Source organism: Microbispora cellulosiformans (assembly GCF_008728085.1).
Lineage (GTDB): Bacteria > Actinomycetota > Actinomycetes > Streptosporangiales > Streptosporangiaceae > Microbispora > Microbispora amethystogenes.
Genome location: NZ_VYTZ01000001.1, coordinates 57,672 through 288,357, shown reverse-complemented (window position 1 = coordinate 288,357; position 230,686 = coordinate 57,672). Strand labels below are relative to the sequence as shown.

The 230,686-nt window shown below is 71.9% G+C and carries 183 protein-coding genes, 1 tRNA gene and 1 pseudogene (2 of these 185 only partly in view); 78 read left to right on the top strand and 107 right to left on the bottom strand.

Going from position 1 to position 230,686, the window contains the following annotated elements; translation table 11 throughout:
- From F5972_RS01105 to F5972_RS39595, 6 genes and pseudogenes are all read left to right on the top strand, one after another.
- Positions 1-1,670 carry the 3' portion of an acyl-CoA dehydrogenase gene (locus F5972_RS01105; RefSeq protein ID WP_150930178.1) on the top strand. Its footprint begins 574 nt before the window's first position, so the window shows 1,670 of its 2,244 coding nt (coding positions 575-2,244); its start codon lies beyond the left edge, outside the window; the stop codon is at positions 1,668-1,670.
- 27 nt (positions 1,671-1,697) lie between these two features.
- Positions 1,698-3,569: a hypothetical protein gene (locus F5972_RS01100; protein ID WP_191909884.1), complete on the top strand. Its 1,872-nt coding sequence runs from the start codon at positions 1,698-1,700 to the stop codon at positions 3,567-3,569.
- 11 nt (positions 3,570-3,580) lie between these two features.
- A complete protein-coding gene (locus F5972_RS38685; RefSeq protein ID WP_263641786.1) occupies positions 3,581-3,709 on the top strand; it encodes a hypothetical protein in 129 nt (42 codons plus the stop codon).
- 11 nt (positions 3,710-3,720) lie between these two features.
- The gene (locus tag F5972_RS01095) at positions 3,721-4,566 is read left to right on the top strand and encodes a glycosyltransferase (protein ID WP_150930176.1); all 846 of its coding nucleotides are present in this window, start codon (positions 3,721-3,723) and stop codon (positions 4,564-4,566) included.
- A gap of 32 nt (positions 4,567-4,598) precedes the next feature.
- Positions 4,599-5,786, top strand: coding sequence for a glycosyltransferase family 4 protein (locus F5972_RS01090; RefSeq protein WP_225311075.1), 1,188 nt, complete (start codon positions 4,599-4,601; stop codon positions 5,784-5,786).
- Positions 5,783-8,917, top strand: a pseudogene (locus F5972_RS39595) (alpha-(1->3)-arabinofuranosyltransferase domain-containing protein); the annotation flags it as partial. The gene F5972_RS01090 and the pseudogene F5972_RS39595, both read left to right, overlap by 4 nt.
- 825 nt (positions 8,918-9,742) lie before the next feature.
- On the opposite strand, the gene F5972_RS37760 reads toward F5972_RS39595, so the two are convergent.
- Entirely contained in the window at positions 9,743-11,092 is a 1,350-nt protein-coding gene (locus tag F5972_RS37760; RefSeq protein ID WP_150930172.1) for an acyltransferase family protein, read from the bottom strand.
- Between the two features lie 175 nt (positions 11,093-11,267).
- Here F5972_RS37760 and F5972_RS01075 point away from each other — a divergent pair, with 175 nt between their 5' ends.
- On the top strand, positions 11,268-12,200 hold the full coding sequence (locus F5972_RS01075; protein WP_150930170.1) for a DUF3068 domain-containing protein: 933 nt from the start codon (positions 11,268-11,270) through the stop codon (positions 12,198-12,200).
- Positions 12,197-12,919 carry an aspartate/glutamate racemase family protein gene (locus F5972_RS01070; RefSeq protein ID WP_150930168.1) on the top strand — a complete coding sequence of 241 codons (723 nt, stop codon included), beginning with the start codon at positions 12,197-12,199 and terminating at the stop codon, positions 12,917-12,919. The genes F5972_RS01075 and F5972_RS01070 overlap by 4 nt, the downstream gene beginning before the upstream one ends.
- Positions 12,920-12,997: 78 nt before the next feature.
- Here F5972_RS01070 and F5972_RS01065 read toward each other — a convergent pair whose 3' ends face one another.
- Both F5972_RS01065 and F5972_RS01060 read right to left on the bottom strand, forming a co-directional pair.
- A complete protein-coding gene (locus F5972_RS01065) occupies positions 12,998-14,155 on the bottom strand; it encodes a S1 family peptidase (protein WP_150930166.1) in 1,158 nt (385 codons plus the stop codon).
- Positions 14,156-14,283: 128 nt separating this feature from the next.
- Positions 14,284-15,243, bottom strand: coding sequence for a LysR family transcriptional regulator (locus tag F5972_RS01060; RefSeq protein WP_150930164.1), 960 nt, complete (start codon positions 15,241-15,243; stop codon positions 14,284-14,286).
- 148 nt (positions 15,244-15,391) lie between these two features.
- On the opposite strand from F5972_RS01060, the gene F5972_RS01055 reads away from it, so the two are divergent.
- Entirely contained in the window at positions 15,392-16,600 is a 1,209-nt protein-coding gene (locus F5972_RS01055; RefSeq protein ID WP_150930163.1) for a damage-control phosphatase ARMT1 family protein, read from the top strand.
- A 198-nt stretch (positions 16,601-16,798) separates the two neighbouring features.
- Here the strand turns inward: F5972_RS01055 and F5972_RS01050 are convergent, their stop codons facing one another.
- From F5972_RS01050 to map, 3 genes are all read right to left on the bottom strand, one after another.
- Positions 16,799-17,503, bottom strand: coding sequence for a VC0807 family protein (locus F5972_RS01050; RefSeq protein ID WP_225311074.1), 705 nt, complete (start codon positions 17,501-17,503; stop codon positions 16,799-16,801).
- Between the two features lie 145 nt (positions 17,504-17,648).
- Positions 17,649-18,287 carry a LysE family translocator gene (locus F5972_RS01045; protein WP_150930161.1) on the bottom strand — a complete coding sequence of 213 codons (639 nt, stop codon included), beginning with the start codon at positions 18,285-18,287 and terminating at the stop codon, positions 17,649-17,651.
- Positions 18,288-18,387: 100 nt separating this feature from the next.
- Positions 18,388-19,155, bottom strand: a complete 768-nt coding sequence (gene map, locus F5972_RS01040) for a type I methionyl aminopeptidase (RefSeq protein ID WP_150930159.1) — start codon at positions 19,153-19,155, stop codon at positions 18,388-18,390.
- Positions 19,156-19,207: 52 nt separating this feature from the next.
- On the opposite strand from map, the gene F5972_RS01035 reads away from it, so the two are divergent.
- Entirely contained in the window at positions 19,208-19,486 is a 279-nt protein-coding gene (locus F5972_RS01035; RefSeq protein ID WP_150930158.1) for a helix-turn-helix domain-containing protein, read from the top strand.
- A gap of 132 nt (positions 19,487-19,618) precedes the next feature.
- On the top strand, positions 19,619-20,212 hold the full coding sequence (locus F5972_RS01030; RefSeq protein WP_150930156.1) for a hypothetical protein: 594 nt from the start codon (positions 19,619-19,621) through the stop codon (positions 20,210-20,212).
- Here F5972_RS01030 and F5972_RS01025 read toward each other — a convergent pair.
- A complete protein-coding gene (locus F5972_RS01025; protein WP_150930154.1) occupies positions 20,116-21,078 on the bottom strand; it encodes a LysR family transcriptional regulator in 963 nt (320 codons plus the stop codon). The two genes, F5972_RS01030 and F5972_RS01025, sit on opposite strands and share 97 nt — an antisense overlap.
- Positions 21,079-21,154: 76 nt before the next feature.
- Here F5972_RS01025 and F5972_RS01020 point away from each other — a divergent pair, with 76 nt between their 5' ends.
- Complete coding sequence (locus F5972_RS01020) at positions 21,155-22,102, top strand: threonine ammonia-lyase (RefSeq protein ID WP_150930152.1); 948 nt, start codon at positions 21,155-21,157, stop codon at positions 22,100-22,102.
- A gap of 18 nt (positions 22,103-22,120) precedes the next feature.
- On the opposite strand, the gene F5972_RS01015 is transcribed toward F5972_RS01020, so the two are convergent.
- Together F5972_RS01015 and F5972_RS01010 are read right to left on the bottom strand one after the other, a co-directional pair.
- Positions 22,121-22,882 (bottom strand): hypothetical protein, encoded by a 762-nt coding sequence (locus tag F5972_RS01015; RefSeq protein WP_150930150.1) that lies wholly within the window; start codon positions 22,880-22,882, stop codon positions 22,121-22,123.
- A gap of 31 nt (positions 22,883-22,913) precedes the next feature.
- Positions 22,914-24,743, bottom strand: coding sequence for a substrate-binding and VWA domain-containing protein (locus F5972_RS01010; protein ID WP_150930148.1), 1,830 nt, complete (start codon positions 24,741-24,743; stop codon positions 22,914-22,916).
- 386 nt (positions 24,744-25,129) lie between these two features.
- Between F5972_RS01010 and F5972_RS01005 the strand changes: the two genes are divergently transcribed.
- On the top strand, positions 25,130-26,506 hold the full coding sequence (locus F5972_RS01005) for a pectate lyase family protein (RefSeq protein ID WP_150930146.1): 1,377 nt from the start codon (positions 25,130-25,132) through the stop codon (positions 26,504-26,506).
- A 334-nt stretch (positions 26,507-26,840) separates the two neighbouring features.
- The gene (locus F5972_RS01000) at positions 26,841-28,112 is read left to right on the top strand and encodes a pectate lyase (RefSeq protein WP_225311073.1); all 1,272 of its coding nucleotides are present in this window, start codon (positions 26,841-26,843) and stop codon (positions 28,110-28,112) included.
- Between the two features lie 122 nt (positions 28,113-28,234).
- Here the strand turns inward: F5972_RS01000 and F5972_RS00995 are convergent, their stop codons facing one another.
- On the bottom strand, positions 28,235-29,587 hold the full coding sequence (locus F5972_RS00995) for a M20/M25/M40 family metallo-hydrolase (RefSeq protein WP_150930142.1): 1,353 nt from the start codon (positions 29,585-29,587) through the stop codon (positions 28,235-28,237).
- Positions 29,588-29,835: 248 nt separating this feature from the next.
- On the opposite strand from F5972_RS00995, the gene F5972_RS00990 reads away from it, so the two are divergent.
- Positions 29,836-31,218: an aspartate aminotransferase family protein gene (locus F5972_RS00990; protein ID WP_150930141.1), complete on the top strand. Its 1,383-nt coding sequence runs from the start codon at positions 29,836-29,838 to the stop codon at positions 31,216-31,218.
- Positions 31,219-31,285: 67 nt separating this feature from the next.
- Positions 31,286-32,401 carry an alanine dehydrogenase gene (gene ald / locus F5972_RS00985; RefSeq protein ID WP_150930139.1) on the top strand — a complete coding sequence of 372 codons (1,116 nt, stop codon included), beginning with the start codon at positions 31,286-31,288 and terminating at the stop codon, positions 32,399-32,401.
- Positions 32,402-32,432: 31 nt separating this feature from the next.
- Here the strand turns inward: ald and F5972_RS00980 are convergent, their stop codons facing one another.
- The 4 genes from F5972_RS00980 to F5972_RS00965 all read right to left on the bottom strand — a co-directional run bounded on the left by F5972_RS00980 (position 32,433) and on the right by F5972_RS00965 (position 36,646).
- Positions 32,433-33,956, bottom strand: coding sequence for a tetratricopeptide repeat protein (locus F5972_RS00980; RefSeq protein WP_150930137.1), 1,524 nt, complete (start codon positions 33,954-33,956; stop codon positions 32,433-32,435).
- Positions 33,957-33,995: 39 nt separating this feature from the next.
- A complete protein-coding gene (locus F5972_RS00975; protein WP_150930135.1) occupies positions 33,996-35,177 on the bottom strand; it encodes an urease accessory protein UreH domain-containing protein in 1,182 nt (393 codons plus the stop codon).
- A gap of 215 nt (positions 35,178-35,392) precedes the next feature.
- Positions 35,393-35,593, bottom strand: coding sequence for a hypothetical protein (locus tag F5972_RS00970; protein WP_150930133.1), 201 nt, complete (start codon positions 35,591-35,593; stop codon positions 35,393-35,395).
- A 150-nt stretch (positions 35,594-35,743) separates the two neighbouring features.
- Complete coding sequence (locus tag F5972_RS00965) at positions 35,744-36,646, bottom strand: MurR/RpiR family transcriptional regulator (RefSeq protein ID WP_150930131.1); 903 nt, start codon at positions 36,644-36,646, stop codon at positions 35,744-35,746.
- A gap of 240 nt (positions 36,647-36,886) precedes the next feature.
- On the opposite strand from F5972_RS00965, the gene F5972_RS39125 reads away from it, so the two are divergent.
- Positions 36,887-38,476 carry an anhydro-N-acetylmuramic acid kinase gene (locus tag F5972_RS39125; protein WP_318527487.1) on the top strand — a complete coding sequence of 530 codons (1,590 nt, stop codon included), beginning with the start codon at positions 36,887-36,889 and terminating at the stop codon, positions 38,474-38,476.
- Between the two features lie 50 nt (positions 38,477-38,526).
- On the opposite strand, the gene F5972_RS00950 is transcribed toward F5972_RS39125, so the two are convergent.
- Genes F5972_RS00950 through F5972_RS00940 form a run of 3 tightly spaced genes read right to left on the bottom strand, consistent with a single transcriptional unit; the run spans position 38,527 to position 41,304 of the window.
- Complete coding sequence (locus tag F5972_RS00950) at positions 38,527-39,435, bottom strand: helix-turn-helix domain-containing protein (protein ID WP_150930129.1); 909 nt, start codon at positions 39,433-39,435, stop codon at positions 38,527-38,529.
- A 43-nt stretch (positions 39,436-39,478) separates the two neighbouring features.
- Positions 39,479-40,144 (bottom strand): response regulator transcription factor, encoded by a 666-nt coding sequence (locus F5972_RS00945; RefSeq protein ID WP_150930127.1) that lies wholly within the window; start codon positions 40,142-40,144, stop codon positions 39,479-39,481.
- A complete protein-coding gene (locus tag F5972_RS00940) occupies positions 40,141-41,304 on the bottom strand; it encodes a sensor histidine kinase (protein WP_225311072.1) in 1,164 nt (387 codons plus the stop codon). Before F5972_RS00940 ends, F5972_RS00945 begins: the two co-directional genes overlap by 4 nt.
- Positions 41,305-41,474: 170 nt before the next feature.
- On the opposite strand from F5972_RS00940, the gene ggt reads away from it, so the two are divergent.
- Positions 41,475-43,256, top strand: coding sequence for a gamma-glutamyltransferase (ggt, locus tag F5972_RS00935; protein WP_150930125.1), 1,782 nt, complete (start codon positions 41,475-41,477; stop codon positions 43,254-43,256).
- Between the two features lie 97 nt (positions 43,257-43,353).
- Here the strand turns inward: ggt and F5972_RS36845 are convergent, their stop codons facing one another.
- Complete coding sequence (locus tag F5972_RS36845) at positions 43,354-43,527, bottom strand: hypothetical protein (RefSeq protein WP_191909883.1); 174 nt, start codon at positions 43,525-43,527, stop codon at positions 43,354-43,356.
- A gap of 158 nt (positions 43,528-43,685) precedes the next feature.
- Between F5972_RS36845 and F5972_RS00930 the strand changes: the two genes are divergently transcribed.
- Both F5972_RS00930 and F5972_RS00925 read left to right on the top strand, forming a co-directional pair.
- Positions 43,686-44,498 (top strand): SURF1 family protein, encoded by an 813-nt coding sequence (locus F5972_RS00930; protein WP_150930123.1) that lies wholly within the window; start codon positions 43,686-43,688, stop codon positions 44,496-44,498.
- 57 nt (positions 44,499-44,555) lie between these two features.
- Positions 44,556-44,900 (top strand): DUF3817 domain-containing protein, encoded by a 345-nt coding sequence (locus F5972_RS00925; RefSeq protein WP_225311071.1) that lies wholly within the window; start codon positions 44,556-44,558, stop codon positions 44,898-44,900.
- A 69-nt stretch (positions 44,901-44,969) separates the two neighbouring features.
- Here the strand turns inward: F5972_RS00925 and F5972_RS00920 are convergent, their stop codons facing one another.
- Together F5972_RS00920 and F5972_RS00915 are read right to left on the bottom strand one after the other, a co-directional pair.
- Positions 44,970-45,164, bottom strand: a complete 195-nt coding sequence (locus F5972_RS00920; RefSeq protein ID WP_150930121.1) for a hypothetical protein — start codon at positions 45,162-45,164, stop codon at positions 44,970-44,972.
- A gap of 96 nt (positions 45,165-45,260) precedes the next feature.
- Positions 45,261-45,854: a hemerythrin domain-containing protein gene (locus F5972_RS00915; protein ID WP_225311070.1), complete on the bottom strand. Its 594-nt coding sequence runs from the start codon at positions 45,852-45,854 to the stop codon at positions 45,261-45,263.
- Positions 45,855-46,062: 208 nt separating this feature from the next.
- Here F5972_RS00915 and F5972_RS00910 point away from each other — a divergent pair, with 208 nt between their 5' ends.
- Entirely contained in the window at positions 46,063-46,752 is a 690-nt protein-coding gene (locus F5972_RS00910) for a response regulator transcription factor (protein ID WP_150930120.1), read from the top strand.
- Between the two features lie 28 nt (positions 46,753-46,780).
- A complete protein-coding gene (locus F5972_RS38680; protein WP_150930118.1) occupies positions 46,781-50,158 on the top strand; it encodes a DUF4153 domain-containing protein in 3,378 nt (1,125 codons plus the stop codon).
- Positions 50,159-50,321: 163 nt separating this feature from the next.
- Here the strand turns inward: F5972_RS38680 and F5972_RS00900 are convergent, their stop codons facing one another.
- Both F5972_RS00900 and F5972_RS00895 read right to left on the bottom strand, forming a co-directional pair.
- Positions 50,322-51,200, bottom strand: a complete 879-nt coding sequence (locus F5972_RS00900; protein WP_150930117.1) for an alpha/beta fold hydrolase — start codon at positions 51,198-51,200, stop codon at positions 50,322-50,324.
- 128 nt (positions 51,201-51,328) lie between these two features.
- Positions 51,329-51,970, bottom strand: a complete 642-nt coding sequence (locus F5972_RS00895; protein WP_150930115.1) for a tetratricopeptide repeat protein — start codon at positions 51,968-51,970, stop codon at positions 51,329-51,331.
- Between the two features lie 124 nt (positions 51,971-52,094).
- Here F5972_RS00895 and F5972_RS00890 point away from each other — a divergent pair, with 124 nt between their 5' ends.
- Complete coding sequence (locus F5972_RS00890) at positions 52,095-53,291, top strand: hypothetical protein (protein ID WP_150930113.1); 1,197 nt, start codon at positions 52,095-52,097, stop codon at positions 53,289-53,291.
- Between the two features lie 29 nt (positions 53,292-53,320).
- Here the strand turns inward: F5972_RS00890 and F5972_RS00885 are convergent, their stop codons facing one another.
- The gene (locus F5972_RS00885) at positions 53,321-53,929 is read right to left on the bottom strand and encodes a TetR/AcrR family transcriptional regulator (RefSeq protein WP_225311069.1); all 609 of its coding nucleotides are present in this window, start codon (positions 53,927-53,929) and stop codon (positions 53,321-53,323) included.
- A 72-nt stretch (positions 53,930-54,001) separates the two neighbouring features.
- Between F5972_RS00885 and F5972_RS00880 the strand changes: the two genes are divergently transcribed.
- On the top strand, positions 54,002-54,340 hold the full coding sequence (locus F5972_RS00880) for a rhodanese-like domain-containing protein (protein ID WP_150930109.1): 339 nt from the start codon (positions 54,002-54,004) through the stop codon (positions 54,338-54,340).
- Between the two features lie 29 nt (positions 54,341-54,369).
- On the opposite strand, the gene F5972_RS00875 is transcribed toward F5972_RS00880, so the two are convergent.
- Together F5972_RS00875 and F5972_RS00870 are read right to left on the bottom strand one after the other, a co-directional pair.
- The gene (locus F5972_RS00875) at positions 54,370-55,365 is read right to left on the bottom strand and encodes a LacI family DNA-binding transcriptional regulator (RefSeq protein ID WP_150930107.1); all 996 of its coding nucleotides are present in this window, start codon (positions 55,363-55,365) and stop codon (positions 54,370-54,372) included.
- 39 nt (positions 55,366-55,404) lie between these two features.
- Positions 55,405-56,775, bottom strand: a complete 1,371-nt coding sequence (locus tag F5972_RS00870) for a GH1 family beta-glucosidase (protein ID WP_150930105.1) — start codon at positions 56,773-56,775, stop codon at positions 55,405-55,407.
- 203 nt (positions 56,776-56,978) lie between these two features.
- On the opposite strand from F5972_RS00870, the gene F5972_RS00865 reads away from it, so the two are divergent.
- Positions 56,979-59,774, top strand: coding sequence for a glycosyl hydrolase (locus F5972_RS00865; RefSeq protein ID WP_150930103.1), 2,796 nt, complete (start codon positions 56,979-56,981; stop codon positions 59,772-59,774).
- Between the two features lie 51 nt (positions 59,775-59,825).
- Here F5972_RS00865 and F5972_RS00860 read toward each other — a convergent pair whose 3' ends face one another.
- Positions 59,826-60,773 (bottom strand): AraC family transcriptional regulator, encoded by a 948-nt coding sequence (locus F5972_RS00860; RefSeq protein WP_150930101.1) that lies wholly within the window; start codon positions 60,771-60,773, stop codon positions 59,826-59,828.
- An 81-nt stretch (positions 60,774-60,854) separates the two neighbouring features.
- On the opposite strand from F5972_RS00860, the gene F5972_RS00855 reads away from it, so the two are divergent.
- From F5972_RS00855 to F5972_RS00835, 5 genes are all read left to right on the top strand, one after another.
- A complete protein-coding gene (locus F5972_RS00855; protein WP_150930099.1) occupies positions 60,855-61,358 on the top strand; it encodes an anthrone oxygenase family protein in 504 nt (167 codons plus the stop codon).
- A gap of 328 nt (positions 61,359-61,686) precedes the next feature.
- A complete protein-coding gene (locus F5972_RS00850; RefSeq protein WP_191909882.1) occupies positions 61,687-63,084 on the top strand; it encodes a glycoside hydrolase family 16 protein in 1,398 nt (465 codons plus the stop codon).
- Between the two features lie 197 nt (positions 63,085-63,281).
- Complete coding sequence (locus tag F5972_RS00845) at positions 63,282-65,582, top strand: nitric-oxide reductase large subunit (RefSeq protein WP_150930097.1); 2,301 nt, start codon at positions 63,282-63,284, stop codon at positions 65,580-65,582.
- The gene (locus F5972_RS00840) at positions 65,579-66,169 is read left to right on the top strand and encodes a transposase (protein WP_150930095.1); all 591 of its coding nucleotides are present in this window, start codon (positions 65,579-65,581) and stop codon (positions 66,167-66,169) included. The genes F5972_RS00845 and F5972_RS00840 overlap by 4 nt, the downstream gene beginning before the upstream one ends.
- Entirely contained in the window at positions 66,166-66,993 is an 828-nt protein-coding gene (locus F5972_RS00835; protein WP_150930093.1) for a slipin family protein, read from the top strand. Before F5972_RS00840 ends, F5972_RS00835 begins: the two co-directional genes overlap by 4 nt.
- A 171-nt stretch (positions 66,994-67,164) precedes the next feature.
- Here the strand turns inward: F5972_RS00835 and F5972_RS00830 are convergent, their stop codons facing one another.
- Together F5972_RS00830 and F5972_RS00825 are read right to left on the bottom strand one after the other, a co-directional pair.
- Positions 67,165-67,833, bottom strand: coding sequence for a hypothetical protein (locus F5972_RS00830; protein WP_150930091.1), 669 nt, complete (start codon positions 67,831-67,833; stop codon positions 67,165-67,167).
- A gap of 234 nt (positions 67,834-68,067) precedes the next feature.
- Positions 68,068-68,661 carry a TetR/AcrR family transcriptional regulator gene (locus tag F5972_RS00825; RefSeq protein ID WP_150930089.1) on the bottom strand — a complete coding sequence of 198 codons (594 nt, stop codon included), beginning with the start codon at positions 68,659-68,661 and terminating at the stop codon, positions 68,068-68,070.
- An 82-nt stretch (positions 68,662-68,743) separates the two neighbouring features.
- Between F5972_RS00825 and F5972_RS00820 the strand changes: the two genes are divergently transcribed.
- Positions 68,744-69,451, top strand: a complete 708-nt coding sequence (locus F5972_RS00820; RefSeq protein ID WP_225311068.1) for an alpha/beta fold hydrolase — start codon at positions 68,744-68,746, stop codon at positions 69,449-69,451.
- A gap of 29 nt (positions 69,452-69,480) precedes the next feature.
- Here F5972_RS00820 and F5972_RS00815 read toward each other — a convergent pair whose 3' ends face one another.
- Positions 69,481-69,870 carry a response regulator transcription factor gene (locus F5972_RS00815; RefSeq protein ID WP_225311067.1) on the bottom strand — a complete coding sequence of 130 codons (390 nt, stop codon included), beginning with the start codon at positions 69,868-69,870 and terminating at the stop codon, positions 69,481-69,483.
- A 128-nt stretch (positions 69,871-69,998) separates the two neighbouring features.
- Here F5972_RS00815 and F5972_RS00810 point away from each other — a divergent pair.
- Positions 69,999-70,073: transfer RNA gene (locus F5972_RS00810), tRNA-Arg, on the top strand.
- 202 nt (positions 70,074-70,275) lie between these two features.
- Positions 70,276-70,707 (top strand): nuclear transport factor 2 family protein, encoded by a 432-nt coding sequence (locus F5972_RS00805; protein ID WP_150930087.1) that lies wholly within the window; start codon positions 70,276-70,278, stop codon positions 70,705-70,707.
- A 74-nt stretch (positions 70,708-70,781) separates the two neighbouring features.
- Here F5972_RS00805 and F5972_RS00800 read toward each other — a convergent pair whose 3' ends face one another.
- The 7 genes from F5972_RS00800 to F5972_RS00770 form a co-directional block, all read right to left on the bottom strand.
- Positions 70,782-73,673 (bottom strand): glycosyl hydrolase family 95 catalytic domain-containing protein, encoded by a 2,892-nt coding sequence (locus tag F5972_RS00800; RefSeq protein ID WP_150930085.1) that lies wholly within the window; start codon positions 73,671-73,673, stop codon positions 70,782-70,784.
- 424 nt (positions 73,674-74,097) lie between these two features.
- Positions 74,098-74,754 carry a DUF305 domain-containing protein gene (locus tag F5972_RS00795; protein WP_150930083.1) on the bottom strand — a complete coding sequence of 219 codons (657 nt, stop codon included), beginning with the start codon at positions 74,752-74,754 and terminating at the stop codon, positions 74,098-74,100.
- Positions 74,751-75,362, bottom strand: a complete 612-nt coding sequence (locus F5972_RS00790) for a DUF3105 domain-containing protein (protein WP_150930081.1) — start codon at positions 75,360-75,362, stop codon at positions 74,751-74,753. The genes F5972_RS00795 and F5972_RS00790 overlap by 4 nt, the downstream gene beginning before the upstream one ends.
- 96 nt (positions 75,363-75,458) lie before the next feature.
- Positions 75,459-76,406, bottom strand: coding sequence for a M56 family metallopeptidase (locus F5972_RS00785; protein WP_150930080.1), 948 nt, complete (start codon positions 76,404-76,406; stop codon positions 75,459-75,461).
- Positions 76,403-76,759, bottom strand: coding sequence for a BlaI/MecI/CopY family transcriptional regulator (locus tag F5972_RS00780; protein WP_150930078.1), 357 nt, complete (start codon positions 76,757-76,759; stop codon positions 76,403-76,405). Before F5972_RS00780 ends, F5972_RS00785 begins: the two co-directional genes overlap by 4 nt.
- A 57-nt stretch (positions 76,760-76,816) precedes the next feature.
- On the bottom strand, positions 76,817-77,815 hold the full coding sequence (gene gap / locus F5972_RS00775) for a type I glyceraldehyde-3-phosphate dehydrogenase (RefSeq protein WP_150930076.1): 999 nt from the start codon (positions 77,813-77,815) through the stop codon (positions 76,817-76,819).
- Between the two features lie 140 nt (positions 77,816-77,955).
- Positions 77,956-78,903, bottom strand: coding sequence for a GlxA family transcriptional regulator (locus tag F5972_RS00770; RefSeq protein ID WP_150930074.1), 948 nt, complete (start codon positions 78,901-78,903; stop codon positions 77,956-77,958).
- Positions 78,904-79,320: 417 nt separating this feature from the next.
- Here F5972_RS00770 and F5972_RS00765 point away from each other — a divergent pair, with 417 nt between their 5' ends.
- Both F5972_RS00765 and F5972_RS00760 read left to right on the top strand, forming a co-directional pair.
- On the top strand, positions 79,321-80,184 hold the full coding sequence (locus tag F5972_RS00765) for a glycosyltransferase domain-containing protein (RefSeq protein ID WP_150930073.1): 864 nt from the start codon (positions 79,321-79,323) through the stop codon (positions 80,182-80,184).
- Entirely contained in the window at positions 80,181-81,089 is a 909-nt protein-coding gene (locus F5972_RS00760; RefSeq protein WP_150930071.1) for a glycosyltransferase family 2 protein, read from the top strand. The genes F5972_RS00765 and F5972_RS00760 overlap by 4 nt, the downstream gene beginning before the upstream one ends.
- 158 nt (positions 81,090-81,247) lie before the next feature.
- On the opposite strand, the gene F5972_RS00755 is transcribed toward F5972_RS00760, so the two are convergent.
- The 4 genes from F5972_RS00755 to F5972_RS00740 form a co-directional block, all read right to left on the bottom strand.
- Entirely contained in the window at positions 81,248-81,676 is a 429-nt protein-coding gene (locus F5972_RS00755; protein ID WP_191909881.1) for a cupin domain-containing protein, read from the bottom strand.
- 76 nt (positions 81,677-81,752) lie between these two features.
- Complete coding sequence (locus F5972_RS00750; RefSeq protein ID WP_150930067.1) at positions 81,753-82,559, bottom strand: class I SAM-dependent methyltransferase; 807 nt, start codon at positions 82,557-82,559, stop codon at positions 81,753-81,755.
- A complete protein-coding gene (locus F5972_RS00745) occupies positions 82,556-83,725 on the bottom strand; it encodes a radical SAM/SPASM domain-containing protein (RefSeq protein ID WP_150931191.1) in 1,170 nt (389 codons plus the stop codon). Before F5972_RS00745 ends, F5972_RS00750 begins: the two co-directional genes overlap by 4 nt.
- Positions 83,726-83,738: 13 nt before the next feature.
- Positions 83,739-84,467 carry an adenylate kinase family protein gene (locus tag F5972_RS00740; protein WP_150930065.1) on the bottom strand — a complete coding sequence of 243 codons (729 nt, stop codon included), beginning with the start codon at positions 84,465-84,467 and terminating at the stop codon, positions 83,739-83,741.
- A gap of 299 nt (positions 84,468-84,766) precedes the next feature.
- Here F5972_RS00740 and F5972_RS00735 point away from each other — a divergent pair, with 299 nt between their 5' ends.
- From F5972_RS00735 to F5972_RS00710, 6 genes are read left to right on the top strand one after another with little or no spacing between them, the layout of a single operon-like run.
- Complete coding sequence (locus F5972_RS00735; protein ID WP_150930063.1) at positions 84,767-85,525, top strand: phytanoyl-CoA dioxygenase family protein; 759 nt, start codon at positions 84,767-84,769, stop codon at positions 85,523-85,525.
- Positions 85,522-86,604, top strand: a complete 1,083-nt coding sequence (locus F5972_RS00730) for an alpha/beta hydrolase (RefSeq protein WP_150930061.1) — start codon at positions 85,522-85,524, stop codon at positions 86,602-86,604. Before F5972_RS00735 ends, F5972_RS00730 begins: the two co-directional genes overlap by 4 nt.
- Before the next feature lie 43 nt (positions 86,605-86,647).
- A complete protein-coding gene (locus F5972_RS00725) occupies positions 86,648-87,796 on the top strand; it encodes a nucleotidyltransferase family protein (protein ID WP_150930059.1) in 1,149 nt (382 codons plus the stop codon).
- Complete coding sequence (locus tag F5972_RS00720) at positions 87,790-89,427, top strand: class I adenylate-forming enzyme family protein (RefSeq protein WP_318527485.1); 1,638 nt, start codon at positions 87,790-87,792, stop codon at positions 89,425-89,427. Before F5972_RS00725 ends, F5972_RS00720 begins: the two co-directional genes overlap by 7 nt.
- On the top strand, positions 89,420-89,722 hold the full coding sequence (locus F5972_RS00715) for an acyl carrier protein (protein ID WP_150930055.1): 303 nt from the start codon (positions 89,420-89,422) through the stop codon (positions 89,720-89,722). The genes F5972_RS00720 and F5972_RS00715 overlap by 8 nt, the downstream gene beginning before the upstream one ends.
- A complete protein-coding gene (locus F5972_RS00710) occupies positions 89,719-90,399 on the top strand; it encodes a class I SAM-dependent methyltransferase (RefSeq protein ID WP_150930053.1) in 681 nt (226 codons plus the stop codon). The genes F5972_RS00715 and F5972_RS00710 overlap by 4 nt, the downstream gene beginning before the upstream one ends.
- Here F5972_RS00710 and F5972_RS00705 read toward each other — a convergent pair.
- The 3 genes from F5972_RS00705 to F5972_RS00695 are packed head-to-tail and all read right to left on the bottom strand — an operon-like array spanning position 90,389 to position 93,873.
- Complete coding sequence (locus F5972_RS00705; protein WP_191909878.1) at positions 90,389-91,483, bottom strand: Gfo/Idh/MocA family protein; 1,095 nt, start codon at positions 91,481-91,483, stop codon at positions 90,389-90,391. The genes F5972_RS00710 and F5972_RS00705 overlap by 11 nt on opposite strands.
- Before the next feature lie 31 nt (positions 91,484-91,514).
- Positions 91,515-92,477, bottom strand: coding sequence for an LLM class flavin-dependent oxidoreductase (locus tag F5972_RS00700; RefSeq protein WP_150930049.1), 963 nt, complete (start codon positions 92,475-92,477; stop codon positions 91,515-91,517).
- A 52-nt stretch (positions 92,478-92,529) separates the two neighbouring features.
- Entirely contained in the window at positions 92,530-93,873 is a 1,344-nt protein-coding gene (locus F5972_RS00695; protein WP_191909877.1) for an MFS transporter, read from the bottom strand.
- A 332-nt stretch (positions 93,874-94,205) separates the two neighbouring features.
- Between F5972_RS00695 and F5972_RS00690 the strand changes: the two genes are divergently transcribed.
- From F5972_RS00690 to F5972_RS00670, 5 genes are all read left to right on the top strand, one after another.
- Positions 94,206-95,096: a phytanoyl-CoA dioxygenase family protein gene (locus F5972_RS00690; RefSeq protein WP_150930046.1), complete on the top strand. Its 891-nt coding sequence runs from the start codon at positions 94,206-94,208 to the stop codon at positions 95,094-95,096.
- A 2-nt stretch (positions 95,097-95,098) separates the two neighbouring features.
- On the top strand, positions 95,099-95,938 hold the full coding sequence (locus F5972_RS00685) for a phytanoyl-CoA dioxygenase family protein (protein ID WP_150931189.1): 840 nt from the start codon (positions 95,099-95,101) through the stop codon (positions 95,936-95,938).
- Positions 95,939-96,206: 268 nt separating this feature from the next.
- A complete protein-coding gene (locus tag F5972_RS00680; protein ID WP_225311065.1) occupies positions 96,207-97,595 on the top strand; it encodes an aldehyde dehydrogenase family protein in 1,389 nt (462 codons plus the stop codon).
- Between the two features lie 19 nt (positions 97,596-97,614).
- Complete coding sequence (locus tag F5972_RS00675; RefSeq protein WP_191909876.1) at positions 97,615-98,505, top strand: class I SAM-dependent methyltransferase; 891 nt, start codon at positions 97,615-97,617, stop codon at positions 98,503-98,505.
- A 118-nt stretch (positions 98,506-98,623) separates the two neighbouring features.
- A complete protein-coding gene (locus F5972_RS00670) occupies positions 98,624-100,201 on the top strand; it encodes a serine/threonine-protein kinase (RefSeq protein ID WP_150930044.1) in 1,578 nt (525 codons plus the stop codon).
- A gap of 40 nt (positions 100,202-100,241) precedes the next feature.
- On the opposite strand, the gene F5972_RS00665 is transcribed toward F5972_RS00670, so the two are convergent.
- On the bottom strand, positions 100,242-100,805 hold the full coding sequence (locus F5972_RS00665) for an ArsR/SmtB family transcription factor (protein ID WP_191909875.1): 564 nt from the start codon (positions 100,803-100,805) through the stop codon (positions 100,242-100,244).
- 79 nt (positions 100,806-100,884) lie between these two features.
- Between F5972_RS00665 and F5972_RS00660 the strand changes: the two genes are divergently transcribed.
- Positions 100,885-102,312 (top strand): alpha/beta hydrolase family protein, encoded by a 1,428-nt coding sequence (locus F5972_RS00660; protein ID WP_225311064.1) that lies wholly within the window; start codon positions 100,885-100,887, stop codon positions 102,310-102,312.
- A gap of 9 nt (positions 102,313-102,321) precedes the next feature.
- Here F5972_RS00660 and F5972_RS00655 read toward each other — a convergent pair whose 3' ends face one another.
- Positions 102,322-102,738, bottom strand: coding sequence for a hypothetical protein (locus F5972_RS00655; protein ID WP_150930042.1), 417 nt, complete (start codon positions 102,736-102,738; stop codon positions 102,322-102,324).
- Between the two features lie 68 nt (positions 102,739-102,806).
- Positions 102,807-103,520 carry a TetR/AcrR family transcriptional regulator gene (locus F5972_RS00650; protein WP_150930040.1) on the bottom strand — a complete coding sequence of 238 codons (714 nt, stop codon included), beginning with the start codon at positions 103,518-103,520 and terminating at the stop codon, positions 102,807-102,809.
- Positions 103,521-103,771: 251 nt separating this feature from the next.
- On the opposite strand from F5972_RS00650, the gene F5972_RS00645 reads away from it, so the two are divergent.
- A complete protein-coding gene (locus F5972_RS00645; RefSeq protein WP_191909874.1) occupies positions 103,772-105,292 on the top strand; it encodes a choice-of-anchor A family protein in 1,521 nt (506 codons plus the stop codon).
- A 143-nt stretch (positions 105,293-105,435) separates the two neighbouring features.
- A complete protein-coding gene (locus F5972_RS00640; protein WP_225311063.1) occupies positions 105,436-106,422 on the top strand; it encodes an LLM class flavin-dependent oxidoreductase in 987 nt (328 codons plus the stop codon).
- A gap of 43 nt (positions 106,423-106,465) precedes the next feature.
- Here F5972_RS00640 and F5972_RS00635 read toward each other — a convergent pair whose 3' ends face one another.
- The gene (locus F5972_RS00635; protein WP_150930034.1) at positions 106,466-107,053 is read right to left on the bottom strand and encodes a TetR/AcrR family transcriptional regulator; all 588 of its coding nucleotides are present in this window, start codon (positions 107,051-107,053) and stop codon (positions 106,466-106,468) included.
- A gap of 143 nt (positions 107,054-107,196) precedes the next feature.
- Between F5972_RS00635 and F5972_RS00630 the strand changes: the two genes are divergently transcribed.
- Positions 107,197-108,615 carry an MFS transporter gene (locus tag F5972_RS00630; protein ID WP_150930033.1) on the top strand — a complete coding sequence of 473 codons (1,419 nt, stop codon included), beginning with the start codon at positions 107,197-107,199 and terminating at the stop codon, positions 108,613-108,615.
- Here F5972_RS00630 and F5972_RS00625 read toward each other — a convergent pair.
- Genes F5972_RS00625 through F5972_RS00605 form a run of 5 tightly spaced genes read right to left on the bottom strand, consistent with a single transcriptional unit; the run spans position 108,612 to position 118,630 of the window.
- Positions 108,612-110,633, bottom strand: a complete 2,022-nt coding sequence (locus F5972_RS00625; RefSeq protein ID WP_150930031.1) for an SWIM zinc finger family protein — start codon at positions 110,631-110,633, stop codon at positions 108,612-108,614. The genes F5972_RS00630 and F5972_RS00625 overlap by 4 nt on opposite strands.
- Positions 110,630-111,751 carry a VWA domain-containing protein gene (locus tag F5972_RS00620; protein WP_150930029.1) on the bottom strand — a complete coding sequence of 374 codons (1,122 nt, stop codon included), beginning with the start codon at positions 111,749-111,751 and terminating at the stop codon, positions 110,630-110,632. Before F5972_RS00620 ends, F5972_RS00625 begins: the two co-directional genes overlap by 4 nt.
- A gap of 14 nt (positions 111,752-111,765) precedes the next feature.
- Entirely contained in the window at positions 111,766-114,009 is a 2,244-nt protein-coding gene (locus F5972_RS00615; protein WP_150930027.1) for a DUF5682 family protein, read from the bottom strand.
- 2 nt (positions 114,010-114,011) lie between these two features.
- Positions 114,012-115,088, bottom strand: coding sequence for an ATP-binding protein (locus tag F5972_RS00610; protein WP_150930025.1), 1,077 nt, complete (start codon positions 115,086-115,088; stop codon positions 114,012-114,014).
- Positions 115,085-118,630: a DUF4132 domain-containing protein gene (locus F5972_RS00605; RefSeq protein ID WP_150930023.1), complete on the bottom strand. Its 3,546-nt coding sequence runs from the start codon at positions 118,628-118,630 to the stop codon at positions 115,085-115,087. Before F5972_RS00605 ends, F5972_RS00610 begins: the two co-directional genes overlap by 4 nt.
- A 253-nt stretch (positions 118,631-118,883) precedes the next feature.
- Here F5972_RS00605 and F5972_RS00600 point away from each other — a divergent pair, with 253 nt between their 5' ends.
- A complete protein-coding gene (locus tag F5972_RS00600; protein WP_150930022.1) occupies positions 118,884-119,591 on the top strand; it encodes a ThuA domain-containing protein in 708 nt (235 codons plus the stop codon).
- Between the two features lie 134 nt (positions 119,592-119,725).
- Here F5972_RS00600 and F5972_RS00595 read toward each other — a convergent pair whose 3' ends face one another.
- Positions 119,726-120,817 (bottom strand): glycoside hydrolase family 11 protein, encoded by a 1,092-nt coding sequence (locus F5972_RS00595; protein ID WP_150930020.1) that lies wholly within the window; start codon positions 120,815-120,817, stop codon positions 119,726-119,728.
- A 696-nt stretch (positions 120,818-121,513) separates the two neighbouring features.
- Between F5972_RS00595 and F5972_RS00590 the strand changes: the two genes are divergently transcribed.
- Positions 121,514-122,515: a glycoside hydrolase family 11 protein gene (locus F5972_RS00590; RefSeq protein ID WP_150930017.1), complete on the top strand. Its 1,002-nt coding sequence runs from the start codon at positions 121,514-121,516 to the stop codon at positions 122,513-122,515.
- 114 nt (positions 122,516-122,629) lie between these two features.
- Here F5972_RS00590 and F5972_RS00585 read toward each other — a convergent pair whose 3' ends face one another.
- Both F5972_RS00585 and F5972_RS39235 read right to left on the bottom strand, forming a co-directional pair.
- Positions 122,630-122,839, bottom strand: a complete 210-nt coding sequence (locus tag F5972_RS00585; RefSeq protein WP_150930015.1) for a DUF397 domain-containing protein — start codon at positions 122,837-122,839, stop codon at positions 122,630-122,632.
- A 65-nt stretch (positions 122,840-122,904) separates the two neighbouring features.
- A complete protein-coding gene (locus tag F5972_RS39235; protein WP_404803027.1) occupies positions 122,905-123,318 on the bottom strand; it encodes a DUF5753 domain-containing protein in 414 nt (137 codons plus the stop codon).
- Positions 123,319-123,343: 25 nt separating this feature from the next.
- Between F5972_RS39235 and F5972_RS00575 the strand changes: the two genes are divergently transcribed.
- Positions 123,344-123,970: an ATP-binding protein gene (locus F5972_RS00575; protein WP_150930011.1), complete on the top strand. Its 627-nt coding sequence runs from the start codon at positions 123,344-123,346 to the stop codon at positions 123,968-123,970.
- An 81-nt stretch (positions 123,971-124,051) separates the two neighbouring features.
- Here the strand turns inward: F5972_RS00575 and F5972_RS00570 are convergent, their stop codons facing one another.
- The 3 genes from F5972_RS00570 to F5972_RS00560 are packed head-to-tail and all read right to left on the bottom strand — an operon-like array spanning position 124,052 to position 126,875.
- The gene (locus F5972_RS00570; protein ID WP_150930009.1) at positions 124,052-124,705 is read right to left on the bottom strand and encodes a LuxR C-terminal-related transcriptional regulator; all 654 of its coding nucleotides are present in this window, start codon (positions 124,703-124,705) and stop codon (positions 124,052-124,054) included.
- Positions 124,693-125,970, bottom strand: coding sequence for a sensor histidine kinase (locus F5972_RS00565; protein WP_150930007.1), 1,278 nt, complete (start codon positions 125,968-125,970; stop codon positions 124,693-124,695). Before F5972_RS00565 ends, F5972_RS00570 begins: the two co-directional genes overlap by 13 nt.
- Positions 125,967-126,875 carry a CPBP family intramembrane glutamic endopeptidase gene (locus F5972_RS00560; RefSeq protein WP_191909873.1) on the bottom strand — a complete coding sequence of 303 codons (909 nt, stop codon included), beginning with the start codon at positions 126,873-126,875 and terminating at the stop codon, positions 125,967-125,969. The genes F5972_RS00565 and F5972_RS00560 overlap by 4 nt, the downstream gene beginning before the upstream one ends.
- A gap of 174 nt (positions 126,876-127,049) precedes the next feature.
- On the opposite strand from F5972_RS00560, the gene F5972_RS36840 reads away from it, so the two are divergent.
- The gene (locus tag F5972_RS36840; RefSeq protein WP_191909872.1) at positions 127,050-127,367 is read left to right on the top strand and encodes an ATP-binding protein; all 318 of its coding nucleotides are present in this window, start codon (positions 127,050-127,052) and stop codon (positions 127,365-127,367) included.
- 79 nt (positions 127,368-127,446) lie between these two features.
- Here the strand turns inward: F5972_RS36840 and F5972_RS00550 are convergent, their stop codons facing one another.
- The 4 genes from F5972_RS00550 to F5972_RS00535 form a co-directional block, all read right to left on the bottom strand.
- On the bottom strand, positions 127,447-129,600 hold the full coding sequence (locus tag F5972_RS00550; RefSeq protein WP_150930003.1) for a CotH kinase family protein: 2,154 nt from the start codon (positions 129,598-129,600) through the stop codon (positions 127,447-127,449).
- The gene (locus F5972_RS00545; RefSeq protein WP_150930000.1) at positions 129,591-130,421 is read right to left on the bottom strand and encodes a polyphosphate polymerase domain-containing protein; all 831 of its coding nucleotides are present in this window, start codon (positions 130,419-130,421) and stop codon (positions 129,591-129,593) included. Before F5972_RS00545 ends, F5972_RS00550 begins: the two co-directional genes overlap by 10 nt.
- Positions 130,418-131,023, bottom strand: a complete 606-nt coding sequence (locus F5972_RS00540) for a DUF4956 domain-containing protein (RefSeq protein ID WP_225311062.1) — start codon at positions 131,021-131,023, stop codon at positions 130,418-130,420. The genes F5972_RS00545 and F5972_RS00540 overlap by 4 nt, the downstream gene beginning before the upstream one ends.
- A gap of 311 nt (positions 131,024-131,334) precedes the next feature.
- Positions 131,335-132,219, bottom strand: a complete 885-nt coding sequence (locus F5972_RS00535; RefSeq protein WP_150929998.1) for an aminotransferase class I/II-fold pyridoxal phosphate-dependent enzyme — start codon at positions 132,217-132,219, stop codon at positions 131,335-131,337.
- Positions 132,220-132,389: 170 nt separating this feature from the next.
- Here F5972_RS00535 and F5972_RS00530 point away from each other — a divergent pair, with 170 nt between their 5' ends.
- Positions 132,390-133,196 (top strand): arylamine N-acetyltransferase family protein, encoded by an 807-nt coding sequence (locus F5972_RS00530; protein WP_150929996.1) that lies wholly within the window; start codon positions 132,390-132,392, stop codon positions 133,194-133,196.
- 152 nt (positions 133,197-133,348) lie between these two features.
- Here the strand turns inward: F5972_RS00530 and F5972_RS00525 are convergent, their stop codons facing one another.
- Together F5972_RS00525 and F5972_RS00520 are read right to left on the bottom strand one after the other, a co-directional pair.
- Positions 133,349-133,750 (bottom strand): cobalamin B12-binding domain-containing protein, encoded by a 402-nt coding sequence (locus F5972_RS00525; protein WP_191909871.1) that lies wholly within the window; start codon positions 133,748-133,750, stop codon positions 133,349-133,351.
- Positions 133,735-135,381, bottom strand: coding sequence for an acyl-CoA mutase large subunit family protein (locus tag F5972_RS00520; protein WP_191909870.1), 1,647 nt, complete (start codon positions 135,379-135,381; stop codon positions 133,735-133,737). The genes F5972_RS00525 and F5972_RS00520 overlap by 16 nt, the downstream gene beginning before the upstream one ends.
- A 166-nt stretch (positions 135,382-135,547) precedes the next feature.
- On the opposite strand from F5972_RS00520, the gene F5972_RS00515 reads away from it, so the two are divergent.
- The 5 genes from F5972_RS00515 to F5972_RS00495 all read left to right on the top strand — a co-directional run bounded on the left by F5972_RS00515 (position 135,548) and on the right by F5972_RS00495 (position 141,046).
- Positions 135,548-136,459: an SDR family oxidoreductase gene (locus F5972_RS00515; protein ID WP_150929990.1), complete on the top strand. Its 912-nt coding sequence runs from the start codon at positions 135,548-135,550 to the stop codon at positions 136,457-136,459.
- Between the two features lie 146 nt (positions 136,460-136,605).
- The gene (locus F5972_RS00510; protein ID WP_150929988.1) at positions 136,606-137,679 is read left to right on the top strand and encodes a GNAT family N-acetyltransferase; all 1,074 of its coding nucleotides are present in this window, start codon (positions 136,606-136,608) and stop codon (positions 137,677-137,679) included.
- Entirely contained in the window at positions 137,679-138,950 is a 1,272-nt protein-coding gene (locus F5972_RS00505) for an MFS transporter (protein ID WP_150929986.1), read from the top strand. The genes F5972_RS00510 and F5972_RS00505 overlap by 1 nt, the downstream gene beginning before the upstream one ends.
- 61 nt (positions 138,951-139,011) lie before the next feature.
- Positions 139,012-140,028, top strand: coding sequence for an aspartyl/asparaginyl beta-hydroxylase domain-containing protein (locus tag F5972_RS00500; protein ID WP_150929983.1), 1,017 nt, complete (start codon positions 139,012-139,014; stop codon positions 140,026-140,028).
- Between the two features lie 67 nt (positions 140,029-140,095).
- Entirely contained in the window at positions 140,096-141,046 is a 951-nt protein-coding gene (locus tag F5972_RS00495) for a GNAT family N-acetyltransferase (protein ID WP_150929982.1), read from the top strand.
- A 42-nt stretch (positions 141,047-141,088) separates the two neighbouring features.
- On the opposite strand, the gene F5972_RS00490 is transcribed toward F5972_RS00495, so the two are convergent.
- From F5972_RS00490 to F5972_RS00465, 6 genes are all read right to left on the bottom strand, one after another.
- Positions 141,089-141,889, bottom strand: a complete 801-nt coding sequence (locus tag F5972_RS00490; RefSeq protein WP_225311061.1) for a cyclase family protein — start codon at positions 141,887-141,889, stop codon at positions 141,089-141,091.
- The gene (locus tag F5972_RS00485; protein ID WP_150929980.1) at positions 141,867-142,265 is read right to left on the bottom strand and encodes a Rieske (2Fe-2S) protein; all 399 of its coding nucleotides are present in this window, start codon (positions 142,263-142,265) and stop codon (positions 141,867-141,869) included. The genes F5972_RS00490 and F5972_RS00485 overlap by 23 nt, the downstream gene beginning before the upstream one ends.
- Before the next feature lie 67 nt (positions 142,266-142,332).
- Positions 142,333-143,940 (bottom strand): FAD-dependent monooxygenase, encoded by a 1,608-nt coding sequence (locus F5972_RS00480; RefSeq protein WP_150929977.1) that lies wholly within the window; start codon positions 143,938-143,940, stop codon positions 142,333-142,335.
- A complete protein-coding gene (locus F5972_RS00475; RefSeq protein ID WP_225311060.1) occupies positions 143,937-145,298 on the bottom strand; it encodes a tryptophan 2,3-dioxygenase in 1,362 nt (453 codons plus the stop codon). Before F5972_RS00475 ends, F5972_RS00480 begins: the two co-directional genes overlap by 4 nt.
- Positions 145,264-146,463 (bottom strand): aminotransferase class V-fold PLP-dependent enzyme, encoded by a 1,200-nt coding sequence (locus F5972_RS00470; protein ID WP_225311059.1) that lies wholly within the window; start codon positions 146,461-146,463, stop codon positions 145,264-145,266. The genes F5972_RS00475 and F5972_RS00470 overlap by 35 nt, the downstream gene beginning before the upstream one ends.
- Positions 146,460-147,167 (bottom strand): tryptophan 2,3-dioxygenase family protein, encoded by a 708-nt coding sequence (locus F5972_RS00465; protein WP_150929975.1) that lies wholly within the window; start codon positions 147,165-147,167, stop codon positions 146,460-146,462. Before F5972_RS00465 ends, F5972_RS00470 begins: the two co-directional genes overlap by 4 nt.
- Before the next feature lie 226 nt (positions 147,168-147,393).
- On the opposite strand from F5972_RS00465, the gene F5972_RS00460 reads away from it, so the two are divergent.
- The 3 genes from F5972_RS00460 (at position 147,394) to F5972_RS00450 (ending at position 152,758) form a co-directional block, all read left to right on the top strand.
- Positions 147,394-148,821, top strand: coding sequence for an alpha/beta hydrolase family protein (locus F5972_RS00460; RefSeq protein ID WP_150929973.1), 1,428 nt, complete (start codon positions 147,394-147,396; stop codon positions 148,819-148,821).
- Positions 148,822-149,022: 201 nt separating this feature from the next.
- On the top strand, positions 149,023-151,758 hold the full coding sequence (locus tag F5972_RS00455; RefSeq protein WP_225311058.1) for an alpha/beta fold hydrolase: 2,736 nt from the start codon (positions 149,023-149,025) through the stop codon (positions 151,756-151,758).
- 13 nt (positions 151,759-151,771) lie between these two features.
- Positions 151,772-152,758 (top strand): ABC transporter permease, encoded by a 987-nt coding sequence (locus tag F5972_RS00450; protein WP_225311057.1) that lies wholly within the window; start codon positions 151,772-151,774, stop codon positions 152,756-152,758.
- Between the two features lie 101 nt (positions 152,759-152,859).
- On the opposite strand, the gene F5972_RS00445 is transcribed toward F5972_RS00450, so the two are convergent.
- Positions 152,860-153,507, bottom strand: a complete 648-nt coding sequence (locus F5972_RS00445) for a flavin reductase family protein (protein WP_191909869.1) — start codon at positions 153,505-153,507, stop codon at positions 152,860-152,862.
- Between the two features lie 194 nt (positions 153,508-153,701).
- Here F5972_RS00445 and F5972_RS00440 point away from each other — a divergent pair, with 194 nt between their 5' ends.
- Positions 153,702-154,913, top strand: a complete 1,212-nt coding sequence (locus tag F5972_RS00440; RefSeq protein WP_225311056.1) for a glycerophosphodiester phosphodiesterase — start codon at positions 153,702-153,704, stop codon at positions 154,911-154,913.
- 393 nt (positions 154,914-155,306) lie between these two features.
- Here the strand turns inward: F5972_RS00440 and F5972_RS00435 are convergent, their stop codons facing one another.
- Positions 155,307-155,984 (bottom strand): methyltransferase domain-containing protein, encoded by a 678-nt coding sequence (locus F5972_RS00435; RefSeq protein ID WP_150931172.1) that lies wholly within the window; start codon positions 155,982-155,984, stop codon positions 155,307-155,309.
- Positions 155,985-156,602: 618 nt separating this feature from the next.
- Between F5972_RS00435 and F5972_RS00430 the strand changes: the two genes are divergently transcribed.
- The gene (locus tag F5972_RS00430; protein ID WP_150929967.1) at positions 156,603-158,516 is read left to right on the top strand and encodes a helix-turn-helix domain-containing protein; all 1,914 of its coding nucleotides are present in this window, start codon (positions 156,603-156,605) and stop codon (positions 158,514-158,516) included.
- Here the strand turns inward: F5972_RS00430 and F5972_RS00425 are convergent.
- Positions 158,460-159,818: an IS701 family transposase gene (locus tag F5972_RS00425; RefSeq protein WP_150929965.1), complete on the bottom strand. Its 1,359-nt coding sequence runs from the start codon at positions 159,816-159,818 to the stop codon at positions 158,460-158,462. The genes F5972_RS00430 and F5972_RS00425 overlap by 57 nt on opposite strands.
- Positions 159,819-160,431: 613 nt before the next feature.
- On the opposite strand from F5972_RS00425, the gene F5972_RS00420 reads away from it, so the two are divergent.
- Both F5972_RS00420 and F5972_RS00415 read left to right on the top strand, forming a co-directional pair.
- Positions 160,432-160,779 (top strand): chorismate mutase, encoded by a 348-nt coding sequence (locus F5972_RS00420; protein WP_191909868.1) that lies wholly within the window; start codon positions 160,432-160,434, stop codon positions 160,777-160,779.
- A gap of 52 nt (positions 160,780-160,831) precedes the next feature.
- The gene (locus F5972_RS00415; RefSeq protein ID WP_191909867.1) at positions 160,832-162,826 is read left to right on the top strand and encodes an AfsR/SARP family transcriptional regulator; all 1,995 of its coding nucleotides are present in this window, start codon (positions 160,832-160,834) and stop codon (positions 162,824-162,826) included.
- A gap of 60 nt (positions 162,827-162,886) precedes the next feature.
- On the opposite strand, the gene F5972_RS00410 is transcribed toward F5972_RS00415, so the two are convergent.
- The 13 genes from F5972_RS00410 to F5972_RS36835 all read right to left on the bottom strand — a co-directional run bounded on the left by F5972_RS00410 (position 162,887) and on the right by F5972_RS36835 (position 175,432).
- On the bottom strand, positions 162,887-163,297 hold the full coding sequence (locus F5972_RS00410) for an MmcQ/YjbR family DNA-binding protein (protein ID WP_225311055.1): 411 nt from the start codon (positions 163,295-163,297) through the stop codon (positions 162,887-162,889).
- On the bottom strand, positions 163,294-164,382 hold the full coding sequence (locus F5972_RS00405; RefSeq protein ID WP_150929958.1) for a [LysW]-lysine hydrolase: 1,089 nt from the start codon (positions 164,380-164,382) through the stop codon (positions 163,294-163,296). Before F5972_RS00405 ends, F5972_RS00410 begins: the two co-directional genes overlap by 4 nt.
- Positions 164,379-165,206, bottom strand: coding sequence for a [LysW]-aminoadipate kinase (locus F5972_RS00400; protein WP_150929956.1), 828 nt, complete (start codon positions 165,204-165,206; stop codon positions 164,379-164,381). Before F5972_RS00400 ends, F5972_RS00405 begins: the two co-directional genes overlap by 4 nt.
- Before the next feature lie 19 nt (positions 165,207-165,225).
- Positions 165,226-166,248: an N-acetyl-gamma-glutamyl-phosphate reductase gene (gene argC / locus F5972_RS00395; RefSeq protein ID WP_150929954.1), complete on the bottom strand. Its 1,023-nt coding sequence runs from the start codon at positions 166,246-166,248 to the stop codon at positions 165,226-165,228.
- Positions 166,245-167,114: a lysine biosynthesis protein LysX gene (gene lysX / locus F5972_RS00390; protein WP_150929952.1), complete on the bottom strand. Its 870-nt coding sequence runs from the start codon at positions 167,112-167,114 to the stop codon at positions 166,245-166,247. The genes argC and lysX overlap by 4 nt, the downstream gene beginning before the upstream one ends.
- A 3-nt stretch (positions 167,115-167,117) precedes the next feature.
- Positions 167,118-167,294, bottom strand: coding sequence for a lysine biosynthesis protein LysW (locus F5972_RS00385; RefSeq protein WP_150929950.1), 177 nt, complete (start codon positions 167,292-167,294; stop codon positions 167,118-167,120).
- Entirely contained in the window at positions 167,291-168,304 is a 1,014-nt protein-coding gene (locus F5972_RS00380; RefSeq protein WP_150929948.1) for a transketolase family protein, read from the bottom strand. The genes F5972_RS00385 and F5972_RS00380 overlap by 4 nt, the downstream gene beginning before the upstream one ends.
- Positions 168,301-169,152, bottom strand: coding sequence for a transketolase (locus tag F5972_RS00375; protein ID WP_150929946.1), 852 nt, complete (start codon positions 169,150-169,152; stop codon positions 168,301-168,303). The genes F5972_RS00380 and F5972_RS00375 overlap by 4 nt, the downstream gene beginning before the upstream one ends.
- On the bottom strand, positions 169,149-170,507 hold the full coding sequence (locus F5972_RS00370; protein WP_150929944.1) for a DegT/DnrJ/EryC1/StrS family aminotransferase: 1,359 nt from the start codon (positions 170,505-170,507) through the stop codon (positions 169,149-169,151). Before F5972_RS00370 ends, F5972_RS00375 begins: the two co-directional genes overlap by 4 nt.
- A 163-nt stretch (positions 170,508-170,670) precedes the next feature.
- The gene (locus F5972_RS00365; RefSeq protein WP_191909866.1) at positions 170,671-171,753 is read right to left on the bottom strand and encodes a thiopeptide maturation pyridine synthase; all 1,083 of its coding nucleotides are present in this window, start codon (positions 171,751-171,753) and stop codon (positions 170,671-170,673) included.
- Positions 171,750-172,736: a lantibiotic dehydratase C-terminal domain-containing protein gene (locus F5972_RS00360; RefSeq protein WP_150929940.1), complete on the bottom strand. Its 987-nt coding sequence runs from the start codon at positions 172,734-172,736 to the stop codon at positions 171,750-171,752. Before F5972_RS00360 ends, F5972_RS00365 begins: the two co-directional genes overlap by 4 nt.
- The gene (locus F5972_RS00355; RefSeq protein ID WP_150929938.1) at positions 172,729-175,242 is read right to left on the bottom strand and encodes a lantibiotic dehydratase; all 2,514 of its coding nucleotides are present in this window, start codon (positions 175,240-175,242) and stop codon (positions 172,729-172,731) included. Before F5972_RS00355 ends, F5972_RS00360 begins: the two co-directional genes overlap by 8 nt.
- Before the next feature lie 13 nt (positions 175,243-175,255).
- Positions 175,256-175,432 (bottom strand): thiomuracin/GE37468 family thiazolyl RiPP peptide, encoded by a 177-nt coding sequence (locus F5972_RS36835; RefSeq protein WP_191909865.1) that lies wholly within the window; start codon positions 175,430-175,432, stop codon positions 175,256-175,258.
- A gap of 415 nt (positions 175,433-175,847) precedes the next feature.
- Between F5972_RS36835 and F5972_RS00350 the strand changes: the two genes are divergently transcribed.
- Genes F5972_RS00350 through F5972_RS00335 form a run of 4 tightly spaced genes read left to right on the top strand, consistent with a single transcriptional unit; the run spans position 175,848 to position 179,600 of the window.
- Positions 175,848-176,738, top strand: coding sequence for an ABC transporter permease (locus F5972_RS00350; RefSeq protein WP_225311053.1), 891 nt, complete (start codon positions 175,848-175,850; stop codon positions 176,736-176,738).
- Between the two features lie 59 nt (positions 176,739-176,797).
- Positions 176,798-177,865: a taurine ABC transporter substrate-binding protein gene (locus F5972_RS00345; protein ID WP_150929934.1), complete on the top strand. Its 1,068-nt coding sequence runs from the start codon at positions 176,798-176,800 to the stop codon at positions 177,863-177,865.
- On the top strand, positions 177,849-178,676 hold the full coding sequence (locus F5972_RS00340; RefSeq protein ID WP_225311052.1) for an ABC transporter ATP-binding protein: 828 nt from the start codon (positions 177,849-177,851) through the stop codon (positions 178,674-178,676). The genes F5972_RS00345 and F5972_RS00340 overlap by 17 nt, the downstream gene beginning before the upstream one ends.
- A 54-nt stretch (positions 178,677-178,730) precedes the next feature.
- Positions 178,731-179,600 (top strand): TauD/TfdA dioxygenase family protein, encoded by an 870-nt coding sequence (locus F5972_RS00335; RefSeq protein ID WP_150929932.1) that lies wholly within the window; start codon positions 178,731-178,733, stop codon positions 179,598-179,600.
- Between the two features lie 27 nt (positions 179,601-179,627).
- On the opposite strand, the gene mdlC is transcribed toward F5972_RS00335, so the two are convergent.
- From mdlC to F5972_RS00295, 8 genes are read right to left on the bottom strand one after another with little or no spacing between them, the layout of a single operon-like run.
- Positions 179,628-181,262: a benzoylformate decarboxylase gene (mdlC, locus tag F5972_RS00330; protein ID WP_225311051.1), complete on the bottom strand. Its 1,635-nt coding sequence runs from the start codon at positions 181,260-181,262 to the stop codon at positions 179,628-179,630.
- Between the two features lie 20 nt (positions 181,263-181,282).
- Positions 181,283-182,164, bottom strand: coding sequence for a prephenate dehydrogenase dimerization domain-containing protein (locus tag F5972_RS00325; protein WP_150929930.1), 882 nt, complete (start codon positions 182,162-182,164; stop codon positions 181,283-181,285).
- Entirely contained in the window at positions 182,161-184,404 is a 2,244-nt protein-coding gene (locus F5972_RS00320) for an amino acid adenylation domain-containing protein (protein WP_150929928.1), read from the bottom strand. Before F5972_RS00320 ends, F5972_RS00325 begins: the two co-directional genes overlap by 4 nt.
- Positions 184,401-185,507: a guanitoxin biosynthesis L-enduracididine beta-hydroxylase GntD gene (gene gntD, locus F5972_RS00315; RefSeq protein ID WP_225311050.1), complete on the bottom strand. Its 1,107-nt coding sequence runs from the start codon at positions 185,505-185,507 to the stop codon at positions 184,401-184,403. Before gntD ends, F5972_RS00320 begins: the two co-directional genes overlap by 4 nt.
- A gap of 26 nt (positions 185,508-185,533) precedes the next feature.
- Positions 185,534-190,006: a non-ribosomal peptide synthetase family protein gene (locus F5972_RS00310; RefSeq protein ID WP_150929926.1), complete on the bottom strand. Its 4,473-nt coding sequence runs from the start codon at positions 190,004-190,006 to the stop codon at positions 185,534-185,536.
- A gap of 35 nt (positions 190,007-190,041) precedes the next feature.
- Positions 190,042-190,242 carry an MbtH family protein gene (locus tag F5972_RS00305; protein ID WP_150929924.1) on the bottom strand — a complete coding sequence of 67 codons (201 nt, stop codon included), beginning with the start codon at positions 190,240-190,242 and terminating at the stop codon, positions 190,042-190,044.
- A gap of 37 nt (positions 190,243-190,279) precedes the next feature.
- Positions 190,280-193,402 carry a condensation domain-containing protein gene (locus F5972_RS00300; RefSeq protein WP_150929922.1) on the bottom strand — a complete coding sequence of 1,041 codons (3,123 nt, stop codon included), beginning with the start codon at positions 193,400-193,402 and terminating at the stop codon, positions 190,280-190,282.
- On the bottom strand, positions 193,399-194,172 hold the full coding sequence (locus F5972_RS00295; RefSeq protein WP_150929920.1) for a thioesterase II family protein: 774 nt from the start codon (positions 194,170-194,172) through the stop codon (positions 193,399-193,401). Before F5972_RS00295 ends, F5972_RS00300 begins: the two co-directional genes overlap by 4 nt.
- Before the next feature lie 233 nt (positions 194,173-194,405).
- On the opposite strand from F5972_RS00295, the gene F5972_RS00290 reads away from it, so the two are divergent.
- Complete coding sequence (locus tag F5972_RS00290; protein WP_150929918.1) at positions 194,406-196,301, top strand: AMP-binding protein; 1,896 nt, start codon at positions 194,406-194,408, stop codon at positions 196,299-196,301.
- Positions 196,298-206,491, top strand: coding sequence for a non-ribosomal peptide synthetase (locus F5972_RS00285; RefSeq protein WP_191909864.1), 10,194 nt, complete (start codon positions 196,298-196,300; stop codon positions 206,489-206,491). Before F5972_RS00290 ends, F5972_RS00285 begins: the two co-directional genes overlap by 4 nt.
- A gap of 128 nt (positions 206,492-206,619) precedes the next feature.
- Here the strand turns inward: F5972_RS00285 and F5972_RS00280 are convergent, their stop codons facing one another.
- From F5972_RS00280 to pabB, 11 genes are all read right to left on the bottom strand, one after another.
- Positions 206,620-207,630 carry a 3-oxoacyl-[acyl-carrier-protein] synthase III C-terminal domain-containing protein gene (locus F5972_RS00280; protein ID WP_150929914.1) on the bottom strand — a complete coding sequence of 337 codons (1,011 nt, stop codon included), beginning with the start codon at positions 207,628-207,630 and terminating at the stop codon, positions 206,620-206,622.
- A gap of 18 nt (positions 207,631-207,648) precedes the next feature.
- On the bottom strand, positions 207,649-209,820 hold the full coding sequence (locus tag F5972_RS00275; protein ID WP_150929912.1) for a 2-oxo acid dehydrogenase subunit E2: 2,172 nt from the start codon (positions 209,818-209,820) through the stop codon (positions 207,649-207,651).
- Positions 209,817-210,047 carry an acyl carrier protein gene (locus F5972_RS00270; protein WP_225311049.1) on the bottom strand — a complete coding sequence of 77 codons (231 nt, stop codon included), beginning with the start codon at positions 210,045-210,047 and terminating at the stop codon, positions 209,817-209,819. Before F5972_RS00270 ends, F5972_RS00275 begins: the two co-directional genes overlap by 4 nt.
- Positions 210,044-211,021: a thiamine pyrophosphate-dependent dehydrogenase E1 component subunit alpha gene (locus F5972_RS00265; RefSeq protein ID WP_225311048.1), complete on the bottom strand. Its 978-nt coding sequence runs from the start codon at positions 211,019-211,021 to the stop codon at positions 210,044-210,046. Before F5972_RS00265 ends, F5972_RS00270 begins: the two co-directional genes overlap by 4 nt.
- A 3-nt stretch (positions 211,022-211,024) precedes the next feature.
- Positions 211,025-211,855, bottom strand: a complete 831-nt coding sequence (locus F5972_RS00260; protein ID WP_150929910.1) for a DUF5602 domain-containing protein — start codon at positions 211,853-211,855, stop codon at positions 211,025-211,027.
- A 33-nt stretch (positions 211,856-211,888) separates the two neighbouring features.
- Positions 211,889-212,581, bottom strand: coding sequence for a class I SAM-dependent methyltransferase (locus tag F5972_RS00255; protein ID WP_191909863.1), 693 nt, complete (start codon positions 212,579-212,581; stop codon positions 211,889-211,891).
- Positions 212,582-212,687: 106 nt separating this feature from the next.
- Entirely contained in the window at positions 212,688-214,172 is a 1,485-nt protein-coding gene (locus F5972_RS00250) for an FAD-dependent monooxygenase (protein ID WP_150929906.1), read from the bottom strand.
- On the bottom strand, positions 214,160-215,947 hold the full coding sequence (locus tag F5972_RS00245; RefSeq protein WP_150929904.1) for an ABC transporter ATP-binding protein: 1,788 nt from the start codon (positions 215,945-215,947) through the stop codon (positions 214,160-214,162). Before F5972_RS00245 ends, F5972_RS00250 begins: the two co-directional genes overlap by 13 nt.
- Entirely contained in the window at positions 215,944-217,701 is a 1,758-nt protein-coding gene (locus F5972_RS00240; protein ID WP_150929902.1) for an ABC transporter ATP-binding protein, read from the bottom strand. The genes F5972_RS00245 and F5972_RS00240 overlap by 4 nt, the downstream gene beginning before the upstream one ends.
- Complete coding sequence (locus F5972_RS00235) at positions 217,698-219,155, bottom strand: 4-hydroxyphenylacetate 3-hydroxylase family protein (protein ID WP_150929900.1); 1,458 nt, start codon at positions 219,153-219,155, stop codon at positions 217,698-217,700. Before F5972_RS00235 ends, F5972_RS00240 begins: the two co-directional genes overlap by 4 nt.
- Positions 219,152-221,290, bottom strand: a complete 2,139-nt coding sequence (pabB, locus tag F5972_RS00230) for an aminodeoxychorismate synthase component I (protein ID WP_150929897.1) — start codon at positions 221,288-221,290, stop codon at positions 219,152-219,154. The genes F5972_RS00235 and pabB overlap by 4 nt, the downstream gene beginning before the upstream one ends.
- Positions 221,291-221,479: 189 nt before the next feature.
- Between pabB and F5972_RS00225 the strand changes: the two genes are divergently transcribed.
- The 5 genes from F5972_RS00225 (at position 221,480) to F5972_RS00205 (ending at position 226,978) form a co-directional block, all read left to right on the top strand.
- A complete protein-coding gene (locus tag F5972_RS00225; RefSeq protein ID WP_150929895.1) occupies positions 221,480-222,154 on the top strand; it encodes a GPR1/FUN34/YaaH family transporter in 675 nt (224 codons plus the stop codon).
- A gap of 138 nt (positions 222,155-222,292) precedes the next feature.
- A complete protein-coding gene (locus F5972_RS00220) occupies positions 222,293-223,903 on the top strand; it encodes an FAD-binding oxidoreductase (RefSeq protein ID WP_150929893.1) in 1,611 nt (536 codons plus the stop codon).
- Between the two features lie 53 nt (positions 223,904-223,956).
- Entirely contained in the window at positions 223,957-225,402 is a 1,446-nt protein-coding gene (locus tag F5972_RS00215) for an MFS transporter (RefSeq protein ID WP_150929891.1), read from the top strand.
- 9 nt (positions 225,403-225,411) lie between these two features.
- Positions 225,412-225,933 (top strand): ABATE domain-containing protein, encoded by a 522-nt coding sequence (locus F5972_RS00210; RefSeq protein ID WP_150929889.1) that lies wholly within the window; start codon positions 225,412-225,414, stop codon positions 225,931-225,933.
- Positions 225,934-226,033: 100 nt separating this feature from the next.
- Positions 226,034-226,978, top strand: a complete 945-nt coding sequence (locus tag F5972_RS00205; protein WP_225311138.1) for an MBL fold metallo-hydrolase — start codon at positions 226,034-226,036, stop codon at positions 226,976-226,978.
- An 8-nt stretch (positions 226,979-226,986) separates the two neighbouring features.
- Here the strand turns inward: F5972_RS00205 and F5972_RS00200 are convergent, their stop codons facing one another.
- Complete coding sequence (locus F5972_RS00200) at positions 226,987-230,463, bottom strand: discoidin domain-containing protein (protein WP_150929887.1); 3,477 nt, start codon at positions 230,461-230,463, stop codon at positions 226,987-226,989.
- 17 nt (positions 230,464-230,480) lie between these two features.
- A protein-coding gene (locus F5972_RS39120; protein ID WP_150929885.1) for a discoidin domain-containing protein crosses the window boundary here: on the bottom strand, positions 230,481-230,686 show its 3' portion. 1,552 nt of this gene lie beyond the right edge of the window; the window shows 206 of its 1,758 coding nt (coding positions 1,553-1,758); its start codon lies off the right edge, out of view; the stop codon is at positions 230,481-230,483.

The window sequence follows — 230,686 nt, the reverse complement described above, 5'->3', positions numbered from 1 at the left end:
TCACAGTGGTCCGGCCGCTCGACCTCACCCGCGGCGTGGCCATGGTCGAGGTGTCCGGCCTGGAGGTGCCCGCCGAGCGCGTGCTGACCGGCCTGACCAGGAACGAGGTGCTCGCCACGGCCGCGATCGTCCTCGGCGCGGACGCGGCGGGGGTGGCCGCCTGGTGCGTGGCCGCCGCGGCCGACTATGCGAAGGTGCGGGTGCAGTTCGGCCGGCCGATCGGCCAGTTCCAGGGCGTCAAGCACAAGATCTCTCGCATGTTGGTGGCGCTGGAGCAGGCCCGCGCCACGGTCTGGGACGCCACCCGGGCGATGGGTGCGGAGCGCGACCACGCCGCCGCGATCGCGGCCGTCATGGCGCCCGACGCCGCCGTGCGGTGCGCCAGGGACGCGATCCAGACCTTCGGCGGCATCGGCTACACGTTCGAGCACGACGCGCACCTGTACTACCGCCGCGCGCTGACGATCCGCGCGCTGCTCGGCGCCTCCTCCGAGTGGTCCGATCGGGTGGCCGCGCTGGCGCTGAAGGGCGTCACCCGGGAGATGGAGATCGACCTGCCCGAGGAGTCGCGGCCGTTGCGCGAGGCGATCCGCGAGGAACTGGCCGGGATCGCCGCACTGGAGGGCGCGGAGCAGAAGAGGGCCCTCGCGAAGGCCGGGTTCGTCATGCCGCACCTGCCCCGGCCCTGGGGCCGCGCGGCCTCCCCGCTGGAGCAGGTGCTCATCCACCAGGAGGTCAGGGCGGCCGGGATCAAGCCGCCGCAGATGATCATCGGTGCCTGGGTGGTGCCGTCGCTGGTCACGTACGGCACGCCGGAGCAGCAGGAGCGCTTCCTGGCGCCCACGCTGAGCGGCGAGCTGGTCTGGTGCCAGCTGTTCTCCGAGCCCGAGGCGGGCTCCGACCTCGCCTCGCTGCAGATGAAGGCGGAGAAGGTCGAGGGAGGCTGGCGGCTCAACGGCCAGAAGATCTGGACCTCGGTCGCGCACGTCGCCGAGTGGGGCATCTGCATCGCGAGGTCCGACACATCCAAACCAAAGCACGACGGCATCACCTACTTCGTGGTGGACATGAAGGCGCCCGGTGTCACCGTGCGGCCGCTGAGCGAGATGACCGGGGAGAACCTGTTCAACGAGGTGTTCCTCGACGACGTCTTCGTCCCCGACGGGATGGTCGTCGGCGAGGTGAACAACGGCTGGCGGGTAGCCAGGAACACGTTGTCCAACGAGCGGGTCAGCCTGTCGTCCGGCTCGGGCGGCACCGGGGCGTCGGTGCCCGACCTGCTCGGCCTGGCCGGCCGGCTCGGCCGCGAGCTCACCCCCGCCGAACGGCAGGACCTCGCCGCGGTCGTCTGCGAGGCGCACTCCATCAACGCGCTGTCGCTGCGGGTGACCCTCAGGCAGCTCGCCGGCGAGGAGCCGGGCGCCGACGCCTCGGTGCGCAAGCTGTTGTCCACCGCGCACGCCCAGCACGTGTCGGAGGCCGCGGTCTCCCTGATCGGCCCGGCCGCCGTCACCGCCGCCGACTGGAAGCTCGGCGACGCCGGCTACTGGAACCGGGCCGTGCTCGCCACCCGCGCGATGACGATCTACGGTGGCACGACCGAGGTGCAGCTGAACATCATCGCCGAGCGCCTGCTCGGCCTGCCCCGCGACCCCGAGCCGGGCAGGTAGCCGGCACTGCCGCTAGAACTGGGAGACATGTCTTTCTGGGACGCGGCCGGTCGCCGCTGGCCGATCTGGGGCGGGTTGCTGATCGGCGCGTTCGCCCTCGGCCCGGCGCTCGGGCCCGGGTTCGCGCTGGCCTACGACCTCGTGTTCGTCCCGGAGCCGGTGTTCGGTGCGACGGCCTTCGGGCTGTCCGGCACGCTGCCCCGCGCCGTCCCCAGCGACGCGCTGGTCGCGGCGCTCGGCCTCGTCCTGCCCGGGGCGCTGGTCCAGAAGGCCGTCCTTCTGGGGATCTTCGTGCTGGCCTGCTGCGGGATGGCGGCCCTGACCGAGCGGTGGCCGCTTACGGCGAGGCTGGCCGCCGTGGTCTTCTACACCTGGAACCCCTTCGTCGCCGAACGGCTGCTGCTCGGGCACTGGGCGCTGCTGCTGGGGTACGCGGGGCTGCCCTGGGCCGTACGCGCGGTGTCCGGCGGAGAGAGGCGGGCAGGACAGGAGGCAGGGCGAGGGGTAGCGCGGTGGGCAGGGCGGGGGGCAGAGCGGCGGGCGATCGTGCTGGCGCTGCTGCCGGCGGCGGCCGGCGGCTTCATGGCGATGATCATCACGCTCGTGACCGCCGCGCCCGTCGCCGCGTACGCGCGCGACAAGGCAGGTAACAGGTCGCGTAGCAGGACACTGCGCGTGTTCGCGGTGTCGTGGGTGGCGCTGAGCCTGCCCTGGCTGGTGCCGAGCCTGCTGCGGCCGGGCGGGGTGCCCGGCGACCCGGCGGGCGTCGACGCGTTCGCGGCCCGCGCGGACACGCCGTTTGGAGCGCTCGGCAGCCTCCTCGTGCTGTCGGGGATCTGGAACGCCGAGGCCGTGCCGCCGGGGTACGACGCGACGCTGCCGCAGGTCCTGCGCCTGGCGGCGGCCGTCGTGATGCTGGCGGGCTTCGCCCTGGCCAGAGGGGTCCCGGCGCGGCCGGGCCTGGCGGTGGCGGGGGTGACGGGCTTCGCGGTGGCCGCGCTGGGCGTCACCGAGCCGGGGCGGGCGGCCCTGCGGGTGCTGGTGACGCACTGGGCGGGATTCGCCGTGCTCCGGGACGCCCAGCAGTATGTGGCCCCGCTCGCGTTAATGCAGGCGCTCGGCCTCGGGGCGGTCGCGGCCCGGTTACGCGGTGCGCCGGCGCGCGCGGTGGCAGGGGATGCGGTAAGGGCGCGCGCGGGAACAGCGAGTGCGGTAAGAGCGAGTGCGGTGGTGGCGAGTGCGGTGGCGGCGGGGGCGCCGCTGCTGCTGCTCCCCACACTGGCCCTGGGCGGCATGGGCAGGCTCGCGGCGGTGCCTTATCCACGGGACTTCGACGAGGTACGCGCCCGGGTCGCGGCCGATCCCGTCCCGGGAGACGTGCTGCTGCTGCCGTGGGAGGCGTACCGCGCCTACGACTGGAACGGGAGGCGCTCCGTGCTCGATCCGCTGCCCCGATATCTGCCCCGGCGGGTCGTCTGGAACGACGCGGTCCGGGTGGGGGACGGCGGGGGAGAGGGGGCGGGGGAGACCGTGGTCGGAGCCGAGGACCCCCGTGCCCTGGCGCTGACCCCACTGGTGCGGTCGAGGGCTCCGCTGACCGAGGCGTTGCGAGGGGCCGGGTTCCGCTTCGTCGTGCTCGACGGCGACCAGTCGAACTGGAACGAGTTCCACCCGCGGCTCCGGGGCGCCCGGCCCGTCTACACCGGACGGTACGCCGCGCTGTACGCCATCGACGCACCTGAGCCGACGCCTGAGCAGGCGCCTACCGGGAGTCCGCCTGCCTACGCCGTTATCCTGGCCTGGTTTGTCTCTCTTTCGTCTATCTACTTTATGGTAAGAGAATCTGGTTCTAGTGTCGTCAGGCGTCGATCGTCAGGTGTCGATGAAACGGTCGAGTGAGGAGCCCTTCCATGCGCGTGCTTCTGGCGGTGGCCGTCGGCGGTCTGCTCGCCGTGGGTGCCACGGTGGGTCTGGTCAACGTGGCCGACACGTCTCCGAGCCCGGTCAACAAGCCCCTGTACAACTACGGCAGCCGCTGACCACCCCCGCCATGCCCCCGCCGAAGGGCTCTCCCGTGCTGGAGATCGTGATCCCCGCCCGCAACGAGGAGGCGCGGATCGCCAAGGGACTGTCGGAGCTGTGCGCGAAACTCGCCGAGCTGCCGTTTCCCGCGCGGATCGTCGTCGTGGACAACGCCAGCACGGACGCCACGCCGGACGTCGTGCGCGCCCTGCCCCCGCGTACGACGCCGATCCGGCTGATCCGCTGTGAGACGCGCGGCAAGGGCGCGGCGGTCCGGGCCGGGCTGCTCGCCACCACCGCCCCTCTCGTCGGGTTCTGCGACGTGGACATGGCCACCGACCTCGCCGCGCTCGACACGGTGGTCCGGCGGCTCGTCGCCGGACAGCCCGCGGTCATCGGCTCCCGCGCCGCGCCGGGCTCGGTCGTCGAGGCGCGGCACAGCCGGGTGCGCAGGCTGGGCGCCCGGGTCTTCCGCGCCCTGGCCCGCCGGGTCACCGGCCCGATCGGCGACACCCAGTGCGGGTTCAAGTTCTTCCACGGCGACCTCGCCCGCCGGGCCGCCCGGCGCCTGCGCACGACCGGGTTCGCCTTCGACGTGGAACTGCTGGCCCACGTGCACCTGCTCGGGGCCGGCGTACAGGAGATCCCGGTGACCTGGAGGGACGTCGGCGGCTCGACGTTCTCGTGCTGGCGGCACAGCTGGGGGGTCTTCCTGCAGATCGCGGTCATCTGGGTCAGGACGCGCTCCGGCCGCCGGGCGGCCCGCCCCCGCCTCGCGCTGGCCTCCACCCGCCCCTTCGCAGAGCCCCTGTCACCCGATCACACAGCCTTCGAACACACGGCCTTCGATCACACGCCGCCCGTCACCGCCTGAGCCCTGCCGGAACACCTCATGCCGACGAACACGTGAACGGGACGAACGGCGTGCCGCCGCGGCTGTCCGGCCTGCGCGTCGCCCTGGTCAACTGGCGTGATCCCTGGCACGAGCGGGCCGGGGGCGCCGAGGCGTACGCCTGGGAGATCGGCAGGCGGCTCACGGAGTGGGGGGCGGAGCTCACGTTCGTCACCGCGCGCGGCCCCGGGCAGGCGGCCGCCGAGACCGTGGAGGGAGTCAGGATCGTCCGCGGAGGCGGCACCTTCACCGTGTACGCCCGTGCCGCGGCCTGGCTGTGGCGGCACCGCCGCGAGTTCGACGTGGTGATCGACTGTCAGAACGGGATCCCGTTCTTCACCCCGCTGCTCGTGCCACGGGAGGTGCGGGTGCTGTGCGTCGTGCACCACGTCCACGACGCGCAGTTCGGCGTGCACTTCCCGGGCTGGCTCGCGCGGCTGGGCCGGTTCCTCGAAGGCCCGGCGGCCCGCCGGATCTACCGGCGGCACCTCTGCGTGGCGGTCTCCCCGTCCACCGTCGCGGCCATGCGGCGCAGGCTCGCCTGGACGGGGCCGATCACCGTCGTGCCCAACGGCGGGCACCCGCCTCAGCGGGCCCGCCACGAGCGGACCGAGCGGCCCTCCCTCGTCTGCGTGGGGCGGATGGTGCCGCACAAGCGGATGGAACTCGTCGTCGGCCTCGCCGAGACGATGCGCGCGGAATGGCCGGGTCTCACCGTCGACCTGGTCGGCCGCGGCCCCGAACTCGGGCGCCTCACCGCCCTGGTGGCCGAGCGCGGGCTCACCCACGTCGTACGGCTGCACGGGCACGTCCCGGAGGAGGAGAAGGAGCGGCTCGTCGGCCGCGCCTGGGCGCATCTGTCCGCGTCCCAGGGCGAGGGCTGGGGGCTGAGCGTGCTGGAGGCGGCGGCGCTCGGCGTGCCGACGGTCGCCTTCGACGTCGACGGCCTGCGCGACGCCGTACGCGACGGGCGTACGGGCTGGCTGGCCGGGCAGAGCGCGGGGGAGGGCATGGCGGAGGGCACAGCGGAGGGCCGGTCGCTCGCGAAGGTGACGTCGGAGGCGCTCACGCTGCTGTCCGACCCCGCGCGGGCGGCCGAGACCGCGCGGGAGTGCCGCGCCTGGGCGGCCCGGTTCACGTGGGACCGCAGCGCCGCGATGTTCGCCGAGCTCCTGCCGGACCCACCCCGGAAGGGCCGATGAGCAGCCACACGAGCAGCCACACGAGCACTCTCACGACCGACGCCCGGATGCGGAACCGGCTGCGTCTGCTGGCCACCTCGCTCCTGCTCGTCGCGCTCGTGTTCCGGACCAGGCCCGGTGAGCTGCTGGCCGACACGAAGATCGACCTGACGGTCACGCCCGCGGCGTACCTCGGCCGGGCGCTCGACCTGTGGGATCCGGCGCAGTTCGGCCAGTTGCAGAACCAGGTCTCCGGCTATCTCTTCCCGATGGGCCCGTTCTTCCTGTTCGGGAAGCTGCTCGGGCTCGACGGGTGGGTGGTCCAGCGGCTGTGGATGGCGCTGCTCGCCGTGACGGCCCTCGCCGGGATGAACCGGCTCGCGGCCCGGCTCGGGATCGGGACGCCGGAGACCCGTCTCGTCGCCGCGCTCGCCTTCGCGCTGGCCCCCCGCGCGGTGTCCGACCTCGGGGTGCTGTCGGCCGAGGCGCAGCCGATGGCGCTGCTGCCGTGGATCCTGCTGCCGCTGGTCACCGCCGCGCGGGGCGGCAACCGGATGGTCTGCGCGGCCCGTTCGGCGTTCGCGGTGGCGTTGTGCGGTGGGGTCAACGCGGTCGCGGTGGGGGCGGTCCTCGTCGTCCCGGTGCTGTTCGTCGCCACCCGCGACCCGGAGGCCAAGCGAGTGCGGCTGCTGGCGTGGTGGCTGGCGGGGGTGGCCGCGGCGACCCTCTGGTGGACCGTCCCGCTGCTGCTCATGGGCAGGTTCGCGTTCTCGTTCCTGCCCTACACCGAGAGCGCGGCGACGACGACCCAGGTGACCTCGCTGCCGAACATCCTGCGCGGCACCGCCGACTGGGTGACCTCGATCACGGGCGGCGCCGGTCCGGCGATGCCGGTCGGCTTCGAGCTCACCCACGCGACCTGGGCGGCCGTGGCGACGTGCCTGCTGGCCGCGATCGGGCTCGCCGGCGTGCTGCGGGCCGACGCGCCGCACCGGCAGTTCGTGACGCTGACGTTGCTGGCGGGCCTGCTCGTCATGTCGGCGGGCCACCTGGGCGCGCTGGAGGCGCCGCTCGCCCCGGCGGTCCGCGAGCTGATCGACGGTCCCCTCGCGCCGCTGCGGAACCTGCGCAAGTTCGACCCCGTGGTGCGTCTTCCGCTCACGCTTGGCCTCGCTCATATCCTCGCCGCCGCACGGCGGCCCCACTTGAGTGCGCGGTTCTTGATGGCTGGCGTGGTGGCCGCGCTGGCGGGGATCACGCTGCCGGTCCTCCAGCTCGGGCTGGCCGGGCCGGGGACGTTCCGGGAGATCCCGGGCTACTGGCACGACGCCGCCCGATGGCTGAACGGCCGAGCCGGCGACCAGGCGGTGCTGGCCCTGCCCGGGTCCGCGTTCGCGGAGTACACCTGGGGACGGCCCCTCGACGAACCCATGCAGCAGCTCTTCACGGTGCGCTGGGCGGAACGGCAGATCGGCGCGGCCGGCTCGACCGGGCTCACCAGGGTGCTCGACGCGGTGGACCGGCAGGTGGCCGCCGGGCGCGGGTCCCCTGGTCTGCACGAGGTGCTGGCCCGCCTCGGCGTACGGTTCCTCCTGGTGCGCAATGACCTGGACCGCCGCGCCATGGAGGGCACCCTTCCCGCGCGCGTGCACCAGGCGCTCGCCGACACCGAGGGCGTCGCCAGGGTCGCCTCGTTCGGCCCCGATGTCGGGTCGAGCTGGGACATGGACGACGCCGTCCTGGGCCAGGACCCGGCCTACCCCGCGCTGGAGGTGTACGAGGTCGACGGCGCCGCCGGTGTCGTCTCGCTGCTCCCGGCCGGTGGCCTGCTGCGGGTGTACGGGGCGCCAGAGGGGCTGCTCGACCTGGCCGACCAGGGGCTTCTGAGCGGTCGATTCGGGGAGCGTCCCACGGTGCTGAACGCGGACCCCGGCGACGCCCGTGAGGCCGTCGTCACCGACTCCCTCCGCCGCAGGCAGCGGCACTTCGGCACCATCCGGAGGGGGGTCTCGCCGACGCTCGCCGACGGGGAGTCGCCGCCGGGAACCGGGGTGGTGGACGACTACCTGGAGCCGGGCTGGGCGCCGTTCTCCGCCACCGCCGCCTACACCGGTGTAGCGGGCGTGTCGGCCTCCTCGTCGGCCTCCGACCCCGGCACCATCGCCATGCCGCAGTCGCCCGGCTATCTGCCGTACGCCGCCCTCGACGGGAACCCGTGGACGATGTGGCGGTCGGGCGGCACGGACGGGCCACTCGGCCAGTGGATCAGGATCGACTTCGAGCGGCCCCTGCGGCTCACCGACATCGGGGTGCGATTCGTCACCGACCCCGTCCTCGGGCCGCCGCCCGTCCGGGTCGCCGTGGAGACGGCGGCCGGCCGCGTCGAGCAGGACCTCACGGACGTCGCGCAGACCGGCGGCTCCCAGAGCCTGCGGGTCACCGACGGGCCGTCGTCCTGGCTCCGGCTGCGCGTCCTGCGGCTGGCCGAACAGCCGGAGGACGCGTTCGGCACGTCGGTGGGCATCGCGGAGATCACCGTTCCCGGCCTGACCACCGGCCGGACGTACCGGTCGCCGGACGTCTCCGGGCAGACCGCCGGGACGCCCACGACGTACGTCATGACCAGGGCGGCGGGAGACGAATCGCCCTGCGTGCTCGGGCCGGTCCGGTGGCTGTGCCAGCCGTCGGCGGAGCGGCAGGGCGAGGAGGGCTACACCTTCGACCACACCGTCACGGTCCCTGCCGCTGGTTCCCCACGGCTGACCGGCCGGGCCGTGCTGCGGGACGCCGCCGCCATCGACCGGTACGCGCAACTGACCGAGTTCCCCCAGGTCAGCGGGTCGAGTGTGGCCGTCGACCAGCCGGTGGCGGCGGCCAGGTCGGCCTTCGACGGCGACCCGCGCACCACCTGGATCAGCGGCGAGAACGACCGCCATCCCGAGCTGTCGATCCGGTGGGCGAGGGCCAGGACGGTCGGCCGGATCGTCGTCCAGCGCCCGAAGGGAGCGCGCCCGTGGACGTCGGTGCTGATCACGGCGGGCGACGGCAGCGTGCGCGGCGGCTGGCTCGACGACGAGGGCGAGGTGCGGTTCCGCCCGGTGAAGACCGACCGCCTGCGCATCCAGTTCTCCCCGGCGGCCCCGCCGCTGCAGGTCACCGACGTGCTGATCGACGGGGTGAAGCCGCTGCCGGACATCGCCGGGGTCCCGTTCACCCTCGACTGCGGTTTCGGGCCGGCCCTGACAGTCGGCGGTACGGGCGGCGGTACGGGCGGCGGCGAGCGGGTCGCGACCCGGGTCGAGGGCGTCTACGGTGACGTGCTGACCGGGCGCCCGCTGCGCTTCACCTCCTGCGGCAAGGTGCGTGTCGCCCCGGGCGCCACCCGGATCCGAGCCGTACCGCTGGACCCGTTCCGGGTGGACTCCGTCGTGATGGATGGCGTGAAGGGTGGCGCGGACCCGGCACCAGCCGCCACTCCGAAGTTCTCCGGGAAGGTCTCGGCCGAGTCCTGGGGCGCCTCGCGGCGCACGGTGTCCGTCTCGGCGGAGGCCGACGCCTACCTGGTGCTGGGGGAGAACTTCAACGCGGGCTGGACCGCCACGGTCGCCGGGCACACCCTGACGGCCGTGAAGATCGACGGCTGGCGGCAGGCCTGGCGGATTCCCGCGGGCACGTCGGGGGTCGTCCGGCTCGACTACCCGCCCGACCGGGTCTACCGCGTCGTGCTCGTCGCGGGCTTCGCCGGTCTGCTCCTGGTGGCGTTCCTCGCGACGCGTCCGGTCCGCCTGCGCGCCCCGCGGGCCGTACGGACCCGGGCGGCGGCCGTGGACCGGCGGCTGCTGGCTCCGGTCGCGGCCCTGGCGGGGTGGTGGATCGCCGGTCCCGCGGGTCTCGCGGTGGTCACCGGGTGCGTCCTCGCCGCCCTGTGGGGCGGACCGGCGCTCGGCCGTCTCCTGCGCTCACCACTGCCGGTGGTGTCACTGCTCGTGCCCGCCGGGGTGCTGGCGACCCTCTCGTGGGGCGACTCCTGGCAGCAGCGGGCCGCGCAACTGCTCTGCCTGCCCGTTGTCGCGGCGCTGCTGGTCGCGCTCGCTACGGCCGGGGCCAAGACGTCGGCCGGGGCCGAGACGTCGGCCGAGCCGCCGGGCGGGCTCCTCGACGAGGAAGTGGCTCAGGGTGGCGACCAGGACCGAGAGGGGCACGACCACGAGCAGCACCGGCCAGAACCCGCCCGTTAGGGGCTTCATGTCGGCGAGCCGGTAGAGGACGGCGATCACCAGCACATGCCACAGGAACAGGCTGTAGGAGACACGGCCGAGGAAGCGCATGACCGGGTTGCCGAGGGCCCGGTCGGCGAAGCCCGGCCGGCCGTCCGAGAGGGCCAGGGGCGCGACGAGGAAGACCGCCGTGACGCCGTAGAGGGCGGTCTTGAAGCAGGAGGCCCAGAACGTGTCTCCGCTCAGGGTCCTGGGGCCGGTCAACTCTGTGCTCGCGACGACGAAGGTCAGTGCGGAGATCAGCCAGCAGGCGCCGGCGGAGGAGCCCAGCGTGCGGCACAGCACGCCCACCCGGCCGGCCGGCTGCGCCTTCGCCCAGGCGGCGAGCAGGGAGACGGCCATGCCCAGGGCGAACCACAGCAGGTAGCGCGGCAGGTGCAGGCCCATCATCGGCTTCCACGTGGGCCAGAAGGTCGCGGCGATGTAGGCGAACGAGACCGAGCCGAGGAGGGCGAGCGCGAGCAGGGCGCGAGAACCCCTCCGGTTCACGTCACCGCCCCGGAGCGCCGCGAGGAACGCGACTCCCGCGCCGATCAGCGGAAGCGCCAGATAGAAGGTCGCCTCCACCGGGAGGGTCCACATCTGGTAGAGCCCCTCGGGGCCGGTTCCGGTCCACCACGGGTCGGGATCGTAGATCGAGAGCAGGCCGAGCCATTCGACCCACGTCCGCACCGAGCCCAGCCGCGCGGAGTGGAACAGGACGAGCCCGGCGGTCACCGCCACCCAGTAGGCCGGAAGCACGCGGAGCGCACGCCGCCACAGGTAGACGCGGGTGCCGGGGCGTCGCCCCGCGCCGAAGAGGGCGGCCGCCCAGGGGCGGTAGAGAAGCAGGCCGGAGAGCACAAAGAAGATCGCGACGCCCACGTCGCCGTGGGCGACGAGCCAGGAGAACTCCGAGTCGCCGTACATCTCCCCGGTCACCGAGGCGACGTGCAGCGTCAGCACGAGCAGCGCGGCGACCGCGCGGATTCCGTCGAGGGAGTTCAGATGACCGCCGTCGCCGGGGACCGGTCCCGCCGGCGTGCCGAGGTCGACCTGTGTGGCGGTCAAAGCTGATCACTCCGGCACATAGGCGTACGATCGGCACACTGTATCTCAGCCAGGCGTCACTCGTTAGAACGTGTTCTTGGCGGCGGTCACGAGCCCGCACTACGATACGCGGGCCAACCAGACCAATTCGGCATAACAGGTTCCAGGCCGTACTGGGGAGATCCCGGAGGACTTGATGAGACGGACCGGTGGACTCGTTCTCCTCGCGCTGGGGGTGTTCTTCGTCGTGCTGGCGCCGCTCCTCCGCTTCTGGGCGGCGGACCGGCTCGTGCACGCGCCCGCGGACCAGGACAGCACGACCGAACTGAGCGCGCCGAACGCCCGCTACTTCAGCGTCGCCGACATGAAGGTCCTCACCGGGAACCTCGCCATCACCGTGACGACGCGCGGCGACACGGAGGAGTCAGCAGGCGACCACGTCGTGTGGGACCAGTTCACCAATGTCAACGACGTCACCAACGAACGCCGCGGCATCTCCTTCAGCCTGTTCCGCAGTGCCTTCAACAAGTACGACGGCACCGGCGTGAACTGCTGCCAGGTCAACGTGGACAAGACGCCGGTGCGGCTGCAGGGGCAGATCTTCCTGTTCCCCTTCGGGGTCGAGAAGAAGACCTACTCCGTCTACAACCCCGCCGCCAAGCAGGCCTTCCCGGCGGAGTTCGCCGGTGAGGAGGTGCTGGACGGGCTGCGGGTCTACCGGTTCGTGCAGGAGATCCCCCCGACGGTCACCGACACGCTCAAGGTGCCCGCCACCGTGCTCGGGATGAAGGGGAAGGGGGACAAGCAGGCCGAGCGCGTGTACGACGGCACGACCACCTTCTGGGTCGAGCCCGAAACCGGCCTGCCGGTCAAGCAGGAGCAGAAGCGCCACGAGGTGCTGAAGACGGAAGACGGCGTCGAGCGCACACCCGCCCTCGTCGGCACCGCGACCTACACCCCGGAGACGGTCGGCTCGCTCGTCCGCACGGCCAGGGACAACATGAACCAGATCACGCTGCTGAAGACCACGATCCCGCTGGTCTCGCTGATCGTCGGCCTCGCGCTCCTCCTCGTCGGCGCCTGGCTCATGCGGCCGGAGCGGCCCCAGTATCTGGATCAGGAGTCGTGAGACATCTCGGCGTTCTCGCGCACAGCACGGGAGGAGCGGCCCTCTGCTTCCTCACGTTCTGCGAGGAGGGTTTCCACCGGACCGGCCGCAACGAGCATCCCGACGTCACCCTGGATTACATCGCCTTCGGGTACAGCATGCCCGCCTGGGAGGCGGGGGACCACGCGACCATCCGGGCCACCCTGGCCACGAGCGCCGATCGGCTCGCGCGGGCCGGCGCCGACTTCTTCGTCTGCCCGGACAACACCGCTCATATGGCCCTGGAGGCGCCGGGGCCGGACCTCCCGCTGCCGGGCCTGCACATCGCCGAGGTCGTCGCGGACCAGGCGGCGGCGGAGGGGCGCACCCGGGTCGGCGTCCTCGGCACCAAATACACGATGGACGGCCCGCTGTATCCCCGTGCGCTCGCCGCCCGCGGGATCGCCGCCGAACTTCCGGACGCCGGTGACCGCGACCTCGTCAACGAGATCGTCTTCACGGAACTGGTGAACGGCGTGATCAGCGAGGCGTCACGCCGAAAGTACCTCCGGGTCATCGAACGGCTGGCCGGTCGCGGCTGCGACGCCGTCGCCCTCGTCTGCACCGAGATCCCGTTGCTGATCACGCCCGAGGTCTCCCCACTGCCGACCCTGGACTCGACCCGTCTGCTGGCCCGTGCGGCGTACGACGTCGCCGTCGGCGAGCGGGCGATGCCCGTCTGGCGCGGCGGCCCTCTATGAGGGCGTGACAAAGACGGGAAGGCTCCCCCGCCGGTCGGGCGGGGGAGCCTCCTTGTACTGGTGGTCAGCCGGCAGGGATCAGCCGGTGACCAGGGTCAGGCCGTAGACGGAGAGGATCTCGTTGACGGGCTGGAAGTAGGTGGTGCCGCCGCTGGAGCAGTTGCCGGAGCCGCCGGAGGTCACGCCCTGGGCCTGGCTGCCCGAGATGAACGAGCCGCCGGAGTCGCCGGGCTCGGCGCAGACGTTGGTGCGGGTCAGGCCGCTGACCGTGCCCTGCGAGTAGCGGACGCTGGCGTTGAGCTGCTGGACGCTGCCGCAGTGCCAGCCGGTGGTCGAGCCGGACCGGCAGATCGAGGACCCGACGGCGGCCACGGACGAGCCCTTCACGACGACGTTGCCGCCGCTGTAGTTGTTCACCCAGGGCCTGACGGTCCAGTTGCTGTTGACCGACGCCCAGGAGTAGTCGTTGCCGGGGAACGAGTAGCCCTGGAAGGTGCCCATGAGGACGTGGTTGTAGCCGTACACGGTGCTTCCGACGGTGGCGCAGTGCCCGGCGTCCACGAACCCGGGCGTGGTGCCCTTGCGGACGGAGAAGCCGATCGAGCAGCGGGCCGAGCTGCCGATGTAGTAGGCGTCGCCGCCGCGGACGTCGTAGAAGGTCTGCGGCGCCTCGCTCGACCGCTCGACCCGTACGGCCGACTTGTCGACGCCGCTGGCCGCGACGAGCTTCTCGGCCGCGGCGGTGTCGGAGGCCAGTACGACCACGCTGTTGGTGCGCACGTCGACGTACCAGAGGGACGCGGCGGAGGCGGGCGCGCCGGCGGCGGCCTTGTCCAGCGCGGCCTCGGCGGCGTCGAGAGCGGCCAGGTTGCGGGCGACGATCGTCGGCTGCGCGCCCGCGGAGAGGATGGCGCCCGCCTTCGAGGCGTCGGTGGTGGCGACGATCAGGCTGTCGGAGGTGACGCCCGAGACCCAGGATCCGGCGTAGGCCTCGCCGAGCGTGGCCCGGACCTTGGCGTCGGTGTTCATGGCCTTGGCCTCGTTGGCCAGACGGGCGTTCGCCTGGTCGGCGCTGAGCCCGAGGTCGCGCTGCATCGCCTCGATCATGCCGGGCGACGGTGCGGCGGAGGAAGAGGCGGAGGAGTTGCTCGGCTCGGCCATGGCCGGGGTGGCGACCGTGGCGAGGGCCGTGACGGCCAGGGCGCATCCGGCGATTACCGTGCGTCTGCGGAGCATGTGGGGCTCTCCTTGTCTTCGGGGGGTGCCGTCAACGTAACCGACCATCCACGCAATGCGGATCTATCAGTTCGCCCCTATCACGGCGTTATGGAAAGCTCGCTCCGTCCAAGAAGAGTCACCGGGAGTCACGGTACGGCGCCGTAATCGGGGTTGGTGACCAGCCAGTCCGCGTAGCGCGCGCTGCGCCGTACGGCGTCGGCGTAGGCGGCCCGCGCGTGGGCCGCCACCGCGGGGGCGGCGCGCGAGCCGATCGAGCCCGAGTGCCAGCCGAGCAGGTGCCGCCAGCCCAGCGGCGCGCCGGCCAGCGGCATCATCACGAGCCCGGACGTGAGCTGGAACGTGGCCTGGCACAGGGCGACGGCCTTGCCGACCCCGACCAGGTGCAGGCAGGTGCCCACGTCCGTCTCGTAGATCGACTCGGGCACGAACCCGGCACGCGAGCAGGCGGTGGCGAAGCAGTCGGAGAAGCATCCGTCGCCGGGGGCCACCACCCAGCGCTCGTCGGCGAGGCGGGACAGCTCCAGTTCCTTCTCCCCGGCGAGGGGGTGGTCCTCGCCCAGGAGCACGAAGACCGGGTCCATGCCCACCGTGGTCCAGCTCATCGCGTCGGCCGCGGGCGGAGGGCTGTCGCCGCACCTGCCGAGGAGCACGAAGTCGAGCCGCCCGGCCACGGCCAGCCCGGTCAGCTCGTCGGCCGACCAGGAGGTGCGGGTGGTGATCGGGATTCCGGGCTGCACCGCGGTCAGCCGCTCGACGAGCCCGCCGAGTATGGGGCCGTGCGTGGCGCCGAGCCGGTAGCCGGGGAGCTTGACCGACGTGTTGGCGAACCGTACGGCGTCCTCCTGGAGGTCGCGTACGGCGGGCAGCAGCACCCGCGCGCGGGCCAGCACCATCTCACCGAGGGGAGTGGGGCGTGCGCCGTTGCGGTCGCGTTCGAACAGCGGCCCCCCGAGTGAGCGTTCGATGCGTTTGAGCTGGGCGGTGAGGGATGGTTGGGCGAGGCCGAGGCGGGTGGCCGCCTTCGTGACGCTCCCGGCTTCGGCTACCGCGTGCACGATTCTGAGGTGGCGGATCTCCAGATCCATACCGGGAAACTACGGCGACAGTGGTATGGCCGCAATCCCACATTGTCATGAAATTTGACTTTAACGTGTGAGCGGAGGGGGCGGTGCGGCAGGTGCGACGCCCTGCGCTTTACTGACGGGTGAGTGTCACGAGCGGGGGAGACGCCGGATGAGCCATGACCTGGACGCTGCCCGGGACGAGACGCCGGCCGCCGCGCCGATCCTCGGCAACGTCCCGGGCTCGTACGCGCTGAGCGTGTTCCGGGAGCGGCATCCCGTCCTGATCAAGCAGGTCAGGGAGGCGTTGCCGTACACGCCGGACCGGCGGCGCGCGCTCGACCGGCTCCTCGGCGAGGTCGAGCGCGACGTCATGGAGCCGCTGGAGCCGTCCGCGCACGACGGCGCCGCCTGGGCCGAGTGGGGCCGGGGCAAGATCGGCGGGCGCTGGGTCGACGCGCCGTTCCTGTGGGCCGAGAGTTATTTCTACCGAAAGTTGCTGGAGGCCACCGGATACTTCGGCGACGGCCCGTGGCGGGGGGTCGATCCGTTCGGGCCCCTGAAGCAGGCCGAGCTCGACGGGCCGGACGTGGACGGAGAGCTCGCCGCGCTCGACGAGACCGCCGCGCTGTCCCCGGACGAGCGGGCCGAGGCGCTCCTGCTCGGCTCGCTCTGGGGCAACCGCGCGGACCTCTCCCACAGCGCCACGGGTACGGCCGGAGGCGGCCGCGAGCGGGCCACGGGCCTGGTCGTGGACGACGGCCCGCTGCTGTGGGCGCTGCTCGGCGGCCTCGCTCCGGCGCGGATCTGCCTGGTCGCCGACAACGCGGGGCGGGAGCTGCTGCCCGATCTCCTGCTGGCCGACCACCTCCTCGCCCACGGCCTGGCGAGCGAGGTCGCGCTGCACGTCAAGCCGGTTCCCTACTTCGTGTCCGACGCCACGCCGTCCGACGTGCTCGCCTGCCTGCGGCGGCTCGCCGCGGCCCCCGGCCGGGCGGGGGAGGCCGGCGCCCGGCTCTGGGCGGCTACGGAGGACGGACGGCTCACGCCGCGGGCGCATCCGTTCGCGTGCGCCCCGCTGCCGTACGAGGACATGCCGGGCGACCTGCGCGGCGAGTTCGCGGCGGCCGACCTCACGATCATGAAGGGCGACCTGAACTACCGCAGGCTGACCGGCGACCGGATGTGGCCCCCGGCCACCCCGTTCGCCGCGGTCACCGGCTACTTCCCCGGGCCGGTCGTCGCGCTCCGCACGCTGAAGTCGGACGCGCTCGTCGGCGTGCCCGAGCGCACCGCGACCGAACTGGACGCGACCGGCCGCTCTTGGCGCACCAGCGGCACCCACGCCATGATCCAGGGCAGCCGCGGTCAGGCGGCGTAGGCGGCGGCGACGCCATGCCGCCACGTGCGCCTGCCCCTGTGTAGGCGCACGTGCCGGACTCGGTGACGGCCACCTGCTCGCCGTGCCGCCCGCTCGGCGCACTCGGCGAAGCACGGCGCGAGTTCCCCCGTGGTCAGCTCGCAGGGGAGCTGCGCCCGCCCGGGAGGAAGCCGGTGTCGTAGGTGATGCCCCTGCCTCTCATCGCTCGCCCTTCGCCTCGGCGTTGACCATCATCATGATCGGCCCGGAACCGAACGCGCCGGCGAGCACGAGCCCCAGCGCGATGGCGGCGACCAGCAGCACGTTGGACAGCCAGACCATGGTGGAGACCGGCAGCGTGAACGCGCCGGCCAGCCGGACCACGCACTCGGCGAACAGCACGCCGCCCCAGATGGCGCTGAACCTCCGCTCGGCCCGGCGGAACCGGGCCGAGCCCTCCGCGAGCCGCTCCCAGGTCGCCTCCTTCGCCGCGTTCCCCTTGGTGACGAACACCCGCATGCCCGCGGTCATCACCGGCCGCCCGGTGAACGCCGAGAGCATGATCGCCAGGCTGAGCACGCCGCTGAGACCGGAGTCCTTGGCGATCATCATGCGGGCGTCGCCGGTGAGGAAGCTCAGCGCGATGCCCGCCACGTTGACCACGAGCGTCAGCGCGGCCATGCCGTTCAGGGTCCGCTCGCGGACGATCCCGGTGACGACCCGGACGGCCGGGATCACCCCGCTCACCGCGAGCGCGGTGACCTCGCTCAGCCCGAACGCGCCGTGCAGGACGTAGTAGCACGCCATCGGCGCGGCGACGTCCAGCGCCAGCGGGACGAGCATCCGGCGGAGGTTGCCCGTCGGCGGCCGAGCGGTGTCCCTCGAAGCGGCAGGAGGGGCGGGGGAGGTCAGGATCTGCGTCATCGGCGCGGTTCCTCCGGGGGTCGGCGCAGGTGTCTTCCTGCGCCTCAAGCCTCCCGGACGCCGGTGCCGCCGGACAGATTCGCCGATCCCGACTCCGGCAGTACAAATGTCCCGGTCATACTGTCCCGGTCGTACGGCCGGCGGGTCAGGCCTTCGCGGCGCCTTCGCGGGCCAGGGCGGCGACGACGCCGAGACCGAGGTAGACGACGCCGCTGCCCCGGTCGAGCCGCCGCCGGGCGCGCGCCGACGACCGCAGCCGCCCGGCCAGCACCGAGGCGAGCAGCGCGTACGTGCCGTCGCTGGCCATGCCGAGCGCCACCCAGACGGCCCCGAGCACCAGCACCTGCGGCGCCACGGGGCCGCGCGCGGGATCGACGAACTGTGGCAGGAACGCCAGGAAGAACATCGCGGTCTTCGGGTTGAGCACGTTGACCACGAACCCCTCCCCGAACAGGCGGGTGCGCGAGGCGACCCTGACCTCGGCGGCCTCCGTCTCCGGCCGTCGCAGCAGCTTGCGGACGCCCAGATAGACGAGGTAGGCCGCGCCGAGATACTTGACGACGGCGAACGCCGTGGCCGACGCGGCGAGCAGCGCGGTGATCCCGAGCGCCGCGGCGGCGATGTGCACCAGCGAGCCCGCGTGGACGCCGAGCACCGACACCAGCCCCGCTCCGCGGCCCTGGGCGACGCTGCGGGTGACGATGTAGAGCACGGCCGGTCCCGGCACCACGAGCAGCGCGAGCGTGGCGGCGGCGAAGAGGGCGAGTGTGGGCAGGGTAGGCATGCTCGGATCGTACGGACGCCGCCCCCGCGCGGGCATCCCGATTTTCGTCGGCGCACCCGGGTCGGAGCAGCCGATCAGAGCAGCCGGTCAGCGCACCCGGTCAGAGCAGGGTGAGCACCCGGGGGCCGTCCTCGGTGATCGCGATCGTGTGCTCCATGTGGGCGGCCCGGCTCCCGTCGGTGGTGTGCAACGTCCAGCCGTCCGCCCCGGTGAGATAGCCGTCCCGGCCGCCGGCGATGAACATCGGCTCGATGGCCAGCGCCAGACCGTGCCGCAGCGGATATCCCCGCCCGGGGCGGCCGTGGTTGGGCACCGGCGGATCCTCGTGCATCCGGCGGCCGATGCCGTGGCCGCCGAAGTCCCTCGGCATGCCGTACCCGGCGTCGCGGGCGACCGCGTCGATCGCCGCGGAGATGTCCCCGATGCGGTTGCCGACCGTCGCGGCGGCGATCCCCGCGTCGAGCGCCCGCCGGGTCGTGTCGATCAACTCCACGTCGCCGGTGCGCGGAGTGCCGACGACGAAGGTGACGGCGGCGTCGGCCGTCCAGCCGTCCAGTTCCGCCCCGCAGTCCACGCCGACGACGTCGCCGTCACGCAGCCGGTAGTCGCCGGGGACGCCGTGCACGATGGCGTCGTTGACGGACACGCAGATCACCGCGGGGAACGGGGTCGGCGCGAAGTGCGGCCGGTAGCCGAGGAAGGGCGACCGCGCCCCCGCCTCGCGCAGCACCTCCCGCGCCGTCTCGTCCAGCTCCCTGAGCCGCATCCCGACGGCGGCGGTCCGGCGTGCGGCGTCGAGCGCGCGGGCGACGACGCGCCCCGCCTCCCGCATCGCGTCCAGCGCGGCGTCGGTCTTGATCTCCACCATGACGCACCCTCCAAGTGGCACCAATACTTATACCGGTATTAGTATCACGGTCATGGTGAGAGTGCCCCTGACCCCCGAGGAACGGCAGCGGGGGGAGCGGTTCGGCGCCCTGCTCCGGCAGGCGCGCGGCGAACGCAGCATGATCGAGGTCGCCGCGGCGGCCGGGCTGTCGGCGGAGACGCTGCGCAAGATCGAGACCGGCCGCGCGCCGACCCCGGCCTTCTTCACGGTCGCCGCCCTCGCCTCCGCGCTGGGCCTGTCTCTGGACGAACTCGCCGCCGCCTGTGCGGAAGGCCCGAACGCCGCGGCGGAGTTTCGCCGGGCCGGCTGAATCTTTCACCGGTCCGCGACGGGGTCGCCCGGCCGGCGGCGGCCGGGTCGGGCGGCGTTCGCCCTGGTGGGCCGGGCCGGCGGCGCACCGGGCGGCCGATGGGACGAGGGCGCGCGGCCGTGATTCCTGTACATGCGGCGCAGAAGAAACGACGCTGAGGGCACCGCCGGATGGTCCTGCGTCTTCCTCGTGGAGGTGTCGATGCGACTCGCCCCCGCCCGCCTGCGTCGTTCGGTCGTTCTCGCGGCCGTCGTGGCCACGGCGTCCGCCGCGGCCGGGCTCGCCGGTCCGGGTGCGGCCGTCGCCGCCCAGAGGACGGTTTCCGCCTCCTCGTGGAGCCCGTCGCCGACCCCCACAGTCACCCCCACGCCGGGCGTCATCGTCTCGCCGTCGCACGTCGCCGTGCCCGAGGGCGGCTCGGCGGTCATCCACGTGCGGCTCAGCGGGCGGCCGTCGTACGGCTGGGTGACCGTCGACAGCGAGCCGCTGTCCGGTGACTCCGATCTGCGGATCGGCCCCCGGCTGCTCTTCCCCGCGGACACGTGGAGCACCTGGCAGACCCTCCTCGTCTTCGCGGAGGAGGACGCCGACTCGTCGAACGGCACCGCCACGTTCCTGTCGAAGATCAGTCAGCTGCCCGGCACCGGGACCGCCGTCTGGAGCGCCACCGAACTCGACAACGACGGCCCGACGCCGTCGCCGGCGCCCTCGCCCGCGCCGAGCTGAGCCCGGAGCAGGGCGGCGACCAGGGCGGCCGTGGCGGGCGGGTCGGGCGGCTCGCCGTACGTCGCCGCGTGGACGTGGCGGGCCGGGCCCGGCAGTTCGGAGGTCAGCACGCCGGGATGGCGATGGGCCGACAGCGCCAGCCGGGGGAGGACCGCCACGCCCAGCCCGGCCGCGACCATCGCCTGCACGGCCACGTAGTCGTCCGTCGTGAACGAGACGCGCGGCTCGAAGCCCGCCTCGGCGCACAGCGCGAGCAGGTGGGCGCGGCACCGCTCGCAGCCCGCGATCCAGGGGGCTCCGGCGTACGCCGCCAGATCCGCGGCCCGGTCGTTTCCGGCGGCGGTCACCAGGAGGCTCGGGTCGTCGAGCAGCGGGACCAGCCGGACGCCGTCGTCCTCGGGGCCGGCCCCGCCGTACCGGAAGACGACGGCCACGTCGACCTCGCCCGACCGCAGCAGGCGTAGCGCCTCGGGCGGCTCGGCCTCCATGAGGCGCAGGTCCAGCCCGGGATGCTCCTTCGCGAGCCGCGCGGCGGCGGCGGGGACGAACGTGCCGAGGGCCGAGGGGAACGCGGCCAGCCGTACGCGCCCGGCCCGCAGCCCTACGTGCGCGGACAGCTCGGCGGATGCCGCGTCAAGGCGGCCGAGGATCTCGGCGCCGCGCTCGGCGAGGAGGCGGCCCGCCTCGGTCAGGCGGAGGCCGCGGCCCACCCGCTGTACCAGCTTCGCGCCCGTCTCCGCCTCCAGCCGGGCGAGATGGTGGCTCACCGACGGCTGCGAGTAGTGCAGCTCGCGGGCCGCCGCCGTCACCGTGCCCGCCCGGGCCACCGCGACGAGGACACGCAGCCGTACGACGTCGATCGTCATCTATCAACCATGTCTATCGGTTTCCTCGAACACTTCAGTTGGACGTATCTACCAGTGCCCGGCCACGCTGGTACGCATGACAGGCATTCGCGACATTCTGGACGCTCGGCGGCTCATCGCCCACCATCTCCCCGAGACGCCCATGTGGTCCTATCCGGTGCTCGACGCCGCGGTCGGCGCGGAGGTGTTCGTCAAGCACGAGAACGTGCAGCCTACGGGCGCGTTCAAGGTGCGTGGCGGCATCACGCTGCTCGCCCGGATGGCCGACCGCGGTCGCGGGGTCGTCACGTACTCCACCGGCAACCACGCCCAGTCGATCGCGTACGCGTCCCGCCTGTACGGCGTGCCCTGCGCGGTGCTGATGCCGGAGAACCCGAACCCGGCCAAGGTGGCGGCGGTCGAGGCGCTCGGAGCGACCGTCGAGGTGCGGGGCGCGACGATGGTCGAGACCGCCGGGCACGCCCGCGATCTCGCCGGGCGCACCGGGCGCAGGCTGATCGGCCCGGCCGACGAGCCGGACATCATCGCCGGGGTCGGCACGCTCTACGCCGAGATGTTCGCCGCCCGGCCGGACCTCGACGCCGTGTTCGTGCCGGTCGGCAGCGGCACCGGAGCCGCCGCGGCGTGCCTGGCCGCCGCCGCGCTCGCGCCCGGCTGCCGGGTGATCGCCGTCCAGTCGGCGCAGGCCCCCGCCGCGCACGACTCGTGGCGGCTGAACGCCCTGGTGAACAGGCCGGTCAAGACCGTCGTGGAGGGGCTCGCCACCGGCTCGGCGTTCGCGACGCCCCAGGCCGTGATGCGGGACAGGCTGGACGACTTCGTCCTGGTCAGCGATGACGACATCCTGCGGGCCCAGCGGATGCTGCTCGGCGAGGCCCACACGCTCGCCGAGGGAGCGGGAGCGGCCGCCCTCGCCGGGCTGCTGGCCCGGCGAGAGGAGTTCGCCGGGCGGCGGGTCGCCGTCGTCTGCACGGGCGGCAACGCCGGCCCGGCCGAGCTCGCCCGCCTCCTCGCCGCCCTCTGAGTGCCGGTCAGAGCGTCTTCAGGGGCCGAGGTCGCGGCGGGTCGCCTCCTCGACCTCGTGCAGGCTCTGCCGGGTGAGTTCGAGCTCGGTCGTCAGGTCGTGCAGGGCCTGGCCCCCGCCGTCCGCGCCGCCGGAGGTCGCGGTCATGGCGGAGATCTCGACGGCCCGCGCGACCAGGCCCTCCAGGCTGATGGCGCCGGACTCCAGCCGGGCGAGCACCCGTTCCCGCGCGCCCGACAGCCGTCCGTACACCTCACGCTGCGCGTCCAGCGCGGCGATCGACCGGTCGAGCTCGCCCGCGACCTCCTCCCGGGCCGTACGGCGGGCCTGCGTGAGCCGCGCGCGCTCCTGATCGAGGAAACGGGGGTCGAAGCGGGCGAGGGCGGACCCGGTGACGGAGGCGTGCCCGGCGAGCCGCCGCAACGTGCCGACCGTGTCGTCCACCTGCGGGCGCATGTCCGCGATCCGGTCGAGCAGGATCTGCCCGCGCATGGAGGCGGTCAGGTCGGCGAACGACCCGGCGGCGCGCTCGGCCCGCCGCAGCGAGGCCTCCTCCGCGCTGCCGCGGGCGACCGGCGGCCCCTTCGGCTCGGGTGGATCGGTACGGCCCTCGTCTCCCGTGGACTGCCACGCGGAGGCGAAGGCCTTGGTGAGCCACACCGCCACGCCGGCGACGGCCGCCCCCGCCGGATGGACGTCGACCGCCCAGGCCGCGCCCGCGGCCGTGGCGCCCAGGAGCAGCGCCCAGGGGTCGCGCAGTTCCTCGGTGAAGCGGGACAAGGGGGCTCCCGTTCTGGAAGTCGGAGGTCGTTCAGAAGTTGGAGATGACGGCGGTGAACACCTGGTCGATGCTCACGGGCTTGCGGGAATCGTAGGCCGCCGCGTCGGTGCTCTGCGAGATGCGCCGCAGCACGTCGAGATCGGCGTCGGCGCCGTACGCGATGGTGAACATGCGCACCGTGTCCTGCCCGGTCTCCTGGCGCAGCTGCGGCAGCAGGTCGTCGAGGGAGATCGAGTTGTTGTCCTCGTTCTTGCCGTCGGTCAGGAAAACGACCGCGTTGATGGCGTCGCCGCTCTGGTGCCGCAGCACCTCCTGGTACGACGCGAGGGCGGTGTCGTACAGGCCCGTGCCGCCGTTGGGGATCAGGCCCTCGATGCGGCTCTTGAGGTGCGACTGGTTGTTCCTGCCCATGGGCACGAGCTCGCGGTAGTCCTTCTCGCCGTCCTGCTTGAGGGAGAACATCCACAGGCCGACCCGGTCGTTCGGGCCGAACTGCGGCAGCGCGTTGACCGCGGCCTGCTTGGCGAGGTCGAGCTTGGTCTTGCCGGTGCCGGCGACGTCGGCGCCCATCGAGCCGGAGACGTCCATCACCATCAGCACGTTGGCGGGCTTGCGCAGCTCCGCCCAGCTCCGCAGCATCCGGTCGAGCACCTGCGGGGTCGGAGTGCTCAGCGTGGTCGCCGGCTGCTTGGGGTCGAGGCCGTCGGCGGCCGTGATGTGGCCGGTCGGCTTGCCGTCGAACGACCGGAACGCGTACTTCGCGAACTCCTTCTGCTGGTCGGACTCCCGCAGGTACTTCAGGAAGTCGGCCGCCGCGGCCTTCTTCGCCGCGTCCGCCCAGGACAGCACGGCGTACGGATGGTCGGAGAAGAGCGTGCCCTCCTTGGGATAGATCGCCACCAGCGGGACCTTGGGCTTCGCGTGGTCGCCGAGCGTCTTCGGGTCGCCGGTCGGGTTGCCCTGGTTGTAGTCCCAGACCGACTTCTCCTCCACGGTCACCGCGGAGATGTAGGACATCGCGGTTCCCGCGTCGTCGGCGCGCTGGAGGTTCGTCAGGAAGGTCAGCGTGGTGTCGCCGTAGTGCACGATGGACCGCTCGACGCCCTTGACGAAGTCACGGGCCTTCGCGCCGGTGACGTCCCGCTCCGTGAGGTCGCCCGACAGCCCGGTGGCGGCGAAGTAGGCCCCGACCGTCGCGTTGAGGCCCGAGGTGGAGAAGTTCGGGTTCGTCTTGCCGAGGCGGAACCGGCCCCACTCGGGATGGTCGTACTTCGCCCACCCCTTCGGGTTGTTCGCGAGGGCGAGGACGTCCGACCAGCCGATCTTCTTCGACGGCCAGCCGAGCGCCTGCGCCATCGGCTTGGGCATCGCGATGACCAGCGGAGACTTGGCGATCGTGGGGTTGTCGGCGGAGGCCGGCGACTTCTGGTCGCCGCCCTCGACGCGGTGCCGCAGGAGGGCGACCCACCCGGCGGACGCGGGCGTCCACACGTCCGGCTTCGGCCCGTCCTGGCGCGCGTTCCAGCCGCGCGCCAGCGCCTGCATCGCGTCACCGGACGCCTTGGAGCTCACGACGACGTCCACGCACCGGCCGTCCACCTCGTGGCCGTTGTACCCCTTGGCCATCTCGCGCAGCAGTTCGGCCTTGTCGCTGGAGGCGGAGATGGTCAAAGTGATCCCGTCGTCCCCGCAGGCGCGCCCGGCCGAGTCACCGCCCGCGTCGCCGCGGAAGGCTTTCCCGACGTCGGGCATCCCGCCGAACACCGTCTTCAGGCCGACGATGAGCGCTCCCGCCACGATGACCGCGACGATGAACGGGGCCACGCTGCGGCGGCGCTTCTGCTGGGGTGGGGGATACACGGATCTCCTCCATATCAACGGGATACCGGTATTAATCCCGACGAACGGCGGATCACCTTAGTTGCCGATCATCTCGCCCAGCTAACACCGCGGTCATGTTCCCGAGGTGAATCGCCCCGAACTGTAACTTTCAGGTGCATGATCCGGCCGGTGAGGCCTCCTGTCAGGCAGTTCGCGGGACACGGCCGCGGTGTCGAAGCGCTTCGTTGACCCGTCCCGTCCTCGTGGTTACGTTCACGCCACCACCACCCGTATGTAAACCGCATCCATGTAGCCGAACGAGGTCGCTGCCGAGCTCCGCGCGCCTCACCTCGGCGCTGCCTGCTCGAACGCCGGTCGACCGGACCGGTGTCCTCATCACCCTTGTGTCGGAAGGGGACAAGAAGATGTCCGTACGCAGACATCACGCGGCGTTACTTGGAGCGGTCACCGCGTTGGCCGCGGCCACCGCCGGGCTCGTCGGGGTGACCTCCTCCGCGGCGAACGCCGCCTCAGGCTGCCGGGTCGACTACACGGTCGCCTCGCAGTGGGAAGGCGGCTTCGTCGCGAACATCGCGATCACCAACCTCGGCGACCCGCTGTCCAGCTGGACCCTCGGCTGGTCTTTCGGGGCCGGCCAGACAGTAAGCAGCGGCTGGGGCGCCACGTTCGCGCAGAGCGGCACCGGTGTCACCGCGACCAACCTCTCCTACAACGGATCGATCGGCACCGGTGGCAGCACCTCGATCGGCTTCCAGGGGACCTCGGGCTCGTCCAACCCCGTGCCCACCGCGTTCACCCTCAACGGAGTGTCCTGCACCGGCGGGGTCACCGGATCGCCGTCCGGCCAGCCCTCCCCGTCGCGTACCCCGTCACCCAGCCCGTCACCCAGCCCGTCGCCCAGCCCGTCGCCCAGTCCGTCCCAGACCCCGGGCGGCAACACCACCGGCCTGGTCGGCTGGGCCACCCAGAACGGCGGAACCACCGGCGGCGGGAACGCGGGCACGGTCACGGTCAGCAGCGCCTCGGCCCTGACGAGCGCGATCCAGGGGACCACCGCCTCCGTGGTCCGAGTGTCCGGCACGATCTCGTGCTCGGGAATGCTCAAGGTGGGGTCGAACAAGACGATCGTCGGCGCCTCCGGGGCCACGATCGTCGGCTGCGGCCTGAACGTGTCGCAGGCCAAGAACGTGATCATCCGGAACCTGATCTTCCGGGACTGGGACGACGACGCGATCAACGTGCAGTACTCGACCAACGTGTGGATCGACCACAACACGCTGTCGCACGGCTACGACGGCGCCATCGACGTCAAGCGCGCCAGCGACTTCGTGACCGTGTCGTGGAACCGCCTCTTCAACCACGACAAGACGATGCTGCTCGGCCACAGCGACGACAACGGCGCGGAGGACCGCGGGCACCTTCGGGTGACCTACCACCACAACTGGTTCGACGGGACCACCCAGCGGCATCCGCGCGTGCGTTTCGGCAACCCGGTGCACGTCTTCAACAACTACTACAACCGCAACAGCGGGTACGGCGTCGCCTCCACCGTGGAGGCGGGTGTGCTGGTCGAGGGCAACTACTTCGAGAACGTGCAGGATCCCTACCACCGCGGTGAGGGGTCGTCGGCCCCGGGCAACCTCGTGGCGCGCAACAACTACCTGGTCGGCTCGGGAAGTGGGGACGCCGGCGGCAGCGTGGCCTCCATCCCCTACTCCTACTCCCTCGACACCCCGTCGAGCGTCAAGTCGGTCGTCACGGCCGGCGCCGGCGCGCGCTGAGCCCTTTCACCCGCCGGCCGCCGTCGTGTCCACGACGGCGGCCGGTGGTCGTTTCGGGGGTGCGCCCGCCGGGAGCGTCACACGTGTGTTTCATGAAAATTTCACCGAGATGGCCGCGGCACTTCGGCTCTCACCTGGTCAGACCCGCGGGCGGCCGGAGCGGACGGTGAAATGCCCGGTGCAACGCATTGACCCGTATCCACACGCTCCGTAGCTTGAAGTCAGTTCTGATTCATGAATGTAGTTCACATTCATGAATTTCCTCAGCGGGACCAGGGATGGCGGCCGCCATTCGCCTCGGTCAGGGGTCCTGCGCGACCTGCGAGGAGCGGCCTTGAGAAGGAGCACCAGAACCGGAGCCGGGGTGATCGGCGCTGTCGCGGGGGTCGTCGCCCTGGTCGGCGGCGTCTTCACCGGCGTCTCCACTGCCGCGCCCACCAGCGGCGCCTACCGGATCGTCAACGGCGCCAGCGGCCTGTGCCTCACCGTCCCCGGCGCCAGCGGCTCCGACGGCGTACAACTCACCGTCTCCGCCTGCACCGGCGCGAGCAACCAGACCTGGACCCTCGCCGCCCAGAGCAGCGGCGTCCGCCTCACCGCCGGCAACAGCGGCAAATGCGCCGGCGTCACCGGCGCCTCCACCTCCGCCGGCAAAGCCGTCCAACAGGAAACCTGCACCGGCGCCACCTCCCAGACCTGGCAACTCACCGCCTCCGGAGCCAACTACCAGGTCGTCAACGCCAACAGCGACAAGTGCCTGAACACCAAGGACAACAGCACCTCCTCCGGCGCCCTCGTCCAGCAGAACTCCTGCGACTCCGTCGCCACCAAACAGTGGGCCCTCCAGCCCACCGGCTCCACCGGCACGCCCACCAGCACCCCGACGTCCACCCCCACAAGCAACCCGACGCCGCCGTCCGGCTGGCCGAGCCCGAACGGATCGCAGGCGGTCACCAGCACGATCAGCGTCTCCGGCACGGTGGACGGCAACCTGAGGCGCTACTACGCGAGCGGCGCCATGGGTGACGGCGGGCAGAGCGAGAGCCAGAAGCCGATCTTCGAGCTGGCCAACGGCGCGACGCTCAAAAACGTGGTCATCGGGTCTCCCGGCGCCGACGGCATCCACTGCCTGGGCAGCTGCACCCTGCAGAACGTCTGGTGGGAGGACGTCGGCGAGGACGCCGCGACCCTGCTGGGCAGCTCGTCGTCGCAGGTCATGACCATCGACGGCGGCGGCGCCAGAAGCGCCTCCGACAAGGTGTTCCAGCACAACGGGCCGGGCACCATGGTCATCAGGAACTTCCAGGTGGACAACTTCGGCAAGCTCTACCGGGCCTGCGGCAACTGCACGAACTCCTACCAGCGACACGTGCAGATGTCGAACATCGTGGCGACCTACCCCGGCAAGGCGCTCGCGGGCATCAACACCAACTGGGGCGACACCGCGCGCTTCTCGAACATCACGATCAAGAACGACCCGAACCACAAGATGATCGTCTGCCTGAAGTACAAGGGCGTCCCCAAGGGCAGCGAGCCCACGGAGATCGGCAGCGGCGCCGACGGGACGAACTGCCTCTACAGCGCCTCCGACATCCACTACCAGTAGGACGTCCGCGCACGTGTGAGGAACACGTGTGAGCAGACGGAAGGCCCGGCGGCCCCCCTCCAGCCGCCGGGCCCTCCCGTCCGTGGTCGGTCAGGAAGCGCCGTGGTCAGGAAGCGCCGTGGTCAGGAAGCGCCGTGCCAGCCGCCGTAGTCGGCGAGGAAGAGGGCCTCGGTGGTGATGGTCCGCCGCAGCTCCTCCAGCACCACCCGCTCGTTCGGGGCGTGGATGGAGGCGCCGTCGTCCTCCGCCCCGTACAGCAGGATCTCGGCCGTGGGGAACTGCCGGGCGAGGGCCGCGACCAGCGGGATCGACCCGCCCTGGCCGACCTGCCGCGGCGGGCGGCCGAACGCCCGCTCCAGCGCCCGCTCGGCGGCGTTCATGGCCGGGCCGCCCGGTTCGATCTGGAATCCGGAGCCGATGACGAAGTCGCCGAAGGAGACCTTGACTCCCCAGGGCGCGACCTTATCCAGGAAGGCCGTCACGTCGTCCAGCGCCTGCTGGGCGCTCCCGCTCGCCGGGATGCGAAGCGTGACGCGGGCCCGGGCGACGGCCTGGACCGCGTTGATCGCGCCGCTCACCGTCGGCACGTCCAGCCCGGTCACCGTGATCGCGTACGACGCCCACAGGCGGTCGGCGAGTGAGCCGTCACCGACGAGCGAGACGCCGTCGAGCACGCCGGCGAGGGCGCGGAACTCCTCCTCCGGCAGTGTCTCGCCGGGGAAGGCGCCGGACTCCAGGCCCGGCACGCGTACGACGCCGTTGTCGTCGTGCATGGCGCTCAGCATGCGCATGAGCGCGGCCAGCGCGTCAGGGGCGGCGCCGCCGAAGGCGCCGCTGTGCAGGGCCTCGGCGAGCGTGCGCACCTCGATCGTGAACGCGGCCATGCCCCGCAGCGAGGTCGTGAGGGCGGGCTCGCCCACCTCGGGGTTGCCGACGTCGGCGATGACCATGGCGTCCGCGCGCAGCAGTTCGGGGTTGGCCGCGACGAAGGCCTCCAGGCGCTCCCCGGCGTACTCCTCCTGGCCCTCCACGATGACCTTCACGCCGACCGGGAACCGGCCGCCGAAGGCGCGCAGCGCGGCGACGTGCGTGATGACTCCGCTCTTGTCGTCGGCGACGCCGCGGCCGTACATCACTCCGTCGACGATCGTGGGCTCGAACGGCGGGGTGCGCCACAGCGCGAGGTCGCCCGAGGGCTGCACGTCGTAGTGGGCGTAGAGCAGCACGGTCGGAGCGCCGTCGGGGGCGGGCGCCTCGGCGAACACGGCGGGGAAGCTGCCCTCGACCGGAATCTGCCTGACGTGGGGGAGACCGGCCGCGCGCAGCAGGCGCTCCACGAGCGCCGCGGCCTCCAGGACCGGGGCCTCGGCGTGGCCGGGAAACGCGACGGACGGGATGGCGGCCAGGCGCTTGAGGTCCTCGACCGTCTGCGGCATGCCCGCGTCGACGGCGTGCTCGATCTCCTCAGGTGTCACGGCGTTCTCCCGATGTGCGTGGTTTCGGTCGTTACGGCCGACCGATGGACCCCATTTGACCACACGGCCCGCCGGCCCTCCGCCGACGTCTCGACGGCCTCAATCTACCTTGACGGATTTCGTTGCCGTTACAACACGATGTCGCGGAATCCGAACTTCTTGCATAGTGAAGCCACGTAATCACTTGGCAAAACGCGGATGTGGCGTGCACACTGTGGACAGCAAGGATCACCTCAGGGAAGGTTGCGATGACGCGCCCCGACGTTCTCAAGGCCGCACAGGACAATCTGTGGATGCACTTCACGCGCCACTCCTCCTACGAGGGAGGGGAGGTGCCCATGATCGTGCGGGGCGAGGGGGCCTACGTCTACGACATCCACGGCAAGCGCTATCTCGACGGCCTGGCCGGGCTGTTCGTGGTCCAGGTCGGGCACGGCCGCGCCGAGCTCGCCGAGGCCGCCGCGAAGCAGGCCAAGGAGCTGGCGTTCTTCCCGCTGTGGTCGTACGCGCATCCCCAGGCCGCCGAGCTCGCCGCCCGGCTCGCCGAGCTCACCCCCGGCGACCTCAACCGCGTCTTCTTCACCACCGGCGGCGGCGAGGCCGTCGAGTCGGCCTGGAAGCTCGCCAAGCAGTACTTCAAGATCAAGGGCAAGCCGCTGAAGACCAAGGTCGTCAGCCGGTCCATCGCCTACCACGGCACCCCCCAGGGCGCGTTGTCGATCACCGGCATCCCGGCGCTCAAGCAGATCTTCGAGCCGCTGGTCCCCGGCGCGATCAAGGCCCCCAACACGAACCTCTACCGCGCCGACGAGATCTCCGGCTTCCCCGGCCTGGACAAGGACCCCGAGGCGTTCGGCCGCTGGGCCGCCGACCAGATCGGCAAGGCCATCGAGATGGAGGGCCCGGACACCGTGGCCGCCGTCTTCGTCGAGCCGGTGCAGAACGCCGGCGGCTGCTTCCCGCCGCCCCCCGGATACTTCCAGCGCCTGCGGGAGATCTGCGACACCCATGACGTGCTGCTCGTCTCGGACGAGGTCATCTGCGCCTTCGGCCGGCTGGGCACGATGTTCGGCGGCCAGAAGTTCGACTACGTGCCGGACATCATCACCTGCGCCAAGGGTCTGACCAGCGGTTACTCGCCCATCGGGGCGATGATCGTCTCGGAGCGGCTGTTCGAGCCGTTCAAGCACGGCAACGAGACCTTCGCGCACGGCTACACCTTCGGCGGTCACCCGGTGTCGGCCGCCGTCGCCCTGGCCAACCTCGACATCTTCGAGCGGGACGGCCTGCTCGATCACGTCACGGCCAACGAGCCGGTCTTCAGGGCCACTCTCGACCGGCTGCGGGACCTGCCGATCGTCGGCGACGTCCGCGGCTCCGGCTTCTTCTACGGGATCGAGCTGGTCAAGGACAAGTCCACCAAGCAGACCTTCAACGTCGAGGAGTCGGAGCGCCTGCTGCGCGGCTTCCTCTCGAAGGCGCTCTTCGACGCCGGTTTGTACTGCCGGGCGGACGACCGTGGGGACCCGGTCGTGCAGCTCGCCCCGCCGCTGATCTGCGGCCCCAAGGAGTTCGACGAGATCGAGTCGATCCTCCGTTCGGTGCTCACCGAGGCGTGGGCCCGCCTTTAGACCATCAAGCTCGTACGGCCGGGTAGGGGGCGACCGTGACGAGTGACCGCCCGAAAGGACATATCCCATGAAGATCGGCGTGCCCGCCGAGGTCAAGAACCACGAATACCGCGTCGCCGCCACCCCGGCCGGCGTCCACGAGCTCGTCCGTCACGGACACGAGGTCAGCGTCCAGCGCGGCGCCGGTCTCGGTTCCCACATCACCGACGAGGAGTACCTGTCGGTCGGCGCCAAGCTCGTCGAGAGCGCCGACGAGGTGTGGGCCGAGTCCGAGATGATCCTCAAGGTCAAGGAGCCGATCGAGGAGGAGTACCACCGGCTCCGCGCGGACCAGATCCTGTTCACCTACCTGCACCTGGCCGCCTCCCGGCCCTGCACCGACGCGCTGCTCGCGGCCGGCACCACCGCCGTCGCGTACGAGACGGTCCAGGCCGGCCACGCGCTGCCGCTGCTGGCCCCGATGTCGGAGGTCGCCGGACGGCTCGCCCCGCAGGTCGGCGCGTACAACCTGATGCGCTTCAACGGCGGGCGCGGCGTGCTTCCCGGCGGCGTGCCCGGCGTGGCCCCGGCCAAGGTCGTCGTGATCGGCGGCGGAGTCTCGGGCCTCAACGCGGCGCAGATCGCCGTCGGCATGGGCGCGGACGTGACGATCCTCGACATCAACATCGACCGCCTCCGCTTCATCGACGCCATCTACCAGGGCCGGCTGAAGACGCTGGTCTCCACGCAGTACGCCGTCGAGCGGGCCGTGCTGGAGGCCGACCTGGTCATCGGCGCGGTGCTCATCCCGGGTGCGAAGGCCCCGACGCTCGTGTCCAACGAGCTCGTCTCCCGCATGAAGCCGGGCTCCGTGCTCGTCGACATCGCGATCGACCAGGGCGGATGCTTCGAGGACTCCCGGCCGACCACCCACGACGACCCGACGTTCCGCGTGCACGACTCGGTCTTCTACTGCGTCGCGAACATGCCGGGCTCGGTGGCCAACACCTCCACCTTCGCGCTGACCAACGCGACCCTGCCCTATGTCGTCAAGCTCGCAGACAAGGGCTGGCGGGACGCGCTGCGCGCCGACGAGGCGCTCGCGCTGGGTCTCAACACCCACGCCGGGGTGCTGACCAACGAGCCGGTCGCGGTCGCCCACGGCCTGTCGTACACGCCGGTCACGGACGTCATCGCCGCCTGACCAGCGTGCCGGGTGGCCGGCGGATAAGAGGTCAGCGCAGCCCGAAGTGGCTGCGCAGGTCCCGCGCGGTGCCGAGGACGTGCTCGACCTCGGCGGGAGTGGGCCAGGGAGCCGTGCCGGGCCGCAGCAGGGTGGCGCGGACCAGCCCGAGATGCTCGATGGCGGCCAGGTGCAGCCCGGTCGTGCGGGCCAGCAACTCCACCATGCCACCGGTCGCGCCGCCGACCATGCCGTCAACCGGGCCACCGACCGGGCCACCGACCGGGCCACCGACCGGGCCACCGACCGGGCCATCAACCGGGCCTCCGGCCGGGACGTCCGGCAGGCCGCGGCTGAGCGACTCGCGGGCGACCAGATCCCAGGTGCCGAGGATCTCCACCAGTGCGGCGGGTTCGGCCGCGGCGTCGCCGCGCCTGCGAGCGGCCGCCACCGCCAGCTCGGCGCGTGCCGCCTGCTCCGGCTCGGCAGGGCGGGTCCAGTACGGCGGGGGCGGGTCCAGCAGGCAGCCCTCGGTCTCCACACAGCCGCCGGTGAGGGGCAGCACCTTCCGCAGCTCCGCCTGGGCGGCCTGGTGACCGCGTTCGGCCGCCCGCCGGAACCAGTGCCGCGCGCCCTTCAGGTCGTTGTGCTCCGAGACGAGCAGCGACCCGAACCGGTACGCCGCCTCGGGGTCGTCCGCCGCGGACCGCCCGAACCAGTGCGCCGCCGAGAGGCGGTCGTCCAGCCGCAGGCAGACCAGCCCTGCCATCCGGGACGCCTCCTGGCTGCCCGTGTGCGCGGCCCGCTCGAAGCAGGCGAGCGCCGTACGCGGGTCGCCGCGTCTGAGCGCGAGGTCGCCCAGCCGGAAGGCGGCGCCGGGGTGGTCGGCCCGGGCGGAGAGCCGGTAGAACCCCTCCGCGCCCTTCTCGTCGCGGGCCGTGTGCAGAAGCAGGGCCAGGTGATAGGCGGCCTCCGCGTGGCCGCCGCGCGCCGCGTACTCCCACCAGTGCGACGCCTCGGCCTCGTCGCCCGCCGTGTAGCCGAGGAAGCCGAGGTCGTGGGCGGACCGCAGGTCGCCGTCGAGGGCCGCCCTGAAGTGCCAGCGCCGGGCGCCCATGCCGTCGCCCTGGTCCTCGCACAGCAGGGCCAGCCGCCGGGCCGCGTGCCGGGAACCGTTCTCGGCCGCCCGCTCGAACCACAGCCGCGCCCCGGCCGCGTCGCCGCGCCGCTCCAGCAGTAACGAGGCGAGGTTGGTCGCGGCGTCCGTGTCTCCGGTGGCCGCCGCGGCCTCGAACCAGCCGACGGCCTCCTCGGTCGTGCCGTGCATCCGGTGCCAGAGCCCCAGGTTGTAGGCGCTGTCGACGTTGCCCGCCTGAGCCGCCCGCTCCCACCAGTGCCGGGCGCCCAGGCGGTCGTCGCGCTCCGCGCACAGCCGGCCCAGCCGGTGCGCCGCCTCACGGTCGCCGTCACGGGCTCTGCCGAGCAGGTCGGCCTCGTCCGGTTCGAGGGGTCCGGGGATGCGCGAGACCGGTATCCCGATCCACGCGGTCGTCTCCGCTGCTCCCACTAGTGTCATGCCAGACAGGGTGACACGTAACCGGGACGTCACGGAGCGTTATCGGGAAGACGTTGGCGTCAAGGGACGCTCGAACTCGATGAAGCCCACGTACATCCCCATTCCGCAGGCGTAGCGGAGCCGTCCCTCCGGCCGGGCCGGCAGGCGCACCGTACGCGCGCCCGTCACGGGGAGCACGACGTCGCGGCCGTCGACGGCGACGGCGCGGGTGCAGCCGTGGTCGCCGGAGGTCCTGAAGACGATCTCGACGGGCCGTCCGGCCGTCGCGACGGCGATGCCGGGCCGGAAACCCCGGTCGGTGGCCCAGATCGTGAGCCGCTGGACCCCGTCCGCGCCGACGGACGCGCGGGCGGCCGCGGCGGCCGGGGAGCCGAACTCCGGCAGCCAGCCGCCGAGCCGCAGGCCCGACCCGGCGGTGAACAGCCCGGCGGCCAGGGCCGCGACGCCGCCGAGGACGGCGAGCCGGGTCGTGGCGAGCCCGCGCAGCAGCAGTCCGAGCGCGGCGAGGGCCGGAGCGGTGCCGAGGGCGAGCCCGGCGAGCACGGCGGCGCCGCCCGGCGCCGATCCCGCCGAGACGGCCACGACCTCCAGGCTCACCGTGACCCCGCAGGGCATCAGGATCGTGGCCAGGCCGAGCCCGGCCGCACGCGCCGTTCCCCGCCGCACTGTCGCCCGCCGCACAGTCCCCCTTCGCGCCATTGCCCGCCGCACAGTCCCCCGTCGCGCCATTGCCCGCCGCACCGCGCTTGCCGGCGGCGTGCCCGTCCGCGCGCTGTCTTTCCACGCGCCGTCTCTTTGTGCGGTGTCTGGTTGCGCGGTGTCTTTCCGCGCCGTGTCCTGCGCGTCTTCGTGCCTGGCCGTGTGCTTGTCCGTGTGCCTGTCCGAGTGCGCGCAGCCGAGGTGGCCGGGCGATGTGTCTGGCACGGCGGCGCATCCGGCCCGGCCGCGCCGGGCGAGCATTCGTACGGCGAGGGCGGCCACCGCGATCCCGGCGGCGACCAGGAGGGCCGCCCGGGTGGCCGGGCCGAGCCGTACGGCCGAGCCGGCCAGGCCGAGCAGCGCCCCCAGTGCGGTGTGGGCGGCGAGCCGTGCGGTCAGGAACGCGGCCACCGCGGGCAGCGCGTCCCGCACGTCCCGGGCGGTGTGGGTGGCGCGGGAGGCAGGGCCGGCTCCGGCGGTAGGGCCGGCGCGGGTGGCAGGGCCGGCTCCGGCGGCGTCCATGGATCGAGGGGAGCCCGGAGAGCCCGGAGAGCCCGGAGAGCAGGGGGCGTCGGGGGATGTGGGAGAGCTCGGAGAGCGGGGGGAGGTGGGAGATCGGGGGGAGCCGGGGGAGACGAGGCCGATGAGGAGGCCGCCCTGGACCGCGGCGCACGACGCCGTGCCCGCGGCGAGACCGGCGACGAGGCCCCCGGCGAACAGGGCGGCCGGGTTCATGGTCAGCCGGTGAGCGCCAGGTCGTCCAGCACGCCGGTCTTCGCGGCCTCGACGAGCGAGCCGAGCTGGTCGAGACTCATCTCCACCCTCTGGCCGAAGTCGTCGGTGATCACGACACGGCGCTCCACCGGAGCGGACACGTCCACGAACAGCTCAGGACAGCCACAGCTGCAGTTGCCACAGAATCGGGCGATGGACTTCACGTGTCCTCCTCGTACGGCGGGGCCTTTGCTCGCAACGTAATGTGATCGACCGGACTCGGCCAGTAACATTTCGCTGACCCCGCAGCGACAGGGGCGAGACAGCAGCGCCACCGCAGGGCCGGACGGGCGGACCCGGCGGCCGGGAGGGCCTCAGGCCGTGCGGGCGCGGCGGTGGGCGTCGCCGAGGTAGTCGTCGAGCGCGACGCGGGTGGCGCGGAGGGCGGCGTCCGAGGCGTCGAAGGTGCGCTGGGCGACGCCGACGAAGAGGCAGTCGACGATGAGCAGCTGGCTGATCCTGCTGGCGAGCGCGCCCGGGCGGAACGCCGACTCGCGCCCGGCCGAGATCAGGACGTGGCCGGCGAGCCCGGCCAGGGAGGACCGCGGGTTGTTGGTGATCGCCACCACGGTCGCGCCGGCCCTACGGGCGGCGCGCACCGGTCCCAGCACGTCAGGGGTCTCGCCGGTGCAGCTCACCCCGACGGCGACGTCGCCCTCGCGCAGCAGCGCGGCGCTGGTGAGCGCGAGATGCGCGTCGGTGAAGTGGTTGCCGGGCAGCCCTATGCGCAGCAGCTTCTGCACCATGTCCGCGGCGACGAGGCCGGAGGCGCCGACCCCGTAGACGTCCACACGGCGGGCGGCGGCGACGGCGTCCACCACCGCGGCGAGGTCGTCGGGGTCGAGTTGGGCCGCCGTGTCGGCGAGTGCCTGCGACTCGGCCCGCGTGACCTTCGCGATCACATCGGTCAGCGGGTCGTCCGGGGCGAGGTCACCGGGGACGAGCCGTTCGGGGGTGTCCCTGGCCACGGCCGCCGCCAGGGCGAACCGCAGCTGGGAGTAGCCGGCGAAGCCGAGCGACCGCGCGGTCCGCACGATCGTCGCCTCGCTGATCCCCGAGATCGCGCTGACCTCCGTGATCGTGCTGCGGGCCACCGAGGCGGGGTCGTCGAGGATGAGACGTGCGATGGTCTGGGCGGCGGGGGTGAGCGAGGGCAGCACCGCACGCACCGTCGCGATCGGATTGACCGGCGCGGCGCCCTCGTTCTCGTTCGTCACGTCAGAGCCTCTCCTGTGCGCGATCAGCGTGGAACCCGCAGCCACCTACCCAGGCGTGACAACGGGCACCGGAAGCCCACATTTCGAGACAAGTCCGCCGTGACCGGCACGGGCGACGCGTCCGTGTGAAGACCTCCTGGGGCAGATTACACGCCCATGACGCTTTCTTTTATCGGGGCTGGTCCGCGAGGAAGTTTCCGCCATGCTCAGGACGGTACGGGACGTGCTGGAGGTGGGCAGGTGCGTGTGCTCGGGCTGATCTCCGGGACCTCTCACGACGGGATCGACGCCGCGCTCGTCGACTGGGTTCCGGTCGGAGACGTGCTCGCCGGGGCTGCCGAGGGGCCTGCCGATTGGGCCGTCGAGGGAGTCGTGGAGGGGGTCGTGGAGCACTTCGGCACGACGCCGTACGCGCCGGAGTTGCGGGCCGCGATCCTGGCCGCACTGCCGCCGAACCCCACGGACATGAGCGCGGTCTGCCGGCTCGACACGCTGGTGGGCCGGGCGTTCGCCGAGGCGGCGGCGGGCTGCCCGCCGGCCGACCTCGTCTGCTCGCACGGGCAGACCCTGTATCACTGGGTGGAGGACGGCCGGGTGCGCGGCACGTTGCAGCTCGGCGAGGCCGCCTGGATCGCGGAACGGCTCGGCGTGCCGGTCGTGTCGAACCTGCGGGCCCGTGACGTGGCCGCGGGCGGGCAGGGCGCCCCGCTCGTGTCCGCCTTCGACCTGCCGCTGCTTGCCGGGCTGACCGAACCACCCGAGCCGCCCAGACCACCCGGACCACCCGGACCACCTGGACCGGCGGGACTACCCGGACCGGGCGAGCCGCCGGGACCGGCCAGACCACCGGGACCGGCCGAGCCACCCGGACCACCCGGACCGGCCGGACCACCCGGACCGGCCGAGCCAGGCGGACCAGGCGAGGCGGGCGAACGGTCCGGACCGGTGGGCCGGCCCGGCGCGCTGAACCTCGGCGGCATCGCCAACCTCACCGTGCCGGCCGGCGTGAGCCGGCACGACCACTCTGCGAGCCGCGCCGAGAACCACACCACGCGCCTGGACGCGGACCGCGCCGAGAACGATGCCGAGAACGACGCCGTGAGCCGGAACGCGGACCGCGCCAAGGACCGCGTCATGAGCCACACCGTGAGCCGCGCCGAGGATCACGCCGTCAGCCGCACCGGGGGCGCGGTGCCGCTCGCCTATGACACGGGACCGGCCTCGGCGCTCATGGACGCGGCCGTGTTCGCCGCCACCGGCAGGCCGTACGACGAGGACGGCCGGCTGGCGGCGGCGGGACGGGTCCACGAGGGGCTGCTGGCCGAGTTGCTCGCCGAGCCCTACTACCGCCGCCCGCCGCCCAAGACGACGGGCAAGGAACTGTTCCACGCGGGCTACCTCGACCGGGTGGCCGGGCCGTACGGGCTCGGCCTGTCCGACCTGGTGGCGACGCTGGCCGCGCTCACCGCCGAGACCGTCGCGGCGGAGACCCGGCGGCACCGGCTCGGCACGGTGGTGGTCTCGGGCGGCGGGCTGCGCAACCCGGTCCTGATGCGGGAGTTGCGCGAGCGGTGCGGCGGCGTGCGGATGCTGCCGAGCGATCACCTCGGCGTGCCGCCGGACGCCAAGGAGGCCGTCGCCTTCTCCTATCTCGGCTGGCTCACCGCGCACGGCCTGCCGGGCACCGTGCCCGCGTGCACGGGCGCGTCGGGGCCGAGGGTGCTGGGCTCACTCACCCCCGGCCGCGGCCCCCTCCGCCTGCCCGCCCCGCTCGCCGCGCCGCCCCGGGTCATCCGCATGAGGACGGCCGGGGGCCGTCCCGCACGCTGAAGACGTCCCGGCGCGGCCTCGCTCAGCGCGCGGCGCTCAGCGCGCGGCGCTCAGCGCGCGGCGCTCAGCGCCGCGATGAACCACTCGAACGCCGGCACCGAGGGCGGGAACGGCGGCCGGTCGTTGAGCACGCCGAGCAGCTGCCAGTAGCGCTCCACCCGGCGGTCGGTGAACCGCTCCAGCGAGTCCGCGAGCCGCGCGCGCTCGTCGGCGGGCACGCCGGGGCCGACCAGCCGGTCCACGATCTCCCCGCCTTCCGCCGACTCGGGGCCGATCCCCTGGTCCAGGGCTCGCCCGGCCTCCGTCAGGACCGCCTGCGGGTCGTGCGGCACCGGCGGCGGCTCGGCCTGGCCGGTCGCCATCTGGCGCACCCGCTCGCGGAAGCCGGGGTCGGCCACCAGTCCGGCGAGCTCGATCCAGGCCTCCACCTGCTCGACGGTGGGCTCGTCCGGCAGATCCTCGGGCAGCCCGCGCATCGACTGCGCGATCCCCGCGCCGGGCGCGGCGGGGTCGGTGCCGGCGAACGTCTCGTCGACGAACTCGTCGATGATCCGCCGCCGCTCTCGCGCGGACAGCTGGGACAGTTCGTGCATCAGTCTCATCTCCTCAGCGGTGCAGTGACCTTCCGCGACCGACCGCATGACGGCGCGCCGGGCCTGGAGGACGCGGATCTCCGCGTCGAGCACGGCGACGTGCGTCCGCGCCACCTCCGTCAGGCCCGTCCGCCTGGTCACGACCCGCTCCACGGTGGGCAGGTCGAGCCCGAGGTCGCGCAGCGTACGCACCAGGTGCAGCCGGGCCACGGCCTCCGTGTCGTAGAGCCGGTAGCCGCCCGCCGACCGGCCCGCCGCCGGGAGCACCCCGGCGTCGGACCAGAACCGGATCGTGCGCACCGGCACGCCGGTCAGACGTGCCAGTTCTCCGATCGTGAGCGGGCTCGGCTCGCTGCGGTCGTTCACATCCACAGCGTGGACCCTCCAGCCGGTGGAGACTCAAGCCCTTTCACGCCAGCCAGCCGGGCTTCACCAGACCCGACTCGTACGCGATGACGACGAGCTGTGCGCGGTCGCGGGCGTGCAGTTTGGTCATCATGCGGCTGACGTGCGTCTTCGCCGTCGCGGGCGACATGAAGAGACGGGCGGCGATCTCGTCGTTCGTCATGCCGGCGCCCACGAGGGCGAGCACCTCCCGCTCCCGCTCGGTCAGCGGGGTGAGGCCGGTGGTGACGCCCGGTTCCTTGGCCCGGGCGGCGTACTCGGCGATGAGGCGGCGCGTCACGCCGGGGGACAGCAGCGCGTCGCCGCCGGCCACCACCCTGACCGCCTGGATGAGCTCGGCCGGCTCGGTGTCCTTGACCAGGAAGCCGCTCGCCCCGCCGCGCAGCGCCTCGAAGACGTACTCGTCCAGTTCGAAGGTGGTCAGCATGATGATCTTGACGTCGGCGAGGCCGGGGTCGCCGGCGATGCGGCGGGTGGCGGTCAGGCCGTCCGTGCCGGGCATCCTGATGTCCATCAGCACCACGTCGGGGCGCAGGTCCCGGGTGAGCAGGACGGCCTGCTCGCCGTCGCCCGCCTCGCCCACGACGGTCATGCCCTCCTGCGCGTCGAGCAGGGCCCGGAAGCCGGCCCGCACCAGGGCCTGGTCGTCGGCGAGCAACACGTGGATCACTTCGGCTCCTTCGATTCGGCGAACGGGGGCGGGGGCAGGGGGAGGCGGGCCGCCACGCGGAAGCCGCCGCCCGGCCGGGGACCGGCCGAGAGCGATCCGCCGAGCGCCGCCGCGCGCTCGCGCATGCCGGGGACGCCGTTGCCGCCTCCCAGCCCCGCCACCGCGCGCGCCGCCCCCGCGCCGTCGTCCTCGATCACCAGGCCCAGCTCCTCGGGGGCGTACGCGACACTGATCGTCACGCGGGAGCCCGGCGCGTGCCGGGAGACGTTGGTGAGCGACTCCTGGACGATCCGGTATCCGGCCCGGTCGATGCCGGGGGGCAGCGGGCGCGGCTCCCCGGCGACCTCCACGGTCACGGGCAGGCCGCTGCCCTCGGCGAGGCCGGCGAGGTGGGCCATCCCGGCCGTGGGAGACCGCGGCGCGCCGTCCTTCAGCAGGCTGAGCACCCCGCGCATCTCGGTGAGCACGTCTCTCGACGCCTGCTTGATCGCGGTCAGCGCGGTGCGGGCCTGCTCCGGATGGTCGTCCAGCAGGTGCAGCGCGGTGGACGCCTGCACGTGGATCAGCGAGATGTTGTGGGCGAGCACGTCGTGCAGCTCCTGGGCCATGGTCAGCCGTTCCTCGCTGGCCTGCCGTCTGGCCTCCTCGCGTTCCACCCGCCGGCGTTCGGCCAGGCGCTCGCGGCGCACCCGGTGCCACTCCGCGACGGTCAGCGTGAGCAGCAGGTACGCCGCGACCGCGGTGTGGTGGAAGAGCCCGGCCCGGTGGGGGATGAGCCAGGTGGCGTAGACGACCACGAACAGGAAGAACGCCCCCGACGCCGACCACGCCGCGCGGCGGTGCCCGTTCCCCACCGCGCTGAAGATCACGATGATCGGGCTGAAGAACACCGGCCCGTACGCGAAGTCGAACAGCATGTAGACCGAGGTCGCGGTGAGCGTGACGACCAGCGCGACGACCGGGGCGCGGCGGCGCAGCGCGATGGCGGCCGGTCCGATCAGCAGCAACGCGCCGCCCCACCAGGTCAGCGGCACCCGCCCGAGGTCCGGGTTGCGCAGCTGCCAGAACTGGGCGCCGATCGTCAGGAACACCTGGGCGATCCCGACGACGACCGGCAGAACGGGATCGACGCGGTGATACAAGTCGGAACGGGAGCGCACATCCGCACGCTAGGCCCTTCCCGCCGATGGTCGCATCCGACCGTGGCCGCATGGCCGCGTACGTCCGGGGGAGTAGCCCGGCGGGCGTCCAAAAGTGGACATTCCCGTTTCGATCTGACTCCGGTGAGTCATGCTGTAGTGATCGTTCACGTGGTGGAGGTGCCGCACGCATGAGGAGTGTCGTCGTCACGTCGCTGGGAGTGCTCACGCTGGCGGGCCTGCTCGCCCCGCCCGCCGAGGCGGCTCCGGCCGTACACACGCCACCTCCCAAGGAGGTCAAACGGCCGGTCGCGGAGGGGTACGGCGGGGCGGTGGCCACCGTGGACCTCGACGCCAGCAAGGCCGCGCTCACGGTGCTGCGCCAAGGCGGCAACGCCATGGACGCGGCGGTGGCGGGGGCGGCCGCGCTCGGCGTGACCGAGCCCTACTCGGCCGGTCTCGCGGGCGGCGGCTTCCTCGTCTACTACGACGCGCGCCACCGGAAGGTGACCACGATCGACGGCCGCGAGACCGCCCCCCGGGCGATGACCTCGACGGCCCTGGAGGGCATCCCGTTCGCCGAGGCGGTCAGCAGCGGCCTGTCGGTGGGCGTGCCGGGCAGCGTCGCGCAGTGGGACCTGGCGCTGCGGAAGTACGGCACGATGTCGCTGCGGCAGGCGCTGCGCCCAGCGATCGAGATCGCCGACAAAGGCTTCGTCGTCGACCAGACGTTCTACGACCAGACCCAGCAGAACGCCGACCGGTTCGCCGACTTCACCCCGACCGCGGCGCTCTACCTGCCGGGCGGGCAGCCGCCGCCGGTCGGGTCGGTCTTCCGCAACCCCGACCTCGCGCGCACCTACCGTGAGCTGGGCATCCGCGGCCCGGCCTGGCTGTACGGCGGTGACCTCGGCCGCGAGATCGTCAACACGGTGAAGAAGCCGCCGGTGCGCGCGGGCGCCACCCGGAACGTCCGGTCCGGGCTCATGGAGGTGAGCGACCTCAGGGCCTACCGCGCACTCGAACGGCCGCCGACGAAGGTCACGTACAAGGGCCTGGACGTGTACGGCATGGCGCCGCCGTCCTCGGGCGGATCGACGGTGGGCGAGGCGCTCAACATCCTGGAGGCGCTGCCGAAGATCGGCCTGCACGAGTACCTGGAGGCCTCCCGGCTCGCCTTCGCCGACCGCAACGCCTACGTCGGCGACCCCGCGTACACGCGGGTGCCGCTCGGGGACCTGCTGTCGGACGGGTTCGCCAAGGAGCGGGCCTGCCTGATCGGCCCGCGGGCGATGCCGCACCCCGCCGCGCCCGGATCCCCCGACGGCTCCTACTCCGCCTGCGCGTCCGCCGCCCCGGCGGCCTCGGCGCCGGAGGAGAAGAAGGAGGGCCCGGAGACCACCCACCTCGTGGTGACCGACCGCTGGGGCGACGTGGCGGCCTACAACATCACGATCGAGCAGACCGGCGGCAGCGGGATCGTGGTGCCGGGCCGCGGCATCCTGCTCAACAACGAGCTGACCGACTTCACCTTCGGCCCGGCGCCCGGTGACCCCAACCTGCCCGCTCCCGGCAAGCGCCCGCGCTCGTCCATGGCCCCCACGATCGTGCTCAAGGACGGCAGGCCCCTGCTCGCCGTGGGTTCGCCCGGAGGCGCCACGATCATCACGACCGTGCTGCAGATCCTGGTCAACCGGCTCGACTTCGGCATGTCCCTGCCCGACGCCGTGGCCGCGCCGCGCGCCTCACAGCGCAACACCGCCGCAACCCAGGCCGAGCCCGCGTTCACCCAGCGGTACGGCGCGGAGCTGACAGCGCTCGGTCACACGCTGACGGACGTCCCCGGACCACCGGCGGGGGAGATCGGCGCGGCGACCGGCCTGGAGTTCCTCCGCGACGGCAAGGTCCAGGCCGTCGCCGAACCCGCACGCCGAGGCGGAGGCAGCGCCCTCGTGGTCGGCACACACCGCTGAACCGGCGGACGACCGCGCCCGAGAGGTCCAGGCCCCGATTGCCCGGGCATGGTGAAGCCGCCGACGGGCGCGGTCGTCGGCGGCTGGTATAGGTATGTCAGCGAACCAGGAGGTACGCCACCACGGCGAGGACGACGACGAGCGCCACACCGATGGCGATCCACATCGGCAGGCGGGACGGCCGCTCCTGGGAGATCTCCGCGTCCTGCTGCTGAGCGAACACCCGGAAAGCCTGCGTGTTTCCGGCCGGGTCGATCTGAGGGTCGGACATGGGCACGACTCTAGCGACAGACGAGGTCCCCTGGCTGCGATTTGTCGGATTTCACGCTCTCCCGCCGCCGGGCCCGGCCGGACGCGCGCCGCCGCCGGTCACCGGACAACCCCGGCGCGCGTGCGGGACCGCCGCGACCGGCGGATAGCGTGGTAACCATGCTGCGCACCCTCCTGTCTCCCCGGCTGGTGGCCCTGCACCTGCTGGTCATCGGGGTGCTCGTGTCGTTCACGTTCCTCGGCCGCTGGCAGCTCGGCGTCTTCGAGTCGTCGGGCGCGCCCCGGCGGGCCCCCGATCCCGCTCCGGTCGCCGTCACGCAGCTGACCCAGGTCGGGCGGTACGTCGCCGTGGACGACGTGGGCCGCAGGGTGACCGCGACGGGCGCCTACGACGCGGCGAACCAGCTTCTGGTGGCCGACCGGGTCGCCGACGTCGCCGCGCCCGGCGGACGGGCCGCCCGGGGAGACGGATTCTGGCTGCTCACCCCGCTGCGGCTCACGGACGGTACGGTCGTCCCGGTCGTACGCGGCTGGGTCCGCTCGGCCGGGGATCCCGCGACCGCCGTGCCGGAGGGCACGGTCACGGTGACCGGACGGCTGCGGCACGCGGAGCAGACCGGCGACGTGCAGCGCACCGGGCTGCTCCCGCGCGGCCAGGTGGCGACCGTGTCGACGGCGGAGCTGATCAACATGTGGCCGGACGCGCGAGTGCGGGACGGATTCGTCGTCGCCACCACCCAGGAGCCGCCCTCTCGCGCCACGCCCGTGGCCGTGCCCGCCCCCACCATCGGTGGTGGTCTCACCTGGCGGAACCTCGCCTACGCGCTGCAGTGGTGGGTCTTCGCGTTGTTCGCGGTGTACATGTGGTTCCACTTCGTCCGCGACGCCCTGCGCGGACGGGGGCAGGAGCCCTCAGGGCCGGAGTCGAAGGGGCCGGAGTCGGCGGGGCCGGCCGCGCCCGTGGAGGCCTGACGCACTCCCGCTCCGGGCCCTGGAACCGGAACCGGCGGCCGGCACGGATATCGTGTGGTGACCGTTTCCCCAGCAGAGGTGTTGATCGACGTGGAGTCCGCGCTCAACTTCTACCGCGTCATGGCGTACGTCGTCGGCGTCATGCTGCTCGTGCTCTGTGTCGGCATGGTCGTCAAGTACGGCTTCGACAACGGCACGATGGTCGCGGTGGTCGGGCCGATCCACGGCTTCCTCTACATGGTCTACCTGGTGGCCGCGATCAACCTGGGCCTGATCAAGGCGCGCTGGTCGATCGGCTACCTGCTGCTCGTGCTCGTGTCGGGCACGATCCCGTTCCTGTCCTTCGTGCTGGAGCGGAGCGTCACCGAGCGGGTCCGCAGGACGATCGCCGCCACCTCGTGAGGGCGTGCGGGATCCCGGCCGCGCGGCCCGTGGGGGCGGCGGCGGCCAGGACCTTCCGGCGCCGGGGCCTCAGCCGCCGATCTGACGGCGCCGGACGCGCTTGAGGCGCGCCCGCTGCGACTCGTCGAGCATGAAGTAACCGACGACCGGGGCGCCCAGCACACCGAGCGTGATCAGCCAGGCCAGGAGCGTCGGCACCGGCAGGATGAACACCAGCACGGCCACCACCGCCGCGCCCACGTAGTACTTGCCTAGTGGCGACATCGTCAGGCCTTTCGTGTGGATCCCCAAAGGGGGATCGTCCGCGTCGCCTGGACAACGCCCGGGGCGGGCGGCGAGTTCCGCACACGCCGCCGGCGCTCAGCCCTCGCCGGACTCGGGCTTGCCCATCGCCTTGCGGATCAGGTCGCGGGCGCGATCCATGATCGCCAGCGGGGGGCCCATCAGGATGTTCTCGGCCGGTGAGGTGACCCCCGGATGCGGGTGCGTGGGCGCGACCGCCTCCGCGGCCTTGACCCCCACGGCCATCGCCCTGCGCTGGCCCTCGGAGGTGCACGCCTTCAGTTCGGAGAACTCGTAGCGCTCCTCGGCGGCGGCGTGCGCGAACACGGCGGCCCTGAGCCGTTCCAGCTCCTGGGTGAACCCCGGCGCCGTCGCGTCCATCTCGTCGAGACGGCAGAGCAGTTCCTTCGCCTCTTCCTCCTCCTGCAGGCGGTTGTCCACGATCGCGTCCCCGCCGACGAGCTTGCGCCGGGCGTAGGGATGGACGATCTCCTCCTCGGCCGTCTCATGCACGGCCAGCATGCGGGCGAGGCGGCTGAAGGCCTCCTTGCGCTCCTTCCCGCGGCATCTGTCCACCTCGTCGAACAGCTCCCGGATGAGGGCGTGCTGCTGGATCAGGAGATCGATCACGTCGTTCTCCCGCATGGTCTCCGGCCTTGTCTGGCGGTCCATAGCGCCTCCTTCCTGGTCATATGCGGGCTACCCGGAACCTGGACCCGAAACCACGACCGGCGGAATCGGCGCGGACGCCGCCGCAGGTCACGAGTGGCCCGGCCGCCTCGCCGCGGCCGGGCGCCGCCGCCCGGGTGCGTGATGCGCTGCACGGGATCTGCACAGATGCGCACGGCGCTTCTGCACAGGCGGGTCCTACGCTTCCTGCATGGCCTTCCCCCAGCAACGCCGTGTGCTCGTGGTCGAGGACGACCAGACCATCGCGAACGCCGTACGCCTCAGGCTCCTCGCGGAGGGCTTCGACGTGCGGGTGGCGGGCGACGGAGAGGGGGCGCTCGCGGCCTACGCGAAGGCCGAGCCCGACCTGGTGGTCCTCGACCGGCTGCTGCCCGGCCTGGACGGCCTGGAGGTCTGCCGCAGGATGCAGGCCGCCCGCCCGGTGCCGGTGCTCATGCTGACCGCGCTCGGCGAGGAGACCGACGTGCTGGTCGGCCTCGGCGTGGGCGCCGACGACTACATCACCAAGCCCTTCAGCATGCGGGAACTCGTCGCCCGCATCCACGCGCTGCTGCGGCGGGTGGAGCGGGCCGGCCTGCTGGCCCAGGAGGAGACGGTGATCCGGATCGGCGAGGTCGAGATCAACACGGCCGAGCGCCGCGTGTTCGTGCGCGGAACCGAGGCGCAGCTCACCCGGACCGAGTTCGACCTGCTGCGGCGCCTCGCCGAGCGTCCCGGCCAGGTCTTCGAGCGGGAGCGGCTGCTCTCCGACATCTGGGGCTTCTCCGAGGCCGCCGCGACCCGGACCGTGGACAGCCACATCCGCGCCCTGCGCCGCAAGCTCGGGTCGGAGGTCGTCCGCACCGTCCACGGCGTCGGCTACGCGCTCGTCCGCCCGTGACGCGCGCCGCGAAGGAAAGAGCCACGCGATGAGGCCGCTCGACTTCCTCGGCCGGATCAAGGTCAAGCTCGGGATCGTGATCGTGCTCGCCGTGGTCGCGGCGTTCGTCGTGAACGAGGTGGGCATCAACTCCGGTCTCACCCGCGACCTGAGGATCGCGATCGCCGTCGCCCTCGCGATGGTCATGGTCCAGTTCCTCGCCCGGGGCATGATCCGGCCGCTGCGCGAGATGGCCGCCGCCGCGCAGACGATCGCCAAGGGCCGGTACGGCCTGCGGGTGACGGCGACCTCCCGCGACGAGGTGGGCGAACTGGCCCGCGCCTTCAACGCGATGGCGGCCGATCTCGCGGAGGTCGACCGGCAGCGGCGCGACCTGGTGGCCAACGTCAGCCACGAGCTGCGCACCCCGATCGCCGGTCTGCAGGCGGTGCTGGAGAACGTCGTCGACGGCGTGTCGCCGCCCGACCTCGACACCCTGGGCACGGCTCTCGCCCAGACGCAGCGGCTGGGCCGTCTCGTGGCCCAGCTTCTCGACCTGTCGCGGCTCGACTCGGGGGCGCGCCTGATCGAGCCGGAGAACCTCGACCTCGCGTCGCTGTGCCGCCAGGCGGTCTCGGAGGCGTCGATCGCGCGTGACGACGTGACCGTCGAGAGCGCGGTGCCGCCGGGGACCGTCCTCGCCGCCGACCCGGCCCTGCTCGCGCAGGTGCTGGCCAACCTGCTCGACAACGCCGTACGGCACAGCCCGCCGGGCGGGCGGGTCCGGGTGGAGACGCGGGCCGCCGGGCCGGCCCTGGAGATCAGCGTGATCGACGACGGCCCCGGCATCCCGCCGGGGGAGCGGGCCCGGGTGTTCGAGCGCTTCTCCCGGCTCGACGCCGGGCGGGCCGCCGACGCGGGCGGCGCGGGGCTCGGCCTCGCGATCGCGAAGGAGATCGCCGAGCTGCACGGAGGGACGATCACCGTGGCCGACCCGCCGCCGGAGAGAGCCGGTCACGCACCGGCCGGGGGCTGCCGGATGGTCGTCGCGCTGCCACGGCACAGAGACCCGGCGACGGTGGAGGGCCCGGACGCGCCCCTCCACGCCGGTGAGCGAAGGGGGACCATGAACGCCAAGCAGGCCGGCGAGGGCCGTCCCGGGGACCAGCGCCAGACGGCCGGACCCCCGGCGCCTCGGGAGGCCGGGCTTCACGAGGCCGGGCTTCGGAACGGTGCGCTTGTGGACGGTGCGCTCACCGATGGGGGAGCGGAGCGCGGGGCGGTCGCGGCCGGTCACGCGGAGCGACACGGCGTGGTCCCGGCCGCGCCTGCGGAGGCCGGCGTTCGGGACGGCCTGCTTGTGGACGGCAACGCGGAGCGCGGGGTGGGCACAGCGGGGCACGGGGAGCCACCCGGCGTCGTCTCGGCCGTGCCCGCGTCTCCCGCGTCCCCGGTGCGTCCGGACGGCGACTCGGCCCGGGAGCACGCGCGGGACGACGTAAGGGGCGGCACGCGGGGTGCGGGGCGCGGAGAGGAACACCGGCAGGGCGTCATGGCGTCGTGGGAAGAGGGGCGTATGGGGCGCGGGCCCGCGGATCCGCCTGCTGACTCGGCTACCGATCCGCCGGTGACCTGGCCGTATGCCGCGCTCGCCCAAGCCCGGGCCGGGCGGTCGGCACGGGCCGCTCTCGGCGCGGGCCTCGGCATGGTGGGAGGGTTCCTCGCCGGGCTGATCGCGGCGGCCGTCCTCGGGGTGTACGGCGAAGGGCTGCTGGGCGCGGCCGCGATCCTGCTGTTCACCGTGGGCGGCGCGGCCGCGGGCGCCGCTTTCGGCTCGTCCCCGGTCCACCGGTACTCCGGGGCACCGCACGGGACGCAGCAGGGGACGCCGGGGGAGGCGCCGCAGGAGGAGACACCGTGGAGCGAGGCGCCCGCGTACGTGCCGCCGCCGCTGTTCCCCCGGCCGGACCTGCCGGACGCGCCCCGGTGGCTGTTGCCGGCCGCGGCGGCGGCCGGCCTGGTCGCGGCCGTCGCCCTGCCGTACGCGTCGGCCGGGCTCGGTTCCGTGCTGACGGCGGTGGCGCTGGGGGCGGCGGCCTTCCCGGCGGTGCTGCCGCGGCGGCGCGGCCGGCTCACCGCGTGGACGGTGGCCCTCGGCCTTCTGGCGTACGCGCTGGTCGCCGTGGCCCTCTTCCGCGACGCGGAATGGCTGGTCGCGCCGGTGCTGCTGGCCGCGTTCGCCGTGGGGTCGCTCGCACTCTCCGGCGGCGGGCGGGGCTGGCTCGGGGTGATCAGAGGAGGGATCTCGGTCGTCTTCGCGATGCTCCCGGTGCCGTGGTTCCTGGCCGGGCCGGTCCGGGATCTGGCCCGGCGTAGCCGCGTGCTGCCCACCCTGGTCGGCGCCGCCGTGACCGTCGTGCTCCTGGGCGTCTTCGGCCTGCTGTTCGCCTCGGCCGACGCCGTCTTCTCGGCGTTCGTCGGCGACCTGCTGCGGACGCCCGACTGGGCCTGGGACCTGCCGTACCGGATCTTCGTGTTCTGCGTGTTCGCGGTGCTGGCCGTGGCGGCGGTGCTGGTGGGGCTGCGTCCGGTGGCCGAGCCCGCCCCGCCCGACCTGCGGATGCCCCTCGGCCGTCAGGTGTGGATGATCCCGCTGGTCGGGCTGAACCTGCTGTTCGCGGCGTTCGTGACCGTGCAGATCACGGTGTTGTTCGGCGGAAGCCGCAGGGTGCTGTCGACGGCGGGCCTCACCTACGCGGAGTACGCGAGGTCAGGCTTCTTCGAGCTCGTCACGGTCAGCGTCTTCGTGCTCGGCATCGTCGCGGGCGCGGTCGCGCTGCTGCGCCGGCAGAGCCGGGCCGACCGCCGGCTGCTCGCCGCGCTGCTCGGCCTGCTGTGCGCGTTCACACTGGTCGTCCTCGCGTCGGCGCTGCACCGCCTCGGCCTCTACACCGACGCATACGGCCTGTCGCGGCTGCGGGCCTCGGTGGAGGCGACGATCTGGTGGCTCGGCGCGGTGTTCGTGCTGGTGCTGGCGGCCGGCGCGGTCCGCCTGACCGGCGGCGGAGCCGGGTGGTTCTTCCGCGGGCTGGTGCTGCTCACCGGGGTGTCGCTGCTGGCGTTCGCGGTCTGGGACCCCGACGCGCGGGTGGCCGAGACCCAGCTCACGATCCGCGGTGTGGAGCGGCTCGACCACGGCTACCTGGGCGACCTGGGGGCGGAGGCCGTGCCGATCCTGGACCGGCTGCCCGAGCCCGACCGCAGTTGCGTGCTGCGGGACGTCGTGGCGGCCAACCGTCTCGACCGGCCGGACTCCTGGAACGACTGGAACCTCGCCCGCGCACGCGCCCGCCAGGTGCTGGCGAAGCGGCCGGCCCTGCCGGGCGGCGACTGCCCATCCTCGGACCGCGGATACGCCTACGACTGACCCCGAGCCCGACCGAGCTCGACCGGTCCCGTGCCCGACCGACAGCACGCCCGACTGGCTTACGCCCGGGGGCCGCGTACCCGGCTCTGGTCACGGTGCTCAGGCCATGACCTGAGCACCGTAATTGAGCGCCGTAATTCGAGCACCGGGGCCTGAGCGTGGTTCAGGCGGCGAGGACCTGGCGCAGTGTGACGGCGAAGTTGTCCGGGTCGCCCGGCGCGCCGAACGTGTCGTCGAGGAACCCGCCGTGGTTGCTGGGGAACGTCACGGGCTCGGTGCCGAGCCGCTCGGCGACCGCCACGCCCCCGCGACAGGCCAGCTGCCCCTCCGACTCGACGCCGACGCCGACCACGACGCGGGTCGGGGCCGCGCGCAGCGCCTCGAAGTCGGGCTCGTAGTGGGTGCAGGTCACGAGGTTCTGCGCGAACAGCGGGTCGTCGCGGGTGCCGTCGTCCTCGGCCGGCAGCCCGAAGTCGGCCGGGTTCGGCCTGGGCTGGTCGGCGAAGTCCGCCGGGATCTCGCCCTGGTGGCCGACGACCGCGATGAACTTCACCATCGCCGGGCCGAAGCCCTCCTTGTCGTACGTCTGCCGGATGTCGGCGACGGCGGCGAGCGCCTGCTCCCGGTCGGGCAGCAGCCGGGCGGTGGGGGGCTCGTGCGCCACGAGCGTGCGCACCTGCTCCGGATGCCGGGCCACGAGCGCGAGCCCGTTGACCGCGCCGCCGCTGCTGGCGAAGATGTCCACGGGCCCGCCGCCGAGCGCGTCGATCAGCCGGTGCAGGTCGTCGGCGTGCAGTTCGGGCGTCGACTCGGCGGCGCCGTCGGTGCGGGTGCTCCGCCCGATCCCGCGGGGGTCGTACGTCACCACCGTGCGATCCTCGAAGCGCCCGGCCAGGGCGGTGAACCCCCGCGCGTCCATCGGCGATCCGATCATCAGCAGGATCGGCGCGTCGCTCTCCCCGGCCTCGCGCACGTCGTGATGCACGTCGTAGTGCAGAGTGCAGCCGGGCACCTCAAGGGTGTGGGTCCTGAGCTCGGTCACGTGCTCGCTCCTCTTCGGCGGGTGGAATCGGACCGGAGGAAGCGAGAGCTCTCCATCACGGTCAGTGACACCCTATATCGAACACTCCATCGAATGCACCTGAACGGCGAATCGGAGTGCCGCGATCGTCACAGGGCCGCGCGGGCCTCCGCGACCTGCCGCGCCACGCCCTCGGCGCCGCTCTCCTCCGCGAGCCGGGCCGCATCGCCGAGCAGCCGCAGGGCGTCCTCCCCGCGGTTCTGCGCGGCGGCGATGTAGGCCAGCCCGACCAGGTTGGCGGCGACGCCGGGCTGGAAACCGATCTCCCGGCGCAGCCGCGCCGACTCCTCCAGAAGCTCCCGGGCCGGCTCCAGCCGCCCGGCCAGGTGCTCGGCGATGCCCAGGTGCCTGAGCGCGTACGACATCGTCAGCGTGTCGCCGGTCGCCTCGGCGAGCTCGTACGACCGCCGCAACGCGGTCCCGGCCGCCTCGTGGTCGCGCCGTACGACCTGCTGGAAGCAGCCGATCCAGAAGAGCGCCTCGCCCTCGCCGCGCAGGTCGCCGAGCCGCCGGTAGAGACCGGCGGCGCGCTCGAACAGGTCCTGCTCGCGGGGGTCCTCCTCGCCGCTCTCCAGGAACCGCGCGTGCACGACCCGCCCGCGTGCCAGGACGAGATCGGCCTCGACCGCGTCCAGCTCCCGATCGGCGTCGGCGAGAGCCGAGGCGTCGCCGCCGAAGACCGCCCGCTCGTAGAGGGTTCCGGCCCATTCGAGCCGTGGGTCGCCGCTCAAGCCCGGTCTCCTCTGTGATCATCAGTGCTGTGATCATCGGTGCGAGGCCGCGAGTCTACTCCCGGGACGGTGTCCAGTACGATCCACGAGGTGGTCGGGAGAGGGCGAGGGGGGCCGCTGATCGATGGACAGCGCTCTGTACGTCTTCGTCGAGGACCTGCGCGCCGAGGGCGTGCGCGGGCTGCTCGACCGGGCCTCCACGTACGGCGTACGCGGCGTCGCGGTGGCCGCGGCCTACCACCAGGCCAGGGACGTCACCCCGCACGGCGCCACGCGGCTGACGCTGCGCGGTGACGGCGTCCACTTCCCACCGCCGGAGGATCTGTTCGGCGGGCTGCGCCTGGCCCCGCCCGTGCAGCCGGGAGCGGAGGACCGGCCGGTGGAGGAACTGCGCGCGGCCTGCGCCGAACGGGGGATGCGGCTGCACGGCTGGACGGTCTTCCTGCGCAACGCCGCGATCGGCCTGGCCTGCCCCGACGTGACGGTGGAGAACTGCTTCGGCGACCGCGGCGCTCCGGCGGACCTGTGTCCCGCGCACCCCGACGTGCGGGCGTACGCGGTGGCGCTGGCCCGGGCCGTCGCCCGGCAGGGGGTGGACACGGTCGTGGCCGAGGCGCTGCACTTCGCGCCCTTCGGCTACGAGCGGTGCTCGGTGCCGCTCGGCCCGATGGACGCCTTCCTGTTCGGCCTGTGCTTCTGCCCCCACTGCATGAGCCGGGCCGCCGACCTCGGGGTGAACGCCGAGACGGCGAGGCAGGAGTGCGCGAGGATCGTCGGGGGCGTGCTGGACGGCGATCCCCCGGCGGAGGGCGAGGTCACGCGGGCGGCGCTGACGGCCTACGCGGGACCGGAGGCGGTGGCGTACGCGCGGGCCCGCTCCGAGAGCGTCACCTCCCTGGTGGGAGAGGTCGCGGCCGCCGTCACGGCGGAGGGCGCGCGGCTGACGTTCACGGACGCGACGGGAGCGGCGAAGGGCTACGCCCACGGGCTGCCCTCGGCCGGCCTGGCCGCGCACGACTCGTGGCAGCTCGGGATCGACCTGGTCGCGCTCGGCGACATCGTCCCGTCGTTCGCGGTCCTCGGCTACGCCCGGGACCCCGCCCGGATCGCCGACGACGTCGCCGCCTACCGCCGGTCGATCGGCAAGAACCCCGAACTGCGCGTCGTGCTACGGCCGGGCGCCCCCGACACCGACTCGGCCGACCGGCTCGCCGCCAAGGTCCGCGCCGCCCGTACGGCCGGGGCGGGCGCGGCCGACTTCCACGCGTACGGCCTGGCCTCCTTCGACGCGCTCGCCCGCATCACCGGCGCCCTCGCCTGAAGCCCGAACCGGGCCGCACAACGGGCCGATCACCCGCCCGCCGGCTCTGATACCAGGGCGTCGGCGAGGGTGGCGAGGCCGGCGGTGACCCGGGCCGCGTCGCACTCGCGCAGCACGGCGGTGACGTGCTCGGCGGCGAGCGGGGCGAGCAGCGCGTGGGCGAGGTAGTCGGCGTCCGCGCCGGGGCGTGCCTCGGCGAGCAGGATCGCCAGGTGGCGGTGCCAGAAACGGTAGGCGCCGATCCGGTACCTGGCTCCGGGGCTCGCGGTCTCGGAGACGCGCAGCAGATCGAGGTATTCGACGAGGTAGTCGGCGTAGGCCGCGACGAACGCCCGCACCCGGTCGCCCGCTGAGGCGCCGGGTCCCAGCGGCGGCGGCCCGGACAGGATGCGCTCCTGCAGGTCCCGTTCCTTGTCGTCGAGCAGGGCCGCCACGAGCCCCGACTTGTCCCCGAACCGGCGGAACAGCGTGCCCTTGCCCACCCCGGCCTCCGCCGCCACCGCGTCCATCGAGACGGCCTCGACCCCGTGCTCGCGGAACAGCTTCGCCGCCGCCTCCTGCACCCGTCGCCGGTTGCGGGCGGCGTCCGCACGCTCGCGGGGCGGGTCGGCCAGCAGGGAAGTGAGGTCTCTTGACAAACCGGACTGCGGTCCGCTAATTTCTGAGCTGTTCACGAAAACGGACTGTAGTCCAGTTAATTGGAGGACGCAATGACCGCGCTCATCAGCAGGGACGAGCTCAAGGCCGCGATCGACGCCGGCGCCGTCACCGTCGTCGACGCGCTGGGCGGCGACTACTACGCCCAGCAGCACCTTCCGGGAGCGATTTCGCTCACGGAGGCGGAGGTCGCCGAGCGGGCCGCCGAACTGCTCCCGGACCGGAACGCCCCGATCGTCACCTACTGCTCGAACCCCTCCTGCCCCAACAGCCAGGCCGTGGCCAACCGGCTGACCGCGCTCGGATACACCGACGTGCGCAAGTATCGGGAAGGCATCCAGGACTGGGTCGAGGCCGGCCTGCCGGTGGAGTCCCTCACCACGGCGTCCTGACCGTTCGGGGTCCTGACCCTTCCGTACGCTCAGGCGGAGTCGCGGACGACCAGCTCTGTGGGGAGGACCACGGAGGCGGCCGGGCCGCCCCGCAGGAGGCCGAGCAGCAGCCGGACCATCGCGGCGGCCTGCTCGCTGACCGGGTGCCTGATCGTGGTGAGCGGCGGCTCGGTGTAGCGGGCCGCCTCGATGTCGTCGAAGCCGACGACCGCCACGTCGTCCGGCACCCGGCGGCCCGCCTGGCGCAGGGCCTGCAGCGCCCCGATCGCCATGAGGTCGTTGGCCACGAACACGGCGTCGAGGTGCGGGTCGTCCTGGAGCAGGTGGCGCATGGCGACGGCGCCGGACTGCCGGGTGAAGTCGCCGACGGCGACGATCGAGCGGCGGTCGGAGTCGCGCAGCGCGTCGCGGTAGCCCGTGAGCCGGTCCTGGCCGCCGATCATGTCCTGCGGGCCGGCGATCGTGGCGATGCGCCGCCGGCCGCGGTCCAGCAGGTGGCGCACCGCCTTCTCCGCGCCGCCCACGTTGTCGTTGTCCACGTACGGCAGGGGCACGGGGACGGCCGGCCTGCCGTACGAGACGACGGGGACGCCCATCCGCGCGAGGGCGGCGGGCAGCGGGTCGGCGCCGTGCATGGAGATCAGCATGACGCCGTCGACGTGGCCGCCGGCGACGTAGCGCTCGATCCTTGCGTGGCTCTTGGGAGAGCCGGCGAGCATCAGCACGACCTGCCTGTCGGCGGCCTCCAGCTCAAGGCTGGCCGACCGGATGACCGTGGAGAACATCGGGTCCTCGGAGAAGACCCGGGTGGGCGGCTCCGACACCACCAGCGCGACCGAGTCCGTCCGCTGGGTGACGAGGCTGCGCGCCGCCGAGTTGGGGACGTATCCCAGCTCGTCGACGGCGCGCATGACGGCATCCCTGATCTGCGGGGTCACCGTCAGCTGCCCGTTGACGACCCGGGAGACGGTCGCGCGGGACACTCCCGCCCGCGCCGCGACCGCCTCCAGCGTGGGTCGTTTCATGCGTCCCCCAGTGTCATGTGCCCAGTCCCATAGTTCCGCCTACAGCCCGTTGCGCCTGACGACCTCGCGATACCAGAGCGCGCTGTCCTTGGGCACGCGCCGCTGGGTCTCGTAGTCGATGTACACGATGCCGAACCTCTTGTGGTAGCCGTAGGCCCACTCGAAATTGTCCAGCAGCGACCATACGAGATAACCCCTGAGGTCCGCTCCCGCGGCGATCGCGGCGTGCGCCGCCCGCAGGTGGCCGTCGAGGAAGGCGACGCGGTCGTCGTCGTGCACGGCGTCACCGGTGGGTTTGTCGTCGAAGGCCGCGCCGTTCTCGGTGATGATCAGCCCGACCTCGGGATAGTCGCGCGACAGCCGTACGAGCAGGGTCTCCAGGCCGGACGGGTCGATGGGCCAGCCCATCGCGGTCGTCGCCCCGGGCGGCGGATCGAACCGGACGTCCTCGCTGCCGGGGAAGGGCGGGGCGGCCGGCTCACCGGGCCCCGCCGACACGAAGGTCGGGTTGTAGTAGTTGACGCCGAGCAGGTCGATCGGCTGGTGGACGGCCTCCAGGTCGCCGTCCTGGACGTGGCCGAGGCCGCCGTGGCGCGCGACGATCTCCAGCAGGTCCTCCGGGTAGCTCCCGCGGAGAGCCGGGTCGAGGAACTGCCGGTTCAGCAGCCCGTCCACGATCCGCGCCTCGCTCTCGCCGCCGTCCGTCTGGATCACGGGCGAGAGGTTGAGGGTGAGCGCGATCTCGGCGGCGCCGGCCGCGCGCAGGGCCCGCGCCGCCAGCCCGTGGCCGAGCAGCAGGTGGTGGGCGGCGCGGAACGCGGCGGCCGGATCGCGCCGGCCCGGCGCGTGCACGCCGGAGCAGTAGCCGAGGAACGCCGCGACCCACGGCTCGTTCAGCGTCGTCCAGGTCCGGACGCGGTCGCCGAGCCGCCCGTGGACGACCGCGGCGTAGTCGGCGAAGCGCGCGGCGGTGTCCCGTGCGGCCCAGCCGCCGGCGTCCTCCAGGGTCTGCGGCAGGTCCCAGTGATACAGCGTCACGTACGGCGTGATGCCGTGGGCGAGCAGCTCGTCCACCAGGCGGTCGTAGAAGCCGAGGCCGGCGGCGTTGACCGTGCCCGCCCCGGTGGGCATGACCCGCGGCCAGGCCACCGAGAACCGGTAGGCCGCCAGGCCCAGGTCGGCCATCAGCCGGACGTCGTCGGCGTAGCGGTGGTAGTGGTCGCAGGCGACGTCACCGGTGTGGCCGTCGGCGACATTGCCCGGCGTCTTCGAGAACGTGTCCCAGATCGAGGGGGCCCTGCCGTCCTCGGCGGCGGCGCCCTCGATCTGGTAGGCGGCGGTGGCCGCTCCCCAGACGAAGCCGTCGGGAAAGACGAGTGCGTCCCGCGTGGTCGTGGTCTCCGTGCTCAACCCTTCACAGCTCCCTGCACGATTCCTCCAACGAGAGAGAGCGCTCTCGCGCTCGCCGTGAAACTTTCCTTACGCGTTGACAGCCTATTTCAGCACGCCTAGCGTCAACCACGCTGAGAGCGCTTCCAGAAGTGCTGCCGGGTCGTGCCGCCGAATCCCGGATCGCCTCCCGCAGTCGTCGAACCCCCCAGCGGAGGTCGCCCATGCCATCTCGTCCCCTCAGGACCCTCCCCCTCAGAACCCTCGGCCTCGCGGTCCTGACCGCCCTCACCCTGTCTCTGCCCATCCTCCCCGCCACGCCCGCCGGCGCCGCCACCGTTCCCGTCGGGGCGGGCGGCTACACCACCGACCTGCCCGCGGGGGCGAGCGGGCCCGCCAACTCCGACGGCGCCCCGGTCACGCCCAAGGTCACCTCGAACGTCACCCGCAAGGTGCCCACCAACGACTGGTGGTCGTCGCTCGCCTTCCAGCGGTACGCCGGAAACCCGTACTCCGAGAACATGTACGGCCACCCGCTGGCCTTCCACGCGGTGGCCGGCGGGCTGGAGGTCGGCTATCCCACCACCCCGCTGATCAGCTCCGACGGACGGCAGTACGAGTTCCCGCACGCCCGCGACCTCACGCTGGGCGTCACCGGCCTCGACTCTCCCGACACCCGGGTGGACGACTGGTCCGACTGGACCGTCACGCCGTACTGGTCGGACGGCGCGCGCTCGCTGAAGGCCACCATCGGGCACGGCCTGCCGTACGTCTACGCGACGCCGAGCGGCGGCGACGCCCGGGTCGCGTTCGTGGCGACGCCGACCGTCTGGGCCGACCGGGGCAACGTCCTCGGCGTCACGGTCAACGGCCACCACTACGGGATCTTCGGGCCGTCCGGCACCGACTGGAGCATCGGCGGCACGGTCGCGACCGACGCGCTCGGCGGGCGGAACTACTTCTCGGTCGCCGTGCTGCCCGACGCCTCCGCCTCGACGCTCGACCTGTTCGCCAAATACGCGTTCAGCTTCGTCACGGGGACGAAGGTGACCTGGTCGTACGACGAACCGTCGGCGCGGCTCACCACCACCTACACGGCGACCACCACGGTCAAGGAGGGCACCCAGACCGGCACGCTGCTGGCGCTCTACCGCCACCAGTGGCTGGCCACGAGCAGCCCGCTGACGTCGTACACGTACGTCTCGCCGCGCGGCACGATGAAGCTGCGCGAGGGCACGTCGTTCACCACCGCCCAGACGTTCCACGGCGTGCTGCCGTCGCTGCCCGACCTCGGCGCGTACGACAGGACGCGGCTCGGCGACTACGTCAGGCAGGAGGCGAACGCCGCCGACCCGTGGAAGGGCGCGACCGACACCTACTGGACCGGCAAGGCGCTCGGCCGCCTCGCCCAGCTCGTGCCGATCGCCGACCAGCTCGGCGACGCGACCTCCCGTGACAGGCTGCTCGGGCTGCTCAAGGGCGAGCTGGAGAGCTGGTTCACCGCCGGGGGCGCCGAGCAGTTCCGTTACGACTCCACCTGGGGCGTGCTCACCGGCTACCCCGCGTCGTACGGCAGCGACACCGAGGTCAACGACCACCACTTCCACTACGGCTACTACCTGATGGCCGCCGCGACCGTGGCGAGGTACGACGCGGCCTGGGCGGCGAACTGGGCGCCGATGGCCCGGCTGCTGGCCGCCGACGCGAACAACTGGGACAGGTCGGACACCCGATTCCCGTTCCTGCGCAACTTCGACCCGTACGCCGGCAACGGCTGGGCGTCCGGGCACCAGGGCTTCGCGGCGGGCAACAACGAGGAGTCGTCGTCGGAGGCGATGAACTTCGCGGCCGGGGCGATCCTGCTCGGCGCGGCGACGGGCGACACGGCCCTGCGCGACCTCGGCGTCTACCTCCACACGACCCAGACCTCGGCCATCGCGCAGTACTGGTTCGACAAGGACGACGCCGTCTTCCCGGCCGGGTTCCGGCACGACACGGCAGGCATGATCTGGGGCTCCGGCGCGGCGTACTCCACCTGGTGGACCGCCAACCCCGAGGAGATCCACGGGATCAACGTGCTGCCGGTCACGGGCGGGTCGCTCTACCACGGGCTGTACCAGGCCGACGTGAAGCAGAACCTGTCGGAGATGGAGGCGAACAACGGCGGCCCGGCGGTCGAGTGGAAGGACGTCATCTGGGAGTTCCGGGCGCTCGCCGACCCGGCCGCGGCCAAGAGCGCGTGGGACGCCGGATACACGACCCTGACGCCCGAGTCGGGGGAGTCGCTCGCGCACATCTACCACTGGATCTACAACCTGGCCAGGATGGGGGTGGTCGACCCCGGCGTGACCGCCGACAGCCCGATCGCCGCCGTGTTCGTGAACGGCTCGGCCCGGACGTACGTCGCGCACAACTTCGGCTCGTCGGCCAGGGTCGTCACGTTCTCGGACGGCAGGACGCTGACCGTCCCGGCCCGGTCCACCGCGACCAGCGCGGGCACGTCCTCCCCGTCCCCGTCCCCGTCCCCGTCTCCGTCGCCCTCGCCTTCCCCCTCCCCGTCCCGTTCGCCGTCTCCGTCGCCTTCGCCGTCCCCGTCTCCCGGTGGGGTGGACGCGCGCTCGACCATCCAGGCCGAGGCGTACCAGGCGCAGAGCGGCACGCAGGTGGAGACGACCCAGGACTCCGGAGGCGGGCAGAACGTCGCCTACATCGGCAACGGCGACTGGCTGCGCTACGACAACGTCGACTTCGGCTCGACGGCGGCGCGGCAGTTCAGGGCACGGGTCGCCTCCGGCGCGGGGGGCGGGGCGAGCGGCCTTGTTCAGGTGCGGCTCGACAGCCTCACCGCCGCCCCGATCGGCGACTTCGCGGTCGGCAACACCGGCGGATGGCAGGCCTGGCAGACGATCCCCGCGAACATCATGGGCGTCACCGGCAGGCACACCGTCTACCTGACCTTCAGCAGCGGCCAGCCGGCCGACTTCGTCAACCTCAACTGGTTCACGTTCGCCACGTCCTGACGAACGCGGTGGGCGGCACGTCCCGGCCGGAGTGCCGCCCACCCAGGCCGGTCAACCGGCGGAGCGGCGCAGGCTCTCCCGGTAGTGCTGAGGGCTCACGCCGTGTTCCCGCTTGAAGGCCGTGCTCAGCGCGAAGGCGGTGCCGTACCCCACCTGCCGGGCCACCGTCTCCAGCGTCGCGTCCGTCTCACGCAGCAGGTCGGCCGCCAGTGCCAGCCGCAGCCCGGTCAGGTAGGCCATCGGCGGCTCGCCCACCAGCCTCCCGAACCGCTGCGCCAGCGCGGCGCGGGAGACCCCCGCCCGGCCGGCCAGTTCGGCGACCGTCCAGGGGCGGGCCGGTTCGGCGTGCAGCATCCGCAGCGCGCGCCCCACCACCGGGTCGCCGTGCGCGCGGTACCACCCCGGGGGCCGCGCGTCCGGCCGGGAGAACCAGGCGCGCAGCACGCCGATCAGCAACAGGTCGAGCAGGCGGTCGAGCACCACATCCTGGCCCGGTTCGTCCCTGCCGATCTCGCGGCCGAGCAGCGTGACGAGGGAGCCGTCCCAGGAGTCGCCGGGCAGCACCAGCAGCGTGGGCAGCGCCGCCAGCAGCCGGCCGGTGACCGCGCCGCGCGTCTGGTAGGCGCCGACGAGCATCACGGCCGAACCATCCGGGTCGTTGCCCCAGCCGCGGGTGCCCAGGTCCATCTCCGCCGACAGGCCGCGGCCGTCCGGCGTGGTGCAGACCTGCCCGGGATGGATCACGACCTGCGGCGGCGTCGCCGGGTCGTCGGCGACCGTGTAGTGGCCCGGCCCGCGCACGACCGCCACGTCACCGGGCCCCACCCGTACGGCCCGGTCTCCGTCCGGGATGATCCACGCCTGGTCGCGGAGCATCGCCACCAGGCACAGCGGCGCCTCGTCCTGGATCCGTACGGACCAGGGCGGGCGCAGTGTCGCCCGCAGCAGGAAGGCCCCGCGCGCCCGGGGCCCGTCGAGGAGGTCGGCGAGCGCGTCCACAGCCAGATCGTAGACGGCCGCGTATGCGGTCGAGATTGTCGGCGATGTCGCCCGGTGTCCTCCGCCGGTTGACTGATCATCATGATCTATCTTCCGGTCGCCGCCTCCGCCGCCCTGTCCATGCTCATGACCGCCGGGATGGCGGGCACCTTCTTCGGGTTCTCGGTCGGTGTCATGCCGGGCCTGAACGCCGCGGGCGCCTCCTCGGCGATCGATGCGATGAACGCCGTCAACGTCAGGATCCAGAACCCGGTGTTCCTGGCGGCGTTCGTCCTCGCCCCGGTCGTCACCGCCGGGACGGGCGCCCTGCTGCTGTCCCGCTCCGGCTCGGGAGCGGCGTGGCCCTTCTTCGCGGCGGCCGCGGTGTACGCCGTCGGTGTGATCCTGCCGACGGCCGCGGTGAACGTGCCGATGAACGACGCCCTCGCCGCCGTGGCGGTCCACGGCGATCCGGCGGAGGCGGCCAGGATCTGGTCGGACTACTCGGCCCGCTGGACCGCCTGGAACACCGGGCGGGCCGCGGCGGGCGCGGTCAGCCTGCTGCTGATGGGGTACGGCGTCTACCGCTGGGGCCGGGGCTCCTGACAGGGCCCGCTCCCGTTCCTCGCAGCACCGCTCGTGCCGTCAGAGAGCGCTCTCGCTTGTCGGCTTTATGCGAGCCTTAAACGGAAGAGAACGCTCTCTCATATTTCACAGATCCTCTTGACGCGAGTGAGATTCAAAGGGGAAAGTGGCGCTCAAGTGGTCCGCGGTTCGCGGTGCGCGGGCCCTCACGGCTCCTCGCCGGACGCCGCCGTCCGGCCGTACAAGACGTGCACTGCGCAGACGTGCGAGATGTGCCGTCTCCGCCCGTGAGGCCGCCCGCACCCCCCATCCCCTCGCCGCGACGACCGGACCGAGGAGAGAGGTACTCATGCGTGTGCTCCACTCCCCATGGCGGCGCTCGATGGTGGCGCTGCTCGCCGCCACCGCCGCGGTCGCGGCCCTCGCCGTACGGCCCGCCGACGCGTCGGTGCCCGCGACGCCGTCCGGCTGGTCGCTCGTCTGGTCCGACGACTTCAACGGGTCGTCGGGATCGCTGCCGTCGTCCAGCAACTGGATCATCGACACCGGCCACGCGTACCCCGGGGGCCCGGGCAACTGGGGGACGGGCGAGATCCAGAACTACACGGCCGACCCGGCGAACCTCAGCCTGGACGGCGGCGGCAACCTGCGCATCACCCCGATCGGCAGCGGCTCGAACTGGACCTCCGCCCGCATCGAGACGCGCCGCTCGGACTTCAAGCCCGCCGACGGGCGCGTCCTGCGGATCGAGGGCCGCATCCAGATGCCGAACGTCACCGGCAACGCCGCCCTCGGCTACTGGCCGGCGTTCTGGGCGCTGGGCTCGCCGTACCGCGGCAACTACCAGAACTGGCCGTCCATCGGTGAGCTCGACATCATGGAGAACGTCAACGGCCTCAACTCCGTCTGGGGCACCCTCCACTGCGGCGTCAACCCCGGCGGGCCGTGCAACGAGACCAACGGCCTCGGCACCAGCCGGGCGTGCCCCGGCTCGTCCTGCCAGTCGGCGTTCCACACCTACCGCTTCGAGTGGGACCGCAGCGTCAGCCCCAACCAGCTGCGGTGGTACGCCGACGGCCAGCAGTTCTTCAGCGTCAGCCAGAGCCAGCTCGACGCCACGACCTGGTCGAACATGACGTCCCACTCCGGTTACTTCCTGCTGCTCAACGTGGCCATCGGCGGCGGGTTCCCCAACGGGGTCGCCGGATTCTCCACGCCGACCTCGGCCACCGTCTCCGGGCGGCCCATGCTGGTCGACTACGTCGCGGTCTGGCAGAGCGGCGGCGGGAGCAACCCGTCGCCGTCGGCGACCCCGAGCAACCCGCCGGGCGGCGTGGACGCCCGTTCCACCATCCAGGCCGAGGCGTACCAGGCGCAGAGCGGCACGCAGCTTGAGACGACGCAGGACTCCGGCGGCGGGCAGAACGTCGCCTACATCGGCAACGGCGACTGGCTGCGCTACGACAAGGTGAACTTCGGCTCGACGGCGGCGCGGCAGTTCAGGGCGCGGGTCGCCTCCGGCGCGGCGGCAGGCGTGAGCGGTCTGATCCAGGTGCGGCTCGACAGCCCGACGGCCACCCCGATCGGCGACTTCGCCGTCGGCAACACCGGCGGGTGGCAGAGCTGGCAGACCATCCCGGCCAACATCGCGGGCGTCACCGGGACGCACACGGTCTACATCACCTTCAGCAGCGGCCAGCCGGCCGACTTCGTCAACCTCAACTGGTTCACGTTCGCCACGTCCTGACCCGCGGCCCGCGGCGGGGGCGGCACGTCCTGAACGGCGTATCGCCGGCCCCGCCGCTCGCCCGGTCGCGCCGCGCCGCCATGGGAGCCGGCGATTCCGATTCAGGGTCGTGAAGAGGGCGTGTCCTTCCGTCCGGCGCTGCCCGCACCCGGTAGGAGTAGGAGCTCTCCCCCTTCTTCGGACGGGGACAGCGATCGATGTCGGATACGGGGACGCGCAGAGCCCTCCTGGTCTCCAGACGCTGGATTCAGGCGGCGGTGCTGGTGGCGGTGTTCGGGTTCTTCGTCATGGGGGTGCTCGCCTTCCGTACGTACACCTCGGAGCCGCCCGTGCCGCGGCTGGTGGTGAGCGAATCCGGGCACGAGCTGTACACCGGCCGCGACGTCGCCGACGGGCAGCAGGTCTTCCTGTCCAACGGGCTGATGCAGTACGGGTCGGTGCTCGGGCACGGGGGCTATCTCGGGCCGGACTACACGGCCGACTACCTGCGCCGCGCCGCCACCGCCGCACTCCGGGCCCGCGGCGGCGGCGACCGGGCCCGTGAGCAGGTCAGGCAGGAGTTCCGCGCCAATCGCTACGACCCCCGCTCAGGGGTGCTGACCTACACGCGGACGCAGGCGGACGCCTTCACCGCTCTCGTCGGTCACTACCACGACTACTTCGCCGACCCCCGTACGGACAAGGGTCTACGCCCCCGCGCGATCACCGACCGGCGGCAGATCGATCAGCTGACGGCGTTCCTGTCCTGGACGGCGTGGATCGCCTCCGCCGAGCGTCCCGGCACCACCTACTCCTACACGAACAACTGGCCCGCCGAGCCGCTGGTCGGCAACACGCCCACCGCCGACACCGTGCTGTGGAGCGTGGTGTCGCTGATCGCCCTGCTGGTCGGCATCGGGGCACTGTTCGGCGCCGTCGGCCGCTGGGGCGGGCATCTGGGCTGGCGGGGCCGTCAGGCGGAGACCATCGAGTTCCGCTCCCCCGACCAGGTGGCGCTCACTCCCGCCCAGCGGGTCACCGCGTTCTTCTTCCTCGTCGTGGCGCTGCTCTTCCTCGCCCAGGTGCTGCTCGGCGGTGCCACGGAGCACTACCGGGCCGATCTCACGAGCTTCTTCGGATTCAACCTGGCCGGGTTGCTGCCCTTCAACCTGGCCCGCACCTGGCATCTGCAGTTGTCGCTGTTCTGGGTGGTGGCCGCCTTCCTCGCGGCTGGGCTCTTCCTGGCGCCGCTCATGGCCGGAGGCGAGCCGCGCGGGCAGAAGACGCTCGCTTGGACGCTCCTGGTGGCCCTGGCCGTCGTGGCGTCCGGCTCCCTGATCGCGGAGGGGCTGAGCATCCACGGGTTCGTCCGGCCGGGGAACCTGTGGGGCAGCCAGCAGTTCGAATGGCTCGACCTGCCCCGCGTCTGGCAGATCCTGCTGGCCGCCGGCATGGCGCTGTGGGCGGTCATGATGTGGCGGGTGCTGCGCACCGCCCTGACGAGGGACAGCCGCGGCAACCTGCCCTGGCTGTTCTTCCTGTCCGGCCTGGCGATCCCCGGCGTCTACGCGGTCGGGCTGCTCGCCCGCCCGGGCGACACCTTCACCCTCACCGACTTCTGGCGGTTCTGGGTGGTGCACCTGTGGGTGGAGGACTTCCTCGAACTTTTCACCACCGCCATGGTCGCGTACATGTTCGTCCAGCTCGGCGTGGTGCGGGAACGGGTCGCCCTGGTGGTGATCTATCTGGACGTCATCCTGTACTCGGCCGGCGGCGTGATCGGCACCATGCACCACCTGTACTTCAGCGGCGAACCCGTGGAGCATCTGGCGCTGGGGGCGTTCTTCTCCGCGATGGAGGTCGTGCCGCTGACCTTCCTGACCGTGGAGGCGTGGTCGTTCGTGCAGCTCGGAGCGCGCCAGCACATGGAGTCGCGCACCCCGTTCCCGCACCGCTGGGCCGTGATGTTCCTGGTCGCCGTGGGCTTCTGGAACTTCCTCGGTGCGGGCGTCTTCGGCTTTCTGATCAACCTGCCGATCGTCTCCTACTACGAGATCGGCACCGGCCTGACCGCCAACCACGCGCACGCCTCGATGATGGGCGTCTACGGCATGCTCGCCATCGCCCTCGGCCTGTTCACGCTGCGCTACCTCATCCCCGCCAGTCAGTGGCCGGAGAAGTGGGCCAGGGTCTCCTTCTGGTCCCTCAACATCGGCCTGGTCTGGATGTGTTTCGCCACCCTGCTGCCGCTCGGGCTCCTGCAACTGCACGAGTCGGTGGCCTCCGGCTACTTCGAGGCGCGCTCGCTGGGCTACCTCACCGGCCACACCACCACCCTGCTCGAATGGCTGCGGCTGCCCGGCGATCTGATCTTCATCGTCGGCGGCGTCCTGCCCTTCTGCTGGATGGCCTGGCTCGGCGTACGCCATCGGGGGCGCCAGGCCACCGCCGACGCGGTCACCGGGATCACCCCCGCGCCACGGCTGTCGGATATCCGGGAACCGGTGGAGACGGCATGATCGGCCCCTTCACCGCGGAGGCGGTCCTGGCGGACGGTTACGCGGCCGGGCTGCTCGTCACAGCCGCCGGGCTGGACCGCCTGGCCCGCCACGTCGCCCGCCGGTCCGAACGCCACCGTACCGGTGGTTTCACCTATCGCCCCGGACACGACGCCTGGGTGTGCCCTGCCGGCCAGATGCTCTGGCCCGTCGGCCGGGAGGGCGGCCAGGACCCGCACCGCCGGCTGTACCGGGCCAAGCCCTCGATCTGCAACGCCTGTCCCCGCAAGGCCGACTGCACCTCCTCACATGCCGGCCGGGAGATCGTCCGGGAGCTGAGGCCCTGGCCACACTCCGAAGCGGGGCGTTTCCACCGCGGCCTCGCCCTCGTCCTGGTCGTCCTGGCCGCCTCGCTGACGCTCATCCAGGCGGTACGCCATCCCGCCTGGCCCGACCTCGCCTTGGTCGCCGCGACGCTCGTGGCCACCGCCCTGACCGGATGGCGGCTGACCGGACACCTCCGCGCCACCCCCGACGGTTTTCCGGAACCAGAACAAAAAGGAACGAACCGCGACCGCTACACCAAGGTCTGGAGGTCAGAGTCATGATCTGGGCAACCATCGCGGCGGCCCTTCTCCTCGCGGGCGCCGCGACAGGGGTGCGTGTGCTCCGCGAGTACGAGCGGGCCGTCGTCTTCCGGCTCGGCCGGCTGCTGCCCCTGCGAGGGCCCGGGCTCGTGGTCCTGGTTCCGCTGGCCGACCGGATGGTCCGCGTCGACCTGCGGACGATCGCCCTCACCATTCCGCCGCAGGAGGCGATCACCAGGGACAACGTCCCCGTCCGGGTCAATACGGTCGCCTACTTCAAAGTCGTGGATCCGGTCCGGTCGGTGAACGAGGTGGAGAACCACGCCGTGGCGACCTCCCAACTCGCGCAGACGAGCCTGCGCTCCGTACTCGGCCGCCATGACCTCGACGCCCTGCTCGCGGAACGCGACCGGCTGGGCGAGAGCCTGCAGAAGGTCCTGGACGAGCAGACCGAGCCCTGGGGGGTGAAAGTCGACCTGGTCGAGATCAAGGACGTCGAGATTCCCGAGGCCATGCAGCGTGCCATCGCCCGCCAGGCCGAGGCCGAGCGTGAACGCCGCGCCAAAGTGATCAACGCGGAGGGAGAGGTGCAGGCCGCCCAGAACCTGCGCGACGCCGCGCGGACCCTGTCGGCAGACCCGGCGGCCATCCAACTGCGCTACCTGCAGACGCTGCTGGAACTGGGCGGCGAAGGCCGTTCGACCGTCATCTACCCGGTGCCGGTCGACCTGCCCGCATCCTCGCCGGGGACCCACGGCGTGCTTCCCGCCGCGCTCGCTGCCGCGGCCGCCCACGTCGCACATGGTTGCACCTGCCCACGGGAGCGGCAGGGAGCCGGGACATGATCGCGGTTCCCTGAGGTGCCGGTGGCCCGGCCACCGGCTTCGCGCACGGTCTACATCACCTTCAGCAGTGGCCGGCCGGCCGGCTTCGTCGACCTCAACTGGTTCACGTTCGCCACGTCCTGACCGGTGCGGGCGGGGACCCTGCAACGGCCCCCGCCCGTGCTCGCCTCGTCATTCGGTGGGCGTGACGGTTCCGGGTGACTCCGTCTCGGTGGGTGTGGCGGGCGCCGAGCCTCCGGGCGACTGCTCCGGCGCCTCTCCCGGAGCGCCGGGAGCACCGGGAGCGCCGGGCGGGGACGGCGCGCCCGGGCCGCCTCCGGCATGACCCGGCAGCGGCGGCCGGCTGGCGTCCGCGATCAGGACCGCACGCGGACTGTCCCCGGGCGTGCCGATCACCCACACCTGGTCGCCCTGCTGGATGCCCGGTAAGCCCTTGTAGTCGGCGACGATCCTGGTCGACTCGTCCACGGCGTAGGCCCGTCCGCCGACGGAGATGGAATCGCTCCGCACCGAGTCCACGGCGCCCGTCTGGCTGGTGAAGGTCTGGTAGTCGCCCTGGCCGGGCCGCCCGGGCTGCGGCTGCCCCTGCTGGAGCAGGGCGAGCTCCGTCAGCCCGAACCGGGCCGGATTGAACTTGATCGGGCCGGGCTGCTCCCTGGGCTGCTGAGCCTGTACGGCGCGGGACGGCGTGTGGTCGCCCGGAGCGTTGGCCGCGGCGAGGCCGGCGCCGGTGGCGAGCGTGAGCGCCGCGGCGACTCCGAGGAGAAGACGAGGCCGTTTTCCTCGCGGTGGCGTCGGTGGCTTCTCCTCCGCGTTCCCGCGGAATTCGGGACTGGTCATCGGTAGTGCTCCCTCTGCTCGGCCATCAGCAGCCGCGGGCCACGCGCGTATGGGCGCGGCGCGGGTATGAGGTGGCCGGCGTGGCTTGGATGTACGCGGACATGGGCGGCTGTGCCCGTGGTGAAAGGTGGAAGTGGCCGGCGTCCCGGCGTATGCGCACGCACGGCGGCGTACGAGGTTCGGCCCGAAGGGCCGCCCGGCACGAGATGTCCGGGCCGCCCGCGATCCGTCCGGTCAGCCGCCGGTCTGCGCCGGTCGGCCCGCCCTCGGATCCCCTCGCCGCCCTACCCCATCGAGTACGGCGGTCACCGCGTGATCGGTAAAGCCCTCGTCCAGAGGCAATTGCCGGAATACGACCCGCAGCCAGACGGCCCCGGCGAGCATGTCCACGATCAGCATCGGGTCGGCGGACTCGTCCAACTCGCCGCGCTCGCGGGCCCGTCCGAACATCGGGAGTTCACGGGCGAAGCGGTCGGCGAAGAAGCCCTTGACCGCGGCGGCGAGATCGGGGTTGCCGGCGGCGGCGCCCAGCGCCGCGACGGCGATGTCCGCCGCCGGGGGAGTGGTCAGCAGACGTGCCAGGCCGCGCAGCAGGGCCCTGAGATCATCCCGGAGGCTGCCGGTGTCGGGCACCTCGAAGTCGAGTGCCCGCGCCTCCACCAGCGCGGTGCCGAGCAGCGCGGCCTTGGACGGCCACCACCGGTAGATCGTCGTCTTGTTGACCCCCGACCGTTCGGCCACACCCTCGATGGTCAGGCCCTCGTAGCCCTTCTCCGCCAGCAGCCGAAGCGCGGCGTTCAGGATCTCGTCCTTCTTGCGTGGGGCCACCCCGGAAGCCTACTGCAACGCACCGTTGTGTTTTGATGGCTCTTGCAACGCAACGTCGCGTTGCGTTTCAGGAAGGTGCGTCGTGACCCTGCCGATCGTCTTCGTTCATGGAATTCGCCTCAGCGGCACCATGTGGTCGCCCGTACGCGCGCTGCTGCAGGTGCCGTCAGCCGCTCCCGACCTGCCGGGACACGGCGTTCGCCGTGGCCTGCCGTACGACACCGAGGCCGCCTGCGACGTCGTGGCGGAGGTGATCACCGGCCTGGGCGGCCGGGCGCTGGTGGTGGGGCTGTCCCTCGGCGGTTACGTCGGTATCGCCACCGCCGCGCGGCATCCGGATCTCGTCGCGGGGCTGGTCGCGATGGGCTGTACGGCCCGGCCGGGCGGAGCCGGGGCGCAGGCCTACCGGGTCGCCGGCCGCCTGGCCGCCCGCGATCCGGAGTTCGCGAACCGGGTGAGCCGCTTCGCGCTGCGCCGCATGCTGCCGGGGCCCACCGGCGAGGCCATGATCGAGGGCGGGCTGAGCTGCGAAGTCGTGCCGGCCGTCGTCGAGGCGGTCGCGAAGGAGGATCCGATCGCCTCGCTGGCGGGCTATCCCGGGCGGGTATGGCTGGTCAACGGCGCCCGAGACCCCTTCCGGGCGGACGAACGGGAGTTCCTCCGGGCCTGCGCCGACGGCAGCCTCACACACGTACAGGGTCGCGGGCATCTGACCGTGCTCGCCGATCCCGGCCGGGTGGCGCGCTTCGTCGAGGAGGCGGCCCGGCAGGCGTCCCCGTGCCCGGCCTGATCAGCCCCCCGCCGTACGTCCCGCTCGGGTCAGAGCGGCCTGGGGCTTCCGACGAGGTCCCGTACGGTCTGGATCAGCTCAGCCGGATCGAACGGCTTGGTGAGATAGGCGTGCACGCCGATGTCGTACCCCCGCCTGCGGTCGTCCTCCTGGGCGCGGGCCGTGATCAGCATGACCTTGATGTGCTGGGTGTCCGGATCCTGGCGGAGCCTGGTCGCCGTCTCCCAGCCGTCCATGCGCGGCATCATCACGTCGAGCGTGATGACGTCGGGAGCGACGTCGCGCACCCGGTCCAGGCAGTCCTGCCCGTCGTACGCGGTCTCGACCTCGAACCCCTCAAGGGTCAAATTGACCGCGATGAGCTGCCGGATGACCTCGTCGTCATCCACCACCAGCACGCGTCCCAGAAGCTCACCCACGGGCGCCAAGTTAGCCAATGAGGAGGGGTGGGCGTGCGGTTTTCGCTGATCCGCCCGCCTCGGCCTCGGGACGGCCGTATTGATGTGACGAACGGCCCCCAAGTGCTGGTAGCCTTGTTCCCGGTTGAGCCCCCTTAGCTCAGGGGATAGAGCACCGGCCTCCGGAGCCGGGAGCGCAAGTTCGAATCTTGCAGGGGGCACCAACTGATCCACCAGGGGAAACCCTCGAATGACCTGCGGAAACGCAGGTCATTTTTTTGTATTTCGATGGGTGCTGCTGTCGGTGGTTGGTGCCCCGCCGACGGCTCGGCCAGTCGCGCACGGCGGTTCGGGGGATGAACCTGCGAGAGTTTTTTGGCTTTTCGTTGCCCCTGCCTCAGTAGCCTGGTCGACGGGGGGCGTTCCATGACCGACGTGGTAGACCGGTTGATCGACGCACTGAACAACCATGATCTCGATGCGGTGATGCGCTGCTATCGGCCGGACGCGGTCGCGACATGGCCGGACATGGAGGCGTGCAATCCCCAGGAGATCAGCTCCTACTGCACGCAAACGTGGGAGGCATTTCCCAACCTCCACTTCACCCCGTGGGAGAAGACCGCATGCGGTGATGCGATCGCGACCGAGATGGTGGTTTGCGGTACGCAGACGGGGTCGTGGCTCCTCGTCGGAGGTGAGGTGCTGGAGGCGACGGGCCGTTCCGTCAGCGCACGCTGCTCCTGCTTCTGGAACGTGGCTGACGATCTGATCGCGAGTCAGCGCTTCTACTACGACCAGTTGCAGATATACGCGCAACTCGGCATGCGTCTGCCCTGCGTCTTCGACCCGTCCGGCTGAGGTCGCGAGCCGGCTTTGGCCAGTCGGGGCGGTTCACACACCCGCCCCGGAGCGCCGCCTGGGACCGCTCGCCGTCACACGGTGACGACCTGCCATTCCTGGTTGAGGCCGCCGTTGCCGGCCCATTGGATGACCCGGGCGCCGTCGGCTGTGGAGCCCCCTTCGACGTCCGCGCACAGTCCGTTGCCGACGTTGACGAGCCGGTAGTAGCCGCTCGTGGCGGCGGAGACGAGTTTCCACCGCTGGTTCGCGCCGTTGGTGTCGGTCGTCTGGACGAGGGCCGTGCCCTGGTTGGCGTTCGGGCTGGTGAGGGCCTTGCCGCTGCCGACGCTGATCAGCCGGAACGAGCCGTCGGAGTTCTGCGTCATCCGCCACTGCTGGTTGGCCCCGCCCGTCCAGGGCCACTGGACAATGGTCGCGCCGTCGGCGGTGGAGCCGCCGTAGACGTCCAGAACCTTGCCGCTGTTGCGGTTGACCAGGCGGACGACGCCGGTGGACGGGCCGCCGGCGCCCAGTTCGACGGTGATCTGGGTCGTTGTGCCCGCCGTGAGTGACACCTGCCGGGCGTGGTCGCCCAGCGGCGAGGCGGCGACGCCCGCACTGGTGGTCACGGAGGCGATCCCACGCCGGACGATGAGCGTCACGGTCTGGGTGACGTCGGAGACGACGGCGGCGGTGACGGTCCGGGCGCCGATGTCCCAGGTGAGCGAGTCGATCCGGATGCGGTTGCGGCCGCGTACGCCGGTGATCGTGCCCTTGGCGAGCTGGTCGGGCAGCGCGGGGAGCAACTCCAGGACGCCGGGCCTGGTGTAGACCAACGCCTCGGCGAGAATCGCGGGCAGCGAGTTGGCGGCGTCGGCGTTGTAGATCGACAGGTTCGGGTTGTGCGAGGTCATCAACGACCGGAAGACCATGTTGTTGCCCAGGATCTTCCGCAGGTTGCCGTACACGCCGGCGCCGTCCTTGAGCCGGGCCCGGGCGAGGCCGCGGTGGATGGCGCCGTGGGCCTCGCCTCCCTCGTCCCCCCGCAGATCCAGGGCGCGGCTCGCGTAGCGGATCAGGTCGGGCCTGTCCTCGGGGTTGATCTCGTGCAGCGGCCAGACCGGATACATGTGCTGCACGTGCCGGTGGTTGTACCGGTCGGACAGGCTGGGCCACGACCATTCGGCGAGCGCCCCGTCGCCGTTGATGCGATAGTCGGGCATCTTGGCCAGCAGGGCGGTCCAGCGTTGTACGCCCTGTCCTGAGCCCTGTTCGGTGCCGAGGAAGTTGGCGGCGTCGATGGCGGCCTGCAGCGCGTGCTTGCCCGCGGCGATCTCCCCGGTCGCGTTGATCGACAGTTGCCTGCCCGTGTTGCCCGGGCTGTTCTCCATGGAGAAGCACGGTACGAAGACGACCTTGCCGCCCGCGTCGGTGCGGGTGAGGAAGTCTTCGTAGAACAGCGCGAGCTCGATCAGGACCGGGGCGAGCTTGGTGCGGTAGAAGGTGGTGTCACCGCTGACCTGGTAGTACTCGAGCAGGGGATAGAGCAGCCAGTCGGCGCCGCCGATCCAGGTGTGGCCGGGGAACCCGCCGTCGAAGTGCAGCATCTTGCCGTACTCGCCGTCCGTACGGGAGGGAGCGAGCAGGCCGCGGGTGCCGTAGAGGTTTCTGGCGTTGGTGCGCCAGTCGTTGATCTGGCCGAGGATCAGGGTGAAGTAACCGTCCATGGCTTCGGTGAGGGACAGGATGTTGCCGGCGGCGACCTGGAAGTTGACGTTGGCGTCGGTGGTGAAGTCGCCGGCCCATGCCGCGTCCCAGGCGCCCGTCCACAGGCCGGTGAGTCGCGGCGGCAGGACGCCGCTGGAGCTGAGGAACAGGTAACGGCCGGAGTCGTACATCCGCTCCAGCAACGCGAGGTCGACGACGTTGCGGTTGGAGTTCTGCCGGGCGATCAGCTCACCGGTCGACAGTTGCCGATCGGCGGCGCTGACGTTCAGGTCGAGGCGTGAACGGTCGTACAGCGGGGTGTGCAGGGCGGTGTGCCGCGCGAGCAGCGCCGCGTAGTCGGCGCTCAGCGCGGCCAGCGACGTGTGCAGGGGTTTGGCGTCCCACGCGGTGGACGATTCGTAGCGGTCGAGTTTGGTCAGCAGCACGACTTTGGTCGCCCCGGCCACGACGATGGTCGACCCGCTCACCCGTACCGAGCCGCCGGTCGCGACCACCCGGGTGACGCCCTCGTAGCCGAACGCCCCCTGCCCGGCGGGATAGGTGCCCCGGAGGTTCAGGTAGCCGTCACCGTTGGCGACTGTGGCCAGGGTGGTGAAGCCGACGGACCCCGGCACGCCGCTCAGGGCCGTGTTGACGCTCAGCGTGGTGTCGATCGTCCGGCCCGGCGCGGCCGTGAGTTCGTGGACGATGACCCGGTCGGCCCGGGAGGCGAAAGCCCGGCGCGTCCACGCACCGTAGCTGTCGGTCCACGTCGAGGTGACCTCCCCGGTCCGGAAATCGGTGATCCGGGCGTAGTTGCCGACGGTTGTCATCCCCGGGGTGCTGATCCGCAGCTCGTAGCCCGGATGGAAGGTCTGGGTCCAGCGCAGCGACCAACCGGAGGTGAAGTCACTGGTGGCGCCGTTGAAGTCACCGGCGAGCGCCTTGTCCCTGACCCCCGCCAACCGCCCGGACAGCACCGGCGGGGTCAGGTTGCGGGTGCCGTTGGGCAGCACGAACCGATGATGCGTGAAGACGACCTTCTCCAGAGTGGGCGCGCCGTAGAGCATGGCCCCGTACTCGCCGTTGCCGGTCAGGAAGGCGTCGGTCCAGTTGGCGGCGGCGGCCGTGTCGTAGATGCCGCGTTGCGGCAGCGTCACCTGCGGCGGTACGGCCGCGGCCGCCCGGCCAGAGAAGATCGTCGAAGGAAGCGCGGCGGCGCCGACGGTCGCCGCCGTGGTGGCGATGAAGCGTCGACGGTTCAGCGGCATGTTCATCGAAGCTCCTGGTGGCGGGTCGGGGAGACGGTCGCGGCCGAGCACCGCCCGTGCCGCCACGGCTGGTCCATCGCCTGGTCCATCGCCGTGGTACGGCCGCCGTTCGAGAGGTCACCCGGGCCTGTGGTCAAAAGGTGCCTCCGGAGGCGGGAACCGATTCGATAACGCGGAGACATCCCATGTATAGGCCGCGTGGCCGCAACGTATGACGTCTAATGTGACCCGTCAAGCAATGATCGTATAAGCCGCATACTCCGGTCTCGAGTCCCAGGACGGCTGGCGATTCTCGCTCGAATTACCTGAAATTTTCATCAGGAGGACGGCAGGCGCGGGCGACTCGGCAAGCGTGCGCCTACCGTCGGTCGGTTCCTTCCTCCGTCGGGGGCTCAGCCGTGTCCGCCGAGATTCATCCCATCTCTGGCGATCACGCATCTGCATCCGCACCAGGCGATTCTCGCGACGAGGCCGTCGTGCGAGACGCGTCCCTCGTCGACAGCATCCGCTCCATCGACGAGATCTCCCCTTGCTGAGCGGCGACGATCGCCTCTGCCAGCCGCCGGACGCGCTCGTCGCCGCTCGACCGCAGGGTGGCACGCGCCATGTCCACGCCGCCCTTGTGATGAGTGATCATCAGGCGGAGGAACAGCGCCTCCGCCGCACGACCCTGGGCCTCCGCCAACTGCTTCAGCTGATTGGAGGTGGCCATTCCCGGCATCGAGGCGGCCGTGTGGCCCATGGAGCCGTGCCCCGTCCGCGTCCATGCCATCGGAGGAGCCAGGGAGGTCTGTGGCAGCCCCCACATGTCGAGCCAGGCGAACATCTGGCCGATCTGCTGCTGCTGGGTCAGCGCGATGTCATAGGCGAGAGTCCTCACCTCCGCGTCCGTGGTGCGGTCGCGCACGATCATCGCCATGCGTACGGCCTGGGCGTGGTGGGTCTGCATGTCCCTGGCGAATCCGGCCTCGGGGGAGTCGTCGGCCGGGCCCCGGCGAGAGAGGGCCGCTCCGGCCAGGACGACCACCACGACGGCGATGCCGATGACGGCCAGGGCCCGCGGGCCCAGGCGTCCGGACAAGGTCATACGGCGGGCTCTCCCGTTCCTCCGTCGCACGGTGCGCCCGGCTCGGGAGCCTCGGGGCTTTTCGCGTGGGCGCGGATGAAGCGCGCGAGTCTGGGGTCGTCCGGGCCGTCCAGCGCGAGTTGCCTGCCCCACGCGCTCGCGACGACCGCGGGCTTCTGGCCGGTGAACGGGGAGAGGACCACATACTCCCGACCGGCGACGAGGTCGCGGAGTTTCCGCCGGTCCTCGTCGGGGAGGCCGGGCGAGTGCGTGATCCAGACGGCGCCGTGCTCCTGGGCGTGCACCACGCTCTCGGTGCGGACCGGCTGGTCGTAGACGCCGCAGTTGATCCAGGTCGGGTCGTGGTCGCCGCCGACCGGAGGGGACTGCGGGTAGGTCACGGCCTCGGTCGTGTGATTGCGGTTCTTGACCGCGTAGGTGCGGACGGCGTCGAGCGACGTCTTGTTCCTCTCCCTGAGGAACAGGACTCCGCCTGCCACGGCGATCCCGCTCACGAGAAGGGCCGACGTGCCGACCACGGTGATCCTCCGCAACCGCTCGGCCTTCCGCTGCCGGGCCTGTAGTTGTGAGAGGCGCTCTTTCCTGCTCGCCTGCTCCGCACCGTCCATGGGCTGCTCCCATCGCCTATCTTCTACGACGGGTAGAACTTCTACACGACGTAGAATACGGCTGCCGTAAATCCGGCCCGGGAGCCCGACCACGAGTCACGCGGGCCGGATGACCACGCACAGCAACGGTGCGACCAGCACGGCCAGGGGCCCGACGAGGAGCAGGCCGGCGATCGAGTAGGCGACGGCGGGGATCCACCGCGGCCGCTCGTCCGCACCGCCGAGAAGCCGTTCGAGGCGATGGACGACTCCGGCGTCGGCCAGGGCGCGCACGCCGGCGGCGGAGGAGCCCGTTCGCGGCGTGGCCATGCGTACCAGCGCGCGAGCCAGCGGCAGTTCCCCGTGCACCCGGCGGGCCTGGTCGTCCGCGAGCATCTCCAGCAGGACGGGAACGGCCTGCCGAGCGGCCCGTGCCGCCGCGAGCCAGGGAAAGGCCTCGGCCAGAGCGACGAACGGCAGCAGGATCAGATCGTGCCTGCCCCGGGCATGCGCTCGTTCGTGGCCGAGGACGGCCAGCAGCTCCTGCCTGTTCAGCAGGTCGAGCGTGCCCTGACTGAGCACGACCCGGACCCGCCGCCCGGGAACGCAGTACGCGATCCGTTCCGCGGTGGGCAGGATGTAGGCGTCGTGGTCGGCGGCGTGATCGGCCACGAGGTCCACCAGCAGACGCTGCCGTCGCTGCTCCGCGACCGTCTTCACGGTCACCCTGACGGTGTGCGCGAGCAGCCACGCGAGCACGCCCAGCGACCAGGCGAGGGCGACGAGCGGGGCCGGGCCGAGCCCGGTCAGCCCGGGCCCGGCGAGGACGCGACCGACGAGGGTGTGCATCCCGTGGGGGAAGACCGCGGCCACCGGCGCGACCGAGGCGACGAGCCCCAGCCCCACCGCTCCGAGCCCGCCGGCCAGGCCGATCGCCTGCCACAGCACCAGGGCGGCTCTGGGGCATCGGCGGGTCCACCTCGCCGTGGCGAGCCGCGCGGAGGCCCGTCCGCCGAACACGACGGGCGTCAACGCGAGGCCCGCCGCGAGCAGCCACAGGCTCACCGGGCGGCCTCGTCTCGCCCGTCGAGCGCCTCGCGGAGGGCCGCGGCGACTTCTGGGGAAACCGTGCCGACGAACCGGCTCACGGCGGCCTCCACGTCACCGGCCTCGTCGAGGGCGGCGCGCATGGTCTCGGCCACGAACGCGTCCTTGTCCGCGCCGGCCCTGTACAGGTGTGCCCGTCCTTGTCGCTCCCGTGAGACCAGGCCCTTGCGGGAGAGCCGTACGAGAACGGTCAGCACCGTGGTGACCGCGGGCTGGGAGGCGAGACCGTCGGCGAGATCCTGGGCGAACATCCCCTCAGGGTGGCTCCACAGGGCCTCCATGACCGATCGCTCCAGGTTGCCGAGTCGCACGGTCCCGCCTCTCCCTCACCTCGATGACTCTCTACAGAGAGTAGAAGGTGAACAGGCTCAGTCGCGGGCGAGCAGCTCCAGGGTGTCGACGACGCGGTTCGAGAAGCCCCACTCGTTGTCGTACCAGGCCACCACCTTGACGTGCCTGCCATCGACGCGGGTGAGAGCGGCGTCGAAGATCGCCGACGCGGGCTGGCCGGTGATGTCGCTGGAGACCAGCGGCTCGTCGGCGTAGTCGAGGATGCCCTTGAGCCTGCCGTCGGCGGCGGCGCGGTAGGCCGCGAGCACCTCGTCCCGCGTCACCTCCCGGGAGACGGAGGTGTTCAGCTCCACGATCGAACCCACCGGGACCGGCACGCGGATCGCGTCGCCCGACAGCTTGCCGTCGAGGTTCGGCAGCACCTGGCCGATGGCCTTGGCGGCCCCCGTGGTGGTGGGCACGATGTTCACGCCGGCCGCGCGGGCGCGCCGCAGGTCGCGGTGCGGGCCGTCCTGCAGGTTCTGCTCCTGGGTGTAGGCGTGCACCGTGGTCATGAAGCCGTGCTCGATGCCGGCCAGGTCGTCGAGCACGGACGCCAGCGGCGCCAGCGCGTTCGTGGTGCACGAGGCGTTCGAGACGATCACGTGCCTGGCGGGGTCGTACGCCTCGGTGTTCACGCCGTAGGCGAGCGTGACGTCGGCGCCGTCGGAGGGGGCGCTCACCAGCACGCGCCGGGCGCCCGCGTCGATGTGCGCGCGGGCGGCGCGCGCCGCGGTGAAGCGGCCGGTGGACTCGAGCACGAGGCCCACGCCGAGCTCGGCCCAGGGCAGCTTGGCCGGCTCGCGTTCGGCGAGCACCTGGATGCGGCGGCCGCCGACCACGAGCTCGGCGCCGTCGACCTCGACGGGAAGGCCGAGGCGGCCGAGCGCGCTGTCGTACTTGAGCAGGTGCGCGAGGGTCTCCGGGGCGGTGAGGTCGTTGACGGCGACCACTTCGAGGTCGGTGTCACGTTCGAGCAGGGCGCGGAGGGTGTTGCGTCCGATGCGGCCGAATCCGTTGACGGCGATGCGGGTCATGGGCGTTCCTTTCGTTCCGCGCTCCATGATCGGCGTCCGAGTGCCGGGCCGACAGTGGCCTGAATGACAGCACGCGCAAGAATCCAGCCAGAAGTTTCGCCACCGTCCGCAAGGATCTCGCCACGCCCCGCCCGGCCCGTTCAGGCCGAGAAGGTGTGGCGATACTCGGTCGGGGAGGTGCCGAGGATGCGCTGGAAGTGCAGGCGCAGGTTGGCGCCGGTGCCGAGCCCGACCCGGTCGGCGATCTGCTCCACGCCCAGGTCGGTGCGTTCGAGCAGTTCGCGTGCCAGGTCCACGCGTGCCCGGAGCACCCACTGCATCGGCGTGTAACCGGTGTCCTCGACGAACCGGCGGGAGAAGGTGCGCGCCGACACCCGCGCGTGGCGGGCGAGGGTCTCGAGGGTCAGCCGTTCGGAAAGGTGCGCCAGGGCCCACTCCCGCGTGTTCGCGAACAGGTCGCCGAGCGGTTCTGGGACGCTGCGGGGAACGTACTGCGCCTGACCGCCGCTCCGATAGGGCGCCGCCACCAGCCGTCTCGCCACGTGGTTGGACAGCCCGACGCCGTGGTCGCGCCGCACCAGGTGCAGGCACAGGTCGATGCCGGACGCCGCTCCCGCCGACGTCAGCACGTCGCCCTCGTCCACGAAGAGCACGTTCTCGTCCACCCGTACGAGCGGATGTTTGCCGGCGAGGGCCTTCGTGTAGTGCCAGTGGGTCGTCGCCCGCTTGCCGTCGAGCAGGCCCGTCGCCGCCAGCGCGAACGCCCCCGTCGAGATGGCCGCAAGCCGGGTTCCGCGCTCGTGGGCGGCCATGAGCGCGCCGAGGACCGCGGCCGGCGGCTCCGTGGCCGCCGGCTCCCGGTAACCGGGGATGAAGACCGTGTCGGCCTGCTCGAAGGCGCCGAGACCCTCGGCCACGTGATAGGAGAGGCCGTCGCCGCCGGTCACCAGCCCGGGCGCGGCGCCGCACACCCGCACCTCGTACGGCATGCTCGGCCGGTTGGAGAACACCTGCGCGGGGATGCCGACGTCGAGCGGCTTCGCGCCCTCCAGCACGAGCACGGCGACGCGATGGGTCTTCGGGCTCATCGGCCTCCTTCGGCTCTCCGCGGTCCGGCGCGCATCGCCTTCGCCCTGACGTCATCACCACTGCCGCAAGCATCCTGCCATCCGCCCGCTCGGGCGCGGGTCACCGGTAGAGCACAGGTCACCGGTAGAGGACGGCCAGGGCCGCGGCGGTGTCCGCCGGCTGGCGCCGCCGTTCGGCCTGCGGTCGAAATCCTTTCCTGTGGTGGCGCACAAGGCACGGTCGAATCGACCGGATTCAATGCCAGGCAAGGAGCTTCGGGCAGAGGTTCTTGTTCGTGATTCCCCGTTCGGACGCGGTGGGCGCCCATCGGGCGTGGCCGACCCCTTGAGCCGAACCGCCCTCGGCGATACGCTTTTCTGACGCTCGCATTGACTCATTGAGATGTCAGTCCTGACTCCCACCGCTGGAGGTCGGCCTTGGAAGTCGTCACCGTGGCGACGGACCTGAATAACGCCTTCCTCAACCGACTGCTGATACCCTCCTGTGCCGCGCTCGGGTTCGACCTGATGATCCTGCATGTCGACAAGAAGGAATTCAGGCCGAGAGACAAGCGACTGGCCCTCGTGGAGTACTTCAAGCAGCATCCGTCGCCGACCGATCTAGTGATCTTCACCGACGCCTACGACACATTGTTCATCCGTGCGGAGAAGTACGTCCGGGAGACCTACGCGCGCTTTTCGCGGAGCGTGGTTTTCAGTGGCGAGCTGAACAACTGGCCGCTGGGCGCCATCGGCTTCCTGATTGAGAACGGCCCGCCTGTCCGTCCCTTTCCCTACCTCAATGCCGGCGGCTTCATCGGAGCGGTGGGCGACCTGCTGGAGCTGTGCATAAAGCATCCCAAGCCACCGAGCGACCGGTTTCGGATCCTCCGCGACCTGCGGATACACGACTTCGACACCGACGAGCGGTACGGCTTCAGCGACCAGTACTACTGGACCCTGGTTCATCTCCTCGAGACGGAGACGATCGCAGTCGATCACCACGCCGAGCTTTTCGAATGTTTCTCCGCTCAGGTGCCTCCGACATGGGATGTCCAGGTGACCCTCGATATCAACGAGTTCCGCACCCGTGGCCGGGAGGCGGACAGCTACCATCGCGAGCGCGCGCGACTTGAAGAACGGCTGCGGGCGCCGAGTGGCGCGGCGCAGCTTCATTTCGCCAGCCCGATCACCAAGGCTGTGCTGCTGGATCTGCTCGACCAAGGCCGGCTACCCGCCTGGCTCGGCGCATTCGACGCGCGTGATTATCCGCCACCACGTGTGCAGCGGATGACGTTTTGACCGCCCGGTTCAGCATCGTGGTCCTCGCTCACAACGTGGCCGAGTATCTCGACGCCGCTCTTTCGTCGATCAGGGCGCAGACGTTTCCTGACTTCGAGGTCCTTGCCTTGGACAACGGTTCACCGGACGGTTGCGGCGCCATCATCGACCGGTACGCCGGGCGCGACGCGCGTTTTCGGCCGATCCACCTGGCGAATCCGGTCGACATGGGGCCGGCGCGAAACGTTGGGATAGCGCGGGCCACAGGTGAGTACCTGCTTTTCCTGGACGGCGACGACACCTTCGCCGACAGGTCCTCCCTCGCCGTGATCTCCAGGCGGCTCGACGTCGCGGGGACGCCGGATGTTCTTCTCTACGACTTCGACTACCGGCGGCACTGCGGGCTCACGAAACGAAGCAACCTCGGCCGAATCCTGCCGGCGAGTCCGCGGAGGTTCCTCCTCCGCGACCGGCCTGAAGCCATCCTGGTCTCGTGGACATGCTGGAACAAGGCCTATCGGAGGTCGTTCGTCCAGCGTGGCGGCCTGTCCTTTCCGCCGGGATACTACGAGGACTCGGTGTGGAGTTCCAGCTGCTTGCTGAGCGCCGAAAGCATCAGCGTTCTGGAGGCCGTCTGCGTCGGCTACCGGTGTTGCCGGCCGAACAGTGTGACCCGTTCACTCAGCGATCGGCACACGGATGTGTTCGAGCAGTATGAGAGGATCTTCAACTTCCTGGACAGCCATCCCGACGTGGAGTTCGACGGCATCCGTGCCATGCTCCTGGACTCCATGGCGGGCTTTCTCACGGCGCTCGGCGGCAGCAGGATGGTCATACCGGTCGAGAAGCGCGCCGATTTCCGGCGGCGCGCGCGGAGGTACGTGGAACGCCGCCGACACCTGAACGGGCCGGTGGATCCGCACTAGGCCGCCGGAATCATCGCCGTCGCGTCTTTCTCAACGATCCACTCGCTGGTGGGTCGTCCTGCCGCAGCGCCGTCGCACGCTCGTTCTCGTCCGCGCGACTGTCCCGCCCCGTTCCGCGAACCGTCCGGAACGGAGACCGACGCGGCCGGGCGCGCCGTTCACGGCGACCTCTCGCCGGCCGGCGCGCCCTCGACGAACATCGGATCGTCGAGCAGCCCGCCGCTCCAGTTCGTCAGCCGCATCCGATCCGGTGACTCGATGGGCTTGTGCGGCGCGCCGATCGACAGCAGAACGTGGTCTTCGTCGCCGGCGCCGACCGCGTGGGGCACCTGGCCGTCGACCATGTAGATGTCTCCCGGCCGTACGTCGTAGGTGCGCGCGGCGATCGTGATCGTCCCGGATCCCGAGACGCAGTACAGCAGGTGATGCCCGGGATGGGTGTGCACAGGAAACCTCGCTCCCGCGGGGACCCACAGGACATCCGCTCCCAGATGGCCGTTGGACAGTATGGCGGTGCCGAGCGCGTCCGCCCCGTGGACCGGGACCCCGTGCTCCGGGACCGTCCGGGCGACATCCGGGAGGTTCACGATGGAGAAGCCAGGAGGATCGAGTGGATTTAGCGTAGGCATTTCTGGAAGCCACCAATCGTCGGTGTCACACCAGTCACGCTGACTCCTGGGATCTGTGTGCGACGTCGTACGCACGCCAGGAGACGGTTCGTTGGATCCGGTGCTTCTTGGTCAGGTCTCCGTACTGCTCTGTCGCCCACTCTCTGGTGAGAGCAGCCGCGTGGTGCCGTTGCTCTGCGGACAAGGACCAGCACGCGGACCACAGACCCCGGTCCAACCGGTCGATGATGTCGTTCAGGCTCAGTACCTCGTGCGCCGTCACGGTGGTCAGGGGACGCCCGACGAGGCCTCGCGACCGCAGCTCGTCCTCGACCACGCCGTCCGCCCAGACCTCCGGAACCCGCCGGCCGCCGGGACGTGCGTGTTTCCAGAACTGGCGGCCGACCTCCCGCCACGGCCCACCCCATCCGCTGTCCGGCTCGTTGCCGAGATCGATGAGGATCACCCCGTCGGGCCGGACGACACGGAGCATCTCATCGAGTACCGTGCGCCAGTCGTCGATAAGGTGCAGCATCTGGGAGCTCAGCAGCGCGTCGAAGGTATGGGACCGGAAGGGTATGGCGGTAGCGTCGGCGCGGACCACGGGCACCTCGTTGGGTCGGCGGAACTTGCCCACGAGGCGGTGTAGCATCCGGGCGGAGAGGTCCAGTCCAGTGACCGGCACTCCCTTCCGGGCCAGATGAAGACCGACCAGTCCCGTGCCGATGCCGATCTCCAGGCTCTGTCTGTCTCGCAACTCCTCGGCGAGGATGTCGGTCAGCGCGCGGCGTGCCGCCGTGTCGAGATCACGGGTTTCGTCGTAGAAGGGTGCGGCTCGGTCGAATCCCTTGAGGTCGATCATGAAGCGTTCACACCGGTGGGTACGTCGGCCTTCCACAGTCGACACACCGGGACGATGTCCGGATCGGTCGTACACGATGCGGCGCCCATGACCAGTTCCTCCGCCGGGCAGCCGCCCATGCAGGAGGCGCCGGCCTTGCAGGATCCGCAGCTGGCGTCTCGCAGGACCGCCGTGAACAGGTCGAACTCGTTGCTCTCCTTGTTGAGCACGACCTTGCCGTCGACCATGTTGGCGAAGTGCAGATCCGTGTCGAACAGGAAGCTGCACACGTACGCCCGGCCGTCCGGGAAGATGGAGATGCGGTCGAGGGTGCGCCCGATACAGCCGCGGTATCCGTCCCGCTCGTAGCCGGCCATCCGCTCCCGCCGGGCGTAGGTCGGCTGATACCAGACCCGGGTCCGGTGCCCCGGCGCGACCCGCTCGAGCCTCTCGTAGAAGTCGATCCACTCGTGGGGCTGGATCCCCCACTCAGCCGCGCCGTGCCCGGAGCCGATGACCGAGAACACGTGGAACTTGGTGAGCGAGACGCCCAGCTCGTCCGCGATGTCGAGCAGGTTCAGGCAGTCGTCGAGGTTGGCCCGGTTGACGGTGCAGATGATCCGTGTGTCGAACCCGCGGGCGCAGAGCTCGCGGATCGTGGACATCGCCTCATCGAACCTGCCCGGGCCACGGATCCGATCGTGTGACGCCGGGCTCCCGCCGTCGAGGCTGATCTGCACATACGAGAAGTCCTCCGGCACCATCTCGGCGAACTTCCGGGCCGCCGGCCGGAGCCCGTTGCTCGTCGTGATGACGTGCTCGTAGCCGAGCTCCTTCGCGCCGCGGATGATGCGGATGTAATCCGGATGGAGTGTGGGTTCGCCACCGAGAATGGTCAGCTTGGACCCGCCCATGCGCCGCCAGGTGGCGAGCGTGTCCATCACCGATACGTACGGCATCTTGAAGGCACGCTCGAGTCTTTCACCCATATAGCAGTGCTCGCAGCGCAACTGGCACGCCTCGGTGATGTAAAGATAGACGTTACGGAAACGCCCGTACGGAATTTTATCGACGCGTTGCGGCTCCGCGTCATGCGCGGAGGCCGGTAGCCGGGCGTTTCCGTACGCATCGGCGACCGCTATCCGGTCGCGGCGCAGAGTGGGTGTGGGTACCCGTGTGACAGTCATCATCATCCCCTGTTTATGTGGCCGAGAAAGCCACCGGCTCCGCTCCATTCCAATCGAACGCGCGAATCGCCTCGCGGTAAACCTCGTCGGGTGGGGGAGTGGCGTCGACCTGGCGATACGGCAGCCCCCAGGCCCTGGCGGCCGAACCGATCTGGCGGCAATTGGATTGATAGCGGCGCAGGCGTAGCCGGTTGACCTCGGGCCGGTCGCTTTCCCGCACGATCACCGGCCCGCCACACCTTCCACACGTCGGTTCCGCGCCGGCTCGGACGTCGGCCGGGGCGTGTCTGTCGGGTTCGCAACCAGGGCAGACCCTGCGCCGCCAGACGCGGTCCGCCAGCCGGGCGTCGTCCGTCGTGAGCTCCAGCACCCGCAGCGGGATCGAATGTCGTGTCGTCAAGCGGTGGAGCAGCCGCAACTGGTCGACGGTGCCTGGGAAGTTGTCGAGCAGCACCGGGTACGGTCCGGTGGCGAACTGCCCTTGTTCGAACGTCACCCGCAGGACCTGCTCGACGGCTCGATCGTCCAGCCAGCCGAGTTCGTCCGAGGTTTTCCGGAGGTCGTCGGTGAGTACGTGCTGATGGTTCTGGAACGCGTGACGAATCCTGAAGACAGAGCCTCCGAGCGATGCGGCCGCCCTTGTCGTGAAGGTTGTCTTGCCCGCACCGGGCGGCCCCAATACACATGTCAGCGATGGTCGAACACGCCGATCTTTGTGGGCCGGTAGTACGCCGAACGTCACGGCGTCTCCCCTCTTCCACCTCTTACCAGAAAGCTGAGCGCGTCTTTCGCATTGACCGTTATCGTCTTTTCGCGTGGACCATTATCGTCTCGGCACGCCTCGGGCAAGACAAGAGTGTCCACTGAGGTAATGGTGGCAACCGTACTCTGATTTACCGACACATGTCAACAGATCGGACAGATGTGGCCAGGCCGCGAAATCGCCGCTGTTGAACCGCTTGCACAGCCTTATGTCGAGAGTATGATCAGTGTTTGGTTTGCTGCTGCCTGAGATATCAACGCGCTTCAGGAGGGCTCCGTATGAAGTACGGCGATGACTTCGTCGAATCCTTCCGTGTGCAGGGCTTCGTCAGTGGAATTCGGGTAAGAGACCGGCAGGGCGCCGACGCCGTACGTGAATGCTGGGACGCACTCGAGGCGGCGGAGGACTTACCGGCGAATGGCTACAGCACGACACACAGCCGGCACCTCGACCAGCGATTCGTGTGGGATCTGGCGTGCGACCCGAAGATCCTCGATCCTGTCGAGGCGCTGATCGGTGAGAACATCCTGCTGTTCGGCACGAGGTTCTTCTGCAAGTACGGCGACTCCGGGCGACACCGGGTGAGCTGGCACCAGGACCTCGACTCGTGGGCGCTGACGCCGCCGGTCGCGGTGACGGTGTGGTACGCCGTCGACGACTCCACAGAGCAGAACGGCTGCATGCAGGTCATACCTGGCTCTCATCGCGCCGAGCTCCGCCGACATGACACGACTGCGGACAACGGAAACATCCTGGGCCGCGGCCAGCACCTGCACCTCACCGAGGAAGAGAAGGCGTCCGCGGTGCCAGTGGTGCTGAACGCGGGGGAGATCAGCATCCACGACGGCGCTCTGCTCCACGCCAGCATGCCGAACCTGTCGAACCGCCGCCGCTGCGGGCTGGCGATCCGGTATGTGCCGGCTCACGTGCGGCAGCATGCGGATCTGGCGAAGAGCCCACCGTCCAAGGCCATCCTCGTACGTGGCTGCGACCGCGTGAAGAACTTCGGTGTGAACCACGCCCCTGTCTTCTCATGAAGCCTGTGGAGCCGCGGTATCAGGTCCTGGATCGACCGGCGCCGCCCACCGGACGTGCTCGCATCGGGATCCGCGCCTTCGCCTGCGGCGCTCGATGGCCGTCCCCCACGCCGGCTCCGGTCTGCCTGTGGCTGCCCGGCAGGACGGGGAACCTCGACGCCTCTTCGGCGGAGAACCCTACTGATCCTCGGCGCCTCCTCGCCGAGGCAGGCGCCGTTGTCTATGCGATGGACTACCGGACGCACTTCGTCGACGTCACATGCGAGGAGGACCTCGCCGCGTGCGGATCCTGGAACACCGCCGCCCTCCTTTCGGACGTGCGCGCCGCCGTCCGCGAACTGAACGCGCGGCATACCGGCCGGCCCATCGTCCTCATAGGCCACAGCATGGGTGCCAAGCTGGCCTACCTGTTCGCCGCCAGCCGTCCTGATCCACCCATCGCCGGGCTGGTGGTCCTCGACGGCTGGCTGCGAAACCCGCCCGACCTGATCTCCGATCGGGAGCGGCGGGCGATATCGTCCGCCCTGGACCGGTGGCGGGCGGGAGATCGCGTACTCACCAACCAGTTCGCCGCGCCCGGCACTCCCGGGTCGACCGCGACGGTCGACGACCCGACCGGACGCCGCCGGCGGCTCCGGCAGGCCTACCTACGGGAGATGCTGACCAGCGTCGGCGGCGTCGCCGGACGGATGGTCGGCGGCGCGGCCGACGCCACGTCGATCGGCATGGTGCTGCGCCACCTGTCGGACGGCGACCGCGTCTGGCCCGCTGTCGTCGAGATCGAGGCGCGCGCCATGGCGACGGGGGTCCGCGACCACGATCTGCCGCGCTACGACGAGTTCATCGCCGACGTCCGCGTCCCGCTTCTTTGCGTCATCGCCGGTGACCGCGGACAGGATTTCACCGCCCGGGCCCGCTTCACGGCCGGGCTGTTACGCCACGCGCCGCGGACTGAGCTGGTGCTCGACGGTTGTGGACACCTGGATCTGGTGGTGGGTTGTCACTTCGGCCGGCGTGTCAGTCAGCCGATCCTCGCATGGCTGCGCGACCTACCCGGCCTTGCGGCCGCGCGCAGATAGCTCGATTGCCCGAGGCCGCAGGTCTCACGTTCCGGAGGTCAGCATGTTCGACGGATACGATCTGACGCGTGAGCGAGAGTTCGTCGTCCGCCTCGCGCGGGTCGACGACGACGCCGAGAACGACTCCCGGGTCCAGGAACTTCTCAAGGCGCCGCTGGACTGGAACTGGATCGTTGTCACCGCCACCAGGCACAAGGTCGTCCAGTTGCTGTGGCACAACATGACCCGCAAGTCCCTCATCGGCGCGGCATTGGGCACGGGCGGCCTGCCGGAACTGTGGACTGTGCACCTGGACCAGATGTACGCCGCGGGCCGGGAGCGGAACAAGCTGTGGCTCGCGAACGCCGCAGACGTCAGTCAGAGGCTGAGCGACGTCGGCCTGCGCGTTGTCGCCCTCAAGGGCGGCGCCCTGATCGGTGACGTCTACGCCGCCGACAACCGCTTCCTGAACGACATCGACTTCCTTGCCAAGCGTGCCGACGCCGACAAAGTGAAGGAGCGGATGTTCGAGATCGGTTACCGGTACGGGTCGTACAACTACGCGACCGGCCAGATCGACGGGATCGACCGCCGGGTGGAACGCGCCTGGCTTTTCAACAACCACGTCATGCCGAACTTCTACCGGCTGTCCGGCAGCCCGTGGGTCCCGTACTACAAGATCCAGATCGGGTTCGACTTCTTCGATCCCTTCGAGGAGTTCGGCATATCGGGGGAAGCCGTCGTCGACGACGCCGTGCCCAAGCCCGACGGTTCCCCGCTCCTGGTGCCGACGAAGATCGACACGTTGATCAATCTCTGCTGCCACATCTATCGGGAGGGCGTGTCCCTGGTCTACGAGGACTACAACGTGAACTGGCAGCTCGGGAAGTTCTGCGACGTGCTCGGCTTCCTGCTCAAGTACGACGCCGAGATCAGCATGCCGGACTTTCTGCGAAAGGTGGCGGCAGAGGGGATCCAGGATCCCGTCTACTACGGCCTCCACTACACCAACGAGGTGTTCCGTCATCCGGTGCTCGACCGGTGGCTGGCTGCCACCGCCCCTGAGAACCTGGCCTACCTGGACGAGCTGCGAGACGGTGAGCGGCGGTTCACGGCGACCGAGCCTTTCCAGGAGCGGCTGTTCTCGTTGCGCCGCGTGCGCGCCGAACCGCGCGCCGGTTGGAACAGGCAGTTCCGGAGGAACGAGTGGTAGCGGCGGACGGAACAGAACCGGCAGGCGGTCCGCCGGCGACCCGCTCCACAGTGCCGGCGGTTCTGCGCCGGCTCGGGTCCACCGACCCCGCCCAACCGGCCTTGACCTGGTACCGCGGTGGCGAACGCGGCGGCAGCTGGTCGCGCGGGCGGTTGCTCACAGCCATCCGGGACAGGCAGGCATGGCTGAGAGCGGCGTTGGACCTGGCACCGGGCGACCGGGTGGTTTTGCACAGCACCAACCGCCCGGAATTCGTGGCGACGGCACTCGCGGTCATGGCCGCGGGCGCGATCGTGGTGCCGGTGCCACCCGACGAGTCCACAGCACGCATCCGTTACATAACGGCGCACAGTGAGGCGAAGGCGGTGCTGTCGGAGAGCGGCGGCGACTTCGGCGCGCCACACCACCTGTTGGACCTGGACCCGGCGCCAGAAGCCGGACACCGTGAACCGCCCGAATGGGACGTGGTCCCGCCCGACGCTCCGGCCGTGCTCCTCTACACGTCCGGCACCACGGGGAGCCCCAAGGGGGTCACCCTGAGCCACCGGAACCTGATGGTCAACGCCGAAGGGCTCCGCCGGGCGCATGACATCCGGGAACGATCGTCGCACGTCTGCGTACTGCCTCTGCACCACGCGAACGCGTTCGGCTTCTCGATGATCTCCACTCTGTACGCCGGCGGCCACCTGGTGCTCAACGACTCGTTTCCGCTTCTGGCGATAAGGCGGATCATCAACGACGAACGGGCGGATGTCATCAGTGTGGTCCCGCAGATCCTCCAACTGTGGCTGCGCCGTCCGGTCCGGAGCGAGGACGTGCCGTCGTTGCGATTCGTCGTGTCGGCGGCGGCGCCGCTGTCGGTCGACCTCGCCCGGAGGTTCCACGCGGTCACCGGCCTGCGAATCCACCAGGGCTACGGTCTGTCCGAGTGTACGAACTTCGCGACCTGTATCGCCCACGACATCGCCGCATCCGAGTACGACCAGGCCATGCACGCCGAGCCGGTGCCGTCCATCGGCACGGAGTTGTTCGGGTGCCGATGCGACGTCGTCGACGCCGCGGGTAATTCGCTGCCCGAAGGCGTCACCGGAGAGATCGCCGTCAGTGGCGGCAACGTGATGTCCGGCTACTGGCGGGACAGCGCGACGACGGCCGTGGCCCTGCCCGACGGCCGTTTGCGCACCGGCGACCAGGGATACTGGCGAACGCTCAGCGGACGGCGCTACTTCTTCATCACCGGCCGGATCAAGGAACTGATCATCAGGGCGGGGACCAACGTTTCGCCGCGCGAGGTCGAAGACGAGCTGGAGCTGCCGTACGACCACGCGGTCGTCGGCTTCCCGCACGAGGCGGTCGGCGAAGAGGTCGGCCTGTACGTCGCGGAGACGCTGCCGCGGCACGCGCAGTCGACGCTGTGCGAGGCCCTGAAGGAGGTCCCGTTCTTCCGCCGGCCGAAGGTCGTCGTATTCGGCGGTGGAAGCGTTCCGCGAACAGCGACCGGCAAGGTGCGTCGTGGTGTGCTCGTGGCACACTTCACGCCCTATCGGGAGATGGTCGTGTTGGACAAGGAGCCGATCTTCGCGTCGGCGGGTTCGGCACATCTCGAGGAGGCTGGAGACAGCGATGGCTGAGGCGCGCCCCACGAAAGAAGACATCCGCAGGGAGGTCCTGGAGTATCTCGCGGAGTTCACCCGAACGCCGCAGGTGCTGGACGCACCGCACGATGTGCTGCTGAGTGACTGTGGCCTGGACTCGTTCGCGACGTTCGAGTTCGTGTTGGGTCTGGAGCCGCGCTTCGGCATCGTCATCGACGACAAGCACTTCAACGCCCGGCTGTTGCGCTCGGTCGACGGCGTCGTAGAAATGGTGGCCACCGTCCACGGTCAGGCGGGCTCGGGGCCGGACCGTCCGGAGCCGAGGGGATGAACCGGCGACCGTACGACGACGACGTCCGCGCGAAACTCGACCGCAAGGACCTTCTCGCGATGCAGGCGCTGGCCCCGCTGTCGTCGGCCTACCTGCCGTGGAGCCCGAGCGCCATGCGACCGAGCGGCGTCGTCACGGTGCTCAACGAGATCGTCATCCACGAGCGCCGCACCATCGTCGAGTTGGGCGCCGGCGTGTCGTCGTGCTACATCGGCCGCCTGCTCAGGCAGCGAGAAGGGCGGCTCTGGACGGTGGAGCACGACGAAAGGTGGGCGGACGTCGTCGAGCGGCTGCTGGCCCGCGAAGGGTTGAGCGACGTGGTCACCGTGGTCCGCGCTCCACTGGCGCCTTTCTCTCCCGCCTGGCCGGATGAGGATGACTCCTGGTACGAATGCGGCGTCCTGCGCGAGTGGTTCGCGGACCGGTCCATCGACCTGCTCATTGTCGATGGACCGCCCGCCTACCAGGCCGGCAGGCGACACAGCCGGTATCCCGCGGCCTCGTTCTTCGCGCCGATGCTCGCGGACGACTACACGGTCATCCTCGACGACGCCCACCGGCCCGGTGAGCAGGACATCCTCGCCCAGTGGGAGGAACAGCTCGACATCACCTTCGACTGCCACCTGATCAACAGCCGGGTCGGCATCGGCCGTTCGAGACCGGCCTTCACCGTATGACGGGCTGTCCCGGCACGGGTCCGGTGGGAGTGATCGGGACCTCGCGGCCGGCCTCGGCGCTGCGGTAGGCGGCGTCGATCACACGTACGCGCGCGAGCGCGGCGGTGCCCCGGTGGCCGTCCCACTGCCCGCTGTGGATCGCCGCCACGAAATCACCGACCGCTCCGGCATGTCCGTCGACCCGGCCGGACGAACTCTCCTGGTCGCCTCCTGCCGAGAAGAGCCGCAGCGCAGAGCCCGGTACCCGGGTGTCGACCCTGACGAGCGCGCCGGCCGCCGAGCCGAACAGCTGGACTCCGTACTCGTTGTAGTACTGGGAATGCGTCGCCCACGCCGCCTCCAGCTGGAGGGTGGCGCCGCCGGCCAGGCGTACGAAGGCGGTGGCGAAGTCCTCCACCTCGAACCCGTCATGGTCCGACGCGAGCGCCGCCGAGTCGATGACGCCGACGCCCTGCCTGCCGAGCTGGTCGTAGGCGGCAGCGCTCACCGACACGACGTCCGGCTCGCCGAGCATCACCAGGGCCATGTCGAGCGCATGGGTGCCCAGGTCCGCGAGCGGACCGCCGCCCGCCTGCTCGCGGCTGGTGTACCAGGTGTTGCGCCCCGGGATACCGGCACGCCGCATCCACCAGGCGCGGGCATGATAGACCGTGCCGAGCCGACCGGCCGCGACCGCCTCGCGGACGATGCCGACCTCCGGGTGATACCGGCGGTTGAAGACGACGTGGAGGACGCGGTCCGCTTCGGTGGCGGCGGCGACCATCGCCTCGGCTTCGGTGGCCGTACGCGCCATCGGTTTCTCGCACAGTACGTGCTTACCCGCCCGCAGCGCCGCCGTCGCGGCCGGAGCGTGCAGTGCGTTGGGAAGGGCCAGGCAGACGACGTCGAGGTCGTCGCGTGCGACCAGGTCCTCCCACCGGATGTGCGTCTCGCGTACGCCGTACTCGGCGGCCACCGAGCCGACGGTCTCGCCCTCCACACCGGCCAGGGCGACCACCTCGCAATCCGGTCGGACGGAGAACGCTTTGAGATGCCGCAGCCCGGCGAAGCCGACGCCGGCGAGCCCGATTCGCAGGGGAGCCACCCGTACTCCTTTCGTGAGCCGCACGCAGCGGCTAGAGGGCGTTGACCGCGGCCGCGATCCGGTCGAGCTCGGCGCGCACCACGATGAGCCGGTCCAGGCCGAGCCGCTCGCACCGCTCCGCGAGCTGGTCGCGGACCTGAGCCTCGTCCCCCACCAGCGCGTAGGGGCAACGGGTGAGGTCACGACCCGGCAGCCCCAGATCGCCACAGAGCTTCGCCGAAACATCGGCGGTCTCGGTGGAACGGCAGAACTGGACCCAGGTCACGAAAACCGATGCCTGGGGCCGGGGCCGGCCGGCCAGGGCGGCGGCAGCTTCCACGGCGGCCATCGACTCGGCCAGGTCGTCGATGGTCGTCTGGATGCGACGGACGGCGTCCGAACGCGTCGGCACCGGACCCTGGATGCGGCCGCGGTGCGTCGGCGGGCCGAGGTCGACAGCGTCGGCGTGACGGCCCGCGAGCGCCAGCACACCGGCCGACCCGCCGCCGATGAACAGCCGCGGCGACGTCGCCGGTCGGGGCGCCACCGGCAGGTCGTCGGCGACCGTGGGGACGGTGGCGATCCCGGTGTCCCAGAGCTTCCGCGCGAGCAGGCAAGCCCGTTCGAGCCGAGCCAGCCGTTCGGTGAACGGAGGCATCGGCGCGCCCAGCGCGGCGAACTCGGCGGGGTTCCAGCCCGCGCCCAGCCCGGCCAGGACGCGGCGCGGATCCGCGATGACCGCCACCTGGTTGAGCGAGCGGATCAGATGCGCGGGGTGGGTCCAGGCCGCGTTGAGCATCATGGTGCCGAGTTCGAGGCGTTCGTTGAGCGTCGCGGCGACAGCGAGAGTCGTGAGCGGGTCGTACCCCGGCCTGGCCGTGCGGCGGTCGGGCCCGTGCACGTCGAAGAGGTGGTCGGCGACGACCACACCATGGATGCCGATGTCCTCGAACCGGTCGAGATCCCTGCGCAGGTCGCGCCAAGGGCTGCGGGGCATGAGCGTCATCAGTTCCATGGACGTGTGCGGCGTCCTCTCGTGATTCGGTGGTCGAGCGTGGACGGCGGCACTAGGCCGCAGCGCTGTCTTCGGTGGCCTCCTCAGGTTCCTGCGGCGGCAGCTCGCCGGACGAACGCAGCGGGGACGCCCAGGCGACGGCGGTGCCGACCAGCATGAGCCCGCTGCTGACGACCAACGTGGCCCGCAAGCCGGCCGCTGCCCCGAAGAAGCCGCCGAGCGCCGCTCCGAGCACCTGTGTGCCGTAGACCAGGAACCGCCAGGTCGCGTTCGCGCGCGAGAGCAGGGCCGGCGGGATATGGGCCTGGCGCAGGGTCTGCTGGTTGACGCCGTAGATGGGTGGCCCCAAGCCCCGCATGCTCTGTGCGATCACCACGACCACGATGGCCGGCACCAAGGCGCCGCTCGCCGCCGCGAGCACCAACCCGGCGACGGACGCGACCAGCATGCCGGTGATGAAGGCCGGCCCGTGGCCAAGGCGTCGCGTCACGCCTGTGGCCAGAACGGCGCCGAGGATGCCGGCGGCGCCCGCGATGGCGATGACCACGCCTACGAGAGCCGAGGAGAACCCGAGGGTCCTGACCAGGTAGAGGACCAGCACGACGTTCTGCATCTGGCCGGCGAGGGCGCCGATCGTGGCGGCGACGGTCACCGCCCGGACGATCGGATGGGTGAAGACCGCGCGCAGCCCGTGGAAGATTTCGACGAGCAGGGAGCGCCGTCGACGCTCCGTGTGGGCATCCGTCCTGCCGGACGCTCGGATGCGTGTCTTCAACACCCCTGAGATCACGAACGACAGGGCGTCCGCCGCTATCGCGATCGGTGCGGTGACCAGCGTCACCAGCAGGCCGCCGAGCCCGGACCCGGCCGTGTTGACCGTGGCGGTCACCAGCGCCAACGAGCTGTTGGCCGGGAGCAGATGACTGCGGGGCACCACTGCCGGGGTGAATGACTGGGCGGCCACCATCTCGAACAGGCCGCCGATGCCCGCCAGCACCGCCACGACGTAGAGCTGCCACATCTGCAGCCAGCCGAACATCGCCAGCACGGGAATCGAGCCGAGCAACGGCGCTCGCGCGAAATCGGCCAGGATCAGCGTGCGCCGGTAGGACATGCGGTCGACCCAGACTCCGGCGGGCAGCCCCAGGATCAGGTGCGGCAGCATCGACACCGCACCCAACATGCCCATCTGCGCAGGGGAGGCGTGCAGGTAGCTCACCGCCGTCAGCGGCAGTGCCACGGTGGTGATGCTCGACCCCAGCAGCGATATGGAGCTGCCGGTGAAAAGCTTACGGAAGTCCGGGAATTCCCGCAGAACATGCCATGGCCGGTCGGCGCGCCGAGGTGAATCGTCGGTCTCGAGAGGGGCCGACGTGCGGGCCCGGTCCGCAGCCACTTTGCCATGATATCGAGTCGGAGAGCGGATGCCCAAGCCCGGACATTGGCAATCGACACCAGGCGGAGGATCGGCCTGAATATGGTGTGTCGTCAGCCTGACGTATCGGCTGCTGCTATGGACGACTCATGGGCAACGTTTTAGGATCGGATTTCGTCGAGATATGTTGATGAGGAGAGACGGCCGGAAGGGTTGGCGTCGGCTGTGCTACGGACAGGCCAGAAACGACATTCGGCGTGTCCCCTCACTTCGAGGGCGTGACGCTTCAGAGCCGACCTCGACATTGGCTGACCGTTGTCCGGCGCAACCGCCACAATCTCAGGAGGTGGGCGATGACCCAGGACTACGCCTCGATCCGGAGCCAGGCGACAACCGTATCCGACGCGGAAATAGACGAGCTGGCGGCCACATTTGACAGAGACGGTTATGTCGTCGTGCCGGCCGCCGTATCGCGTGAAGACGCCCGGTACTATCGCGACCAGATCCTCGGCATGCTGCCGTCCGACCTGTCGATCCCGCTGGCCTGGGGTTCCGCATACGGTCGAATCAAGCCGTTGCACGAAAACGGCAAGCACACCTTCGCGCTTCCGGAACTGCTGCCCACCTGGCAGAACGAGCGACTCTACCGGCTCGCCGCACGACTTCTGGGCAGTGAGCGCCTGCGTGTCCACGACGGCTCACTGTGCATAACCATACGACACGATCCACGCGACCGGCCGCTCGTCCAGGAAGCGAGCGGCGGCGGCCCGCGGGTCCATCTCGACACCGGGGTACCGCGAGATCTCGACAGGTTCAGGCTCGATCCGCCGGAGATGGAGGTCGGTGGCTGCTACTACTTCACCGATGTCGCCCCCGGCGGAGGCGGGATCGCGATATCCCCGGGCGGTCACCGCTGGGTGGCCGAGCAGGCCGCGGCGTCCCCCAAGGGCCGTCGCCTGTACGGGAACTGGGGCCAGATCACCGGCGCGCCACCGCTGGTAGAGGTGGTGGGAAATGCCGGCGATTTCGTCATGCATCACTACCTGAGCCCGCACGCCGTCTCGCACAACCTTTCCGAGACGACGCGGGTCGTGCAGTTCGTGCGCTACCGGCGACTGGACAACCCGTACGGGCTCGTGCCGCCGGTGGAGCCCGGGACCTACGACGAGAAACAACTCGGTGTCCTCACGGACCTGGGCCGAAAGCTTCTCGGTATCGACCCGTGGCCGGACGAGGTACGTTGACGGTGGGTTTCCTCGACGACGACGGAGTTTTCCCCGCGTCCCACCACGAAGACATCGTCTGGTTCTATCGGATGCACGGGTACGTGGTCGTGCGGGGCCTGGTGCGCGAAGACGAGCTTGGCCGCATCAGGCAGGACTGTCTCGAACTGCAGCGCAGGGCTACGGCCGGTGAGCTGCCGGACCGCCACATTCCGAGAGGCCTGGGGCGTCGACCCGGCACCGTCGCGAACTACGTGGACCACATATCCGAGCTGTCCGAGGCCGTCCGATCGGTGGCGGAAGACGCGACCCTGCAGGCGATCATGCGAAGTCTTCTGGGAGATGACTGCTGGCCGGGATATCTGGGCGGGCGCCAGGTCAAGTACCAGGACGCCCGGCCCGGCGCCGACTCCCAGTACTCCCGGATCGGCTGGCACTCGGACTGGCAGGCCGCGCCCACACTGCCGATCTTTCCCAAGGTGGCGTTCACCCTCCACCTCGACGCCACCAGCCCGTACAACGGGTTCCTCCGGGTCTTGCCCGGTAGCCATCTCTGGGCGACACCGGCTCGATCGAGGGACGACGGCGACGGGCGCGTCTCCGACCTTCCCGACCTTGTCGGCGGCTATACGAAAGCACGCCCGCCCTTTCCTATGCCGCACGGTTTCGACAAGCTTCGGGGTGAGGTCGGCGTCTACGCCGCGGAGGGCGACGTGATCCTCCACGACGGCTACGTCTGGCACGCGGCCGCCCGAGCGACAGATGACAACGCACGACGTCGCCACGTTCGAGGGAGCTACTACACGGGTGAGATACCCGGCCCCGGGGAGGCGAGCGGTTCGATCAGGACGGCGGCCCGTTGACCACCCGATTCCGGCACCGCTGCTACAACGCATTGACTCGCGTTCATGACTCATAGTATCGTCGGCTTGACTGCATGGGCGGCATTATTCATCTAATGACGCACGGCCGTGTGACGGCGATCCAACGTGAAAGACGCAGTCGATTTCCCGCGAGTAGCGCGCCACATAGGCCATCGAGTCGCCGGACAAGATGTAGTTGCCGAACAGCATCGGTGGACTACGACTCACACGGATTCTTCGAGGATATGTCGGTCAGCGAAAGGTCGTCATGAAGAGTACGGTCGGGATGGCGTCGAAGCCGAACCGGGACGACGAACTCGACCTCGTCGATCCTCGTACGCGACAGGTTCGCGGGACGATGCGGAACAGTTGTGCCGAGGATACGAAGCGGGCGGTCGCGCGAGGCAGAACGGCTTACGAGTGGTGGCGTTGGCTGACGCCGAAGGCTCGCGAAGAACGACTCAGCAGACTGGCGGACCTGATAGAGGAGCAAATAGAGAACTACGCTCTGCGGGAGGTCGCCGGTACCGGAAAACCGATCGGCGAGGCAGTCGGCGAGGTGCGCCAGGCCGTCGATCTGTTTCGGTTCTACGCCTGGTCGGCACGGACACAGCCCTCGGTCGCGGCCGGTGGCCTCGTCGCGGGCCACGAGAGCTGGGTGCGCTGGGAGCCCCTGGGTGTGGTCGCCGTGGTGGTGCCCTGGAACTATCCGCTTCTCATGACCGCCTGGCGTTGCGCCCCAGCGCTCGCGGCAGGCAATTGCGTCGTGGTGAAACCGGCCGAGACGACCCCCGACACAGCGATGCTCCTCGCGGAGCACGCCGACGCGGCCCTGGGAGAGGGCGTGCTCGGCTGCCTCACCGGTGACCGGGACACGGGCCGGCTGCTGGTCTCGTCGGACGTCGACGTGATCGCTTTCACCGGAAGCGCCGTCGGCGGACTGGATGTCGCGCACCGCGCCGGTGTCAGGCGGGTGAGCCTTGAGCTGGGCGGCAACGCTCCAGCGATCATCCTGCCCGACGCCGACAGCGGCACCTACGCCGACCTGGCGGCGGCGGCGACCTACAACGCGGGTCAAAGCTGTGCGGCGCCGGCACGGATCATCACGCTCGACCGCAACTACGACACCGCGGTGGCGGCCCTCTCCGCCGGCATGCGTGATCGGGTGGCGGCACGCGACTTCGGTCCGTTGAACAACCCCCACCAGCTGGCGAGATGTAACCAGCTGCTGAACGACTCGAACGCCGCGGTGAGGGAGGGCGGGACGGTGGCCCCTGGGCCTGGGGAGAGCAACGGGCACTGGCGTTCCACCATGCTCCTCGCCGACGTTCCCGACGGCGACTGCACGGTTACCGAGGAGGTTTTCGGGCCGGTGCTGACCGTGCAGCACGCCGCGGACGTGGAGTCGGCGGTCCGGATGGCGAACAGCCAACGCCAGGCTCTGGCGGCCAGCGTGTGGACTCGCGATCTGCATGCCGCCCTGGCGATCGCGCCCCGGCTCAACGCCGGTGAGGTGTGGGTCAACTGCCACTTGGTGCAGACCGCCGAGCTGCCGCACGGCGGCCGCGGCGAGTCCGGCAGCGGCACCGACCTCAGCACCATCGCACTCCATGAGTACCAACGGCCGAAGACCGTCACGATACGTGTCGATGCCTAACACACCGGTGGATCGGGACATGGCCAGGGAGCCGGTGACAACGGAACCCGCCGGGCGCGCCGGCCGTTACGCCGGGCTGTTCGCCTATGCGCGCACCGCCGCTGAGCGAATCGCGGCCAGCCCGCACCGACCGGTCACCGGACGGGCGGTGCGGTTGCGGGCGGCCGCCCTTGCCCTGCTGGATGCGCCGCACCGGACGCCGCCAGATCACGAAGTGCCTCGGACGGCTGCGTACGATGCGCTGGACGTCCTGGTCGAGGAGTGGCCGAGTCTCGCGGTCGGCCGATTGGACGGAGCCGACGTGATGCGCTCGCGACCGGGCCTTTGGGGACGCCTCATGACCGAGTGGCCCATGATGGAGTACGCCGACGCGCTCGTCGCCGCCTTACCTCGGCTCTACACGGGCACCGAATCCGTCCTGGAGATCGGATCGGGGGTGGGTAACGCCACAGCCCGGCTCGCGCCGCTCTACCGCGAACGGCTCGTCTGGACCGATCGCGAGCTGTCGCTCGTACGGCACAGCCGGTGGCCGGGGACCGGGCGCGTCTTCGATTTCGACCTGGAGCCTCCAGACGATCTGGGGCGGTTCGACGCCATCGTTGGCATCAACGCGTTGCACTGTGCCGCGGACATCGCCCGCACCCTTGGCCGGTTGCGCCGCCTTCTGCTGCCTGGCGGGATTCTGCTCCTGGCCGAGGGCAACTCGCCGACGCGGTCAGATGGCACCCCTTGGGCTCTCGACCTGCTGTTCAACGCCTTTGACGGTTGGTGGGACCGCGGTGGTTTCCGCACCCGCTCGGAGTGGCGCGAGGCCCTGTCGAGCCAGGGATACACCGACATCCGCACAAGTGCCATGACGGCGGGCAGCGACGATCTCGGTGGCCTGATCTGGGCCTATAGGCCCGAGTAGGCGCCGCCGACGTCCAGTCCCGCGGCGAGGCCGAGGAGATCGCCGGCGAGGCGCCGGTGCCGGCGTCCGGCTGCTGTGGGTGTACCGCATCACGCCGCCGTCGCTAGGGTCCGGTGCCATGGTCACCCCCCTGGAGCCCGGCGACCCGCGCGTACTGGGCGAGTTCACACTGAGCGGACGGCTCGGCGAGGGCGGGCAGGGGGTGGTGTTCCTCGGCCGGTCGCCCCGAGACGAGCCGGTCGCGGTGAAGGTGCTCAAGTCGGGGCTCGACGCGCCGGTGAAGGAGCGCCTGGTCCGCGAGCTCGACGCGATGCGCGGAGTCGCGCCCTTCTGCACCGCCCGGGTGCTGACCGCGGTGGTCGACGGGCGGATGCCGTACGTGGTGAGCGAGTTCATCGACGGGCCGTCCCTGCAGCAGCGGGTTGACTCCGGCGGCCCGCTGAGGGGCGGGGAGCTGGAACGCCTCGCGGTCGGCACGGCCACGGCGCTCGCGGCGGTGCACGCGGCCGGGATCGTGCACCGGGACTTCAAGCCGGCCAACGTGCTGCTGGGGCCGGACGGCCCCCGGGTGGTGGACTTCGGCATCGCCAGGCAGGGCGCGAGCGACACGATCACGGCGGGCCCGGTCGGCACCCCGGCCTATCTGGCGCCCGAGCAGATCGCCGGGGATCCGGCCACGCCGGCCTCCGACGTGTTCGCCTGGGGAGCCACGATCGTCTTCGCCGCCACGGGCCGCCCGGCCTTCGGCGCCGCCACCGTCCCCGCCGTCATGCACCGGATCCTGACCGCCGAGCCCGACGCCTCGGCGCTGCCCCGGCCGCTGCGCGGGGTGGTCGAACGCTGCCTCGCCAAGGATCCCGCGCGCCGGCCGGCCTCCCGCGACCTGCTGCTGGAGCTCGTCGGGGCCACCCCCGACCCGCTACAAGCGGGCGCGGCCGCGGCGGCCACCAGGCCGGAGGGCGTACGGCAGGGCGGGACGACCGCGATCCTCCCGGCCTTCCCGGGCGCCGGTCCGGCCGGAACGATCCCGCCGGGTCCGGACACCGCGGCGGGTGACCGCCGGCAGGCCTCCCGTACCGGGATCGTCGCCGGGGCGGTGGCCGCCGTGGCCGCGCTGTCGGTCAGCGCCGCGCTGCTGGGGCCGCGCCTGCTGTCCGGCGGCTCGCCCGGCACCTCGCCGCACGCCGGCGCGACGACGACCGTCTCGCGGACCGCCGGCTCACCGGCGCGGCCCGCGGACGCCACACCGGGGGACACCGTCACGGACGACGGCGCGACCGAGGACGACACCGCGACGACGGACGACACCGCGACGACGGACTACGCCGCGGAGGACCCCACGGCGACCCCGAAGGCCACCGCAGTGCCGTCGACCACGCCGGGCGGGACGGTTCCGGCCGCGTTCGCCGGCACCTGGGGAGGCCATGTCGTGCCCGACGAGCTCGTGGGAACCAGCGAGGCCGACGTCCAGATCGTGCTGGAACCGGGCGGGCGCACCGGAAGGTGGCAGGATACCGACAGCTCGTGTCGGGGGAGTCTGACGCTGACGCGCGGCTCCGCCACGGCACTCGTCTTCCGGCTGGACAGGTGCGCCGCGGGCAGGGTCACCCTGACCCGGACGGGTGAAGGGCTCGCCTACCGGCGGGACGGCGGCGATGACGGCGTCACCTACCAGGGCCTCCTGATCAGGGACTGACCACCCCGCACGGACATCCCCGGCCTGCCGGCGCCGCCGCTCAGGGCTCGTCGGCGGGGAGGGCGAACATCCGGATGAACATCGGCCGCGCCCCCGGTGGCGCGTCCTGTGCCCGGTGGCTGTACCGGAGCAGCAGGGCGATGTACGCGTCGAAGAACTCGGCGAACTCCTCCTTGGTCATCCGGCCGAGACCGCGCGAGCCCTTGGCCCAGTCGGGATCGCGCCGGTAGGCCTCGGGGAAGCGCTCCAGGAGTGCCCGGTCCTCCTCGAAGCCGACGCGGTGGAACTCCTCCAGCACCGGGCGGTCCTCGGGCGCGAGCTGTCCGGGGGCCGGCGCGCGCAGGTCGCGCGGGGTCTCGGCCCTGCGCCACCAACGCTCCCGGCCTGCCGATCTCTCGGGGATCTCCTCGATGAAGCCGTACTTCTCCAACTGGCGCAGGTGGTAGCTGGTCGTGCCGGTCTTCGCGCCGAGCAGCTCGCCGATCGTCGTGGAGGTCGCGGGCCCGTGGATGTTCAGCTGGCGCAGGATGAGGCGCCGCATGGGGTGGGCCAGAGCCCTGAGACGGGCCGGGTCGTCGAGCAGGAACGGCTCCTCGTCCTTCATGAGGATCACCCTAGTCCTCCAGAACGATATCTGCAGAGAACTATCTGCCGAGACCTCTCTGCAGACTAGTTTCGGCATCATGCAGCGAATCACCCTGGCTCTTGGCCTCGTTCTCACCCTGATGGCCGCCCCCGCGGCGGCCGCCGCCCCGCCTCCCCCCGCCGCCGGAGCGGAGGTCGCCGTTCCCGCCGACCTCTCCGGAAGGGAGGTGAGCTTCACGGGCGGCGGCGGCCTCACCCTGCACGGCACCGTCCTGTCGCCGGTGAAGGCGTCACCGGGGCGGCCCGGCATGGTGCTCGTCCACGGGGCCGGCACCGGCACGCCGCGCGCGAAGCTCATGGGCGAGGCCGTGGCGTTCGCCCGCGGAGGCATGTCCGTGCTGGTCTACGACAAGAGATCGGAGGGATACTCCCTCTTCCACCGGTCCTACTCGGTCCTCGCCGACGACGCGCTGGGCGCGGTGGCCGCGCTCCGGTCGCAGGCCGGTGTGGACCCGGCGAAGGTGGGCGTCTGGGGGCTCAGCGAGGGCGGCTGGGTCGCGCCCCTAGCGGCCTCCCGCTCCCGGGACGTCGCGTTCGTCGTGGTCGTCGGCGCCAACGCGCTCGCGCCGCTGCGGCAGCAGACCTGGGCCACCGCCGCGGGCCTGCGCAAGGCGAAGGTGGCGGGATCGCTGGTGGACCGGGCCGAGCCGAAGCTGTACCGGGCGATCGCCGACGGAGGCATGTTCCCCGAGCCCTGGTACGACCCCGAGCCCACCCTCGCCGCGGTGCGGCAGCCGGTGCTCGCCGTCTGGGGCGTCCACGACCTGCTCACGCCGCCGAAGGAGACCCCGCCGATCTTCGCGCGGGCGCTGGAGAAGGGCGGCAACCGGCACTACACGTTCCGCTTCTTCCCGGGAGCGGACCACGCCGCCCACCTCACGCCCGACGGCGGTGTCACCCGGCTCCCCGCCCTCGCGCCCGGGTACGCCGGCCTGGTCGGCTCCTGGGTCCGCGAGGTCGTTTCGGGACGGCCGCCCCTGGCGAGCACGTCGGGCCCCGCGCCCGAGCAGGCGGACCCGACCGTGCCGGTGGACCGTCCCGCGCCGTGGGAGTCGGCGCCGGTGCAGGCGGTCGTGATGCTGCTGCTGATCGTCGCGTTCGCCGCCTACCCGTTGACCGCCCTCGCCCGCCGGCTGCGCGGGCGGTCCCGTACGGCCCGGCCTGCCGCGCCCCGCGTGCTCAGCGCGGCCGGGCTGGTCGCGGTGCTCGGGTCGTTCGCCTTCCTGTTCTACCTGCTCATGACCGGAGGCAAGCTGGCCGCGCCGGGACCCGTGGTGCTCGGCCGCCCGATCGTCTGGCTGGCCCTGCAGGCCCTGGCGCTGACCACGGTGGCTGCCGCCGTACGGACGGCCGGCGCGTGGCGGAGGGCCGGGACGAGGAGCGAGCGGGTCCGCCTCGGTGTCCTGCTCGCCGGCGGCGTCGCGTTCCTCCCCTGGGCCCTTTACTGGGGTTTGCTGCTCCCGTAAGGGAGGCGCTCAGCTCGTGAGCAGGCCGACTCCGAGGGTCAGCACGCCGGCCGCCAGGCACAGCGCGCCGATCCAGAGCAGGATGATCAGCCGGTTCGGGCGGGTGGTGCCCCGTCCCAGCGAGGACAGGAAGAAACCGGCGGACATCAGCGCGGCGGCGGCCGGGACGCCGAGGCGGGCGATCCACAGCGGGACACCGCTCAGGCCGGTGGCGTCGACGAAGAGCAGGCACACGAGCCCCAGGGTCACCAGCACCCCGGCGTGCGCGTGCCCCGCGCGGGCGAAGGCCTGCTGGAAGGGGGTGAACGACACCTGGCCGCGGACGATCTTTGAGAGGAACCATCCGCCGAACTCGATGGTCACGATGGTCAGCAGGACGGCGCCCGCGATCACCTGGGTCTCCTGGCTGAGCTGCAGGGGGGTCATGGCTCTCCTGTGGCAGAGGTGGCAGGTCGGGGATCGGGCCGCGTACGACCCGGGGGCTGTGGAAGCGGTCAGGGGCCGGTGCTCAGTGCGGTCGCGGGAAGGTTGAGCGTCCGCGCGAGATCGGCGAGGTCCGCCTCGAACAACTCGCCCGCGTCGTCGCCGATGGCCCGGGTCAGGCCGAGCGACTCGACGCTGACCATGCCGTACAGCCGCAGCCAGCACCGGGTGAACGCGACCGCGGCCGCGGCGGAGGGGAGCTCCGTCTCCAGTTGTTCGAGGAGCCGCCGGGCCGGCGTCTCGGTCGCCGGGGAGGGCTGTCCGGGCGGCAGGGGCGAGGGCCCGTGGTCGCGCCAGACGCCGGAGAAGAGGTCCGCGAAGAGCCTGCCCACCTGGCGCCGTGCCCGGCTGACCGACGCGCCCTCCTCCGGGGAGGACACGAACCAGGAGAGGTGGAACTCCGCGGCGTGTTCGACGGCCCAGTGCCGCAGCGCCCTGCTCGCGGCGACGAGCCGGCCCGCCGTGTCGGCCGTGTCGATCTGATCGACGGTGCCGGCGATGTGCGCGGTCAGCTCTTCGAGAATGGCCACGACGACCGCGTCCGTCAGGGTGCGGTGGCTGTCGAAGTAGCGATAGACCCCGGGAGGAGTCATGCCCATCTCGCGGGCGACCGCCCGGACCGTCAGCGCCTCGGCTCCCTGGCTTGTCAGGATGCCGCGGCTCACGGAGATCAGCTCACGCAACGTGGCGTCGCGCACGCGCTGACGCCGGAGCGAAACCGTCATACAGGCACTCCACTGCTCGCACCTCTCTCCCGCAGCGGTCTGCGGGAGATCTCCAGTTTACATATGTTAACTCTTGCGTCTATCAATAATTTCAGCATCCCAGGGACACTAGGGCTACTGAAGGTCCCGTCCGCAGCGCTCTTTTGACGAGGGTGGGGCGTCCCCTTTGCGGGTTGTCAGGCGGCACAGCGCGCTGAGCTGCCTAACGTCACCCTGTGCGTAGAATCTGGGCACCTAACGGTGTCGTCCCCGTGCTCGGCTCCGCTGCCGTCCTGTGTGTCTCCGCCTTCCTCGTCGGGTTCCGCCCGCCTTCCACGGCGTTGCGTGCCCCGATCAACCCGGTCAGTGGGAACCTCGGCTTCACCGTCGTCGTACGGGGAGACGCCACGGTCGTCACGAACGAGAACGAGGGCACCATGGCGATCGGCGGGAACCTCGTCATGGGAGGCGCCTACAGCCTCGCGAACAGCGGTCCGGGGACGTACGTCGACGACGACGACGCCCGGCCCACCGCGCTGGTGGTGGGTGGCCGGATCGACTTCCCCGAGAGCACCGGCTTCGTCCGGGTCCTGTCCGGCGGATACGTCAAGGTCGGCGATCTGAGCGGGACGTTCGTGATGGATCGCGACAACAACGGCGCGATCGTTAACACCCGGCTGAACGCCACCGACGACTACGAGGATCCGGTGCGGGTGGAGCTCACCGTCACCCAGCCCGTGGATTCGGTCGGTCCGACGCAGATCCTCGACTTCGACTCGCTCTTCTCGACGTACCGGGACCGATCCGAGGCGCTGGCCGAGTGCGAGAACAACGTGGTCCTGACCGACGCGAACGGCGACCCGTTCCCGGGCAACGAGATCCCACCGGGCTCGACGGTCTACATCAGCCCGGCGCCGGACATGACGAACGTCCTCAACATCACCGCCGAGAACCTGAGCAACATCGCGACGCTGACCTTCAGGAACCCGCCGACGGCCGCGGGGCCGCTGCTGATCAACGTGGACACGAGCGCCCTGGGCGGCGTCTACACGTGGTCCCCGCCGAACTTCGCGGGCATCGGCGGTCCGGACGCCCGGTACATCCTGATCAACTTCCCGGGCGCCCAGGAGATCACGCTGCCGGCGGGCTCCGGGGCCACGGTCGAGGGCACCATCTACGCACCGGGGGCCACGCTCATCGACGACAACGCCTCGAACATCGAAGGCAACATCGTCGTCGACGAGTTCGTCCACAACGGCGGTGAGGTTCACAACTTCCCGTTCAGCACCACGCTGGACTGTCTGGGGGGGCCCACGCCCACCCCTCCGGTGACTCCCACGCCCACGGGCACCTCCACCTCCACGGCGACGCCCACGGGCACGTCCACCGCCACGGCGACGCCGACCGGCACGTCCACCGCCACGCCCGCGACCACCCGCGTTCCGCGTCCCGCCGCGACGGCCACCCGTGCGACCGCCGGAGTCCTGCCGGTCACCGCGCCACGCGTCCCGCCGAAGAGCCGGGGGACGATTTCCCCCGCGCAGCAGAGTGTCCGGAAGACCTGGACGAACCAGGCCCAGCAGGGCATGGGCCACGTCTACAGCCAGTACGGCGCGCACAAGAAGGAGGACACGAAGGTGGCCGTGTTCGTGCCTCTCCACAAGGACGCCGACGGCTGGCCGGCCTGGGGGCACCAGGGCCGCCCCGCCTGGCACGGGCCACGGGTGGTCGCGAAGCACCACGGCCACGAGGCGCACAAGAACCGCAGGCGCCACGGCCGCCGTCCGTCCTGATCGCCTCGGCCGGAAGCCTGCGGGCGAGCGCGGTTCCGGAGCCCTTCCTGGGCCGTTGACAATCTGAGGCATCCTCAGGTTGACTGTCCGGCGGGCATAACATGAGGAATCCTCCGCATGTGCCCCTCCTGGAGGAGAGGACGTTGGCCGAGGGAATCGCCGTCTCCGTGCACGACACCGCACCCGTCTGGCGCGGCGACACCGCGGGCGACGCGCTGCGCCGCTCCGTCGACCTGGCTCAGGCCGTCGAGGCGCTGGGCTACCGGCGTCACTGGGTCGCCGAGCACCACGACACCCCGGCGCTCGCGACCTCCAGCCCGGCCGTGCTCGCCGGGTCCATCCTCGCGGCGACCTCCACCATCCGCGTCGGCTCGGGCGCTGTGCTGCTACCCAACCACTCGCCGTACGTGGTGGCCGAGCAGTTCGGCGTCCTGGCCGGGCTCCACCCGGGCCGGGTGGACCTCGGGCTCGGCCGCGCCACCGGCGGCTCCGGCCGGGCCGCCGCCCGCATGGGCGACCCGCGCGGGCTCGACTTCCCGAGCGCGCTGCGCGAGCTGGGCGAATACTTCACGGGCGGCAGCGGTGGCGTCCGCGCGATCCCCGAGCCGGCCACGCCGCCCGAGATCTGGCTGGTCGGGTCGAGCGCGTCCAGCGCCGCGGCCGCGGGCCGTCTCGGCTTGCCCTACGTGTACGCGCACGCGATCGTCGGGGCCGGCGCGCCGGAGGCGCTGGAGGCCTACCGCCGGACGTTCCGGCCCTCGGCGGCCCTCCCCGGGCCGTACGCCGGGGTGGCCGTGATCGCGGTCGCGGCCGACAGCGACGAGCGCGCGCACCGGCTCGCCACGTCCTTCGTGTACGGCCAGATCCTCATGCGCACGGTCGACCCCGCCACCCTCCTGCCGACGGAGGAGGAGACGGCCGCGCACCGGTTCACCCCGGAGGAGGAGCGGTTCCTGCGGGACAGGATCGGCCCCCAGTTCGTCGGCAGTCCCGAGCGGATCGCCCCCCGGCTCGGCGACCTGCTGCGCGTCACCCGCGCGGACGAGCTGTTCGTGCTCACCCAGGTGCCCGACCACCAGGCCAGGATCCGCTCCTACGAGCTCGTCGCCAAGATCGTCTCGTCGCTGTAGCCCTCCGCCAGGGTCCGGGGCCCCGCGACGGCGCGGGCGGAGGTCAGGCGCGGGGGGTGGTGATGCCCTCCAGGACCAGTTGGAGGAAGCGCGGGCTGCCGTCCCTGTCGCCGGCCGCCTGTTCCCGCACCCAGGCGGCGCCGCTGAGGAGGTCGAACAGTTCGTCGGGGGTGAGGTCGGGCCGTACGCTGCCCACCGCCTGTGCGGCGCGCAGCAGGTCGGCGCCGCTGCGGTGCATCGCGTTGCACATGGTGTGGGAGGGCGTCCCCTCGTCGTACATGCTCTGCGCGAGGATGCCGACCAGGCCGCGGAAGGTGCTGAAGTGCGCGACGGCCTCGCGCATCCACGCGGTCAGCGCCTCGAGCGGGTCCGTGGCGCCGGACAGCCGCTCGGCGTGGGCGACCAGGTTCTCCAGGCCGTCCCGGGTCGCGGCCTCGACCAGCGAGGCCCGCGTGGGGAAGTGGCGGTACAACGTGCCGATCGCCACCCCGGCCTGGCTCGCGATGTCCTCCAGGGACGCGTCGGCCCCGGTGCTCTCGAACGCCTTGCGGGCCGCGGCCAGGATCGCGTCGTAGTTGCGCCGGCCGTCCGCCCGCTTGGGGCGCTGGGCGATGTAGGCCTTGCCGTCCATCGGCTACCTCCCGCTTGACATCCTGAGGGCGCCTCAGCTTAAATGCTCCCGATTAACCTGAGACAACCTCAGTATAGGTGTGGCGGGCAAGCCGAGCACGCCTCACCCCTGCCCCCCCCCCATCAGCGGACCGTGGAGGTTCCATGGCCACCGGAACGACCCCCGAAAGCGTCTCGGGCCAGCCCCGGGACGCCCCCGGCCGCGGCTGGGCCCTCGCGCTCGCCGCGATCGTCGGGGCCGAGTTCATGCTCCAGCTCGACGGCACCATCGTGAACGTCGCGCTGCCCACCCTGCAGTCCGACCTCCACCTGACGGTGGCCGGGGGATCCTGGGTGCCCAACGGCTTCTTCCTCGCCTTCGGCGGGCTCCTGCTGTTCGCCGGACGCCTCGGTGACGTGCTGGGCCACCGCCGGGTGTTCCTCGCCGGGATCGGGCTGGTCGTGGTGGCCTCGCTGATCGCCGGGCTCGCGCCGGACCTGGAGGTGCTGATCGCCGGCCGGATCCTGCAGGGCGCCGGGGCGGCGATCTGCGGGCCCACCGGACTGGCACTGCTGGCGATCGTCTTCCAGGGGGAGCGGCAGCAACGCGCCTTCGGGCTCTACTCCACCGTGACCGGGCTCGGCGCCTCCGCCGGCATGGTTCTCGGCGGTCTGCTCACCTGGGTCGGCGACTGGCGCTGGAGCCTGCTGGTCAACGTGCCGATCGGGCTGGTCCTCACCGTGGTCGCCGCCCGCGCCCTCGGCCTGCGCGACGAGGCGACCCGGTCGCGCTCCCTCGGCCTGCCGAGCGCGCTGCTGAGCACCGCGACCCTCACCACCGCCGTGTACGGCCTGGTCCACGCGGCGGAGAAGGGCTGGGGCGACCGCTGGACACTCGTCGCGCTCGGCGCGGCCGTCGTGCTGGCCGTAATTCTGCTGCTGGTGGACCGGCGCGCCGCCGAGCCGCTGCTGCCCCTGGCGGTCCTCGCCGGCCGCGAGCGGGCCGGGGCCTTCCTCAACCTGGTGCTGCTCGCGGCGGTCCTCACCAGCTTCCTGATCTACCTGGTGCAGTACCTCCAGGGAGTGCTCCACCTCGACGCGCTGCGAAGCGGCCTGGCCATCCTGCCGTTCGGCCTCGCACTGCTCGTCAGCACCCAGATCCTCACCTCGCGCATCGCCAAGATCGGTCTCAAGACCCGCGCGGTGGCCGGGCTGGTGGTCGTGCTGGCCGGGGTTGCGTGGCTGACCCGCCTCGACGGTGACAGCACCTATCTCACCGGAGTGCTCCCGGCCCTCGTCGTCATGGGGCTCGGCGTCGGCGTCGCGATCATCCCGTTCAACATGATCGTGCTCACCACCGCACCGCCCGAGTACGCGGGTGTGACCGCCGGGGTACTGCAGACGGCGCTCACGATCGGCGGATCGCTCGGCCTGGCCGCGATGCTGATCCCGCTCACCCAGGGCTCCGGCGGCCTCGCCGAGACGATCTCGTCGGTCTTCGTGTGGGCGAGTGCCGCCCTGGCGATCTCGCTGCTCGTCGCGCTCGTCTTCTGGTACCGCCCCGGCGCGCGGAGAACGACTTAGTTGAGGTCCAGAGCCACCTCCAGACGGAGGTAGGCGTCGATCCAGGCCTGCTCGGCCGTCTCGTCGACGGTGTGGGTCCGCGCCGCAGCGAAGGCGGTGACGGCCTGTGCGACGCGGTGCAGGCCGAGCACGGTCAACCGCCGCGCCGCGTCGGCGAGCCGGTCGTCGTACGTCGCCGGCAGGTGGGACAGGCCGTGATGGGCCGCTTCCGCGAGCAGTCCCCGGGCGTCGATCAGAGCCGCGGTGAGGGGTTCGTGCCGGCCGTCCTCGGCGACGGTGAGCCTGCCGCTTCGATCGGGCGGCTGGAGGTCGGGGACGACGACCCGGCCGCCGGCCGACAGGCCGAGCGGTTCGATGACGACGCCGCCCGCGGTCCGCCCCACCACGCCGCTGACGAAACGTGGTTCGCCCTCCGCACCGAGGAGTACGGCGGCCAGCGAGTCGAGGCGTCCGGGGGCGGCGGCGGTGTGGGTGGCCCTGACGGTGGCGGTGTTACCCGCCCGGTCGGCGATGACGGCGTCGAGACGCTGGTCTCCGGGCGCGTAGCCGACGGACACCACCCGGTCGACGGCGACGACCCGGACCAGCTCCGCCTCCACCCGGGGGCGGACGGGCCGGAGCGGGAGAGCGTCCAGCTCCCGGCCGAGCGCGGCGAGGTCGGTCACCACCAGGGACGACGGCAGTTCGTCCCAGGCGCCGCGCGACGCGCCGACCGTGGTCTTCGAGATCCGCCCGGTGGCCAGCCGCACCGTGCGGCTGGCGCTGCGGACGGCCGACTCCGTGACCACGTTGCCGGTGGCCAGGGCCTCCAGTGTGGACGAGGCGATCCGCCGCCGGGCGAGCGCCGGCCCATCGTCGTCGCCGTCCCAGTGGCGGCGGAGGACCAGCACCATGGCGCTGTCGCCGTGGGCCAGGTAGACCTCGGCGATCCGCTGGTCGCCGACGGCGCGGATCCGGCAGCCGAGACCGTCCAGCCGGGCCCGGCGCAACGGGGTCTCGGCGGCCTCGGCGGTGCCGAGCACGCTGCTGCGCAGGGTGGCCTCCGGCCGCGTCACCGCGCGGTGCCGGGCGTGGAGTTCGGCGAGGTGGCTCGCGAGCAGTTCGGGACGGTAGTGGGAGCTCCGGTCGCGGTAGGCGGCCAGTTGCCCGGCGAGGTCGGTGACGGCGAGCAGCGGCCAGCGCAGCCCGGCGGCGTCCAGGTGGCGCGACACGTCGGCGATGGTGGCGTCGAGCCCCTGACCGAGATGCGCCGCGCCCTCGCGCAGGACCGTGCCGGCCAGGCCCAGGGCCCGCTCCAGCCCGGATCCGGCGCCCGGCCCGGGCTCGCCGCCGACGTCGACCCGCACGTCCTGGACGCCGGGGTGCCGCGCGTCGGCGACCCGGAACGCCCACACCGCCAGGGCGATGACGTCGTCGCGGCTGCCGGCGACGGCGTCGGTGTGGACGAACCCGAGGTCGCCGGGGACCAGGAAGCGCACGGTCGCGGTGGCCAGTTCGACCTGCGGCACCGGATCGCCGGAGGTCGCGCGGCGCACCCGCGCGGTGAACCCGGTCCGCTCCGTACGGCGCGCGGCGGCCATCAGCCGGGCGCCGATCCTGGCGGTGAGCTCGTCGTCGGTCACCTGGCCCGGTGACCAGGGCGGTGCGGGCTCCGCGACAGTCTCGGCAGCCACGGGGGCGGCATCGACGGGCACCCCCTCAGCATCGATGGGTGTCGCATCAGCATCGACGGGCGCCGCGTCGGCCTCCGCAGGAACCGGGGCGGGCAGGCGCTGGTAGGCGAGGATCACCCCGATGACGTGCCGGCAGACGCCGACGGAACCGCAGGTGCAGCGGGCCGCGTCGAGCCCGCCGGGAGGCAGGGCCGTGGTCACGCCGTCGGGGAAGACGCCGTGCACGGTGCCGTCGCCGTCGGTCCGCACCTCCGGCGCGGCCTCCTTGCCGGCCCGTTTGACCAGGCCGCGATTGGTGAGCGCGGCGAGGGAGTCGGTGGTGAGCCCGAGCAGATCCGTCCTCATCGGCCTACGTGCTCCGCGACGAAGGACGCCAGCTCGCCGGGGGTCATCGCGCCCACGTGGGCTCCGGCGTCGGCGAGGCGCTGTGCCAGCCCCCGGTCGTAGTCGGGATTGGCCTGCTGGTCGAGGGCGGCCAGGCCCAGCACCTTGCTGCCCTGCGTCACCAGGTCGCGTACGACGCGTACCAGCCGCTGCGGATCGCCGCCCTCGTAGAAGTCGGAGATCAGCACGACGATCGCCCGGCGCGGCTGGTCCACCAGGCCCGCGCCGTACGCCGCCGCGCGGGCGATGTCGGTGCCGCCGCCGAGCTGGACCTTCATCAGCAACTCCACCGGATCGTCGACGTCGGAGGTCAGGTCCACCACTTCGGTGTCAAAGGCGACCAGGTGGGTGCGTACGCCGGGCAGGCCCCACAGGCAGGCCGCGGTGACCGCCGAGTGGATCACCGAGTCGACCATCGACCCGGACTGGTCGACGAGCAGGATCACCTGCCACTGCTCCAGGTGGCGGCGGGTGCGGGAGAAGAAGTACGGGGTCTCGATCACCACCTTGCCGGTCTCGGGCTGGTAGCGGCCGAGGTTGGCGCGCAGGGTCCTGACCATGTCGAAGTTGCGGGCCAGCCGCAGCCGCCCGCGCCGTCGCACCTTCGTGCCGGAGAACGCGCTGCGGACCTCGGTGGCGAGCTTCTCCGTCAGCTGCCGGACGACCTGCTCCACGATCCGCCTGGCCAGCCGCAGAACCTGCGGGTTCATCAGGTGCTTGGTCCGCAGCACCGCCTTGAGCAGCGCGGGATTGGGCTCGATGCGCGCCAGCACGTCCGGGTCGGTCACCACGTCGTGGATCTCGTACCGCTCGACCGCGTCGCGTTGCAGCCGTTCGACGGTCTCCTTGGGGAACAGCCGGGTGATGTCGTCGAGCCAGTCGACGGTGGTCAGCACCGACTCGCCCGTCCCGCTCTGCCGCCGCACGCCACGCCGGCGCAGGTCCTCGTCGCGGCCGTAGAGCCAGTCAAGGGCCGCGTCGCGAGCGGCGGCCCCCGCGTCGAGCCCCTGCCCGCCGAGGCAGGCGCCGCCCGGCTCGCCGAGCAGCAGACGCCACCGTTCGAGAGTGGGGTCGGTCATCGAAGCCTCCGAGGTCACGGTGTGATCAGTCCCTCCCGGCGCAGCGCCGCCTCGACCCGCTCGTCCAGAGCCCTCCCGGCGGCCACCAGTTCCGGCGCCGCGTCCAGTCGCATCAGGTCCCACCCCGACGCGCCGCCCGTACGCCGCTCGACCAGGCGGGTGGCGATGAGGTGCCGTTCGCGGGGCGGGAAGAAGCCGAACGCCTGGCGCAGCGCGGGCAGGGCGACCAGGAAGTCGTGGTCGGTCATCTCTCCGACCAGGTCGTCGAGCAGCTCCAGCATCCCGGAGGTGTGCAGCACCTCCTCCCGGGCGAGCGCGAACAACCCGGTCAGCCAGTCTCCGGCCGACTCGGGGACGAACGCGCCGCGCACCGCCCGGGCGGGGTCCGCGGCTGCCGTGCCCCGTAGCGACCAGCCCAGGCCCAGTGCGGCACCGCGCAGGTCGGGCGGCGCGTCCCGGCGGGCGGCGAGCCGGTCCGCGACGCCCAGCGCCGCGGGCGTGTCCAGTCCGAGCGACGCGCCGGCGTGCCGGAGGGCGTCGCGGACGGCGGTCATCGCGCCGACGCGCCGGAGGTCGGCCGGTGCGGGTCCGCCGCGCACGCCTTCGGCCAGCCACAGCGCCCGACGGGTGGCGGCCCGGACCACCGTGCCCACGGTGGCGCCGCCGCTGGTCCGGAACAGGTCGTCGTGGCGCCACATCGCCAGGGCGACGGCGAGGACGCGGCCGAGCTCGCCCAGGTCGGCCGCCGCTTCGACGGCCCTTGTCAGGTCGTCCAGCACCTGCCCGGTCAGGTCGCCGATGCCGCACAGCGCCGTGTCGAACAGCACCTCGGCCAGCTCGTCCAGGCCCGCGCCCGGGATCCGCTCGGCGAGGGCGGCGGCCGCCGCCTCCTGCGGGTCCACGCCGTACCCGCCGGCCTCGATCAGCGCGGGCAGCCGGTCGTCGGCCTCGGTGAGCGTCCATCGTTCGGTCAACTCGGCGTCGCCCGCAGGGCGGGGCCCCGAGGTGCGCACCACGCCGGGGATCCGCAGCACCCGCAGCCGGTGCAGCAACCGGCTGCGCTCGCGGCCGGCGTCCGAGCCGAGGTCGAGCCGTTCCTCCCCCGGATCACCCAGCACCGCGAGAACCGCGTGGACCAGCGGCGGCAGCGGAGTCGAGGGATGCAGGCGGCCCACCCGGTCGCCGCTGAGGGCCGCGACCATCTCCACGATCACGGGATGACTACCCGCCCGCAGCGGGCCGCGCGCCGCCCAGGGCAGCGGGGTCTCGATCGCCTCGCCGACCAGCGCGCTCGCCAGGCCGTCCAGCACGTCGACCCGGGCCGGATGCGGGTGGCCGCGCAGCGACGCGAGCCCGTCCGCGGTGGCCCTGGCGGCGATGAGGTCCGCGGTGGACACCGGCTGACGCCGGGCGCGCAGCCGGGCGGTCACCGCCTCGGTGAGCCCGCGGGCGGCCTCGGCGGGACCCGACTCCCACAGGCGCTGGTAGTAACCCGGCGACGGCATCCCCGACTGGTAGCCGTCGAAGGCGTCCAGCCGCCGGAACGAGTACGGCACCAGGTAGCTGCCGACGACCGCGTCCACGGGCGGACGCGGCACCTCCGGCCAGTCGCGGTCGCCCTGCCCGGCCAGCCGGACCAGCGCGGGGCGGTGGAAGCCGCCCGTGACCACGACCACCGGCCGGTCGCCCGCGTCGGCGACGGCGGCCCGGACCCACCGCGCCATGTACGCCTCGCGGGCCGTGTCGTCCGGACCGGCCGGTGTGTCGCCGCGGACCAGGTCGAAGTAGGTCGCCAGCCGTTCGGCCAGCCCACCGGCCGGTTCGATCTCGAACAGGTGGTCCCACAACGCGTCCACGTTGTCCACATCGAAGGTGCGGCACAGCCGTCCGGTCACCTCGGTGTAGCGGGCCTCCGCGTCGGCGTAACGGTTGCGGACCCCGGCCAGCGCCGGATGCCAGGCGGGCAGGTCGATGAACCGGAGCTCCGCGCCGACGTCCCGGCCCGCGACCAGCGCCGTCCACTCGGGGGAGTAGTCGCACAGCGGGGTCCACGAACCGTGCCGTCGTTCGGAGTCCCGGTAGCTCGTGTAGACCGCGATCGGCAACTCGTGCTCCAGCAGGAGCTCGTCCATCCGGTGGTTCATCTCCGCCGGGCCCTCGACCAGCACGTACGCGGGCCGCAGGGAACGGATGGTGTCGGCGACCAGCCGGGCGCAGGCGGGGCTGTGGTGCCGCACGCCGAGGAACGTGACCGCCATCGTCAGCCCGGCAGCAGGTGACGGGCCTCGTACACGGCCTTCCACTGTTTGCCCGACCGCCGCTGCTCCAGATATCTGCGGAGTTTCGCCAGGTCCTCCGGGTTGTCCTTGGCCGCCGTGCCGGCCAGACAGGAGACCAAATCGGCGGCGGTGCCGGGCTCTCCGCGCAGGAACCACCCGCGCAGCCCGACGGCGTGCGCGACCGAGACGGCCTCGGCGGTGCTCATCACCCCCGACAGCCGGTCGGTGGCGTCGCCGCGCGCGGTCTGCCCGCCGCGCAGCTCCCGGAACGCGGTGACCAGGACCTCCAGCACGTCGCGCCGTGGCGGGGCGCCGACGCCTGACCGCTTCAGGAGAGCGGTGGCCTCCGCCTCCACGAGCAGCAGTTCGGTGTCGAAGTCGGCGATGGGGAAGACCGTCTCGAAGTTGAACCGGCGCTTGAGCGCGGCGCTCATCTCGTTGACCCCGCGGTCGCGGGTGTTGGCGGTGGCGATGACGGTGAACCCCTCCTGGGCGAACACCATCGCCTCCGGACCGGTCAGCTCCGGCACGGCGAGCACGCGGTCCGACAGAGGCGACAGCAGGCAGTCCTGCACCTCCAGCGGGCACCGGGTGATCTCCTCGAAGCGCACCACCTTGCCCTCGGCCATGCCGCGCAGCAGCGGAGCGGCCACCAGCGACCGGGTGGACGGGCCCTCGGCCACCAGCAGCGCGTAGTTCCACGAATACTTGATCTGGTCTTCGGTGGTGGCCGCTCCGCCCTGGATGGTGAGCGTCGAGGTTCCGCTCACCGCCGCGGCGAGCAGCTCGGACAGCAGCGACTTCGCCGTGCCCGGCTCGCCCACCAGCATCAGCCCGCGGTTGGTCGCGAGCGTCACCAGCGATCGGTCGATCAGTGAGGGGTCGCCCACGAACTTGCGGCTGACGCCCAGCTTCTCGTCCCCGAGGACGAAGCGCCGGGCGGCCCGCAGGCTCAGTGCCCAGCCGGGCGGGCGGGGGTCGGTGTCGCTGTCCCGGAGCCGGGCCAGCTCGGCGGCGTAGCGGATCTCGGCCGGGGGCCGCTGTGCGTGCTCGTTCAACGGGTGATCTCCCTGAGGTCGCGCAGGATCTCGGACACGGTGATCGGGTCGAGGCCGTCGAGGGCCACGCCCGTCAGGGTCTGCTCGTCGGCGAACTCGGGGTAGCCGATCGAGATGCCCGGATCGAGACCGACGGTGACGGTCCCGCCGCCGGGCACGTCCCGCTCGATCCAGCCCTGCCAACCGGCGTCCTGCGGGTAGCCCCGGCGCCAGCCCCGCCGTTCCAGGCCGAGCACCCTGCCCGTGGGGACTCTGGCGGCCAGGATCTCGCCCAGCAGCGTCTCATCCGGGCCGTAGGTCTCCCGGCCCAGCTGCGGGAACGGCTGCAGGATCTCGTAGTCGGCGAACACCTCGGCCCACGCGGCCCGTTCCTCGCCCAGCTCCAGCGGGTGTGCCACCCCGACGACGGCCTCGTCGGGCAACGTCAGCGTGTCGTCCTCGACGTCGGCGAAACTGCGGTCCTCGGCCACCCGCAGGGCGCCGGTGAGCCGGCCCGAGGAGTCGTAGAGCCCCCACACCAGCCGCCGCACGATGTGCCAGAGCAGCGGGTGGCCGACGAGCAGCCGCCGGAAGTCCGCACCGGTCCAGCGGCGCCGGTTCACCATGGCCTGCTCCAGCCGGTGGATGCTGTCCGCGGCCACGGCGCGCACGTCCTTCTTCAGCCCGGTGAACCGCTGGTAGGCGTTGGGCGCGAGCTCCGGATCGTCGTTCGCCCCCGGCTTGGGCAGGTTCTTCAGCCGCTTTCCCGCGGCGTCGGTCACGTACGGCTTGAGCTGCTCGTCGAAGCCGACGACGAACCGCCTGCGGCCGTAGTCGAGGGTCAGGCTGCCGTCGGCGGCCAGCCCGAAGTCGGGCACCAGCCGGTCGGCCAGCTCCTGCGGGGTCAGGCCGAGATCCGCGGCGACCTCGTTCATCTTCTGCCTGGCCCGGTTCTTGAGCCCGGTGAACTTGACCTTCTCGGCGATGCCGTGCAGGTGCATCAGGGCGACGTCGGAGCCGATGGCGGCCAGCAGGTCCAGGCCCGCGACCGCCCGCGAGTGCCCGCCGTCACCGGGCCAGGTCCTGATCAGCGGCGTCAGCCGCCGGATGGTCTCGTCGTCGCCGATCAGTGCCAGCGCGTCCATCACCCAGCTCTCCTTGGACGGATAGCCGGCCCCCTGCCAGCGCTGGAACAGCGCCCAGCCGAGGTCAGCGAGGCTGCGGCTGTCGCAGGCCTCCTTCACCAGGGTCAGACCCGCGTACGGGTCCCCGAGCCGGGAGACCGCCAGCATCGTCATCACGTGGCGGACCGCCTCGGGCGGCAGCACACCCGCGCCGCCGCGCAACTGGACCGGCGTGAAGACCGCGACCTCCGCCCACTCGGGCAGCACGGGCATCCTGGCGGGCAGCGCGTCGAGCGGGTCGGCCGCGAGCAGATCGGCGACCGCGGCCTCGGCGGCGGGGCCGTACCCCGCGGCGGCCTCCGTCACCGCCTCGCGGCCGTCGCCCGCGGCCAGCACCGCCAGCGCCTGCTCCGCCTGCCGCCGGGCCACTCCGGGTCTGCCCAGAGCCGCCGGGATCAGCGCCCTCGCGGCCGTCTCGGGGTGGCGGGCCAGCCACGCCAGCGCGGTGGCGCGCACCGACCTCAACCGGGCCAGCCACTCGGCCATCAGCACGGCGATCTCCGGGGCGGCGAACGGAAGCAGCAGCGGAGCGATCTGGACGGGGGCGCGCCGGGCGCTGTCCACCATCATGGGCAGCGCCGCCGGGCCGAACCTGGCGGCCACCTGCGGCATCCAGTCGGAGACCCCCCACAGGTCGCCCGGGCGCCACTTCTCGATCAGCGGCCGGGCCAGCTCCTCCGGCCCGGCGGCGAACAGGGCGCTCTCGTCGAACGCGTACGAGGGGGTCTGCCGGCCGGTGGCGATCTGCTCGGCGATCCGGGCGGCTACCTTCTTCCACTCGCGCCGGGGCCGGTCCCAGGAACGGTGCTCCGGCAGGGCGGCACTCCAGGTGTCCCGCTCGCCCGGCCGCCACACCACGGCCGGCTCGTCGGCGCACACCAGGTCACTCACCACGACCGGCTTGCGGGCCTTGCGCGGGCGGGTCCAGGGCGGGCTGACCAGCACCTCGGGCAGGGCCTCGGGCGGAGCGACGGGGACGGCCGGCGCAGCCGTGATCTTGTTGATCCGTGCGGCGGCGGCGTCGTCGACGCTCGCGAGCACCTCGGCCACCAGGCCGGGATGGGCCAGCACGTGGGCGCGCAGCAGCGTGTCCACGACCTTGCCATTGGAGGTGGCCAGCATCCGCATCGCCCGGCGTGGGAAGCGGGCCGCCGCGCGCAGGAACGCCGGCTCGGCGTGCTTGTGGTCGATCCGGTCGAGGATCGCCCGCATGGCCGCGTCTGTCGGCAGTTCGGCGAGCACGCCCAGCAGCCGCCGCCGGCTCTCCACGTCGTAGAGCTTGTCGTACCATCCGGCCAGCACCGGCACGGCCGCGCCACCCATGCCATCGATGATCGTGGTGGGCAGAGCGAGGAAGTTCATCACGCCGTAGCCCGGCAGGTGGTCGGCGATGAGCGCCGCCTGCTCCGGCGTGCTGACCGCGGCGATCAGGCTGAGGGCGGGATTCGGGTTGACGCGGCTCACTTCGGCGCAGTCGTCCGCGACCCAGTCCACCTCGGTGGGGGCCAGATAGGAGGCCGCCACCCGATGGTGGAGCCCGCCTTCCCGGCTCGCCTCCAGCGCCGCGACGACCTCGGCGTACTCGGCGTCCGGCACCGCCGAGAGGACGGCACGGACCCGCGAGGCGATTTCCATCCAGGGCCAGCCGTACCAATGATTGGGGGACTCATCATCGGTGAGCCGCCGGGTCGGCTGGGCGTACCCGTTGAGCGAGGCCAGTTCGGTCACGGCGGTCGCCGCGAACACCGGGCCGCGTGCGACCAGCCAGGTCTCGGCGAACAGCGGCAACGACGTCCGCTCGTTCCACGGCAGGGCGGCGGTCACCAGCGAGGCGACCACCGCGGCGCCGAGCGGCGAGGGCTCCCCGGCCAGGTGTGCCGTGCCCGCGGCGGCGATCTCCGGGTCGGAGCACTTCGCCAGGGAATCGCGGATCAACTGCCGACGCTCGTTCACCATCGCGGCAAGTTGACTGGGCGCGCTCGCGTCCGGTCGCTTCACGGTGACCTTCGCGCCACCTCGCCGCGGATGAAGAGCGCGCAGCCAGGCGGCCGGCATCGTCAGCCGGTCCTCGTCCTCGGCGTCGCCGATCCCTGCCGGAGAGGTCGCCTCCGGAGAAGTCGCGGCAGAGGAGGCCACGGGCGGAGAGGTCACCGGCGCGGCGGCCGTTTCGTCTTCCGTGTAGCCCTTGCGCAACTTCTCCGCCACCAGCTTGTCCGCAGCCACCGTGGCGGCGGCGGCGGAGCCGAACGACTTGACCTGCGTCTGACCGGTCGCGCCCAGCCGTCCATAGCGAATGTTCAGCTCCGTACCGTCCTGGCGCACCTCCCAGAACTTCGCCGAACCGCCGCCGACATAGGTCAGCATCCGACCCGCGCTCATGCCGATACCTCCACGCTGCGTCTGGTGTAGAGCCCGTCGTCCAATGGACTTCAAGCGTCACGGCGGAGCGACCGCGCCATCTCGGACGCCTCCTCCTCGTGATCGCAGCGCGAGTATCGCGCTCGCGACCGACAATCCCGCTCCGCCGATCCGCCGCTGCGGCGCTGGTGTGGAGGATTTATGGCGTTAGCCGCCACGCTGGTGTGGAATGTGAAGATCACTGACGCTGATCCCGAGCGAGACAGGCGAGCGCATGACAGGTGACCAGGGCCGCAGGGCCCTCGTGGTGCGGGGTGGCTGGGAAGGGCACGTCCCGGTGGAGGCCACCGAGTTGTTCATTCCGTTCCTGGAGAAGAACGGCTTCGAGGTGGTCCGGGCCGACTCCCCGGCGCCGTACGCGGACAGCGCGTTCATGGCGGACGTCGATCTCATCGTGCAGTGCTACACGATGGGCACCATCGAGCCGGAGGAGGTGCGCGGGCTGGACGTCGCGATCCGGGCGGGCACGGGGATGGCGGGATGGCACGGCGGCATCGCCGACTCCTTCCGCAGCACCTCCGACTATCTGCACCTCATCGGAGGGCAGTTCGCCTGCCATCCGGGGAAGGACCCGGCCGAGTGGCGCGAGGGCGCGGAGGAGAACTACTTCGTGCCGTACACCGTGAACATCCTGCCCGAGGCGGCCTCGCACCCCATCACGGAGGGCATCGCCGACTTCGACCTCGTCACCGAGCAGTACTGGGTGCTGACCGACGAGTACGTCGACGTGCTGGCGACGACGACGCAGAAGGTCCGGCCGTGGGACCCATGGCACCGGGAGGTCACCTCGCCGGCGATCTGGACCCGGCGGTGGGGGAGCGGGAAGGTCTTCGTCGCTACGCCGGGCCACAACCTCGACGTCCTGCGGAACGACAGCGTGCGCACCGTCATCGAACGGGGGATGCTCTGGGCCTCTCGGTGAACGCGGGGAGCCGCGGGCTCTGACGGGCACGTAGAGACGAGCATGGAGAGGGGAGCGGGCGTGACCGCCCGCTCCCCGTGTTCTTCACGTCGTTCTTCACGTCGCCCGTACGTCGTGACGTACGGGCGGGTGGGTCAGCCGATGGTGCAGGCCGAGCCGTTCAGGCTGAAGGCCGAGGGGGTGGGGTTGCTGCCGTTGTGCGTGCCCTGGAAGCCGAACGTGGTGCTGGCCCCGGGGGCCAGCGAGCCGTTGTAGGACACGTTGCGGGCGGTGACCGACGAGCCGCTCTGGCTGACGGTGGCGTTCCAGGCGCTGGTGACCTGCTGGCCGCCGGAGAAGGACCAGGTCAGCGTCCACCCGTTGACGGTGCTGCTACCGGTGTTGGTGACGGTGATGTCGGCGGTGAAGCCGTTGTTCCACTCGTTCTTCACGTAGGACACGCGGCACGGCCCGCCGCCCTGCGGCGAGGAGGGCGACGTCGAGGGCGTGACCGAGGGCGAGGGACGGGTGGAGGGCGAGGACGACGGTGAGGCGGAGGGGCTTGTGGTGGTGCCGCCGTTGATCGTGATGTTGGAGTTGCCGCTGCTCTGGTAGCCCTCGGTGGCGAGGATCTGGTAGTCGTGGCTGCCGAGCTGCATGCCGTAGCGGGCCCAGGCGTCGAAGTGGTTGCCGATGGTGATCGTGCCGCCGACCCGCTTCTGCTGCCGGACGCTCCAGTACTGGTTGAACGTCTGGTTGCCGTCGATCGACGGGGCGTTGTACCGGGTCGTCTGGTAGACGTCGTAGGTGCCGCCGTCGCTGGTGACGGTGCCCTTGAAGGTGCCGGTGGGACGCCAGGAGCCCCAGCTGTCGACGATGTAGTACTCCACCAGCGGACCGCGGGTCCATCCGTACAGGGCCAGGTAGGCGTTGCCGGACGGGTTGAAGCTGCCGGAGTAGGTCACCGTTCTGCGCGCGCCGGGCTTCCAGCCCTTGCCGGCGACGAAGTTGTTGGTGTTCCGCCAGGAGGTGCTGTAGTTCCCGCCCGAGCCCAGGTCCATGGAGACCGTGCCCTGGCTGTCGGTCCAGAACGAGAAGAAGTACCCGTCGTGGGTGCCGGTCTGGTTGGTGGTGACGGCCGCGTGGGCCACACCGGGCAGCAGCGCCACCGCCGCGGCCAGCACCACCGCGGCCGTACGGCCGATCAACGACCGCAGACGGCCGCGGCCTCTCAAGTGCACGTTCATGTACGTACTTCCTCCTCGTGAGAAAGGCCGAAGGCGGCCGGGCGGCGTCGGGCCGTCGGTGGCCTGTGGGGTCACGGCCGCCACCGGGCGTCGGCGTCGCACAACGCGGCGGAGGGTGACCGGTCGTCGTGTCTGCGACGACCGGAGGACCACATCGCGGTCGGTTACCGGTTCCGACAGCGGTTGAGGCCCCTCGCCGACGAAACTATCGATTGAACGGCGAAAGTGTCAGATGGCGTCCACACCGCTGTCAACGACGCGTGTGAGGGGGGCCGGGGTCGGTGATCTCGCCGCGTACATCACCCCTGGCCACCGCCCCTCGGGGGCGATCCCTGCGCGAAGTGGGCGATGAAAATTTCGAGGATGACGCCGGTTGCCGCCCAAAACGGCACCTGTTCTCGCGTCCCGCGCCTGACTCGCTGCGTGGTGTAGCCGGAATCGTGAAACTTTCACCGAGATTGACCGGCTCTTCACTCCTCGGAGTTCGGCCTCGTGCGACTGGGCGACCAGCGTTTACCCGAATCGCCACCTGCTCAAAGGGTTCTACGGGCCCTCCGAAATCGTTGACACTCCAAGTCAGGCGTGCCGATACTTTCGCCAATGCGCCGATAGTTTCGGCATCGGGATGACCACGATTGCTGGCCGCGACCGTTCTCCCTGCCGTCTTCGGCTTGTTCACGAGGAGGAAGTACGTACATGAACGACGTTCACGTGCACATGAGAGGCCGCGGCCGTCTGCGGTCGTTGATCGGCCGTACGGCCGCGGTGGTGCTGGCCGCGGCGGTGGCGCTGCTGCCCGGTGTGGCCCACGCGGCCGTCACCACGAACCAGACCGGTACCAACAACGGGTACTTCTTCTCGTTCTGGACCGACAGCCAGGGCACCGTCTCGATGGACCTGGGCTCGGGCGGGAACTACAGCACCTCCTGGCGGAACACCGGCAACTTCGTCGCCGGCAAGGGCTGGAAGCCCGGCGGACGCCGGACCATCACCTACTCCGGCAGCTTCAACCCGTCCGGCAACGCCTACCTGGCGGTCTATGGCTGGACCCGCGGTCCGCTGGTGGAGTACTACATCGTCGACAACTGGGGCACCTACCGCCCGACGGGGACGTACAAGGGCACGGTGACCTCTGACGGCGGCACCTACGACGTCTACCAGACGACCCGGTACAACGCTCCGTCCATCGACGGGAACCAGACGTTCAACCAGTACTGGAGCGTCCGGCAGCAGAAGCGGACCGGTGGCACCATCACCGTCGGCAACCACTTCGACGCCTGGGCCCGCTACGGCATGCAGCTCGGCAGCCACGACTACCAGATCCTCGCCACCGAGGGCTACCAGAGCAGCGGCAACTCCAACATCACCATCGGGGGCTCCTCCGACGGCGGCAACCCCACGTCGAACCCCACCACTCCGCCTCCCGGCAACGGCGGCTGCACCGCGACGCTCTCCGCCGGTCAGCAGTGGAGTGACCGGTACAACCTCAACGTCTCGGTGAGCGGTTCGAGCAACTGGACCGTCACGATGAACGTGCCGTCCCCGGCGAAGGTCCTCTCCACCTGGAACGTCAGCGCCAGCTATCCCAGCTCCCAGCAGCTGGTCGCCAGGCCCAACGGCAGTGGCAACAACTGGGGTGTGACGATCCAGCACAACGGCAACTGGACCTGGCCGTCGGTCTCCTGCTCGGCGAGCTGACCCACCCACCACACGGCACACAGGGCGCGGCGGCTCACACCCGCCGCGCCTCGTTCCCGTCCCACCCGAGCGCGTCCTTGGAGAGGTGCGCCGGCGATGGTTACCGCCTGATCTTCAGCAGATCAGGGAGTCGAACTCTCCGGTTTTGATGCCGCTGACGAATGCCTGCCATTCGGCGGGGGTGAAGGCCAGCGTGGGGCCGTCCGGGTCCTTGCTGTCCCGTACGGCGACCACCCCCGGCAGGTTGACGGCCACCTCGACACACTGACCGCCGTTGTCCGAGGAACGCGACGACTTTCGCCAGACGGCGGCACTCAGGTCCACTCGCGTCTCACTTCCTCGATGATTCGGAGGGATATGTGCTCAGGGTAGGCCCACAGTCGTATCGCCTAATAGCGCTTCCAAATCGCGGAAACGTGGTCGCAATCGGTAGTGATATGTCCCTGCACGGGTGAATCCGCGTGGACGGCGTCGGGCTCGCCGCGCGCGAACTCCGCGATCATGAAGGCGCCTGCCAGTCCCGCCACGCATTCCGGATCGACAACCTGGATGGCGACGGTGGGCCGTCGCGTGCTCTCAATCAGGTGATCGAGCTGCTCCAGCATCGATTCGGCTCGGCCGATCCTGCGGCGCAACACGCCTTCGTCGACGAGGGCCAGGTAAGTCGGGGATTCGTCCCGATCGAGGATCCGCTGCCGCTGCATACGAGCTTCGACATGCTGCTCCACCTCTTCGCGACCGATCTGCCGTCCTCCGCTGAACAGATGCCGGGCGTACGCCTCGGTCTGGAGGAGGCCGGGGATCAGGAGGGGGTCCCAGGAACGGAGGATGCGGGCGGCGGGCTCGGCGGCTGCACGGTCGATCCCGGATGAACGCGGTGAAACTCCTCCGCCAACCGGGCGAGGGGAGGGCCGCGCAGGGCGGGGACGCCGGCCGGGAGGCCGGACCTTCAGGCTGGAGGCGATCGGTGACGGCGGGCGAGCGGCACGAAGGGTTCGCCGGGACGGGCCGGAAGCCGCGCGGTGCGGGCGTGCGCGCCGCGCCGATCCCCCGGCCGTACGGCACCTGGCGACAGGAGTTCCCCGGGCGGACAGGTCGGTCCCCGAGGCTCGGAAGTGGGCGCGCGGCCTGCTCGGAGAGCGGGTCGCGGCACCGGTCCTCGACGACGTGGTGCTGCTGCTGAGCGAGGTGGTCACCAACGCCGTCACGCACTCCGGCTCGGGGCGCGACGAGGACGGCCGGGTGGCGGTTCGGGTGACCTGCGACAGCGGAGGCGTACGCGTCGAGGTGCGCGACGGCGGATCGGCCACCGGCGCGCCGGTGGTGCGGGCGCCGGACATCGAGGCCGTCGGCGGGCGCGGCCTCTGGCTGGTGGACGGACTCGCCACCGCGTGGGGCACATGGCGTGACGACGCCGGTGCGACGGTCTGGTTCCGAGTGGCCGCCCGCCGGTGACCGTACGGCGGACGCGCGGCCGGCCCGGCCCGGATGCGCCGGGTGACCCGCACGGCCGACACGGGCCGGCGGCGACGCGGGTCAGCCGGCGGTGTCGCGGAGGTAGGCGATGACGGCCAGGACGCGCCGGTGCGTGTCGCGGTCGGCATGGAGGCCGAGTTTGGGGAAGATGCTCGCCACGTGTTTCTCGACCGATCCTTCCGAGATGTGGAGGGTGCGGGCGATCGAGGCGTTGGAACGGCCCTCGGCCATCGCCGTGAGCACCTGGCGTTCGCGTTCCGTCAGGGCGTGCAGGTGGGGGTCGCGGCGACCGCGGTTGAGCAGCTGGCGCACGACCTCGGGATCGATGACGGTGCCGCCGGCGCCGACCTCGTCGACGGCGCGCAGGAAGTCGCCGACGTCCGCGACGCGGTCCTTGAGCAGGTAACCGATGCCGCGGATGTCACCGCCGAGCAGATCAACGGCGTAACGGTCCACCACATACTGCGACAACAGCAGCACGGCCACCCCGGGGTGGCCGCTGCGGATGGCGAAGGCGGCGCGCAGCCCTTCATCGGTGAACGTCGGCGGCATCCGGATGTCGACGACAGCCAGATCCGGCCGGTGCTCGGCGATCGCGGCGAGCAGGGCGTCGGCGTCGGCGACGCCTGCGACGACCTCGTGGTGTTTGTCGCTAAGCAGCCGGGTCAGCCCGTCGCGGAGCAGCACGGCGTCCTCGGCGATCACGATGCGCACGGCAGCTCCACGGTGATCAGAGTGGGTCCGCCGGCGGGGCTGTCGATGGTCAGGACGCCGCCGACGCTGCCGACCCGGTCCGTCAGCCCGGCGAGTCCCCCGGTGGGGTGCGCGACGGCGCCGCCCGCGCCGTCGTCCCCGACCTCGATCGACAGCAGGTCGCCGCGCCGGCGGACGCGCACCCAGCCGTTGTCGGCCCCGCTGTGCTTGCTGAGGTTGGCGAGCAGCTCGCCGACGCAGAAGTATGCCGTGGCCTCCACCGTGGCGGGGGGCCGGGCCGTCAGGCCGATGTCGGTGGTGACCGGGACGTGGCAGCGGGCGGTCAGCAGGGGTACGGCGCCGTCGAGACCGAGATCGGTCAGCACGGCCGGGTAGATGCCGCGGGCGAGCTCCCGCAACTCGGCCAGCGCCTGTTTGGCCTCGGCGTGGGCGGCGGCGACCCGCGCCGCGGCCGGATGCGGTGCGGCCTCGGCCTCGAGCTCTTCGCGGGCGCGTCCCAGCTCCATCGCCAGGGCCACCATGCGGACCTGCGCGCCGTCGTGCAGGTCGCGTTCGATGCGGCGCAGGTGTGCCCCGGCCTGTTCGACGGCCTGGTCGCGGCGGCGCGTCATGGTCTGTATCCGCTCGTCCTCGCCGGAGGCGGCCACGAGCCGCAGCCGCAGCCGGTCCAGAGCCGTGAGGGCGTGTACGAGCCATGGCGCGACCAGCAGGGCGGCCACTCCGAGCACGCAGATCAGCGGCGGGTACGGCCACCGGACGGGGTACCAGCGCCACACCGCCACGGTCACCTCTCCGGTCTGGTGCCCGTCGAGGGAGGGGAGCCACGGATACCAGAGCGGACAGGTGGCGCTCAGCGCTCCCAGCCCCCACCACAGCGCCACCAGGTACGCCTGCGCCACGCCGAGCGGGACGGCGAGCACCGCGTACAGCAGGCACCGCCACCCGGTGCGGTCGGCGAGCGCGTCGCGGATCCAGCCGGCCGCTCCCGGACGGGTGCGTGGCCGCGGCGGCGGCGCCGCGACGCGCAGCTTCAGCACCACCCGGGCGCGGGCGCGCTCGACGACCCCGACCACCCGGGCGGCGGTGACCACGGCGGCCAGCGCCGCCAGTCCCACCACGGTGAGGCCGGCCAGCAGGGCGTACGCGGTCACGACCACGAACAGCAGGCACATGACAGAAATCGGCGCGCCGAGCAGCAGATGCCCCGTCTCCCGCCAGGTGCGGGCGCGGACCGGCTCGATCAGCGCCCGGCGCAGCCCTCTCATCGACCGCCTCCCCCACCCCGCCGGCGTCTCCGCGTGATCAACCAGTATGCGCAGCACAGGATCGCGCTGTTGACCAGATACAACCACTCCACCGCGCCGCCGCTGCCGAGTCCGAACGACTGGGCCTGGCCGGCGACATGGACCAGCGCGTGGCCGTAGTCGGCGCCCACCTCGGTGTCCATCGACAGCACCGTGTCCATCGCCCAGTTCCAGGAGGTGTGGAAGCCGATCGCCAGCCACAGTCCGCCGGTGGCCAGCCGGGTCAGTACGAAGAATCCGGCCATCAGCATGAGGTCGGCCGAGAGGACCACGACCAGCAACGGGGACGACGGCGGTCCCGAGAAATGCGGCAGGACGAACAGCAGTCCCGACACCATCGCGGCCCGCCGCATCGGCCAGCCGTCGGCCAGCGTCTGCAACGCGTAGCCGCGGAAGGCCGTCTCCTGCATGACAGCACTGGCCGCGTACATGATCAGGCCGGTGGCGAGCCCGCCGAGCACCGCGGCCGGTGACCTCTCGCTCAGCTCCGTGCCGGTGACCTGGATCCAGCCGAGCGCCCAGGACAGCGCGAACACGGCGGTCAGGGACACCGCACCGGTGGCGAACCCGGTCAGGACGTCCCGCCCGGACCACCGCGACAGGCCGATCGACGACCACTCGCGGCGGTCCACGTGGCGGCGGAACACGTAGGCCAGTCCCACGGCGGCCGCTGCGATCACCAGATGGGCGAGCAGGTTCGCCACCCGCGAGCCATGGGCGACGATGCTCGCCGTCCCCGTCGCGGCCATCACCAGGGCGAGGTAACAGGTCAGGCGCCAGCCCTTGCGCGGACGTCCGGAGGGCTCGCGGAAGACACGTGCGATCCGGCCTCTGTTCACCGCGGATGCGGCGGTCGCGGTCGTCATGTCCCGCCTCCTCGTCATGGGGTCTCTGCCGACCCGACGCTAGGAGCGCGGCCCCGCGTGCTGACAGACGGTTGTCCTCCGGCCGTCGCGGGGGTTGACCCCCTCCTGGCACTCGCGCGGGAGAAGCTCCATGCCCACTTCAAAAGGTGTGAACAGGAACGCAGGGTCCGCCTCGTGCAGGAATGGAAGACCGAGGGCGTCTACCCGTACGCCGCCGGGCCGTCCGAGCCCGCGCAGGCGGTCGAGCGGGAGATGCTCGACGAGGTGGCGGCAAGGGTCGCCCGGCGTCTACCGGGTGCGACGCAGGGTCGTCTCCACCGACACGTCGGAGGTCGTCAGACGAGACGCCGCTGCCCCGGTGGTGCGGTGCCGGACATCGAGGCCGTCGGCGGGCGCGGCCTGTGGCTGGTGGACGGACTCGCCACCGCGTGGGGCACATGGCGTGACGACGCCGGTGCGACGGTCTGGTTCCGAGTGGCCGCCCGCCGGTGACCGTACGGGCCGCCGGCACACGCGTGACCCCGTGGTGCGGACCCCACCGCCACACCACGGGATCAGGCGGAGGGTGAGGCTAGGGGCTGGTGCAGGTGGCCGCCGGGGTCTCCGCCGACCCGTTGGCGAGGAAGCCGAATGTCGTGCTCGTGTTGGCGGCGAGCGAGCCGTTCCACGACTCGTTGCGCACGGTCACGGTCGATCCGGAGCCCGAGCGTGTGCCGCTCCACACCTGGGTGACGGTCTGCGAACCGGGCCAGGCCCAGGTGACGGTCCAGCCGCTGACCGGTGCGTTGCCGGCGCGCACCGTGACCTCACCCTGGAAGCCCCCGGGCCACGAACCGACCACCCGCATCGTCGCCGAACACGCGCCCGGAGCACCGCCCGACGGCGACGGGCTGGACGACGGACTGGACGACGGGCTGGGTGAGGGACTGGACGACGGGCTGGGTGAGGGACTGGGTGACGTGCTGGGTGAAGGGCTGGGGGAGGGACTCGGGGACGTGGTCGGGCCGCCCCACGCGGCCGTGGTGTCGAGCCACGCCGCTCGGCGCAGCATCCAGTCCCGCATGTACTGCACCTGGCCCTGCCATGTGGACGCGGTCGGGGTGACGAAGAAGCCGATGGTCCGGGTCGTGAGGTTCGGCCAGCGCTGGAAGTTGCGCTGCGCGGCGTTGGTCAGCGGCCGCGAGAGCGCGTCGATCCTGCTCTGCAACGCGGAGTCGGAGAGCACGCCGCGACGCAACGACTGCCAGCGCGCCCTGACCTGGTCGACGAAGGCCGGGTCCCGCAGGAGCTGGGTGAACCAGTCGTTGGCGACCGGCTGCCGGGTCTGCTGGTACTGCCAGCCCGAGGTCTGGTCGTTCTGGAAGAACCCGCCCACGCCGAACGTGAGGTCGTAGTCCCACAGTGGACCGGCGAAGATCTTGGTGTCCCGGTCCTTGTAGAAGTAGGCGCTGCGGTAGTTCGCGTCCATGTTCCGGCTCAGCTCGTAGACGATGAGCTGGTCGACGAAGGAGTTCACGTCGATGTACGCCCGGTAGCCGGTGTCCGGGTCGGCGAAGTTCTGCGAGTGCAGCACGTTGTGGAAATCCTGGATGTAGGTGCGCAGCCATTCCTTCTGCTGCGCCTGCAGCGGCGACGGGTCGACCACTTCGAGGTAGCTCCAGCAGGTGGACGACGCCCCGCCGCACGGCAACGTCGGTTCCTCGGCGGCCATCCACTCGAACTTCCAGATGTACCCGCCCTGGATCTTCGGCAGGGTCGTGTCGTCCTCGTGCAGCTTCTTGAGGTCGAGCCGGTTCTTGGTGTTCTTGATCGTCTCGACGAGCATGTAGACGCCCATGTAGTCGTCGGAGCGCACCGGGCCGCTGTCGGTGTTGAGATACAGCTCCACGAACCGGTAGCGCGGCGCCTGTAACCCCATCTCCTTGCCGAGGTCGTAGACGAGGGCCTCCCGGATCAGCGACTTGTCGGGGTACGGCCCGCGCAGCACCCAGTCGGAGTCGGCGGGCATCCCCAGCACCGGGTAGTCGGCGTCGTCGTTGTCGTTGTCCCAGAACTCCACGCGGTACGGCGCCTTCTCGAACGAGGCCGACGACTGGCCCCGCAGATGGACTCCGGCGCGGGTGGCGACCGCCGGGGCTGCGGCCAGTGACGTCGTCCCGCCGCCGCCCGGGTCGAAGATCATGGTGGCGGTGTCGACATAGTCCCGGCCGGGCTTGCCCGCGCCGTAGGAGTCGATCAGGACCACCGGCAGGTCGTGGGCCGTCGTGGTGTCGCGGGCGGCGTACACGGCCGTTCCAGGCTTTCCGGACGCCGCGCCTCCGGTGAAGGCCTGCGCCCGCAACTCGGTCGTACGGGTGAACCGCAGCGGTGTGCCCTGGTAGAGCGCCGATGCCGCGGTCGGCGGCTTTCCGTCGGTGGTGTAGCGGATCTCGGCTCCGCCGATCGCGGTGCTCAGCGACACCGACACCTGTCCCTGGAAGGTGCCGCTCGGCACGGAGAAGGCGATGTCACCGGTGAGGTCGTCAGCCGCGGCCGACGCGGCCGCCGTGGACGCCGCCGGCACCGCGGCGGTCGCGCCGCTCGTGGTCCGGGGCGGGGGAGCGGCCTGCGCCGGCGCGCTCGACGCGTACGGGAGGAGAAGTCCCGCGAGAAGCACGGCGGCGGCCGAGACCCTGGTGGTGCGGCGGGTCGCGGCGGCACCGGTGCCGGGGAGGGTCACACGCACGATGCCTCCTGTTCTGGGCGTTGGGAGATGACGGGCGGCGGGTCCGCCGCCGGTGCGGCGTCCCGGAAGTGGCGGCGCAGGGTCCGCCGCCAGGGCACGGCGGGCAGGTCCGGGCGCAGAGCGGCCAGGCCGGTGGCGTACTTCGAGATGCGGGCGGGTCTCGTCCCCGCCCGCCACAACAGGCGGTCGACCGGCGTGGCGGCCGAGGTGCTCTTGGTCTCGACCACGACGAGGCCGGGCAGGCGCAGCGCGGAGCCCGCGGCCCGCCAGGCGAGCCCGGTGTCGATGGTGATCCGGCTCGCGGTGTCCGGCAGCAGCAGGGTGACGCGCCGATACTCCGTGGTGAGGACCGGGTCGAGGGATGTCCCGGCGACGGGGCCGGCCGACTCGCGGGCGAGCGTCTCGTCGACGAAGCCGCGCCCCGGGCGTACGGTGTCGCAGTCTCCCGGGTGGTACGGCAGGCGGTGCTTGGTGACGCTGCCCCGCGCGCCGCTGATCTTGACCTCCAGCCAGCACTCCGCGGAGTCGAGGTAGGTGCGGGTGCGCACCTTGAAGCGCCGTCGCCTGCGGTACGCCGTACGGTGATAACTGGTCAGCTGAGGGGTGTCGAAGTACACCGACCTGTAGCGGAAGGCGCGCTCGCCGTCGATCTCCAGCACCCGCGCGTACGGCGTGAGCCGCTCCAGCAGGCGCGGCAGCGCGTCCTCGGCGACGAGGTACTTGCGGTCCACCCGGGTCTGCAGGGCGGCGCGTTCGACCAGGTCGGCGAGCCCGACGGGGGCCAGCCGGGCCAGGGCCGGCCCGATGGGCGCCGCGGTCATCCCCGCGCTCCCGCGTGCGCGGGCGTGCCGGATTCGGCGGTCAGGGGGGCCGGGGCCAGCGCGTACCGGACGTCGACCATCGTCGTCTCGTTGACCAGGTCGAGCCGCTGGACGGTGACGGCGTGCACCCGGGCGTCGAGCAGCCGTTCCAGGTGCGCGACGAGCACGCCGTGGTCGGTGATCGCCGAGTCGAGCACGAGGATCTGGTGGCGGTAGTGCCGGAACAGCCGCCGATGGTCGCCGAGGAACATCACCACGACGATGAGCGCCATCAGGCCGCCGCTGAGCCACGCCGAGGTGGTGCTCAGCGCGCCGAGGATGCCCAGGGCGAGGGCCGAGAAATAGTACGCGACCTCGTGCTGGTCGAGCTCCGTCGAGCGCAGCCGGATGATGGACAGCACCCCGAACAACGCCAGGCCCAGCCCGAGCCCGGCGCCGGTGTCGCTGGCGCTCAGCGCGCTCGCCACCGCGAGGACCCCGATGTTGACCCCGAGGTAGGAGACGACCAGATCGCGGCGGCGGTGGCGCGGGAAGTAGAGCCCGAAGACGAGGACCACCACCGCGCAGAGGTCGATGGCGAACAGGACGAGCTGCGACACCACGTTCGTTCCTCCTGAGTCGCTGCCGGGCCGCCCCGCGTCGTGGCGGGCCCGGCAGAGGCGTCGAAAGTTTTCACTCGATAAGGGAAACATTTCGAGAACTCGCCCGGAACGATAGGTGAACCACAGATGCCGGTCAATGAACCCGTGCGTGCCCGTTCCACCGCCGAGGAGCGATCTTTCCTCGTCCGGGGCGGTTGACAGGCGGAATGACTTATTCTCCAGCGCGAGTAAAAGGCGCCGAAGGCGGGACGCTCCGACCGGGGTACGGAGAAACTTTCAGCGCACTCGCCGTACGGAGAGGGAGGGTGTGGTCAGCCGACGGCCGGGGAGGCGGCCAGGACCGTCCGGAGGAGTCCGAGGAGCGCGGCCACGTCGTCCTCCCGGCCGACCGGCACGCGCAGGTGGTCGCGCAGCCCGATGGGGGCCATGTCGGCGGCCGATGAGTGACCCGCCGCGCGCAGTTCCTCCGCGACCCGCGACGCCGTCCCCGGCAGCCGGACGAGCACGAAGTCGGCGGCCGAGGGGAGGAACTCGACGCCCAGTTCCGCCAGCCCCCGGCACAGCGACTCCCGGGCGGACCGGTTGGCGGCGCGGAGGCGTTCCAGCACGACCACATCGTGGGCCGGGGCGGCGGCGGGCGGACGCGGCGCGGGCAGGCGTCCCACCACCGCGGGCGCCCCGATCAGGTAGCCGAACCCCGGCGACCCGTAGGTCCGCAGCACGCAGACGTGCGACCCGTACCGCGCGTTCCACCGGGCGGAGGTGAAGCCCGGGCCCAGCGCGAACTCCGCGCTCGACTCGTCGAACACGACGAGCGTGCCGTACCGCCGGGCCGCCGCGCACAGCGACCGTACGGACTCGGCGCCGAGCACTCCACCCGTCGGATCGTGCGGGTGGGCCACGACGACCATGCCGGCGCCGTGCGCCATCCGCGCGCACAGCTCCTCGGCGCAGATCCGGTAGTCGCGCAGGGGCAGCTCCACGAACGGCATCCCGGCGGCGCGCAGGCTGTCGGCGTGCCCGCGCCGGGTCTGCGCGTTGATCACGGCGGGCCGGGGATCGGCGTGGTGCGAGGCGGCGAGCAGGCGGATCAGCTCGTCGGCGTCCGCGGCGACGGCGACCCTGTCCTGCCCGACGAAGTGGCGCCGGGCGATCCGCCCGGCCAGGTCCGGGGCGGAACAGGACAAGGTGCGCATGGCCGTCCTCCTGTAAGGACAACAGGGCTGGTCGCACCGTAGCCGGGCGCGCTATCAGCGTGGTCTCAGCCGCATCCCACCGCCGCCGTGGCCTCAGACCCGCCTCCGCGTGGTCTTGGGCCGCTCTCGCGGGCCGCCCCCGGAGCCCGCGCGATGGCACGATCGAACGCATGGACCAGCGGATGATGCGCGCCTATCTCGACCGCATCGGCGCGCCGGCGCCGCGCGCGGCAGACCTCGACACGTTGCGTGAGCTGCACCAGCGGCACCTCTACCACGTGCCCTGGGAGAACATCTACACCCGTCTCGGCACACCGGTCACCCTCGACGAGGACGTGTTCCTCGACAAGCTCGTACGGCTGCGCCGCGGCGGCGGGTGCTACGAGCTCAACGGGGCCTTCGCCGCGCTGCTGCGCGAGATCGGGTACGACGTCACGTTGCTCGCGGCGGCGGTGTTCGAGGAGGACGGCACGCCCGTCTTCCCGCTCGACCACCTCGTCCTCCGGGTGGAGCTGGACGGCCCCTGGCTCGTGGACGTCGGGTTCGGCCAGTTCAACGTGTTCCCGCTGCGCATGGACACCGACGAGCCGCAGCGCGACCCCGGCGGCGAGTTCCGGGTGGTCGAGGCCGGCCACGGCGACCTCGACGTGTACTGCGACGGCAGCCCGCGCTACCGGGTCGAGGCGCACCCCCGGCGGCTGCGCGACTTCGTGCCGTCCTGGGACTGGCACCAGGTGTCGCCCGAGTCGTTCTGGAACGCGATGGACCTCTGCTCGCTCAGCACCCCCGACGGCCGGGTGACGCTGCACGGCAACCGGCTGATCACGACGTCTGGCGGCCGTACGACGGAGGTGACGCTGGAGGACGAGCAGGCGGTCGTGGCGGCCTACCGCGACATCTTCGGCATCGACCTCGACCGGTCGCCCGGAGCCTGCTACGCCGAGCGCTTCGCCACGACGGAGCCCCTCAACGCCTGAACCGCCCGGAACGCCTTCGGGCCTCGCGCGGTCGCCTTCCCCCGGCGCCCGGCGTACGCAGCGCCACCCGCGAGGCCCGGGGACCGGGGGGATCCACCAGCCCGGCGGTCGTGCTCAGTGGTCGAGCCAGGTGGCCGGGCTGGGGGCCGGGTTCACTTGTCGAGCAGGGCGGCGACCTCGTCGACGATGACGTCGAGGCGGCTGCCGGTGCCGAAGATCTGGTCGACGCCCAGGGCCAGCAGCGTGTCACGGTCCTCGGCCGGGATCGTGCCGCCGACGACGACCCGCAGATCCCCCAGCCCCTCGGCGCCCAGGGCGCTCATCAGGCGGCGGCACTCCTGCAGGTGGTTGCCCGACAGAGAGGACAACCCCACCATGTCGGGCCGCTCCCGGCGGACGGCGGCCACGAGGTCGGCGGGGGTGGTGTGCCCGAGATAGACCACGTCCATCCCGGCCTCCCGCAGCCCGTTGCACACCACGATGGCGCCCCGCCAGTGGGCGTCCATCCCCAGCTTCGCCACGACGCCCTTGCGGCCGCTCAGCTCTCCTGCCACAACGGGAACTCCCATCGTCCCAGCTCGTCGCGGAACACCCGGCCGAGCTCGCCCAACGTGACATCCGCGTCGACCGCGTCGAGGACCGCCGGCATGACGTTCTCGCCGTCCCGGCAGGCGCGGGCGACCCGCTTGAGGGCGACGCCGGCCGCCTCCCCGTCGCGGCGGGACCGCGCCCGCTCCAGCGCGGCCACCTGCCGGTCGAGGCTGCCGTCCGGCAGCTCGAAGCGGTCGAGCTCCTCGGCGTCGCCGTCGAGTTGCGTGTTGACGCCGACGACCAGGCGCTCGCCGTTCTCGATCGCCTTCTGCTCGGCGAAGGCGGTGCGCGCGAGCTCCGCGTGCACCCATCCCCGCTCGGTCGCGGCGACGATCCCGCCGAGCTCCCCGATGCGCTCCAGGACGCTCCGGGCCCGCTCCTCCAGCGCGTCGGTGAGGTACTCCACGAGGTAGCTGCCGCCGAGGGGGTCGGCGACCTTCGCCACCCCGGTCTCGTGCAGCAGCACGTACTGCGTGCGCAGCGCGGTCAGCGCGGCGTGCTCGCTCGGGATGCACACCGCCTCGTCGTACCCGTTGACGTGCAGCGACTGGGTGCCGCCGCACACCGCCGCGAGGCCCTGCAGGGCGCTCCGCGCGATGTTGACGTGCGCGTGCCGGGCGCTGTTGGTGACCCCCGACGTCTGGACGTGGTAGCGCAGCAGCTGCGCCCGCGGGTCGCGGACGCCGAGCTCGTCGCGCACCCAGTGGGCCCACATGCGGCGCAGCGCGCGATACTTCGCGACCTCCTCGAAGAAGTCGCTGTGGGCGCTGAGGAAGAAGGTGACCCGGGCGAGGACCGGCTCGGCGGCGAGGCCGCGGTCGAGCAGCGCCCGTACGACGGCCTGCCCGTGGGCCAGGCACAGCGCCATCTCCAGGACCGCGTCCGCGCCGGCCTCGCGGTAGTTGTAGCCGCTCACGCTGACCGGGTTCCAGCGCGGCATCGTCCGGAGCGCGAACTCGGCCAGGTCGCAGGCCAGCCGGAAGGACCCGGCGGGCGGCAGCGCCTCGGGCGCGATGGTGATCGCCGTCTCCATCAGGAAGTCGTTCTGGCTGGTGCCCGCGAGGCGGGCGGGCGCGAAGCCGCGCCGCTCGGCCGACCGCACGTACATCGCGAGGTGGGGCACCGCCCCGATCGGCTGGGAGGAGACCAGCGAGACGCTCACCTCGTCCAGCGGGATGCCGTCGAAGAGCGTGTCGAAGTCGCCGCGCAGGTCCACGGCGACGCCGCCGCGGCCGACGTCGGCCCCGGCTCTCGGGTCGTCGGAGTCGAAGGCCCGCAGGCTGGGATAGTCGAAGACGCCGTTGATCCCGGTGGCCCCGCCGTCGAGCAGCATCCGGTAACGCGCGTTGGTCTCCTGGGCGGTGCCGAACCCGGCGAGCTGCCGGATGGTCCAGGGACGCTCGCGGTACATCCCCGGACGGATGCCGCGGGTGTACGGAAACTCACCCGGCAGGCCCAGCCGGTTGTCCGGTCCGCCGTCCGGGTCCACGGGGTGCCGCTCCGCCGTGCCGGGCACCGCCACCTCCGGCAACGGCACGCCGCTCGCCGAACGGATCGGCGCGTCCTCCGCCGGCTGCTTCCTGACGCCGTCCATGAGGCCGAGGCTGACAGGTGCGCGCGTTGGTGACCAATCGCCGAGACCACCCCGAGATCGGCCGGAGTCGCAGGTGAGAGGGCGTGCGGCGGGCGCTCGAACCGGACCTGACAGACTAGGGGTCATTCCCCCGTGCCCCGGCCGCCCACGTCGTACGGTGTGCTCCATGACGGGTTCCTTGACGGGCAAGGTCGCTCTGGTCGCCGGTGCGACCCGGGGAGCGGGCAGGGGAATAGCGGTCGAGCTGGGCGCCGCGGGCGCGACCGTCTACTGCACCGGACGGTCGAGCGAGTCCGGCCGCTCGGAGATGGACCGGCCGGAGACCATCGAGGAGACCGCGGCCCTGGTCGACGCGGCCGGCGGCCACGGCATCCCGGTGCGTGTGGACCACCTCGTGCCCGAGGAGGTGCGGGCGCTGGTCGCCCGGATCGAGAAGGAGCAGGGCGCCCTGCACGTCCTGGTCAACGACATCTGGGGCGCGACCAAGATGGAGTGGGACAAGCCGGTCTGGGAGTCGGACCTGGAGTACGGCCTCCACCAGCTCCGCCTGGCCGTGGACACCCACGCGATCACCAGCCACTTCGCGCTGCCTCTGCTGATCAAGAACCCGGGCGGCCTGGTGGTGGAGGTGACCGACGGCACCGACGAGTACAACGCCGCCAACTACCGGGTCTCCTTCTTCTACGACGTGGCCAAGGGCGCGGTCAGCCGCATCGCCTTCGCCCTGGCGCACGAGCTGAAGTCGTTCGGCTGCACGGCCGTGCTGCTCACCCCCGGATGGCTGCGCTCGGAGTTCATGCTGGAGCAGTTCGGCGTGAGCGAGGAGAACTGGCGCGACGCCACGAAGTTCTCCCCCCACTTCGCCATCTCCGAGACCCCCGCGTACGTGGGACGCGCCGTCGCGGCCCTCGCCGGCGACTCCGAGGTGGCCCGCTGGAACGGCCAGTCCCTCTCCAGCGGGCAGCTCGCGCGGGTCTACGACTTCACCGACGTCGACGGCAGTCAACCGGACGCGTGGCGCTATCTGGTCGAGGTGCAGGACCGCGGCCTGCCGGCCGACACGACGGGATATCGCTGAGCCGGCCGTCCGGCCGCGTAGAACGCGGGGAACGGCGGCGGGGAGACCGGGGTGAGAGCCCCTCTCGTTAGCGTGTGGCGGCGCTCCGACTCGCGGGCGTCGCCGTGGAAGACCGAACACGGCGGGGCTGAGGAGGAAGAACCGGTATGACGACGATGACCGATGTCGCCTCCGGCTGGTCGCTGTCCGACCACGTGCCGGACCAGGTGATCGCGAGCTGCCTCTACGACACACAGGGCTGGCTGCGCGAGTGGGAGAACAATCCCATCGAGCACCGCGTGCGCCACGCCTACGTCCACACCCGGCCGGAGGGCGAGGACGGCTCGTCCGTGCTGCCGCTCTACCTCACCACCCAGTCGCCCTTCTGGCACGGGTACGAGGTGCAGGTCGGCCTGGTGGGCAGGTTCGGCAACCCGATCGTCTTCGCCGGGTCGACGTACTCGATGTACAGCAAGCGCGGGCGGGTGCCCGCCGAACTCATCCGCGGCGCGTACGACACCGCGATGGAGTGGATCGCGGACGGCGACGCGGAGACGCTGGTCGTGCCCAACCTCACCAAGGAGGGCGTGGCCGACTGGGTCGCCACCGTGGGCCCGCCGACCGGCCGGGTGCTGCTGGAGCGCACCTACTCCTGCGAGATGTCGCGCGACTACGAGGCCCACGTGCACGAGCGCCTGCCGAACAAGATCCGGCGGGACGTCGCGCGGCGGCTGCGCCGGGCGCACGAGCGCGGGCTGCGCGTCGAGATGGTCGAGGGTGACGCGGCGCACGAGCTGGTCCCGGCGGCCTTCCCGCTGACGGTCGACACGAGCGACAAGAACGACTGGCCGGCGCTGTTCGACCAGGAGGCGCTGCACTCCATGCTGCGCGTGCCCGGGGCGATGATGCTCACCGCGAAGCTCGGCGACCGGCTCGTCGGCGCGTTCTTCGGGTTCCGCCGCGGCGACGAGGTCACGTACATGTGCGGCGGGGTCGAATACGCGACGCTGAACGAATACAGCACCTACATCGCGCTGATGTACGGCGGCACCCGGTGGGCCTACGAGAACGGCATGCGCCGCATCGAGTGGGGCCGGGACAACTACCGCTTCAAGGAGCGGCACGGCCTGACCGGGACCAACCTGTACGCCCTGGTCTACACGCCGCGGCCGCAGCCCGACCTCAGCGTGGACATCGCGCACATGCACTGGGTGCTGTTCGACTACATCGAGGCGCATTGATGTCACCTGCCCGGAGGCGTGCCGCGCTGCTGTTGATCGCGGTCATGAGCGTCAACGCCTCCTACACCGTGCTCATCCCGTTCGTGCCCGAGCTCCAGCAGCGCGCGGGAGCCGACCCGACGGTGATCGCGCTGACGTTCGCCCTGTTCGCCGCGGCCAAGACGCTGTCCCAGCCGCTCGGCGGGCTGTGGGTGGACCGCTGGCGGCCGGGGCACGTCGCGTTCGTCGCCCAGCTCGTCGCCGCCGTCGGCATCGTGATCACGGCGGTGGCCCGTGACCCGCAGACGCTGCTGGCGGGCCGCGTCTGCTGGGGGCTGGGGGAAGGGCTCGTGACGCCTGCCCTCTACGCGGGGATGGGCCTGCTGTGCCGCCGGTACGGCCTGTCGAGCAGCCGGTTGATCGGCAACTTCGGCACCGCCGCGATGGCGGGCTTCCTCATCGGGCCGCTGGTCACCGGTGTCGCCGCGCCGCTGGGGCTGGAGGCGTTGTTCTTCGCGGGCGCGGCGGTCACGGCGGTGACCGCGTTCGGGCTGTTCCAGGCGATTCCCCGGTCCGGCGAGGAGGAGCCCGAAGAGGCCGAAGCGGACGCCGCGCCGACGGCGGACGGCGCGGGCGCGGGTTCGGCGGGCCCCTGGTGGATGTGGGTGCTCGCGCTGGGCGCGCTGGACCTGTTCGCCAACGTGATCTACTCGGCCTTCGAGCCGATGCTGCCGCTCTACCTGAGCGCCGGCCGGGACGGCTCGGTACGCGGCACGATCTCGGTGGTCTTCGCCGTCGGCCTGGCCACCTTCGCCCTGTTCACCTGGGCGCTCGGCCGCTACACCGAGCGGCTGCGGCTGATGACCCTGATCCGCGCCGGCATGGCGGCCATGGCCCTCGGCCTGGCGGGCCTGACCCTGAGCGCGGAGGTGGCGCCGGTCGCGGCGTCGTTCGTCCTGTGCATGGCCGGTTCCGCGGTGCTCTACCTGACCGCACGGCGGGGCCTCATCGAGCTGCGTTCCGCGATGAGCCGTCAGGGGAAGGCGTTCGGGCTGTTCGGTTTCATCGGCGACTCCGGCAACGTGATCGGCCCGATCATCGGTGTCGCGCTGTTCGGCTGGACCGGCGCCACCTCCTTCCTGCTGCTCGGCGTGCTCTGCGTGGTCGCGCTGGTGGGGCTGGCCGTGGCGTCCGGGCGGTTCCGCGGCGCGCGGGCGACCGAGGCCACCGGGACCACCGAAACCACCGAGGCGCAGGTGGAGGCGCAGGAGACCTCGCCAAGACCGTCCTGATATCGGCTCGGGTGACAGTGATCGTCAGACTTGTCGAGCAGAATGCGGAGAGATCGAACTCATGAGCGTCACGCACCAGCAGGTCATGGAGCCCATCGTCTGCGGGCATCCCGCGGCGGCCCGGTTGCTGCCCTCCTTCGACGTCGCGCGGCTTCTCGAGGATCTGGACCGCCTGGACGACCACCAGTGGGCGTTGCAGCAGACCTTCACCTCCGCCGGGCTGGCCGAGCGCGCCCCCTACGACTGGCGCGCGCTGCCGCTCCGCAGCCCGACGGGCCGTCCCGAGCGCACCGACCCCGGCGGCGCGGGCCTGGACGAGTTCGCCGACACGCCCTGGCTCGCCCAGGCCCCCTACTTCGCCGAGATCCTGGCGTCGATCCCGGCCCCCCTGCGCTGCGTGCGGCTGCTCGCGCTCGGGCCGGGCGCCATCGGCGAGGTCCACTTCGACACCAAGGTCGGCTTCCCGTGGGGCAACCTGCGGCTGCACGTGCCGATCACGACCAACCCCGGCGCCGCCCTGATCATCGAAGGGGTGGAGCACCGGTGGCAGCCCGGCACGTTCTGGTTCGGCGACTTCGGCCGGTGGCACCAGGTGCTCAACACCGGCCAGGACAAGCGCATCCACATGATCGTCGACACGCTGATCACACCGGAGACGCTGAGCCTGTTCCCGCCGGACTTCCTCGACACGCTGTCCGCCGACGAGGTGCTCTACGCCCGTCCCGCCGTGCCGCTGGAGGACCCCGAGCGCTACCACTGCGCGTTCGAGATCCCCGCGTCGTTCGCCGACTGGGAGGAGGCGGAGGGCCAGTTCCTGCTGCCCCAGCCGAAGCTCGCGGCGACCATCGAGAGCGACGCCGACGGGAACCGCCTGGTCCTGACGCTGGACGGCGAGCCGACGTTCGGCCTCGTCCACGTCGGCGAGGGCGAGTTCCGCTTCACCGGATGGACGGAGGAGCGCACCATCCAGGTCGTGCCCGGCGGCGCGGCGCCGGCCGTCGTCCTGCGGACCCGCAGGGGCACCGCCGAGCGCCGGCTGGAGATCCCCGCCACCCGGCGGATCCCGTCCGCGGCGTGAACCGTCGTCCCGTCCCGCCGGGCGGCGCGGCCCGGCGGGACGGTCACGACCTGCCGAGGAGGAGACAGTGAAGATCGAGACGGAGAACGGCCTGACGATCGGGCTGGTCGACGCGGACGAAGCAGAGAGCGGCGGCTGGGAGCGCCACCGGGGCGAGCTGGACCTGGTCCGGGTCGTGGGCCCGCCCCCGGAGTCGTGGCCGCGGCTGCGCGCCGCGGGCTTCGCCGTCCACCCCTCGTGGATCACCTGGATGGCCCCGGTCGCCGCGTCGGAGGAGGAGTTCCTGAGCCGGCTGTCGGTGCAGGAACGGCGCAACGTGCGCCTCGGGCTGCGCTACGCGGCCGGCCGCGACGTCCGGATGGACGTGGCCGACCCGGTGGACGACCTCGTATTCGACGACTTCCTCAAGCTGTACGAGCCGCACATCGGCGGCATGCGGCACGGCGTGCCGTACGCGAGCATGGAACGCGAGGAGATCCTCGGCATGCGCGAGGACTACTTCGCCGTCCAGGCGTTCGAGGACGGCGCGCTCGTGGGCTGCTGCATGTGCCGCAAGCGCGCCGACGCCTCGACCGTGGTGATCCGGTTCGTGACGACGACCCAGGACAGCCGGCAGCACCGCATCGTCCGCGCCATGTACATGCGGGTGTTCGCCAAGGCCCGCGAGATGGGCTATCGGAGCGTCTCGCTGGGCACCGACCCGGCGCTCTACGGCCACATCGCCAAGCCGGGGCTGTTCCGCTTCAAGAGCCGGCTGGGCTTCACCCCGATCCCGGCGCGGTTGTTCGGCACCATGGACGACCCCGACGAGGCCACCCGGGTCCTCCGCCTCGACACGCTCACCGAGCCGTCGTTGCTGATCTCGTACGCCCCGGACGCCGGAAGCGAGGAGATCACCTTCGACACCCCGCTCCACCTGGACGTGCTGACCGGCGAGGACACCGACGACCCGGAGGCGGACCTGGGGCCGTACCGGGCGCCGTTCCTCACCGGCCTCGGCGTGGTGCGGATCGGCTGAGTCCCGGCCCGGCCCCCTCGTCCGGCCCCTGGCCGGGGTGCGTCAGGCCGGGCCCGGATGCTCCACCAGGGCGAGCGCCCTGGTGGGGCTGCCCGAGCCGCCCACGATGGGCAGCGGCCCCACCATCAGCACGGCGCCGGTGGGCGGCAGCAGGGAGAGGTTGCGCAACTGCGTGAGGCCGTATTTCCCCGCGCCGTGGAAGTACCAGTGACACGGGTAGGGACGGTCGGCGAACTCGCCCGCGAGGCCGGCGTCGGTGCCGACGGTCTCCACGCCGATGCCGATGACCGGGGTCCGCTCGGCCAGCCAGCGCGCGCACTCCGGCGCGACGCCGGGCGTGTGCCCCTCGTTGAGGAACCGCGCGGGGTCCTCACGGCGGGCGTCCCAGCCGGTGCGGTAGAGCAGCCACCCGCCCTCAGGAAGCTCGCCGTGGCTCTCCTGCCAGCGCTCGACGTGCTCGCGGCGCAGCAGGAAGTCGGGGTCGTCCGCCGCCTCGGCGGTGAAGTCGAGCACGACGGCCGGCCCCACGAGACGCCCGGGCGGCACCTCCGACACGTCGTGGGTGCCCTTGCCCGACAGCCAGTGCACGGGCGCGTCGAAGTGCGTGCCCGTGTGCTCCGACAGGCGGATGTTGTTCCAGTAGACGGTGGGCCCGGCGGCGTCGTAGTCGCTGATGACCTCGCGGGAGAACGGCCACGGCTGGCCGCGCTCCGGCGGAAGCTGGATGATCGGCGTCTGCTCGGAGAGCGGAGCGGTCAGGTCGACGACCTCGACGACGCCGCGGCGCATCGCGTGCACGAGGTCGGTGAGCAGGCCCACGTCAGGCCACCATGATCTCGTCACCGGAGACCTTCAGCTTGAAGGCGGGCAGCGGCTGGTCGGCCGGGCCGAAGGTGACCGAGCCGTCGCTGATGGCGAACCTGCTGATGTGGCAGGGGCAGACGATCTCGCCGTCCGACACCTCGTCCACCCGGCAGCCCCGGTGGGTGCACAGCGCGGAGAACGCCTTGAAGGTGCCGGCCTCCGGCTGCGTCACCACGACGTCGAGGTCGGAGAGCACGTGGCCGCCGCCGACGGGCACGTCCGCGGTCCGGCCGAGGGAGGTGCCGCTCGGTGGCGCGTCCGCCGTACGGGCGACCTCGCATCCGGAGAGCGCGGCGGCCGCGGCGGCCGCGCCCGTCCCCGCGAGTACGGCGCGTCGGCTGTAGGTGGGGCTCATCGGTTACCTCCGGAGAAGACTCCCGCCTCCGGCGGGGAGGGATCGGATCGTGATGAGAGGAGGGCGGTCAGCCCTTCGCGAGCGACAGCTCCCCGGCGGATGCCGAGGCACGTAGGGCGGACGCGAACCGCTCGCCGGACACGCCGGTGGCGGACAGATGGCCGTCGGGCCGGGCCAGCCACCACACCGGCCGGTCCAGCCCGCCGTACGTGCTGGGCAGCGCCTGCCCGGCGGCCCGGACGAGGGTGGTCCCGGCGGGCGCCGCGGCGGCGGGGGCGTCCGGGGGGACCACGATCACGAGGCGGGCGGGAAGGTCCCACGGGCGCGACCGCGCCGCCTCGACCACCGGCAGCGCCTCGGCCACACCGGGCGCGAAGACCAGGCCGGTGAAGCCCGCGCCGAGGAGCCGGCGCAGCCGGGTCGGCACGCCGTCCACGGTGACCTCGCCGTCGGGCGCGAACGCTCCCAGCAGCGGATGCCCCCGCTCGACGATGGGAGAGTCGGTGTAGGTGTGGGGCTCGGCCATCTTGCCGCTGTTGACGTGGCGGCGGGCGAGGCCGAGGATGCGCGACAGCCGCAGCAGCGCCGCGCGGGCCCAGCGCCTGACCAGGTTGGGCGGCACCATGAAGCGGATGGTCGCCTCGGTCACCCGCAGGTTCTCCAGCGCGGCGGCGTACCGCTCGGTGTGGTAGCTGTCCAGCAGTTCCTCGCCGCCGCGGCCCGACAGGACGAGCGCGAGCTTCCAGGCGAGGTTGTCGGCGTCCTGGATGCCGCTGTTCATGCCGCGCGAGCCGTACGGCGGCAGCGCGTGCGCCGCGTCGCCGGCGAACAGTACCCGGCCCACCCGGAGCCGCTCGACCACCCGCTGGTGGAAGCGGTAGGTGCTGACCCAGTCCACCTCGTACGGGATGTCGCCGATGACCGCCCTGACCCGCTGGTCGAACCGGCCGTCGGCGCGCTCGGCGTCGATGTCGGCGTCCGGCGGCAACTGCCAGTCGATGCGCCAGATGTCGTGCGGCTGCGGGTGCATGACGAGCTGCCGGCCGGGGTTGAAGTGCGGGTCGTAGTGGAAGTGCCGCTCCTGCGCCAGCGGCAGCTTGGCCTTGATGTCGGTGATGAGGAACCGGTCGCGATGGGTGTAGCCGGTCCACCGGACGCCCATCAGCTCCCGGAGCCTGCTGCGCACACCGTCACAGGCGACGAGGTAGGAGAAGGCGAGCTCCCGCTCACCCGCGCCGGTGCGCACGCGGACGGCCACGCCGTCCCCGTCCTGGCGCACGTCGGTCACCTCGTGGTCCCACCGCAGGTCGCAAAGGGGTTCGGCCTCCGCGGCCCGCACCAGGATCTGCTCGATGCGGTGCTGGGAGATGTTGACGAACGGCCCGAAGCCGGGGCCGCGGGGATACTCTGCCGCCCTGATCTCCCGGTTGCGCACGTAGGTCCGGGCGACGTCCCAGGTCACGCCTTCCTCGGCGATCGGGTCCGCGCAGCCGAACTTGTCCAGCACCTCCAGCACGTCGCCCTGGATCAGGCACGCCTTGGACCCCTGCTTGACCAGGTGCGGGTTCGCCTCCAGCAGCACGCACGGCACGCCCTGACCGGCCAGCCGCAGCGCCGCGACCAGTCCCACCGGCCCGGCGCCGACGATGCCGACCGGTGCCTCGACTCCGTTCACGGCGCCCTCCTCGTCTCCTTGTCGGCCTCCAGGACGGCCTCGCCGTCCGCGTGCAGGCCGTTGCCGTTGCCGTTGGTGTGCACGCTGTGGGGATGCGCGCCGTTGCCGTTGGCGGGCACGCCGTTCTGCAGGGTGGTGCGGAACACCGGCAGGTCGCGGACGGCCGCCAGATAGGGCGTGCCCTGCGTGTATCCGGTGCCGGAGGCCTCGCCCAGCATGCGCACGGCCAGCCGATAGTGGGTCTGGCGCCAGCGGGCGAGGGTCCGCGCGAAGGACTCCATCGCCGCACCGAGCCGTACGCGGTCCGGCTCGGGCACGCCGGAGCCGAGCAGCGCGGCGCAGGCCTCGTCCAGGGTCTCCTGACCGGCCAGCACCCGCATGCGCACGTCCGGCACCGAGAAGTAGGCCTGCGAGTCGATCCGGCCCGGGTCGGGCATGCTGCACAGCGACTCGACCAGCTTGTAGTTGCGCGACTGGATCGCGCTCGCGCCCTCGGTGAACTGGCGGAAGGTGCGGAACGCCTCGACCTGCATGGTGGCGAGCATCGAGAACAGCGGTCCCGACTCCTCCAGCGCGGCCCGGGAGCCGTCGAGGAAGTACACCGCCCGGTCCACCTCGCCCTGCCGCAGCGCCGCGATCGCGCCGCGCAGGTGCGTGGACAGCAGCGCGAACGTGGTCTCGAACGCCTGAAGCACGCGCAGGAAGAGATACTCGTCGTGGATGGTGTCGACGGGCAGGATGCTCAGCTTCATGGCCCGCCGTTCGGCGAAGGACATGTCGCCGCGGACCGCCGCGCACGCCTGGCGGGCCTGGTCGGCGGGGCCCACCTCGGTCAGCCCCGAGTCGAGCGCCATCCGGCCCAGCACCGGCCGCAGCACCCGCAGCCCGTGCCGGTAGCGCTTGCCGACCAGGGCCGCGTCCGGCCGCATCCGGGGCAGCAGCGTCGTACGGCCGTCCCGGGCGGCCAGCTCGAAGGCCAGCGCGTCGGCCACGAGCTGGGCGATCAGCCGGTCGCACCGGGGCCGCGCGAAGAGGGCCTGCTCCAGGGGATCGTCCGGCCCGGGGAGCTGGAGCAGCGACAGCGCCAGATAGGTCGGGTAGTCATAGCGCTGGTCGGGTTTGTCCAGGGCGGTGTCGAGGAAACTGGCGAGCGTGTGGACGTGCGGCCACGGTCCGTGCAGCGACGGCAGCAGCGTCCGCGCCTCCGCCAGCATCCGGAGCAGTTCCGGGGGCACGAAGTGCTTGCCGACATGGTGATATTCGCGCACCACCGCGGCGTAGGGGAACTTCATGAGGTCGGGCTTGCGCAGCCAGGAGCTCAGCTCAGCTGTGGACACGGACACCACCGCACGATCCATGCTTGCTTCGGTACGCCGAGACGGCCGCGCACAGGGCCGCGACGTCGTCGGCGTCGTTGTAGAAATGACACGAGATCCGGACGTACCGGCCTCGTGGGCTCACGCTGACGCCGTGCTCGGCGAGGAACCGGGCCAGCGACTCGGGCTCGGGGTCGAAGAGACACACGTGCGCGCCGCGGGCCCGCCGGGGCGGCAGGACGACGTGCTCGCCCCGCTCGCGCAGGCTTCCGGCGGCCAGGTCGGTCAGGGCCAGCACGTGGTCCCGCACCTCGGCGAGGTCGAGCGGCTCGACGAGGTCGAACCCCGCGTTGGCCGCGTAGGCCGCCGGCACCGAGGGCGTCCCGGTCTCGAACCGGGTGGCCGCGGCGGGGAAGTCCAGCAGGCGCACGTCGAAGGCGAAGGGATCGACGCGCCCGAACCACCCGGTCAGCACGGGATCGAGACCGAGGGACCCCGGCGCGCGTACGTAGAGGAAGGCCAGGCCGGGCAGGCCCAGCAGATACTTCATCGTGCCGGCCACCAGGAAGTCGCAGCCGAGCTCGTCCACCCGTACGGGCCGGACCCCCACGGCCTGGTAGGCGTCCACGAACACCGGGGCCCCGGCGGCGTGCGCGACCGCCGCGATCTCGGCGACCGGCATGACGCGGCCCTCGGCGTAGGTCACCAGCGGCACCGACACCAGCCGGGTGCGCTCGTCGATCAGCGCGGCGTAGTCGCCGGCAGGATCGTCCGCACTGTCGGCGCCGTCGTCCACGGGTTCCCCGGGGCGGGGCGCGTGGACGACCTCGGTGCCGTCGCGTCCCTGCGCGAGCCACACGTGGGAGATCGACGGGAACTCCGCCGCGCTGCTCACGATCCGGTGGCGTCCCCGCCGGCCGAGGGTCGAGGCCACCTGGTAGGCCCCGACGGAGGCGTTGGGCACCACGGCCACGCGCTCGGCGTCCGCGCCGATGAGCCCGGCGAACCGGGCGCGTGCCCGGTCGACCTGCCGCGAGAACCGCTCCCAGGCGCCGGCTCCCAGGGTCATGTCCGCCGCCATCCGCCCCAGTGACTGGTCAAGGTCGATGGAGCGGGCGCCCAGGCTGCAACTCGACAGGTGCACCGTGCGTTCCAGCATCGGGAAGCGCCGCCGGAACGCCGCCGCGGCGCTGTTCGTGCCGCTCATAACGCGGTCTCGGCCATGGGGCCGGTGCGGGTGAGCTCGTCGCGCAGCTCCCACAGCTCGGGGAAGAACTTGTAGTTGATCAGGCTGGCCAGGACGTCCACGGGGGTCCCCTGGGTGCCCACGACCTGATGCCCGATCACCCGCGTGGCCATCTTGTAGTGCCGTACGCGCCACAGGGAGATGCGCTCGTCCCACTCGATGAGCGCCTCGGCCAGCCGGTGTTCGGGGCTGTGGAGCCCGCTCCGGTACAGCTCCGCGAGGTCGAGCCCGGTCTGGCGGACCATGGCGGCGAACGCCGCTTCGAGCCGGCGCCCGCACCGCCGGATGGCCCGCCAGCCGGGTGAGTCCGCGCCCGAGCCGTGCCCCAGCACCGTGCGGATCAGCTGGAAGTCCCAGGGCGACAGATGCCGCATCATCTCCAGCTGGCCGGTCACCAGCTCGATGCCCAGGGACGCCCGGCCGAGCAGGCCCGTGGCGCCCTCCAGCTCCCCGGCGCCGATGCGTTCGGCGGCCTCGTCGAGGTCGGCGCAGGTGAGCTTCAGCCACAGTTCGGTGGTCTGGTGCACGACCTGGAAGAGCAACTCGTCCCGGTGCACGACCTCGTCCGGGCCGCGCTGCAGGGACAGCAAGGTATCGGTCCGCATATACCTCGCGTAATCGGTGTCACCCTCGCCGGTGAGCACCTGCTTGGAGTAGTCCTTCATGTAGCGAACCCCAATGTCTCACTCGTCGACATTCATGGGGCGACGGTACGAGGACGTCCTATCATCCGGGTCTCAGTGAATTGCCGGTTATGCACAGACGTACGGAGAATCGGAGACCCGGCACAGCCGGGCCGTCAATTCTTCCGCAGGGCGAATCGACAAACAATGGACGGGAGAATCCATGTTTGCTGCCCGGAAACTGCTGGGCCTTGTCGGCGTATTGCTGATGACAGCCGCGATCGCGCTCGCGCCGGGAGCGGCTGGAGCCGCCGGTGTCGCCGGAGCCGAGGAGGTGACGTTCACCAGCGACGGAACGCGATTGAACGGCACCGTTTTCGCTCCTCCCGGGACGGGCCGCCGGCGCCCCGGCCTGGTGCTCGTCTCGGTGTCCGGCTGGATGCCGCGCGAGGAACTGCACAAGATGGTCGCGCCCTTCGTCGACAGGGGCGTCGTGACGTTCGTCTACGAAAAGCGGACGGCCGGATATTCGGCGACTCAACGGTCCTATTCCCGGCTCGCCGACGACGCGCTGGCCGCGGTGCGGCTGCTGCGCGCCCGCCCGGACGTCGACCCGGACCGGGTGGGGCTGTGGGGCGTCAGCGAGGGAGGCTGGGTGGCGCCGCTGGTGGCGGCGCGCTCGCCGGAGGTCGGCTTCGTGGTGCTGCTGGCGGCCAGCGGCGTGCAGCCGGCCCGGCAGACGGCCTGGCATCTGGACAACCTGCTGCGGCACGACGGCGTGTCCGGCACGCTCGCGCTGAACGGGGTCCGGCTGGCCGAAGGGCTCGGGCAGTTCCCCGAGGCCGCCTTCGATCCCGCGTCCGCGCTGACCCGGATGCGTCAGCCGGTGTTCGCCGTGTGGGGGGCGGACGACCACACCGTCCCGCCCGCCGAGTCGATGGCGGTCGTCCGGAACGCTCTGGAGCGGGGCGGCAACCACGACTACACGATGCGGGTCGTCTCGTCGGCCACCCATCCGCTCGCCCGCGGCACGACCTGGATCGTCCCCGAGTTCTACGACCTGGTGGTGGCGTGGCTGAAGAGCCCGGAGGCGGCCGGGCGGTCCGACGCGCCGCCCGCGCAGGAGCGGACCAGCCTGCCCGTCGAGCCGCGCACCTGGTACGAGTCGGCCTGGGCGCAGGGCGGCGCGCTGGTGCTGATGGCGGTGCTGTTCTCCGCCTACCTGGGCGCCGGGCTCGCCGGACGAAGGCGGCGGCGCCGGGCCGCAGCGGCTCAGATATCGGAGCGTGGGCCTGCGCAGGGGCCACAGCAGGGGTTCCAGCAGGATTCGCAGCGGGACTCACAACCGGAGTCACGGCGGGACTCACAGCGGGATTCACGGCATGATCCGGGGATGCGCGGGACCGCGCGGCTCCTGGCGGTCTGCGGGCTGCTCGCCCCCCTCGGCCTCGTCTGCTACGTCGTCGCCCTCCTGCTCACCCAGCGTACGGGCGCCGTCGGCGGGGTGGTGGTGCCGTACCTGGCGCTCCGCGGGATCGTCCTGCTCGCCGTCGCCGCCATGGCCTTCGTCGCGGCCGGATGGTGGCGCGCCCGGCGGCGGATCACGCGCGCGGAGCGCGTACGGCTGGGCCTGCTCCTCGGCGGCGGCGCGGTGCTGCTGCCCTGGGCGGCCTACTGGGGCCTGCTGTTCGGATGACCCTGTCCTGACGAACGTGTCCGGATGACCCTGTTCGGACGGCCCTGTCCGGACGGCCCACGGCCGCGTCGATCGGGGACCGTCCGGCGAATGCCGTCTGTCGCGGGCCGGGCACGACTCGCCGAGCACGACTCGCCGAGCACGACTCGCCGGGCACGAGCGGAGACCGAGGTGATAACCCGGATGTCTAGCGTCGCAGCCGTGGCACTTCTCGGGTGGCTGAAACCGCAGCGGGCGCGATTCCAGGTCGCCGCGCTCGTCGTCGCCGCGCTCGGTGTGACCGCCCTGACCCTGCACACCCAGCGGCCCGCCGAGGTGCGCGTGGAGAGCGCCTTCGTCGAGGTTCCCGCCGGGCCGGGCGCGTCCGGGCGGGTGAGCCTGGACACCAGCCTCTACCTGCCGACGCGCACCCCCGCGCCCGCGGTCCTGCTGGCCCACGGGTTCGGCGGCGACAAGCACAGCGTGGACGCCGAGGCGTACGAACTGGCCGAGGCCGGGTTCGTGGTGCAGACCTACACGGCGCGCGGTTTCGGCCGCAGCGGCGGGCGGATCGGCCTGAACGACCCCGACCTGGAGGTCGCCGACGCGCGGCGCCTGCTCGACCGGCTGGCCCAGCGGGCCGACGTGCTCAAGGACGGCCCGGGCGACCCCAAGGTGGCGGTCTCCGGGGCGTCGTACGGCGGAGCGCTGGCGCTGCTGCTGGCCGGGCTCGACCGGCGGATCGACGCGCTCGTCCCAGTGATCACCTACAACGACCTGATGCAGGCGCTGCTGCCGAACTCGGCCGGCGGCCCGGCGGCGGTCACGCCGTCCGCGTCGGCCTTCGCCGCCGGTGGCGTCTTCAAGAGCTCGTGGGCCGGCTGGCTCTACTCGATGGGCTTCGGCAGCGACCCGGGTGGCGGGGGCGGCCAGTTCGGCGGGTCTCCCCAGTGCGGCCGGTTCACGCCGGAGATCTGCCGCGCCTACACGGAACTGGCCACCACGGGGACGCCGACCCCGGCGCTGGAGCGGCTGCTGCACCGGCTCTCGCCCACGTCGGTGACGGGCCGCATCACCGCGCCGACCCTGCTGGTGCAGGGCGAGCAGGACACGCTTTTCGGGCTCGACCACGCCGATGTCACGGCGCGCCAGATCGCCCGCGCGGGCGCTTCCGTGCAGGTGGTGTGGTACGCGGGCGGCCACGACGGCGACCGTCCCGACGCCGCGCTCCGGGCGCGCATCGCGGACTGGTTGCGCCTGCGGTTGCTCGGCCGGGGGACCGACCCCTTCGGCCCCTTCGAATACCAGGTGCAGGGCTCGATCCGGCCGGACGGCTCGGCGGCGGTGCGCACCGTGCGGGCCCGCGCCTACCCCGGGCTGCTGTCCGGCGCGACCGGAAGCTGGTCCGCCAAGCTCATCGGCGGGGAGCAGACGATCGTCAACCCGCCGGGAGGCCAGCCGGCCGCCGTGAGCGGCATCCCCGGCCTGAACGGCTACCTGTCGCGCACGCCGTGGCTCGCCTCGCTGGTCGGCATGGACCTGCCCGGGCAGTCGGCGAAGTTCTCCACCGCCGCGCTGAAGGCGCCGCTGCTGGTGGCCGGCGTGCCCAGCGTACGGCTGCGGGTCTCGGCCGTCGGCGCGCCGGGGGACGGCGCGCTGTTCCTCAAGCTGTACGACAAGGGACCCGACGGCACCAGGACGCTGCCCGGCAACGGGGTCGCGGCCGTCCGGCTGCCGTCGCTGCCCGCCGACGGGTCCCCGGTCGAGGTGACGGTGAGCCTGCCCGGCATCGTCCACTCGGCGGTGAGCGGACACGAGCTCGAGCTGACCGTGGCGACCACCGACCAGACCTACCGCCCGTCGTCCGCCCCGGCGGTCTATCGCGTGGCGGTGGTCGGCGCGCTGCGGGCGCCCGTCGTGCCGGGCACGCCGATGGAGACGGCCTGGCCGGTCGGCAAACTCCTCGGCATCGCCGGCGTCCTCGGCGCGGGACTGCTGCTCAGCGTGATCGCGGGGATGCGGCGCCGGCAGCCCGACTTCGATCCCGCGCTGGCCGGCACCCCGCTGGTGGTTGAAGGGCTGACGAAGAGCTATCCCGGCGGAGTGAAGGCGGTGGACGGGCTGTCCTTCCGCGTCGGGCGCGGGCAGGTCCTCGGCCTGCTCGGGCCGAACGGCGCCGGCAAGACGACGACCCTTCGCATGCTGCTCGGGCTCATAACGCCGACGGCGGGCACCGTGCGGGTCTTCGGCCACCGGATCACGCCGGGGGCCCCGGTGCTGTCGCGGATCGGGGCCTTCGTGGAGGGCGCCGGTTTCCTCCCGCACCTGTCGGGGTCCGAGAACCTGCGGCTCTACTGGGCGGCCACGGGCCGGCCGGCCGCCGAGGCCCGGCTGGACGACGCGCTGGAGATCGCCGGCCTGGGCGACGCCGTGGAGCGCAGGGTGGGCACCTACAGCCAGGGAATGCGGCAGCGGCTGGCCATCGCGCAGGCCATGCTGGGGCTGCCGGACCTGCTGGTGCTCGACGAGCCGACCAACGGTCTGGACCCTCCGCAGATCCACCACCTGCGCGGGGTGCTCCGGCGCTACGCCGCGACCGGCCGTACGGTGCTCGTGTCCTCGCATCTGCTGGCGGAGGTGGAGCAGACCGCGAACCGGGTGGTCGTGATCCACCGGGGCCGCGTGATCGCCGACGACGCCGTGGGCGCCATCACGGCCGGGTCGGGGGAGACCGGCTTCGCCGTGGACCGCCCGGACGTCGCCGCCGGTCTGCTCCGTGCGGTGCCCGGCGTCTCCGGCGTACGCGTCGAGGACGGCACCGTGTACGCCAACCTCGACGGCGTCGCCCGTGGGGAGACCGTGCAGCGGCTGGTTCTCGCGGGCGTGGCCGTCGACCGGGTGGGGCCGCGGCAACGGCTGGAGGAAGCCTTCCTGCGGCTCGTCCAGGAGGAATCGTGAGGAGTGTGACCCGGTGACCGCTCCGGAACGCGAGGCGACGACCACCCCCGAGCACGACTTCGGCATGTCCCGAGGCCAGGACGTGGGCGACCCGCCTCGCGACGCGCCGCCGTACGAGGAAGCCGTGACGACGCCCGGCCAGAAGACGGCGGACACCAGGACCGGCGCGGCGGCGGGATACCGGCCGCGGGGGACCCTGCGCGTCCTGGTCGAGCTGCGCAGGCAGTGGCGCCGCAGACGCACCCAGCTGGTCTTCGCCCTGATCGCGCTGCTGCCGATCGTGCTGGTCGCGTCCTTCGAGATCGGCGGGCAGGACCCGGCGCGCAGCGCGGTGACCTACGCCGACCTCGCGGTCACGAGCGGCCCGAACTTCGTCGTCTTCACCCTCTATCTGGCGGGCTCACTCCTGCTGCCGGTCGTGGTCGCGTTGTTCTTCGGCGACGCCGTCGCGAGCGAGGCCTCGTGGTCGAGCCTGAAATACCTGCTGGCGATCCCCGTGCCCCGGCTCCGGCTGCTGCGCCAGAAGGCCGTGACGGCCGCGCTGCTCTCTCTCCTCGCGCTCGGCCTGCTGCCCGCGGTGGCGCTGCTCGCCGGGGTGATCTGGTACGGCGCGGGCGACGCGACCAGCCCGGCCGGCGACGCGGTCCCCTTCGGCCGCAGTGTGATCATGCTGGCGGTCGCGGTGGGCTACACCGTGGTGCAGCTCGCCTGGGTGGGGGCCCTCGCGCTGTGGCTGTCGGTGACCGTCGACGCCCCGCTCGGCGCGGTGGGCGGCGCCGCGCTGGCGTCGGTGCTCTCCCAGATCCTGGACCAGATCACCGCACTGGGGTCGTTCCGCGACCTGCTGCCCACCCATCACGCCTGGGCGTGGATCGACCTGTTCGCCACCGACGCCGACGTGACCGGCATGGCCGACGGCCTGCTGGTCTCACTGGTGTACGCGCTGGTCTTCAGCGTGCTCGCCGCCTACCGGTTCAGCCGCAAGGACATCACGACCTGACCCCCGGGCGGGTGGCTTGAGGAGCCGACGCGAGGGCGGGCGTCAGAGGGAGGCGTGGAGAACGCCTGGGGGAACGGCCGGCGGAACGGTCGGCGGGAGCGTCAGGCGGTGGCGCTGAGCCCTTCGCCCAGTCCCTCGCTCAGCCCGTTGCCCAGCCCGGCGCCGATGCCGCCGCCGAAGTTCTCGCCGATGTTCTCGCCGATGTTCTCGTTGAGGCGGCGCATCGGCGAGACGCGGGCGGCGCCACGGCGGTGCCAGACGAGCCCGCCGCCGTCGCGCCTGTCCGGGCTGACCACGCGGACGACCCGGCCCAGCAGGATGGTGTGGTCGCCGCCGTCGAGTGCGCCGGCCGGCTCACAGCTCACGCGCAGCCGTACGTCGGTCAGCTCCGGCGCCGTGCCGGGGTGGACGTCCAGGCCGCGGAACCTGTCGACGGGCGAGGCGAACCGCAGGGCCAGATCCTGCTGGCCGGGTTCGAGCACGTGCAGGCACAGCTCCCGCGCGCCGACGACGGCGTCATGGCTCAGGTTGGCCCGGCTCAGGCAGACGAGCAGCATGGGCGGAGCCAGGGAGACCGAGCACACGGCGTTCACGGTCAGGCCGCACATCCGGCCGTCCGGCGCGTAGCACGTGAGCACCGTCAGCGGTGCCGCCATCTGCGCCATCGCCTCGCGGAAGGTGTCGGCGTCGACCGACGGAGCGATGGGCGGCAGGGGTGTCGTCCTCGGGTCGTCCCGTCGAATGATCACCCACCGACCGTAACGCGGCGGCCTATCATCCAGCTCTCGCCACCTGGAGGAAGACGCCCTCCACGCAGGTGGCAGGGCGAGATCGTCACGAGAGCATGCCGAGCGCGGGCGCTGGTGCAATTGCATCGCCGCTCCGCTCGCCGCCCGCGGGCCGGACGTGCCATCTGGAAGCGTCCAGTCGAGGAGATCGCGTCATGACATCGAACCCGCGGAGGCTTCCCGCGCCACCCGCCGCCCCACTGCCCGCGAGCTCAGCACCGGCGAGCTCAGTCTCCGGCCGGCTGTCGTCGCGGCGGGGGAGGGCGGCGCGCGCCGGCGCGGCCGTGGCGATGAGCGTGCTGGCGACGGTCGCCGTGCTGCCCGCCGCGGAGGCCACCGCGCAGCGGACCGGCGTTCTGGGCGGCCAGGCGTCGGGGCCGGTGATCATCGCGCACCGGGGCGCCTCGGCGTACCGGCCCGAACACACCCTCGCGGGCTACGAACTCGCGGTGCGCATGGGGGCCGACTACATCGAGCCGGATCTCGTGCTGACCAAGGACGGCGTCCTGGTGGCCTCGCACTCGCCCGAGATCGGCTCCACGACGGACGTCGCGAACCATCCCGAGTTCGCCGGGCGCGTGAAGACCAAGAACTTCGACGGCTGGGAGATGACCAGCTGGTTCGCCGAGGACTTCACGCTGGCCGAGCTGAAGACCCTGCGTTGCAGGGAGGACGAGCCGTCGATCCGGCAGCACACCACCATCTACGACGGCCGCTACCAGATCCCGACGTTTCAGGAGGTCATCGACCTGACCCGGCGGCTGTCGCGGGAGCTCGGCCGGGACGTCGGCATGTATCCGGAGACGAAGAACCCCACCTACTACCGCAAGCTCGGCATGCCCATCGAGCCCAAGCTCATCCGCGCGCTGGAGGCCAACGGGCTGAACACCCCGCGCGCCAAGGTGATCGTGCAGTCCTTCGAGGTGGGAAACCTCAAGGAACTCCACAAGCGGCTGCGGGTGCCGTTGATCCAGTTGCTCTACAAGGACGGCGCGCCGCCCGACTTCGCCGAGTCCGGCGACCCGCGCACCTACGCCGACCTGGTCACCCCGGCCGGGCTGCGAGAGATCGCCACCTACGCCGCCGGCATCGGCCCGGACAAGGACATGGTGATCGGACGGAACCCGGACGGCACGCTGGGCCGGGTCACGAATCTGGTCCGGGACGCCCACCGCGCGGGCCTCGTGGTGCACGCGTACACGTTCCGCGCCGAGAACGACACCCTCCCCAAGGACTTCCGGTCGTCGGACCGGGACGGCGACTACGGCGACCTGTTCGGGGAGCTGAAGAAGTTCTTCGCCGCGGGCGTCGACGGGGTCTTCACCGACAACACCGACATCGGCGTCGCGGCACGCGCCGAACGCTGACCGCCGCCCCTCCCCGCCGTCCCCCGGCCGCCCCTTCCCGCCGTACGGCGCCGCGCGAACAGCGCCGTACGGATCGGGGAATCAGCGGAGTCGGGAAACGGGCGCCGCCGTCGCGCGGCGCATTTCGTGTCGCGGGAGAGGTTTCGCGGGAGAGGTTCTGGGTTCGGGGGAAAAGGCGTGGCGTCCCGCATGGCTGCGAAGAACCGGGTGACGCGTCAGGGCGGTTACCCGCGCCCGCACGCGGATCGATGTGCCGAACACGCGGAATGTCGCGTTGGCCTGGGGCGTCGATGCGGTGTCCTGCCCAGATTCGCGAACGGGTCGCGTGGCGTGGGACGAACCGCGAAGGCGGAGGGTGATGTCTCCGATGAATCCTGGACGGACTTCAGCCGATCACGCGTGCGCGGCGGCGTCCGAGCCTGCGAAGGCGAGATCCCGCCGCCGGGGCGCGCTCACCGTCACTTCGAGCAGCATGTGCTCGATGTCGAGCTCTCCTTCCCGCACCGTCCGGTCGGCCAGCAGGCGCAGGCTGCGGTCGCCGTCCCCGGCGCCCCGCAGGAGGGCCACCAGATCGCCGCGGGTGCTGAAATGAATCAGCGCGACGCCGTCCGGGGTGAGCCACTTCGGCGCTTCCTCGAGAAAGCGGCGGTGCGCGTGGTAACCCGCGTCGACGTACGCCCGGTCGTGCATGTTGGCGTATTCGAATCCGGGCGGCGCCAGCACGTAGTTCGAACTCCAGAAAACGAGGTCGAAGCGCTCGCCTTCGGCGAGTCCCTCGAACAGGTCGCTGCACCGGGCGTTCACCCGGTCGGCCACACCGTGGCGCGAGGCGTTCATCGCCGTGTTGCGGGCCGCCTCCGGGTTGATGTCGAGCGCCACCACGTGCGCGCATCCGGCCAGCGCGGCCGACACTGAGATCAGCCCGGAACCCGATCCCATTTCGAGAAGAGAGTCCCAGCGAGGAGCGTCCGATCCTTCCGCGAGTCCCAGGAATCCCATCGCGATCTGGGTGGAAGGAGAATAGATGGGAGCGAAAACCTCGGGCAGGAGGTCCCATTCTCGGTCGTACATGCTGAACACGCTCGGGCGGTCCGTGCGTGTTCGCGAGCGCTGACTTCGTTCAAGCGAGCGTAAGTAACTCTTGGCCTCCAGGGTCACGTCGTTTGTCTCCCTCCTGTCGGAAATACGGCTTACGCTAACCTTCACCCGGCCGGGCAACGCCGGGAAAGGTTGTGGCACAACACACTTTCCGGTCTCGGATGGTGACGCAGCCACCGGGCGGCCCGACGGCGCGAACCCGGGGCGGGCGGGCCGCGCGGCGGGTGAACAGGAGGCGGCCAGGGGTGTTCGACGGGGTCGCGCGGCGGCCGGCGGCGCTTATGATCAACACAACCGGACGTGTCGCGGCCGTGGAAGCCGCAGATGCCGGTCGATTCGACACGCGGTGAAGGTCTGTGTCAGCTTGTCGTCTAGTTGACATGTAGACGGTAAGGACCGACATTTCGCCTATCAAGTGACGAGCCTGCCCCTCGAGACCGGCCTCCAACATCCCAGGAAAGGGCCCTGCTGTGCCGACGAGTCAACGGGTTATACTCGCCGTTTCGTCCCCGTGCCCGCTGCACGGGTTCCCCTGCCACCCCCGCACCGACGGTCGCGAGCCCCGCCAGTTTCCCGATTGCGAGGCGTTGTATGGCTGACACGCTGTCCTTTCTCGAACTCCTGGCGAGGGAGGGGTCGCCGGACGAGTTCGAGATGGTCGTGGCCGTGGCGCGGAGGAACGGGGTCACCGGGGAAGGACTCGAGGAGCTGGAGCGGGCCAAGCGCCTGAGCCTCGCGGTGCACGCCCAGCTCGAACGGCACCAGCAGCGCGAGGGGACCTTCGCGACGCTCGTCGACACGGCCAGGGAGCTCGCCAAGCCGCCGGACCTCGACGTCCTGCTCAACGTGACGACCAGGCGGGCGCGGCTGCTGCTACGCGTGGACATGGCCTACATCGGCATGCCGGACGACGACCTGAAGGAGGTGTGCATCCGGGCGGCGGACGGGCACACCTCGATGCTCAGCGTGGGGCTGCGGCTGCCGAACACCGGGGGCGTGGGGCGCAAGGTGCTCACCGACAGCCTGCCGTTCTGGACCCCCGACTACCTGGTGGACCAGCGATTCGTCCACAGCGAGCGGACCGACGAGGTCGTGCGGGCGGAGGGGCTGCACGCGATCATGGCCGCACCGCTCGTGTACGACAAGGCGCCGTTCGGCATCCTGTACGTCGGCGACCGGAACGTCCGCCACTTCAAGGTGGACGAGATCTCGCTGCTGAGCTCGCTGGCGAGCCTCGCCAGCGCCATGATCGAGAAAGCCCGGTGGCTGGAGGTGGCCACCAGCCGGGCGGAGGCGCTGCGCATCCGGGCGGAGGAGGCGGAGACCCAGCTCGGCAGCCTGGAGGACCTCGCCGAGGTGCACCAGGGGCTCATGGACATGGCGCTCTCCGGCGGGAACTTCCAGACGCTGACCGAGGAGGCCGCGCACCGCCTGCGGGCCTCGGTCCAGCTGCGCGGCGCGGACGGCACGGTCCTGGCCACGGCGGGACGGCTGCCGGAACGCGAGGACCTCGTCCTGCTGGCCCGGATGAACGCGCACGCCGCGCGGGAGCCGTTCTGCCTGGAGGGCATGTGGGCGGCGCCGGTCCTCGCCGGCGACGGACACCTCGGCACCCTGCTGGTGTTCCCCACGGAGCCGCTCGACGAGTGGGCGCGGCGGTTACTCGGCATCGTCGCGCAGGTCGCCGCGGTGCTCGTGCTGCTGGACCGCAAACCGGGCATGCTCGAAGCGGGTGACCGAGGCGAACTGCTCGACGACCTTCTCGCGAATCCGCCGCGCCCGGCCCAGCGGCTGCGCAAGCGGGCCCGGTGGCTCGGCATCGACCTCGACACCGACCACGTCGTCGTGCTGAGCCGTACGGACGGCGCCGCCAGGGGGAAGGCCGCGGTGTGGGCCGCGTCGTACGCCCACAGCATGGGCGGCCTGCACACGGTCAAGAACGGGTGCAACGTGCTGCTGCTCATGGGGTCCGACCCGCAGGCGGCCGCGCGGGCCGTCTCCGCCAAGCTGTCCCCTCTGCTGGACACGCCGGTGACGGTCGCGGCGTCGGGGCCGGTGTCCGACCCCGCGTCGGTCCGGTCCGGATTCAACGAGGCGCTGCGCTGTCTGGAGGCCATGACGACCCTCGGAGCCGGCGGCTCCGCGGCCTCGGTCGGCGATCTCGGCTTCCTGGGCGTCCTGCTGGCCGACAGTCCGGACATCGACGGATTCATCTCCGCGGCGATCGGGCCCGTGCTGGAGTACGACCGGCAGCGGTCCACCGAACTGGTCCAGACCCTCGGGGCGTACTTCGAATCGGGGAGCAGTCCCACGTACGCCGCCGAGAAGCTGCACGTCCACCCCAACACGGTGTCTCGTCGTCTGGAACGGATCGGCGAGCTGCTCGGCCCGGGCTGGCAGGACACCGAGCGGTCCCTGGACATCCAGCTGGCGCTCCGGCTCGTACGCCTACGCCACCTGCTCGGTGGTTCCATCACACCCGGCGTCGGGAGGGAAGGCGGGTGAGCCGCGCGCCCCGGTCCTGTCCCGCTCGGTGAGGATCGAGACGGCGCAGGCGGCCGAGGCCAGCGTGGTGTGGCGGTGCCATCCGGAGAACGACCGGCCGGTGAAGTCCCGCATTCCCACGTCGTCGGAGACGTCGGCGAAGTCCTCGTCGACGAGCCGGAGCAGCCGGGTCAGCCTGACCAGCGCGGTGAGATCCGGCGTGTTCAGGTTGGTGAGCCACAGCTCGCCCGGCCGCGCCTCGCCGATTCCGGAGATCCCCATGAGGAGCAGCTCCCGGTCGGGGCCGCCCGCGTCGGCGTTTCCGGCGGTCCTGCCCACCGGAACGCCTCCCGGCCGCGTGGAACGGGGCCGTACAACCCCCGACTGTACGGCCCCGGCCGGCGCTGCCCCCGGATGCGGGGGCTCTGTATGTGAGACCTGCGGAAGACGGGGGACGGCGCCTCCGTCGTGGCGGTGCGGCGCCACGACGGAGGCCGTGGCCACCAGGCGGGTGTGCCGCCCGGAGTCGGTGTCCGGCACCTCGACGCGGCGCCGGGTGTGCCGCGCCGCCGACATGATCTGCCGGGCGGAGAGGGTCCGCGCCAGGCCGGGAAGGCAGAGCTGCTGTTCGCCGTCGATCCTGGCGAGCAGCGGGACGCCGGCGTCGCCGAGCCCCCGCGCGAGAACGTGGACGTCGAGCTCCCGCGCGTCGAGCACGACCGGCCGCACGGGCAGGTCCCACGCGGACAGGTCCAGGAAGGCGTTCACCGCGCAGCCGGACGGCGTGTCGGCGGCGGCGCCCTCGGGAATGGCGGCCCGGCTGCGCCGCCGTCTGTCGTCCAGCCACGCGTCCGGCAGGTGCAGTCTCCAGTTCACCGGGCTGCACAGCTGCTCGGACGCCAGCCACACCCCCATCGCCAGCTGGGCCGTGCCCACCTGACCGAGACCCGGGAAGAAGCGCCGGTCCACGCCCACCGAGTGCTCGCCCGCCTTGGGGATGAGCACCGGCCGCACGACCCAGGCCTGTGGCGGGACGACACCGGTCACGTACTCGGCCAGCGCCTGCCGCACCGGCATCCAGTCCCAGGTCGAGTCGCAGACGAAGTGGTGCAGGCTCTGCTCGGCGGCCGGGCCGCCGATCACGCCGGCGATGTTCCTGATCGACTTGCGTCCGGTCGCGGTAAGCAGTCCGTACAGGTAGTCCATTCCCCTGCGGCGCTGGTCGCGGCGGGGGAGGGGCGCGAAGAGCGCCGCGCAGAGCTCGGCGGGCAGGATCTCGTCGGACAGGATGCGGTCGGGATCTGCGCTGCGCGTGTCGCGCATGATGGGTCACCCCGGGCGAATGGCGGGCGGACGTGTCGCCTCCACCATCGGCCGCGGGCGCGGCGCGCGCCTAGATGCGCTCACCCTCATGTGCCGGGCCGCGGTGGTGACGGCGCCACCCCGCGCCCCGTTCGCGCCTCCCGGTCCGCGATCATCTCGCGCCGGTCACTCGTCCGAAGTGTGGCCGGGCCACCATGGGCGGATACCCGGCAGGCGCGGCCATGTGGCACGGCCACCGCGCCGAGGTCCGTACGGCCCGCGGCTGTGGGAGTGGGGCGGCGGCGTGGCCTGCGAGCCGGTGCCGGCCCGACGGTGGCAGGCCGGGCGGAGACCGGCCCCTGGTCACCGTGTGCGGCTGGTCTCAAAGCTGGTCAAAATGGCGATAATCTTGAGAAATCTGCCTTACCACAGACATGACGGATTTTAGGGATATCCGTTGACGGCCCTCCAGGCCTCCCGGACGATCCTCCACATACCGGGAAGTTGCCGCACACCAGGAGTAAGGGGGGAACGTCATGATACCGCCCTAAGAGATCAAACATCTAACTTTGCCGAGTGCGCGCCTCATTCTGTGCGCCGCCGGCGCATCCGTTGGTTCGAAGGGACGTTTCCCGTGGCGAAACTCAACGCACTCAGAGCGCAAATAGACGGCCTCGACCGGAAATTGGCGGAAGTCATCGCCGAACGTCTCGGGCTGTGCGCTCAGGTGGCTCACGTGAAGTTGGCCGAGGGGATTTCCATGATGCAACCGGACCGCGTCACCGCAGTTCGCGAAGCCTACGCCGGACGGGCACGAGAGCTGGGCGTGTCACCGGACCTGCTGGTCCGGGTGGCCGTTCTCCTCATCGACGAGGCCTGCCGGCTGGAAGCGGGAATCATGGGAACGTCGATCGGACCCCACACCTCTGAACATACCCGGGCAGGCGGAGCTGGAGGCGTAGCCGATGGGACCCGAGTGTAATACCGAGACAGATGAGGGCGACGTATTCTTTCGAATACTCGGCCCTTTTCAGGTGAGTGTGGGAAATACGGTCGTCAAGCTCGCCAAGAACAGGCAGCTGACCGTTCTCGCGCTTCTGGCGACCGAAGCGAACAAGATCGTATCGGTGGGGAGAATCATCGACGCGGTCTGGGGGGACGCCTCGCCGATCACGGCGGACAAGCAGATCCAGACCTGTGTGTGGCGGCTGCGTTCCGTCTTCGAGGCGGCCGGCGCGCCCGCGAACATCATCGAGACCACGCAGGGGGGATACCGGCTGCGCCTGGGCGAGTCGGGCCTGGACGCGTGGCTGTTCGAGCGGGCTGTGGCCCGCGGGCGGAGCAGGGTGGAAGACGGTGATCTCGGCGGCGCGGCGGAGGAGTACCGCGCGGCCCTGTCGCTGTTCCGCGGCCAGCCGCTCGCGGAACTCGACAGCGCGGTGATCGAGGCGGTCGCCACCTACTGGGCCGAACGCAGGCTGTCGGTGCTGGAGGAGTGCCTCGACCTCGAACTCGCCATGGGCAGGCACCGCGAACTCGTTGGCGAGCTGAGGCTGCTCGTGGAGGAGCACCCGCTGCGCGAGCATCTGCGCGCCAAGCTCATGACGGCGCTGTACCTGTCCGACCGGCGCGCGGACGCGCTGGCGGTGTACCGCGCCGGCCGTACCGCGCTGGTCAACAACCTCGGCCTCGATCCCTGCGCGCGCCTGCAGGACCTGCACCGCCGGATCATCGCCGGGCAGCCCGTCCCCTCGCCGTTCCCGCAGCGCGCCAGGCACGCGGCGAAGATCCCCGCCCAGCTGCCCGCCGGCGTGGGCGACTTCACCGGCAGGCTCGACCAGGTCGAGTGGCTGTGCCGGGAGCTCAACCAGGACCGGACCGACCGGCCGCGGGTCATCGCCCTGGTGGGCCGCGGCGGCGTGGGCAAGACGGCGCTGGCCGTCCACGCGGCGCACAAGGTGCGCGACCACTACCCGGACGGGCAGATCCACGCCAACCTGCGCGGCAGCACCGAACCCCGGCAGGCGGCCGACGTGCTCGCGGAGTTCCTGCACGCGCTGGGGGTGCCGCAGCGGAGCGTGCCGCCGGACCTGTCCGGCCGCGCGACGCTGTTCCGCAGCGTGAGCGCCGGGCGCCGCCTGCTCATCCTGCTGGACGACGTGGCCGACTACGAGCAGATCGAGCCGCTGCTGCCCGGCGACCGGGGGAGCGTCGTGCTGTGCACGAGCCAGCCCAGCATGATCCAGGCGCCCGGCGTCGCGATGCGCCGCGTCGACGGGCTCACCACCGCCGAGGGCGTGCAGCTGCTCGCCCAGCTCGTAGGGGCGGAGCGCATCGCGCAGGAGCCGGAGAGCGCCCGGCTGGTCGTCGAACGCTGCGGGCACCTGCCGCTGGCGATCCGGGCCGCCGCCGCCCGCCTCAACGCCCGCCCGGCCTACCGGCTCGACCGGTTCGTCGACCGCCTGTCGGACGAGGACCGCAGGATCACCGAGCTGACCTACGGCTCCCTGGACACGGGCGCGCGGCTCGTCGCCTCGGCGGAGCGGCTGCCCGACGTGGCCCGCACGCTGTGGCTGCTGCTGAGCGTCATGAACCTGACGCACGTGTCGGCCTGGGCGGCGGCCGCGGTCGCCGACCTGTCGGAGGACGAGGCGCAGCGGCTGCTCGACCTCCTGGTCGACCACCAGGTGCTCGACGTGGTCAGCGAGGACGGCCTGGGCGGTTCCCGCTACGAGTTCCACTCGCTGGTGCGGATCCGGGCCCGCGCGCTCGCGGCCGCGGAGCTGGACGCGACGACCCGCGCCAAGGCCCGAGACCGGCTCCTCGACGTGTTCTCGTGGCTGGAGGAGCACGCGCGGGTGGCCCTCCGATCGCCCCGCAACGGGCTGACACGCCCCGCGCCGGCCTCCGTGCTACGCATCGGCCGGACCATCATCCGCGACATCACGCAGTACGCCGACGTGTGGCTCGCGCAGGAGCGGCCCAACCTCGCGGAGCTCCGCGAGCCGCTCGTCGCGACGAGCGTGTGATGTCACGGCCCGCGACGACCCCGGCACGCCCGGCGGCAGAGCCGCCGGGGCCGGGGAGGTTCAGCGGCCGGGCGGCGGGTCCAGCCGTTCGGCCAGCCTCCTGGGCGCCAGGTGGCGGTAGCTCTCGGCGAGCAACTCCGTCACCTCGGACCAGTCCACGTCATCCTCGACGACCATGCCGACGATGTCGGGGAACCAGGGCGGTCGGAAGAACGGATGGCCGAGGCCGCCCAGGGCGGCCAGTTCCTCCCCGGACGACCGGAACGTCAGCACGACCGCCGGCCCGGACGTGCCGGCCGCCCGCGCGTACGCGGGCGGCCGGCCGCCTTCGACCACGAGCACGTGGGCGAAGGTCTTCTTGCCCACCCGCCACCGCGTGCCCACCCACGCCTGCTCCTCGTACGCCTCGGGCAGACGCAGGCAGGCCTCCCGGAGGCGGGCCAGGATCTCGCCGGGAACCTCCGTCGTCAACGCCACTCCGCCTGGGCGAGGATCCCGAGCGCCTCACGCAGGACCTCCACGGCCCTGCCGTACTCGACCAGGTCGATGTGCTCGCGATCGGTGTGGTCGAGGCTGGAGTCACCGGGACCGTAGACCGCCATGGGCACCTGCCAGCGGGGCTCCACGATGTTCAGGTCGGCGGTCCCGGTCTTCAGCTTGAGCTTCGGCCGCTCCCCCCGGCGCCGGATGCCGGCGCACAGCGCGCGTACGGCGGGCCCCGCGGGGTCCACCCGCACCGGCGGCGTCCGGTCGTCGACGTAGAGCGTCCCGTCGCGCGCGGCGTCCGTGACGAAGCGCTCGAAGGCCGACAGGTCGAACCCCGGCGGGGTGCGTACGGACACGGTCATCAGCGCCCGCTCGATCGTGCCGGTGATGTCGTTGAGCGTGGGGACGGGACGGTCGAAGGCCCGGTCGCCCGCCCCCACCACCTCGCAGTAGGAGTCGCAGTAGGACCGGACCCGGTCCCAGAAGAGGGCCGCGGCCTCGGTGGCCTTCTCCTCCGGGCTGGCCGTGTGCACCGCCGGCCGGCTGACGTCGTAGCGCATCATGACGCGGCCCTTGTAGCCGATGCCGACGCCGGCCCAGCCGTTGGGCTCGCCGACGACGGCGACGTCCGGCCGGAAGGTCTCGGCGAGGTGCTGCGCGCCCTTTCCGAAGGTCTCCTCCTCGACGACCCCCGCCACCACCACCTGCATGCCGCGCAGGTCGGCAGCGGCGGCGGCCGCGATCATCGTGGCGAGCGGTCCCTTGGCGTCGACGGTGCCCCGCCCGTACAGGAGGGAGCCCTCCTGCCGGACCGGGATGTCGCCGGGCACGGTGTCCATGTGGCCCATCAGCATGATCATAGGCGCGTCGGGGTCGCCCCGCCTGCCGATCACGTTGCCCACCTCGTCGATATGGCTGCGAAAGCCCCACTCGGGCAGTTCGCGGGCGAGCAGGGAGGCCAGTTCGGCCTCCTCACCCGTCGTCGAGGGCACCTCCACCATGCGGCGGAGCAGGGACTCGGCCCTGTTCGCAGTACCGCTGTTCGCACCGCTGGTCACGCTGCTGGTCATGGCACTCCTTTGACGAGGGTGGTTCCTGCTCCCGCCCGCGCGGCGAGCACCGGCGAGGGACCGCGCCCGTCGCCGAGGACGACGTGCGGCACGCCCGCCAGGCACGCCTCGCCCGCGGTCCGCAGTTTGACCTTCATGCGCCCGCCGGCCAGGTCGAGATATCCGGCGAGGTCCTCGCACGGGATCTCGGTCACCAGGCTGCCGGGGTCGCCGGGGTCCCGCAGGAGCCCCGGCACGTTGGACAGGATGACGAGCCAGTCGGCCTCCAGCGCGACCGCGAGACGCGCGGCGAACCGGTCGGCGTCCACGTTGAGCAGCCCGGCGCCGGACTCCGGGTCCGCCTCCGGGTCGTACGCGGGCGGTGAGATCACCGGCACGTACCCCGCCGCGAGCAGGGTCCGCGGCAGGTGGGCGTCCACCGCCGAGATCCGCCCGGACAGGTCGTCGCGGACCACCCGCCGTACGCCGTCCACGACGACGTTCGCCGGAGGGGTCCGGCGGGCGGTGACCATCCCGCCGTCGGCTCCCGACAGGCCCACCGCGCGGACGCCGAGCCGGAGCAGCTCGGTCACCAGCGGGGGCTTCAGGCGGCCGAGCATGCCGAGGACGAGCACGTCGAGCGCCGCCGCGTCGGTGTACCGGCTGCGGCGCCCGCCGGACGCGGTCAGGTACCGCTTCGGGCGGCCGAGTTCGTCCGCGAGCCGGTCGGCCTCGGCGCCGCCGCCGTGGACCACGACGACGCTGTCGCCGCGGTCCACCAGCGCGCGGATGTCGGCGCACGCCCGGGACATGTCCGCGCCGAGCGACCCGCCGACCTTGATCACGTACCGTTCCGATCGGGCGTCAGATGGGATGGAGCCCGACGAAGTCGAGTCCTGCGGTCTCCTCCCAGTCAGCGGCGATGTTGAGGCACTGGACGGCATTTCCGGCACCTCCCTTCACCAGGTTGTCCAGTGCGGCCACCACCACCAGGTGGTCGCCGCCGGGGGCGAGGGCCAGCCCGATGTCGCAGAAGTTGCTGCCGGAGAGGATCTTCGGTTCCGGCATGCGGTGCAGCGCCGAGCGTTCCCTGATCACGCGGACGAACGGCTCCTCGCCGTACGCCTTGCGGTAGACGGCCCACAGTTCGCGTTCGGTGACCGTGCGGGAGGGGGTGACGTGGCAGGCGACCTGCACCCCGCGCACCGCCTCCACGGCGGTCACCGACATGTGCGCCGTGATCCCGCACGCCTGCTCGATCTCCGCGGTGTGGCGGTGCCCGTGGGGCTTGGCCATCCGCATCGCGCCGCTGCGCTCGGGATGGTGGCTGCCCTCGTCGGGCGTCCGCCCGCCGCCGCTGGAGCCCGTACGGGCGTCGACGACGACCGGGCCGCCGATCAGCCCCTCGGCCGCCAGCGGGTGCAGCGCGAGGATCGCCGCGTTGGCCATGCAGCCGGCCACCGCGATGTGGGTGGCGCCGCGCAGCCCGTCCCGGTTGAGCTCGGGGATGCCGGGCTGGAAGCGGGCCAGCCAGGCGGGGTCGGGCGGCGGCCCGGGGTAGAAGCGCGCCCGCCTCGCCGGGTCGTGGATCCGGAAGTCCGCGCTGAGGTCCACGACCGTCGGCGCGAGCCCCGACCAGCGTTCGACGGAGCGCATCGACGTGCCGTGCGGGGTCGCGAGGAAGACGACGTCGCAGGGCGACAGGTCCTCCTCACGGGTGAAGCACAGGTCGGTCTGGCCGCGCAGGTTCGGGTGGGAGACCCGCAGGGGGCGCCCGGCCTGCCGTTCCGAGGTGACCTGTGCCAGTTCGATGTGCGGATGACGCAGCAGCAGCCGGACGATCTCACCGCCGATGTAGCCGCTGCCGCCGACGACGGCGGCCCTCATCGTGCCAGCGCTCCGAGGACGTGGCCGACGACGAGGTCGGCCAGATCCACCTCGGTCGCCTGGATGAGCCCGTGGAACTCCATGGTGTGGTTCACCTCGGTGACGAGCAGTTCCCCGGTGGAGCGCTCGATCAGGTCCACCGCGAGCATGCCGCCGCCGACCGCCTGGGCCGCCCGCAGTGAGAGCTTCACCAGGTCGTCGGTGAGAGCGCACCGCTCCGTGGACGCGCCGCGGGCGGTGTTGGTGATCCAGTGGCCGGACCGGCGGTAGACCGCGGCCACCACCTCGTCGCCGAGCACGATCACCCTGAGGTCGCGGCCCGGCTTGTCGATGTACTCCTGCACGTAGAAGACCGAGTGCACCGGCGAGCGCAGCGACTGCTTGTGCTCGATCAGCGCCTCGGCCGCGTCACGGTCGTTGACCTTGGCCAGCAGCCGGCCCCACGATCCGACGGCCGGTTTGACCACGGCCGGGTAGCCGATGCGTTCGATGGCCTCCAGTGCGGCGTCGGGAGTGAGCGCGACGACCGTCTCCGGCGTCGGTATCCCGGCGCCGGCCAGCGCCAGCGAGGTGAGGATCTTGTCGCCGCACGTCTCGATCACGGTGCTGGAGTTGAAGACCGGGAGGTTCCCGGCCTCGAAGAGGCGCGCCGCGTACAGACTGCGCGTGTGGGACATGCTGCGGTTGAGCACGCCCCGGTAGCGGCCCGCGACGGGCGCGCCGAGGTCGCCGATCACCCGGCGTTCGTCGATCTGCTCGTACGGCTCGCCGCGCCGTTCGAGGGCCTCGAAGATCAAGCGTTCCTCGAGGCGCGTGCGGGTGGTCAGGACGGCGAGCGGACCGTCCTGACCAGCGCTGATTGTCACGTTCTACTCCCCGAAGTCTTCCTCGATCTCCGGCGCGAGCGCGAACTCGGCGGGGTCGAGGCCGATGACCTCGAGCTCCGCCTGGCAGGCCGGGCATACGACGATGGACGTCACCCGCAGGTCCGAGGACGTGGGTACGGCCTCGGTGCAGTCGGGACAGGTGCTCACTGCGACGGTCATGGAGACTCTCCTTGTTCGGTGCTGGTGCGAACATCCGGACGACCGCGCAGGACGGACTCGGCCGCGCGGACCACGTGGTCCCGCGACACGCCGCACTGCGCGAGCTGTTCCTCGTGACTGCCGGGCCGGGAGCAGAACGCGTCGCCGACGCCCACGCGCACCACCCGCGCCGGGTGGTGCTCGGCCAGGGTTTCCGCGACCGCGCCGCCGAGCCCGCCGAGCACGGAGTGGTCCTCGACGGTCACGACGCCCGCGGTCGTCTCCGCCGCCTCCACCAGGGCGGCGACGTCGAGCGGCTTGATCGTGTGCATGTTGAGCACGCACGCCTCGATCCCCGCCGCGGCGAGCCGGCGCGCCGCGTCGAGCGCGAACCGTACGGGGAGGGCGCCCGCGGCCACGATCGTCACGTCGCCGCCCGCGCGCAGCCGTACCGCCCGGCCCACGGTGAAGCCGTCGTCGCCGGCGTGGACCGGAGGCGTCGGGTTGCGGCCGAGCCTGATGTAGACCGGCCCCGGCAGGTAGGCCGCGGCCCGGACCATGCGGACGGTCTCCGCGGGATCCGCGGGCGTCATCACGGTCATGTTCGGCAGGCCCCGCATGATCGCGAGGTCCTGCTGGGCGTGGTGCGTGGGGCCGAGGTGGGCGGCGGACAGCCCGGAGTGGGTGCCGACGATCCGCACCGGAAGCGCGTGGTAGGCGACGTCGATCTTGACTTGTTCCAGGGCCCGCGCCGAGGCGAAGGCCGCCATCGTGTTGACGAAGGGAAGGACGCCGGTGCTCGCCACCGCCGCCGCGACGGTGATCAGGTTGGCCTCGGCGATGCCCAGGTCGACGTACTGGGCCGGCAGTTCCGCCTCGAACTGCCGTTCCAGCCCGCCCATGTCGGAGTCGAGGCACCAGACGCGGCCGTCCGCCCGGGCCAGCTCCAGCAGTGTGGCCCGGTAGGCGGCGCGGTCGGAGTCGGGCGCCGGCGCCCGGGCCGGGGCGTCGCGCTCGCGCGTGGTGGTCATGCCGCGGCTCGCAGCGCGGCCAGGGCCCGCTGGTACGCGTCGGGGCCCAGCTTGGCGAAGTGACTCTGCTTGCGGTGCTCCAGGTGGCGCACCCCCCGGCCCTTCACCGTGTCGGCGAGCAGCACCGCCGGGCCTCCCGGCACGGGCGGGGTGCGCAGGGCCGGCACCAGTTCGGCGAAGTCGTGCCCGTCTGCGTGCGACACCTGCCAGCCGAACGCGCGCCAGCGGTCGGCCAGTGGCTCCAGCCGCATCCGGTCCTCCGTGGAGCCGTTGATCTGCAGCCGGTTGCGGTCGACCACGGCGGTGAGGTTGTCGAGCCGGTAGTGCGCCGCCGACATCGCGGCCTCCCACACCGTGCCCTCCTGCAGTTCGCCGTCGCCGAGCAGGACGAACACGCGGTTGGCGCGCCCGGCCCGCTTGGCCGCGAGCGCCAGGCCGACGGCGAGGGACAGGCCGTGGCCGAGCGACCCGGTGGCGAACTCCACCCCCGGGACCGCGGGGGTGGGGTGGGCCATGAGCCTGCCGTCCGGATGGCCGTAGCTCGCCAGCTCCGAGCGCGGGAAGAAACCGAGCTCGGCGAGCGTGGAGTAGAGCGCGGCGCTCGCGTGTCCCTTGCTCAGCACGAAGTAGTCGCGCCCGGACCAGCCGGGCTCGTGCGGGCGCACCCGCATGACGTCGAAGTACAGCGCGACGAGGATGTCCGCGGCCGACAGCGACCCCCCTATGTGGGTGCCGACGGCCCCGGCGCCGATGGCCAGCACGTGCTCCCGCACCGCCAGGGCGGTGCGGGACAACGCGGCCGGGTCGACGGCGCCCTCGGGGCTCCGCGCGACGGTCTCGACGGTCATGCGGCCGCTCCGGCGTGCGCGTGACCGACGCCCTTCACCGCCGCCCACGGCGGGGCGTACGGCGCGAATCGGGCGAAGCGGCCGATCACGTCGAGGTTCTCCCAGACCCGCTGGAAGGCGTCGGCGTACTCCTCCAGCGCCGGCCCGGCGTCCGGGTTGAGGTGCATGCGCCGCAGGCACAGCGAGTCCTCGATCACGGCGCAGGTCACCGGGTAGTCGGCCAGGTCGTAACGCTGGGGGTTGACCCCCGGCAGCGACCAGGGGTAGCCCCGGCCGTACGCGTCCTGCTCCTGGAACACCGGCTGGCCGGGCAGCGGGATGATCTGGTAGTGCGTCAGCGGCACGCCCTCGGCCAGCAGCGCGCGGCGCAGCGCCTGCCGGAACTGGCCGGGCGTGATGCCGTCCAGCCCCGCGGCCTCCGGGTCGAAGCGGAAGCGCAGCATGTGCCACATGTGGGTGCGGTCGTCGGGCACGGAGGGCAGGACGATGCCGGGGAGTTCGGCGAGCCGGTTGAGGAACACCGGGATGTTCTGCTCACGCCGCACCTGGTAGTCCCAGAAGCGGTCGAGCTGGGCCCGGGTGAAGGCGGCGAGGACCGCGCTGAGCTTGAGGTTCGACCCCCGCGTGGCGGAGACGTAGAGGCGCTCCTCCGTGCTCAGGTCCTCGCCCAGGATGCGCAGGCTGCGGCAGCGCTCGGCGACCCGCTCGTCGTCGGTGACGATCAGCCCGCCCTCGCCGCAGGTCGGGATGCTCTTCTCCACGTTGAGGCTGAAGCAGCCGACGTCACCGATCGAGCCCGCCGTACGGCCGCGGTACTTGCCGCCCTGGGCCTGGACCGCGTCCTCGATGACGTAGAGGTCGTACTTGCGCGCCAGCGCCAGGATCTCGTCCATGTCGGCCGGCAGGCCGCCGAGATGCACCGGGATGATCGCGCGTGTGCGGTTGGTGATCTTCGCCTCGATCTGCGTGACGTCGATGTTGAACGACACGGGATCGATGTCCACGAACACGGGGACGGCGAGCTGGTAGAGGGGAGCCATCGCGGTCGCGACGTAGCTCAGGGCCGGGACGATCACCTCGTCGCCGGGACCGATGCCGAGCGCGGTCAGCGCCAGCTCCAGCGCCACCGTGCCGCTGTTGACCGACACCGCGTGGCGGGTGTCGCAGAACGCGGCCCATTCGCTTTCCAGCCCGCTGATCTCGGGCTCTTCCTTCGCGCCCACGGTGAATTTCCCGTGGTCGAGTACGCGGAGTACGGCGTCTCGATCAGCTTGCGTCACCACCGGCCATTCCAGTCTGCGGTATTCCGGCCGGACCGCGGGCTTGCCGCCGAACATCGCCAGATCGGCCTTCATTTCTCTCCTTCTGCCGCACCATTTCCCTTATTCGGGCGTCAGGCGGAGACCACGCTAATCATCCGTTCTCTCGCGGTGGTATTGAAATGGCCCACCTTTTCTCTCGCCGTGGTACTGATTCGAGCTGATATTTCTCTCGGCCGAGGAAATGGCGATTCCGGAGTCAGCTACGAGCCCAGGCAAGGGCCTTCTCGACGGGTGAGATGCCGTACTCCGCCTCGACCGCGGCCGCGACCAGGTGGCAGAACAGGTACCGCTGCAGCGGCACGAGCCCGAGCCTGCCCAGGTGGGAGTAGAGCGTGTTGACGGCCAGCCGGTGCCCGAGGAACCAGTCGGAGCCGAGCACCTCGGTTCTGTACCGCCCGGTGGCCAGCAGGATCTCGTGGAAGTCGACGGTGTGCAGTTGCGGCATCCCGGGCTCGCGCGGGCCGGCGTCGAGGTCGATCCTCCGGTCGCGGATGAGGGGCGCGGCGAGGGCTTTCCCGCGCTCGACGTGGTCGAGCCACTCGCGCACGTGCGGCGGCGTCCGGCCCTCGTCCACCTCGGCCACCCGGCGGCGTACCAGGGCCCGCAACTGCCGCTCGTGCTGCCGGTACTTCGCCTCGAAGCCCGCCCGTACGCCGTCGCGGTCCACGCAGTAGGAGGCGAAGGCGTCGGCGTGGGAGCGGAAGGACATGTATCCGCGCGAGATCGGCGGCACGCTGGTGTGCGCGAAGGCGATCATCAGGTCGAGGCTGAGCTGGAAGAGCGACAGGTCGCCCCGGCGGATGGCGGCCAGCGTCCCGAACGCGATCCGGCTGCTCTCGGCGTGGAAGTGGTCGAGCAGGTCCACGAGAGTCTGACTGCCGAGCACGTGCCGGCGATCCTCGTACGGCTCGGTCTGGATGGTGTTGTCCGGATACCACGGCCGGAGCGGGCCGAGCTCGTTCTCCCGCAGGGCGAGCGCCCGGTGGGCCTCCTCCAGCGCGGCCTCGTCCAGGACCGCACGGGAGGGATGCTCGCCGAGGTAGCGGCCGAGGCGCTCGGTGGCGAGCGGCAGGATCTCCTCCTGCCAGACGTCGTCGGCGGCGCGGAGGTTCAGGCGGAGATGCGGACCACGCCGCCAGTGGCGCACGAAGTAGGGCTGCCGCACCCGGTCGCCGAGTTCGCCCAGCAGCGGCCGTACGGCGTCGAGGATCAGCGCGTCCTTGTCCGTCTCGTAGTAGCGCACCTGGATGCTGTGCCAGGGGGTCGTGAGGTCGTTCACCGGTGCTCCAGTTCGCGGTAGGTGGTGCCGACGAGGTGACGCAGGTGCGTCTCCTGCTCGCCCGGCAGCCCGAGCCGGTTGCACAGCAGGTGGACGCAGCGGAGGAGAAGGATCAGGACGTCGCCGCGCGCCCGGGTGACGCCGGGCGGCTGGAAGGAGGAGACGGCGGGTTCGGGGTGGAAGCGCCCGGCCGCCTGGAGGTCCAGCGCGCGCAGGCGCAGGGTGTCGATCGAGCGCCACCACGCGCCGAGGGGGTCGCGGGCGCCGGGGACCTCCGCGCCGGAGGCGATGCGGTGGCAACGCAGAAGCTGGGATGTGAGGGCGGCCCGCTCCCGGCCGGCCCGCGCGGCGTCTGCCGGCCGGTCGTGCGGAGCGTGATCGGGCCGCGGGTCCCAGCGTTCACGGCTCGCTTCGAGCGCGCGGGCGAGGCGGGCGGGGTCCGGTTCCCAGGCCGCCAGGGCGAGCATCAGCGCGGCGGCGGCGAAACCCACCCTGCGTCCCGGCTCGATCCCGCCGCCGAGCAGGGCGAGCGCGATGCGGCTGGAGTCGCAGAAGTGCTCCTCCACGGCGTCGATCGCCTCCGGCCCGCCGTACGTCGCGTACTCCGGGCGGTAGGCGACGGCCTCCACCGCGTCGCGGGTGCGCACCCGCCGGTCGTAGTGGGTGAGGTTCTCGGCCCTGGCGAACCTCTCGGCCGCGGCGGCGTACTTCCCGGTGTCCCACTCGGCCTCAAGCGGGGAGGGGTACGCGGCCAGGTGCCGTTCCAGCGCGGTCCTCGCGCGTGCCTCCACCTCCTCCGGGCAGGCGGCCGGCCGGAGCCGCAGCCGCAGGTGCGGGCCGCCCTCCCAGTAACGCAGGAAGAAGTGGCGGACGAGCAGGCCGTCGGCGGTGAGAGAGCGCACCAGGCCGCCGACCGCCTCGGTGATCAGCCGGTCGGTGCCGCCCCGATGGAAGGCGTGCAGCGAGATCCACGGCTCACTCATCGCCCACCTCCACCACGTACTCCATGACGTGGCCCGCGCCCAGCTCGGGCAGCACCTCCTGGAAGGCCGTGCAGGCGCCGCTGTCGCCGAGCTGCCGGTCGAAGCAGGCGACGAGGGAGGGATCGGCCAGATCCAGGAACGTCGGTTTGGCCAGCTGCGCCGCACGCATCCGGTCCTGTCCCCAGGAGCCCGGGTCCAGGGAGAACACGAAGCAGCGGGACGGGATGCCGCGCGCGGCGAACCAGCGGGCCAGCGCCAGCAGGTGCCCGGCCTCGGAGGTTCCCGGACGGCGGCGCGGGACCTCCGCCGTGGCCACGTACCAGGTGGCTCGTGCCACGACCACCCGGCCCAGCGTCACCCTCGGCCTGGCGGCGACCTCCTCCGGCGTCCGCCGCGGCGGCTCGGCGAACAGCGCCCAGAGCGGCACGCCGATGCCGGGCTGGTCGCCGAACAGGTGCAGCAGCAGCCGGGCCGTACGCGGCAGGAAGGGGGTGGCGAGCAGGCCCGTGTGGCGCATCAGCACGCGGCGACCGTCCGCGGCGCGCACGAGTTCCAGTGCTCCGGTGGCGGGGTCGTGGCGGACGTCGAGGTCGCCCAGCGCGAGGCGCGCGGCGGGCGGGCGGCCGGAGACCGCGCCCGGATAGCCGAGCTCGTGGGTGGTCATGGGGGAACGCAGACTGATGTTGTGACCGAACAGCCCGGTGAGCTCGGCCTCGATCGGGAGCCCGTCGGCGGGGTCGGGTTCCATGGGACGGGGCTCGTGCGCCAGTCCCGCGATCGTCAGGAGGCGGTGGACGCGGCTGCGTGCGGTGCCGTGGCCGGCGGACACGGCGTTGAGCACCAGCCGCACCGGCCCTTCTCCGTCGTCCGGCTGGGGCAGCACCTGCACGTAGCAGGCCAGCGAACGCACCGGCCCCGCGCTTTCCGGCCGTCCCCGCAACCAGCCGGCCAGCGCCTCCGGCTCCTCGCGGAGCAGTTTCAGGGTCTGGTCGCGGTAACGCCGCAGGGCGGCCACCTCGCCGGGCACGGTGCCGGACACGGTGCCGGACACGGTGCCCGCCGGCTCCGCGGCCCCGCCGGGATAGAGCAGGGCGTGCAGCGCGTCGCCCTCGGGGGTGACCAGCTGCTCGGCCAGCGTCCGGTGGAACCGGGCGAAGGGGACCCGCGCCCCCGTGCCGTACGCCTGGACGAAGAGGCCGGCGGCGAGCAACCGAATCTCGTTGTCGCGCTGGAAGACCCCGGCCAGCGTGCGGATCAGGTGCAGGTCGTCGAGGGCCGCCCGCCATTCCGGTTCCCCCAGACGTACGGCGGGCGAGGTGAAGACGGCGTTGTCGTGGAAGAGGTTCTTGTCCGGAAGGCGTCCGTCAGGTGGTGACAGACGGCGCAACGCGGTGCGCACCTCCTGCTGGAGGGCGAGCCCTTCGACCGGTCCCCGCACGCGGGGGTGGCGGGCCAGCGCCCGGCCGAACGCGGCGAGCGCGTCGGCGGCCGCATGCGGCGCCAGCCGGTCCGCCAGATCGCTCAGATGGGAGACGGACTGGTCGGCGACCGGCGGAAGCGTCTCCAGCACCCCGGCGTCGACCAGGCGCGCGAGCGCATCGGACGGCACGTGCCGCCGCGCCTCGCCGAGTGTGGGCTCGCCGGTCAGGGCGCGCAGGAGCGCGCGCAGCGGCTCCGAGGCGCGGACGCTCCGGTAGGCGTCCTCGGTCCGGCTCAGGTACCACAGGCGGCCGTCCTCCTCGGTCAGGCCGGCGTTCGGCCTGATCAGGAAGCGGGCCGCGAGGTCGTCGTCCGACGTGGCCAAATCGCTGAGCAGCCTGCGGACCAGCCACAGATCGGGCTCGGCGACGCTACGCCAGTCCCATCCGCCTTCGACGGCGACCGGCTCGGGGCCCGGACCCCAGTGGCCGAGGCCCATCATGGTGAACGTGGAGTGCGGGCTGGTCTTGGCCACCACCCGTGACAGGTAGCGGCTCAGCCGCAGGTCCAGCCGGCGGGACGGCGCGGCTCCGGGGGAGTCCAGCCAGCGGGCCAGCGCCCCGGCCAGCGACGGGCTCGCCTGGACGAGGCCGTGCGTGAAGACGTCGGCCGACGCCCACGTGCGGAGGCTGTGGTGCCGGTCCCGGCGCTCCTTCTCCAGGATCAGGGGCAGCTCGGCCTCCAGGCGCTCGCACGCGCGGGACCGCTCCGACCACCGCCGGACGCGCCGGTCCAGCTCGGCCGGTGTCTCGGCCGAGCTGGGGGGCATGGCGGGGGTCCGCCCGTTGTACAACGCCCGGCGGAGGGCGACCAGGCGGGACCTCGCCTGCCCGGAGGGAACGTCCGCGATGACCGGCTCAAGGGCGAGCGCGAGCGCGCGTCCCTCAGCGGCCAGGGCGTCCCGTTCCTTCAGGATCTCCTGTACGGCCTGCCAGGTCCGGTCACACCTCAGGTCGTCGAGGGCCGCCCCGGGGAGGGCGGCGACCCTGACCACCACGGTGTCCGGGCGCTGTGGGCGGATCGCCATGCGGGTCGGCGCGCTAGACGAGCCAGCTCGTCCTCGAGGTCCATGCTCCCGAGGCGCCGACCTCGGTGTTGCCCAGTCCCATGGTCACCGCCTCGACGAGCAAGTCGGAGCCGGGAAGCTCCACGGTGGCGACGTCCAGCGAGTCCAGGTCCAGCGCATCCAGGTTGAGGGCTTCTTCGTGCATGGCCATGCTGCCTCCCGTTTCCGGTGGGGTACGGCGCGTGCCGCGATACTCTGCCAACGAAGCACGGAAGGGTCCATTAGTCCATAATTCTCCATAAATAGGGCAATGCGGACATTCAATCGAACTGGATGGACCCGGCCGATTTCGCCGCGAAACACTGTCCCGGTCGCCGCCTGTGCGGCCTGATCGGTAAGCCGCCGGCATCGGGCCCGGCATGCGCGTGGCGGCACGGGGGTGTGCGCACGCGCCGCGGATGCGACCGGCTCGGCGGCGGCCGGGAGTGGTGCGACCTGCCCGGAGATGGTCCTCGGGGCCCTTGCGGTTGTCAATAACCCGCATATTTGGTAGGAAATGCCTGTGTCTCTGGCATCGGGGCCGGTCCCGAGCGGCCCGACGTGCCCCGACCTTCGGAGCGACCACCGTGACGTCTTCCACCTCGAACTCGCTTTCTCCCGCCCCCGTGGGCGGGCCTCCCGTGACGGGCGGGCCCGCTGACGGGGCGCCCGCCAGCGCGACGCCGGTCTGGCGGGGCCGTGGGACCCGCCGGATCGGCGTGCGGGTCCTCTCGCTCCCGGCGCTGCTCGCGCTCTGGCAGCTCGCGGCCGCCGCCGCGGGCAACCCGTCGTTCGTGCCCGCGCCCCGGGCCGTGTGGGACCAGCTCGTCCTGCTGTCCACCACCCACGACGGCGTCCGCGGATACAGCGGTCACCTGCTCGCCGAGCACCTGGGGATCAGCCTCCGCCGCATCCTCATCGGGTCGGCGCTCGGCGTGGCGGCGGGGCTCGTCCTCGGTGTCGTCCTGGGCACCGCGCCATGGATCCGTCTCGTGGCCGAGCCGGTCGTGACCTTCGTACGGGCCCTGCCTCCGCTGGCCTACTTCAGCCTGCTGATCATCTGGTTCGGCATCGACGAGACGCCCAAGCTGTGGCTGCTCGCCATCGCCGCGCTCCCGCCGGTCGCCGTGGCCACCGCCGCGGCCGTCCACGGCGCCCCGACGGGCCTGGTCGAGGCGGCCAGGGCGCTGGGCGCCTCCCGGTGGAACGTGATCAGGGACGTGGTGCTGCCCAGTGCGCTACCGGAGATCTTCACCGGCGTCCGGCTGGCCGTCGGGGTCGCGTACTCCTCGGTCGTCGCGGCGGAGACGGTCAACGGCGTGCCCGGCATCGGGGGGATGGTCCGCGACGCCCAGCGCTACCTGCAGACCGACGTCGTGGTGCTCGGGCTGCTCGCCATCGGCCTGTCCGGACTGCTGATCGACGGCCTGCTGCGCGCCGCCGAGACCCGGCTCATCCCCTGGCGCGGCCGGACCTGACCCCCGCGCCCACTCGAACTCCCATCAAGCCCCCCAACGTCCAGAAGGAACCTCCCGCAATGCCACGACCACGCCCCGCGCGCCTGTCCACCATCGTCCTGGCCGCCGCGACGGCCGCCATGACGGCCGCCGTCCTGACCGCGTGCGGCAACGGCACCGCCTCCGGCGGAGGTGGCGGCGGTACGACGGACCGCACCATCCGCATCGCCTACCAGGCGTTTCCCAGCGGAGACCTCATCGTGAAGAACAAGGGGTGGCTGGAGGAGGCGCTGCCCGGCTACACGATCAAGTGGACCAAGTTCGACTCGGGCGCCGGCATCAACACCGCCTTCGTGGCCAAGAGCGTGGACATCGCGGCCATCGGGTCGAGCCCGGTCGCCCGCGGGCTGTCCGCGCCGCTGAACATCCCCTATCAGGTGGCGTTCGTGCTCGACGTGGCGGGCGACAACGAGGCCCTGATCGCCCGCGACGGCAGCGGCGTCTCCTCGGTGGCGGACCTGCGCGGCAAGAAGGTGGCCACGCCGTTCGCCTCGACGTCCCACTACAGCCTGCTCGCCGCCCTCGACAAGGCGGGAGTGCCGGAGTCGGCGGTGAACCTCGTCGACCTGGAGCCGCAGGACATCGTGGCGTCCTGGACGCGCGGGGACATCGACGCCGCCTACGTCTGGCTTCCGACGCTGGACGAGATCAAGAAGACCGGAAAGACGCTCATCACCAGCCGTGAGCTGGCGACGGCGGGCAAGCCGACCCTCGACCTCGGCGTGGTGTCGACGGCGTTCATCAAGGCGCATCCCGACGCCGTCGACGCCTGGCGGAAGGCGGAGTCCAGGGCGCTCGACCTCATCGCGAGCGACCCCGACGCCGCCGCCCAGGCGGTGGGGGCCGAGCTCAACCTCGCCAAGGACGACGCCAAGGCGCAGCTCAGCCAGGGCGTGTTCCTCAAGCCGGCCGATCTCTCCTCGCCGGAGTGGCTCGGCACGCCCGGCCAGGTCGGCGGCCTGGCCAAGAACCTCGTGGACGCGGCGCAGTTCCTCAAGGACCAGCAGAAGATCGACTCGGTGCCCGACCTCGCCACGGTCGAGAAGGCCGTCTACACCGAAGGGCTTCCCGGTGCTGTCGCGCCCTGACCCGGCCGCCGCCCCCGCTGCCGCCCCCACTGTGGCGGACGAGGACGCCGCCGCCGTCCACCTGCACGAGGTCGGGCACGTCTACGACGGCGCCGGAGGGCCCGTCGCCGCCCTGGGACCGATCTCCCTCACCGTCCCGTCCGGGACCTTCCTCGTGCTCGTCGGCGCCTCCGGCTGCGGCAAGAGCACGCTGCTGCGCCTCGTCGCCGGCTTCGAGAAGCCCACCTCCGGCACCGTGCTCACCGGGGGCGCCGAGCCCGTCCCCGGCAGAGGCGCCGGGGTCGTCTTCCAGCAGCCCCGGCTGTTCCCCTGGAAGACCGTGGGTGGCAACGTCGAACTGGCCCTGCGGTACGCCGGGGTGCCGCGCGCGGAGCGCGCCCGCCGCGTGCCGGAACTGCTCGAACGGGTCGGCCTGCACGACGTGGCGGACCGCCGGATCTGGCAGATCTCGGGAGGGCAGCAGCAGCGTGTGGCGATCGCCAGGGCGCTCGCCGGCGACGACCCGCTGCTGCTGCTCGACGAGCCGTTCGCCGCCCTCGACGCGCTCACCCGCGAACGCCTCCAGGAGGACCTGCGCCGGGTGAGTGCGCAGACCGGCCGTACGTCGGTGTTCGTCACCCACAGCGTCGAGGAGGCCGTGTTCCTCGGCAGCCGGGTCGTCGTGCTCACCCGCCGGCCGGGCCGGATCGCGCTCGACCTGGAGGTCGGCCTTCCGCGCACCGGGATCGAGCCCGACGAACTGCGCGCCCTGCCCGAATACGCCGCGCTCCGCGCCGAGGTCGGCCACGCCGTACGCGCCGCCGCCGCCTGACGCGCCGCCGCCTGAAGCGCACAGCCGCGCCCGCCACCACCTGAGGAGAACGAGATGACCACGTCGACCGCCGTCAAGCTTGACCTGCGACCGCTCGGCCCCCACTTCGGGTCGGAGGTCGAGCGGCTGGACCTGGCGAACGCCACCGACGAGGAGCTGGCCGCGGTGCGCGCCGCCCTCGTGGAACGCAAGGTGCTGTTCTTCCGCGACCAGAGCCTGGACGAGGACGGGCAGGTGGCGCTCGGCCGCCATATCGGCGAGCTGACCGCCTCCCACCCGGTCGTCGGGGGAGTCGACGAGGCGCATCCCGAGATCTACGCACTCGACAGCGCCGACAACGGCTTCGCCGACGTCTGGCACACCGACGTCACGTTCATGCCCCGCCCGCCGCTCGGCTCCATCCTGCGCGCGGTGATCCTCCCGCCCACCGGCGGTGACACCAGCTGGGCCGACAGCCAGCTCGCCTACGACTCCCTGTCCGCGCCGGTGCGGGAGCTGGCCGACCAGCTCACCGCGGTGCACGACGGCAACCGCGAGTTCGGTTACTACCTCGCCCAGCGCCGCTCCGGCAGGGGCAGCGTCTGGGACGGCGAGGTCGTCACCCGCCTCGACCCGGTGGAGCACCCGGTGGTCCGCGTCCACCCCGAGACCGGCCGCAGGGGCATCTTCGTCAACCCCGGTTTCACCTCCCACATCGTCGGCGTGTCCGAGGCGGAGAGCCGGGCCATCCTGGACCTGCTCTACGCCCACCTCACCAAGCCCGAGCACATCGTCCGCCACCGCTGGAGGGCCGGCGACGTCGCCATGTGGGACAACCGGAGCACGGCCCACTACGCCAACCGGGACTACGGCGACGCCCACCGGGTGATGCACCGGATCACCCTGCGCGGCGACCGTCCCTTCGGCCCCGGGCGACGTCCCTGAGTTCAGGCCGAGCTCAATACATGCGGCTCAGTACATGCGCGGCGGCGCGGGGTCGGTGCGTACGTGCAGCAGATGCGGCCGGTCGTCGGCGAGCGCGGCGGCGAGCGCGCTCTTCACCTCGGCGGGCTCGGTGACGTACCGTGCCGCGCAGCCCATTCCCTGGGCCAGCGCGACGAAGTCGAGCCCGCCGAGGTCCACACCGGGGATGCCCGTGCCGCCCGCCGCTTCACCGAGCAGCCGCACCGCGGCGTACCGCGCGTTGTCGAGGATCACGAAGGTCACCGGCGTCCCCTCGCGGGCCGCGGTCCACAGGGCCTGGATGCCGAACATGGCCGACCCGTCGCCGAGCACCGCGACGACCCTGCGGCCCGGCCTGGCCAGCGCGGCGCCGACCGCGGCCGGGAGCCCGTAGCCGAGCGCGCCGCTCGCGGTGGTGAGGAACCCCGTGTCGGTCGCGGTGATCGGCAGGTGGTCGTGCAGCACACTGCGGTGGCTGGGTGTCTCCTCCACCACGATCGCGTCGGCGGGCAGCAGTTCGGCGAGCGTGGCGTAGACCTCCGCCGCGCTGATCACCCCGTCCGCCGGTCCCGCCGGCCGGGCGAGGACGGGCGGGGCCACCCTGCCGGTCACGCGCACCCGGCGGCCCGGCGTCCCGTTCGCGGCACTGCCGAGGGCCTCGTCCAGCGCCCGCAGGGCGAGCCGCGGTGTCGCCCTGATGCCGGCGCCCGTGTCGGCCCTGGCGAGCACCTGCTCGTCGTCGCTGACCACGAACAGCGGGGGCAAGGGCACGTCGGGCTCGCCCCGGTAGACGTGGTAGGTGAAGGCCGGGGCGCCGATCACCACGACCAGGTCGTGCCGGGCCAGCGCCGCGGCGGTGGCGCGTTTCTCCGCGTCCAGGAAGCCCAGGAAGAGGGGATGATCCTCGGGGAAGGAGCACCGGGGCGAGACCGGCCCGGCCCAGACACCCGCCTCGACGCGCTCGGCGAGGGCGACGAGGTCGGCGACCGCGCCGTCCGCGTCCACGCCTGGCCCGGCCACGATGCCCGGCCGCGCGCTGCCGTGCAGGGCCTCGGCCAGCGCCGCGAGGGCGGCGGGGTCGGGGGCGAAGCCGGGGATCGCCGGGCGCGCGGCGACCGGCGCACCCGCCTCCGCGTCCCAGTCGTCCGCCGGAACGGAGATGAAGACCGGGCCTCGCGGAGCCTGGGACGCCACGTGGTAGGCGCGGGCGATCGCCGCGGGCACGTCCTGCGCCCGGGCGGGCTCGCAACTCCACTTGACGTACGGCCGGGGGAAGGCGGTGGCGTCGGTGGCGCCGAGGAAGGGATCGTCGCGCAGCAGCGTCCTGCTCTGCTGACCGGCCATCACGATCAGCGGGGCGTGGCCGCGCGCGGCGTTGAACACCTGCCCGAGGCCGTGGCCGAGGCCGCCCGCGCTGTGCAGGTTCACCAGCACCGGCCGCCTGGTGGCCTGGGCGTAGCCGTCGGCCATGGCGACGACCACCGATTCGTGCAGCCCGAGCACGTAGCGGAAATCGTCCGGCCAGTCGGTGAGAAAGGCGATCTCGGTGGTTCCGGGATTTCCGAAAACGGTGGTCAGGCCGAGTTGCCGGAGCAGTCGGCGGGTGGCGTCCCGGACCGTCCTGTCGCTCGCGATCGAATTCACGGGAAACGCCTCCAGAATTCTCAGGAACGGGCGGAGAGCCGCATGGTGAAAAGCCGGGCGCAATATCCCCGGAGCAGCGGCGCCCGGTCGCCGAGATGTTTCTCGACACCGTGCAGCAGCGCATTGAATCCGGCACGGTCGCCCGTGGAGGCGAGCGTGTCGATCGTGGCGACGGCCTCGCGCAGCGCCGCCCTCGCCGCGGCGGCGTGCGGGTTGGCCACCTGGATGTCCCAGTAGACCTCGGGGTTGCCGCCGGTGATCCGGGCGAGGACGGCGAGCATGGTCAGGTGCGGGGGCGGGGCCAGGGCGAGCAGCGCCTCGGCGTCCGCGCCGCCCGCGACGACCGCCTGCCCGAAGGCCAGCGCCGCGGCGTGCGTGGCCGCCTGGAGGACCGCCGTGACGCGGTCGTGCTCCCCGGCGGTCAGTTCGACGACCCTGGCTCCGGCGGCGGTGATCGAGCCGAGCAGCGCGGCGGTGCGCGGGCCGTCCGCCACGCGTACGGCGGCCACGGCGTTGTCCTGCCAGCCCAGCGCGGGGGCGAACATCGGGTTGAGCCCGCACGCCTCCGCATCCTGGGAGGCCGCCGCACCGGCGAGAGCGGGGGTGACGGCCTCCTTGACCGACAGGGTCTCGACCAGCAGCGCCCCCGGCCGTACGGCGGGCGCGCAGGCGGCGACTGCCGGGACGGCGACGTGCTCGGGCAGCGCGAAGACCACCGTGCCGGCCTGCCGCAGCACGCCGAGCAGGTCCGCCGAGGGGCGGCAGGCGTCCGCGACGATCGCCACCGTGCCGGGGATCTCCGCCGCCCGCACGTCGGCGCACACCACCGGGCCGTCCGGGAGCAGCAGGCGGGCGAGCAGCCCGCCCACCTCACCCGCGCCGCCGACCACGACCGTCGTCATCTGGACTCCACCGGCTCACCGGCGCGCAGCGCGGCCACGTCGATCTTCCCGTTCCGGTTGCGCGGCAGTTCGGCGAGGACGACGTACCGGTCGGGCCGCATGTACGCGGGGAGCGTGGCCGCCGCGACCGCGCGGAGCTCGTCCTCGGTGGGCGGGGCGCCGCTCGCGGCGACGAAGGCGATGACCTGCTCCGCCCCGCCCGGCGGCGTCCGCAGGGTGACGAAGCAGCCGGTGACGGACGGGTGCCCCGCCACGGCCGCCTCGATCTCCCCGAGTTCCACCCGGAAGCCCCTGATCTTCACCTGGCTGTCGGTGCGGCCGGCGATGTGCAGCTCACCCGCGGGCGACCAGAACCCGCGGTCGCCGGTGCGGTAGATCCGCCCGCCGCCTCGGGGATCGGGCAGGAACCGCGCCGCGGTGAGGCCGGGACGCCGGTGATACCCCCGGGCCAGGGCCGGGCCCGCCACGCAGATCTCGCCGATCACCCCCGGAGGCGCCGGCCGGAGACCGGCGTCCAGGACCTCGACCCGGTAGTTGGGCAGCGGCCCGCCGATCGGGATCCGCCCGTCCGCGGCGTCGGCGATGCCGCAGGGGTGGGCGGTGGCCCACACCGCGCACTCGGTCGGCCCGTAGTCGTTGAGCAGCACGGCGTCCGGGCAGGTGAGCAGGTGACGCGCGACCAGCCGGGGCGGCATCGGCTCGCCGCCCACCGAGACCAGCCGCAGCCGGCTCAGGCACTCCTCCCCGGCCGCCTCCAGGACGAGCCCGTAGTGCGACGGGACGGAGTGGATGTGGGTGATCGGCACCCTCCGCAGCAGGGCGCGCAGGGCCAGCGGGTCACGTGCCTCGCTCTCGGTCGGCAGCACCGCCGTCCCGCCGCCGGTGAGCGTCCAGTAGAGGCCGCCCGCGGCGCCGTCGAAGCACAGCGGCATGGTGACCAGGTCGCACTCGGGCGGCGGGCCGCCCACCCCGCGCGCGTGCGTGGACACCACGATCGCCCGGTGGCTGACCGCGACGCCCTTCGGCACACCGGTGGACCCGGACGTGTAGATGACGTACGCCAGGTCGGCCGTGCGCACCGGCACACCCAGGTCGTGATCGGCCTCTCCGGCCAGGTCACCGGGGTCGAGCACGCGTACGCCCGGGAACCCGGTCGCGCCGCCGACCGCGAGCCGTACGCCGGAGTCGGCGAGGATGCGGCGGATGCGGTCGGCGGGCTGGGACGGCTCGACCGGCACGTAGGCCGCGCCGGTCTTGAGCACGGCGAGCATCGCGACGACCGACTCGGCGGCGCGGCCGGCGAACACCGCGACGAGGTCGCCGGGGCCGGCGCCGGCCGCGCGCAGGCGCCGCCCGAGCCGGTTGGCCCGGGCGTTCAGCTCGCCGTAGGTCAGCGCGACGTCGCCGCAGACGAGCGCCGTGCGCGCCGGCTCGGCCGCGGCCCGGCGCTCGATCAGCGTGTGCAGGCAGACGTCCTCGACCGGCTGCGCCTCACCGCTGGACCAGGTGGTGATCGCCGCGCGCTCGGCGGTGGTGAGCGCGGCGACGTCGCGAACCGGGCGATCCTCGGCGAGCTCCCCGAGGACCGCGAGCAGCCGGTCGGCCAGGGCGGCGACCACCTCGGGGTCGAACAGGCCGGTGTCGTGGTCGAGGCACACCCCGCCGTCCGCCCACCGCACGGCCAGTTCGTGCGGTACAGGCGCGACAGCGGCGAGCTCCGTCGCTTCCCGGCGCCCTCCCGCTCCCTCATCCTCTCCAGATCCCGCGCCTCCTCGCGCTGCCGGGCCGGCGACGGCGACGCGGGCGACCACGCCGGTCGGGAGGGGAGAGGCGGTGCGCAGATCCTCCGCCACCCGGCGGACCAGGTCTCCGGCCCGTTCGCGCTCGTCGACGAGCACGGTCAGAGCCACCGGGTGGGGAGTGACGACGGCCAGGCGCACCTCGGGCTCGCCCGTGTGGCGGGCGAGGAGGATCGCCACGGCCGCCGCCAGGACGGCCTCCGGCACCGCGCCTGCTGCGCCCGCGCTGCCCGGCCATGCGCTTACCGGTGTCGCGGCTTCCGGCTGTGGGTGGTCCGGGGTCGCGCCGCCGGGGGCGGGCCACGGCCGGAACACCGTGTCCGTCGTGCCGGACGGCACGCTGCCGCAGCGGAGCCACGCCGGCAGTTCGCCGCCGTGGCGGACGCCGCCGTCGGGTTGCGCATCTCCGGGGTAGGCCGTACGGCCGGGCAGCCGGTTCACAGCAGCACGCGTTCGTGCGGAGCGGACCGGTGCGCCCGCGACTTGCGCAGGTCGCGGGTGACCAGCACCTTCTTCAGCCACCGGTCGGTGCCGTCGTATCGAGCGCGGAACGCGCTCCTGCCGTGCACGGCCCGGTAGTTGTCGACGATGAGCAGGTCGCCGGGGCCGAGTGCGACCCCGCACAGGTTGGCTTCCAGCGACCCGACCAGGGCGGCCAGCGCCTCCTCGGCCTCCCGGTCGCCCGGCAGCGCCGACATGAACACCGGGTCGATGCGCAGGTACGGCGCGTCGGGATGGCCGAACAGGACCGCGCTCGGCTCGGGCTCGTCCTGCATCCGCTGGATGCTGTGCATCCCCATGCCCATCGCCGTCGCCCCCTCGGCCCGCGCCCGCAGCCGGTTGAGGTGCTCGTTGTCGGGGCGGATGAGGAAGCGCGGCTGGGCGAGCACCTCGCGTTGGGCGGGATCGATCCGCACCTCGTCGACGCCGGCCACCGTGGTCGGCACCGCGTCGTGGTTGCGCATCCCGAGCAGGAGCAGGTAGTCGCAGCGGAGGGGGTGGAAGCCGTCCTCCGTGTGCCACTCCAGCAGCACGGTGCCGTGCCCGCTCTGCTCGCGCTCCTCCGTCGGCATCGGCACCACGTCGTGCACGAGCTTGCCGTTCTGCAGCGACGACCAGCCGAAGACGTCACCGAGCAGGCTCGCGACCAGCACCAGGTACACCTCGTGCGCGGTCCGGGCGGGTACGGTCGCGGGCCTCGCCTGCTCCCGCCAGTCGAGCGGGGTGGGGCCGATCTCGTCGTCGGAGACCGGCAGCCCCCGGACGACCAGCGCCGGGCTCCGCTCGAACAGCCGGAGGGAGAGCAGTTCGCCGACCAGACGTTCCGGCAGGCGGTGGGCGTACGTCGCCGCGCCGTCGAGCAACGCCGGGGCGGTGCTCGAACCGTGGCGCGCGGCGAGGGTGCGGGTGTAGGTGTCGATCTGGGCCGCGTCGGCCGGATCGAGGTCGACGTAACGGATGCTTCCCGACCCCGTGCTTTCCGGCGCGGTGCCTCCCGTCGTGGCCTCGCCTTCCGGCCGCGGCACCGTTGAGACGTCCTCCATCGTGGTCCTTTCTCGCCTCACGCCCGCTACGCCGCGGCCGCCGCGGCCCGTGCGGCCACCTCGTCGGGAGCCGGGAGGTAGCCGTTCTCCACGAGGAAGCGGAAGCAGGAGTGGGCCCACTCCTCGTTGACCGGCGGGCATTCGATGCCGGACCCGTCCAGGGCCGCGGTCAGCACCCGGCACTCGTCCATAGGGTCGACCCGCTGCTGCAAATCGGGGTCGAGGGCGGCGTGCCGCATGGACGCCACACGCAGGATCGGGGTCAGCGGGTAGAGGATGTGGTCCTCGTCGACCGCGAGGGCCTGCCGCCTGGCCTCCTCCTCCTCGACGACGTTGAGGGCGTAGCCGAACGACCGCAGCCACTCGTAGCACTGCTGCATCGTGGTCGGTTCCCGGTTGGTGATGTTGAAGTTCCGGCCGAGGTTCTTCTCCTGCAGGGAGGTGTAGACGATCGCCTTGGCCGTGTAGTCGACGGGCACCGCGTTGATCACGTCGTTGTAGAGCGGCAGCACGCCGAGGTCCAGGAAGCCCTTGAGGTAGACGTACAGGTAGTCGGTCTCGTGGGAGGCGCCGGTCTGGGTGTGACCGGTGATCATCCACGGCCGCTGCACGGTGACCGGGACGCCGCGGTCGCGGGCGAGGGTGACGATCCGCTCGGAGACCCACTTCGTACGGGGGTAGCCGGTCGGGATCTTGGTGGGCCGGTCGGTGAGGTCCTGCTCGGTGAAGGGGCGCTCCGCGCCCGTGCCCATGAAGACGTCCACGCTGGAGATCAGGTGGAACGCCTTGAGCCGGTCGGTCGTCGCCAGCCGCAGCAGCTCCTCGGTGCCGAGGACGTTCGCGGCCTTCATCGCCTCGTAGGGGTAGGTGAAGTTGACGATCGCGCCGCTGTGGTAGATCGAGTCCAGCGACCCGGCCAGCTCGTCGTACGCCTCCTTCGACAGGCCGAGGGCCGGCTTGGCGAGGTCGCCGGTCACCACCCGCAGCCTCGACCGGTACGACTCGTCCCACGCCCGGTACTTGCGCAGCACCTCCTCCAGGCGGTCCCACGCCTCGTCCCGGCTCTGGCCGCGCACCAGGCAGTGCACGATCGCGTCGGTGCGCTCGATCAGCTCGATCGCGACGAAGGCGCCGAGGTAGCCGGTGGCGCCGGTGACCAGCACGTGCTCCGGCTCGAACCACCGGGCGCGCGGCAGGCCGTCGGGCCGTACGGCGGGGTCGAGCGTGACGTCGGCCTGCAGGTCGGCGAGCTGCTGCAGATAGAGGGCGGCGTTGTCCTGGGCGCTGCGCTCGCGCTGCTGGAGCTCGACGACCCTGGCGATGCCCTCGACGGTCGGCACGCGGAAGATGTCGTCGATCGGCAGCTCGATCGTGTGCTGCCGCGACAGCTGCGCGGCGAGCCGGGCCACCAGCAGCGAGTTGCCGCCGAGGGAGAAGAAGTCGGCCGTGACGCTGAGCCGCGGCAGGCCGAGCACCGAGGCGAACGTCTCGGCGATCTCCGCCTCCAGCGTGGTGCGCGGCTCGACGAAGTCGCCCGCGGCCACCTCCTGCGGCGTGGGCAGCGCGGCGAGGTCGATCTTGCCGTGCCGGGTCAGCGGCATCCGCTCCAGCGTGACGAAGGCGCTCGGCACCATGTAGTCGGGCACCTGCCCGAGCACGTGGTTGACCAGCGTCTCCTGGGTCAGGATGCGGCCGCTCACCGGGACCACGTACGCGACGAGGCGCGGCATGCCGGGCTGGTCCTCGCGTACGGTGACCACGGCCTCGGAGACGAGGGGGTGGCGGAGCACCACGTTCTCGACCTCGGCCGGCTCGACCCGGAACCCGCGGATCTTGACCTGGGTGTCGGCCCGGCCGAGGAACTCGATGGTGCCGTCGGGCCGGTAGCGGGCCAGGTCGCCGGTCCGGTAGAGCCGGCCCCCCGGCGTGAACGGGTCGGGCAGGAAGCGCTCCGCGGTCATCGCGGGGCGGTTGACGTAGCCGCGGGCCGTGCCCTCGCCGCCGATGTACAGCTCGCCCGGCACCCCCGGGGGCACCGGGTGGAGCCGCCGGTCGAGCAGGTGGATCCGCCCGTCCGGGATCGGGCGGCCGATCGGGACGCGCGGCGCGTCGGCGTCCGCCGGCGACACCGGGTGCACCGAGGCCCACACCGTGGCCTCCGTCGGGCCGTACTCGTTGAACAGCGCGGCGTCCGGCGAGTGGCGGAAGTGCTCGGCGACCAGGCTCGGCGGCAGCGCCTCGCCCGCGACGACGGTCGCGCGGACCGACGGGCGCGGCTCCGGGTCGGTCTCCAGCAGCAGGGCGTACTGCGAGGGCACGCCGTCGACGTGGGTGACCTGGCGGTTTCGGATGAGCCGGCCCAGCAGGCGGGGGTCGAGCACCTCCGTCTCGGTCGGCAGCACGACCGTGCCGCCGCGGGTGAGCGTCCAGTAGAGGCCGCCGCCGGCCGCGTCGAAGGTGAGCGGCGCGAGCACCAGGTAGCGCTCGGGCAGGCCCGGCCCCTCGCAGGCCGTACGCGCCTCGGTGGCGTGCGCGATCTGCCGGTGCTCGACCGCGACGCCCTTGGGCCGGCCGGTCGACCCGGAGGTGTAGATGACGTAGGCCAGGTTGGCGGGACCCGCCGCGACGACCGTACGGCCCGCGGCCTGCTCGGGGTCGGTGATGGGAACGCTGACCCGGGCCCGCCCGGCCAGCGTCACGGGCAGGGCGGCCAGGGCCTCCGCGCGTCCGACGAGCAGGCCGATCCCGGCGTCGTCGGCGATGAACGTCAGCCGGTCGGCCGGGTAGGACGGGTCGAGTGGCACGTACGCCGCCCCGGCCTTGAGCACGCCGAGCAGGGCCACCACGCTGTGCGGCGACCGGTCGACCACGACGCCCACCCGCGACTCGGGACCGGCGCCCCGCGCGACCAGCTCGGCGGCGAGCGCGTCCGCGCGGCCGTCGAGGGACGCGTAGCTGATCTCGACGCCGCCGCCGGTGACCGCCGTACGCTCCGGGTGGGCCTGGGCCGCCCGCTCGACGAGCGCGTGCAGGGTGAGCGACCGGTCGCGGCCGGTCCGCGTGTCGTTCCACCCGGTCACGATCCGCTCGTGCTCCTCCGGGGTGAGCAGCGGGATGTCGGCGAGCGGGTGGTCGGGGCGGGACAGTCCCTCGGTCAGCACCACCAGGACGTGGCCGAGGAACCGCTCGACCGTGCCCCGGTCGAACAGGTCGGTGTTGTACTGCGCGCGCAGGTGCAGGCCGTCGCCGCGCCGCACCGCGAACAGGTCGATGTCGTGCGGGGTCCAGGTCACCGGCAGGTCGAGGGGCCGCGCCACCGCGCCGGGCAGCGCGCGGTCCTCGGCGTCCTCCTCGAAGGCGAAGGTGGTCTGGAACAGCGGCGTGCGGCTCAGGTCGCGCTGGGGCTGCGCCGCGTCCACGATCCGGTCGAACGGGAGCCGCGCGTGCGCCAGGGCCTGCGCGCGGGCGGCGGTGACGCGCCCGGTCAGCGCGCCGAGGCCGTCGCCGGTGCGCAGTTCGACGCGCAGCGGCACGATGTTCTCCAGCGGGCCGACCGTGCTGTCCTGTGCGGTGCCGTCGGAGGCGGTCCACGATCCCGCCGCCGGGACGCCGATCGCGAGGTCGTGCTGCTGCGAGTAACGCGAGAGCACGGCGGCGTACGCGGCCAGCAGCGTCGGTCCCGGGTCCTCGCGCCAGGCGGTCAGCGCGTCGGCCAGGGAGGCGGGCACCGGAACCGTGACCGCGTCGCCGTGGATGGTCTTCAGCGGCGGGCGCGGCCGGTCGGTCGGCAGCTCCAGCGGGCTGAGCGCGGCCAGCCCGCCGCGCCAGTAGTCGACGGCCTCGCCCGCGTCGTCGCTCTCGCTCCAGGCACGCTGGGCGTCCACCAGGGAACGGAAGTCGGCGGGCGTGCCGGTGGGCGTGTCGGTTTTCAGGGCCTCGGCGCCGCCGGACAGGGCCGTGTAGCGCGACAGCACCTCGTCGACGATCAGCCGGACCGAGCGCCGGTCGGCGACCATCTGGTGCGCGGTGAGCAGGAAGACGTGGTCGTCCGGGGCGGCGCGCAGCAGCGACGCGCGGACCAGCGGCCCCCTGCCGAGGTCGAAACGGGCCGCGGTCTCGGCCGCCGCGACGCGCGCGAGTTCGCCGTCGAGGTCGGCGGGGTCGATGTCGTGGACGGGCAGCCGCAGCGTCACCGCCGCCGCGGTGGTGGCGATGGCCTGGCCGTTGACCTCGCGGAAGGTGGCCCGCAGCACCTCGTGCCGCTGCACCACGGCGACGAGCGCCTGCTGCATCGCCGCCGCGTCGATCGGGCCGGACAGCCGCACCGCGGCGCTGACCTGCCAGGGTTTGGCGGAGTCCAGTTGGTGCAGCAGCCACAGGCGGCGCTGCTCGAGGAGAAGGGTGCTGGGTGTCGTCTCGACCGATCCGTCCAGGAGCTTGGCGAGCAGCGCACGCTTCTCCTCCGGGGTCATCGACTCCAATTCCGGCCGCTGGCTCATGTGTCGTACTCCTGTCGGTGGATGAGATTCGGGGTTCAGGCGGCGTGCTCGCGCAGCGACCGGGGGCGCATGTCGATCCAGACCTTCTCGATGTGGTCCAGGCACTCCTGCTTGCGGCCCGTGACGCCGACGCCGGCCCAGCCGGGCGGCACGGGCCGGTCGGCGAACCAGATGGAGTACTGCTCCTCGTCGTTCACGACGACCTGGAAGACGGTCTCGGGGTCATCGATGCCCATGGGGATCTCCTAAGGGGGGGGATGGGGAAGGCCCGGCTCATCCGAGCCGGCGGAGCAACTGGTCGATGTCGGCGTCCGACAGTCCGGCGAGCTCGCCCAACGCGGCGGACGAGGCGTCGGCGGAGGCGCGGGCGCGTTCCTCCTCCAGCGCCGCGACGGCCTCGGCGAGGCCGGCCACGGTCGCCCTGCGGAAGAAGTCGCGCACCGGGACGAGCACGCCGAGCTGGTCCCGCACACGGCCGATGACCTTGGCGGCGAGCACGGAGTGCCCGCCCAGGGCGAAGAAGTCGGCGTGGACGCCGAACTCCGGCACCGGCAGCACGTCCCGGAAGATGGAGATGATCGTGCGCTCCAGGCGGTTGCGCGGCGGGGTCTCGTCGATGCCCTCCCGCAGCGCGTCGGCGCACATCGCGGTGAGCGCCGCCCGGTCGACCCCGCCGTCCGGCAGCCGGGGCAGCTCGCGCAGGACGCCGAACGCGGCGGGTGTCCCGGGCTCCTCCGATCCCGTACGGACCCGGTCGCGCGCGCCGGCCAGGGCCTCCCGCACGGTGGCCACCAGGGCCTCGCGCGTCCGGGGCGTGCCGGCCGCCTGCGCGTCCACGGGCACCAGCCAGCCGACGAGTCGCGGCCCGGCCCCGGTGTCGCCGGGCACGACGGCCGCCTCGCGCACCCCTTCGACCTCGGTCAGCCGCCGTTCGATCCGGTCCGGCCGTACGACGTGGTCGCCAAGGGTCAGGCGGCCGTCGGCGTAGCCCGCGAAGCGCAGCTCACCCGAGGGGGTGCACCGGTAGCGCTCACCGGTCGCCACCCGCGTGGCCGCGCCGTCCACCACGGCGCCGTCCGCCAGAGCCGGCCCGGACAGCCACAGCTCGCCGACGACGCCCGGGGGCACCGGCTCGCCCGTCTCGTCCAGCAACCGCCGGACGGTCCCGGCGAGCGGCGGGCCGGATGCCTCTCCCAGGCGGGAGAGGCTCACCGGAGCCGCCGACAGCGGCGTCCGCCTACCGACGAAGACCGTGTTCCCTGGGCTCCCGGTGCGGCCGAGCGCCTCGGCCAGGTCGTCGGCGACGAACGGGCCCACGCAGACCAGCCGGGCGTCCGGCGGTGGAGCGTAGCCCTCGGTCAGCAGCCGGCGCCAGACCTGCGGCGCGGCGACGACCACGGTCCCGCTCGCCGGTGTGTCGGTGAGGACCAGGCGGGCGCCGGCGGCCAGCGGTGCGAGCAGATCGGCCAGATGCGCCGGCCCGCCGTCGGAGACGAGGACGACCTCGTCGTCCGGGCCGAGCCCCAGCCTCGCGGCCACCGCCGTCGCCGCGGCGGCCAGCGCGCGGTGGGAGAACACGATCGGGTCGCCGTCGCGATCGCCGTCGTTCACCTGCCAGGCGGGAGATTCGGCCCGCGCCGAGCCGGAGGGCACCGGGTCGAAGCGGGGGCCGGTGGTGACCAGCCAGTCGTCCGCCGTGAACGTGACGAACGCGCCGTCACGCGGGTGGCGCGAGCCGTACGTGAGGACCGCGCCGGTCTCGAAGACGGCCAGCGCCGCGACGACGAGCGCCGCCGACGGCAGCGGCGGGGTCGCGACGACGACGCCCGGCCCGACGCCCTCGGCCCGCAGCCGGGCCGCGAGGCCGGCGGCGGCCGTACGCAGGTCGGCGTGGCTCATCTCGGCGTCGGCGGCGTGGACCGTGAAAGGTCGGTCGGCGATCAGGTCGAGGAGGGTGCCGTCCGGCAGCACGGGAGTCTCCTCGCGCGACCGGCGCTCGGCGAGCGCGCGCTCCCCGGCGTCCGCGCGCGGCAGCGCGCCCCAGCGTACGCCGGGGTCGCGGCGGATCTCGGCCAGCACCGCGCGGTAGACGTCCAGCAGCAGCCGTGCCGTGCCCGGGTCGTACAGGTCGCGGTCGTAGTCGAGCTGCAGCCGCAGGCCGTCGCCGTCCGGCAGGACCGTCAGCCACAGGTCGAACTTCGCCGACGTGACGGCGAGGTCGACCGGGATCATGGTCAGCTCGGGCAGCCGCGCGAGGACGCCGGGCGTGTTCTGCATGGAGAACATCACGTCGAACACCGGGTTGCGGTCGACCACCCGCGGCAGGCGCAGCTCCTCCACCAGCCGGTCGAACGGCATCTCCTGGTGGGAGAAGGCCTCCACGCAGGTGTCGCGTACGGCGCGCACGGCGTCGGCGAACCCGGCGCCCTCCGGCAGCCGGGTGCGCAGCACGAGCGGGTTGGCGAAGAACCCGACGACGTCCTCGGCGTCGGGGTGGTGCCGTCCGGCCACCGGGGTGCCGACCGCGACGTCCGGCTGTCCCGTGACGCGGGCGAGGGTCACCGCGAACGCGGCGAGCAGGACCATGAACGGGGTCGCCTCGCAGCCTCTGCCGAGGGTGTCGAGGGCCGCCGCCTCGCCGGCGGGCAGGTTCTCCTCCAGCCGGCCCGCGGCCATGCGGCGCTGCGCCTGGCGGGGGTGGTCGACGGGCAGGGGGAGCGGCTGGACCCCCGCCAGCGTTCCGCACCAGTGCGCGACCAGGTCGCGCAGCGGCTCGCCGGCGAGGGAGTCCTCCCGCCAGGCGACGTAGTCGGCGTACTGGATGGGCAGATCGGGAAGCGGGCCCTCACCGTCGAGCAGGCGGCGGTAGCTCTCCGCCAGGTCGCGGTAGAAGACCTCGATCGACCAGCCGTCGCAGCAGATGTGGTGGATGACCACGATCAGGGTGTGCCGGTCGGCGGCCTCCCGCACCAGGAGCACCCGCAGCAGCGGCGGTTCGTCCAGCACGAACGGCAGGCTCGCCTGCTCCTCGGCCGCGCGCTGCACGTACTCCTCGGCGGCCTCCGGATCGAGGTGCGAGCAGTCGACCGTGGGCAGCGTCACCAGCGTCTCCACCGCGACGACCTGACTGGGGTCGCCGTCGACCACCCCGACCCCCGCGCGGAGGCTCTCGTGCCGGGCGACCACCTGGTTCAGCGCCCGCTGGAGCAGCACGGGGTCGAGCCGGCCGGTGAGCCGCACCGCGCTGGTGACGTTGTACGCGGCGTTGGCGGCGGGGTCCCACTGGCACAGGAACCACAGCTGCCGCTGGGACGGTGCGGCGGGCAGGATGATCATGTTGCCGTAGTCGCGTTCGGGGCCGCTGCCGACCGCGCCGACGTAGGACGAGCTCGTCATCGTTCGATTCCCCCGATGTCCCCGGTTTCCCTGGCAGGCGTCGTCGTGGTCAGGGCGTCCTCGATGAGGCGGACGATCCGGCCCTCGTGCTCCCGGACGAAGAAGTGGCCGCCGTCGAACGTCGTCACGCGGCACTCCTCGGACGTCAGTTCCGCCCACGCCCCGCTCGCGGCGACGTCCACGTCGTCGTCGCGGCCGTGCAGGACGTGGACCGGCACCGGCAGCGGCGGGAGCGGCCGGAAGCGGTAGTTCTCGACCACCGCCAGGTCGGCGCGGATCGTCGGCAGCATCAGGTCGATCAGCTCCGGATAGGCGAGCACCTCGGCGTCGAGGCCCTGGCCCTGGTGGAGCCACGCCACGAGCTCGTCGCGCGGCAGGTCGTGCGCGGGGTCGAACCGCACCAGGTGGGGCGCCTCCAGGCCCGCGACGAACAGCCCGGCGGGCAGCGGCAGGCCGGCGTCGCGGATCCGCCGGGTCAGCTCGAAGGCCACCAGCGCGCCCATGCTGTGGCCGAAGAACGCGTAACGCCGCCCGGTGAGCGGGGTGACGGCGGTGAGCAGGGCGGTGGTCAGCCGGTCGATGTCCGGGATCGCCGGTTCGCTGAGGCGCACCTCCCGGCCCGGCAGGCATGCGGCGGTGACGCGCAGGCTCCGGGTGTGGCGCTGCCACCCCCGGAACACCGACCCGCTGCCGCCGGCGTACGGGAAGCACACGAGTTCGCACGCCGGATCCGGCACATCGGCGAACGAGGCCAACCAGCATGATCTCATGCGGGCCATGCACACCTCCGTGGAAATATCGGATCCCGCCGCGGGTAATTCGCGAATTCATGGCACAGCTTTGCCGTGGGGTCCGTCAAGAATTCGTTCGGAAACTGAGAGAACGCCGGTAGACGCCTGAGAACCGGGCGAGAGCGGGCCTTCTTACATTCTGATCACAGCCTCGTCGGTAATGCCGTGCCGGGCTCCGCCCGCCGCAGTCACCACGCGAAGGAGCCCCAGCGATGCCCACTCCGGCCGATCGCACGCTCGCCCACGTCCTGGCCGACCACGCCGCGGCACGCCCCGGCCAGGTGGCGTACGAGTACCTGCACGAGGACGGCCGCATCGACGTGATCACCTACGGTGAGCTGTGGCGGCGGGCCTGCGGCCTGGCCGCCCGGCTGCCCAAGGAAGGGCCGGCGCTGCTGCTGTACCCGCCCGGCCTCGACCTCGTGGCCGCCGTCTGGGCCTGCTTCCTGGCCGGGGTGCCCGCGGTGCCGACGTATCCGCCGCTGATGGGCGCGGCCGACCGGATCGCGCAGCGCTTCGCCCGGATCCTCGCCGACTCCGGCGCGACGTCGCTGCTGGCCGACCCGGCGATCCTGGCGCTCATCCCCGTGGGCGACGTGCCGCTGCCACCGGTGATCTCCGAGGCGGGCGAGCCGGTGGAGCCGGAGACCCTGCCGCGGATGCACGACGTGGCGCTGGTGCAGTACACCTCCGGCAGCACCGGGCAGCCGAAGGGCGTCGTGCTCGACCACGCCAATCTCATCGCGAATATCCGGGCGATCAGCGACGTATTTCGCGTCGATCGGGACATCCGGGTTATCTCATGGCTTCCGCCGTACCACGACATGGGTCTGATCGGGTGCATTCTGACGCCCGGGTACGGCGGATTTCCGGTCCGGCTGATGTCGCCCGTGCATTTTCTCCGGCAACCGCTCGACTGGTTGCGGCAGATCTCGGAAATGGGTGTCACGCACACCGGCGGGCCGAATTTCGCCTACGACCTGTGCGTGCGCCGCGCCCGCGGCGCTGACCTGTCCGGGCTGGACCTGAGCCAGTGGAGGCTGGCCTTCAACGGCGCGGAGCCGATCCGGCCGGGCACGCTGCGGGCCTTCGCCGAGCGTTTCGCCGGCAACGGGTTCCGGCCCGAGGCGTTCCTGCCCTGCTACGGCCTGGCCGAGGCCACCCTGATCGTCACCGGGCGGCACTTCTCGCCCGCGGACGGCGTCGCCGAGGACGGACGGGTCGACTGCGGCCCGGCCGTCGACGGGCACTCGGTGGTGGTCGTGGACGACGGAACCCCGGCGGCGGAGGGCGAGAACGGCGAGATCTGGGTCCGGGGGCCGAGCGTCTGCCGCGGCTACTGGAACGACTCCGACGACCGGTCGTTCGGCGAACTCGACGGCGAGCGCTACCTGCGCACCGGCGACCTGGGCTACCTCCGCGACGGCCACCTGTTCGTCACCGGCCGGTCCAAGGACGTGCTCATCCAGAGTGGGGTGAACTTCCACGCCCACGACCTGGAGTCGGCCGCGGTCGACGGGCACCCCGCGTTGCGGCCGACGGCGGCGGCGTTCATGGTGGAGCGCGCCGAGGGCGAACAGATCGTGCTGGCCGTCGAACTCGCCAGGGCCGGCGCGGACGTCGACCGGGCCTCGATCGCCGCCGAGCTCAGGACCAGGGTGCTGGCCGCCACCGGCGCCCGGGTGGACATCGTCGTGGTGTGCCCGCCCGGCGCCATTCCGCGTACGACCAGCGGCAAGGTCCAGCGCTCACTGGCCCGCACCCGGTATGTGGCCGGCGAGCTCAGGGGAGAGGTCATCGGCGACCGCGCGGCGCCCGTGGAGCGGTTCCTCGCCGGTGTGTTCGCGGCGGTGTGCGACGTGGGAGAGTGCGCGCCGACGCAGAGCCTGAGCAGCATCGGCGGCGACTCCGTCCGCGTCGCCGAGATCGCGGCGATCCTGGAGGACGCGCTCGCGCTGCCCGTGCCGATCGAGGTCGTGCTGTCGGCCCAGTCGCCCCGCGAGGTCACGGCCCGGCTCATGGCCGACTGGAGCGAGCGCGGCGTCTCCGGCGCCCAGGTCGCGGCCCGGATCGCGGCGCTGACCACCGAGGCCGGTGGGTCGCGGTGAGCGAGCACGCCGTAGGACGCGACCTGGTCCGGCGCTGGCGTGACCGGGCCTCCGCGTCCGCCGCTGCCGCCGTCGCCGATGCCGAGGAACTGACCGTCAGCCCCGCGCAGACGGGGCTGCTGCTCTTCGAGGAGCTTCACCCGGGCACCGCGGTGAACATCCTGTCGTTCGTGGCGTCCGTGGCCGGGCCGGTGGACCGCGACCGCCTGCGGTCGGCGCTCGTCCGGATGGCGGAGCGCCACCCGCTGCTGCGCGCCCGGTTCCCGCGCGAGGAGCCGCCGAGGTGCGTCCTCGACCCCGTCGCAGGGTCCGTCGCGGGGTCCGCCCGGGATCATGCCGTGAACCCCGCCGTGGATTCCGCCGTGGATCGCGCCGTCGATGCAGCCGTCGATTCGGTCACCGTGCCGTCCGCTGTGCCGTCCGCTGTGCCGTACGCGGGGCCGGAGCCTGAGTTCGCCGACCTCACCGACCTCGCACACCTGCCAGAGGACGAGCGGCGGGAGGCGGCGATGGCCAGGGCCGGGGACTTCGCCGCGAGGCCCATGGACCCGGCCACCGGTCCACTGTGGCGGGTGGCCGTATGGTCGCTCGGTCCCGATGAGACGCTCCTGCAGGTCGTGGCCCACCACCTCATCTGCGACGGCTGGTCACTGGGCGTCTTCCTCGCCGAGCTGACCACCCTCTACTCCGGCGGAGCCCTGCCCGGCGCGGCCACTCCGCCCGCCGCGGGCACGCCCGTCACCGAGGCGGACCTCGCCTACTGGCGCGAGCGGCTGTGCGACGCGCCTCCGCTCGACCTCCCGGCCGACATGCCGCGGCCCGTCCGGCCGCGCTTCCGCTCGGGCGCCGTCCCGGTGTCGCTGGACACGTCCGCCGTACGGCACGCTCTGGAAGTCGCCGAGCGCGAGCGGGTCACCCCGTTCATGGTGCTGCTCGCCGCCCTGCATCTGACGCTGGCGAGGACGACCGGGGAGCCCGACGTGACGATCGGGGCGCCGATCGCGGCCGGCGAACGGCACCGCGCGCCGGGAGCCATCGCCCCGCTGGTCAACATGCTCGCGCTGCGCACCGACAGCACCGGCGCCGCGACCGGCCGCGATCTCCTGATGGCCGTACGCGACACCTGCCTCGGCGCGTACGCGCACGCGCATGTCCCCCTGGAGACGGTCGCGGCGGAGGCGCGGACCGGCGGCGACCGGCTGTTCCGGGCGATGTGCGTCCTCCAGGACGGCTTGCCCGAGTTCCACCTGGACGGGCGGCCCGTCCGGCCGCTGACGATGGCGCCCGCTGCTATCCAGTACGACGTCGAGATGTACCTGTGGCAGACGGGCGACCGCGTCACCGGGTTCCTCGGCTACGACGCCGACCTGTTCGACGCCGAGACCGTCCGGCTGCTCGCCGGCCGCTTCGGCGTGGCGCTGCGTGCGCTGACCGAAGGCCTGGACGGGCCTCTGACGGAACTCGATGTGCTGGGCGAGGCCGAGAAGACGGCCCTCGGTGCGTTGGGTGACGGTGGTCCGCTTGCTGGTGATGACGGGTGTGTCCACGGTCTGATCGAAGCGGTGGTGGATCGGTGTCCGGATGCGGTGGCGGTTCGTGCGGTTGACGGGGTGGTGCGGTATCGGGAGTTGGATGAGCGGGCTGAGCGGTTGGCCTGTCATCTGGTGGGGTTGGGTGCGCGGGCTGGGGTGTTGGTGGGGGTGTGCCTGCCGCGGTCCAGTGATTTGATCGTGGCGTTGCTGGCGGTGTTGAAGACCGGTGCGGCGTATGTGCCGATCGATCCGGGGTATCCGCCCGAGCGGGTGGCCTACCTGCTGGATGACAGCAACGCGGCCGTGTTGGTGACCACCCCCGACCACAGCCCCCTGGCCAGTTCGCCGGGAGTGCAGGTGGTCGACATCGGCGCTCTGCTCGGGCCGATCGGGGGGAGCCCCGATGCCGGTCGTGTCGGCCGGTTGGGTGTGGAAGTGCGGTCGTCGGATGCGGCGTATGTGATTTATACGTCGGGGTCGACGGGGCGGCCGAAGGGTGTGGTGATCGAGCATCGGCAGACGGTGGCGATGCTGACCTGGGCCGGCCGCGTGTTCGGGCCGGGGGTGCTGGCGGAGACGTTGGCGTCGACGAGTGTGTGTTTCGACTTGTCGGTGTTTGAGATTTTCGCGCCGTTGTCGGTGGGGGCGACTGTCACGTTGGCGGCGGGGAATGCGCTGGATCTGATCGAGGATCGGGCGGGGTTCGGTCATGTGACGTTGGTGAACACGGTGCCGTCGGCGGCGGCGGAGTTGCTGGCGGCCGGGGCGATCCCGCCACGGGCGGCGACGATCAATCTGGCGGGGGAGCCGTTGCCGGTGGAGTTGGTGCGGGGGTTGTACCGGGACCCGGCGGTAGGGACGGTCAACAACCTGTACGGCCCGACCGAGGACACCACGTACTCCACCCACGCGATCACCCATCCTGGTGATGAGCGGACGCCGCTGGGCCGCGCCCTGCCCGGGTCGCGGGTGCACCTGCTGGACAGCGAACTACGGCCGGTGCCGCTCGGCGCGATCGGCGAGGTGTACCTGTCCGGCCAGGGCGTCACCCGGGGCTACCACCACCGGCCGGCCCTGACCGCCGAACGCTACCTCCCCCTCCCCGACAACCACGCTCACGGCGACGCCCTCACCGGCAGCCACGGTGACAGCGGCGGTGACCAGGGCGGGGGTGGGCGGTTGTATCGGACGGGAGACCTGGCCCGTTGGCGCCCGCGCAGCTCGGCTGACGGTGGGGTGGAGTTCTTCCTGGATTACCACGGCCGGGTGGATCACCAGGTGAAGCTCCGGGGGTTCCGGATCGAGCCGGGCGAGGTGGAACACGTCCTGCTCCAGCACCCCGCCGTGTCCGAGGCCGTCGTCACCGTCCACCGCGACCATCTGATCGCCCACGTCGCGACCAAACACACTCCTGGCCATGCTCACCAGGGCGACCACGACGACGTCGGGCAGAGCGACCAGCGAGCCCACGGCGAGTACGCCGGCGCGCACGACGTGCACGGTGACCGGCGTGACCGGGGGCATGGTGGCCGTCTTGTCGTTGTGGCGGATCATGGTGACCTCGCTCTGAGTGACGAGGATTGTGAGCAGATCCTTCTTCGGTATCTGCGGGGGTGTCTGCCGCAGCATCTGGTGCCTGCTCGTGTCGTGGTGATGGACGCGCTGCCGCGTACGCCGAACGGGAAGATCGATCGGAAGGCGTTGCCCGCGCCGTCTCTCGCGAGTGCCGGTGCCGGTGAGGTGGAGCCTCCCAGCACTGAGGCGCAGCGTCTGGTGGCCGGGTTGTTCGCCGGATTGCTGGGCCGGCCGGTCACGAGCATCCATGACGACTTCTTCAGCTTGGGCGGGCATTCGCTGCTGGCGACGCGGTTGGTGCATCGGTTGTCGGAGGCGCTGGGTGTGGTGGTGCCGCTTCGGCTGGTCTTCGATCATCCGACCGTCGCCGAGCTGGCCGAGCAGTTGCCGGGAGTTGCGGCCGGTGCGGTGGGTGGGGTGGCGGCGATTCCGGTGGGGCGTCATCCGGCTGGTGAGCATGTGCATCCGGCGACGGCGAATCAGCAGCGTTTGTGGTTCTTGTGTCATCTGCACCCGGACACCAATCTGGCGTACCACATCACCGGCGCTGCGACCGTGCGTGGGCCGCTCGACCGCGACAGACTGCACACCGCCCTCGCCCACACCGCCCGGCGTCATGAAAGCCTGCGCACCACCCTGCGGATGACGGAGGGGGAACTCCTACAGGTCGTACACGACGAGTGGGATTGGGAGCCGCCGCTCACCGTCGCACCGGACCTGGCGGGAACCTTGCAGCAGTGGCGGACATCGACGGTCGACCTCGAACAGGGTCCGTTGTTCCGCGCGCGGGTGGTGCGTGTCTCGGACGACGAACACGTGCTGCTGCTGTCGCTCCACCATGTCATCGCGGACGGCTGGTCCCTCACGGTGCTGTTCCGCGAGCTCGCCGCGCACTATGAGGCCGCCTGTGCGGGCGACCCGTTGCCGCAGGACGCCCCTCTTCAGCACGGCGACTACGCCCAGTGGAAGCTCGACACTCCGGCCGATGACTCCGAACTCGATTTCTGGCGTGGATATCTCGCCGGCGCGCAGACGCTCGACCTGCCCACCGACAAGCCGCGCCCGCCGTACGAGACGCATCGTGGGGACGCCGTTCCGCTCGCTCTGCCCGCGCGGACCGTCGAGCGCCTCGCACGGGAAAGCGGTACGACGACCTTCACGGTGATCACGACCGCGTTGACGCTGCTGCTCGCCAGACTCACCGGTCAGGACGACGTCACCATCGGCATCCCGTCCTCCGGTCGTACGCACCCAGGCACCGCCGACATGATCGGTTTCCTGGCGAACACCCTTCCCCTGCGCTCCGTGATCCGCCCCGGCATGACGCTCGCGGAGGCGTTGCGCGCGACCCACGCGAACCTTCTGGAGGTCCAGCTTCACGGCGACACCCCGTTCGAGCGGATCGTCCAGCATGTGCGGCCGGAACGTGATTTCAGCCGCAGCCCGTTCTTCCAGGTCATGCTCGCCCTGGACAGCTCGCCCCAGCGGTCGCTGGAACTTCCCGGCCTGCGCTTCACCCGGGTCGACATGGCGCCCGCCGGTACGCAGTTCGAGTTGTCGGTGCATCTGGAGCAGTCGGTGGAGGGGTTGGGCGGGTTCCTGACCTTCAACACCGATCTGTTCGATGTGCGGTCGGCGTGTCTGCTGGCGGAGCGGTTGGCGGTGGTGGTCGAGGCGCTGGCCGCCGGCCCGCAGGTGCGGGTTGCGGATCTCGATGTCCGTACGGCGGGGGAGAAGGCCGTCCTCGGTGCGTTGGGTGACGGTGGTCCGCTTGCTGGTGATGACGGGTGTGTCCACGGTCTGATCGAAGCGGTGGTGGATCGGTGTCCGGATGCGGTGGCGGTTCGTGCGGTTGACGGGGTGGTGCGGTATCGGGAGTTGGATGAGCGGGCTGAGCGGTTGGCCTGTCATCTGGTGGGGTTGGGTGCGCGGGCTGGGGTGTTGGTGGGGGTGTGCTTGCCGCGGTCCAGTGATTTGATCGTGGCGTTGCTGGCGGTGTTGAAGACCGGTGCGGCGTATGTGCCGATCGATCCGGGGTATCCGCGCGAGCGGGTGGCCTACCTGCTGGATGACAGCAACGCGGCCGTGTTGGTGACCACCCCCGACCACAACCCCCTGGCCGGTTCGGCCGGGGTAGAGGTCGTCAACGTTCGCGCGGTACTTGGCCCGCTCGCCGCCGAGGCTTCGGTGGGATCGTCTGCTCCTGGCCCTGGTCGTTTGGGTGTGGGCCTGCGTCCTTCGGATGCGGCGTATGTGATTTATACGTCGGGGTCGACGGGGCGGCCGAAGGGTGTGGTGATCGAGCATCGGCAGACGGTGGCGATGCTGACCTGGGCCGGCAGCGTGTTCGGGCCGGGGGTGCTGGCGGAGACGTTGGCGTCGACGAGTGTGTGTTTCGACTTGTCGGTGTTTGAGATTTTCGCGCCGTTGTCGGTGGGGGCGACTGTCACGTTGGCGGCGGGGAATGCGCTGGATCTGATCGAGGATCGGGCGGGGTTCGGTCATGTGACGTTGGTGAACACGGTGCCGTCGGCGGCGGCGGAGTTGCTGGCGGCGGGGGCGATCCCGCCACGGGCGGCGACGATCAATCTGGCGGGGGAGCCGTTGCCGGTGGAGTTGGTGCGCGGGTTGTACCGGGACCCGGCGGTAGGGGTGGTCAACAACCTGTACGGCCCGACCGAGGACACCACGTACTCCACCCACGCGATCACCCATCCGGGTGATGAGCGGACGCCGCTGGGCCGCGCCCTGCCCGGGTCGCGGGTGCACCTGCTGGACAGCGAACTGCGGCCGGTGCCGCTGGGCGCGATCGGTGAGGTGTATCTGTCCGGTCAGGGAGTCACCCGGGGCTACCACCACCGGCCAGGGCTGACAGCCGAACGCTACCTCCCCCTCCCCGGCAACCACGACGACCACGGCGACGACCACGGCGGGGACGCCCGCGCCCTGACCGACAGCCACGGTGACAACGACGGCGATGCCCATGCCCTCCCCGCCGGTGAGGGTGGGCGGTTGTATCGGACGGGAGACCTGGCCCGTTGGCGCCCGCGCAGCACCGCTGATGGCGAGGTGGAGTTCTTCCTGGACTATCACGGCCGGGTGGATCACCAGGTGAAGCTGCGGGGGTTCCGGATCGAGCCGGGCGAGGTGGAACACGTCCTGCTCCAGCACCCCGCCGTGTCCGAGGCCGTCGTCACCGTCCACGCCGACCACCTGATCGCCCACATCGCCACCACAACCACCCCCAATCACCACGGCGACGTCGGCCGGCATGACCACACCCACCCGGAGGATGTCGGCCGGCACCCTCTCGACCAGCCCGGCCAGGGCCGCTACGCCCAGGGCGACCAGCGAGCCCACGGCGAGCATGGTGAGCACGCCGGCGCGCACGACGGGCACGGTGACCGGCGTGACCGGGGGCATGGTGGCCGTCTTGTCGTTGTGGCGGATCATGGTGACCTCGCTCTGAGTGACGAGGATTGTGAGCAGATCCTTCTCCGGTATCTGCGGGGGTGTCTGCCGCAGCATCTGGTGCCTGCTCGTGTCGTGGTGATGGACGCGCTGCCGCGTACGCCGAACGGGAAGATCGATCGGAAGGCGTTGCCCGCGCCGTCTCTCACGAGTGCCGGTGCCGGTGAGGTGGAGCCTCCCAGCACTGAGGCGCAGCGTCTGGTGGCCGGGTTGTTCACCGGATTGCTGGGCCGGCCGGTCACGAGCATCCATGACGACTTCTTCAGCTTGGGCGGGCATTCGCTGCTCGCGACGCGGTTGGTGCATCGGTTGTCGGAGGCGCTGGGTGTGGTGGTGCCGCTTCGACTGGTGTTCGATCACCCGACCGTCGCCGAGCTGGCCGAGCAGCTGCCAGGTCTGGGTGCCGGTGAGGTGGCGGCGATTCCGGTGGGGCGTCATCCGGCTGGTGAGCATGTGCATCCGGCGACGGCGAATCAGCAGCGTTTGTGGTTCTTGTGTCATCTGCACCCGGACACCAATCTGGCGTACCACATCACCGGCGCTGCGACCGTGCGTGGGCCGCTCGACCGTGACGTGCTGCACACCGCCCTCGCTCACACCGCCCGGCGTCATGAAAGCCTGCGCACCACCCTCCGTGAGGAGAACGAGGAACTCGTACAGGTGGTGTCCGCCGAACCGGTCGCCGAGCTGGAGGAAGTGACCGTGTCCGACTGGGCCGCGGTGCTCGACGAGGTGGCCTCCCGTCCGCTCGACATCGCCGCCGGGCCGCTCATGCGTGCGGTCCTGGTCAGGGTGTCGGAGGAGGAGCACGTACTGCTCCTGAGCCTGCACCATCTCATCTGCGACGGCTGGTCGCTCGACCTGCTGCTCCGTGAGATCACCGGCCACTACGCCAGGCTGGCCGAAGACCCGGCGGGAGACCAGGCTCCTTCACCCGCGCCCGTGCAGTTCGCGGACGTCGCACTGTGGGAGCAGCCCGTCACCGACGAGGACGTGGAGTTCTGGCGCGAGCACCTCGCCGGCGCGCGGACGCTCGATCTGCCCACCGACAAGCCGCGCCCGCCGTACCAGACGCACCGTGGGGACGCCGTTCCACTGTCCCTGCCCGCCGAGGCCGTGGCCGCCGTGACCCGGGCGACCGGGGCGAGTACGTTCTCCGTGGTGGCGACGGCGCTGGGTGTGCTCCTGGCCAAGCTCAGCGGCCAGGACGACGTCACCATCGGGTTCGCCGCCTCAGGGCGCACCCGGCCCGAAACCACGGATGTCATCGGCATGCTCGTGACGACCCTGCCCCTGCGTATGCGTCCGACGCCGGAGACGACCCTCCGTGACGTGCTCAGCGCCACGCACGACTCCGCGCTCGCCGTCCAGCAGCACCAGCACATCGGCTTCGAGCGGCTGATCAATGAGTGCGTACGGGAACGCGACCTCAGCCGCAGCCCCCTCTTCCAGGTCATGCTGTCGATCAACGGCACGCCGCCGCAGTACGAGCTCCCCGGGCTCGCGGTCGACCCGGTGCCGGTGCATCCCCGTGCCAGCCAGTTCGAGTTGTCGGTGCATCTGGAGCAGTCGGTGGAGGGGTTGGGCGGGTTCCTGACCTTCAACACCGATCTGTTCGATGTGCGGTCGGCGTGTCTGCTGGCGGAGCGGTTGGCGGTGGTGGTCGAGGCGCTGGCCGCCGGCCCGCAGGTGCGGGTTGCGGATCTCGATGTCCGTACGGCGGGGGAGAAGGCCGTCCTCGGTGCGTTGGGTGACGGTGGTCCGCTTGCTGGTGATGACGGGTGTGTCCACGGTCTGATCGAAGCGGTGGTGGATCGGTGTCCGGATGCGGTGGCGGTTCGTGCGGTTGACGGGGTGGTGCGGTATCGGGAGTTGGATGAGCGGGCTGAGCGGTTGGCCTGTCATCTGGTGGGGTTGGGTGCGCGGGCTGGGGTGTTGGTGGGGGTGTGCCTGCCGCGGTCCAGTGATTTGATCGTGGCGTTGCTGGCGGTGTTGAAGACCGGTGCGGCGTATGTGCCGATCGATCCGGGGTATCCGCCCGAGCGGGTGGCCTACCTGCTGGATGACAGCAACGCCGCGGTGCTGGTGACCACCCCCGACCACAACCCCCTGGCCGGTTCGGCCGGGGTAGAGGTTGTCGACGTTCGCGCGGTGCTCGGCTCGGCTGGGGATGGGTTCCAGCGCCGGTTGGGTGTGGGGGTGCGTCCTTCGGATGCGGCGTATGTGATTTATACGTCGGGGTCGACGGGGCGGCCGAAGGGTGTGGTGATCGAGCATCGGCAGACGGTGGCGATGCTCGCCTGGGCCGGCCGCGTGTTCGGGCCGGGTGTGCTGGCGGAGACGTTGGCGTCGACGAGTGTGTGTTTCGACTTGTCGGTGTTTGAGATTTTCGCGCCGTTGTCGGTGGGGGCTGCGGTCACGTTGGCGGCGGGGAATGCGCTGGATCTGATCGAGGATCGGGCGGGGTTCGGTCATGTGACGTTGGTGAACACGGTGCCGTCGGCGGCGGCGGAGTTGCTGGCGGCGGGGGCGATCCCGTCACGGGCGGCGACGATCAACTTGGCGGGGGAGCCGTTGCCGGTGGAGTTGGTGCGGGGGTTGTACCGGGACCCGGCGGTGGAGGCGGTCAACAACCTGTACGGCCCGACCGAGGACACCACGTACTCCACCCACGCCGTCACCGACCCCAAAAACGAGCGGACGCCGCTGGGCCGCGCCCTGCCCGGGTCGCGGGTGCACCTGCTGGACAGCGAACTACGGCCGGTGCCGCTGGGCGCGATCGGCGAGGTGTATCTGTCCGGCCAGGGCGTCACCCGGGGCTACCATCACCGGCCGGCCCTGACCGCCGAACGCTACCTCCCCCTCCCCGACGGTGAGGGTGGGCGGTTGTATCGGACGGGGGATCTGGCCCGTTGGCGCCCGCGCAGCACCGCTGATGGCGAGGTGGAGTTCTTCCTGGACTACCACGGCCGGGTGGATCACCAGGTGAAGCTCCGGGGGTTCCGGATCGAGCCGGGCGAGGTAGAGCACGCTCTGCTGCAGCACCCCGCCGTGTCCGAGGCCGTCGTCACCGTCCACCGCGACCACCTGATCGCCCACATCGCCGCCACCACCACCCCCACCGAAGAGGGTGAGGAGGAGCAGATCCTTCTCCGGCATCTGCGGGGGTGTCTGCCGCAGCATCTGGTCCCCGCTCGCATCGTGGTGATGGACGCCCTGCCGCGTACGCCCAACGGGAAGATCGATCGGAAGGCGCTACCTGAGCCGACCTCGGTGCCCACCACCGGCGAGGCAGAGCCTCCCAGCACTGAGGCGCAGCACCTGGTGGCCGAGCTGTTCGCCGGATTGCTGGGCCGGCCGGTCACGAACATCCACGACGACTTCTTCAGCCTCGGCGGGCACTCACTGCTGGCCACGCGGCTGGTCAGCCGGCTCAACGCCCTCACCGGAGCGTCGCTCCCGCTGCGGGTGGTCTTCGAGCACCCCACCATCGCCGGACTGGCGGAGTCCCTGCCCGCGACGGCGAGCGGGCCGGTGCGGCCGGCGGCCATCCCCAGGCTGCGCCGCACACTCGGCCGTACCGGGGCGACGAGCGGCGCCCCGAGCGACTGAAAGACCGGGTGAGCACGGTGAGCGACGACGAGGTCCCGCCGGGCGGCCGGCACCGAAACCATGGACGCGCGAGCTTCACGACGGGCCGGGAGGAGTCGGGGAAGCGGGCGATCAGGCCGGGGCGTACGTCAGGACCACAGGATGGTGCACGCCCAGTGCATTCCGCGGCCGTTCGTGGCCAGCGCCACGTAGTCGCCGAGGCCCAGCTCTCCCGAGGCGTGCAGGTTGCCCAGCTCGAACAGGTGGTCCGCGGCGCCGAAGTGCCCGTGCTGCCGTGCGCCGCGGATGTTCGTACGGGACGTCGGCACACCGATCAGATCGGCCTGGGCGGCGATGACACGAGGATTGTCGTTGAGCAGGAGGAGCCACGCGAGCTCGTCCTCGGTGATGCCCGCCTGCTTGCAGGCGCGGTGGACGGCACGGGCCGTACGGTCGTTGATCTCGTCCGCGAAGGCGGCCATGCGATCGGAGTCGTACTGGAAGTGCTCCATGATCTGCCAGGCGTCCCGGACCTTGGGAGGCGGCGTGCCGGGTCCGAAGGGATTCGCCCCGCCGCCGTCGTCCATCCGGAAGAAGTCGGCGTAGCGGCCGTCCGTCTCGGCGTACGAGGTGCGCCAGCGCAGTGAGGTGGCGTTGCGGCTGGCCACGGCCGCCGCCGCGCCATCGGAGAACAGCAACGAGTGGGTGTCCAGGCGGTTCCAGTACGCCTCGGTGGTGCGGTTGGCGCCGATGACCAGCGCCGTGTCGTACGACAGGTGGGTGGCGAACCGGCCGGCCAGGGTGTCGAAGGCGGTGACGCCGCCCGCGCAGCCCTGGTCGACGAGTACGGCCTCTGCCCAGGAGAGGCCGAGCCGGTGGGCGACCGCGGCCGCCGCGTCCCAGTACAGGTACTCCGCGATGTCTGTGATCGCTAACACCAGGAGGTCGACGTCGCGGGCGGCGACGCCCGCCGCGGCGAGGGCCTGGCCGCCCGCTTCGACGGCGAGATCGGTCAGGCCCGTCCCGGGAGCCGCGCGATGCACGAAGTCGTAGCCGTACGCGAGCACACGTGCGACGTCCTCGGTGTAGTCGGCTACCACGTCCTTGACGGGCACTGGCTCGCCCACTTCCGCTGCGAAGGCGATCAGCCCGAACGTCATCAGTCCTCCATCACGCCGTCAGGCGACCAGCTGGTCGAGCCGGTCCGGCTCGCGGAGGTTGTCCGCGACCGCTCGCAGGAAGGCCACCGCTTCGGCGCCGTTGACGACCCGGTGGTCATAGGCGAGGCCGAGGACGACGACCGTGGTTGTTGCGAGGACTCCGTCGTGGAGCGCGAGCTGCCGACGTAGCCCGCCGACGGAGAGCATGCACAACTGCGGCCACATGACGATCGGTTGGACGAACACCACATCGGCCTCAGTGTTGATCGAGATCGTGATCGTACCGCCATCGAGCTCGGATGTGGTGAAATCACCTCCCCGCCACGCTTTCATGCGGAAGTCCATCAGGTCGTCGGCGATATCGGCGATGGATCGGCTCGCGCAGTCCCGGATAACCGGCGTGTAGAGGCCGCGTCCCGCGTCGATCGTGACCGCGACGTGTGGCGTCTCGGCGAGGGCGACCGTCCGGTCGTCCACGAGACTGCCGAAGAGATGGCCGAAGCGGTCGTGGACGGCGGCGACCGCCTTCACCACGGCCTCGGGTACGCCGACCTCGGCACCGGATTCCTCCGACAGCAGGCGCAGTCTGGCGAGGAGGGCGTCGACGCACACCTCGACGGCGGTGAAGGCCGCCGGCACCTCCTTGTGGGCCCGGCTTACGACGGCGGCGGTGCCCCGCTGCACCCGGTCGAGCACGTACGTCCGCTGGTCGGCCGGGGACGGCTCGGCAGGCGGGCGAGCCTGGGCAGGCTGGGCGGCCTGGGCGGGCGCCGCGGGTGGCTCGTCACCACCACCAGCCGTCGCGTACGCCGCGATCGTCGCAGGCGCCTCGCTTCCCGGCCCGCTCCCCGCCGCCCTGTTCAATGGAGGCGCGAGTTCGTGGAGTTCCGCGATGACGGCGCCGACCTCCACCTCGGTGCCGGCGCCCGCCGAGATCCGCAGATATCCCGCGGCCGGCGCCTCGATCTCTTCGACCGCCTTGGACGTCTCCAGCTCGACCAGGGGAGCGCCCGCCTCGACCCTGGCTCCGTCCTCGGCCAGCCAGCCGGTCACCAGATAGTGCGTGTCGTTGCTGTTCAGCTTCGGCACGACGAGCGGTACGGCGAGTGGTACTGAGACAGATTCGGCGGCGACCTCGGCGACCGGCTCCGCGACAGATCGGGCGGCCGGAGCCGCGAGCGTGCCGAGGCGGTCCGCGACGGCCTCGGCGATGTGCCGCTCGCCCAGCAGCACCCGGTCCTCCAGGTGCCGGGCGGCCGGGATGATCGAGTCGGCCGACGACAGCCGCAGCACCGGGGCGCGCAGGCGCGGCCACAGCCGCTCGTACACCAGCGCCGCGATGTCGGAGCCCCAGGTGCCGCCCGCCGTGCTCTCCTCGGCGACGGCGACCAGCGCGGGCCGTTCCAGCAGCGGCAGGACGGGTTCGATGTCCAGGGGATACAGGCGCCCGGGCACCAGGAGGTGCGCGGTGACGCCCCGCTCCCGCAGGAGGTGGGCGGCGGCGAGGGCCCGGTGGGCGACGCCGCCGGGGCAGAGCAGCACGACGTCGGGAGCGGCGCCGTCCACGGGGGTCACGTGCGCCCAGCCGGCCGCGTCCCCGGTGAGCGAGGAGCGGAAGTGCTCGTCCACGACCCCGTCGGCGTACGCCCGCCGGGTGTAGAGCACCTTGTCCTCGAAGAGCAGCGCGGGCCCGTGGTCGAGGGCGTGCGCGAGCAGTCCGTACGGATCGTGGAACGGGCTGAGCTCGTACAACGCCAGGTTCGGCATGCCGACGAAGTGCTTCTGCACGCTCTGGCTGTGGGTGGGCCCGTAGCCGCGGCGGCCGCCGACCGGGCAGCGGAGCACGACCGGCATGGGCAGCCGCCGGCCGTACATCGTCACCGACTTCGAGATCAGGTTGAGCACCGGGTCGAAGACGAGCGCGGCGAAGTCGCCGAACATGACCTCGGCCACGACCTCGTCCCCGGCGAGGGCGAGACCGGCCGCGACGCCCGCGAGGCCGTTCTCGCTGATCGGGGTGGAGAGGACGCGGCCGGGATGCCGGTCCGACAGACCCCTGGTGACCTTGAAGGCGCCGCCGTAGGGGTCGGCGACGTCCTCGCCGAGGAGGTGCAGGCCGGGGCGTTCGGCGAACAGCCGGTGCAGCGCGCCGTTCAGGCTCTCCGCGAGCCGGGGCGCGAGCGGCGTCATACCGCGACTCCCCGCGTCCGCAGGGTGTCCCGCAGCGCCCCCACGGAACGGCACGCGCGGGCCTCGCGCGCGCTCAGCCGCACGCCGTACGCCCGTTCGACGGTGCCGATGATCTGCACGTGGCGCAGGCTGCTCCACTCGGCGGCCGTGGCCGTGCCGGTGTTCTCGTCGACCGTCTCGGCGGGCATGTCGAGGATGCCCGCGACCAGGGTGATCAGTTCGTTCACTGCACGGCTCCCGCGTCGGCCACGTCGGCCCACCGCGACGGCGGGCGTGCCGCCACCTCGGCGGCGATCCGGTCCACCTCGGCGCGGACCCGCTGGTCGATCTCCCGGAAGCGGGGACCGAGGCGCGCCTCCAGCTCTGCCTGCCAGTCGTCCTCCCACAGGGCCGCGACCTCCTCGGCCGGGCGGGTGTCGTCGCCCTTGCTGTGCGGGCCGAGCCGCCGGGTCAGGAACCGTACGACCGCCGGCCCGCCGCCGTCGCGGACCCGCGCGATCACCGGCCCGGCGGCGGCGCGGATGGCCGGGATGTCGTTGGTGGCGATCTCGGCGTACTCGACGCCGAAGGCGCGGGCCCGTCCGGCGATGGTCCCGGCGAGGTGCGCGCTCGTGGGGGTGGACTGGGCGATCCCGTTGTCCTCCACGACGACGAGCACCGGCAGCCGCCACAGCGCCGCCATGTTGAGCGCCTCGTACACCGCGCCCTCGCCCCAGGTGCCGTCGCCGACGTAGGCGGCGGCGATCCGGCCGGTGCCGGCGCGCCGGTGCCGCAACGCGACGCCCGTCGCGAGCGCCACGCCCTCGCCCTGCACACCGGTGGACAGGAAGCCGGGCCGGTGGAGGTGCTGGCTGCCGCCGACGCCCGCGCAGACCGCGCCCTCCCGGCCCATGATCTCGGCGAGCAGCCCGGCGGCGTCGCCGACGTGGGCCAGGTAGTGGCCGTGACCGCGGTGGTTGCTGACCACGAAGTCGCCGTCGAGCAGCGGGGCCAGCGCCACCGGCACGTACTCCTGCCCGATGCACGTGTGCGTGGTCCCGCTCAGCGCGCCGGCCTCGAACATCCGCAGCAGCGTGCGCTCGAAGTGGCGGATGCGGACCAGTTGCGCCACGTCGTCATCCGACAAACCGGGGACGGCGGCGCCCGCCGCGCGGGCCCGGGGGCCTTGGGCCTCGCGCGACGGGCCGAGGGTGCCGGACACGACCTACGTCGCCTTACGCATCCGCATGCCGCCCAGCGAGATCACGTAGTCGTTGGTGGCGGCGTCGTACTTGATGCCGTAGAAGGTCGGGTAGTAGCCGGTGCGCTGGTACTCCTGCGGCTGGCGGATGTCCGACTTGAAGGTGGGCTTGGTCAGCAGCCACTTCCGCGTCGCCAGCGGCTCCTGGAAGATGAGCCTGCCGTCGTGGGAGCCGTAGACGAAGACCTCGCGGAACTCCTCGGCGCTGCCGACCGGCCCGAAGTGCCGCGTCGTGTCAATCCAGTGGAGGCCCATCTGGGGCTTGGTCATCTCCACCGGGTTGCCCGGCTCGGAGATGTAGTCGGGCGCGATGTACTTCTTCTCCGGCACCTTCCCGGCGCGGTCCGGGTGGACCTTGGGGTCGATCTCCATGACCGCGTGGTGGTCGGGCGTGTAGAAGTGGAAGGCGAAGTGCGGCTCGCCGAAGATCTCGGCCGGCTTGCGCCCGTGGCTGTACCAGTTGAGCATCACGTGGTTGAAGACCGTGGCCTTCGCCTGCTTGGGGAACTCCAGGATGGTCTCCGTCGGCGGGACGGTGTCCTCGGTGGGCAGCCCGTCCAGCGCCGTCGCCGACAGGCGCACCCCCACCTCCGTGGGGTTGCCGTCCTGGTCGATGATGACGTACGGCCGCGCGGTGCCGTGGCCCACGGTCTGCGCCTCGCCCGAGTAGGTGGTGGTGTACCACTTGGCGTTGGCGAGGTTCAGGGCGCAACCGCTGGTGAGGGATACCGCGGCGCCGAGCGCCGCGACCACGACGGTGTACCGCCGCGGCGTCCTGGGGGGTGAGATGTTCATCGGCGAGTCGCCTTCCAGACGGTGACGGGTCGTTCAGTCCTGGGTGCCGTAGACCGAGACGTGCCGGAGGCAGCCCGGCGCGTAGTCGGCCTCGGTCCAGTCGGAGTAGCGTTCGAGCAGCCGCAGTCCCGCGTCACCCGCCATCTCGTCGAGCTGCCCGGCGGTGTAGTACCGGAACTTCACGGGGTAGAGCTGGATGCCGTGCGCGGTGAGCAGCACGTTCTGGATGCTCAGCACCTGGTGCCCGGGGTCGCGGAGGGCCGCGCTGAGCACCACGTGGTCGACGTCGAGCAGTGAGGTGGCGACGTACTGGTCGTGGGTGAAGCGGGAGTCGTCCACCTCCATCGTCTCCACGACGAGCCGGCCGTCCTCGGTGAGGATCTCCGGGACGCGCCGCATGTACGCGCGCTGCGCCGGTTCGGACAGCAACGCGCCGAAGGTGCCCTGCGCGAGGAAGACGAGTGAGAACTTCCGCCCGAAGTCGATTTCCTTCATGTCGCCGACTTCGACGGTCACCTTTTCCGCGCCCGGCTTCGTGCGAAGCTGGTTGACCATTTCCCGGCTGACTTCCACGCCGAACACCTCGACGCCGGTCCCCGCCAGCGGGATGCCGATCCGGCCCGTTCCGATGCCCGCTTCCAGCACCGGCCCGGCCCCCGCGCGGTTGCGCAGGAACTCGACGATGGCGGCCACTTCCACCGGGTCGTCGTTCACGACGTCGAACACGGAGGCGATCGCATCGCCATACGATTCGGCTGAATAATTTCGCATGGCCCGCCTCCGGAGTTTTCCGACGCTTTTTAAGTGCAATTCATTGTCGGAAAAGCGGCTCTCACGTTTCTCTCCGCGCGATACCGGCGGGCCGCGGTTCGCCGCACCAGCGGCGCAGCGCCGCCCCGAGCTCGCCGGCGTCGGCCCCTCCGTCCCTGCCGCCCCACGCCACGTATCCGTCGGGCCGGACGAGGACCACGGGCGGGCAGCCGCGCCCGATCGGCTCGGCGAGGGTCGCGGTGACGACCCGGCCGGACCAGCCGTCCAGCTCACCCGCGACGCCCGGAGGGCCGGCCAGCACGAACCGGCCGTCCCGGAACCGCTCGAACAGGCGCGAGCCGTCGGTCAGCGGCCGGTCGGGGACCCGCCGCCCGGCCCAGGACCCGCCGTCACCCGCCGGATAACGCAGGGTGAGCCCGGACAGGTGCTCCAGGTTCACCCGCTGGATCGCGCGGACGCGGACGAGCTTCGTGACGATCATGCGGACCAGCCGTGCGGCCACGCCGTTCGAGGTCTCGAAGCGGAAGGAGAGGTCGGTCTTGCGCAGGGTCGCCGCGGCGATCGGGTAGCGCTCGTCCTCGTAGCTGTCCAGCAGTCCCGGCGGCGCCCAGCCGTCGAGCTCCGCGCGGAGCTTCCAGCCGAGGTTGAACGCGTCCTGGATGCCCGTCTGCAGGCCCTGGCCGCCGGAGGGGATGTGTGTGTGGGCGGCGTCCCCGGCCAGCAGCACCCGGCCGACGCGGTAGCGCCGGGCGTGGCGCTGCGAGCTGCGGAACCGCGACAGCCAGATCGGGTCGTACGGCTCGACGTCGATGCCGAGGATGCCCGCGCAGCTCTCCCGCAGGTCCGCCGGGGTCACCGGCAGCGACGCCGGGACGTGCATCTTCTCGTGGTCGAACACGATGACCCGGTAGGTGTCGTCCCTGAAGGGGAACAGCGCCGCCATGCCCCGGCGGGTGATGCGGGCGTAGGCGGGCGGCGACGGCGGGTTGCGCAGCCGCATGTCGCCCATCATGACCGACACGTCGTAGTTCCAGCCCTCGAAGTCGACGCCGACCGCCGCGCGCACGGTGCTGTTCACGCCGTCGCAGCCGACCACGTAGTCGGCGCGCTCGGTCGTCACCACGCCGTCCGGGCCGCGCACGTCCACCTCGGCGGACTCCGCGTCCTGGCGCAGGCCGACCACCTCGGCGCCGGTGCGGACCACCGCGCCGGCCTCCTCGGCCGCGGCCTGCAGGGCGGCCTCCGTGCGGTGCTGCGGCACGACCAGGCTGTACGGGAACGGCGTGTCGAGCAGGCCGTAGTCGAGGTAGCCGTTCCGGTCGCCTACCGGCGGGTGCGGGCAGGGGCGGCCGTCGGCCAGCAGCCCGGCGACCCGGCCGCGCATGTCGAGCAACTCCATCGTGCGGGGCTCCACGGTGAAGGCCCGGGACAGGGCGGCGCGGCTCGACCGCTTCTCCACCACGAGGCAGTCGACACCGCCCGCCGCCAGCTCGCCGGCCAGCGCCAGCCCCGAGGGGCCGGCGCCGACGATGATCACACGTGACACTGTCGACTCCTCGTTGGCGGGGCGGGGCGGTAGTGCGTCCGCATGTCCGGGGACGTCCGCAGCAGCTCGGCCAGCGGGCCCGCGGCGACGATCCGGCCGTCCTTCAGCAGCAGCACCTGGTCGGCCCGCTCCAGCAGGGCGGGCCGGTGGGAGACCGCGAGGCAGGTCGCCGAGGTGGCGAAGATGCGCCGCCACAGCTCCTGCTCGGTCTCCACGTCGAGGGCGCTGGACAGGTCGTCCATGACCAGCAGCGCGCTGTCGCGGGCGAACATCCGGGCGGCGGCCGTGCGCTGCGCCTGCCCGCCGGAAAGGCGTACGCCGCGTACGCCGATCTCCGTGTCGAGCCCGCCGCCGAGCCGCTCCAGGTCGGGGCCGAGCACGGCCAGGGCCGCCGCCCGTTCGACCCGGCCGTCGTCCGGCAGGCCGAGCAGCACGTTCTCCCTGATCGTGCCGGACAGCAGGGCGGGGCTCTGCGGGGTGTAGGCGACGCGCGGCGGCACCATGAAGTCGCCCGGGGCGTCGACCCGCTCACCGTTCCAGTGGATCTCGCCGTCCTGCGGCGCGTAGAGGCCGAGCACGGTGCGCAGCAGCGTCGTCTTGCCCGATCCCACCGAACCGGTCACGACGGTGACGGTCCCCGGCCGGAGCGTGAAGGACGCCTCGCGCACCCCCCGCCCGGAGCCGGGGAAGACGTGCGTCAGCGACCGCACCTCCAGCTCGCGCAGCGGCTCCGGTTCCGGCGGCGCCGTGGTGAGAGACGCGTCCTCGCGCAGGTGCAGCGGGTGATGCTCGACCAGCGTCCGCGAGGGCGTGCCGGGCAGCATGGCGGCCGCCCGTACGAACGAGACCCGGGCCTGCTGGTAGGTGCGCACGAGGTAGCCCATGAAGGACGTGTAGTCGGCCACCTGCATGAGATAGGTGGAGAACAGCACGAAGTCGCCGGTGGTGAACTCGCCGGACCGCATCCGGCCCGCCGCCAGCAGCAGGATCAGGCCGGAGCCGATGCTCGCGGTGCTGTTGAAGACGGAGTCGATGGCGAGGCTCTGCACCTTGTCGCGGATCATCGCGGTCTTGCGCGCCTCGTTGTCGCGGCGCAGCCGGGCGACGACCTCGCGTTCCCGGCCCGCCGCCTTGATCGCGCGGGTCGCGGACACGATCTCCTGGATGGTCCCGGTGACCTGGGCGGTGGCCGCCCTGCTGCGCACCCGGATGCGGTACGCGCGGGCGCGGGCGAGCTGCGCGAGGACCAGGACGACCGCGAGCGGCGCCATGACCACCAGGGTCACCTGGACGTCGACGCTGAGCAGGATCGCCAGCCCGCCGCCCGCGAAGATGAGCCCGGACATCATGTCGAAACCCCAGCCGCCCATCATCGCGATGGCGTCGCTGTCGTCCCGCAGGGTGGAGATGTTCTCGCCCGCGGCGGCCGGCAGCGGCTGCGCGCCCGGCTTGCGGAACACCAGGGCGAGCAGGTTGCGCTGGATCAGCCCCCGGGCGCGCAGGTACCAGCCCGCCCAGGCCACGGTCGCGCCGACGATGGCGACGCACCGGGCGAGGCCCGCGCCCACGGCGACCGCCACCACCGTCCAGACGGTGATCCCGGCGGGCGCCCGGCCCTCCAGGACGTCGAACAGCAGCTTGCCGAGCACGCCGGGCAGCAGCGGCCACAGGTGGAAGATCGCCCACGCGGAGGCGGCCAGCAGGTAGCGCCAGGGGCTGTAGGTGATCAGCCGCCAGAGGAACCCCAGCGGGGAGGGCTCGGCCGGTCCGTTCATGTGAGCACCTTCCCGACCTGGTAGAGCCGCGCCAGCCGGGAGCCCGGGTCGGCCAGCAGGCCGGCGGTGGCGCCCCGCTCGGCGATCGCGCCGGTGTCCAGCACGATCACCTGGTCCGTACGGCGGATCGTGTCGAGCCGGTGGGCGATCACGATCGCGGTGCGCCCGGCGAGCATCCGGTCGAGCGCGCGCTCCACCTGGGCCTCGGTGACCGGGTCGAGCCTGCTGGACGGCTCGTCGAGCACGACCAGCCCCGGATCGGTCAGGAACACCCGGGCCAGCGCGATGAGCTGCGCCTGCCCGGCCGACAGGGTGCCGGGCGAGATCCGCGAGGAGAGCCCGTCGGGCAGCCCCTCCAGCCAGGGCCGCAGCTCCAGCACGTCGAGGATCTCCAGCAGCCGCCGGTCGTCGGCCCGCTCGTCGAAGAAGGTCAGGTTCTCCCGCAGGGTGGCGTCGAAGATCTGCACGTCCTGCGGCACGAACCCGATCCGCGACCGCAGCGACGCCAGGGCCGCCTCGCGGACGTCGACGCCGCCGACCAGCACCTGTCCCCGGCCCGCGTCGTACAGGCGGAACAGCAGGGAGGCGATGGTGGTCTTGCCCGCGCCGGTCCGGCCGACGAGCCCGAGCGTGGTCCCCGCCGGGACGTCGAACGACACCTCGCGCATGACCATGCTCTCGGACTCGTCCCCGGGATCTTCCTGGCCGTAGCCGAAGCTGACCTGGTCGAACCGCACCGACAGCGGGCCGGAGGGGATCGTCGCGGTCCCGTCGGCGAGGGAGGACCGGTGGGCGAAGAGTTCGGCGATGCGCCGCGTGGCGGCCATCGCCTGCTGCAGCGTCTGCACCTGGTGGCGCAGCACCTCCATGGGGGTGTTCAGCATCGCGGCGTACGCGACGATCAGGTAGACGCCGGCCAGGGACACCACGCCGTCGCGGTAGAAGACCCCGCCGTAGCCGAAGGCGATCGCCGTGCCGGCGGTGAACGCGATCGAGAGCACGACCCAGATGGCGCTGCCCCAGCCCTCGGCCCTGACCTTCACCGGCAGCCAGGCGCGCAGGTGCCGGTGGAAGCGCGCCATGGCGTAGCCGGTGGCGCCGGACGAGCGCAGGTCCTCGGTGGCGAGGGTCGCCTCGCCGACGTAGCCGAAGAACCGGGCGCTCTGCTCCCGGTCGTCCTCCCACTTGAGCCCGGCGATCCCGGCGATCCGCGACAGCGCCAGATAGCTCAGGATCGTGACCGCCGTGAAGGTGAGCCCGACCCGCCAGTCGAGGGTGGCCAGGGCGATCAGGATGCCCAGCACCAGCAGGACGTTGCCGGCGATGTGGAGGATCAGGCTGGAGAAGAACTCCGCCACCTGGTTGACGTCGCCGTCGATGCGCTCGATCAGCTCGCCGGGCGGGCGGGACTCGTGGAAGGTCAGGTCCAGCGACAGCACGTGCGCGGTCAGGTCCTCACGGGCGGCGTTGGTGGCGGTCCACGAGACCCGCTCGCTGGCGTACGCCGACACGATGCGGGCGGCCTGCCGCGTCACGGCCACGGCCAGGAACACCCCGGCGATCCCGACGAGCGTGCTCTCGGCCCGGCCGAGCTGGACCGACTCGATGAAGTGCGCGGCGATGCGCGGCTCGGCGATCTCCAGGCCGATGGAGAAGACCAGCAGACCGGCCATGACCGCGACGGCCGCCGGCTGCGACCCCACGTAGGCGCGCAGGAGGGAGCCGGCGGTCATCGGCGGCCGGGCGGTGCTCACCCGTCCTCCAGTTCGTAGCCGTCGAGGCACCGGCCGGCCAGCGCGGCGTACCGGCCGGGGTCGCCCTCACGCACGAGGGCGGGCAGGTAGACGTGCGGAGCGCCGTGGTAGAAGCGCTCGTACTGGTCGTGCCGCCCGGCGAACTCGCTGCCCACGGCGTCCCAGGCGAGCTTGAACAGCTTGATCCGCGACTCGGCGTCGTAGCCGGGGGACTTCACGTACTTCCCGAGGAGCGCGGCGACCTCCGGCCGCAGCAGGTCGCGGTAGGAGGACGGCAGCTGGATCAGCCCGCCGCCCGCCAGCAGCTTGATCTCGTTGATCACCTTGGGGTAGAGGTCCGGCCCCACGGCGAGCTGGGCGTACGCCGTCTCGCGGTGCGGCATGACCGCGTCGGCGCCGGGCACCGGCTCGCACAGCTCCTCGGCGGCGACGACCAGCGCCTTGGCGGTGTTCACCCACGACAGGAGCTTGCCGATCTGCATCCGCACCGGCGGCATGTCGTAGACGTTGTTGGCCTTCGCGACGAGGATGGCGATCCCGGTGAGGAACTCCAGCTTGGTCCAGAACCGGGTGGCGCCGTGGTGGACGAAGCTGACGAACGCCGGGGTCTTCCAGAACTGCGCGTGGCAGGCCTCCGGGTCGCGGTAGGCGAAGACCCGCTCCCACGGCACGAACACGTCGTCGTAGACCACGAGCGCGTCGTTCTCGTCCAGGCGGCTGGCGAGCGGATAGTCGAAGACGCTGGTGGCGCGGGCCTCGTAGGAGGTCCGGCTGACGAAGGAGATGCCGGGCGCCGCCACCGGCACGGAGAAGCTCACCGCGTAGTCGGCCTCGCTCGGCGGCATCCGCTGGGTGACGCCGACCAGGATCTCGTCGGCGAGGGCCGCCGCGGTGCCGATCATCTTGGCGCCGCGCACGACGATCCCGTCGTCGCGCTCGGCGACGACCCGCAGGCAGAGGTCGTCCTCCATCTGCTCCGACGGCGCCTTCGTACGGTCGATCTGCGGGTTGACCAGCGTGTGCGCCTGGTAGAGGTCGCCCTCGGCCATCCGCCGCCAGTGCGCGAGCAGGTTGGCCGAGCCGTCGAAGCCGTCGCGGGCCAGCACGCCCGGCACGGTGGCCATCCCGGCCACCGCCGAGGCCATGTAGTCGGGGGAGCGGCCGAGGAACCCGAACGTCGCCTCCGACCACAGCTTGAACGCCCTGCCCTTGGCCTTGAGCTCGTCCTTCGTCCGCGGGATCTGGTAGGCGCGCGACACCGGCCCGTCGACGCCGGGCACCGACGCCGTCAGCGTCTCGGGGTGCTCCGCCGTCAGGTCGTACAGGTCGGCGATCGAGCGGACCGAACGCCGGAAGGCGGGATGGGTGGTCAGGTCGTCCACCCGTTCGCCGTCCAGCCAGATCGTCCTGCCGTCGCGCAGCGCGTCGAGGTAGTCCTTGCCGGTCCTGGTCATCGTGCCGCCTCCGCCCAGCGCAGCCCCGGTTCCGACGCCGACAGCGGGGGCCCGGCCACGCGGAGGGGCGCCCGTGCTTTCAGCAGCATCTCCTCGAACTCCTCGGCGGGATCGGAGTCGAGCACGATCGCCCCGCCCGCCCCCACGGTCAGGCCCTCGGCGGTGGCCACGGCGGTGCGGATCACGATGTTGAGGTCGGCCGTGCCGTTGTGGCCGAGGAAGCCGATGGCGCCGGAGTAGACGCCGCGCGCCGTCTGCTCCATCTCGTCGAGGATCTCCATCGTGCGGAGCTTGGGCGCGCCGGTCATCGACCCGCCGGGGAAGCACGCCGTGACGCAGCCGATCGCGTCGACGTCCGGCCGCAGCGTGCCCTGGATCGTGGACACCAGCTGGTGGACGGTCGCGTACGTCTCGACCGCCATGTAGCTGGGCACGTGGACCGAGCCGACCTCGCAGACCCGCCCGAGGTCGTTGCGCAGCAGGTCGACGATCATCAGGTTCTCGGCCCTGACCTTGGGATCGGTCGTCAGCCGGGCCCGCAGGCGCAGGTCCTCCCGGCGCCCGCGCCCCCGGGCCGCGGTGCCCTTGATCGGTTTGGTCTCCACGGTCCGGTCCGGCCGGATCCGCAGGAACCGCTCGGGGGACGAGCAGAGGACGGCGAAGCCGCCCAGCCGCAGGAAGGCGGCGTACGGCGCGGGGTTGGACGCGCGCTGCGCGAGGTAGAGCTCCAGCGGGTCGCCGGTCACGGGCAGCCGGGTCTGGGTGGTCAGGCAGATCTCGTAGCTCTCGCCCTCGCGCAGCTTGCTCCGGCACGCCTCGACGTCGCGCAGGTAGCCGTCCCTGGCGCGGAGCAGGCCGGGCTCGGGGTCGTGGCCGTCGGCGGCGGGCGCGTCGGCGCCCGGCGGCGGCCGCCACCGGGCGAGCCGCCGTTCGGCGCGGGCCAGCCAGGACGACGCGGCGGGGTCGTCGGGCGACCGGGTCAGCGCGATGAGATGGGTGGCCCGCTGCTCGTGGTCGACCACCACCAGGCGGGTGGCCGACAGCCACACCGCGTCGGGCGTGGCGGCGCGGTGCCGGCACGGCGAGCCCAGCTCGGCCCGCAGCTCGTAGCCGAAGTAGCCCACGTATCCGCTGGTGAGGTCGAAGGGCACGTCGGGGACGTCGAGGACCGGCTCGGCGAGCCGCGCCCGGAGGGCCTGGAAGATCGACTCAGGCGTGGTGACGGTCTCCGGGCCCGGCCCGCTCCGGATCGTGAGCCCCTCGCCGACGGAGTAGCTCAGGATCTCGCCGTCGCGGCCCTCCGGCGCGCCGAGGAAGGAGAACCGCGACAGGCCGGGCTCCACCCGGCTGCTGTCCAGCCAGAACGCGTGCTCCAGGCCGCCGAACAGGTCCGTGAACGCCGCCGCCGTGTCCACCTCGTACGGCACCACGCGGTGCAGCAGCCGCCACGGACGGACGGCGGCGGGCGGCCTCTCGGGCGTGATGGGCGCCGGCCGGACGGCCGCCCGTCGCGGCGCCCGCGCCGGGCGCAGCGGCCTGCCCTGCTCCGCCAGCGCCTTCGCCACGAGGCGGCCGAAGTTCTCGACCAGTTGGGCGCCGAACTCGGTCGCGATCGACTCGGGGTGGAACTGCACTCCCCAGAGGGGGCGCTCCCGGTGCCGCAGCCCCATGAGCACGCCGTCCTCCGCCCACGCCGTCGGCGTGAGGGAGGAGGGCAGGCCCTCCTCCGGGACGCACAGCGAGTGGTAGCGCACCGCCTGGAAGTCCTGGGGCAGCCCTTGGAAGAGGTCCTCGCCGGTGTGCCGCACGCGGGTCAGGTGTCCGTGTCGCGGCCTGGGCGCGGGCACCACGTCGGCTCCCGAGAGCAACGCGATCGCCTGGTGACCGAGGCAGACCCCGAGAAGCGGGACCGTGGTGCGCGCCACCACCTGCCGGACGGCGCCGAGGTCGCGGTCCCGGCCCGGATGGCCGGGGCCGGGGGAGACGACGATCGCGTCGAACTCCCCGATGTCCAGACCGGGCCACGCGGCGTCGTCGTTGGTCACCACCGTCGGCTCCGTGCCGTACACCCGGGCCATCAGTTGAAAGAGGTTGTAGGTGTACGAATCATGGTTGTCGATCAGTAGCGTACGCATACGGTCCCTCATCTCGACCAGTAAAGCTACGACTTGCATAAACCGCGGCCTGGTCTCGGACAATGCGAAAAGAGCGAGGTGAGAGCGGGCTGAGAGCGGGGCCCGGCGGGCGAGAGCGGATTGATACGGCAATGGATATCCGCCGCGAATACGTTCACGAGGCCAGAATCCCGGCCACCGGAGAGTCCTATGACCGCCACCGAAATCCCCGTACTCCCCGACCTCAACCACTCGACGGAGCGGGCCAGCGCCGGAAAGCAGCCGGCGACCGCCGACCCGGGCCTCCTCGGGTACCCCGCCTTCGCGACCGCGGCGTTCGCGCTGGCCCTGTTCCTGACCGGCTTCAACCAGGTCACCATCCCCAGCACGCTCGCCGCCCCGCTGCCGATCATGTCCCTCTGCGGCGTGCTCCTCATCGGCGCCACCGTCTGGGCGGCCCGTCGCGGCGACGGCTGGCAGGCGACCATGTTCGGCCTGTTCGGCGCTTTTTGGCTGAGCTTCTCCATGCTCGTGCTCGGCCTCGTCAACAGCTGGTTCGGCCAGCTTCCGGAGCCCGCGCAGCGCGGCGCCCAGGCCAACTTCATCCTGGTCTGGCTCGGGCTCATGACCGTGGTGACCCTCACCACGCTCCGCCTTCCGAAGATCTTCGGGCTGCTGTTCCTCGTCATCGACTTCTCGCTGCTGACGCTGTTCATCGCCGTCAGCGTGGCGCGGCCCGGTGCCGCCGGCGACCCGTGGATCCTCCCCTTCGGCATCATCGCGATTTTCTCGATGCCGCTGATCGGCATGTACCTGTTCGCCGGTTCGCTGAACGCCTCCCTCGGCGGCAAGATGTTCCCGGTGGGCAAGCCGTTCAAGAGCTGAAACCAGCCCTGCGCAAACCTGCACGGCTGATTCCAGCGCTGGAACGGTAAGGAAAGAACGAAAACCACTCGATCAGGCGGGCGTCGGAGAAGGGCGCCCGCCGAGGTCGGGTAATTCGCCGATTGAGGAGTGGAAAGCGTGACCGTATACAACCGCCGGGGATTCCTGGCCGGCGCGGCGGCGGCCGGGGCCGGCCTGGCCTCGGGGGTCGCCCTGGGCGGCACACCGGCGTCCGCGGGAACCACCGGCACCCGGTGCGTGCCCGAGTTCGGCCCCTTCGTCGTCCGGCCGGGCGATCCTCGCTTCGACAGCCTGCGCAGCGGGCACAACATGCGCTTCACCGGCGCGCCCGACCAGGTGACCGTGGTGGGTTCGGCCGAGCAGGTCGTGGACGCGGTCGGCGCGGCCGTGGCGGCGGGCAAGCGGCTGGTCGCCCGCTCCGGCGGCCACTGCATGGAGGACTTCACCACCACCTCCGACGTCAAGGCGGTCGTCGACCTGTCCCAGATGACGGCGGTCTACCACGACGCGCGGCGCGGGGCCTTCGCCGTGGAGCCAGGCGCCCTCGTCGGCGAGGTGGCCGAGACCCTCTTCAAGGGCTGGGGCGTGATGATCCCCTTCACCGGTTGCGCGACCGTCGGCATCGGCGGGCACATCCCCGGCGGCGGTTACGGCTTCTTCTCCCGCAAGCACGGCCTCAGCGTCGACCACCTGAACGCGGTCGAGGTCGTCACCGTCGACGCCACGGGCAGGCCCCGCGTCATCGTGGCCACCGACAGCCCGTCCGACCCCAACCGCGACCTGTTCTGGGCGCACACCGGCGGCGGCGCGGGCAACTTCGGCATCGTCACCCGCTACTGGTTCAGGACGCCGGGCGTGACGTCCACCGACCCCACCCGGCTCCTGCCCCGGACCGGCAACCAGCGGGCCCGGCTGCTCATGTGGTCGTGGGACGCGATGACCGAGCAGGCCTTCACCACCCTGGTCGGCAACTACTGCACCTGGTACCAGAACAACAGCGCGCCGGGCAGCCCGGCGGTGAACCTGTGGGGCACGCTCACCACCAACCACCGCTCAGCCGGGACGCTGATGCTGCTGGCCGGTGTGGACGAGTCGCTGGCGGACGGCCAGGCGATGCTCGACGCCCACTTCGCCGCCGTGACCGACGGCGTCGGCGTCGAGCCGATGGTCGACGTCCAGGAGACCACCCCCTGGCTCGACCCCCGCAACTGGGTCAGCGACCCCGCGGGACGCCAGAAGAACAAGACCGCCGACCTGCGCCGCAGTTACACCCCCGCGCAGATCGCGACGCTCTGGCGGCACCTGAGCGACGACTCCTACTACAACCCCAACGCCCTGGTGAACATCACCGGCTTCGGCGGGCGGATCAACAGCGTCGCGTCCGGCGCGACCGCCGCCGTCCACCGCGACTCCGTCCTGCGGGTCTACTTCACCGCCGGCGGCTGGAGCAGCGAGTACGAGGACGAGGCCAACATGGCGTGGGTCCGGAACCTCTACCGGGAGCTCTACCAGGACACCGGCGGGGTGCCGGTGCCGAACGCCGTCAACGGCGGGGCGTTCATCAACTACCCCGACAGGGACCTGGCCGACCCGGCGTGGAACACCTCCGGCACTCCCTGGCACACGCTCTACTACCGCGACAACTACCCCAGACTGCAGCGGATCAAGAAGCGGTACGACCCGCGCAACGTCTTCCGGCACGGCCTGTCCATCGGCCTGCCCTCCTAGCACACAGCACACCCCCCGCGCCCGCGGCGCGAATCCGGAGCCGGAGGATCTCCATGCTCACTCATCCGTCAACCCGGACCGTCCCCGACGGAATCAGGGGCAAGAGCCTGATCGCCCTGTCCGTCGTGGTGGCCTTCTGGGCGCTCATCATGGTCGACGAGATGGTGATCAGCATCTCGCTGGCCGGGATCGGTCAGGCGCTCCAGATGTCCCAGACCGAGCTCTCCTGGGTCGTCAACGCCTACCTTCTCCCGTACGGCGGCCTGCTGCTGCTCGGCGGCAGGGCCGGCGACATCCTCGGCAAGCGCCGGGTGTTCGTCGCGGGCGTCGCCTTCTACACCGCGGGCTGCCTGGCCCGCGCGCTCGCTCCGGACGCCTGGCTGGTGATCGCCGCCCGGGGGGCCCAGGGCGTCGGCGCGGCGCTCGCCACGCCGTGCGTGCTGGCCCTGATCGTCAGCATGTTCGAGGAGGGCCCGCTGCGCCGCCGGGCGATCAGCGCGTACACGGTCGCGGGGGGCGCCGGCGCCGCCGTCGGGCTGATGCTGGTGGGGCTGCTCGGCACGATCAGCTCCTGGCGCGTGGTGCTGCTGCCCAGCGCGGTCTTCGGCCTCGTCCTGCTGGTGCTGGGTCCGATGGTGATCGCCGAGACCCCGCGCCGCCCCGGGCGGTTCGACTTCGCGGGCGCGCTGAGCGCCACCCTGGGCGTCGTCGCGATCGTCTACGGGCTCACCACCTCGCAGGGCGGCGACTGGCTCAACGGCTGGGTGATCGGCTCCGTCGTGGCCGGCCTGGTGCTCCTCGCGCTGTTCGTGCTGATCAGCAGGCGGGCCCGGCAGCCGCTGCTCGACCTGCGGCTGTTCGCCGACCGGAGCCGCGTCGGGGCCTACCTGGTGCTGATGATCACGCCGGGCGCGCAGATCGGCCTGTTCTTCTACCTCAGCCAGTATTTCCAGATCGTCCTCGGCTACAGCACCCTGACCACCGCGTTCGCCTTCCTGGCCGTCTCCGTCGGCATGACCGGCGCGGCGAGCCTGGCCGTCCGCCTCGAACCCAGGATCGGCGGGCGGATGGTCGTGCTGATCGGCGCGGTGCTGCTGCTCATCTCCAACGCCTGGCTGCTGCGGATGGACATCGGCGACGGCTACTGGACCGGCGTGCTGCCCTCGCTGGTGCTCGTCGGGGCCGGCGTCGCCATGGCGATCATCCCCGCGTTCAGCCGCGCCACCTCGGGCGTCGAGAGCGAGGACGCCGGTGCGGCGTCCAGCGTGGTGAGCATGGTGCAGAACGTCGGGTCGTCCCTCGCCCTCGCCGTGATCGTGGTCATCGCCACCGCGGCGAGCACCCGCGCGACCGAGCACCCGCCGGCCGGCCTGTCCAAGGAGGCCCTCGACGGGTACGTGTTCAGCCAGGGGATGCAGGCGACCTTCCTGACAGGCGCGGGCTTCGCCGTGGCGGCGCTGCTCGCCGCCCTGCTCATCGGCAGGTCCCGGACCTCCTGAGAGCCCGCGATGAGCTACCGGCACCCGCTTGAGGAGACCAGGCTCCTGGAGTCGTTCGCGAACACGATCGACGTCGAACGCGGCGTCGATCTCCTGGAGAGCGTGGCGGGCATGCGCGCCTGGCTGACCGCGCAGGGGCTGCCCGCCCACGTCACGCCGCACGACCTGGCCCGTGCCCGCACCCTGCGGGAGGGCCTGCGGGCCCGGCTGCTCGCCGACGGCGAGCAGCCGGACCGCCGGTCGACGGCCGCGGCGCACGCCGTCCTGGACGGCCTCGCACTCCGCTCCGACGACCCGCTCGCCGCCATCGCCCGGGCCTGGCTCGCCACCACCGCGAGCGGCGAGTGGCCGCGCCTGAAGCGCTGCCCCGACCGGCGGTGCGGCTGGGTCTTCTGGGACGGCTCCCGCGACGGCACCCGCACCCGCTGCTCCCGCCCGCCCATGCTCATCAACGAAAAGGTGGTGACCCAGGCGAGCGCCTCACCTGATGTGCACCTGATCGACCTGCCGGCCCTGTACGGCCGGAGCTGACCCGGCTCGGCCCGGCGTGACCGGGTCTGGGCGCGCCCGCCGCGAGTCCCTCCCTCGGTAGGGTCCCCTGGGGAGGACGCCGGCGAGAGGAATCGTGAGCGTGGTTGAGCGGGCCGACGAGACGGAACTGCACGGGGCGGGGCTGCACGAGGTGGGGCCCGGGATCTTCGCCTGGGTGCAGCCGGACGGCACCTGGTGGCTGAACAACGCCGGAGCCGTGGCAGGCGACGACGGCGTGCTGATCGTCGACACCTGCGCGACCGAGGCGCGCACCCGGCGGTTTCTCGGCGCGGTCGCCGAGGCGACCGGCGACATGCCGATCCGGATGGCGGTGAACACCCACCAGCACGGGGACCACTGCTACGGCAACAGCCTGCTCCCGGACGACACGGTCGTCTTCGGGCACGCGGCGATGAGAGAGGCCTTGCTGGCCGATCCGATCATCGACGGCTGCCCGCCGATGTGGAGGCCGGTGCCCGACTGGGGACACGTGACGCGCCGCCCGCCGTCGGTGGTGTTCACCTCCGAACTGACCGTCCATCTCGGGGGGCGCCGCGTCGAGTTGCGGCATCCCGGCCACGCCGCGCACACCCCCGGGGACGTGGTGGCGTGGCTTCCCGGCGAACGGGTGCTGTTCGCCGGGGACCTGCTGTTCAACGGGCTCACGCCGCTGGTGCTGATGGGATCGCTTGAGGGGGCGTTGCGGTCGCTGGACTGGCTGGCGGCCTTCGAACCCGAGCGCGTCGTGCCGGGGCACGGGCCGCTCGCCACAGCCTCCGAGCTGCCGGAGATCCTGGCCGCGCACGAGCGGTACTACCGGTTCGTCCTCGACGCCGCCCGGGTGGGGCGTGAGAACGGGCTCACCCCGCTGGCCGCCGCGCAGGCGGCCGACCTGGGCGAGTTCGCCGGATGGGCGGACGCCGAGCGCCTGGTGCTCAACCTCCACCGTGCCTACGCCGAGGCCGAAGGCGGCGAGGTGGATCTCCTCGCCGCCTTGGGCGACGCCGTGACCTGGCACGGCGGGCCGCTGCCGACCTCAGTCTGAGGCCGGCGTCACGACCAGCCCTGCAGTCCGGCTCCGTATGGATAGAGGGGGTTGCCGTAGGTGGTGGGGACGGTCTGGCCCGCGTCGATGCGGGCCCGGATCTCCGACCGCTGGGCGGCGGTCGCGCCCAGGTCGTAGGGGAGGTTCCAGTCCTCGACGGCGTCGGCGAGCACGTCGCCGCCGCCCGGCTTGAGGATCTGGTCGAGGCCGCGTGGGAGCTGCCACGGCAGGCGTCCGCGCGGCGTGTAGTCGCCGAACAGGAGGCCGGCCGTGGCCGGGCCGACCTCCTCACCGCCCCGGTACGTCACCACGATGGCGTCGGCCAGGCCGTTCCACTCGCTGATGACGATGGGCCGGGGGAGGGTCAGCACGACGACCACTGGAATCCCCTGGTTCTTGAAGTTCTGGATGACGGCCAGCTGGTCGGCGGGCAGCTGGGGTTGCTCCTTCACCCAGGCGGTGGCGTGCGTGTAGGTCGGCTCGCCGACCGCCACGATCGCGAGCTTGGGCGAAGGCCCGGTGTCCTGGTAGACGTTGACGCCCGCGGTGGCCGCCCGCGCCTTCACCGCGTCCAGCAACGTCTGCGAGCCGTACTCCTGGTGGAAGAAGCTCGTCCAGATGCAGCAGGCCGATCCGTCGGTGGCCCGCGGACCGGCCACCACGACGTTGTCGCCCGCCTTGAGCTTCAGCGGCAGCACGCCGTTGTTCTTGAGCAGCGTGATGGACTCCCGGGCGGCCTGGTTGGCGAGCGCGACGTACGACGGCTGGTGGAAGCGGTAAGGACCGTTCACCGGGTCGCCGTACGGGTGCTCGAACACGCCGAGCGTGAACTTCAGGCGCAGGATCCGGGTCACCGCGTCGTTGATACGCGCGATCGGGACTCCTGCGAGGAAGGTCGCCATCGTGAACCCGGTGGCTCCGGGGTCGGCCCCGCCCATCACGTCGGAGCCGGCGTTCGCGGCCTTCACCCAGACCGAGGACGGCAACCAGTCGGTGGTGATGAGACCGGTGTAACCGAGGTTGTTCCGCAGGTAGTCGAGGATCGGTTTGCTGTCGCCCGCGCCCGAGCCGCCCGGGTCGAGGTAGGAGCTTCCGGCGTACCCCGGCATGATGTTCACCGCGCCGGCCTCCATCGCGGCCCTGAACGGGATCATGTGGTACTTGATCGTGACCGCGTCATAGGTGATCCCGGCCTCGCCGCCCGCGCCCTCGCCCGGCCAGTGCTTGACGGTCGCCAGCACGGAGGCGGGGTTGAGCTCGGGGCCGCCCTGGAGCCCGGCCACCAGCGCGCGGACCTGGGCGGCCGCGACGTCGGCGTTCTCGCCGTTGCCCTCCTGGATGCGGGGATAGAGGACCTTGGTGCCGACCTCGGCGAGCGGGCCGAGCACGCCGCGCGCCCCGACCTCGAGCTCCTCGCGGCGCTGCGTGTCGCCGAGCCTGTAGTCGAGCGTGTAGTCCTTGCCCGCCGCGAGCGCGCTCTGCAGGGGATAGGTGGTCTGGTATCCGGCGATGGTGTCGCCCGCCGAGACGGGCGGGATGCCGAGCCGGGTTCCTGACGCGGTCAGCAGCACGGCGTGCAGGTCGTTCGGCAACGCCGGGCCGAAGTGCCAGCCCGAGAGCGGGTAGGTCTGGGCGTTGTAGAACATCTGGTACGCCTTCTCCTCGGGGGTCATCCTGCCGAGAAGGTCGTTCACTCTGGTTTCGACGGGCAGCCGCCAGTTCTCGTACGGCTCGATCGTGCCGTTCTTGTCGAGGTCGCGGGCGCCGTTGACGATCGGGACGCCGTCGGCGGCCTGCTCGATGTCGGGCAGGTAGAGGCTGAACGTGCGGATGTTCGACGTCGTCCGGGCGCCCGACCCGCTCACCGCGACGACGAACCACTTGTACGTCCACCGGTCGGGGATGTCCCAGGTGGGCGTGTAGCTCGTGCCGGTCGGCTCGGCGACCTTGGTGTAGAGGTCGATCAGGTTGCCCGAGGCGGTGAAGTCGTAGTCGGTGCGGCTGACGTTCAGCCAGACCTCGTAGCGCACCGCGCCGGAGACGGCCGCCCAGGAGAACGCGGGCCGCCGGGTGTCGGTGATCATGGCCTTGTCGGCGGGGGCGGACAGCGCGAACTGGCCGGTGGTCGCCGGGGCCCTGGTGGGCGGGGACAGCAGGGGAGCGGTCGTGGCCGCCGTGTCCACGGTGCCGAAGACCTGGAACTCCCACAGCGAGTAGCCGTAGCCCGTCGCGCGGGCCGTGCCGACGAAGCGGACGTAGCGGCCGTCGCCGGTGACGTTCAGGTTCTCGACGCCGCCCCTGCCGCCGGTCGTGGTGTAGATCTGCGTCCACGACGTGCCGTTGGCGGACACCTCGATCCGGTAGCCCGTGGCGTACGCGGACTCCCAGTTGAGCATGACACCGGTGACGTGCCCGGCGCCGCCGAGGTCGACCCGCAGCCACTGGTCGTCGGAGTACTGGCTCGACCAGCGGGTCGTCGTCCGCCCGTCGAGCGCCGCCGCCGGGGCGTTGCCGCCCTCCCAGGACGAGGCCGTCACCTGCTTGTACGCCGAGATCGGCGTCCCGCTCGGCGGTGGGTCGGTGGTGCCGCCGCCGCTGGTGTGGACGGCGAACTCCCACAGGGAGTAGCCGTAGGCGGTGGCGCGGGCGGTGCCGTAGAGGCGGACGTAGCGGCCCGAGCCGGTGACGTCGAGGGTCTGTGTGCCGCCGGTGCCGGTGGTGGTGGAGTAGAGGTCGGTCCAGGTGGAGGCGTTGCCGGACACCTGGACCTTGAAGGCCGTGGCGTAGGCCGCCTCCCACGTCAGGACGACCTTGCAGATCGTCGTGGCCGAGCCGAGGTCCACCTGGAGCCACTGCGGGTCGGCGGCGGCGCTCGACCAGCGGGTGCCGGGGTCGCCGTCCACCGCCGCGGACGCGGGCGTCCCGGCGTTCTCGGTGGACGAAGCGGTCGCGGGCCGGTTCAGTGCGCTGTTGGGGCCGGTGCAGCCGGAGGACGTGCCGGTGGTGCCGTAGACCTGGAACTCCCACAGGGAGTAGCCGTAGGCGGTGGCGCGGGCGGTGCCGTAGATGCGGACGTAGCGGCCTGAGCCGGTGACGTCGAGGGTCTGCGTGCCGCCGGTGCCGGTGGTGGTGGAGTAGAGGTCGGTCCAGGTGGTGGCGTCGGCCGACAGCTGGATCTTGAACGAGGTGGCGTAGGCGGCCTCCCAGTTGAGGGTGACCTGGCTCAGCGTCGCCGCCCCGCCGAGGTCCACCTGGAGCCACTGCGGGTCGCCGAACGCGCTGGACCACCGGGTGCCGGTGTTCCCGTCGACGGCGGCCGACGCCGGTGTGCCGGCGTTCTCGGTGGACGAGGCCGTCGCGGTCTTGCCCTGTGACAGCAGCGCGGGCGCGGCGTGCGCGGGCCCGGCGACGACGCTCGCGAGCAGCGCCAGCGCCACCGCCAGGACGAGAGGGAGCCCGCGCCGCAGCGAAAGGGTGTGCTTCATGGCGTCTCCTGCCTGCGCTACCAGCCGACCGCGACCAGCAGCCACTGCGGGTCGCCGTGCGAGACGAACGAGGACTGGCCCGCGTAGTCGTCGTAGGGGAAGCCGTAGGCGAGCTTGCCGATGGCGTGGTCGTGCCAGAACTTCGCGTAGTAGTTCGCCGGGGCGGCCTTGTAGTAGTTCGCCGCGTCCGACTGCTGGGCGTCGGACAGCCCGGCGACGTGCC

What these genes read in the sequence shown, in the direction of transcription:
- F5972_RS01100 (WP_191909884.1), top strand. Translation starts at nt 1,698, where the DNA reads ATGTCTTTCTGGGACGCGGCCGGTCGCCGCTGGCCGATCTGGGGCGGG.
- F5972_RS38685 (WP_263641786.1), top strand. Translation starts at nt 3,581, where the DNA reads ATGCGCGTGCTTCTGGCGGTGGCCGTCGGCGGTCTGCTCGCCGTGGGT.
- F5972_RS01095 (WP_150930176.1), top strand. Translation starts at nt 3,721, where the DNA reads ATGCCCCCGCCGAAGGGCTCTCCCGTGCTGGAGATCGTGATCCCCGCC.
- F5972_RS01075 (WP_150930170.1), top strand. Translation starts at nt 11,268, where the DNA reads ATGAGACGGACCGGTGGACTCGTTCTCCTCGCGCTGGGGGTGTTCTTC.
- F5972_RS01065 (WP_150930166.1), bottom strand. Translation starts at nt 14,155, where the DNA reads ATGCTCCGCAGACGCACGGTAATCGCCGGATGCGCCCTGGCCGTCACG.
- F5972_RS01060 (WP_150930164.1), bottom strand. Translation starts at nt 15,243, where the DNA reads ATGGATCTGGAGATCCGCCACCTCAGAATCGTGCACGCGGTAGCCGAA.
- F5972_RS01055 (WP_150930163.1), top strand. Translation starts at nt 15,392, where the DNA reads ATGAGCCATGACCTGGACGCTGCCCGGGACGAGACGCCGGCCGCCGCG.
- F5972_RS01050 (WP_225311074.1), bottom strand. Translation starts at nt 17,503, where the DNA reads ATGACGCAGATCCTGACCTCCCCCGCCCCTCCTGCCGCTTCGAGGGAC.
- F5972_RS01045 (WP_150930161.1), bottom strand. Translation starts at nt 18,287, where the DNA reads ATGCCTACCCTGCCCACACTCGCCCTCTTCGCCGCCGCCACGCTCGCG.
- map (WP_150930159.1), bottom strand. Translation starts at nt 19,155, where the DNA reads ATGGTGGAGATCAAGACCGACGCCGCGCTGGACGCGATGCGGGAGGCG.
- F5972_RS01035 (WP_150930158.1), top strand. Translation starts at nt 19,208, where the DNA reads ATGGTGAGAGTGCCCCTGACCCCCGAGGAACGGCAGCGGGGGGAGCGG.
- F5972_RS01030 (WP_150930156.1), top strand. Translation starts at nt 19,619, where the DNA reads ATGCGGCGCAGAAGAAACGACGCTGAGGGCACCGCCGGATGGTCCTGC.
- F5972_RS01025 (WP_150930154.1), bottom strand. Translation starts at nt 21,078, where the DNA reads ATGACGATCGACGTCGTACGGCTGCGTGTCCTCGTCGCGGTGGCCCGG.
- F5972_RS01020 (WP_150930152.1), top strand. Translation starts at nt 21,155, where the DNA reads ATGACAGGCATTCGCGACATTCTGGACGCTCGGCGGCTCATCGCCCAC.
- F5972_RS01005 (WP_150930146.1), top strand. Translation starts at nt 25,130, where the DNA reads ATGTCCGTACGCAGACATCACGCGGCGTTACTTGGAGCGGTCACCGCG.
- F5972_RS00990 (WP_150930141.1), top strand. Translation starts at nt 29,836, where the DNA reads ATGACGCGCCCCGACGTTCTCAAGGCCGCACAGGACAATCTGTGGATG.
- ald (WP_150930139.1), top strand. Translation starts at nt 31,286, where the DNA reads ATGAAGATCGGCGTGCCCGCCGAGGTCAAGAACCACGAATACCGCGTC.
- F5972_RS00980 (WP_150930137.1), bottom strand. Translation starts at nt 33,956, where the DNA reads ATGACACTAGTGGGAGCAGCGGAGACGACCGCGTGGATCGGGATACCG.
- F5972_RS00975 (WP_150930135.1), bottom strand. Translation starts at nt 35,177, where the DNA reads ATGGACGCCGCCGGAGCCGGCCCTGCCACCCGCGCCGGCCCTACCGCC.
- ggt (WP_150930125.1), top strand. Translation starts at nt 41,475, where the DNA reads ATGAGGAGTGTCGTCGTCACGTCGCTGGGAGTGCTCACGCTGGCGGGC.
- F5972_RS36845 (WP_191909883.1), bottom strand. Translation starts at nt 43,527, where the DNA reads ATGTCCGACCCTCAGATCGACCCGGCCGGAAACACGCAGGCTTTCCGG.
- F5972_RS00930 (WP_150930123.1), top strand. Translation starts at nt 43,686, where the DNA reads ATGCTGCGCACCCTCCTGTCTCCCCGGCTGGTGGCCCTGCACCTGCTG.
- F5972_RS00920 (WP_150930121.1), bottom strand. Translation starts at nt 45,164, where the DNA reads ATGTCGCCACTAGGCAAGTACTACGTGGGCGCGGCGGTGGTGGCCGTG.
- F5972_RS00915 (WP_225311070.1), bottom strand. Translation starts at nt 45,854, where the DNA reads ATGGACCGCCAGACAAGGCCGGAGACCATGCGGGAGAACGACGTGATC.
- F5972_RS00910 (WP_150930120.1), top strand. Translation starts at nt 46,063, where the DNA reads ATGGCCTTCCCCCAGCAACGCCGTGTGCTCGTGGTCGAGGACGACCAG.
- F5972_RS38680 (WP_150930118.1), top strand. Translation starts at nt 46,781, where the DNA reads ATGAGGCCGCTCGACTTCCTCGGCCGGATCAAGGTCAAGCTCGGGATC.
- F5972_RS00890 (WP_150930113.1), top strand. Translation starts at nt 52,095, where the DNA reads ATGGACAGCGCTCTGTACGTCTTCGTCGAGGACCTGCGCGCCGAGGGC.
- F5972_RS00880 (WP_150930109.1), top strand. Translation starts at nt 54,002, where the DNA reads ATGACCGCGCTCATCAGCAGGGACGAGCTCAAGGCCGCGATCGACGCC.
- F5972_RS00875 (WP_150930107.1), bottom strand. Translation starts at nt 55,365, where the DNA reads ATGAAACGACCCACGCTGGAGGCGGTCGCGGCGCGGGCGGGAGTGTCC.
- F5972_RS00865 (WP_150930103.1), top strand. Translation starts at nt 56,979, where the DNA reads ATGCCATCTCGTCCCCTCAGGACCCTCCCCCTCAGAACCCTCGGCCTC.
- F5972_RS00855 (WP_150930099.1), top strand. Translation starts at nt 60,855, where the DNA reads ATGATCTATCTTCCGGTCGCCGCCTCCGCCGCCCTGTCCATGCTCATG.
- F5972_RS00850 (WP_191909882.1), top strand. Translation starts at nt 61,687, where the DNA reads ATGCGTGTGCTCCACTCCCCATGGCGGCGCTCGATGGTGGCGCTGCTC.
- F5972_RS00845 (WP_150930097.1), top strand. Translation starts at nt 63,282, where the DNA reads ATGTCGGATACGGGGACGCGCAGAGCCCTCCTGGTCTCCAGACGCTGG.
- F5972_RS00840 (WP_150930095.1), top strand. Translation starts at nt 65,579, where the DNA reads ATGATCGGCCCCTTCACCGCGGAGGCGGTCCTGGCGGACGGTTACGCG.
- F5972_RS00835 (WP_150930093.1), top strand. Translation starts at nt 66,166, where the DNA reads ATGATCTGGGCAACCATCGCGGCGGCCCTTCTCCTCGCGGGCGCCGCG.
- F5972_RS00830 (WP_150930091.1), bottom strand. Translation starts at nt 67,833, where the DNA reads ATGACCAGTCCCGAATTCCGCGGGAACGCGGAGGAGAAGCCACCGACG.
- F5972_RS00805 (WP_150930087.1), top strand. Translation starts at nt 70,276, where the DNA reads ATGACCGACGTGGTAGACCGGTTGATCGACGCACTGAACAACCATGAT.
- F5972_RS00800 (WP_150930085.1), bottom strand. Translation starts at nt 73,673, where the DNA reads ATGAACATGCCGCTGAACCGTCGACGCTTCATCGCCACCACGGCGGCG.
- F5972_RS00795 (WP_150930083.1), bottom strand. Translation starts at nt 74,754, where the DNA reads ATGACCTTGTCCGGACGCCTGGGCCCGCGGGCCCTGGCCGTCATCGGC.
- F5972_RS00790 (WP_150930081.1), bottom strand. Translation starts at nt 75,362, where the DNA reads ATGGACGGTGCGGAGCAGGCGAGCAGGAAAGAGCGCCTCTCACAACTA.
- gap (WP_150930076.1), bottom strand. Translation starts at nt 77,815, where the DNA reads ATGACCCGCATCGCCGTCAACGGATTCGGCCGCATCGGACGCAACACC.
- F5972_RS00770 (WP_150930074.1), bottom strand. Translation starts at nt 78,903, where the DNA reads ATGAGCCCGAAGACCCATCGCGTCGCCGTGCTCGTGCTGGAGGGCGCG.
- F5972_RS00750 (WP_150930067.1), bottom strand. Translation starts at nt 82,559, where the DNA reads ATGATCGACCTCAAGGGATTCGACCGAGCCGCACCCTTCTACGACGAA.
- F5972_RS00745 (WP_150931191.1), bottom strand. Translation starts at nt 83,725, where the DNA reads ATGACTGTCACACGGGTACCCACACCCACTCTGCGCCGCGACCGGATA.
- F5972_RS00735 (WP_150930063.1), top strand. Translation starts at nt 84,767, where the DNA reads ATGAAGTACGGCGATGACTTCGTCGAATCCTTCCGTGTGCAGGGCTTC.
- F5972_RS00730 (WP_150930061.1), top strand. Translation starts at nt 85,522, where the DNA reads ATGAAGCCTGTGGAGCCGCGGTATCAGGTCCTGGATCGACCGGCGCCG.
- F5972_RS00725 (WP_150930059.1), top strand. Translation starts at nt 86,648, where the DNA reads ATGTTCGACGGATACGATCTGACGCGTGAGCGAGAGTTCGTCGTCCGC.
- F5972_RS00715 (WP_150930055.1), top strand. Translation starts at nt 89,420, where the DNA reads ATGGCTGAGGCGCGCCCCACGAAAGAAGACATCCGCAGGGAGGTCCTG.
- F5972_RS00710 (WP_150930053.1), top strand. Translation starts at nt 89,719, where the DNA reads ATGAACCGGCGACCGTACGACGACGACGTCCGCGCGAAACTCGACCGC.
- F5972_RS00700 (WP_150930049.1), bottom strand. Translation starts at nt 92,477, where the DNA reads ATGGAACTGATGACGCTCATGCCCCGCAGCCCTTGGCGCGACCTGCGC.
- F5972_RS00690 (WP_150930046.1), top strand. Translation starts at nt 94,206, where the DNA reads ATGACCCAGGACTACGCCTCGATCCGGAGCCAGGCGACAACCGTATCC.
- F5972_RS00680 (WP_225311065.1), top strand. Translation starts at nt 96,207, where the DNA reads ATGAAGAGTACGGTCGGGATGGCGTCGAAGCCGAACCGGGACGACGAA.
- F5972_RS00675 (WP_191909876.1), top strand. Translation starts at nt 97,615, where the DNA reads ATGGCCAGGGAGCCGGTGACAACGGAACCCGCCGGGCGCGCCGGCCGT.
- F5972_RS00670 (WP_150930044.1), top strand. Translation starts at nt 98,624, where the DNA reads ATGGTCACCCCCCTGGAGCCCGGCGACCCGCGCGTACTGGGCGAGTTC.
- F5972_RS00665 (WP_191909875.1), bottom strand. Translation starts at nt 100,805, where the DNA reads ATGAAGGACGAGGAGCCGTTCCTGCTCGACGACCCGGCCCGTCTCAGG.
- F5972_RS00660 (WP_225311064.1), top strand. Translation starts at nt 100,885, where the DNA reads ATGCAGCGAATCACCCTGGCTCTTGGCCTCGTTCTCACCCTGATGGCC.
- F5972_RS00655 (WP_150930042.1), bottom strand. Translation starts at nt 102,738, where the DNA reads ATGACCCCCCTGCAGCTCAGCCAGGAGACCCAGGTGATCGCGGGCGCC.
- F5972_RS00650 (WP_150930040.1), bottom strand. Translation starts at nt 103,520, where the DNA reads ATGACGGTTTCGCTCCGGCGTCAGCGCGTGCGCGACGCCACGTTGCGT.
- F5972_RS00635 (WP_150930034.1), bottom strand. Translation starts at nt 107,053, where the DNA reads ATGGACGGCAAGGCCTACATCGCCCAGCGCCCCAAGCGGGCGGACGGC.
- F5972_RS00630 (WP_150930033.1), top strand. Translation starts at nt 107,197, where the DNA reads ATGGCCACCGGAACGACCCCCGAAAGCGTCTCGGGCCAGCCCCGGGAC.
- F5972_RS00625 (WP_150930031.1), bottom strand. Translation starts at nt 110,633, where the DNA reads ATGAGGACGGATCTGCTCGGGCTCACCACCGACTCCCTCGCCGCGCTC.
- F5972_RS00620 (WP_150930029.1), bottom strand. Translation starts at nt 111,751, where the DNA reads ATGACCGACCCCACTCTCGAACGGTGGCGTCTGCTGCTCGGCGAGCCG.
- F5972_RS00615 (WP_150930027.1), bottom strand. Translation starts at nt 114,009, where the DNA reads ATGGCGGTCACGTTCCTCGGCGTGCGGCACCACAGCCCCGCCTGCGCC.
- F5972_RS00605 (WP_150930023.1), bottom strand. Translation starts at nt 118,630, where the DNA reads ATGAGCGCGGGTCGGATGCTGACCTATGTCGGCGGCGGTTCGGCGAAG.
- F5972_RS00600 (WP_150930022.1), top strand. Translation starts at nt 118,884, where the DNA reads ATGACAGGTGACCAGGGCCGCAGGGCCCTCGTGGTGCGGGGTGGCTGG.
- F5972_RS00595 (WP_150930020.1), bottom strand. Translation starts at nt 120,817, where the DNA reads ATGAACGTGCACTTGAGAGGCCGCGGCCGTCTGCGGTCGTTGATCGGC.
- F5972_RS00590 (WP_150930017.1), top strand. Translation starts at nt 121,514, where the DNA reads ATGAACGACGTTCACGTGCACATGAGAGGCCGCGGCCGTCTGCGGTCG.
- F5972_RS00575 (WP_150930011.1), top strand. Translation starts at nt 123,344, where the DNA reads ATGCGGGCGGCGGGCTCGGCGGCTGCACGGTCGATCCCGGATGAACGC.
- F5972_RS00565 (WP_150930007.1), bottom strand. Translation starts at nt 125,970, where the DNA reads ATGAGAGGGCTGCGCCGGGCGCTGATCGAGCCGGTCCGCGCCCGCACC.
- F5972_RS00560 (WP_191909873.1), bottom strand. Translation starts at nt 126,875, where the DNA reads ATGACGACCGCGACCGCCGCATCCGCGGTGAACAGAGGCCGGATCGCA.
- F5972_RS00545 (WP_150930000.1), bottom strand. Translation starts at nt 130,421, where the DNA reads ATGACCGCGGCGCCCATCGGGCCGGCCCTGGCCCGGCTGGCCCCCGTC.
- F5972_RS00535 (WP_150929998.1), bottom strand. Translation starts at nt 132,219, where the DNA reads ATGCGCACCTTGTCCTGTTCCGCCCCGGACCTGGCCGGGCGGATCGCC.
- F5972_RS00530 (WP_150929996.1), top strand. Translation starts at nt 132,390, where the DNA reads ATGGACCAGCGGATGATGCGCGCCTATCTCGACCGCATCGGCGCGCCG.
- F5972_RS00520 (WP_191909870.1), bottom strand. Translation starts at nt 135,381, where the DNA reads ATGGACGGCGTCAGGAAGCAGCCGGCGGAGGACGCGCCGATCCGTTCG.
- F5972_RS00515 (WP_150929990.1), top strand. Translation starts at nt 135,548, where the DNA reads ATGACGGGTTCCTTGACGGGCAAGGTCGCTCTGGTCGCCGGTGCGACC.
- F5972_RS00510 (WP_150929988.1), top strand. Translation starts at nt 136,606, where the DNA reads ATGACGACGATGACCGATGTCGCCTCCGGCTGGTCGCTGTCCGACCAC.
- F5972_RS00505 (WP_150929986.1), top strand. Translation starts at nt 137,679, where the DNA reads ATGTCACCTGCCCGGAGGCGTGCCGCGCTGCTGTTGATCGCGGTCATG.
- F5972_RS00500 (WP_150929983.1), top strand. Translation starts at nt 139,012, where the DNA reads ATGAGCGTCACGCACCAGCAGGTCATGGAGCCCATCGTCTGCGGGCAT.
- F5972_RS00485 (WP_150929980.1), bottom strand. Translation starts at nt 142,265, where the DNA reads ATGAGCCCCACCTACAGCCGACGCGCCGTACTCGCGGGGACGGGCGCG.
- F5972_RS00475 (WP_225311060.1), bottom strand. Translation starts at nt 145,298, where the DNA reads ATGGATCGTGCGGTGGTGTCCGTGTCCACAGCTGAGCTGAGCTCCTGG.
- F5972_RS00470 (WP_225311059.1), bottom strand. Translation starts at nt 146,463, where the DNA reads ATGAGCGGCACGAACAGCGCCGCGGCGGCGTTCCGGCGGCGCTTCCCG.
- F5972_RS00465 (WP_150929975.1), bottom strand. Translation starts at nt 147,167, where the DNA reads ATGAAGGACTACTCCAAGCAGGTGCTCACCGGCGAGGGTGACACCGAT.
- F5972_RS00460 (WP_150929973.1), top strand. Translation starts at nt 147,394, where the DNA reads ATGACAGCCGCGATCGCGCTCGCGCCGGGAGCGGCTGGAGCCGCCGGT.
- F5972_RS00440 (WP_225311056.1), top strand. Translation starts at nt 153,702, where the DNA reads ATGACATCGAACCCGCGGAGGCTTCCCGCGCCACCCGCCGCCCCACTG.
- F5972_RS00435 (WP_150931172.1), bottom strand. Translation starts at nt 155,984, where the DNA reads ATGTACGACCGAGAATGGGACCTCCTGCCCGAGGTTTTCGCTCCCATC.
- F5972_RS00430 (WP_150929967.1), top strand. Translation starts at nt 156,603, where the DNA reads ATGGCTGACACGCTGTCCTTTCTCGAACTCCTGGCGAGGGAGGGGTCG.
- F5972_RS00425 (WP_150929965.1), bottom strand. Translation starts at nt 159,818, where the DNA reads ATGCGCGACACGCGCAGCGCAGATCCCGACCGCATCCTGTCCGACGAG.
- F5972_RS00405 (WP_150929958.1), bottom strand. Translation starts at nt 164,382, where the DNA reads ATGACCAGCAGCGTGACCAGCGGTGCGAACAGCGGTACTGCGAACAGG.
- argC (WP_150929954.1), bottom strand. Translation starts at nt 166,248, where the DNA reads ATGAGGGCCGCCGTCGTCGGCGGCAGCGGCTACATCGGCGGTGAGATC.
- F5972_RS00385 (WP_150929950.1), bottom strand. Translation starts at nt 167,294, where the DNA reads ATGACCGTCGCAGTGAGCACCTGTCCCGACTGCACCGAGGCCGTACCC.
- F5972_RS00380 (WP_150929948.1), bottom strand. Translation starts at nt 168,304, where the DNA reads ATGACCACCACGCGCGAGCGCGACGCCCCGGCCCGGGCGCCGGCGCCC.
- F5972_RS00375 (WP_150929946.1), bottom strand. Translation starts at nt 169,152, where the DNA reads ATGACCGTCGAGACCGTCGCGCGGAGCCCCGAGGGCGCCGTCGACCCG.
- F5972_RS00370 (WP_150929944.1), bottom strand. Translation starts at nt 170,507, where the DNA reads ATGAAGGCCGATCTGGCGATGTTCGGCGGCAAGCCCGCGGTCCGGCCG.
- F5972_RS00360 (WP_150929940.1), bottom strand. Translation starts at nt 172,736, where the DNA reads ATGAGTGAGCCGTGGATCTCGCTGCACGCCTTCCATCGGGGCGGCACC.
- F5972_RS00355 (WP_150929938.1), bottom strand. Translation starts at nt 175,242, where the DNA reads ATGGCGATCCGCCCACAGCGCCCGGACACCGTGGTGGTCAGGGTCGCC.
- F5972_RS36835 (WP_191909865.1), bottom strand. Translation starts at nt 175,432, where the DNA reads ATGGCCATGCACGAAGAAGCCCTCAACCTGGATGCGCTGGACCTGGAC.
- F5972_RS00345 (WP_150929934.1), top strand. Translation starts at nt 176,798, where the DNA reads ATGCCACGACCACGCCCCGCGCGCCTGTCCACCATCGTCCTGGCCGCC.
- F5972_RS00335 (WP_150929932.1), top strand. Translation starts at nt 178,731, where the DNA reads ATGACCACGTCGACCGCCGTCAAGCTTGACCTGCGACCGCTCGGCCCC.
- F5972_RS00325 (WP_150929930.1), bottom strand. Translation starts at nt 182,164, where the DNA reads ATGACGACGGTCGTGGTCGGCGGCGCGGGTGAGGTGGGCGGGCTGCTC.
- gntD (WP_225311050.1), bottom strand. Translation starts at nt 185,507, where the DNA reads ATGGAGGACGTCTCAACGGTGCCGCGGCCGGAAGGCGAGGCCACGACG.
- F5972_RS00310 (WP_150929926.1), bottom strand. Translation starts at nt 190,006, where the DNA reads ATGAGCCAGCGGCCGGAATTGGAGTCGATGACCCCGGAGGAGAAGCGT.
- F5972_RS00305 (WP_150929924.1), bottom strand. Translation starts at nt 190,242, where the DNA reads ATGGGCATCGATGACCCCGAGACCGTCTTCCAGGTCGTCGTGAACGAC.
- F5972_RS00300 (WP_150929922.1), bottom strand. Translation starts at nt 193,402, where the DNA reads ATGACGAGCTCGTCCTACGTCGGCGCGGTCGGCAGCGGCCCCGAACGC.
- F5972_RS00295 (WP_150929920.1), bottom strand. Translation starts at nt 194,172, where the DNA reads ATGAGATCATGCTGGTTGGCCTCGTTCGCCGATGTGCCGGATCCGGCG.
- F5972_RS00290 (WP_150929918.1), top strand. Translation starts at nt 194,406, where the DNA reads ATGCCCACTCCGGCCGATCGCACGCTCGCCCACGTCCTGGCCGACCAC.
- F5972_RS00280 (WP_150929914.1), bottom strand. Translation starts at nt 207,630, where the DNA reads ATGACGTTCGGGCTGATCGCCTTCGCAGCGGAAGTGGGCGAGCCAGTG.
- F5972_RS00275 (WP_150929912.1), bottom strand. Translation starts at nt 209,820, where the DNA reads ATGACGCCGCTCGCGCCCCGGCTCGCGGAGAGCCTGAACGGCGCGCTG.
- F5972_RS00260 (WP_150929910.1), bottom strand. Translation starts at nt 211,855, where the DNA reads ATGAACATCTCACCCCCCAGGACGCCGCGGCGGTACACCGTCGTGGTC.
- F5972_RS00245 (WP_150929904.1), bottom strand. Translation starts at nt 215,947, where the DNA reads ATGAACGGACCGGCCGAGCCCTCCCCGCTGGGGTTCCTCTGGCGGCTG.
- F5972_RS00235 (WP_150929900.1), bottom strand. Translation starts at nt 219,155, where the DNA reads ATGACCAGGACCGGCAAGGACTACCTCGACGCGCTGCGCGACGGCAGG.
- pabB (WP_150929897.1), bottom strand. Translation starts at nt 221,290, where the DNA reads ATGCGTACGCTACTGATCGACAACCATGATTCGTACACCTACAACCTC.
- F5972_RS00225 (WP_150929895.1), top strand. Translation starts at nt 221,480, where the DNA reads ATGACCGCCACCGAAATCCCCGTACTCCCCGACCTCAACCACTCGACG.
- F5972_RS00215 (WP_150929891.1), top strand. Translation starts at nt 223,957, where the DNA reads ATGCTCACTCATCCGTCAACCCGGACCGTCCCCGACGGAATCAGGGGC.
- F5972_RS00210 (WP_150929889.1), top strand. Translation starts at nt 225,412, where the DNA reads ATGAGCTACCGGCACCCGCTTGAGGAGACCAGGCTCCTGGAGTCGTTC.
- F5972_RS00200 (WP_150929887.1), bottom strand. Translation starts at nt 230,463, where the DNA reads ATGAAGCACACCCTTTCGCTGCGGCGCGGGCTCCCTCTCGTCCTGGCG.